This window comes from Shewanella sp. MMG014 (assembly GCF_018100775.1).
GTDB lineage: Bacteria > Pseudomonadota > Gammaproteobacteria > Enterobacterales > Shewanellaceae > Shewanella > Shewanella japonica.
This window is the reverse complement of the sequence record NZ_JAGJDZ010000001.1, coordinates 461,372-692,057: the sequence shown is the minus strand read 5'-3', so window position 1 is coordinate 692,057 and position 230,686 is coordinate 461,372. Positions and strand designations below refer to the sequence as shown.

The window sequence follows — 230,686 nt, the reverse complement described above, 5'->3', positions numbered from 1 at the left end:
AGTCATACTTTTTATGCTTAAAGGCTTAGTTGGTAAAGCTTTAACAGCTGTTTTATCTGCGTTTAAGTTCATTGAATTATATAAATGTTCTAAATTTGTAAACGCTGGAGGCCCTTGTAAGTGTGACTTGGCGCACGCTTTAAAACCAATAATATCTTTTAATAAAATCAATTGTCAACCAATTTGTTTTACTTGTTATTACCAATTAATTGTTGTGGTGAATATTGACAGATTACGGGTTGATAGTTCGTTGAGTTTCGCGGCCATTTGAGGGAGAGTCATCATTGGTTTGTGCTACTACTGGTTGTTTATGGCTGGTTATGATGTGATCTAGCGAGGGCGTTAATAGTTATACCACTAGATTTTATGTCAGCATGAATAAGACAAGCTTTAGCAGTTAGTCTATTTCGGCATGTTTACTCTTCACTAATTCGTAGCGAGAAAACTGACATCTCGCTGCGAGAATATCCCATTACCAAATCCATTGGACCTTGTTTTGAATAACTCGAATGCCCATTAAACTTGCCAGTTAGTCTGTTAATCTTGGAAAAGTATCGTTGAAATAGCCATGTTGACGAAAATTAATCGATGAGATTAACTTTCGTCTATTTAGTAGCTTGTAAAATGACAAACTTGCCATTTGATGCAACGGTAGTGCAATTTTTAAAAATACGTTTTAGTTTAATGTGGTAGGACAAATGACGGTTGCCAACAACATGTAAAATACCGCCTGTCGCTAATCGTCTTTTGGCATCAAGAAACATTTGCCAAGCAATATGATCGGTAATGGCTTCTCCTTGGTGAAAAGGCGGATTACATAAGACTAAGTCGGCACTGACGTTTTCATCTAAGTGGGTTAAACAGTCATCCCAATGAAAATGTCCTTGATCATGATTGAGTCCGTTTGCTTGCCAGTTGTACTGACTTGATGCAATAGCCATTTCAGAATCATCGACAAAATGGATATGCGCTTGTGGGTACAGTTGTGCCGCACGTAAACCTAAAATGCCATTTCCACATCCTAAATCGATGATGGTTTTAAAGGCGCCTTCTGGCATATTATCTAGCATAATACGTGCGCCGATATCGAGTTTGTTGGCAGCAAATACATTACTGAAGTTATTGATGGTTAAATTAAACTCTTTAACTGGCCAAGAGACTTCTTTAAGTAATGATCGCTTTATCCCGTCAGCAGTACAGGTAATGATACGTGTTTTTTTCCACGTTAAACTTGCAGAAGCTGGGCCTAAATTTTGTTCAATGAGGCCAAGTAATGATTTATTAATATTCTTTGCTTTAGCACTAATTAGAATTTGAGTGCCCTTAGCTAATACTTGCGATAAACGTTGTAATTGCTGAGTAAAATAAGTCAGATTTTTAGGCAGTTTAACAATGACCAATTTAATGTCATTAGGCAGTTGCTCTCGGCTATTAAGGCGGGTGATGTTCGTTGGTGCCAACTCATTAGCGCTGAGGTTGTACTCTGCGCCAAGTAAACTGGTTTTAGCATCAGTTTCAATCCACAACGGCCAGGTGTTGTCTAAACGAGTGAGGCCGCATTGAAGTGCGCCGAAATTGTCATTCAAAATAGCTGTATTAGCTGGAATATGTGCGGTTTCAACAAGGTGTTTTATTAAGTGCTCATCTGCGGCATCCCAAGCTTGCAGATTTGACTCTTGCTGCTTAGGGTAGCGAAATAACGCTAATTCAATACCTGCACAAGAAAACTCACTAACCGTCATTATTTTTTACCTAAAGCAACCATCATGAAATAGCCGGCAATTATCGCAGATAAGCTGTCAATGTGCGAGGGTAGAGTGTGAGGCAAGCCTGCAAAGGATGCTGTTGCACTAAATATTGAATGTATTGAAAAATGCGCCATCGATTACAGATGAAACAATATTGCTATTGTAGATCGCTGACAGTAACATCGAACACAAGATTACGTTTTTCTACAAAGGAGTTGTATGAACGGTGCAGGTGGTACATCAGGTGGAATTGGTTCGTTTTTTATCGGCTTAATCATGATGTGTGGCGGCTTTTACATGTTGCTAAAAGCAATAAAAGTTACCAGTTCTTTTGGTTTTAGTCATAGCTTATACAGTGTTGGTGGCATGAATCTAACGAGTGGGATGATTATGATCCCCTTCATGTTTGGTATTGGGCTAATGTTTTATAATGCGAAGAATATATTGGGTTGGATCTTAACCTTTGGTTCATTAGTCGGTTTAATATTTGGTGTGATAAGTTCTATTAACTTCCGCTTTAGCCATATGAGTGCATTCGATTTAATTGTGATTCTGGTATTAAGTGTGGGTGGTTTAGGGATCTTTTTGCGCTCACTAAAGTCAATTGATACCAATATAAAAGAGTAAGTTGGCGCTCAACTCATTCTTTGTTCAATGTGGTTACTCGTATCACTGTAACCACTTTTTTGACCATACAGCCAAACTGACTTCATGCATTAACTTGTTATTGTTATTGTTATTGTTATTCCTTCATTTTATTCGTTGTTTGTTGATACTATTGATGCCCTTATGTGTTTATGGGTATTTATTTTGAACTCTACCTCAACAAGTGATATCACCAACATCAAACCTGAACCCGCCACTCAATATGCCGTTTTTCCTTGGATTATGGGATTTTTAAAGCCCCATAAACTAAAAGTGGTTGCCGCTATTACTTTTCTTTTTATTGGCTCTTTTGCTTGGTTGTCTCTTGGCCAAGGGGTCAAAATGATGGTCGATGAAGGCTTTGTTGCAGATAATGCTGAACGACTCAACGAGATTGTTTTGTTTATTTTGGGCATCACAGCTATCAGCGGCACAGCGGTATTTTGTCGTTTTTATTTGATGACTTGGCTCGGCGAGCGTGTGATTGCGGATATTCGTCTCAAGGTCTATAACCATTTACTTAATTTATCCCCTGCTTTTTTTGCGGAGCAAAGAACGGGTGAAGTGATCTCTCGTTTTACCGCTGACAGTACCTTATTGCAAAGCGTGGTTGGTAGTAGTTTATCGATGGCATTTCGCTCATCAGTTACGGTTACTGGTGCCTTAGTGATGATGGCAATTACCAGCTTAAAGCTGACTGGCCTTGTACTGCTTGCTGTGCCTTTAGTGTTTGTACCTGTGATATTACTGGGTAAAAAAGTGCGTGAGTACTCGCGTAAGAGCCAAGATAAAGTTGGCGATTTAGGCGCTAATATTGATGAGACCTTGCATGAGATACACACAGTGCAAGCTTATGGTCACGAGCAACAAGACCGCAATGTATTTAATCAACAGGTTGAAGCGGTGATGTCTGTTGCTCAAACTCGTATTTTATATCGTTCGATATTAATTTCGTCGGTGATGTTTTTAAGTATTGCTGCAATTGCTGTCGTGCTTTGGGTGGGCGCTCAAGATGTCATGTTGCAAAATATTACCGCTGGAGAACTATCTGCATTTATGTTTTACGCTGTTATGGCGGCGGGCTCTGTGGCCACAATTAGTGAAGTTTTTAGTGAAATACAACGAGCTTCAGGTGCAGCTGAACGACTAATTGAGCTGGTCAATACCCCTATTGATATCCCTGAGGTTAAAGCGCCTAAGTCTTTGCCTGCTGCAATCAATGGCAGTTTGTCACTTGAGTCGTTAAGGTTTGCTTACCCAAGTAGTAATGAAGATGTGATTAAGGGAATTAATCTTGAGATCAAAGCGGGTGAAAGAGTGGCATTAGTTGGTGAGAGTGGCGCAGGTAAAAGCACCTTATTTGAACTATTACTGCGATTTTATCAACCTAAATCAGGCAAAGTGCTTTTAGACGGAGTGGATGTGGCTGAAGTCACTTTGCAGCAGCTAAGGGAGCAATATGCCTTAGTGCCGCAAGAGTCAGTTATTTTTGCCACTAATGTCTTTGAAAATGTCCGCTACGGGCGAGCTGATGCAACAAAAGAAGAGGTGATAAACGCCTGTGTAACAGCAAAAGCCCATGAGTTCATTAAAGAGTTGTCGGATGGCTATGATACGTATTTAGGGGAACGTGGGGTTAAGTTGTCTGGCGGACAAAAGCAGCGTATTGCCATTGCTAGAGCTATTCTTGCTGACAGACCAATCCTATTACTTGATGAAGCCACGAGTGCGCTTGATGCTGTTAGCGAAGTAAAAGTTAAGCAAGGCTTAGATAATTTGATGCAAGGTAGAACGACGTTAATTATTGCCCATCGATTAGCGACAGTGATCAATGCTGATAGGATTATTGTGTTAGAAAAGGGTCAAGTGGTGGCGATTGGTTCACATCAAGAGCTTATGCAATCGAGTGAGACCTATAAAGAGTTTGCTAGTTTGCAGTTACTGACTGACACATCAATATAAGGATTTGGTGAAAGCGCTAGGTTTAAAGAGCGAGATATGAGTGACCAGCTATTTCAAACCATGTTTTGAATATTTGTAGGCTAATTACTTAAACCTTGAGTGCTTAAACCTTGGGTATGCATGCCTTGAGTGTTGATGATCTAACGAACAGATAAGCAGCCCACTTTACTCATTGTCGTGGGCTGTTTATCAATAAGTGTTATTTTCTGAGTTCTCGTCTAAGAATTTTACCAACGGTACTTTTAGGTAGTTGCTCGGTAAATTCAATTAACCTTGGAATTTTATAGGCGGTTAATTGGCTGCGACAATAGTCTGAAATGAGCTGTTTTGTGGCTGCATCATCAGATGTTGGCTCTTTTAAAACGATTACCGCTTTAACTGCCTCACCAGATTTATCATCACTGACCCCAACGACAGCACATTCAAGGATTAATTCGTGCTGCGATAATGCATCCTCAACTTCGTTAGGATAAACATTAAATCCTGACACAATGATCATATCTTTTTTGCGATCGACAATTTTATGAAAACCATCAGGCGTTGCAACTGCAATGTCACCGGTTTTGAAATATCCATCTTCGGTCATGACATTGGCCGTTTCTTGCGGTTTATTCCAGTAGCCTTGCATGACTTGCGGGCCTTTTACTGCAAGCTCTCCTGCTTCACCTAGCGGGACTTCATTATCATTGATATCGAGAATTTTTACCTGCGTTTCGAGAACGGGTTTACCAATCGTGCCTAATTGTTGATAACCAGGAGCATTTAAACTCACGACAGGTGAAGTCTCTGATAAACCATAACCTTCTGAAATCATACAACCTGTGGTTTTTTGCCATATGTTTGCTGCAGCACTTGTGAGCGCCGTTCCGCCAGAGATAGTAATGGTGAGTCGGCTAAAGTCTAGTGCTTGAAAATCTGGTTGGTGGCATAAACCAACAAATAACGTGTTAAGTCCTGCAAAGCCAGTGAAAGGGTAGCTACTCATGGTCTTAATTAACCCTGGGATATCTCTTGGATTTGGGATTAAAACTGAGCAACTTCCTGATTCGAAATAGAGTACTAGATTCACCATAAAGGCATAGATGTGATATATCGGTAATGGCGCAACGAAAACGTCTTTACCCGGTGTCATCGTGCTGGCAATTCTAGATTTTACTTGAGCCGAGTTAGCTAGCATATTGCGATGACTTAACATGGCTCCTTTTGATAAGCCAGTGGTGCCACCTGTGTATTGCAGTGCGGCTAGATCTGTTTGTTTTGGGTAAACTGCAGTGAAAGTGGATTGCTCACCTTCAAGTAGCATTTGATTAAATTCAATTTTATTGAATGGGGTATCTATTTGCGGTTGAGGCGAAATTAAATCCAAGGCGTGGGTACTAATGACTAATGAAATACCTGTATTTGAGACGACATTATTGAGCGTGGGTAGCAAATCAGAAAGCACAACCAAGGCTTTAGCGCCTGAATCATTAAATTGGTGGATCAATTCACGCTCTGTATAAAGTGGGTTTGTATTGACGATAACCAACCCTGCTCGCATGGCTCCGTATGCGGCAATGACAAACTGGGTAATATTGGGCAATTGAATAGCAATGCTGTCCCCAGCAGTTAAATCAGTGTGATTTTGTAGATACGCAGCAAAATGTCGTGAGGCGGACTCGATTTCTTTAAATGTGGTGTTCTTTCCTAAACACGCATAAGCAATGTTATTTCCGTACTGCTGACAGGTCTTTTCGATTAAATCGACTAGAGAGTGGTATTGATCTAAGTTGAGCTGTGATTCTGCGTCATACGCCATGAGACTGTCCCTTTTATTCATGATTTATTGTTATTCGAGAAAATCAAACACTTGTTTAGATTGGTTGAATTACATTAAAAGGTCTACTGAAAATAGTCAATCTTCATCTATCTTATTAATTAATCTAGAGTTTGTACTCTATTAACTTGTTGGTTGATCGAGCTTTTAAATTTGCGAGTTGTTGGTTTTTTAAACTAACTGCAACAGTAATATTAGTGGATTCTTTTTTAGCAAAAGCTTAATTGTGGTTAATGTAACTAAAATTGTAGGTTATTTTCATGAGGTTAAGTTATTTATCCTGATTTAGCCTGCTTATGGCGATTATTATTTTGAGTGGGAGTAGAAATAGTTAGCAATTACGTTTTATTTGTTATAGAAATGTAAATGAAAGTGAAATAATTTCATTTTGGGAGAGACGATTATTTAATTGTAAACACCTGATTAAATTACCCGTCACAAGCATAAATATAATAATTTGAGACAAAAAATGATGACTAATCTAAAGAAAAGGAAGTTTGGCTTAAATTCGTTAAGTCTTGCTGTAACGGTAGCTTTAGCAGGCTCAGCTATGTCTACAGCAGCAATGGCTGAGGATGAAGAAGTCGCCGAAAATGTTGAAAAAATTGCCGTAGTAGGTAGCCGAGCGGCGCCTCGCTCTGTTGGTGAATCACCCGTGCCAGTAGATATTATCAGTAGTGATGACCTGAGAAAAAATGGCTCAACTGATATGATTGATATGCTGGTGACATCAGTGCCTTCTTTTAACTCGCGTGCCCAACCTATTAGTGATGCCGCCACACTTGTTCGCCCAGTCAATTTACGTGGTCTTCCTTCTGACAGTACCCTGATCCTTGTTAATGGTAAGCGTCGTCACCGTGCTTCTGTTATTGCTTTCCAAGGTGGTGGTATTAACGATGGTGCTCAAGGACCGGATATTTCTGTCATCCCAAGTATTGCGCTTAAGCAAGTTGAAGTATTACGTGATGGTGCTGCGGCACAATACGGTTCTGACGCTATTGCTGGTGTGATGAATTTCCAACTAAAAGATAGTGCTGAAGGCGGTTCAATCAGTATCAGTCAAGGCGAGTACTATGAAGGTGATGGCGCGACAACGACTATCGATGGCAACATTGGGTTACCTTTGACCGATGCTGGCTTTGTTAATATTAGTGCGCAGTATAAAACCGCAGATGCCACCAGTCGCAGTGTGCAGCGTCCTGATGCTGGTAATTTAATCGCACAAGGCAATACTTACGTTAATGATCCTGCTCAAGTTTGGGGTAACCCAGAAATTAATGATGATTACACCGTTTTTGTTAATGCGGGTTTTGACTTAAATGATAACCATCGTATTTATGCATTTGGTAATGTGTCTTCTCGTGAAGCAATTGGTGGATTTTATTATCGTAACCCACATAACCGTGGCAACGTTTACTCAGTTGATGGCGGTGAAAACTTATTAGTGGGGGCTGTTAACGGCGACCAATCAACCTGTGCTCCAGTGCCAATCCCGAAAAATGCTGATGGTTCAGATGGCAACGTTTTAGACACTGCGGCATATCAAGCAATGGTTGCTGATGCTAATTGTTTCTCTATGAACCAAGTGCGTCCAGGGGGTTATACTCCGCAATTTGCCGGAACCATTGAAGACATGTCTTTCTTTGCTGGTATTGAAGGGGAATTTGGCGAGTGGATGTATGACGCCAGTGCTGGCACAGGTTCGAATAAATCTAGTTTTAGCTTGTACAACTCTTTAAACCCTTCACTTGGTTTAGCTGCGAATCCTGAAGATACACAAACTGACTTTGATACAGGTGCTTACGAACAAGTTGAAACAACGGTAAATCTCGATTTTTCACGTTACTTTACCATAGGTTCAATTGAAGATATTAGTTTTGCAACGGGTTTTGAGTGGCGAGAAGAGTCTTTTGAAATTACTCAAGGCGAAGAAGCATCTTGGATAGCTGGTCCTTATGCTGATCAAGGCTTCAATATTGGTTCTCATGGCTTTAAAGGGTTTGGACCAGAAGCTGCAGGTAAAAATGACCGTAGTAATATTGGTATTTACGCTGATGTTGAAGCGTATTTAACTGATGACTGGTTGTTAGGGGTTGCACTTCGTTACGAAGATTTCTCAACCTTTGGCGATACACTAAACTATAAAATTTCGACCCAGTACTCTTTCACAGATTACTGGTCTATGCGTGCATCGCACAGCACAGGCTTTAGAGCACCAACTGTTGGTCAAGAAAATGTCGTGAATACTCAGACATCGATTGTTAACGGTGATTTAATTCAAACCTTTATCGCGCCTCCAACCGATCCGTTAGCAGCATTTTATGGTGGTGAAGTATTAGAGCCTGAAGAGTCAATTAACTATGCCATTGGTACTGTATTTGAGTATGACGACTTCTTCTTAACTGTTGATTACTACAATATTGAGGTGACAGGCCGTATTGCTCAGTCAAGTCAAATTGCAGTAGAACCAGAAGATTATGATGATTTAAGAGATGCAGGTGTTGAGTTCCCTGAGCTCATCTCTGCGGTGACTTATTATACCAATGACTTTGATACCACGACGCAAGGTATCGATATTGTCGGCTCTTACGAAACTGAGTTAATGTCGGGTGATACGATGTTCAGCTTAGCGTATGGCTGGACTGACACGAGTGTTGATAAATTCGATCCTGAGACGACTGATGAAGGTAAAGTTCGCCGCTTAGAAGATGGCATTCCGGCTCACCGTGCAACATTGACTTGGGGGCAAACCTGGGATGATATCAGTGTGTCATTGCGTGGTAATTACTTTGGTGAATACTATGCAACCCATGCGGATGATACCTCAGATTGGGGCTCTGAAACGGCAGACTCGGCTGTTACTGTTGACTTAGAAGTCAGTTACACCATGTTTGATCAATTAACGCTTTCTGTTGGAGCCAACAACTTGTTTGACCAAGAAGCGCAAGAGTTAAAAGATGGTACTCAAGGCGTGCTAGGTGCAGTGTATTATGAAAGTGGCCCATTTGATTACAATGGTGGCTATTACTACGGTAAGTTAAGCTATATTTTCTAAATCACGTTAACGTCGTACATAAAAGACTGCCTAGGCAGTCTTTTTTTTGCGTGGAGATTATTTAGCTGCTTCTAACGCCTGAAACACGGCGTTTATGGTTAACTCTACAGGTAATAAGATACCTTGAGGGTGTGATGGTCCATAGACTTTGTTAAAAGGCGTTCCTATTCCACCTTCTTTACCAACGTAATCCTCAATCATTTTATTAGGTTGACTCCAGTTACCTTTCATCAAAATAAGGTTATCTGCCTCTAGTGCGTTTACCACGATTTCACGATGGGTCACATTGGCTTTATTGGTGCGGCAAGGAAGACACCAGTCAGCATCCACATCGACAAATACGGTGTAGCCTTGCTCAACCAATGGCATAATTTGAGCGGGGTTAAGGGGTTGCCACTGCAATCGCTTATAGGCATTGTAGTCTTCGGTTTTTTCCAAAAAAGCATAAACCCCAGTAAAACAGATTGTCATAAAGCCCAATATTACGATTACGATACCAGGAATGTTTTTTCCTTTAATTTTAAAAAATATGAGTAGAGCAATTCCGGCAAGTAATAATCCAAGTAAAATTGGTAGCATTAATGACATTGTGGTTTCTCGAGTAAAAAGCATGTTAATACAGTGTACTATATCAAGGTTTGCTTAAATTGAGGTTAAATGAATGTTGTAAAGGCTCATTCATGATAACGTACGTTTTTTTTGCGGCATGATTTCAGTATTTTTATCTATTCTGCACGGAAATATAACGCTGAACTCATTAATAGGGCCTCAGAAATGCTCAAGCATAGTGAGCATGAATAATCACGGTAGAATGAAGGATTTATAAGTAATGGCATTAAGTACATGGCTTGGATTACTCGCCATCTGTTGTTTAGGAGCGATGTCTCCCGGTCCGAGTTTAGCTATGGTGCTAAGACATACGTTATCAGGAGGGAGATTACACGGCGTTGTGTGTGCTTGGGCTCACTCAATTGGCATTGGTGTGTACGCATTAGTAACGCTATTGGGCTTGGCCGTTGTGCTTGAAAAATCACCTTTAGTGTTTAATGGTATTGCTCTTATTGGAGCGTGCTATTTAGCGTGGATGGGATTTCAAGCCTTGCAATCTAAAGGGGGGATGGAGCAGAAATTACAGTCAGGTGAGTCAACTTCATTACTTCAAGCAGCTCGCGATGGTTTAGCTATTTCGTTATTTAACCCTAAAATTTTGTTGTTCTTTTTAGCGCTGTTTAGTCAGTTTGTATTGGCAGCTGAATCGCTAACGGGACAAACATTAATTGTATTAACCCCACTGGTTGTAGATGGACTCTGGTATACCATCATTGCTGTCGTATTATCTCATGGGCCGATATTGTCTCGCTTACGTGACAAGGCTGCGCTTATCGATAAGCTGTCAGGCGTGGTGCTTATTCTACTGGCCTTAAGGGTCATTATAGATATTATTTAGTGAAAAATTCTCCAACAAAAAAGCCATCGTAATGATGGCTTTTTTACATGCTTAATATCGGCATGCTTAATTTTTGAAGACCTGCACAGAATCGTCAGCTTTTTCTTCTTTGGCTTCTTGTTGACCACCCGGTGGGTTTTTAATGTGGTCATTTAAGTTTTCGTTCAACATGCCTTTGTATTCTTCAGTGAACCAGCTCAATGCATTTTCTTTTTCTGCTTCTAGATTGGCTGATTTAATCGCAGCTTCAAACGCATTGTAGCGCGCTGCAGCAAAACGCAAAGCAGTACCGACTTTACCGATATCATTTTCTGTTTGACCTAGTTGATTGGCTAGCGCAATAAATTGATCAGCTAGTTGGTACATGGTTGTTTCAGTTTTTTGTTCTGACATGAGTTCTACTCGTAATAGTGACTTAATTTAGCAATGAGTGTACCGATTTTATTGACAGAATAAAGTCTCAATTCGCTATCAGGGGCGGAATCTGTGATCACCTGTCCATTACGTGGATCATAATATATTGATAATGGCGTGAGAGGGTTGTAGAGGTAGAGGCATTGAACAGGGTTATTGTTAGTTACTAGATATAACGAATCGTTGCGATGCTTCAAAAGGAGCCCAGTTTTGTGCAGGGTAACCCCATTGATTGATATTGAGCTGGTCATCGGTACTTGGATTAGTGAAAATATGAACGTTATCAGCGGGGCCTGAATCACTTCACTCGGTTATTTTACTCGAGCATTTTACTCAAACACTTCATATTAGCTAAAGCGACGGCGGCTAATAGGCCGAGTATAATGATAACCATCACTAATGGATAAGTTTGAAACTTGGATGTTGATAGGTGTTCAGTGATTCATAGTATGCTTGAGCATCTTCTTAATTATTTGCTTCGACTCAACCTTTGTCTTAGTAAGTGTAATTGAAAGGCTGTATTTCGCGAATTAACACCATAATGAGATTGACTCTTTTACAAGGTAGCCCCCTAGATGAACGATTGGCAAACATTGATTAAAACGCAGCAAGCGGAGCCGTATTTTTGTGAATTAAATGAGTTTGTTGCTCATCAAAGACAGCTAGGAAAAACGGTTTACCCTGCCGATGAAGATGTATACCGCGCATTTGAATTGACTCCTTTGAGTGATGTGAAAGTGGTGATTTTAGGGCAAGACCCTTATCACGGTGCAGACCAAGCTCATGGCTTATGTTTTTCGGTTCAAAGAGGCATTAAAACACCGCCATCATTAGTGAATATTTATAAAGAACTCCAACAAGACATTAATGGCTTTGTCACCCCAGACCATGGCGATTTGTCTGAGTGGGCAAAACAAGGGGTGTTAATGCTCAATACCGTATTAACAGTAGAAGAGGGAAAAGCGCATTCTCACTCAAAAGCCGGCTGGGAGACTTTTACAGATAAAGTGATGCAAACCCTTAACGATAAAGGTGAGCCTATTGTATTCATTTTGTGGGGCGCTCATGCCATTAAAAAGGGAAAGCTTATTACAGCAAAGCAGCATCACGTATTAACAGGGCCGCATCCTTCTCCACTGTCTGCTTATCGAGGCTTTTTTGGTAGTGGTCACTTTTCTAAAACAAATCAACTGTTAACAGAGTTAGGGCAAACACCTATAGATTGGCAAGTTTAACGATTTAAATTGTATTGATAGCAATAAAAATGCCCACTACTGAGTTGTAGAGGGCATTTTATGATGGTTGGCTTAATTATGCTCAGATACCAGAGCGTAGATATTTAACCCAATATAGATTAGTTATTTCGTTGAACTGAAATTTTCGCTAACGAGATTAATGCTGTCTTATATTCACTATCGGCAATTGGGGCCAGTGCAGCAATCGCTTTGTCAGCTTCTTGGTTCGCTTTTTGTTTAGTGTATTCAAGGGCGCCTGAATCATTTAAGGCTGCAACAATTTCATCAATTGCTTTTGTGCCATCGCCTTTTTCAATCGCTTCTTTAATCAATGCTTTTGCTGTATCGCTACCGTGAGCCATAGCATAAATTAATGGCAGTGTAGGCTTACCTTCGGCCAAGTCATCACCAATGTTTTTGCCAAGTTCATCAGCATCGGCCGTGTAATCAAGTAAATCGTCGGTTAATTGGAAAGCGGTGCCTAAAAATTTACCGTATTCACCAAGGGCATGTTGTTGCTCTTCGCTTACGTCAGCAATAACACCTGTGAGCAAGGTTGCAGCTTCGAATAATTTTGCTGTTTTACAGTAAATTACCCGCATATAATTCTCTTCGGTGGTTTCTGGATCATTACAATTCATTAATTGTAAGACTTCACCTTCAGCAAGAATATTAGTGGTGTCGGCAAGGACTCTTAACACTTTCATGCTATCGAGTTCGGTCATCATTTGAAATGAGCGGGTATATAAAAAATCACCGACTAAAACACTTGCGCTGTTTCCAAATAAAGCATTGGCTGTTTTACGACCACGACGTAATGTTGATTCATCGACAACGTCATCGTGTAATAAAGAAGCAGTATGAATAAATTCAATAATGGCTGCTAATTTAAGATGCTCTTCACCTTTATAGTCGATAGCGCGAGCAGAAAGTACCGAAAGTAATGGGCGTAATCTTTTACCACCACCATTGATAATGTAAAAACCGAGTTGGTTAATTAGTGCAACATCAGACTCAAGTTGTTTGTAAATTAACTGATTTACGGCTTGCATGTCGTTATCAGCTAGTTGACGAATGGCGTTTAAATCCATAATGGTCTCTAGTTATTAGGCTATCAGGCAAATTATATTGCCCACTATATAAGGTTCAAATTGTATATTAACAAATTTTATCTAAAATTCATGCCTTAGACAGCTTTTGTTCTTAGATTGTGGGAGTTAAACCGAGCTTTTTTTATTGATTCACATTTAACACTTGCCAGATGGTAAATCTTAGCGTAGACTCCGCGCCCATTGTCATTAAAAGTTTTTAGCACCCGGTATCTACATATAATGAACCGGAGTGTTAGTCCATTTGGAGTGAAATAGCTATGTACGCTGTTTTTCAAAGTGGCGGAAAGCAACACCGTGTTGCTGAAGGTCATACAGTTCGTTTAGAAAAAATTGAAGTTGCTACTGGTGAAACTATTGAGTTTGACCAAGTATTATTGGTTGCTGACGGTGAAAATGTTCACGTTGGTGCTCCATTAGTCGCTGGTGGTAAAGTTGTTGCTGAAGTGGTTAGCCACGGTCGCGGTGAGAAAGTAACTATTCAAAAGTTCAATCGTCGTAAGCATCACGAAAAGAAAATGGGCCATCGTCAATGGTTCACTGAAGTTAAAATCACTGCGATTAGCGCATAATATTAGGAGTCTAACTCATGGCACATAAAAAAGCTGGCGGTTCTACTCGTAACGGCCGCGATTCAGAAAGTAAACGTCTTGGTGTTAAGCGTTTTGGTGGTGAATCAGTTGTTGCTGGTAACATCATCGTTCGTCAACGTGGTACTAAATTCCACGCTGGTGTAAACGTAGGTATTGGTCGTGACCATACTTTGTTTGCATTAACAGACGGTAAAGTTAAGTTTCAAGTAAAAGGTCCTAATAACCGTAAGTTTATTAGCATCGAAGCTTAATTCTAGACTTTAATCAGTCTTTGAAAGCCCCGCCTTCTGGCGGGGCTTTTGTGTTTTTTACTTCATTGTTGGAGTTAGTTAACTAAACTTCATTGAAGTATTTTCGGTGTGTTACACCGATGGTTATTTATTTTGCAGTAAGCGATTTATGGTGATTGAATCTTCTACGCTTCCCTGCACATCTCAGTCTTTTGAGGTTATAATTGGCACATTAAGTGGTGTCAGGAGTATGTATGAAGTTTATTGATGAGGCTAAAATCAGAGTTGAAGCGGGTGACGGTGGCAGTGGCTGCGTTAGCTTCAGACGTGAGAAATATGTGCCAGATGGCGGTCCTGATGGTGGTGACGGCGGTGATGGCGGTAGCGTATTTTTAGTCGCAGACGAAAACATGAACACGCTTATTGATTTTCGATTTGTACGTTCTTACATCGCTGAGCGCGGTAAGAATGGTCGTGGTCGTGATTGTACAGGTCATGGCGGCGAAGATATGTTATTAAAAGTACCTGTGGGTACTCGCGCTGTTGATTTTGAAACAGAAGAGTTACTAGGTGACTTAACCACTCATGGTCAAAAACTGTTAGTGGCTAAAGGTGGTTTCCACGGTTTAGGTAACACTCGTTTTAAAAGTAGTACCAACCGAGCGCCTAGACAAAAGACATTAGGTACACCAGGCGAAGTACGCATGCTGAAGCTGGAACTATTGTTACTAGCCGATGTTGGCTTGTTAGGTTTACCGAATGCGGGTAAGTCAACTTTTATTCGTTCAGTTTCTCGTGCTACACCAAAAGTCGCCGATTACCCATTTACCACTTTGGTGCCTAATTTAGGTGTTGTCAGCCCTCGTCCTGGTCAGAGTTTTGTTATTGCTGATATTCCTGGCTTGATCGAAGGCGCGTCAGATGGCGCGGGTTTAGGCATTCGTTTCTTAAAGCATTTAGAGCGTTGTCGTGTGTTATTACACATTATTGATATCGACCCTATTGATGGTAGCGATCCGGTTGAGTCTGCGCGTTCAATTGTGGCTGAACTTGAGAAATATTCTCCTAAATTGGCTGCTAAGCCGCGTTGGTTAGTATTTAACAAGATTGATTTACTACAAGAAGATGAGCTTGCTGAGAAAATGGAGCACATCGTTAAGGAAATCGATTGGAAAGGTGACATATACACTATGTCAGCATTTAATCGCACCAATACTGAAGAGTTAAGTTTAAAACTTCTCGACTTTATTTCTGCATTGCCTGACGAAGATGAATCAATCAGCCCTGACGATGAAGTCGAGTTTAAGTGGGATAATTACCATCAAGCTAATGTTGAATCTGTTAACGAAGACTACGATGATGACTTCGATGACGATTTCGACGATGATGACTATGATGTGGAAATTATCTACCAACGTTAAATTGAGTTAAATAAGAGAAAAATTGTGTACGCCGACACTCAAAATGATATCACTCGTCTTGTAGTACGAAGTGCACAACTTCTCTTAGCTTATGGCGCTGAATCTGATCTTGTTGAAGAGATTAGCCAGCGCCTAGGCAAAGCCCTTGGCCTAGCCAGTGTCGAACTGTCGATTTCTTCAAATTCCCTCGTATTGACCAGCCTTGTCCATGGCCGTTGTATTACCACGACGCGCCGTTTACGCGAGCACGGCATTAACATGATGATTGTATGTGAAGTGCAACGCATCTGTATCTTGGCCGAAAAAGGCATTTACAACGACAAGCAAGTTAAACGCCGTCTAGAAAAAATCGAACCCAAAACGTATCCAGCCAAATATGTCATCGCGATGATTGGCTTGTCTTGTGCGAGTTTCTGTCATTTATTCGGTGGTGATTTAGCGGCATGCTTTATTACGTTTATCGCTTCAGCTGTCGGCATGTCGGTTCGTTTATCCTTAGTGAAAAAACATTTTAATCTGTTGATAATTTTTGCTATCACCGCCTTTATTACCACCTTGGTGGCGCAACTTGGTCACCTTTTGGAATTGACCTCAACACCGAAAATTCCAATGGCTGCAAGTGTGTTAATGCTTGTGCCGGGTTTCCCACTGATAAATGCTATTTCTGATATGGTCAAAGGCCATATGAATGTCGGTATATCTCGCTGGGGACATGCCACTTTACTCACATTGGCAACGGTTATCGGTATTACGCTAGCGATGGCATTTGGAGGGACGTTGAACACATGAATCTTGTGCTGACTTTACTTAATGATGCATTCTTTTCTGCAATCCCAGCAATGGGGTTTGCGATGGTATTTAATGTCCCAAGACGGTTTTTACCTTATTGCGCTCTTGCTGGTGCAATCGGTCATAGTTTTAGAACCTTGTTATTGCACCTAGATATGCCAATTGAATGGGCCACATTTGCTGCTGCCGCGCTCGTTGGAGTGATAACCATCCGTTTTGCTAAAAGGCATCTTGCCCCACCGCTGATGTATGCTGTGGCAGCAATCATTCCCATGGTACCAGGGACTTATGCGTATAATACGTTAATTGCAATTGTTCAGCTAAGTGTGCAAGAGCAGGTGAGTTCTGATCTCACCACTATGGTTATTCAAAATGGGTTAAAAACAGTTTTCATTCTGGGGGCGCTGTCTGTAGGCCTGGCTATGCCGGCTTTGGTTTACTATCGCACTCGACCAATTATTTAATTTCTCCAGCATCAAATAAGGATTTTACATGCGCATCGCTATGATCGCCGCTATGGCCAATAATCGTGTAATCGGTAAAGACAACAAAATGCCATGGCACCTGCCTGAAGATTTAAAACATTTTAAAGCTATGACACTCGGCAAGCCTGTAGTGATGGGGCGTAAAACCTTCGAATCAATTGGTAGACCATTACCGGGTCGCCACAATATCGTCATTACCCGTCAAAGCGACTATCAACCAGAAGGCGTTTCTTGCGTTAATTCTTTTGAGGCTGCAAAAGCCCTTGTGACAGGTTGTGAAGAATTAGTTGTTATTGGTGGCGGACAACTCTATAAAGAAATTTTACCTTTGGCCGATACCTTATATCTAACCTTTATCGATTTAACGGTTGATGGTGATACTTTTTTCCCTGAATGGGATGACGGTAGCTGGACGTTAAAAGATAAGGTAGTTGAGATAAATGAATCACAATTGCAATATAGCTTTAACACTTTGGTGAAATAATGTTAAATTGTGGCCTGTGTTACCCTGAATAGATACTTGCCCTTGATGGCAGGTACAAAAATAAAAATACCTAAAAAGGAGTGTCAGATGCGTTTAATGCCTGTGGCCTTAGCAGCCCTAATCGCAGCATCTTTTGTGTCAACCCCTGCCGAAGCGAATACTGATCAACTTGTCGCGAACATTTGTGATTATGTAAAATCTAATGACAAAAACCGTTTACGTAAAAAGTTGAAGGAAAGCCGCGTAAAATTACGCAATATTTACACTGGTGTTTCTTGCGACGGTAATAGCTTATTAAGAACTGCATACAACTCTAACGCCTTAGAAGTGGGTGAGTACATTGCAAAACGTCTTCCTGCTGGAGATTTAAATACTCCTGAAGCAGATGGACAAAGCATTCTTGATTGGGCAAATGCAAATGGTCATAGCGGTAGTGCAATCACTGCTGCAGTACAACAACGAATCAGTAATGGCGAATAAGCCATCTCGTTGGAATGACTTGCTTTAGCATTATGAAACTGTTGTGAGTGTTTGTATTCATAACGTGTAAAGCAGACTCAGATACATCTGATTAAAAACCGCCTTTGGGCGGTTTTTTTATGGCTTAGCTTTTTCGTCTCGCTCATTTTACTAGCAAGAGTTCGCAAGAGCAGCACAGAAACCAGAATTTAAATAAAAGGAACATATAAAAAGGCTTGAATATAAACCGATAACAGTGAGCTATCATAAACAGTTATCACAGGCTGCTATCCAAGACTGTCACCCTAGATAGTTAATATAAATAGTCACCCTAGATACTTGTTACTGACACTGTTAAAACTTTATCGAAATCTAACTTAATGAGTGAGATGGATTATTGGGGAAGCGTGGTTGAGTGAAATAATAACCGAGCTGATACGGTTCGGCATATTGGGTAATATGATTTTTATTCTGACAAGTTGAGTAAACTATATAAACTCAGGTAGAACTGAGTTTATATTATTAAGTTTAAGCCACTAAAAAAGGCTCCTGAGAGCCTTTTTAGTAAAAGATGAGCGTCTATAACAGTTAGACCTTAAATTCACCTACAGAGCCTTGTAGCTCTTCAGATAACATTGCAACTTGATGGCTTGATTGTGCTGTTTGATCAGCACCCGTTGCCGTTTCCTCTGATATTGCTGCAATATGTTCTAGCATCTCAGAAACCTGTTGGCTCACTAAGTTTTGCTCTTGAGCAGCTTGAGCAATGTGATTACCTGAATCATAAGCTTTGTGCACTGACTGGCTAATCGTTTCTAGTGCTAAATTCGCTTGCTCTGTCTTATCAACACAACTTGTAGCTTGGCTGCGTCCTAGCTCCATCACTGATACCGCTTGTTGCGCGCCTTGTTGCAGCATTTCAATCATTTGCTGAATTTCGCTGGTTGATTCTTGTGTTCTAGAAGCAAGGCTTCGAACTTCATCAGCAACAACAGCAAAGCCACGACCTTGCTCACCTGCACGTGCAGCTTCAATTGCCGCATTAAGTGCAAGTAGGTTGGTTTGTTCTGCAATTCCTCTAATAACATCCAAAATAGAACCAATTGATGCGCTGTCAGAATGAACCTTGTTAATCACTTGTCCTGCTTTGGCGACTTCATCTGCAAGTGCGAGAATGGTGACTTTGTTTTCTTCTGCAAGTTTACGCATGTGCTGAGTTTCTTCGTCAGCTTGCTTAATTTGCTCTAAGGCTTGGTCAGCACTCATTGAAACCTGCTGAGCACTTGAACTTAATTCAGTTGTTGCTGTTGCCACTTGGTCGACTTGGCTCTTCTGTTCTTGAATGCCACTGGTCGTTTGCGTGGTAATTGCTGATGTTTCTTCAGCTGCTGCTGCAAGTTGGTTAGAGCGATCTAAGATACCTACAATCAGGTTTCGTAAGCTATCAACTAAGCTATTACAGTTCTTCGCTAACTCGGCAAACTCATCGTGACCTGAGTCGTCGAGTTTATGGGTCAAGTCACCTGAAGCAAGAATGTTAAGTGCTTGATTAACTTTGGCAAGTGAGCGAGTCAGTGGTTTTACTACTGCAATACTGACGATAATAGAAACCAAAATCGCTAAGATAACAACAAACATAGTTTTGAGGCTGGCTGAATCAATATTTTCAATAGCACTATTACCAATGTGACTAGTGAAGCTTTCGATATTATCGGCGAGACTAAACATTTTAGCGTTGACTTCTAAACGATCTTTGTCTGTTGCAGCTAATAGGTTGGCAGCTTGTTTATTGTGTTTAAGTTGTTGTCCTTTTAGGGCAACGATTGAGTTATTACCATTAATCAAAGCGAATACTGCGTTACTTTCAGTATTTAAATCGTCTAATGTACCGTCGCTGATAATGCCACGACCTTGAAGATTAATATGTTCAATCTTTCTTCTCGTGTCACTCACCATGTACTCAAGCTCTTTAACGATAACATTGTATTTACTGTCATCAGTAGCAGCAACTAAGTCATAAATGGTGGTGATAATATTAATAAAAGTACTGTCAACAACCCCTGCCGTTGCTGCAATGCTTTGTTCGGTCGTATCGTCACTCATTTCTAAATCGATCAGATCAAGTAAGATAGACGAGGCTTCGTCAGCACTGTCTTCAAGATCATCACGTAAAGATAATAATTGTTCATTCTTAATTAATGCATTTTCATGCTCTTTAAGCATTAATTTACCGTTCTTTTCAAAACCAGCGTAGCTAGATTTTAATTGCGATAAATTACTTGAGAATTCTTGTCTATCTGAAATCAGTGCAGTCAATCTGTTAAGCGTTTTATGAAATTCACTCGACTCTATTTGGATTTTTTTCTCAACAGCGGGGATTTTATTTGATTCATTAGTGTAATAACCAAATAGAATTTGGATTTGCTGGGCACTTAAATTTTTTGTTAATTCACCTGTTGCAGTCAGCGCGGGTAAGCTAACTTCTTGCAAAGTTGTTGTACTATCTTTAATGGTATTATTGGTCAGTAAAGATACGCCACCTAATACAATTAAAAGCAGTGTCACAACAGTAAAACCGCCAATAACTCTGGTGGCAACATTAATTTTCATAGCATACTCCGGCTGTTATTATTTTATCCCGAATTTGTCTCAAGATCGCTCAGGGTTATGTGATCATATGAGATCTAATAGCTTTATCGGCTAAGTTTATTATTAGTTTAACAATTTATTAATTATTTTAGTTTTGCTTGAGTGAGTTGTTCATTCGTTTCAGCATGCCAAAGTGTCATATATTCACCCCAGCAGCATCCAGTATCTAGTGCCTTTACATTTTCTTGGTGAGTGATTCCCATTAACGCAGCCCAATGGCCAAATACGAGTGTATGGCTAGATTTAAGGACTGAGTCGAATTCAAACCAAGGAGTTAATTCAGAAGGTTTATCACTGATTGGCGTTTTGCAGGCAAAATCCAAGCTGCCATCAGGAAATAAATAGCGCATGCGTGTGAGTGCGTTGATGCAATATCTCAATCTGGGTAAACCTTTTGCCTTACTATCCCATAAATCAGGCGCTTCAGTGTACATTTTCGAGATAAGTGTTTTTAAATAATCATCTCGTTTTAGCGCGTCGCTGACTGCTTTTGCTTCAGCTAACAAGGTCGTTAAATCCCATTGAGGCGGCACGCCTGCGTGAGTCATGATGATGTTGTGAGAAGGCAAGGTGTGAACTAAAGGTTGTTCACGCAGCCAATCAATTAACTGGCTTAAATCATCGGCATTTAGGAGTTCAGTGAGATTATCTTTGGGGTTTGCTCTTTTGATTTTACCGTGTAGTGCCAGTAAGTGAAGATCGTGATTGCCTAAGGTGATTTTAGCGCTATTATCTAATGACTTTAAATACCTGAGCGTTGCAAGCGAGTCAGGTCCTCGAGCAACGAGATCCCCAACAGCCCAGATTTCGTCTTTTGACGGGTTAAAATCCACCGCAGCAAGTAAGCGTTGAAGTTCTTTAAAGCAGCCCTGAATATCACCAACAAAATAATGTGCCATAGGCTTACTGAAATATCCCTGGGACAGCGAGTCTGAATGTTGGGATCTGCGCACTAAAGCTTTCGCCTTGGTCTGTCACCATGCCATAGCTTCCTTCCATAAAACCGACAGGCGTTTCCATTACTGTACCGCTTGAATATTGATAAGCAGTATCAGGGTCTATGGTTGGGGTTTCACCTACCACGCCAGGTCCTTTCACTTCGCTTGTCTCACCGTTGGCATTAGTAATGATCCAGTGGCGATCTTTTAGTGTAACGGCAATTTCACTGAGGTTGATAATAGTGATGGTATAGCTGAATAAGTACTTTTCATCTTCTGCTGAAGATTGATCTTCGAGGTATTTTGTTTCAACTTTAATTTTGACGTTTGAGGCTACAGAGGTCATTCAACATCCTAAAAAGCAGAAGGGCATTTAACGATATAAATGCCCTTGAGGTGACTAACTTTTATCGCAAACTAAATTAGCGAGCGCAACGTATTGCTCGACGCTGATTTGTTCTGGTCGTAACGACGAGTCTATATTGAGTTGTGTAAACTCTTCGTCAGTGACCATTTGCTTTAAGTTGTTTCTTAATGTTTTACGGCGCATGTTAAACGCTGTGGTACAAACATGTCTTAATACATCAACATCTTTGCATGGGAATGGTTTTTCATCAAAAGGCAATAAACGTACTACCGCAGAATCTACTTTTGGAGCGGGTTTAAAGCTTTCAGGTGGTACTTCTAATACTGGAACGACTTTACAGAAGTACTGAGCCATAACAGTTAATCGTCCATAGGCTTTGGTGCCAGGACTGGCTGATAAACGAAGTACAACTTCTTTTTGCAACATAAAGTGCATTGTTTCGATAATTTCAGCGAATTCGAAAAGATGAAACATCAGTGGCGTTGATATGTTGTATGGCAAGTTACCAAACACCTTGAGCTTTTTATCACCTTGCTGCAGTTGGCTAAAGTCAAAATTAAGCGCATCACCTTGATTGATGGTTAACTTATCTTTTAATACAGGGTGGTTTTCTAAACGCTCAACGAGGTCTTTATCTAACTCAACCACGGTTAAGTTTTCAACGGCTTCAGCCACAGGCTCAGTTAATGCACCTAGACCAGGGCCAATTTCGACCATGACATGATCATTATCCGGAGAAATTGCGCCCACAATTCTACTGATGACGCTTTCATCAGTTAAGAAGTTCTGTCCGAAACGTTTTCTGGCCGTGTGGCCTAAATGTACTTTATTGCTCATTGGAAAATTATTTACTTACTTTTGAGGCCAATTCAATGGCTTTATTTAATGCGCAGGTAAAACTACCGCAATCTGCTTCACCTGTACCTGCAAGTTCTAATGCAGTGCCATGATCGACAGAGGTTCTGATATACGGAAGACCTAAGGTAATGTTAACCGATTTTCCAAAACCTAATGATTTAAGTACTGGAAGTCCTTGGTCGTGATACATAGCAAGAACCACATCTGCTTCTTGTAAGTATTTAGGTTGGAATAAGGTATCCGCTGGTAACGGTCCTACAATATCAATATTTTGCTCTCTCAGCTCATCTAAAGCCGGGATCATTATATCAATTTCTTCTCTACCTAAGTGTCCATCTTCACCTGCATGTGGATTTAGTCCACAAACATATATTTTAGGTGAAGCAATACCAAATTTCTGCACTAATTCTCGGTGCAAAATTTGAATAATATGATGTAAACGATCGCGCGTAATCGCTTTAGCAACGTAAGCTAAAGGAATATGCGTAGTCATCAATGCCACTTGTAAGCCTGGTGCTGCAAGCATCATGACCACATCTTGGCAATTTGCTTGTAATGCAAAGAACTCTGTGTGACCACTAAACGGAATACCCGCTTGGTTAATAATGCCTTTATGTACTGGGCCTGTTACAACAGCGGCAAACTCATTACTCATGTTTTTTTCACCAGCGTAACGCAAGGTGTCAACGACATAAGCACTATTTGCTTCGTCCAACTGACCACATTTAACCTCAGTAGCCAGTGTGAAAGGTGCAATGGTTAATGTGCCCGCTTCTTGAGGTTTTGGCTCAAGCGTTGGCTGATAAGGACGAAGGTTAAGCGGCAAGCCTAACATTTTAGCTCGGCTGATTAATAAATCAGGATCTGCACAAACAACTAACTCAGCAGGCCAAGCCTGCTGAGCAAGTTTTATAACGAGATCGGGGCCGATACTTGCCGGTTCACCCGGTGTTATCGCAATTCGTTGTGTCATTAAGTTAGCTTAACCTCGAATAATCTCTGGTTCAAAAACTTCAATGTAAGCTTCAGAACGCATTTCGTCTAACCAGTTCTGCAGTTCTTCGTTGAACTTACGACGATAAATTAATTGGTGAGCACGATTACTATTAAACTGATCCGTTGCATCCGTTGTACGTTTTTCTTCTAACTGAGCAATGTGCCAGCCATGAGTTGTACGGAATGGTTCACTAATTTCGTTAATTTCTAAGCTATTTAATGTCTGTGCAAACTCAGGTACGTAGACAGTTGGTTCAGCCCAACCTAATTCGCCGCCTTTTGCTCCTGAACCCGGATCTTCAGAGTATTGACGAGCAAGGTCAGCAAAGTCTGCTTCACCAGAACGAATTTGAGTTAGGAAGTTTTCTAACATCGCCTTAGCACGTTCTTCTGACAAAATTGGCGAAGGCTTTAGTAGGATATGGCGAGAGCGAACTTCATTAATTTCTTGAGTTTGTAAGCCTCGAGCATCCATGATTTTAATAATATGAAAGCCTGATGCACTTTTGATTGGCCCAATAACATCACCGGTTTTTGCATCAGTGACGACTTCTGCAAATAATGTCGGCATTTCATTAATGCTCATGTAGTCCCAGATACCGCCTTCAAGTGCTTTAGGACCAGACGATGATGCGATTGCAGTGCGGCGGAAGTCTTCACCATCATTTAGACGTTTTAACACGATGTTGGCACGTTTACTTGAGGCTTCAAGTTGCTCACTTGTTGGATTGCTTGGTACTTCAATAAGAATATGACCCATTTGGAACTCAACGTCTTTAAGACCTTGCTCTTGGATCATTTTTACGAGGTTATTGATTTCTTGCGGTGATACTTGAATACGACGTTGAACCTGAATACGTTGAATTTCACCTAGGGTGATTTCTTCACGTAGTTGCTCGCGGTATTGAGCAAAACTCATACCTTCGCTTTCAATCTGTTGTTTCATTTGGCTAACAGATAAACCTTGTTCTTTTGCGATGTTTTCAATGGTTTGGTCTAACTGTAAATCACCAATAGATAGACCGATTCGCTCAGCCATTTGTAGCTGTAAATGCGTTAGAATAAGTCGCTCGATAACCTGTGTACGCAGTGCGTTGTCAGAAGGAAGACCTTGACCGGCTTTTTGCGCATTGGCTTTAACCGAGGTAACCATGTGACTGATTTCGCTTTCGAGTATAATGCCTTCATTAATCTGCACAGCAACTCTGTCCAACTGAACAGGCGCCGCAACTGATACTTGGCTAACCGCCAGAGTAAATAAAGCAAAAATCATTTTCTTACAGTGTTTCATCCACAGAATCCTTGGCACTTAAATTTCTAATTATTGTTGGCGTTTCGCCAAAATAGTGTTGTTAACTTTTATTAGGACTATTTGTTTTCCACTAGGTTCAGCAATCTATCACAATTGATGGATAAATGATGGCTAATTCCTTAAGTAAAGCGGTTTACGGTAGTTAAATAACCCTTCGTTAAGCATATCTTCAACCCCTAATGGACCTGAACCGCCTAAGCCTTTAATAATAAAGTTTAGATAAACACCACTTTCAAATTCTTCACGAGCATCAACACTCGGGTTTAAATCATCATCGTAGTTGGTTTTAATACGGTAATGATAACTTAGGCGCATTGCCCAGCAACAAGATTCGTATTGCACCCCAGTATAAGTTTCAATACTACGAGATTCGTTCAAGTCGTAGTAAAAATTACCAACAAAGTAAAAGTCATCATTGATAGGCCAGGTGGTACGCATACCAAGCTGAGAAATATTCACTCTATCGTTGGTATTGGTATTTAATAAATCTGGCACGTAACGATAACTGAACTGAAGTAATTTATCATTACTTGGGCGAAAATCGAGTGTCATTTCGCTCTTCTTGGTATCACCGTTTTCAGTATCAAATTGAACTGCGCCACTAATAAACCAATCGTTATAAAGGTTGGCATCAAGCTCGGCTGCTAATACTGAGGTTGAAGGCGCTGCCTCAATATTTTCATCGGTGTAATTAATCTTACTGTCTTGGAAGAAGATAATTTGGCCTAGGCTAAACTTTAACTTCTCGATGTTAGCGTCATCAAATAGGCGTGTTGTTAATCCTAAAGTCATTTGGTTAGCATCAGCAATTCTATCTAACCCTGAATAACGTCTATCACGGAATAATCCGAAGTAATCTTCCTGGAGTTGTGCAGAATCATAGATACCAATGCCATCTTGGTTTTCATATCCTACATATAAGTATTGGAACTGAGGTTCCAGTGTTTGTTTATAATCCATTTCAAACATTTGAGTTTGACGCTCAAAGTTAACTTGGCCATGTACCCGGACTTGAGGAATAGTACGGCTAACGGAGTCATCTAGGTCACTATCATCGGCAATATCTTGCCAATATTGTGTCTGCATTAGTTTAACTTCACTGGTTAAAGAGCCTGCTGGTCCTTGAATAGGTAAGCTAATGCTTGGCTCCATATGGAAGCGGGTTGCAGTTGAATATTCGTTTTCTTTGTGCTGGAAATTCGTCAATTCTGAATTAAATTTAAAGTCCAAACTGTTCCAAAAGTCATTGGTTTGGTAATTAAAATTAAGTTGTGGCATGACTTGATAAGGCACTTCATCTTCGCCCAAAACTTTAATGTCTTGCACTTTCATGCCGAAATCCCAATCTCGCTCAAAATAGCTTATTTCACCCACTCGAGATAATTGGTTGTCAGTTGAGCGGTTGACGTCAGAATTCAAATCATTGAAATAGTTGTTATCTGATACATCAGTGAAGTTAGCTTGAACACGCCAGTTGTCATTGATGGCACCTTGATGGCGCCAATGGTAAAGGTAACGGTCTGGGCTGTTATCTAATTTATCGTCGTTAGCTAAGTATTCGAAGTTTAATTGACCATCTTGATTCTCACCCGCTAAATAACGGAACTCGGTTTTTGAATAAAAGCCGCGAGCTGACATATAGGTTGGGGTGAAAGTGAGGTCAAACTCCGGTGAGATATTCCAGTAATAAGGGGTACTGACTTCAACACCGTTAGTTGTACTGGTACTAAAATCTGGAAATAAAAAACCAGATTTACGCTTGTCAGAAACGGGAACGGTCATGTAAGGAATATACATCACAGGCACACCGCCAATACGCATTTTAGCTTCCCAAATTTCTCCCCACTCTTCAGTGCTATCAATGCGAATTTCTTTGGCTTCTAATAGCCAAGATTCATCGCCAACAGGGCAGGTAGTGAAATTGGTATTGGTTAACTCTAAGTTATTTTGCTCGGTAATGTTGAGTTGCTCTGCATCACCGTGAATTTGTTGGCCGTGCAACCAATATTTAGCGCCTTTCAAGGTTGCGCTATTGGTAACCATTTGGGCATTTAATGAATCAGCGGTAACGGTAAATAGTTCGTCCGAAAAAATGAGATTGCCGTTGGCATCTAATTTTTCGTTTCGTTGATCAAGAATTGCTTCGTCTGCACTGATGTGTCTTGAACCTTGACTAAAACTCACATTACCGGAGAAGTGGGCTTTGTCACCCATAGCAGCTTCAGAGCGATCAGAAATGATGACAATATCTTCAGGAGATAAATTAGTCAGTTGTTGACGGTCATCAACAGAACTAGAAACAGGCGGTTGAATCACACATTGAAGTTGAACCGTTTCTGTTTCAGAAGGTTCTTGCGCCGAGACTAGGTTTGGTAACAGGCTTAGTGCCAGAAAATAGCGGATCTGCATTTTAATTAATGATTATGAATTCTTAGTCTAGACAAAATGAATCGAAAAAAAGCCGCAGCTAAACAAGTTATCTTTAGCTGTTTCCAAGTGTTATGTTGGCTATAATAAAGCAATTTTCCCATAAGAGCCATTGAGATGACTTTATCTGATACAAGATTTATTTTACTTAGGAAGTGGTTAAGTCAATATTTTAAGACAGAAGTCGAGATAGAGCTAATCTGTGGAGACGCAAGTTTTCGCCGTTATTTTAGAGTTAAACATTTAGCAAAGTCTTATATAGTCTCAGATTCACCGATCGAGCTTGTGCCAATACAACCTTTTATTGATATGGCAATTTCGTATCAAAATGTCGGATTAGTTGTACCTGAAATTATTGCTCAAGATAATGTGTCAGGATTTGTTTTGCAGTCTGATTTAGGTGATGAGCAGCTAATTAATCTGTTAAATCTGCAAACAGTTAAGCCGCTTTATACTCAAGCGCTCGAATTACTACCTAAAATTGCGCAAGTCAAAGCCACCGCCTCTGGTGAGCTGCCTTTATATGATCGTCAATTTGTTGAGCGTGAATTAGCGATTTTTAGTGAATGGCTGTTAGGAACACATCTGAAATTAACTTTATCAGACCATGATAAGCAAATTATCTCACACGCATTTAGTGTGCTAATAGAAAATGCTATCGCTCAGCCACATGTCGGCATGCATCGAGATTATCATAGCCGCAATATTTTAGTGGTGGATAAGCAACTCGGTGTGATTGACTTTCAAGATGCAGTGATAGGCCCTGTGACTTATGATGCCGTATCTCTTTTACGGGATTGCTATATCAAATGGCCAAAAGACATCGTTGATGAGTTAAAGCAATCTCATTTTCGTCTTTGTCAGCAGCATCAGTTCATTGATGAGTCTGTGTCATTTGAGCAGTATGAGTCTTGGTTTGATTTAATGGGATTACAACGCCATATCAAAGCCGCAGGTATTTTTGCAAGGTTACATCACCGAGATGCAAAACCAGGTTATTTAAAAGATATTCCGTTAACACTGACTTATATCGTCGAGGTCTCGGCGCTTTATCCTCAGCTAGAAGAGTTTGGCTTATGGGTTAAAGAGCGAGTGATCCCTCTGATATCAAAGTAAAGAAATCAGTAGCGAATTAATACGTTATCTATTTTGTTGGAGATAGAATGAAAGCAATGATTTTAGCTGCTGGCCGTGGTGAGAGATTACGACCTTTAACTGACACATTACCTAAACCAATGGTAAAGGCGGCTGGAAAAGCATTAATTGAGTACCATTTAGACAAATTAGCTCAAGCAGGATTTCAAGACGTTATTATTAATCATGCTTGGCTTGGGCATAAGCTTGTCGACAGTTTAGGCGACGGAAGTCGATGGGGCATAACGATTAAATACAGTGCCGAGCAAACAGCTCTGGAAACGGCAGGTGGTATTAAGCAGGCATTGCCTCTTATCGGTCATGAGCCGTTTTTTGTTATTAATGGTGATATTTATATCGATAAGTTACCTGATATAACGCAGGCAATAGATGTGATGGCGTCAAATTCAGCATTAGATGCTTTTTTGTGGTTAGTGGATAATCCTACGCATAATCCTAGCGGGGATTTTGCTATAATAGACAATATGCTAGCTGAAAGTGAACAGGACAAATTAACCTATTCAGGTATGGGAATTTATCACCCTAAGATGTTCACAGAACTAACAGCGGGTAAAAGTGGTTTAGGACCATTGTTAAGGCAAAAACTAGCGAGTGAAACATTGGCGGCGAGCCACTTTCAATCCTATTGGTGTGATGTCGGTACAATCGAGCGATTAACACAGTTAACACATTATATTGAGAATCAATAAATTCATTACATGGTGAGCTCATGTTTACCATGATTAATTAGCAGGAAATTCAATGCGCATTTGGGGTAAGTTTTTTGGGTTTGTCATTGGATTTATGGCGGGCAAATTTTTTGGCGCTTTAATCGGTTTATGGCTGGGGCATGCTTTTGATAAACGGGCAGGGTTGGCCGATTTAGTGCGCAAAGGACATGAGAGGCAAGCTCAATTTTTTAACACTACATTTATGGTGATGGGTCATGTTGCTAAAGCATCTGGACACGTAACCGATGTGGATATTCGTATTGCTACTATGCTGATGGACCAAATGAAACTCACCGGTGATGCGAGGCGTGATGCACAAGCGGCCTTCAGAGCTGGTCGAGATGCACAATTTGATTTGGTTAAAACCTTGCAAGAATTTCGAGCTATGGCGCAAGGCCGTCGTGAAATTCTACAAATGTTTTTAGAAATACAAATTCAAACAGCGCTTTCAGATGGTGAATTACACAGTAAAGAAAAACAAATTTTATCTACAGTTGCCAAAGAGTTAGGTTTGGGGCAAGCTCACTTAGACGCACTACTTAGTCGTTGGCAAGCTGAGTTTCATCATCACCAATCAGGCAAAGGCAACAATATGCAGTTGGATGATGCGTATTCTTTACTGGGTAAGCAGGAGTCCTCCAGTGACCAAGAGATTAAGCGTGCTTATCGTAAATTAATGAATGAACATCACCCTGATAAGTTACTTGCAAAAGGCTTACCTGAAGAAATGATGGAGCTTGCTAAATCTAAAGCCCAAGATATTCAATCTGCGTATGAAACGGTTAAAGCGTCAAGAGGGATGCGTTAGTATTCGATTAATGCGGTATTTACCGTGTTTTGCTTATGACATTGGTTGTTGTACATGGAGTTACACATGAAATTACGTTCTTTTATTTGCGCGCTATCTTTATCCGCTGCGGCTTTGCCTGCAAGTGCCGAGATATATGTATCACCTTTTGGCGGCTACAGTTTTGGTACATCTGAATTTGATATTTCAGAAGTGAGTACCGATGAAACTGGCAAACTGAAAATATCAGAATCAGAGCACTATGGTGTCATGATAGGTACAACCACAAAAGATCCTGGCAATATCTACTTCCTTTATAGTACACAAGCGACAGATGTTAGAAGTGGCGCATTTAGTGATGAAATTTTTAATGAACTGGATGTCGATTATTTCCATTTAGGTGGCAGTCTATATTTCCCTAATGGCAAATTTAAACCTTATGTCACTGCCACTGTCGGTGCAACTCATCTTAGACCAAGCGGTAACTACTCATCTGAAACGCGATTTTCAATGGGATTTGGTGGCGGTGCAGCATTTGAAATAACTCCACAAGTTGCTTTATTTGCTGATGTGAGAGGTTATGCCACCTTTATAAATTCCGATAACACTTTCCTTTGTGGTCCTAATGAATGTCTTTGGCATATTTCGGGAGATGTTATGTGGCAAGGGCAAGCGAATGTGGGTTTAGAGGTTAGATTCTAAAAACGCTTTTTAGCACGGTCAAATTCAAGCACTGTAAAATTATAGGTAGGTGAGCGAGTATGAAAATTGTAGTGCTTGATGGCTATACGCTTAACCCAGGCGACCTAAGTTGGGATGCGCTTTCACAGTTCGGGGATATAGAGGTGTTTGAGCACACTGAGCATGATCAAATCATTTCTCGAAGTCGTGATGCCGATATAATACTAACCAATAAAGCCGTTATAACGAATAAGGTTATTGAGCATTGCCCAAAGCTTAAATATATCGGTGTGACGGCAACAGGAACCAATGTCGTTGATATGACTGCGGCCAGTTCCCGTAATATCGTTGTGACGAATGTGCCAGCATACGGTCCTGATGCAGTTGCGCAAATGGTGTTTGCTCTTATTTTGCAGCATAGCCAGCAAGTGTCTTTGCATGATGAGGCGGTTAAGCAAGGTCAATGGTCGAATGCGAGAGATTTTTGTTTTACCTTATCACCATTAATGTCACTAAAAGGCAAAACCATTGGCATTGTGGGTTATGGGGATATTGGTCAACAGGTTGCTACATTGGCCTTAGCATTCAATATGAACGTCATTATTACTAGTGGCTCAAAGAAAACCAATTTACCTCTTAATGTAAGTTGGCAGCCCTTAGCGTTATTACTGACTCAAGCTGATATTGTTTCATTGCATTGCCCGCTAAATGAGACGACAGATAAACTCATTAATAGTCAGAGTTTAGGTTTGTTAAAACCTGGTGCGCTATTAGTCAATACAGCTAGAGGCGGATTGATTGATGAGGATGCACTGGCATTAGCGCTAAATCAGCGTAAGTTATTTGCCGCTGTGGATGTGCTTTCGACTGAACCCCCAGCAAAAGATAACCCCTTGTTATCAGCTAACAATATTGTCATTACTCCGCATATTGCTTGGGCGACGATAGAAGCAAGACAAAACCTGTTAACAATAGCGGTTAATAACATAGAGCAATTTTTACAGGGTAAGCCTTGTCATCAAGTTAACTAGACTTTGCTGGATAAATTAGCACGGTCTGCAAGATGCAGTGATAACCAACAATCATAAAAAAGCCTAACAACAGATGTTAGGCTTTTTTAATTTTAAAGCTAACGTCACTTAGTTAATGTCACTTAGCTAACGTCACTTAGTTAATGCCAGTAAGCTCAATGTCGGCAAGAGAGAGGCCATAAGTCGCCAAGCCCTAGGCAATCACTTTTACTTTTGCAGCTGCTCGTTTCGCTTTAGCTATTGCTAAATCAATATCGGTATCTCTAGCTAATGCAACGCCTAATCTTCTGCGGCCGTCGATATCTGGCTTACCAAATAACTTAACTTGAGTATCAGGCTCAACTAATGCGCTGGCAACGCCTTGGTAGCGAATATTATCTGAGCTACCTTCAGCTAAAATGACTGCAGAAGCACTCGAACCATGTTGCTTAATTTGCGTAATAGGTAAGCCCAAAATCGCACGTACATGTAGCGCAAATTCTGATTCATCTTGGCTAATTAACGTCACCAGCCCGGTATCGTGTGGACGAGGAGATACTTCTGAAAAATACACATCATCGCCTTTAATGAATAATTCAACGCCAAATAAGCCGAAGCCGCCTAATGCCTTGACTACCGCTTGGCCGATTTCTTGCGATTTTGCTAATGCAATGGCTGACATGGCTTGCGGTTGCCATGATTCACGGTAATCGCCGTCTTCTTGTCGATGACCAATTGGGGCGCAATAATGAATTCCGTTAACTGCACTGATGGTGAGTAAGGTAATTTCATAGTCAAAATCCACAAAGCCTTCGACTATGACGCGCCCACCGCCTGCGCGGCCGCCTTCTTGAGCATATTGCCAAGCTTGTTCAATTTGCTGTGCTGATTTGATCACACTTTGGCCTTTGCCTGATGAACTCATGACGGGTTTTACCACGCAAGGCAAGCCAATATCTTCAATTGCTGTAGTAAATTCAGCTAAGGTGTCGCAAAAATAATAAGGTGAAGTCGGGATACCTAACGTTTCAGCAGCTAAACGTCTGATCCCTTCTCGATCCATCGTCAGCTGCGTTGCTTTGGCTGTAGGGATGATATTAATACCAGTGGCTTCAAGTTCCACTAAAGCTTGAGTAGCAATAGCTTCAATTTCTGGAATGACTAGATGAGGCTTTTCTAGTTCAATGACAGCTTTTAACGCCGCTTCATCCAACATATTTACCACATGACTTCGGTGTGCCACTTGCATGGCTGGTGCGTTAGGGTAACGGTCTACACCAATCACTTCTATTCCGTATCGTTGTAGCTCAATTGCTACCTCTTTGCCTAGTTCACCACATCCTAGCAGCATAGCTTTAATCGCACCTTCAGTACCGGCAGTACCAAAATCTAATGGGGTCTTCGCGTTCATTGTTTTACCTTCTAGGAAACCTGTAGGGAGTTTGCTGCAGAATGTTAACTTGTATTCAAACTTGATTGATTAGCAAAGCCTATAAATGTGTAAAAGATCACGTGAAAAGAGTTATTTTTTTAACGAATAAACAGTGTTTTATGGTTATTTTATTGATATTCATGTGTTATCTTGAGGTTGTGTTTGTGTTGCGCTAATTGGTTGCGAATTGGTGAGGTTAACTTAAAACAATACTGGTTGGTTTTCTGGCTATGAGTCGATAGGAGAGTCATATGTTTTTGGATTATTTTGCATTAGGGCTGCTGTTTTTTGTAGCGCTAGTGATTTTTTACGGTGTGATTGCAATTCATGATATTCCCTATGAAATTGCCAAGAAACGTAATCACCCTCAGCAGGATGCATTGCATATAGCGGGTTGGGTGAGTCTTTTTACCATGCATGCTATTTGGCCATTTTTATGGATTTGGGCAACCTTGTATCGTGAAGATAGAGGGTGGGGGTTTAGTAATGGTAAAAAGCGAGAGTTAATTCTTGAAGGTGAGGTACGCGAATTAATGGAAAAGGTTGAAGATTTAAATCAGCGCTTAGCCTCTATTGAGACGCCAAAAACTGACAAGGTTTCAGAACACACGCCAGAACAACAACCTAAGCAAGAGGTGTAATCATGGATCTACTACTGATTTTAACTTACACCGCGTTTTGTGTAGCAATATTCAAGATATTTAAGATCCCATTAACCAAATGGACAGTACCGACAGCAGTATTAGGCGGTATTGTGTTAATTGGTACACTGCTAATTTTAATGAACTACAACCACCCTTATACTCGTTTTGCTCGTGAGTACTTTGTATCTATTCCAATCAACCCTGCTGTGCGTGGATTAGTGGTTGAAGTGAATGTGAAGCCTAATATTCCAGTGAAGAAAGGCGATGTTTTATTTAAAATAGACCCGACACCATTTATTGCTGCGGTTAAACAAAAGCAAGCTGCACTAGAAGATGCTAAGCAAGCAGTACCGCAATTAAAAGCATCTTGGGATAGTGCTATTGCTCGTGTAACTCAAGCAGAAGCTAATCGCGATAGAGCGAAATCAGCTTTTGAACGTTATGATGAAGGTAAGCGAAAAGGTGGTAAAAACTCGCCATTCTCAGAAATTGAACTCGATAACAAACGTCAGTCATATTTATCTGCTGAAGCACAGTTTAAAGCCGCTGAAGCAGAAGAAATTCGCTATCGATTGGCTTATCAATCCAATATTGATGGGGTGAATACCGATGTTGCGGTTATTCAAGCGCAACTAGAAGAGGCGCAATTTAATTTAGACAGTACAGAGGTACGTGCACCCGTTGACGGTGTTGTTACGCAAATGGCTCTTCGTCCTGGTGTAATGGCAGTGCCTATTCCCCTTAGACCTGCGATGACGTTTATACCTGATGAAGATAGATACTTTGCTGGTGCGTTTTGGCAAAACTCATTATTACGTCTTAAAGAAGGTGATGAAGCTGAAATTATTTTAGATGCAATGCCAGGGGTTGTTCATAAAGGTCGAGTAGCTAAAGTGTTACCAGCCATGGCTGAAGGTGAGTTACAGTTTGGTGGGGCACTTAGGTCTTCTAATCAATTGTTCCAGCGTGGTCGTGCTCTGGTATTGATTGAGCTTGACGATGAAAATGAATTGCTTAGAACATTACCTGCGGGTGTCGCTGGGCAATCGGCCATTTATACAGAGCATTTCACTCATGTATCGATTATTCGTAAAGTATTACTGCGTATGCAAGGTTGGTTGAACTACTTGTTTGCTAAAGGTCATTAACCGCTATTTTTCTGATACTGACGATAGTATTAGTCAATCATGGCAATAGTAAATAGTGACGATAATGAAACTAGCGCCATAATGAATAAGCACAATAATGGATAGTCACGAGCTAACCTTATAGCAGTAAAATAAAAGTCCGCACTATGCGGACTTTTTTGTTTTTGATTAAGTACCTTGAGGTTGTTTTAACACTTTGGCTGCTTAGTTAACCTTTGGGCTAGGGGGGAATAAGGCCAGTATATTGGTGATGGTTTTACTGGTTTCTACGACTTTCTCGTCGCCGCCAGATTCAAAATCAAACTCATCTGTTCCACGCCAGATAAGGCGGTTCTCTTTTGCATCGATGATGTCTACTTGAATAACTTGGATTTTCGCACTATCACTACCGATTGGGATCCCCATACTGGTGCCCACACCGACACCACCGTGGCTCCCACTGGTGCCAGTACCTAAACCAATCGATAACCCAGAGCTTTTAGGTTTATCTTTGGTTAAAAAGCCATAACTAACAGTAAAATCGCTGTTTTCTTGTTGTTCAACAAACCCCTTAGCTGTGAGAGTAGAAAGAATATTTGCCCGAATGCGTTCAGCGCTTAGTGGATCGCCTTGATCTGGCGTATCAATGAAATGGAACGTTTTTAGATCAGAGAAATCATACTTGGTATCATAATCAGACTGAACATTAGTGCTTTGGCAAGCCCCAAGACACAGTAGCATGGTAAATAACATCATATATCGATAAAACATAAACTCTCCACTAATTCGAACGTTTCAGACTGCAACTCATGCTTTAATGAAATGTTTTAAGCACAATGTAGTTATTAATTTAACGGCAGTTTGTTCATAAACTTACTGTTAGCTTAATGCAAATTCAGTGCTTTAACCAATGTTAGCGATGGCATGCTACTGATTAATTGATGAATAATTGTTTAGTTATATGGCAATCTGCTTATTTAATGCTAAGTTAGAATGATTATTGTGCAATACGAAAGAGGTTATGGAGCAACTCAGTTTTCTGTCGGTACCCAGTCCGTGTATAGGTGTGTGTCAAACAGATGCGCGCGGATATTGTGTGGGCTGCTTAAGAAACCGAGATGAGCGTTTTAACTGGCTTCATTTTAGTGATGCGCAAAAGCACAATATTATTCGCTTATGTATACAGCGTAAACGTCGTAGGCAATATGCAAAATATAAAGCCCATCAAATAGCGGTAAAACAGCAGCAAGCCGAAGTTAACCCTCAATTTGATTTTGATGAAAAGCCAGATGATGACCTTGATTTTGGGGATTTTTCGTTAGATTAAACTCGTTGAGGTGTTTGATTTACCTTGGCCATATTAACGTAAAAGTCGTGGCCTTGTGGTCACTTTCTAACTTCACTTGTCCTTTATGGCGCTGCATTATTCGTTTAATAATCGCTAAGCCTAATCCGTGTCCTTTATTGCCTTTATGTTGAGATTTACTGCGATAAAATGGCTCAAACAGTTTAGGCTGATCTTCTTCTGGGATAGCTTCACCATCATTGACTACCGCTAAATAGACTTGCCTTTCATCATAACTTAGATAGATATGAATATCGGTGTTGGCGTATCGTTGTGCGTTTGTCACTAGGTTCTGAATGGCTCGCTCGACAAGCGATGTTTCCGCCATAATACCCATGTTATTCATCGAGTGATGAAAGTGAATAGGTTTCTCATTCAATGGCTGTAGGCGGCTGACGAGATCCTCTGTAATACTCACTAGCTCGCATTTTTCTAATGTCGGCTCTAGTTGAACCTCAAGGCTTGCATAGGTTAATAGCTCTTGCAGTAAGGTTTCCATTTCTTTTATGTCTAACTGCATTTCATCTAGAAAAGCTTGTCTGCGCTCTGCATCACTTTTAGGAAGGCAGTATTGAGGTAGAAGGGCTAAAGCAAACTTTAATCTCGCTAAAGGGGTTCTTATCTCGTGTGATACTGCATTGGATAGGTGTTTCTGGTTCTCAATTAAGTCGCTGATATGTTTTGCCATATCATTGAATGTATTGGCCAGTGGTGCAACCTGTGAACCTGCATTAAGTTCGATGCGAGTGTTCCACTTGGCCTCACCAAAGTTTTGGGTCGCTTTTTTTAATGTTTTAAGGTCTTTTGATAAAGGCCAAACCCAAATTAGCGCAACAAATGCGAGTAATAAATAAAAGAAAATGGTGAACAAGTTTCTAAGCTGCCCCCTAGGGTCAACATCTACAGGGCCAGCCATCAGGACTTGATCGCCTACAGCAATGAATTGCAGTTCATGATCTTTATCTGCTGTGGTGGTAATGATTTGATTGTCAGAGAACACCACTTCAGCACTGAGTGCTATTTCATGTTTTTCAAATAGCTGTAAGGGGTATGGGTATTTTTCGATGATCGCTTCTAGCTGCTGTTGTCGATCAGCTTTAGGTTGTTGCGCCAATAGAAGGGCAAAAGCGATTAAAGGCGAGTCTATGTTGTCGTGTTCGTCGACTTGTTGTTGCCAGAGGCTATCTAAAGTCCAGCCTATACCTAAAAAGCTTAAGCTTAATAATAGGTATAGGCTGATGAAGAGTCTTTTCAAAGTCTTCTATAACTCGATTAGTTATTCCACGCTTCCGGCGCGAATAAATAACCTTGTCCCCAAACAGTTTTAATTCTGAATGGTGTCTCAATACTGTCGCCTAGCTTTTTACGCAAACGCGAAATACGGACATCGATTTTTCTATCTTTACCATCAAAGTCAATATTAAGCAGGTATTGGTAAATATATTGACGACTCAACACTTGGCCCGCTTGTGAGGCTAATAACCATAATAACTCAAACTCATGGCTAGTTAGATCTACTTCCGTATTCCCCAAGCGAATAGCTTGAGTATGAGGATCAATACTTAATTTACCAAAACTTAAACAGTGTGACTCAGGTTTTGAAGGCTGTGCCTGACGGCGAAGTAAGTTATTGATTCTAGCTACTAATAAACTAGGGTCAACAGGCTTAACTACGTAGTCGTCAGCACCCAATTCTAATCCTTTGATTTGATCTTCAGGTGAGCCTAATGCGCTCATTAATAAAATTGGACCTGCAAAATAGTCAGGTAATTTTTCACAAAGGCTTAATCCATCAAGTCCAGGTAGCATGATATCCAGTAAAATAATATCAGGCTTGTAACTAATTAATCGTGTTAGAACGGTATCGCCACGTCGCTCAACTTCAACGTGCATATCGTGTGACTTTAAATAGTCCACAATCAAATTGGCAAGACGAATATCATCTTCAACCAATAAAACTCTATGAGTTGATGGGGGGGTTGCCATTAAAATAAACTCCAAGGGTTTCGGTAACGTCGTCGAATTTTGGGCTCAGACGTTTTTGTGACTTTTAGGATTACTTCCGCCAGTTCATTATTATTGTTTTTATTTATTAAGATAAAATGAATATCTTCATTTGTACTTACTGATATTTGCAACGAGTGTTCATCAGTTGAATCACTACACCAGCGAGCAATAGGTTGGTAATTTGACTGGATACAAACCAATTGTTCGTTTTCGACCTGCCAATTTAGCTCAATGTCAATTTCACAAATACTATCATTTGCATCAATAAGACATAAACGAGGCGTAGCCGAAAGCTGTGCTTGCCCGATAAGCGTATCAGCTTTGGCAAAGAAAGCACTAAAAATCAGTATTAATATACCGAAAAGGTGATAGACCTTATGTTCTTTGAGGAACAAGGTTAGAACCTATATGCAGCTCCTGCAAAATAGGAGTTGGAGTAATCTTCATTTATTATTGGGCTGTCTATAATTTCATCTGCAAGTAGAGCATGGCGCAAAGCTAATAATAAGTCCCAACGCTCTGATATACGGTATCGCGTTGTTAATTCTATTGCTTTATTCCAGCCTGAACTTGGTTGGTATTGTTCACTCCAGTATGCATTTTCACTGGGGCGAATACCATAGTAATAATCAATGACTTCAGCGCTTTTCCATTCCGTTTCTAGAGTGAGATCAAAACGCCAATCACTCACAGCTAAAGAATAGTTCCAGCTAATATTTACTTCTTGCCCGTTATGGACATTCAGTAAGTCATGAGCGGCTGCGATTTTTAGCACGCCAAACTGGCCATACCAAAATAATTCAGCACCACCATATACGGTGAAGTTTCGACTTTCAAGTTCATTTAAAACAACGGGTTGCTCAACACTCTGTACTCCAAACCCTCCAATATTAGGTAGAGAAGAAACTGGGTCAGTATTAGCAGATTGAGGAAGAAAGATATTAGAAGGATCCCAGCGATAAAAAAAAGCGCGTTCATCGCTATAGCTTGTTGCTAAGTTGATGGTAAAGGTTTCTTGTTCTGTTAGGGTATAGCCAAAATTAAAGTTGTCAAAAAACCAGCTTTCACCATAGTAAGCTATTGATGGTATTGCATATAATGGAATGTCGTCGTAATTGGCAATAGGATTAGTTTTATTGCCATAGCCAACTGCAACACTAATATCCCATTCACCTACAACAACGCAATCACCGTCAAGTTGACAAGGTTCATCCGCAATGGCAGGAAAAAGAATAAATTGTGATACAAATAAGGCAAAAAATAATCGATACATCAAAAACAAACAACCTATATTTATCAATTAAACCGATGAATAGGTGCCACTTTAACACCTATTTAATCAATGAAAAATTTGTTTAATTGATTTGATACAAACTGATACTTATGTTTGCTTGGTGTTGTTTAGGTTGTGTGTTGGTTTGTTTTTGGCTATGCCAATGTTTTTACAGGTTAAATATTTTCTTTTGTCTCATCTGTTTTTGCTAGCTGACGTTGGCGTTGATAGCCCATTTCAATCAGTTGAGCATTGATGCAATCAGATACAAACTGTTGCCTTTCGTTTTTATCCACTTGTTCTTCGGTTGCTGTTGTTTCACAGGCGACAGTAAGTGAATTAACAATATCAATTGGCGCTTGCGTATTATTGGCTAAACTGGCTGAACTCACTATGAGTGATAATGAAATGAATGTATAAAAAGCTGGCTTTTTCATGTGTTGTCCTTTGAGAACTTATTATTGGTTTAAGGCCACAGTGACATCTTTTTTCATTGTTAACTCATTAAAATGTGGACAAATAATGTGAAGTATTTATCCACTTAAATTTACTAATGACTTAACCTCGTTACGCTCATAGGTAGCCTTGTACGTTATTTAGTCAGCTTAAAATGGTTTTAGTTCAGTTTTAGATTAATAAACGCTATGGCAGCATTATTTAAGCAACGCTTAGAAATGTAATGCTTTAATGATTGAGTGGTTAATAAGAAGCCTTCACCGGTCTCTTTAGCACGACAGATATCTGTCCAAGGAAGAAGGTGATCAATATAGCTAGATTTAGAATGTATTCCCTGCTCATTAATCGTAATAGTAACGGGGTTGTTGGCCGACTTACTGATCATTTGTCTCATTAGCCACCATGCGCGATTAAAGCGAACCTGTAATGCTTCAACACCACCTAAACCAATAAAAAAGTAGGCAAGATAAGGTGTCACATCGGTGAATGTCATTAAAAATCCTGCAACAGTAAAAGCGATCGCTTTGAGGTACCGTTTGGGACTTAAATTAACTTCGACAGATTGGTCGTAGGTTTCTTCAAAATGAGATTTATCAAGGATATATTCTTTAATGTAACTGAAACCGACGGTATTGGTGTCATCGGTTTCAGCAACATGATTAATAGTACTGGCTTCAGTTTGATTATGACTTTCAGACATATAAGGCTCTAATACAACAAAGATAAGGCAATTATAATGTTGAAGTGATCGATTTGACTAATTTTTCCTGCAGTTCAGCTTGCTCCAATTCAGTTAACTGTGCGCCATGTTGATTAGATAATGCAAATACATTATCAGCACGTTCGCCCACAGTACTAATTGCTGCTGAATGAATGTTGAGATCGAGTGCTCTAAAGGCACTGGCAATTTGCCCCATAAATTCATGGGTTTCTAATGCCAGTACATGCACTAGTGTGCGGTCGGCCTTCTTAGAATGAATAAACTCAATCGTGGGTTTATTATCAAAGTTTTTGGTATGGCGAGAAGGTCGAGTTTTAGGCGGTGACATATTGTCATCGAGTACCTGACGTAATTTTTTAATGACTTGTTTACGGCGTTGGGCACTAAAAATAGGTTTGCCATCAAAATCGAGCACTTTAAATGCTTCAACAACATATCCGTCTTTGGTTTTAGATATTTGAGCTTGGTTAACGGAAATTTTTAGTGTCGACAGTGTGTTAAATAATGAAATAAATAATCCAGGTCTGTCTTTGGTGTAAACAAACACATCACTACAGCCTTTAACGCTACTGTCATCAAGTAAGATGAGTGAGTGATCATCAGGATGATTTTCTTGTTCGTGGCTTAGAATACCTAGGCTGTATTTAGCGATTTCACTTGGAATTGCATTACTAAAGAATGATAACGGTAACCGTTTCCACAAGGCATTTATTTCAGTAAGTTGAGCTTCACTAGGACTAATAATGCCTAAAGCATCTTGTTTGTGCTCTCTGACGAGGGTTCTTAATTGCAACACATTTTCTAAGCCATTTCTGAGCGCTTTTCGCGTTGCAAAATAGAGGTCGGTAAGTAAGCTTGCTTTCCAGTCATTCCATAAATCGTCATTGGTTGCTTGGATATCTGCAACTGTGAGGCAATATAGTGCATCAAGTTTTGTAATACTACCAACTGATTTTGCAAAGGTTTTAACCACTTCTGGGTCGTGTATATCCATTCGTTGAGACGTAATAGACATTAATAAATGTTGCTCAACTAACCAGCTGATTAATTGCTGTTGTGAGGTTTTTAACCCGTGAAACTTTGCGAATAGTTTGGCATCTACTGCGCCAAGCTCACTATGATCGCCGCCACGACCTTTTGCTAAGTCATGGAATAACGCTGCAAATAAAATGGATTCTTTTGCTTGAAAACGTTCAAAAATATCAGCAGCCAGTTTTTGATCTGCTGGCACTTCATCTTGAGTTAAGCCATATATTTTTTTCAGTAGCTTATGAGTATGCTCATCTACTGTATATGCATGAAATAAATCAAACTGCATTTGACCTACGACTTCACGCCATTGAGGTAAGTAGGAGGCTAAAATACCGTGCTGATGCATCAAGGTTATTGCCAGACCCATTCCATGAGGGTGTTTAAATAAGCTAACAAATAACTCTCGGCAAACCTGATAATCTTGCAAGTCACCCATTAATCTTCGTCGCACTTGGCGCAATAGTCGTAATGTTTCTGGGGTGATACCCGTTACTTGCTCATGATAAATGGCAATAAAGGTAAACATCGACATGATTTGGGTACGATCAATAAAAACGTCTTGGTTTTGAGCGTGAATTTGCCCATTATAAATTTGGAAGTTTTCATTTATCTCAATTATCACAGGTGTTTTTTGTGGCACAATTTCACGTTCGAAATAAGCCATTAACATTAGATTTAGCTCACGAATACGTTTCATGGCTCTAAATAATTGACGCATCATTTTTTCAATGGCGATATTACCGCTATCGCCAAAACCTTGCAGACGTGCAACTTCAGCTTGGTGCTGGAGTAATAATCGATTTTCAGAGCGGTTAGAGGCCTGATGCAAAGCAAAACGGACACGCCAGATGAAGTTTTGACACTCCATAAACTCAGCGTATTCATCGTCAGTTAAAAATTTAAGTCGGCGTAGATCTTTTAAACCATCAATAGAGAAATGCTTACGAGCAATCCAGGTAATGGTTTGAATATCCCTCATGCCACCGGGACTGTTTTTTAAATTGGGCTCAATATTAAATGCGGTGCCTTGCGCCTTATTGTGACGCACTTTTTGTTCATCATATTTAGCATCAAAAAATGCTTCACTTGACCAAATCGTTTCGCCATAAAGCTTACTCAGAACTTGGTGTTGGTGATTCTCGTGGCCACAGATATGTCTAATTTCTAGCAGTGTTGTCGCAATAGTGACATCTTCTGCGCAGGCTTTAAAAGTATCATCAAGTCGTCTTACTGCATGGCCCAAATCTAACCCTAAATCCCATAATTGAGTTAAAAAATGGCTTAAGGAGTTTGCGTCATGTGTTGATAAGTCACTGTCATGGATAATGCAAATATCAATATCAGAAAAAGGGTGAAGTGTTTTACGCCCATAACCACCCACTGCATTTAAGGAAATGGTGCTGGTTTCAAACGGGGTAGCTTGCCAAAGGTGGTTTAGTAAAATGTCGAAAAACTGCGCTCGATGCTGCAGTATTTCTGCGATAGAACAACTATTTATTTGTTGTTCTAACCAGGTATCAAACTCAGTAATGGATTGTTTTAGGTCTACAATGCTCATTTCTGGCTGTAAAATCGGATAAGCTGGTTGCAAAGACATGTTACTCCTTTATTGTTTTGCCTTTAAACAGGGTATTCGATTTGGTTTGTTAACTCAAACGAAGTAACTAAATGAATCGGAATAAGTTAATTCTTTTAATTAGTTAATTGAGAATAAATTATAAAATGCGAAGTAAGCGAAGTCGGTTAGATCAATTTTTTGCTCAAAAGCTGCAAATTTCTAAGAAAGCTGTCAGGCAGTTATTGCTTGATAATCGCATTGAAGTGGATGGTGAAATTTGTAAGTCAGTCGATTTACAAATTGATGAATTTACACATATACGCTTTGATGGTGAGTGGTTACAACATCATACTCGGCAATACTATATGTTAAATAAGCCTGATGGTGTAGTCAGCGCAACTAAAGACCGTATCCATCCCACAGCCTTGTCATTACTTGACAATATCGATCTGGATTTGATGCATATTGCAGGTCGCCTAGATTTACATTCAACTGGATTACTATTAATTACCAACGACAGCCGTTGGTCTGAAATGCTGATGGCACCTGATACTAAGGTTAATAAGCAATACTTGGTGACGTTAGCAAACCCACTCGATGAAAGTTATATTGCTGGTTTTTTACAGGGGATGCATTTTGGATATGAAGATATTGTCACCAAGCCAGCAAAATTAGAAATTCTATCGACTTTTCAAGCTAGGGTGACTTTACAAGAAGGTAAGTATCATCAAATAAAGCGTATGTTTGGGCGCTTTAGAAATCCTGTTTTGGCATTACATCGTGAGTCGATAGGTAGTATCAACTTAGATACTCAACTCGGATGTGGAAAATTTCGTCATTTAACTGAGGAAGAGATTTTAATGAAATAATTTAGATAGATATGAGCAGATTCAAGATTAATAAGTCTGCACTGGATCAATATACTTTGTAAATATTAGTGCTAATGTTTTGGCTGGATGAAATTTAAACAGGCAATAACATGGATATAAAAGCACTAAAAAAAATTAGCGAACTTGATGTATTCAGTTTATTGGTTTTCAAAATTATCTATGAAACGGGGTTTGCCAATCTTGCTGCAAAAGAGCTTGGCGTTTCAGCGCCTAAAATTAGTCGCTGCCTCACAGCACTTAGGTTGACCTTTGACGACGAGTTGTTTTATCGTCGCCAGCAAGGTTTAAAACCTACCGCCTTAGCTGAACACCTTTATCAACCCATCTGCGAATTTTGTGAATCTGCCTCAAATATAGAAAGAATTGTTTGTGCAGGGAATAAAACCAATTCTTCTAAAGTCCTCAATATTGCTGTCACTCCTATCATTATTAATTCGCTGGCTTTGTCTTTAGGCCGTGAAGAGGTGATGGATAAATTGGGTAAAGTGAGGCTTCATTTATGGAACGAATACTCAGAAGAGAAAATTCATCAAGGTGATATCGACCTCGGGATTAATTTTGGCGGGGCTTGTGTGACTGAATTAGAGTCTCAAGTTATTGGTACTTCTACTTCTACTTCTATTGCTGCTCGGCGAAATCACCCTATTTGGAACAGCGGTTATATTGATTTAGAAGAAATTAGCAACTATCCGTTTTTGATTCTTGAAGGAAAGGGGTTTAATGACAAATTAGATCCGTTTGAAATCTATTGTCGTCAATCGGGTATCGAACCACCAAGCATCAGTCGGGTGACTTCTGTTTCAGAGTGGTTTTGTCATCTATTGACGATGAGAAGCTTCAGTTTTATGTCGACTGCTGAATCCAAAGTGTTGGGTAGCTTAGACGATATACGTGTAGAAAAGCTCCCCGCTTTTGAAAGACAAAAATTGGTGGGTAAATGTTTATCCCCTGAGTACAACATTATTGAACGTTCATCGCCTTATAGACGTTACTGTGAAAATAGCAGAGAAATTATATTGGACTCAGTGAAGTATTTGATCAGTTTGTAACGCATAGTCTCTCGAAATAAACGCCTAAAATGAAGCCGAAAGGCTTCTTTTTTTAACTTCAAATTAAGTCTGGTTTTTGAGTTGGTTTACCGTGTTTAAATGAGTTTATTTCTACTCAGACGATAGTACCTATTATCCATCATTTTGTTACTTTGTTTTCCTCCCAGTTTTGCTGATTATAAAATTGTAAATATTATAAATTGAACTCAAACTATCAAATAAAAGCAATAAGTTATGTGAGTTTTATATAGCGAAATTGCTAAGCTCGATTTGTGCAATTTTTAGCTAAGAATCTTTAAATTTCAATCACAATTACCACACAAGTTTAATACATATTACAGGCTGTCTTTTATATTGGAATCACTGCCACGGCAGAATCAAATACCTAAAATAAAGGGATACGATAATGAGAACTTATAAGAGAACAATACTCGCAACAGCGTTGATGGCTGTTATTGGGTTAGTGGGATGCAGTGATGGTGAAGATGGCCAAGATGGGGCTCCGGGTGAGCCAGGGGCACCTGGTGAACCGGGTACACCTGCGGGTAATGTTGTTTCAACAGTAGAATCTGCAGCAGACTTTATATTAACGGTTGCACCAGAAGATATCGTTGTAGTGGGGAGCGAAGAATTTTCTGTTAAATTTACTGCCACAGGTAAAAATTCAGCAGGTGAATCTTTACCTTTTACTGGTTTAGAGCAAGTGGCTATTTATGTGGCTAACCAAACGGAAAATATGACTGATACCGGTGCACCTCTTGTTTGGGAAAGTAATGGTTTAGCAAATGATTTTAGCTACAGCATGTATTGTACGCCTACGGGCAAAGCAGATTCATGGGGAACAGAGGTAGATGCCTGTACTCTGGTTGAAGATGAAGCCAATCCTGGTACATATACCGGGACTTGGGAGCATGATGGTAATGCGCCTATTGTCTTAGAAAATGGGGATACTAATAGTCTTCATCGTGTCATGGTTCGAACTTATAATATTGTCGATAGTTCTGGCACATCGGTTTCAGATAAACTGCTTTCTACCCCAATTGACTTTATTCCTGCGACTAATGAAATCGCAATTTCAGAGAAAGACTCCGTTTCAAATGCGGCATGTATTAAATGTCACGGCCAGTTAGATGGTTATGAAGATACTGATTCACGTATCGCTGATCTTAGCGCGCACCATAATTATCAAAAAGTAGAAAACTGTGTGTCTTGTCATAACCCTTCTTATCCAGTGACGGATGAAGAAGCGGAAGCCTTAGGTTATAACCTTAACTTTAATGCCATGATCCACACCATTCACGCTGGTCATCATATTGATAATCTAGAAGGTGCAGCTAAAGAGATGTTCTCTGAAATTGCCTTCCCTGCAGAGTTGAATGAATGTACAACCTGTCACGACAACGGTACGCAGTGGAATGACAATGTTTATGCAGAAGCCTGTGTGTCTTGCCATACCAATGTCGATTTTGAAACTGGTGAAGGTCACTTAGGAATTGTGCCTGAAAGTGACGCTTCATGTTCAGGTTGTCATGGTGCGGGCAGTTTAAGCCCTATGCAAGCTCATGGTGTTGGCGGCAGAGATGAGTTAGCTGATAAGTTTATTATTGATATTCAATCAGTAGCAGTAGAAGCTTCAGCAACTGCTGGGATGTCTACGTTAGTCGTTACGTCAGAAGTGAGCATGAACGGTTCCTTACTTGATGCTGCAACCTATGCGTCAATCACAGATTATATGACTAATGCTGGCCGTGGTTTATTAATCGGCACGTTAGATGCAGATACAGGCGCTGTGTCACATGGCTACGGTGCCGATGGTGGATTTAAAATGGACTTCGTTGGTGGCGTGATGAGTTCTGATGGCGTAGTCGTTAACGAAGCTGAATTTGCGGCTGATTTATTAGTGGGTCCAATTTACGCAACAGCTGAAGTGCAATTATGCGGCTCAGGAAGTGAAATTGTCGAGTGTACCCAAGATGATGATGGCAATATTGTTGAAATGGGCGTGGCGAATCTGGCTGAAACTAAGTACTTTAACCTTACGCCTGATGCAGATATTGTTGAGATGCGTATCGCTGATGCAGATCGTACTTCAATTAGTGAAGCTAAGTGTAATGATTGTCATGGTAACTTAACGCATATAAAAAGCACTCACGGTGTCACTGAGTTCACACAATGTGCTTATTGTCATAGCGAAAACTTAGGTGGTTCTCCTACTTATCACCCTACAGCATCGTATAAAACTGACGAAGTAGATGCCGATGGCAATGCAATATGGGATGTCGTTGAAGGTTTATCTTTTGCTAACCGAGACCTCGTTACCGTTGCTCATAGATTCCATGCTGGCTACTGGGATGGCGAACCAGCTGTATACCGTGATGCTGAAGGCAATCTTAATGGGTACTCTGCAATGTTAAATAATTGTCAGGCTTGCCATAAAGAAGATAGCACCGTATTTGCTGCAGATGGTGGATTAACATCAGGTAAACGCTCTGTCGAAACTGATGCTGGTTTCATCTCGCCAATCTCTGAAGCTTGTCGTAGTTGTCACGTGAGTGCCTCTGCATTAGCTCACTTCAAGAGTAATGGCGCTTATGTACAGGATGAACCTGGTTCAGTGGTTGATTTACCGATTGAGTCTTGTTCAACGTGTCATGCCGAAGGTAAAACCTATGGTGTTGATGTGATGCATAGTGGAACAAGTCATTAATGACTTTTCGGTTTATTAGCATGCTAAAAAGGTTACGATAACTTTTTGTGATTAGCATAATGATTAAAGGAGCCTTAGGGCTCCTTTTTATGTTTTATTGCTTAGAAAAGGGTTAACAATGCAATCGCGAATTCAAATAGTTCAGAGTGAAGAGTTTAACGTGTAGTGTCATGATGTACGACCTTGAATTTTTACACTACTTTAATACTTGCCCAATAAAAAAGCTGACATCATAGTCAGCTTTTTACTATTTACATACTGAGTTTGGTATTAGCTTTGTTGTAATTTGTATAACCATTTACCGTAAAGGAAAATACCTACTGCTGAAATAGTGCCGATGGCAGCGATGATATACCACGCCATACCAATGTTATGGGTGTTATACAGCAAGGTTGTGAGTTCTTGAGCAGGTTCACCTGTGAAAGTCACTAATGTACTAAAGGCTTCACCTTGCGGAATAGCGCCAATTGTAGCAGCATCCATGCCTCGCTCAGCAAGGAGTTGTAGTGAGAATACTTCTTTTGATGCGTACATTTCATATAACTTAGGGCCAAAGTAGCCTTCAAGAGTCCAGCCAATCCCTTGCGGTAACATCACAAAACCTAAGTACATCGCTTTTTTGCCTTCAGGAGCAATATTACCCATGAACTCGTTTTTCTTCGGGCTAATCATCATTTCACCGAAAGAGAACATAGCAATGGCTAGTACAATCATCCATGCCGCATTAGTTGCACCTATAAATACAAATGCGAGGATACTCAGCAAACAACCACCTAGCATTGCTGTGGTAATACGGTATTTAGCAGTAAGCGCTGCCACCAAAAAACAACTGGTCATAATCATACCGGCATTGAGGTTAAGCATGCCTTCTGGCATGACCTTAGTGCCTGTGTTATCTAGGCCTAACCAGAATTGGAAAAAGCCATTAGATGTGCCATCGGGGCCAAATAGCGAGGTCACAATCACACTGGTATCGACCCATTCTGCAATATGAATAGGCAATACATCAAATAAGGCATTGAACAAGAACCAGAAACCAGCAAACACTAGCATGTAGTAAATCACCACTGGTTTTTTAAGCTCGTTTAAGGCATCACGCCATAGGGCTTCTTGTTTAATTTCGCCAGATTTAATTTTACGATTTCGCTCAAGACGTTCTTCTTTTCCTGGCTCTTTATAAGCTAATAGAAATAAAAAGTTTAACGAGATAATGGCAGCACAGGCATAAAACACATTATCCCAAGATAATTGGCGCATATGCACAGCAACTAGCGGACCTAAGAACCCACCAATATTAACGACCTGGTAGAATATACCCCAAGCCATTGAGGTGTTTTGTCTGCCAGTGGATAGCACTAAGGTACCTTGAATACCCGGTTTAAAAATACCTGTACCCGCCGCCAGCAAAATGGCACCAAAGAGGAAACCATAAAAGCTTGGGAAGAAAGCCATGACAAGATAGCCAGCGATTTTAATTATCGTAGAGGCAAAAATGGTTTCTTTGTAACCAACGCGATCTGATATGCCGCCCGTAAAGACAGGTATGAAGGTTTGCATGAAGGCCCAAATTGCGATGATCACACCATAATCGCTAAGGCTAATACCTAAGCCACCTTCAGAGGTGGGGGCTTTTGCATAAAGACCAGCACTGGCCTTTACACCGTAGTATGCGATACGTTCAACCAGCTCCATGCCGCCGACGATCCAAAAAATATAACTCAGGCTGGCAATCGATGCCCACATTCCAAGTTGTTTTACTTCACTGAGGTCGTTACCTGAGTGTGAATTTTCACTCATATCTCACCTTTTATTATGATTATTATTAACATTAAGCTGGCAGACACTTTACCTAATTTGAAACAAAATACAAAAGAACTGTGATAAAAATTGCGCTTTATATTTAATGTTAAATCTTTGAGGGGAAGATTGGCGTCATGCGAGGGTTACACAATTGAAATATGGACTGATTATTGCGCAGGTTGCTGCTTTTTTAATTATGGATAACCGTTCTTCAAATTATTTTTTAACCACTTAGGCATGATTTGTTATGAAGTAAAAAAGCGGTAACAGCCAATCCATGGCTAATGAAGCGGCAACTGGGGGTTAGAAATACCATCTAGTGGCTAATTGCCACTGCTGCTCTAGCATCTCTTTGGGTAAACCTTGTTCAACTTTGGCATCACGAGTCGCGTCTATACGGTTATATTCAGCTTGGATAAACCAGCTTTTTTGTAAACGATATTGATACGACAAGGTGAGGGCGTTGCCTTGTTCATTATTGTTATCGTCGAACGTGGCATCATTGTCTGATACCTCAAAATCTTCAGCTCGAATAGTCAGGCGATGTTTATCCCAACGTTTAGTTAATAAAACAAAGGCGGCTTGATAGTCATTATTAACCACATCTACCGCTTCTGGTGACTGCATTAACGTGCTGCCATACATGACTTGGCTGATGAGTTCGATTTGGTAGGGTAAACGCCATTTGACACCAGCATGAGTAAACTTTGTTAGCCAAGCATATTGGCCATTCTTAAAGACGAGAGTATTGGCATTGTTATCATAATAGCCTAATGACACTTCGCCATTTCCTTTAAACCGCCATTGACCATGTACGTGATAACCAAAACGATCATCTAGTTCGATAAAAGGATCTGATTCATCGGCCTGATCATCTAAACTGCCTCCTGCTAAGCTGGGCATATTACTTAATGGCAAGGATTCATGGAGTAAGGTTTGACGGGAGCTGAGTGTCCAACCATGCCAAGCGAGCATGGCGCCAGCGGTATCATTATATTGGAATAAAGCTGCAGATAAGGCTAAGTCATGTTTTGAGTTATGGAATTTTCCTAAGCGCTCAAGGGTGAGTTCTGCACCAAGATGGCGAAACTCCTCACCTAACCAGCTGTTTATCGCCGAATAGCTTAATGTATAAGGGGACGACCAAGCTGTGGCGATATTTTCCAGAGAAATATCAGGGAACATTAAGCCTAATCGACCTTTTAACCTAAGGCCATTTTGCCAGGGCAAACTGCGATAATTTAAAAATGCTTCGGTAATACCAATATCATTACGGGTATTATCAAGATAACCATTGGCTGTCACATGTGCTGAAAATGCGTTTTCCCAATCCACTTTATAGGTCAGGCCAACTTGGGAAAGTGATAATTGAGTGCCGTCATCAAAGCGAAATTTTCCTAAACCACCATCGACATAAGATTCAGTGCCATCTGTGTAACTGGCTCTTACATCAATCAGGCCTGAAAAGTGATGTTCTGCAGCAGTGGCTGAATGACAACCTAAACATAAAATACAAATCCATTTTCCTGTTCTTTTCCAATAATTCATCCGCGTACCTTATTGATTTATTTATAACGGATTAGTGACGTGTTAACGGTAATTTGATTGTGATAACCATTGGGTTAACTTTTCGGCATCAACGGGTTTTGACAAGTAAAAGCCTTGGCCCATTTCACAGCCTCGCTGGGTTAACCATTTGAGAGAACCTTCATCTTCAATGCCTTCAGCCACCACTTTTAAACCTAGGTTATGGGCAAGCTGCAAGGTTGAACTGACAATAATTTTATCGTCTTCGCTGCTCATCAAGTTTTGTACAAATGACTTGTCAATTTTTAGCTCATCCACGGGAAGTTGTTTTAACTGGGCTAAAGAGGAGTAGCCAGTACCGTAATCATCAATTGATAGCTTAAGCCCATGCTGTTTGAGCTCTGTAAGTTGCTTGATGGCATGTTCAGGGTCGGCAACAACGGCATCCTCGGTGATCTCCAGTGTTAATGCTTCGATAGGCACTTTCTTATCTTTAATCATTTGCAAAATATGCTGGCAAAATTGATCATCCTTTAAATTCTCAGCTGAAATATTGATTGCTATGGAGAGCTCAACTCCTTGTTGTTGCCATAGTAGGTATTGGTCTAGCGCTTGATTGATTACCCAGTTCGTTAGAGCATTCATTTGTCCCATTTTTTCAGCGATAGGAATAAAGCTATCTGGCGGGATCATGCCTCTTATCGGATGTTGCCAACGAACCAATGCCTCTACATGGGTCACTTTATTGAGCTTGAGGTTCAGCTTAGGTTGGTAAAATAACACTAGCTCATCTTGCTCAATTGCCGGTTTTAGGTCGTTGACTAATTGCAGTCTGTCTACGGTATTAACATCAATTTGCTGGTGGTAAATCTGTAAATGTTGATGATGTTTCTTCGCATACTGTAAGGCGGTGTCGGCTTGGCGTAATAGTGTTTCGAGATCACTTGGGTAATAAACAAAACTGATGCCGATTGTGGTTTGTAAATGCAACGAAATGTCTTGATAGCAGTAATTGGCTTCAACAGTTTGTTGGACATGATTAATTAATGCGGTAAGTGATTTTTGCTCTGTGTGCTCAATAGCAAGGACAAATTCATCGCCGTTAATACGGCAGACGAGATCTATTTCATCAAAGCTTGCTAATCGACGGCCAACTTCTGTGATCACCATATCGCCAACAACATGACCTAAGGTACCGTTGATTTCAGTCATACGACGAATATTAATCAGGCATATTGCTAATGGAGATTTGCTTTCGAACCAACTCGAGGTGATGCGGATTAACTCGTTTTTATTACCTAGATTGGTCAGTGGGTCATGGTAGGCTTGAAAGGCGATTTTGTTTTCACGGCTTAATATGGCTTGTTGCATGGCAGTGATTTCTTCAGCGAGTTCTTTCATCTCTGCACTGTTGCCAACTTCTACCTTTGAATTGTAATTACCTTTTGCAATAAATCGAGCTTGTTTTATCAATAATGTAAGTGGCTTAGTGACACCTCGAGCAATAATGTAGGCCACAAATAGTGACATCGGCAACATTAATAAAATCAATAATAATTGTTGAAACCAATGATCTTGTGCTGATTCAAGCGCAGCATTGCGACTCAAATACATAAAAGCATGTAGTTGAACATTGTCTTGGCTATCACGCTTAACCTCACCTAAATCTGATTGCCATAAAATGTATTCATCATTGGTTTGATCGTGTTCAATAAAGTCACTGATGACTTGATGGTCTTCGTGGGTGAATCTGGTATTGGAGAGGCTAATTAATTGGTTACTTTTTTCAGATGTGAGCAAAAATCCTGTGTTCAAGCCGGTTTGCTCCGATAACGAATGCGTTAACTCGTCGCCAATGATAAAGCCAAAGCCCACCCAGCCAATAATGTTTGCTGCGCCACTGGTTAATGGTGAAAACCTTAACTGATAAACATGCTCGCCAAGAGGGTATAAGGGGCTACTGGTTTCAAATTCTGTTGCGAGCGGGAATCTAAATGGCTGACCTTGCTCTGGTCCAACATTAACTTTGCCTTTGTTAGGTCCTTTTGCTGTCGTTAACAGTTCGCCAATCACATTCCCTTGATGATCAACTGCAATAGCTAAGTCTGCATTGATGCGTTTTCGATGATTATTTAATGCCACCAAAAAACTGCGGCTGTCGCCATCAATAAAAATATCTTTAAGGCCAAAGTCTTTTGCTGCCGTTTCGGCAAAAGCGGATAAATAGTAATTTCGGTTGTCATATTCTGACTTAAATACCAACTCAGCTACTGACAGTTGGTTTTCTAACTGCTGTTTTTCTAAACGTTTATTCGAATAGTAATTAATGGCAAAAGAAATAGCTTGAACAGCTATTAATAACACCATGAAAAAGGTGAATATTCGAGTTTGAATACTATTAAACGTATTTCGCATTAATATCCATCCAGAAAGTCAAAGTCATCCAAACTTTGTTGAGTTGGGATGTCGTCCATTGATGCAGTTATTTGTATGGTTAATGCCTCTGCTAAAGGCGTTGTTATTGTCTGGCTAAATTGATTGTTATCTGCCCGTAATTGCGGGTGCCAGACAACGAGTTGATATTCAGAATCAGGTAGCTCGTCGAATATGACGTTACCATTTGAATCAGTCACGCCGTAATAAGGAGTATCGACCACCAACACATGTCCGCTCATCCAGTCATGGATGTTACACCCCATTGAAATGTGGCCTGCTTGATCAAATAGCATATCTTGTTGAGTGCTATCTTTGCGTAGTTTAAACGAAAAGCGTTTGGGGCCTGATGCCGAATAAATGTGGTGAGTAATATCATCATCATTAACAAATTTGAGCTGGTAACCTTGTTGAATAACCGTGATATATGGGCTGAACTGTTTATTTTCTTGATGTATTTCAATTGGAGGCTGAGTTGATTCAGGGGTTATCTTTTTTGCTGAAGAGAGAGAGGTAGGAGTGAGATATACCACCATATTTGCCATAGGAGTATGGTTACTGTTAACGAGACTAAATTGTTGACTCATGACGGGCCAACTTAGGGTAGCGCAGCACAAGATGCCCGCCGTTATCAAGGACTTTACTGCTATGACTGTGTTCACTCTGACCTCTAGTATCACGTTGGTTGATTAATTAACCTGTTGATAAAAGTGTTGCCTTTTATTAAGCACACTAAGACTGAGTATAATAAGAACGAAGTTAAGCTTATAATATTTCACAAAATAAAGATATTTTCATAACAAAAAATGGAATCAAAAACATGTTTTGATTCCATTTTTATTGTTCAAGCTAAAGTGGTGCTTAGTGCGTCGCTTTAAGCTGTTCTAATGAATTACTTAATCCAAGACATGATTAACCACAGCACTTTTTGTATTTTTTACCACTGCCACAGCTGCAAGGAGCGTTGCGGTTAATTTTTGCTTCGGCTGTTACAGCGGTAGGCTTATTGATAATGCCCTCTAGCTCAATAATATTTTCAGGGTTATTTTCATCAACAGTCATGTTCGCAAACAGGTTTTTGTCATCTAGTATTTGCTGTACTTGCGCAGCCCTTTCTGCGGTTTGAACTGACAAGGTTAGTGGCTTAACTTTAGTACCAAGCTTAGCCTGACGTTTAGTATTGTAACCACTTTCGCCATAGGCAGGTTTAGGCGTTTGACGGCCTTTAAAGAAAAATTTGTCTGACATAATCGTACCTGCCCATCTTATAAATATGAAAAATTGAATCTTTATATTGATTGACTTTTATAACGTGCAAGCTTGTTGGCTTTGATGTTTGCAAACAAAGTGCTTGGTTAAGAAAGTTGAAAAATATTCTAGAGGCGATGCTTATACAGGAAATCAGAGCAATTGACTAGAAACACTTGCCAATATGCGAGTATTGTTTAGCACTTACAATAAAGACCTGTGAAAGAAAGCGCTATTGCGTTGTTTTGTCGGTTAGTGATAATTCACTTCAATGGTGTATGACAATTGCTGTTGCCCAACATCTTCAATGTTCAGCACATCCACTTTGCCACCGACATTGATAATTGTTGCTGTTTCAGATAATGCAAATGATTGCTGCTGATTGCCATTGGGCAGAATAGGGGTAAATAATACGTTGGACGTGGAAGTTGGGTAAACCCTCACGTTAATGGAAGACTCGCCATTACCTTGAATTTTAAATTGACCGAGTTGATTATCGGAAGTGAGGCAGCCGTTACCTTGACGGTTGAATTGATCTAACTGGCAATTAACGTTGGCTTGGTTGTATATCATTCCAAGATCCATTGGTCGAATTTGCTCAATAGACACAGGGGTCACTAAGTTAAAATGGGCTTGTGAAACGGCAACCACCAACATAAAGAGTGACATGCTTTACTTGTTTCCACATCAATAAATCCATAATTTATTCTAGTTGTTGCTGAATAAATGCGCACTTATTTATCTTGTTTTGGTTTAACGAGAAATGGTTTGTGTGGCGAGGGTCACATATTCACCTGGCTTCAGTTCGATTGGTGTGGCTTGGCGTTGTTTATTGATTTCAATTTGATAGCGACCGGGTACCAGTTGCTCAAAGATAAACACTCCATCGTACTCTACTCGGGCATGATATTGATTATCAGCGTCATCAATTAACGTCACCAGCACACCTTTTGCCGCAACCCCATCATCATAAAATATCTCGCCATCTAGCTCTGCAGTAAATAACACAGGAAATAGCACTTCGGCTACATTCCCTGGATGAGCGTTTACTAATAAAATGCTGTTTTGAGGCAGTAAAAATGGGTCAGGTAGTGATTGCTCATTTAGCACAAGACGATGTGGTCTTGAAGTTTGTATGTGGGTAATTAATAACTGGCCGCGCTCATCCGTTGCGCTATCAGCTTGACTGTGGCCTGAAAAACGTAGGCCACTGAGTGGTAATTCATCCTCATCAAATAGGCCGTTGTTGTTGTCATCTTGAAAAGCGATAATTTTTACACTTCCAGTATTTAAATGGCTCACTCTGTCGAGTAACCAAGTGTTATCGGGTGCAATTAATAGTGCTGAACTACTCCATTTAAATTGTGCAAACCAATCACCTTCAGAGTCATTTTCTAATGTCAGCCTTAAGGTACTGGTATCTAGAAAATAAGATAAAGAGTTTCTCACCGTGACTTCTGCTAATGCCGTTGGTTGGTAACGAACTTCAAACTGATAGTTACTTTGCTCGCTTAAAGACGTACTGGCATTAGACACTAACTGGGTGAGTTCTGTTGTGGGCAGCAGTGCAATATCAGCATAGCTACGTAAGTACCAGTCGGAGATTCGACCTGAAAGGGCTAATCGATTGGCCCAACGTTGTGTATCGGCGATGTTTTGCCAACTTAACTCGTTACTCAATGCTAGGTGCTGAAACTGGCCTGCTACAGTTGCTCCAAGGTAAATGCTGTCTGTACCAAAGTTTTGTTCTTGCCATGAGCCATTGAGTCCCCAGCTCATACTCGTGTGGTCTAGGTTGCCATTCACATTAATATTGGCCAGTTGTTTTACTTGGTTATTTGGATTCTCCCATGATTCAAAGTCTTGGTAGTGTGCCCATTCTGCTTGCCAGTCAATTAGGCTATTACTCCCTTGGGCAATAATGTTAGCTGCTGTTCCAGTTTCATTTCCTGTGAGATTAAGTTGCCAGACACTGTTGTCGGTTAACATACTGAAAGTCAAAGAAGGGTTAAACAGCCATTTGTTGTCACTAACCTGTTGCTCAATTAAGGCAATACCAGCCGAGAAGTTATCAGATATCGCCCAGTTTGCACTCGCATAAACTTGTTTTAAATCATCTTGCTCTCGTTGCATCACGCCAAAGTTCATTCCGAAGCTGTCGGCTTGCATTAAAGAAGGGTCGAGCAGTTTACTAAAGGACTCTGTTCGTGTTTCACCATTTGGCCCAAATAAACGTAATTGGTATTGGTTAGTTCCAATATAATAGGGGACTTGTTCAAAGCGATATTGTCCATTATCACCAACACGTTGGACACTGATTAAACCGCCATTTCGGTATAATTCAACATCCCACCCTGGCTCTAACTCACCTTCAACGACAATGTATCTAATGTCATCTGAAAATGCGTCACCAGCATTAAGAATGAGACCTTCACCAGAGCTGGCGCCTGAAACCAACGCCAAATTATGGGAGTCGATACTGCCAAGTCGATAGTATTTAACCCAAGTGTCGGCCATTGCTTTTTCTATATAGGCGTTAAATGTTTCGCCGTATTCCGACCAAGAGTAACCTGCATAGGCACTATGTCCGAGTAAATCAGTCCTCGCTTGGATAAACCCATCAACATTCGGTTGTTGGGTTTCTATTTGTTTACGTTGTGAGACGCCGACATCTGCATGTAACGCCAAATCGCCAATCGTGGCATACTCGCTAGTTACTTGACGCATTCTTTGTTGGCCATTGGCATTTTTTTGATGATTAAATTGCTGGTGGCGCTTTTGCCTCTCAAGCAGCTGACTTAGTGGAACTAAGGTATTTTCATTCACTGCTAGTAACTGACGAGCATGATCAAAGTGAATTTCTAATCCTAGTATTTGTTCTACCACCTCAATATCGACATAGATGTCCCAATCATCAAAATAGACGTCAGTTGGGTTTTGATTACAATTACTATTTTGCGCAGTAAATTGCATGAGGTGTTGGCTTATATCCACAGTGTTTTCCGTGGTCAAATACCAGCCGCTCACGCTTAATGGTTGCATGTTAACTTGTAACGGTAGCATCAAATTATCGGCTAAAAATTGTATTGGCAGATAAAGGGTTGCTTTATCTTGATAGATAAAAATCTCATCGCTTAGCTGCTCAGAACCATAATTAAACTGCCCGACAAGAAATTGCTCTTCATTTGCTGCAGAGCTTGTGTAACTTCGAGTCAGTCGTCGAGAACAATTCGCTAATGCTATTTCAGGGTTATTTGCTGTTGAGGCTACAGTCACTGGCGAAGTAGCCTGAATGAGCTTTGCCGCGTCAGATAGTGTCACTTGTTGGCTATTTTTTTGACTAGATTGTTGACTAAGTTCTTGATTAGGGCGCTGGTTGTTAAGGTCATTAATGGGGGCAGAGTCAATTGTTGGTGCTCTCTTGGAAGAGACAGTTTCAGGCTGAATGTTAACTTTTTTCTTGCTCTCAGAGTTCACTATGATGGGTTTGACTAACGCTGAAGTAGAAGCTGAAGTTAATACTGTTGATGTAAGTGCTATCGGCTTTGATGTGACAGTTAACTCAGGTTCTGGCGTAGTTGTTATTGATTCTGAGGCCATTGTCTTTGATTTGGTTTGACGTTGAAATGAAGTGCTTTGCTGTAATGATGAGGCCGTTTTCGTTAACGAGTCATTGACGGTAGCTTCTTTGTCAGGGATTTCTCTTTCTTTATGTTGGGATTGGTTGTTAGAGGCGGCGAGATTGAGATTGGCAATAAAATCAATTGAATCGGTTCTCCAGGGCGTTGATGATTCAAGCCCTGGATTGATTGTTTCTATGTATAGCAATAATAAACAAATACAAAAAGTATATTTTGCTATACGGTTGATATGCCGAAAAAGCATAATCTGCCGAGATAAAGTAGGTATTTTTCAGTCACACTGCCCTTATAATTTGATCACTGATTCGATTGTTTTAGCCTCGAATAAAGTGTCATTTTCAACATATCTAATCAGTAGATCCGTCCCAGGTTTTACTGCTTGGTTAAGTGTTATAGCAAATCGACGTTGATCGTTTTCTGTATAGATGGATGCATTTTTTAAACTGCCAACTAATTGATTAGATGCACTGTCATACACTTCAATATCACCGTAACTGCTACGTTGACCGCTGCGGGCGATATCAACAATTAGTTGTTGCTTATTATCTGGGCTTGCTAGCAATTCTCCGTTCACTGTTAATTCTGCGATTAAATCACCGACTCTCATGATCACCGGAATGGCAATACGTAAATAGGCTGTGACTGATAAGTTCATCGTGTCATTGGATTCAGTGGTGTCTGAAACTGTGGTCGGGGCTAAAGGGATTTGATGAAAAACGATGTAGCTTCGGTATTCACCAGCTTTGATGTCTTTTGGCGGACGCACAGCAAGCCTTACTCTTGCACCTTGCTCAGGGGATAAACTGACTCGTCGAGGAGAGTAACGGGTGAAACTGGTAAGTGAAGTTGGACTTGTTTTAGGTGCTAAAGTTAAAAATTCGTCATTGGAGAGTAACTGTTTGTCTTCAAGGTAAATTTCGTAGCGAGCGGTGTCGCTGCTTTTATTAACTAATGAAAAAACGGCGCTTTTGTTGCGCTGGTTGTCAAGTTCGACACGGGTTGGTGTCACGAGTAAGTTTGCACTCACACTAGGTATAAGACTTAACACCAAAGTGGTTATAAGTAGTAAATTTTTCATATTGTTGCCCAGCTAAATTTTGATGCATTAGATGCAAATTTATTAATTATTATTGTTAGCTTACTTCGAGCTTATTTTAATTTTGTTTGTTAGTGGGGTGAATATAATCCCGCAACCACGTTGCGGGATTCATCAATGTTACTGGTGATGTAAGCAATATAGGTTAGGGTAAATTGCTTACATCAGATAACACAGGTTTAGTAAACCACTGAAAGAGTGTACGACAGTGCGTGAGTCCCTTCAGTTGCTGAAGCTGCAACGATATCAAGTGTACCAGCAACATCAACGTCTAACGTATTACCAGAGACAGTACCCGTTGCACTAGCAAGAGTTGGGGTAAACGTAACGCCAGAAACAGACGTATCAGGACCAGATACTGAAAGGTTTACTGTTCCGTCAGCGGCAGCCACATTGAACACACCAGTACGTGCAGCATTACCACCAGCAACACATGCAGCTCCAGAAGTTGTATCTGAGTAATCAAGAGCACACTGGCCATCAGCAGCGATTGATACATCACCAAATTCCATTTGGGTCGTTTCAGATACAGTGATTGGGTAGATTAAGTTGAAGTTAGCAGTACCTGTTTCGTCTGCGGCACCCACTTGAGTAGAAAGAAATAGCGTAGAGGCGATAACAGATGATAATAGTATTTTTTTAGTCATTTTATTGTTCCCAGGTGTAATATTATAATTTTAATAGCCCATAATTTTTATGTGGATATTTGTCGCTTTTAAACAAGGACTTAATCAATGGGCAAAGTCAAAATAGCAGCATTGAAATAATTTGCAACACTTTGGTTACAATTGTGTGTTGCATTTCTTTATATAGCTAAGAGTTATAAGTTATTGCTAAAGTTTAATTTAAAATACTAGCTACAAAGTATTAGATTTCAAACTAGCGTTTAACTCTATGAAAATTAGAATAATATCGGCTATGAAAGATCTTACTTATTAGTTGAGTAGTTTGATTGGTTTTTTGATGTTGTTGATATAATGGTGTTTTTGTTTAATTTTTGGTCAGTTAACAAGTTTTCATCTAAACGTTCTTTTGATTTAAAAATGTACAAGGTTGATCTTAGGCTGGGAATTTTACAGAATTTAACGAAAAATTGAGTAGACTGAACTCATCAATATTGCCTGGCTTTCTTAAATGAGTTTGTTGATTTTTTGTAACATTACTGAGATGATGCGAGAAAATATTGATAAGGCTACTTGATACAAAATGTTTTTATAGACTTAATTTAGCTTTTATTTGCTTAAGGTTTATTAATTACATTTTTGTTTTTAAAATATTTTAAAATCAATGGCTAATAAAAATAATAATAATAAAATTGGGTGGTCACCGGTATGCCGACTTGTATTGACTCTTCCAGATATCTCAAGCTCATAAAGTTGACCTTGCTCGCTGCGTTAAGTGTGCTGTGTTGTTCTTCAGCCTTCGCACAAATTGTTATTACAGAAATTCAGCCTATTAAATTTCCTACGGTGTTACAAAATAGTGGAACAAGTTCTACTGTGGTAGTGAACTGGAAAGGCGGGATTGGTAATTCAACCAATGCGACGTTGCTTGATGATGATTATTATCAAGGGCGCTATTTTATTACTTCTGATACTAGCGATCCTATAACGATTAATTTTGTTAGTTTGAATAATGAGCCGCTAATCCAAATAAAAAACATTAAAATTCGCTATAAAAATACCACTTATAAAACGTTTCCAGCAATGGGGTTAGACAATCCTGGTGTCGATGGAGAGTACATCGAAATAGGCGCTAAGGTTGTGGCGAATAAAAAATCTAGCCAAGGGGCTAAATATCCGCAATATACCTTAAGCGTCAATGAGCAATAAGTTTCCTCATCTAGCATCTAGCACCTAAGATCGGCAGCAGTTCACAAATAGGGCTTTGACTGTGCAAGTCAATTTAGACATAGAAGAAATAAAAAAGGCCATCAACTTTTGTTGATGGCCTTTTTCGTATTACTGAGGTTAACTTTCTAGTTTAGCCAGTTCAGCTTTTTGTTCGGTTAACTTTTCAATATCGCGTTGGTATTCCGCTTGTTTAGCACGCTCTTTTTCGATCACGGCTGCAGGTGCTTTAGCGACAAACCCTTGATTCGATAACTTGCCTTCAATACGTTTGAACTCGCCGGCTGCTTTTTCAAGTAGCTTGTCGATACGAGCCACTTCTTTAGCAACATCAATTAATCCAGCCATTGGAATTAACAACTCCATATCGCCTACAAGCTGTGTTGTAGACATTGGCGCTGTTTCACCGTCGGCAAGAATAGTCATAGATTCAAGCTTAGCTAGGGTCTTGAAGAAGGTTTGGTTTGCTTCTAGACGTGCTTTGTCTTGTTCACTCACGCCGCGTAGTAGGGCGTTAAGTGGCTTAGAAGGAGCAATGTTAAGCTCTGCACGAATATTACGTACAGCCGTAATCACTTGCTTAACCCACTCAAGATCTTCCATCGCTTGAGAGTCTACTTTAGTGGCATCAAATTTAGGGAATTCAGCCAACATTAACGTCTCTCCCTCAACTCCTGCTAGCGGTTTAATGCGCTGCCAGATAGTTTCGGTGAGATAAGGCATCATTGGGTGCATTAAACGCTGCATTTGTTCTAGTACAGTGACTAGAGTATGACGTGTACCACGAAGCTGTGCTTCGCTGCCGCTTTGCATTACAGGCTTCGTTAGCTCTAAGTACCAGTCACAGAATTGATTCCAAGTGAACTCATAAATAGTGTTAGCGGCTAAGTCAAAGCGGTAGTTTGCCATATGCTCGTCATAAGCTTTTACCGTTTGATTGAACAAACCGATAATCCAGCGATCAGCAAGAGACAACTCCATCGTTCCAGGCTTGCCATCAACGAGCAGTTGACCGCAATCTAACGCTTCACCGATAGCATCATCATCAGCGCCTTCAGCTTGTACTTCGGTGTTCATTAGTACGTAGCGTGAAGCATTCCAGATTTTGTTACAGAAACTTCGGTAACCGTCTAGGCGTTTCATGTCCCAGTTGATGTCACGTCCTGTTGAAGCCATTGACGCTAAAGTGAAACGTAGCGCATCAGTACCATGTGCTTCGATACCGTCAGCAAACTCTTTACGCGTGCTTTTTTCAATTTTAGCTGCAAGTTTAGGCTGCATCATGTTGCCAGTACGCTTAGTCACAAGTGACTCAAGGTCAATACCGTCAATCATGTCTAATGGGTCAAGTACGTTACCTTTAGACTTCGACATTTTGTTACCCGCTTCATCACGGATAAGACCTGTCACATACACAGTCTTGAACGGGACTTGCGGTTTGCCATTTTCATCTTTAATGAAATGCATGGTCATCATGATCATACGGGCAACCCAGAAGAAAATAATATCAAAGCCTGTAACCAACACATCTGTTGGGTGGAAAGCTTTTAATTCTTCGGTGTTTTTTGGCCAACCTAATGTTGAGAATGTCCATAACGCAGAGCTAAACCATGTGTCTAATACATCGTTATCTTGGCGTAAGACAATAGACTCATCTAAGTTATGCTTTGCACGAACTTCAGCTTCGTCACGGCCCACATAGACTTTACCTGCTTCGTCGTACCAAGCTGGGATACGATGTCCCCACCAAAGTTGGCGAGAGATACACCAGTCTTGAATATCGCGCATCCAAGAGTTGTACATGTTCTCGTATTGTTGTGGTACGAATTTGATGTCGCCATTATCAACAGCTTCCATCGCAGTTTTAGCCATTGGCGCAACAGAGACATACCACTGATCTGTCAGTAAAGGTTCAATGACCACACCTGAGCGATCGCCATAAGGCACTTTCAATCCGTGAGGGTCGATTTTGCCAAGTAAACCTAATGTTTCGAACTCTTCAACAATGGCTTTACGGGCGGCAAAACGTTCAAGACCGGCATAGCGCTCAGGCAAGCTGTTATCAAGTTCATTATTTGCTGTACCATCTGTATTGACGACTTCTGCAGCACTGCGGATTTCTGCATTAATCGTTAAGATGTTGAACATAGGTAGGGCGTGACGCTTACCGACTTCATAATCGTTAAAGTCATGTGCAGGTGTGATTTTTACACAACCTGTACCAAATTCCATGTCGACATAATCGTCAGCTACGATAGGAATAAGACGGTTTACGATTGGCAATAAAATGAACTTACCAATCAGTGATTGATAACGTTCATCGTCAGGGTGAACAGCAACTGCACTATCACCTAACATGGTTTCAGGACGTGTCGTGGCGACTTCTAAATAGTCTTTACCATCAGCAGTTAATGCACCCTCAGCAAGCGGATAGCGGAAATGCCACATGCTGCCTTGCTTTTCTTTATTTTCAACTTCAAGATCAGAAATTGCAGTGTGCAGTTTTGGATCCCAGTTTACTAAGCGTTTACCACGGTAAATCAACTCATCATCGTATAGACGTACAAACACTTCTTGTACGGCTTCAGACATGCCTTCATCCATGGTAAAACGTTCACGGTCCCAATCAACTGATGCGCCTAAACGACGTAGCTGTTTAGTAATAGTACCGCCAGATTCATTTTTCCAATCCCAAATGCGTTCAATAAAGTTATCGCGGCCTAAGTCGTGGCGGCCTAATCCTTCTTCTGCAAAGACTTTACGTTCAACCAGCATTTGAGTTGCAATACCCGCATGGTCAGTACCCACTTGCCAAAGGGTATTTTTACCCTTCATGCGTTGGTAACGAGTCAAGGTATCCATGATGGTATCTTGGAATGCATGACCCATGTGCAAACTACCCGTCACATTCGGTGGCGGGATCATGATGCAATAGTTACCTTTTGACTCATCGCCATGTGGTTTGAAGTAGCCTTGCTCTTCCCAGTTTTGGTAAAGAGATTGCTCAATTGACTGCGGATTATATGTTTTTTCCATGGGATTTTTGTTTTCTCAATCTAAATTAATAGTTGGTATTGTTAACGAATCAACTGACTTAAACGCCAGTGAACTCAGTTGTTGTGAGTTCAATGCCTAATTGCTTATATTCGCGATAGCGAGCACGTGCAATTTGTTTTAGCGCATCATCATTAGCAACAAAATCGATAATATGCGGAAAGTTAACCGCAAATGATGGCACTTGATCTGCGAGATTAATGAGTAAATGGCGGCTTTTATTCGCGCCTAATTTATCAAAACCAATTTCCACAGGTGAACCGGTTACCGGTCCTTCCCCTTTTAAATTGTGGGGAACAAATGCCGTTGGCTCAAATTGCCAAAGTAATTCGTCAATGGCGTATGCCTGCTGCTTGTCTTGGCAATGAATATAAATTAATTGCTGCTGACGATAATGCTTTTCTGCTAATTGGCAGGCGCTTAAAAATACACTTTCGATTGCACTTGGCTGCGTATTGATGGCGGGCATTAAGTAAAACAGAGTCTTTGGCATGCTTTTACTGTATTTGACGAAGTAAAGACGGATTTTACACTAAAAGCAACTCATGGGGCTAGGGTGGACAGCGGTTAAATTAACATTTAGATGTGATTAGTTTTAAATCATTTATAAATAAAAAAGGTGAAGAATGATTTCTTCACCTTTTTTCATAAAACGCATTGTCTAACTTGGATAATAAGGCTTATTCGCCTTGATCAACACCAGCTCTGTTAATTAAGAACTGACTTAATAATGGCACAGGGCGACCTGTAGAACCTTTATTTGCGCCGCTGTTCCAAGCTGTACCAGCCACATCGATATGTGCCCAGTTATATTTCTTAGTGAAACGAGATAAGAAACATGCTGCAGTAATAGAACCTGCGGGACGACCGCCTAAGTTAGTCATGTCAGCAAATGGGCTCTCAAGCATTTCTTGATACTCATCCCAAATCGGCATACGCCATGCTCGGTCACCTGATTGCTCACCCGCATTTAATAGTTCGTGAGCTAACGGGTTATGTGAAGAGAATAAACCAGAGGCATGTTTACCTAAGGCAATCACACAAGCGCCAGTTAATGTTGCGGTATCGATAACCAATTCAGGATCGTAACGTTCAACATAAGTCAGTACATCACAAAGCACTAAGCGTCCTTCTGCATCAGTATTTAATACTTCGACAGTTTGGCCAGACATAGTAGTTAAAATGTCACCTGGACGGTAAGCATCACCTGATGGCATGTTTTCACAGCCAGCAAGAATACCAATAACGTTTATAGGTAAATTCATTTCACATAAGGCTTTCATTGCGCCAATAACACCTGCTGCGCCGCCCATGTCATACTTCATCTCATCCATGCCATCACCTGGTTTTAATGAGATGCCGCCTGAGTCAAACGTCAGGCCTTTACCAATGAGGACAATTGGCTTTTCTGTTTCATCAACAGCGCCTTTGTACTCCATGATTGTCATAATGGATTCATTGGCACTGGCACGGCCAACTGCTAGGTATGAGTTCATGCCTAGCTTAGCCATTTGCTCTTCACCGACAGTCGTTACTGTCAGGTTTTGGTGAACTTCACCAATCTGACGTGCTTGAGATGCAAGGTAAGCAGGATTACAGATATTAGGTGGCATATTGGCAACGTCACGACATAAATCCATACCTGATGCGACAGCCATTCCATGATCGATTGCACGTTCACCAATCGTTAGTTCACGACGTGTCGGTACATTAAACACCATTTTACGTAATGGACGACGAGTTTCGCCTTTACGTGTTTTTAAGGTGTCAAAACTGTATAAGCTGTTATAAGTCGTCTCAACGGCTTGGCGAACTTTCCAGTACGTATCGCGACCTTTAACGTGCAATTCAGTCAAGAAGCAAACCGCTTCCATCGAACCTGTTTCGTTTAAAGTATTGATGGTTTTGGTGATGATTTGTTTGTATTGGCGTTCATCAAGTTCACGCTCTTTACCACAACCAACCAATAAAACGCGCTCACTTAGCACATTCGGAACATGATGTAATAACAACATCTGTCCTGGCTTGCCTTCTAAATCACCGCGTCGAAGTAGGTTACTGATGTAACCTTCACTGATTTTATCCAATTGCTCCGCGATACCAGATAAACGACGTGGTTCGTATACACCGACAACGATACAAGCTGAACGTTGCTTCTCGGGGCTGCCGCTCTTTACGCTAAACTCCATGAGCACTCCTAGATTATTAAAGACAAATTTTTATATTTATTAGATAATGTTTTAATTAGGCCTGTTAGGCCATATTTACAACCCTTTAAGGAAATAAATCCTTGGTAATTTTCTGCTATAGCTGCTAAATGAATTACACTAAAGGAAGCTCACGAGCTGGTCAGAAAACTATCAATAACTGCTAAAAGCAGACATTTTATAGTGAACTTACTCTGATACCAGCAAAAAGACAAGTTTAGACAGTGGATCCTACCTGTGATTGTATTTAGATACTTGATCGTTGAAGTTTTAAAAGCGCAATTTGCGATACTTTTGGTGCTATTAACTATTTTTATTAGCCAGCAATTTGTGCGTGTATTAGGGGATGCCTCAAATGGCGAATTTCCCGCCACATTAGTATTGACCTTATTAGGTCTAAATTTACCGCAATTGACGGTATTGGTGCTGCCATTAAGTTTTTTCTTGGGCATTTTACTTGCTCACGGGCGAATGTATGCCGAAAACGAAATGGTGGTGCTCCATGGCGTTGGGATCAGTGAGTGGTATGTTACTCGCGTTACTTTACTGATTGCCGTGGCCAATTTAATATTCACAGGTATTTTATCTGTGTATGTTGGACCGTGGGCGGAAGAGAGGCAAAATCAAGTATTAGAGCAGGCCCAGTCAGAAGCAGGCCTTGCTGCGATTGTTCAAGGCCGTTTTCAGGCAAGTCCTAATGGTAGGGCGGTTCTTTTTGTAGAAAAAATATCTAAGTCCAATGAACTTGAAAAAGTATTTGTTGCGCAACTTCCCGATCCAGAAGACGAAGAAGGTCTAACTAATATTGTTGTTTCTGAGCAAGGTCGTGTCGTTGAAGACAGCTTTGGCAGTCAACAATTACAGTTAGATAATGGTATTCGTTATCAAGGTAGTGCTCAAAACCTCGACTATCAAATGATTGAGTTTGGTGGTTATCGGATGGAAATTAAAGAGCAAGAAGTGGATGAAAGGCGGCGTAAAATGTCTGCACTGCCAGTGGGTGAGCTACTTGATACACCTGGTCCAGAGGCCGTTGCAGAGTTCCAGTGGCGATTAGCGTTACCACTTGCTATTCCACTGATGACGTTAATTGCTGTGCCATTAGCTCGTGTCAATGTAAGGCAAGGTAAGTTTGCTAAAATGTTCCCTGCTATTTTGCTCTATTTAGGCTATTTCGGATTAATGGTTGCAGGTCGAAAAGCCTTGGAAGATGAAGTTATACCACTTGCTTTAGGCATGTGGTGGATCCATGGGTCTGCATTAGTGATAGGATTATTTTTGTTAGGTAAGGAACGTCCAAGTGGCGCCAAATTACTGCAAAGCTTTAAGCGCAAGCAGGTGGCATCATGAAAATATTAGACCTCTACATTGCTCGCGTTATTATTAGTACATCTGCCTTATGTCTACTTATCTTGACAGGTTTGTCAGGAATTATTAAATGGGTTGATCAACTGCGAGTTGTGGGGCGTGGTGCTTATACCATGTTAGATGCAGTGATTTATGTGCTGTATTTAATTCCACGTGACATTGAGTTGTTTTTCCCTATCGCGGTATTACTGGGTGCGTTAATTGGTATGGGGATGCTCGCCTCTAATTCAGAATTAGTCGTGATGCAGGCTTCAGGCATGTCTCGGTTACAAATCACTGTTTCTGCGATGAAAACAGCTATTCCCCTCATGATTATTGTTATGGCATTAGGCGAGTGGGGCGCTCCAGTTGCTGAACGAAGTGCTAAAGAGCTACAAGCAACTAAGGTATCTGGTGGTAGTTTGATTAAGTCTCATCGTGGTGTATGGGCGAGAGACGGTGATTTATTTGTCAATATTGGCGAGGTAGAGTCCATTAACACCCTCAACAATATCACTTTTTATGAATTTGATGATGACCTTAAATTAAAAACCATGACCCAAGCGATGCGAGCGAATTTCGCTAATGGTGTATGGCGATTAATGGATGTGAAAAATACGCACATCACAGAAGAAAAGATTACCCTAGAGTACCAAGAAGAAAGAGTGTGGAACTCAACACTCACCCCAGATAAGCTAAGTGTCGTATCGGTAAAACCTGAAGCCTTGAGTATTCAAGGACTCATTGGCTATTTGGACTACTTGAAAGTAAATCAACAAGATCCTAGTCGTTATGAATTAGCGCTTTGGCGTAAAATTATGCAACCAGTGACGGTCGCAGTGATGATTTTGGTTGCCTTATCTTTCGTATTTGGACCTTTACGAACGGTAACAATGGGCGCACGAGTGTTATTAGGCGTGGTGGCTGGGTTTAGTTTTTATATCTGTAGCGAAATCTTTGGACCATTGAGTATTGTTTATGGTCTGCCAGCATACATCAGTGCTGGGATGCCGCCGTTATTATTTAGTTTAGGTGCGCTTTACTATATTCGTAAGTAACTCAATCGCGCCAAATACAAGCGGCATCTTATTTAAAAAATAGTCCTAAAAGCCAGCCGTTGCTGGCTTTTTTATTCCTGGAATATCAACAAAGAACGTTAATGATGGGAAGAGAAATGTAAATGGCTAGGCTATTTTGTCCACTTTGGGATAGACACTATCACGTCCTTCTTCTTTAGCTTGATATAAATGTTCATCGGCTTGAGATATTGCCGAGTCAACAGAATGATGGATATCAGCTTTACCTATACCGATGCTGACCGTTATCTCAATCGTTTTATCATCGAATGTTATAGGATTTTGTTGGATAGTTTTCCTGATTTTTTCTGCCACTTCAAATGCGTCATTAAACCCCGTGTGAGGCAATAAAATCAGAAATTCTTCACCACCCCAACGTGAAATCATATCTTGCTTACGTAAAGTGGCAGTAAAGGATTTTGCCAACTTAATAAGCACTTCATCACCACATTGATGACCGTATTTGTCGTTAATCTTTTTGAAAAAATCCACATCAATAAGCAGTATGCTCATATCATAATTATTTCTAACGACTCTGGCATACTCGTAATTAAGTTGCTCCATCATGGCGCGTCGATTAGGAATATCGGTTAAGTGATCCCGTAAAGCTTGTTGTTCAAATTTGGCGCTCAATTGCTTTACATGCTGAAATGATTGATGGCGAGAGTATTCGTAATAACCAGATAAGAAAGTCAGTGTAATTAATGAGTACAGCACACGGGTTTTAAACTCGTGTGTGTAACTCGCTTCAAGTAATTGATTGTCTGGGTAAAACATGATGATGCAGTAACACGTGATAAACACACTAGTATTGCGTAAACCACCTTTAAGCCCGCCAAAGAACATCATGACAGGAGGGACTAAAAAAACCCATAATGGCCCAGTGTTATTGGCCCCACCGCTATAAACTAAATACAGCATTAAGGCGAGCAAACTAAGCTGGATGAGTGTGGCGGAGGTTTCAAACCGATACTGTTTTAAAAACTTCCAGTGATTCAATAAAGATAAGAAAAAAAGAACGCAAGATAGCAGCAGAACAATGGCAAGTCGGTCGTTATTTTGAAAGTAAGCGTTGATACCTAAAATAAATGTAATCGAAAAGCCAACCATCCCGAACCAATTGATAATGAGTATTCTATGACGCTTTTCTGGGTCGTCATAAAGCTCAGTACCTCGGTTAAGATAATTGACAAGCAATGTTTTAATCGCTGTTAAAAATTTCAACTGTTAATCAGCTTCCTTTTGAGAACTTAATATTCCTTTATTAAGATGTCACTTCACAGAGTCTCTTAGATTACTCAACACCTTGTCCCCTAAGATAGCGTAGTATTTAACCAACGCCAAGTTAGATTGAACTTGCTGTGCAGGAATTGTTGGAGTAAATAGAGTATTTTCGACTTCTTTTGAGAGGACAACACCTGTTACAAAGGCTTTTTTATCGGATAAAGCAGTAATTCCATTAAAAAAGCCAACTGAAAATTCAGTTGGCTTATGAAGATTAAGCAGGTTTTCTCGTTAGCTAATATTGCGGTTAAGCACCATGCCAGTTACGCATTTGATTAGCCTCAACCGATAGCACTACAACTTCGGAGCGTGTCATTTTATCTTGTAGGGCAAGCTTGTCTGGATTAATTAAAATAAACAGGTTACTAACCCCTGCAAATGACCATACAACCCGAGCTACGGCTGTGATGAAACTTAAATTTTGTCCGTTTGGGTGCTGAACTTTCAAGCGCCACGCTCGCATGCCGAGAGTTTGGCCACCACGACTCCAAAATAACGCATAAAAAGCCACAACACACATCACCAACCAAAGCTGGTAAATTCCTTGATAAAGCGGTGTTTGATTTAGTAGATCTGATACATGCTCGTGACCATTCATGCCGATAACACCTGTGCTGGTTAGGCCTAAAAATAAACCAAAGCCGACAGCCCCTGCCACCATATAAACGGCAACGGCTAATAGGCCGTCATAAATCATTGCACCGCAACGTCTCGTGAAGCTGGCTCGAGGAAAGTTTGCGTGTTCTGTGTTGATCATGTGATTTCCTATCGATTAGCTATTTGATGTTTCTTCGTCGTCTTCGCGCACAAACTTAATGCTTGAAAAGCCAAAGCGAGCAAACTCAGTTTTACGGAAATCCTTTTCGGCGCGAGCCCCTTTTTTAGAAGTGAGCGCTATTTGCTGTTCCATCGCTAAAAAGCGGCTTAAGTCGATACCTTCAGCTTCTGCAGCAGCTTCGTAAAGATCATGATGTTTGTCGTAACTGAATGCGATAGTTTTGGTTTGACCTTTAAAGGTATAAATGACTTGGCGAGCCATGGGAACTCCTGAAACAAATGCTGTAGGTATAAGGTTTATGGCTTATACAAAAATAGTGTATGACAAAGTAAGTTCACAATAACTACTGTCAACAGGCGCCATTATAACCAAACTGATCTGTGCAAGATAGTTTTGTTATTGCTCAGCTATACGCATACGCTTGGCAAATACCGACAGCTTATCTATTGCTTGTTAAATCAACATTAACTGATTAGAGTTTGAAAGGTTTATTACGCATCTTCATAAATCGTATTATCACAAGGAAGCAGATTAAATGGTTAACTATTATCAGCAGGTTTTCAATGTCAGCACAGTGCTATTTATTGGAGCGCTTATGCTGATGTCACCGTCAGCCATTGCAGGCAAAGAGGCTTTTAAATCCGGCGCGACCATAAAAGAATACGGTAAGATTGCGCCAGTGACGTCGAGCTTAGTGATCCCAAAAGGTATGGTATTTAAAGTGGCATTTGATATGAGCAAAGCGGCTAAGCCCGGCGAAGTTAATCGTAGCCTAAATACCTTAGCACGGTTTATTAATATGCATGTTGAGGCAGACGTTAAGCCACAAGATATTCAATTAGCTATGGTCGTTCATGGATCGTCGATAACTGATTTGGCTAATGATGTTTTTTACCAACAGGTTCATGGCAAAGATGTTAGTGAGGGAAATCCTAATAAAGAGTTAGTGCAGCAGCTGATAAATCATGGCGTTAAAATTTATATTTGCGGCCAAAGCGCTGCTTATTATGGTTTAGAACACACGGCATTATTACCAGGTGTCGATATGGCTTTGTCGGCAATGACAGCTCATGCCGTATTAGCCCAAGAAGGTTATACTCTTAACCCATTTTAGCCAAGATGTCTGGCTACCTTAATTTAGAACATAAATAGTAAAGCCCTCGAAAGGGCTTTATTTTTATCCAAATACCGTTGATTTAACGACAAGGACGTCAATGTGATCACTATTTATTGACTGGTGATATTACTAATCTCGAACTTGACCATCACCTGAAACTAAAAATTTTTCAGCCGTTAACGATTCCAGTCCCATTGGACCATAGGCGTGTAATTTTGTCGTAGCAATACCGATTTCAGCGCCTAAGCCTAATTGGCTACCGTCAGAAAATCGCGATGAGGCATTCACCATCACGACTGAAGCATCAACACTGCGCTGAAATAACTCACCACGCTGTTTGTCTTCAGTGCAAATAACCTCGGTATGATTACTGCCAAACTGATGGATATGATCCAGTGCTCCATTCAAACTATCGACAGTTTTAACCGCTATTTCAAGGTCGAGATATTCTGTACCAAATTGGTCATCTTGCAATAATTGAGCTTGGTTAAAAAATGGGAGGCTGGTTTGGCAGGCGTTAATCAAGACATTTTGCTCTGCCATATGTTTAGCAACTAACGGCATAAAGTCATTTAAAATGGCTTTATGAACGATTAATCCTTCTAGCGCATTACACACACCTGTTCGTTGTGTCTTACCGTTTAACAGTAATTTAATGGCTTTTTCGAAGTCCGCATATTTGTCTATATACAAATGGCAGACTCCTTTAAAGTGCTGAATCACAGGCACTTTACTGTTATCTGTGACAAAGTTAATTAACCCTTCACCGCCTCGAGGAATAATGACATCAATGTATTCACGTTGTTGCATTAAATCCATTAATAAGGCTCTGTCAGCGTTGGGCACGACACTAATGAGTGCTTCAGGTAAATCAAATTTGACTAAGGTTTTTTGTAGTATTGAGGCAATGGCTTTGCTTGAATGCAATGCTTCTTTACCGCCACGCAAAATAATGGCATTGCCTGATTTAAAGCATAATGCGCCAGCATCAGCGGTGACATTGGGTCTTGCTTCATAGATCATGCAGACAACGCCAAGTGGGATGCGCATTTTACTGATCTTAATGCCATTAGGCTGCTCACCTAAGTCGCGGATTTTACCAACAGGATCGGGGAGTAGTGCTACCTCTTCTAGTCCTTTTGCCATTAGTTCAATTCGTTGTTCGTTTAATAGCAATCTGTCTTGCATGGCACTTGCTAAGTTATTTTGTTTTGCATTGTCCATATCCAGCTGATTCGCTTCGAGGATCGTGGTCACCGCATTTCGCAATTCTGCTGCCATAACGTTTAGAATATGGTTTTTAGTTTCGGTGTCTAAGTTAACTAAAGAGCGTGAGGCCTGAGAGGCCTGCTTTGCAATATCTGTAATTAAATTCATTCGTTCTCCAATACGGTTAAGTGCTCTTTCGAAATAATAGAATCGTTTTGCGCAAAATAGCTTTGGCTTGTATTCTCGTCATCCTGTTCTTGAGCGATATAATTAAGTAAACAGCTACTGTAATTGGTTTTAGCTTTAGCCACTTTGGTGCCATCATCGGTCGATACTAAGATGGTATCTCCTGCCGAAAACTGCCCCTTCACTTCAAGGATATTGCCACTTGTGAGCATATCTTCATCACTTGCAAAGTGGGTGGTTGTGGTGTCATTAATGATGACTTCACCACGCTCTTTGACAGTGTGCGTCATCCAATGAATCGCGGGTGAGAGTGGCTCGATATTGGCGAGGAAGTGGGTGCCAGGGTTTTTACCTGCTAGTAGTTGCTCAAAAGAGGCATTCTCAAATCCATTAATAATTAAGGTATCAATACCCTGTGCAGTGGCTTTTTCTGCCGCTTGGATTTTAGTTAGCATCCCTCCTGTGCCAGTTGCGCTTACCGCGCCTCCCGCCATTGCATATATCTTGGAGGTTATCTCATTCACTTGCTGAATAAGTTGGGCGTTATCGTATTGATGTGGGTTTTTATCATAAAGGCCGTTAACGTCTGTGCACATGATAAGGGTATCAGCATCAATTGCCGCCGCTGCCATCGCTGCTAGGTTGTCGTTATCACCCACTTTAAGTTCTTCAGACGTCATGGTGTCATTTTCATTAATTACAGGCAGTACATTGTGCTCTAGCAATGACTCAATGGTGTCTTTGATACTGACGTAGCGTTCTCTATTACATAAATCTGCATGAGTTAACAGGATTTGGGCTAATGGCATATCGAGTAACTTAGCCCATATTGCCATCATGTCATTTTGACCTGCCGCAGCCATGGCTTTCTTTAACGCTTTGGTTGGCGAATCAACATCAAACCATTGTCGCCCTGCAGCAACAGAGCCAGATGAAACAAGTATTACTTGTTGTCCTTGCTGGCGACAGTTTTGAATAAACTGAGCAATATTTTTAAGATATTTAGCGCTACAGCCATCGTTTCCTGGTGCAATAAGGGCACTGCCAACTTTGACTACGATGCGCGTGTTGTGACGTAAAGACATAGTTCCTCTTGTGATGTGCTTTTGACAAGCTTTCGATTAACTAATTTAAATTTAAGGGTTATTTGTTGAGGTAGTAGACGGCTCAAGAAGAAAGCGACTTTTGTGGCTAGTGCACTGTTGGTGGCTAGTGCGTTAATGCTTAATTTAAGTCGTAAAAGAATGGCAAGCCGAATAACTGAAAAACTACCTTGTAGCACTGTTATGCAGAACCAGTTAATCAATACACTGATACTGATAAATGTGTTTTTGAATGAAGTGGAATATGAATAATATCGTTGGGATAAATTGAAAGTAGTGCCTGAAAGCTCGGCAACGAAAGCTGTAAAAACTAAGCTAAAGTAAAATTGTGGCGTGAACTTGAAACCAAACACAGCAAAAGAGCTGATAAATAACCCAACAGCAGTATTGGTTTTCTTAAAGCTAAAAAAATACTCATACAGTCTGCTACACGCCTGTAAGCAAGAGTGTATAGGCCTTTGGGCACAGCAAAGGCGATTCAGCTTGTTGTGTTTACGCTGAATGAGGGATTTGCTTGTACTGGGATAATTGATCGTATTGCCAGTTAACATCAATATCAAAAAATAATTTAATGCAAATGTTAAATACGAATTTTTCATCACTTTATATTATTATCGTTTGAGTACGATTTATATATTGTATACAAAGGGCTGAATATATAACTTGCGAGGATTAACCAAAAACAAACGAATTCCAGTGAATTTCTTGCTATTAGTCTAGATTTTGAGATTGAAAACAGTGACGACTTTAAAACGCGTGGTTGCAACATGTGTTTACTACTAATAATTAGAATACAAACTATTATGATACGGAGTTGTTAAATAAGATCAACCTATGTTGCATGAAAAGTTTACAGGTTCGTGCTTTATTAAGACTAAAGGCGGTATTTAGGATTGATTACGCATTTGATAGAATTGAAATCATTAGTATTGAACTGAGTTTGTCTTATGAAAAAGTATGAAGAGTTACTCGTCTCTTTGCGGCAAGTGATTCGAGCCATTGATTTATATTCAAAAAAGCTGAGTAAAGAAACTGGATTGACTAGCCCACAATTATTAGTGCTCCAAGCAATTGCAGATCATGATAATGCGATGGTAAAAGAGGTCGCACTGACAATTAATCTCAGCTCTGCCACGATTACGAGTATTTTAGATAGATTAGAAAAACGTGAACTGGTGACGCGTACAAGGTCATTAACGGACAAGCGTAAAGTGGGGATTAGTTTAACGGAAAAAGGCAAAGACATCATAAAAGACTCGCCAACACCGCTACAAGAGCACTTTATTACCCGTTTTGAATCAATGGAAGAATGGGAACAGTCGCAAATGCTGGCCACTATGCAGCGTATTTCAAGTATGATGGATGCTGAAGATTTAGATGCATCACCTGTCTTAGAGGTGGGTCAGTTACATACCCACGAGCATCAATAAATCCAATCTCAATAGGGCGCTATAAGTTTGTCTAAAGCGCCCATATCTTCATGGCTATTTCGTTGTTACTCATTGCTTTGTTTAGCGTTAAGCCGTTATCTTATTGAGGTGACGACTAAATAGAGACAAGTAAGCAAAGCTCACCTAATTGATTGTTTGGTGCAATTAAATAAGTTTTATGGTGCTTAATCATACTGGTTTTTTTATTTCCAGGGCTGACTAATAAGCCTTTATCTAACGCCTTTTGTGCAAAATGCTTTTCGTCACCTCGAACATAAATTGGCAATGCTTTAGTGAGTTTATCACCTTCAAAGTGCTGCGCTAGTTGATCTTCACATACCACCAAACTTGATTGACCATTTCCTGCAAGCTTTAGTTTAGTTTTCGGCTCATTTGAAAAAGCGCTATCTGCGATAACAAACCAGTCGTCCGTTTCCAGTTCTGCAAGTAACTCCTGTACTGCTTGATGTTGGGATATGGCAGGTTTTTCGACTTGGCGGTATTGAGTCGCAATAGCATCAAACAGTTGTGGAAGCATGGCGCCGGCGCCTTTGCTACGAGCTAACGTAATCCAACCAGAAATATCATTGGCAACGATTTTAGGGAAACGTTTAACTTTATACATTTCCACTAACCAAGCACACAAGAAGTGGCTTTCTTGGGCGGATGTTCTTTTGGCTTTTTGTTTTGCTGCAGACTCTGCTAATGCGATTTGAGCGGCTTCTGCCACAGCTAAAATGGCTAGGTTATAGGTTTGGGTTTGCACTTTGTTTACACCGTTAGGTTGAATTGCCGTATCAGATAAATCGTTCAGTGATAGGGCGTTGTCATCAGACGAATAATATAAGATGTATTGTAGCAGAGGAGCTTGAATTGCTGCTACCAACTTGGCTTCAGCGATTAAATAATTGTTATGTCAAAGCCTTTTGATAAGGTGATAATGATTGTGTTTAAAAGAAAAGAAAACGGCTAAACCAGACTGATTAAAGAAGAGGGGAGTAGGCGACAACAATAAGTTATCGCCAAGGTTGACGCTAAGATTCAGGTTACTGATTTTGCAGTAATTCTGCAGCAGTCAAAATTAACTCTGGCGCCGGACGGACTTTGTAATTCGGATTAATATATTGAAAATGCACTAATCCACTTTTATCTGCAACATAAACCGCAGGAACAGGGAGAACTAGGCGTTTGTCACCTTCAGGTGTCGTCCATAAGGTATTGTCCACATTAAGTTTAGCTTGATACATGCTGGTGACTTTTTCGCTAGTATAGAATGCAATACCAAATGCTTGTGATGCTGCCATTTTTTCATCAGAAAGCAGCAAGTAATCTAATTCATTATCAGTCATTGATGCTTTTAATTTAGCGGGTGAGTCAGGTGAAATCCCTACCAATTGAAAGCCCATTTCAATTAGCTTCGGCTCAATCGCTTTTAGCTGACCCATTTGGATATTACAGAATGGACACCAGCCACCACGGTAGAAAAAGAAAATGGTTGGCTTTTGCGCTGTTAGCTCAGCTAAATCTACTTTGTTGCCTTTCACATCTTGTAAAACAACACTTGGGATCTGCTGACCATTCATTAATGGCATGACGTGGTATTCATCACTGGCTATTGGTTTAGCCAGCGAAGGCAAACTAAACAAGGTGATTGCTGCGGCTAACATAAGTTTTTTTAACATGCTGAAATCCATATTCAAATAAAAAGGGTTAGTCTTATTGAATGCCACACAAGGCATTACTTCATTGTTTTCTCAATTTAAAGTGTGCATAGCAGTGACTTTACATTCACAATCTACTAGACCCGAGCATAACAGTTTTTATTTCATGATATAGATTTAAAAGTGAATTTAAATTTACATCTTAGATGTGTAGCGATAAAAATGACAGCTATTGAACTTTGAGGGGCAATAAAAAAGGCGCTTGTAGCGCCTTAATTTAGATAAGCTTTGATATTAAGTTAATGAACTATTTTAGTTTTTTATACTTAACTGTGCTGGTTGATTTACCAACAGTGACACGGCGTCCTTGCATGTTTCGCTCTGCAACAACTTGTGCGCCCGCATTGTCAACTCGTTGCTGTTTTTTGGCAAAGCTACGACGTTTTTGAATTTGTTTTAGCAATAACTCTCTGCTGCCGACTTCGTAACCTGGCATAGTAATTCTGCGAATAGGCTGATCGATTAACTTTTCAATATCCGCAAGAGTTCGCTCTTCTTCACGGCTAACAAATGAAATTGCAGTGCCAGATTTACCCGCTCGACCTGTGCGACCAATACGGTGAACATAATCTTCAGCAAGGAAAGGTAAATCATAGTTAACAACATAACCTAGGTTTTGAATATCTAAACCACGGGCTGCCACTTCTGTTGCTACTAGCACACGAACTTTACCTTCAACAAATTCACGTAATGCACGGCGACGGCTGCCTTGGCCTTTTTCACCATGAACAACTGCAGATGGAATCCCATCTAAATTCAGTTCTTTAACCAATAGATCGGCGGCATCACGTGTTGCGGTAAACACTAATACTTGTTGCCAATTCTTGGTACCGATGAGCTCTGACAATAACTCACGCTTACGGCGCTGCTCTACGGGGTAAACTACTTGGCTTACTGTTGCTGCTGTGGTGTTTTGCTTATCAGCGGTAATCACTTTTGGCTTATTAAGCATTTCATTGGCTAACTTTTTCACTGATGTTGAAAAAGTCGCTGAGAATAGTAAGTTTTGACGTTGCTTATTAACGGCTTGCAGGATTTTTTGAATATCAGTGCTAAAGCCCATATCTAACATACGATCGGCTTCATCAAGTACTAAAAATTCCACGTTTGATAAACTTAAATTACAGGATAATAAGTGTTCTAAAAGGCGACCAGGTGTGGCAACAATAATATCTGCACCGCGCTTTAGTTTTTGCGCTTGGGTTGCCACTTTTACACCACCATAGATGGTCAGCACTTCAATGTTAATATTATTACTGTAATCAGTGATGTTTTCAGCAACTTGTGCAGCAAGCTCACGTGTCGGCGTTAAAATAAGCGCGCGGGTGTTTGAGTGTTGCACTTCACGTGGATTCTCAACCATTTTTTGTAGTAAAGGCAGTGCAAAAGCAGCTGTTTTACCTGTGCCCGTTTGCGCACTTGCAAGCACATCTTCACCGCGGCGGATAGCTGGAATAGCTTGTTGCTGAACGGGTGTCATAGTTTTATAACCGCAATCAGCGATCGCACTTAATATTTCAGGGGCGAAGCTAAAAGATTCAAATTTCATCGGTATATATTCCTATCATTATCACGTCGTTCAACGGGTTATTTACAAGCTCAGTATAACTGCTATAAGAAGCGGCGGCGGAGTATAACAAATATAATTGATTAATTCTTAACTTAATCTAATGACATTTTGAAGAAACAGGCAAAAACACAAAAAAATACCAAGTTTTTGTTCAAAACTTGGTATTCAGTGGTCGTTAGCGTTGACTTATGGCGCCGTTATAACTCACTCGTCACTTGAGTAAGCCAAGTTAAATCTTCGCCCTGCATGAGTGGCGATAACGTGCTAAATACTTTGGCATGGTATTGATTGAACCAATTGATTTCGGCTTTAGTTAACAGTGATTTATCAATTAGGCGTTTATCCATCGGAATTAAGGTGAGTGCATCAAATGCCATCATGTCACGTTCAGCATTAACCAGTGTCGGTGAAGGGATAACTGCCACCAAGTTTTCAATTCGAATACCAAATTCATCAGCACGGTAATAACCTGGCTCATTAGAAAGCACCATTCCTGGTAATAATGCTACGCCATTAACATTTTTACCTATGCGTTGTGGGCCTTCATGAACACTTAAAAAATGTCCCACGCCATGACCTGTGCCATGATCATAATCAAACCCATGTTGCCATAAATACTGGCGAGCAAATCCATCAAGTTGTTGGCCTGATGTGCCTTTCGGGAACTTAGCTTGATCAAGAGCAATATGGCCTTTAAGCACTAAGGTGAACATTTTTTGTTGTTCAGCAGTGACATGACCAATTGCGATGGTGCGAGTGACATCAGTCGTACCGTCAATGTATTGAGCGCCAGAGTCAACAAGGTAAATGCTGTTCATGGTCATTTTGCTTGGCGTGCCATCAAGGTGATTGTAATGGCACATTGCGCCATTACCACCCGTTGCAGAAATGGTGTCAAAGCTAGGCTCACGGTAAAGTGGATCCGTTAAACGAAATGATTCAAGCTTATCAGCGAGCTGTGCTTCATCGTGCATCACATTAGCGGCAACTTCACGGTCAAGCCATGCAAGGAAACGACTAACGGCTACGCCATCTCTGACATGGCTTGCGCGCATTCCGTTTAGTTCTGCTGCATTTTTTTGTGCTTTTGGTAAAGCGACAGGGTCGCTACCTGCAACTAATACGGCACCCGCTTGTTGGGCCGTGAGTTGGCTCCACGCATTGGCAGTATTTGGGTCAGCTAACAGTTTTACACCGTTAAGTTGCGATAAAGAATCAGCTAGAAGTGACTCATCTTTGAAATCAACACCAGCGCCAACATGTTCAATGAATCCAGCTGGCATTTTGGCAATATCGGCAAATAAGGTCATATCACCATTGGTTGATAATAATGCACAGCCCAATGTGACAGGTAGACGTGGAACGTCATTGCCACGGATGTTAAGTAGCCAGCAGAAAGAATCTAACGCAGCAATCAATGCCATATCTGCGCCTTCTTTAGCGACTAGTGCACCAATCTGTTGACGTTTTTCAAGGCTATTTCGCCCGGCGCCTTCATGGCTAAATAGGGTAATAGGTTCACTAGGTAATACTGGGCGGTCATGCCAATGAATATCAATTGGGTTTTCTGCAACACTGATTAGCTCAAGTCCCGCTTTGGTAAGTTTATGCTCAGCTTGTTGGTACCAAGCTAATGTATGCAGTCGAGTGTCGATTCCAACACGTTTACCTGAGGCTAATTGATCAATGAGCCATTCAACTTGCGGGGTATCGTATAAGCTTTCGTAACTAAATAGTTCGCCATTAACCTGTTGCTTAACTTGCACGGTATAGCGACCATCAACAAAAATTGCCGCAGAATCTTTTAAGACAATTGCCATCCCAGCAGATCCAGTAAATTCCGTTGCCCATAGTAGGCGCTCATTTCGCTCAGGGACATATTCTCCGAGGTATTCATCAGCTCTAGGAATAATAAACGCATCGAGATTATGTTTAGTTAGTTCTTCACGAATGGCCTGTAGGCGCTGATTAATAATGTCTGACATGATAACTCCGTTGGAGAGGGCTGATTGATTCAGTCTTATTGATGAAAGGCGATTATCGCAATTGCCTGAGGCGCTTTGCAAGTTAAAGACTATATTGGGCAAATGTTACATGGGCTATAAACCAGTAAATATTGATATGAATTTATATTGTATACATTTTCAAATTGCAGTTTACACTAAGACAGAAATCTCATCACCCTTAACTTTTTTTGGAGTCATTTATGACGATTGGAGTTGGTACTCAAACTCAAGAGCAAGCGCTGGCAAGTTTATCGGACATGACAGAGGATGTAGTTAGTATTGCACTTGTGGAATTTGAACAACGTATTGCTAAAGCGCAACAGTTAATGCAGCAGCAGGGCATCGAAGCCATTTATGTTAATGCTGGTACCAATTTATACTATTTTACTGGGACTAAATGGTACGCCAGTGAGCGCATGGTTGGAGCCATCATCCCAGCAACAGGTGACGTTGAATATATTGCACCTGCGTTTGAGCTAGATACTTTAGAAGGCTTCATGGCGATTAAAGGTAAGGTAAATACGTGGCATGAAGATGAAAGCCCTTACGCACTTTTTGCCAACACAGTCAGCCAGATGGGGATTTCCACCGGTAAAATAGGCATCGATGAGTCAACTGCATTTTTCATTTTTGATGGCATGCGATTAGCGAACTCTGAGCTTGAATATGTCAATGCTAAAAGTATTACTGCTGGCTGCCGGATGATTAAGTCAGCATCAGAACTCGCTTTATTACAACGTGCCAAAGACATGACTTTGGCTGTTCATATTGCAGCAGCTAGCATATTACGTGAAGGGATCACGACTGCTGAAGTGGAGCTATTCATTCATGAAGCGCATAAAAAGGTAGGCGCCCCTGCTGGTTCTTATTTCTGTATTGTGTTGTTTGGTGAAGATACTGCTTATCCTCACGGGGTTAAGTCGCCTAAATCTCTTGATGTAAATGATACGGTACTTATTGATACTGGCTGTCAGCTACAAGGCTACAATTCTGATATCACTCGTACTTATGTTTTTGGTGAGCCTAATGATCGCCAACGCGAACTATGGCAACTAGAGCAACAAGCTCAGTTAGCTGCTTTTGAGGCTGCTCAAATTGGTAAAACCTGTGCGAGTGTCGATAAAGCCGCGCGTGAGGTTATTGTAAATGCGGGGTTTGGCCCTGGTTACGATGTACCAGGTTTACCTCATAGAACCGGTCATGGTGTTGGACTAGACATCCATGAGTGGCCTTATTTGGTATTAAATGATCATACTGAACTGACTGCTGGAATGTGCTTTAGTAATGAACCTATGTTATGTGTGCCGGGAGAGTTTGGCGTGCGCCATGAGGACCATTTTTACATGACCGAAAAGGGAGCGGTTTGGTTCACTGAACCCGCTAAATCAATCGATGATCCTTTTGGCCTAGCGTAGATTTAGTTATCGTTTTGATTAAATAGACATCAGGCAGTACGTTGATATTTACCTAATGCTGAAAAACGCCCATTAGCAATGACTAATGGGCGTTTTGTTAAGTATTAGAGTGATAATTGAGTTAATACTTTGATTTAGTTGAACGCTTGATTTAGTTGATCGCGAGTAATTCAACTTCAAAAATTAACACTGAACCGCCTTCAATTTTACCTGCCGCGCGGTTACCGTAAGCCAAGGTGCTTGGCACAAAAAATTTAAATTTATCACCAACTGTCATTAGCTGAACACCTTCAGTCCAACCTGGAATTACACGATTAAGTGGGAAATCGATACTTTGACCACGCTCCACTGAGCTATCAAACACTGTGTCATCAATCAAAGTGCCATGATAATGCACAGTAACTGTGTCCGTTGCTTTAGGATGCTCAGTTCCTTCACCTTTATGCATGACTAAATATTGAAGCCCTGACAGTGTTGTTACAACCCCTTCTTTTTTCTGATTTTCTAGCAAGAACGCATCACCTTTAATAATGTTTTCTTGAGCTGCTTTTTTATTATTTGATTGAGTAAAAAAGTAAAAGATGAGTCCAGCGATGACGCAAATAGCCAATAAGACTTTCATAGTAAGTTCTCGTGTGTATTCTGGTGGATTGTCGTTTTACGCATGTTACTGATTGATAGTGCAGGGGTAAAGTCTCACGCTTGCTTAAGGTGACTTTGCGTTAATTTATGCCTGTGTGTCTTAACTGCAAGTAACACATGCTTATAACTAATAAAATATTTAAAACAATCATCACCCAATAAATCCACTTAAAGGGCGTTTTTTGCGTTTTATGGCGGAAATATTGCTGCGCAAGAACGCCCGCTGGCCAGGCGCCAATGAAGGCTAAAATATATAAGGTACGCTCTTTCACTCGCCATGTTTGCTTACTGGCAGCACGTTTATCATGCCAAGTCACAGCGGCACAAATCAGGTTTATGAACAGCACGTAATAACCTAAATAGCTAGATAGGCTAAAGCTTGCAATGATGAGTGCTAGGCAAGATATCAATCCAAATAGTTTCATTGGTGCTCGTTTGGTTAAATGTTCATGGCGATGTCAATAAGGGGTACTTTACATAAGGGATGCCATAAAAGGGTTATTTTAAACAAGAGCCGCTTTAAGCAAGAACTATTTTAAAAATTCAGCATAAATTTCTAAATCTATTTCATCACCGACAATCGGTATATAACTGCTCATGTTAAAGTCAGAACGCTTAATGCGGCCTATGGCACTAAACCCTACAGTGTACTTACCTGTCATCCAATTATCTGCGCCGCCATGAAAGGTTGCTTTGAATGTGACAGGTTGAGTGACCCCTTTAAGCGTTAAGTTGCCAGTAAAATTAAATTGGCTCTCAGATATAGGGGTGACTGTATGGCTTGCAAATACCGCTTGAGGAAAAGTTTCAGAATCAAACCAAGTGGATTCTTGTAGGGTCTCAGCTAAGTCTGGATTGTTGATATCAACAGATTGAATATCGACTACAGCGGTTAAGCTCGCTGCGGTCATATTGTCTGGGTCAAAAGTCAGTTCAGCATCAAACTGATTAAAACGCCCCACATAAGTCGATAAACCAAGGTGCTGAATTTTAAAGAGAAGTGCAGCATGATTCTTATCGAGTTGATATTCACCGCGCTGCAGTGCAACCAGTTCAGATTTAACATTAGGGGCCACCCAGCTGACGCAGCTTGATAACATCAATATTGCGCAGATTGAGCATATAAGCGACTTGTTAATAATCCATTTATTCATAAGGTAGCTCACTGTGAGGTCATCTTGTTTTGACTATGGCGAACTCGATTTCGCCATAATGCTTCTAATGGCCCTTGCTTGAAGAACCGCAAATACAATGGGGCAAACACTAGCTGTAATCCAATAATTATCCCAGCAATAAAGACGTAATCAATTCTATTCAGAATCAAATGTAATTCAGGTGCATAGTATTGAATAATATAGCGAAATAATATCACGCCAATAACGGATTGGATAATGTAACAACTCAAGGCTAGTTTACCGACATCTTGCAATCGACTTAATGCATGTGGACTGTTTTTGCACAGGTTAACGATCAAATGGATATAAATCATTGCCATCGGAATGGCACTTATTATTACTGTGGTTGCGGAGAGCTCTTTTAGCACCGGATTAGATGAAAAACCCAATAAAGTATCAATAACAGAAAATATAATGGTCCACGTAATGCATTTTAATAACGTGACTCTATCTAACCCGTGTTCAAATATTCCTTGCCTGTAAAGCGCCATTCCCCACATCATCAAGCCGCCAATAAACCAAATGAGTGTAAAGGGCGTTATGATAAGCATGAATCCCACTTGAATAAGCTGCAATATTACGGTGTTGAGATAGCCAGCTGACCATTCTTGTAATTGCTCAAGGTGCAGTTCGGAGCCCCGAAAGTACAGATCATCTTCAATTGTTAAACTAAACAAAGCGACTAAAATAAGTGAAAGAGCAACAAATTGAGTTGCACGCTTTTTGAGTATTTCGAGATCGCTATTGATATAATTAAGCGCTAAAAAAGCACTGATACCATAAGTTAATAATATATCGCCAGCCCAAATAAATACGCCGTGCATTAGCCCAATTAACATAAGCCATAAGAGGCGTTTTTTCATTAATGGGTAAGCAGGTAGACTTTGCGATTCATAGCGCTGAAATTGCACCAATAAACCTGCACCAAATAAGATGGAAAGAAGGCTTAAAAATCGGCCTTCCAGAAATACATTACTCACTACCTCTGTGAATATATCCATCTTTGGCTGTATTAAATGCGGGGCATAACCGTAAAAACTATCATTCATAAAAAATATATTCATGAATAAGATGCCAAGAATAGCTAATCCCCTTAAGGCGTCGATATTATGGTTACGGTTTCCATGGCTTTCGTTGATGGTATTGACTTGATTTGGGCCAGTATTGGTGACGCTGGTAGGCGTACTAATATGAGCTGCAGCATCCATTTCGCTATTCATATTGTTTTTGTGTGGTGATCGATGATTAAAAGCCTAACAGTCACTGAATCAAAAAGATAGCAACAGCTAGGCTGTAATAGAAAGGCTTATTTTTGTGGTTTTTCAGAGATCCACAATTTAATTGTGCCGCGAACAACCACATTACCATCGGTGTCATAGGCATTGACAGGAACCAGTAAGTCACCAACTTGCCATTGTTCGGGGGTGACTTCTGCAACACATAAGATATCACTGCCTGCCTTGGCGGTATAATCGACTGTCATTCCTTTTGGGATCCAGCGTAGGTGCTTAGGTATCGATGCTTCTGCCATCACACCCATTGCCATTTCTAAGCCATTACAAATAGCAATCACATGTACAGTTTTAATATGATTGTGCACCGCTTTGCGCTTTTTGATTAAACAAGCACAGCGATTGACTTTTAGTTCAGTAACGAGAGGCTTTACCGTGGCAAAATAGGGAGCCATACGTGACACCATAATCGAGAAAATTTTATTCCCGAATGGGTATTTGGTTACTTTGTTATATAAAGCTAATACATGGTTAGGCTTGTTGCTCATATCGATCCTTCTCTTATTAGAATTATTTTAACATCTGGTCTGATGAGTTGGTTTGGGTTAGTTTAACATCCTTGTAACGCCTTGCACATATGCCAATGAAATTGAAAAAAGATTAATGACAGAGATTAGAGAATATCGAGGTATAATTTATTTAAATTAATGATGAGGTTTGAGAACTTTACTCATAGGCCTAGGTCATAGGACGCATCAAGAACATCATACAAGGTACCACTGAGTCAAAGCGCATGTTTTGACAAGGTAATGCAATTTTAAATAATTAAATTCAGCGTTTTATTAAGGATTAGCTTTGCAGCAACTATTAAATTTTTTCAAAGGAATGGCGATGGGCGCCGCGGATGTTGTACCGGGCGTATCAGGCGGCACGATTGCGTTTATCACAGGGATTTTAGATCCACTTTTAGACGGTATTCGAAAGATCAACCCGTCTTTGTTTGGAGTGATAAAACAACATGGTATCAAAGCGGCTTTTTTACATATTAACGGTCCATTTCTAGTCGCTGTTTTTGGCGGTATTCTGACCAGTATTTTTACACTGGCTAAGCTCATCTCATGGTTACTGACAAATCACCCAATCCCTGTATGGTCATTCTTTTTTGGGCTTATTCTCTTTTCCGTTGTGCACATGCTCAAACAGGTGAACAGGATTAATTTGTTACGTTGTATTTTGTTTGTACTCGGTGTGGCGTTCGCTTGGTTTATCACCGTACTTAACCCTATTGAACTTGATGTCAGTTACCTTACCTTTTTCTTTGCAGGCTGCATTGCCATTTGCGCCATGATTTTACCAGGGATCTCAGGTAGTTTTATTTTATTACTTCTAGGACTTTATCCTGCGGTATTAGCGGCAGCTAAAAGCTTTGATGTGCTTATGCTTGCGTGTTTTGCATTAGGCTGCGTGGCAGGTTTATTGAGCTTTAGCCACGTATTGTCTGCCATGTTACGTAAGTTTCATGATGAGACATTGCTATTTTTAACTGGATTGATGCTGGGCACCTTAGGGAAAATCTGGCCATGGAAAGAAGTACTAACTTGGCGTGAAAATTCTAAAGGTGAGCAAGTCCCTCTAACTGAGCAAAATTTATCACCGATGCAGTTTGAGCAGTTAACTGGGGAGTCGTCACAACTGCTTGCCGCCATTGCCTGTTTATTGGTTGGTATTGGACTGGTGTGGGGCTTGGAAAAATTTGGTAAGCATTCTGCTAAGTAGGCAGACTAATATTGAGAATTAGCCCGTAATGGGCTAATTCTCGCTCATGTTACTTTGAGAATAAATTAATTTTACTTTTTATTATAATTTAATGAGTTAAAGACTAATATTTAAAGACACAAGTGATCTCAATAGCATGACATGACGTAATGCTCATTAAGCCACAAGGAGTTGTATCGTGAACAAAGAAATCTTTAACCCTGAAAAAATTCAAATTGGTATTAGCAGCTGTCTATTAGGTCAAAAAGTGCGTTTTGATGGCGGCCATAAAAATTCTAACTATTGTAATATCGACCTAGCACCATTTTTTGACTACATCAGTGTATGTCCTGAAATGGCAATTGGAATGGGGGCTCCACGAAAAAGTATACGTCAAGAGCGTGATGGCGATAAAATCTTTGTCAAAAGTGCAGACGGTTCAATTGATGTTACTGATAAATTAAACGAATACAGCGAAAAACGAGTTGGCGAGCTCGATTTTATTGGCGGATATATTCTCTGCGCTAAATCACCGACTTGCGGTATGGAACGTGTTATCGAATATAAATACGGCACCAATAACGGGACTAAAAGTGGCGTGGGTGTTTTTGCCAAAAAGCTGATGGACAAATATCCTCATCTTCCAGTCGAAGAAGAAGGGCGTTTACATGACCCTTTACTTAAAGAAAACTTCATTACTCGTGTTTATGCATATCATGAATGGCATTGTTTACAGGCTGAAGGTTGGACAAAGCACAAACTGATGCAGTTTCATGCTCGTTACAAGTATTTACTTATGGCGCATAGCCCGCAATGGTATCGAGATTTAGGTCCGATATTAGCCAACATAGAAGATCTAAATGAGTCAGCTCAAACTTATTTTGAAGGGTTTATGACGGCGCTGAAACTTATCGCGTCACGAAAAAATCACACCAGCACACTGCAACATATTCAAGGATACTTTAAAAAGCATCTGTCAAAAGAGCAAAAGCAAGAGTTGAGCGAATCAATTATGAAGTACCGTGAAGGTGTGTTGCCTTTGTTGGTACCAATAACCCTGATTAACCATTACTTACGTGAGTACCCAACGCCTTACATTGAAGGCCAGGTGTACCTAAATCCTCATCCTGAGGCATTACGACTACGTTACGCCTACTAAATTTATCTCACTGATAATATAAATAATTGTTCCTATTGAGATAGAGGCTTAATGATGAAAACACTCATTTGGTTTAGGCAAGACTTGCGTCTTGCTGACAACCTAGCGCTTTGTGAAGCATTTGCTTACGCGAAATCTGCGTTATCAAGTCCAATAAAAGCGAACAACGAACAAGTCGTAGCCTTGTACGTTGTCAACACAGAGCAGTGGCGCCGCCATGATGTTGCTCCCATTCAAATTGATTTTATTGAACGACATGTCAATATTTTAGCCAAAGGGTTAGCAACACTTGGGGTTAAACTTCACGTAGTGCACCTTCCTTTATTTGATGATGTTGTTGAGTGGATGCCATCGTTTTTGGCGCAACATCAAATAGAAAAAGTGTTTGCGACTCAAGAACCCGAAATTAATGAACGTCAACGTGATGAGAAGCTGCTTAAATTAGGACTTCCAATTGATTTTGTGGCTCAAGATTGCATTGTTAACGCTGGTTGCGTGAACAACCTATCAGGGCAAATGTATAAAGTTTTTACTCCCTTTTCTAAAAAGTGGCGTGAGATTACTGCAGGTATGGCTATAGCACCGCTTGCTGTTCCGAAACCAATTGCTGCGGCCTTACCCGAGCCAAGTGCAATTGTCTTTGATGCAGAAAAAAAGTCGAGTCATCTTTGGCGTGCTGGAGAAGGAGAGGCGAAACGCATTTTAGAGCAATTTTGCTCGCAGAGTATTCAAGATTACCAATTAGAGCGAGATTTCCCTGCTTTAGACAGTACCAGTAAATTATCCCCCTATTTAGCGATTGGAGTGATTAGTGCTAAGCAGTGTTTAGCCTCTGCCCTTAATCGATTTCCTGAAGCGCTGGTGGACGACACCAGTCCTGCGAAAACTTGGATTAATGAACTGGCATGGCGTGAGTTTTATCGTCATTTATTAGTGGCTTTTCCAAGGCTATCAAAAGAAAAAAGCTTTAATGAGAAAGGAGATTCCGTTCAATGGCGGAATAACATTGAAGAGTTTTCTGCTTGGTGTGAAGGACGAACAGGTTACCCGATTGTTGATGCTGCCATGAGGCAACTTAATCAAACTGGTTGGATGCATAATCGATTAAGAATGGTGGTGGCAAGTTTTTTAACCAAGCACTTACTTGTAGATTGGCGTTGGGGAGAGCGCTATTTTAGACAACAATTAATTGATGGTGATTTAGCCGCGAATAATGGTGGTTGGCAATGGTCGGCAGGAACAGGTTGCGATGCACAACCTTATTTTAGAGTGTTTAACCCGATGAATCAAAGCAGTAAGTTTGATCCCGATGCGAGTTTTATTAAACACTATGTACCTGAATTGAAAGATGCGCTGCTAAAAACAATTCACCAACCTACCTTTACTAAAGACACTCAAATGTTTGATGATTTGTTTAGTGATAAGCAAGCCAAGTCAGTGGACTATCCTTCGCCTATTGTTGAGCACAGCTTTGCACGCAAGCGAGCAATAGAAGTATTAAGTTCGCTAAAGCGTTAATGCCTTATCTAATTTTTATCAATACAAGCCACTTTTAAGTGGCTTTTTTGTTGTTAACACTGCCTTTTCAAATCTAACTTAAATCGAAGTCATCAAGATAGTTCATTGCCTTTATTTGCGAGAGATCACAGTTTCAACTAGGTTAGTAACACTGACCATTTTTAATGATTGCTGGAATGGAATTAACAACATACAATAAACATATATTTTAAATGCATCTTTAAAGTGATTCCTCACGTTAAGTTAAAAGGTTTGAATATCATGCTAAATATTGACGATCCGGCAGAAACTGAAAAAACCGCAGCAATATGGCGATTAGCATTTAGGCCTTTTTTCTTAGGCGGTGCAGCGTTAGCTATGCTTTATATCCCATTATGGTTAATGGGTTGGTATATTCCCGAATACAGTTTGTTTAATAGTCAATTTTGGTCAAATGTATTGCCTTTGTGGTGGCATCCACATGAACTGTTATTTGGCTTTGCAATGGCTATCGTGTGCGGTTTTTTACTGACGGCAGTACAAACTTGGACTAATCAACCTAGCTTGAAAGGGCCAATGTTGGCTTTAACATTTACCAGTTGGTTTTTAGCCAGACTATTGCTGTTATTGCCTTTTGATATTCCACTATTTTTACCTGCTTTTTTTGATAGCGTGTTTTTAGGCATTGCAGCTTTCACTATGTGGCGGAATGTTTATCGTGTGAAGCAATGGCAAAATATTGGTTTTTCTATCATGCTTACAGTGGCGCTTGTGGTTAATCTTGTGAGTTATTACGCATTACAAGAACGTAATTTCATTTTAGCTAATCAAATTTGGCAAGGAATGTTATTTTGGTTGGCTTTGTTGATTACGATAGTAGGTGGTCGAGTCATTCCTTTTTTCACGGCGATGAGAGTAAAGCTGCCAAAAGCCGAACCAATTTTTGCCATTGAGAAAAGCTTACTTGTGTTAATGATTGCGCTTGTTATACAAGCCATTTTTAAAATCTTTCCAATAGCGGTTGAGCAAGTGCTATTGCTAAGTGCTGGCGTATTGCACTTAGTCAGAATCAGCCGCTGGTTACCGCACAAAACAGTGAAAGAGCCAATGCTATGGTCGTTACATCTATCGTATCTGTCCTTGCCTATTTCATTGTTGGGTTTAGGTTGGTTTATCAATGATGAGTTTGCTTATCGGAGTTTATTGCACCTGTTTGCCATTGGCTGTTTAGCTTCATTGTGTTTATCAATGATTTCAAGGGTGTCACTTGGACATACCAGCAGAAACATTTATCAAGGTCCAAACATGGTATTAGCATTTGCGTGCCTACCTATTGCAGCTTTATTTCGAGCGGTGATGCCGCTACTTATGCCAGCTAATACACAGGTTTGGTTATGGATTGCGGGTGGCTTTTGGTTTACGGCCTTTGCGCTATTCGTTTGGCATTATAGTCCTATTTTATCTCGTCCAAGAATTGATGGACGACCTGGTTAATAGCCTGATGAGCTATGACATTTTATTACGTTGTAAGGAAAAACTGTGAATAAGCAATTAGCTTTGTTTAAACAAAATAACAGCAAGGTGTTGGGGATGACTAAAAAGTGTGTAGCGAGTTTTGTTGCTGTATTGGGCTTAGCTTCATGCTTCGCTGCAAGCGCCCAAACAGATATCAATCAAACTAAGTTTCCTGACCAATATAAAACTTGGGCCGAAACAGAAGAGCAAACAGAGCGAGAAGATATGTTAGCAAGTTACCCTGCTAACATTATCTTATGGGCAGGTTCTTCATTTGCCAAAGAGTATCACAGTCCCCGTGGGCACCAATTTGCGGTTGCAGATGTCACCCACACATTACGCACTGGCGTGCCACCTAAGGAAGGTGAAAAAGGCACGTCAGCAAGCTGTTGGACATGTAAAACACCTGATGCACCTCGTTTAATTAAAGAGATGGGGTTTGAAGGGTATTCAGCGTCTAACTTTACTGACTTAGGTACGGAGATTAATAGTGTTGTTTATTGTACTGATTGCCATGTAGATGGCAGTGCTGAACTCGCACTACCTCGTCCGCATGCTCAAAATGCAATGAGCAAAACAGGTATTCCGTTTGAAAAACAAGATGCATCAATGCAAGGGGCACAAGTATGTGGTCAATGTCATGTGACTTACTACTTCCAACCTGAAAAAAGTAACGTCGTTAACATGCCATGGATTTTTGGCAGTGATACTGACAATATTTTAAAATACTATGACACTCGCCGATTTTATGAGTGGATCCATCCTATTTCTAAAACGCCGATACTCAAGGCGCGTCACCCTGAGTTTGAACACTGGAGCCGCAGTAAACATGCAGAGGCGAATGTGACTTGTATTACTTGCCACATGCCAGTTGAAGAAAATGCAAAAGGTGAAGAGTTTACCAACCATAAAGTTGATAAAGCATTACCTCATTTTGATAAGACATGTATAGCGTGCCATGAAAGCAAAGAAGCGATCACAGCCCAGCTTGATGCTGATAAGCATGAAATTGAAGCTATGGCTCGTGAGGTTGAAGGCTTGTTAGTGAAAGCCCATTATGAAGCGAAAGCAGCTTGGGATGCTGGTGCTAATTGGGAGCAAATGAACAGTGCGATTATGTCTATTAGGCATGGTCAATGGCACTGGGACTTTGCGATGGCTTCACACGGTATATATGCCCATAACCCAGACGAAGGCCGTATGCTGCTGAGCCGAGCAACATCTCAAGCTAAAATGGCAAGAGCGGTACTTGCACAAGTATTAGCTGGTCTTAAAGTGGATAAGGTTGAGTATCCAGATATTAGCTCGAAAGAGTCAGCACATGCCGCTGTGGGAATTAATGAAGCTAAACTAAGTGAAGCTAAACAGATGTTTATTAAAGATGAAGTTGAAAAGCATTGGAACCCAATCGCGGTAAGAGGTTATCAATAAGCTGTTCAGTCAATTTTAGCAAGCTGGTGAATCAATACTAAGTTGATCATATAGCTGAATAGCATTAGTAAAAAGCACCTAGGGTAACCTAGGTGCTTTTTTTTGATCTTTAGAAGCTATTTCAACGTACTTAAGGGTATATAAAATATTTAGGTTTTGTTTGATTATTTTTAAGACAAATCCAGTAACTAAGCTTATTATCAATAGATAACTATTCGTTTTAATTGCTTTTTGTTTACTGTACTTCAGCTTTTAAAAATTAAACATGATGTTTAGTGAAATGGTTCAAGGAGAGTTAAATGCACAGTAGCACTAATACCGTTAGTGAGTTACCTGAGCCGATGAATTTCGATACGCCTGTTCAGGCGCAAATTGTTGATGACTTCATTAACATGTATCAACAGCTCAATAAGAATACTTTGCACCTTCTGAATCAGGTCTACAGTGAGAATATCGTGTTTCAAGATCCACTACATAAAGTAGAAGGATTAGCTGATCTGACCCAGTACTTTGCGAACATGTATGCCAATGTTGAGGCTATCAACTTTGATATACAGCAAGTAAGTGCCTCTGCAAGCCAAGCTTCAGTTTTTTGGGTCATGACTTACCAGCATTCTAAGCTGAATCATGGCCAGCCTATTAATGTTGAAGGCATGAGCCATCTGCAATTCACAGATAAAATCTACTCTCACCGTGATTACTTCGATCTTGGCCAGATGCTATATGAACCCATTCCACTATTGGGAAAATTGATTCGTATGGTTAAGTCTAGGGCATCGTCATGAAAACCAATACAGCTAAACAGGAAGCGATTTTAATCACAGGTGCAAGCTCTGGTATTGGGCTTGCGTTAGCACGTCATTATATTGAGCTGGGATACCATGTGTTTGCGTGTGGTAGAAATGAGCAAACGCTCAACACCATTGGCGGTGCATATCCGTTGATGTTTGATATCAATGATAAATATCAAATAGAACAAGCATCAATGCAACTTAACACTATGCTGAATAATAAAGGACTAACGCTAACAACCGTTGTTCTCAATGCGGGAAGTTGTGAGTATATCGATAATCCGCTTCAATTTGATGGCGCTTTATTTGAAAGAGTGATTAACACTAATCTGATTGCAATGGGGTATTGTTTACAGTTTTTTTTACCACTTATTGCTGCTCATGGCCGTATCGGTTTAATGAGCTCAAGTGCGACCTATTTACCTTTCCCTCGTGCGGAAGCTTACGGCGCGTCAAAAGCCGCTGTTAATTACCTTGCAAGTAGCTTGCGGTTAGATTTAACGCAACACGATATTGGCGTCAGTGTGATATGCCCAGGCTTTGTATCAACGCCACTAACAGATAAAAACGATTTTTCGATGCCGATGAAAATCTCTGCGCAACAAGCGGCTATTGATATTTTTAGTGGATTGAAAAAAGGTCGTGATGAGATTCATTTCCCTAAACGTTTTACCTATATATTGAAATGTTTAGCTTGTTTACCTTCGGGATTGATTAACAATTTACTTGCGCCTAAAGCGCAGAAGCACTCTTAAAATGGTTAAAACTGAGATTTTGGCCTCTAGAACAGTATAAATGGTCTAAAACAATAATAATCATAAAGGATTAATATGAAAAAAATTGCAGTGGTTGGATCAGGTATTTCAGGGTTAACATGTGCTCATTTACTCAGTCAATTACATGAAGTGACTGTATTTGAAGCGAATGACTATATCGGTGGGCACACGGCAACAATTGATGTCGAGGTGGGAGGGAAACCCTACGCTATTGATAGTGGTTTTATTGTATTTAATGATCGTACTTATCCAAGATTTCAGAAATTAATGGCACGATTAGATGTAAAGTCTTTGCCTACAGAAATGAGTTTCAGCGTTCAAAACACCCAAACAGGTTTAGAGTACAATGGCCACACGCTTTGGAGCATGTTTGCTCAGCGTCGTAACTTATTAAAACCTGATTTTTATCGATTTCTAGCTGAAATCGTTAAGTTTAATAATCAATGTAAAGCCATTTATGATGCAGAAGACTATCAAATTGACACGTTAGGCGAGTTTTTAGATAGCCAAGGTTTTTCTGATTTTTTCAGTGAACACTACATTTTACCTATGGGCGCCGCCATTTGGTCTGCCAGCATTAACGACATGCGTGCCTTTTCGTTACGATTTTTCATTCGATTCTTCCATCACCACGGATTGTTGAATATCAGCGACCGTCCGCAGTGGTATGTACTTGAAGGTGGCTCTCGTAGTTATATTCCTGCACTTATTGAACCATTCAAACAGCGCTTGTTTCTCAATTCTCCGGTAACGTCAATTGAGCGTAAGCATGATGGGGTCAATATAAAAATTAACGATGGAGAAGTGCAGTACTTCGATGAAGTCATATTGGCTTGTCACAGTGACCAAGCGCTAGCCATGCTAACAGACGCTTCTGAAGATGAGCATCAAGTTCTGGGGGCGATGGCTTATCAAGATAATGAAGTTGTATTACACACCGATGTGAACCTATTACCAAAGCGAAAAGCAGCATGGGCAAGCTGGAATTATCGTTTACAAGGGGTTGATGCGAGTGATATCGCGAATAAACCCGCCAGTGTGACCTACAATATGAATATATTGCAGCGTCTTCCTAAAGATGCACCCACCTTTTGTGTCACCTTAAATCAAACTCATTTGATTGATGAGAGTAAAATCCTTCGTAAATTTAACTATGCTCATCCGGTATTTAATGAAGCGAGTATGGCCGCTCAAAAAGAGCGAAGCCGAATTTGTGGCGTGCGTCATACTCATTTTGCTGGTGCATATTGGTATAACGGCTTTCACGAAGATGGTGTGCGCAGTGGCTTAGATGTATGTAATAACTTCGGTATTAGCCTATGACATCAGTGGTAGAGTCTGACAAATTCCAAAGTGGTATTTACCAAGGCGAGGTAAGCCACAGACGGTTTACGCCTAAATCTCATTCTTTTGAATATGAGATGGCTTTGATGGCGATAGATTTAGATGAGGTTAACCAACTAGAAAAAGTCAGTAAAATTTTTGGTTTGTCGAAATGGAGTTTGCTGAAGTTTAATCCAAGTGATTATTTAAACAATCTTACTAGCCAATTTTCTAATGAAGCAGTGATTGAATTAATGGCAGATTGTGATGTTATGTCTCCTGAGGCTGGTTTAAAGCATCGAGTGCTTTGGACCATTACACAGTTGGGGGCTAGCACTCAATGTGACTCGGTTATCTTTGCTGGGCAAATCAGGCATTTTGGCTTTTACTTCAGTCCTGTTAACTTTTACTTTTGCTATCAAGACGGCGAACCTATCTATATGCTCGCAGAGGTGAGTAATACACCATGGGATGAGCGACATTGTTATTTAGTGGATCTGCAGGATACTCAATACACTGATAAAGTGTTCCATGTTTCGCCTTTTCTTGACCTTGATATGCATTATCAATGGAAAATTACCCCACCCAGTAAGCGACTTAACGTCACGATTCAAAACCGAGATGACGCTAATAACAAACTATTTGATGCGAGTCTTTACTTAAAGCGTCGAACATTTACTGCCGCAAACATTCGCAAGATGTTGATAGGGTTTCCTATTATGACAGTGAAAATAATGTGGGGTATTTATTGGCAAGCTTTAAAACTGTTTGTAAAGCGGATCCCGTTTGTGGTTCACCCGCAAACTTAAATTAAACCAAATGACAACTTGTTACGTATATCAACATCATAATGATAAACAGATTAACGTAGGACGCGGAGAGTGATATGGAAAATACAGCAACAGGTGCCAACTTAGCTCAAGCAACTATTTCCGAAGGTTTTGCCAAGAAAATTTTATTAAGAGCATTAACGCATCTTTCTGATGGCTATTTAACGATTGTGAGCTCCGATGATCAAGCTAGCGCAGAACAAAGTGTCAGTTTTGGCAATTTTGATTCAGATTTACATGCCACTATCCAAGTCTCTCATCCTAGTTTTTACAAGCAAATTATTTGGGGTGGTTCAATTGGCGCTGGTGAAGCGTACATTCAAGGGCATTGGTCCAGTCCAGACTTGACTAAAGTGGTTCAATTGTTTGCTCGAAACCTTGCACTTTTAGACAATATTGAACGCTACTTTTCATGGTTTAGTGTTGGTGTTAATCGCATCAAACACGTATTCAACCGCAACTCTACATCAGGCTCTAAGCGTAATATTCTAGCGCATTATGATCTAGGTAATGCAATGTATGAGCAATTTCTGGATAAAGAAATGCTCTATTCAAGTGCGTTATATCCGCATAACAGCGCCAGCCTAGAAGAAGCACAACTACACAAATTGCACACCATTTGTGAGCGGTTGGATTTAAAACCTGGCCAAACATTGCTTGAAGTGGGAACGGGTTGGGGAGCGTTAGCGATTTACGCAGCGAAACACTTTGATGTCAATGTCACCACAACCACAATTTCAGACGCTCAGTATGAATACGCAGCTAACAGAGTCGAGCAAGAAGGCTTGAGTGATCGTATTACCTTACTTAAACAAGATTATCGATTATTGACTGGTGAATATGACCGGGTTGTATCGATAGAAATGATTGAAGCGGTGGGGCATGAGTATTTACCGAGCTTCTTTAAGAAGCTTGAAACCTTATTAAAGCCTGAAGGAAGACTGCTTATTCAGGCTATTACTATTGCCGATCAGCGCTATGACAGCTACCGAAAAGGTGTTGATTTTATTCAACGTTACATATTCCCTGGTGGCTGTTTACCATCAGTAAGTGAAATGAACAAACATGTTGCAAAACAAACCGATATGGTTGTTTGGTCAATTGATGATATGGGGAAAGATTACGCACAAACATTACTTCACTGGCATCAACGTTTTGATCACGCGCAGCAAAAAGTTAAACAGCTTGGGTACGGTGAAGACTTTATTCGTATGTGGAAGTTTTATCTAAGTTATTGCGAAGGTGGCTTTTTAGAGCGCACTACGAGTGCGGTGCATTTGGTGGCTGTTCGTCCCAAGTATCGTACTGCTTTAGCAAGCGGTGCTTAACAATGAATAGCCATACCAACATTATTAATGCTTGTGCATTTCAGGTTATTTGGTGGGCCGGTGTATTAGCCGGAAACCAATTAATTGTCATACCCGCATTGTTAATCGTATGGCATTTTGTGGTGAGTCAGCAAAAGAAGTGGGACCTTAAGGTTATGCTGGTAAGCGCCTTAGCGGGCTGTTTAGTCGACTTATTGCTGACGGTATTTGGAATATTTGAGTTCGCTTCATTCCCTATTTGGTTAGGGCTACTTTGGGCATATTTTGCTATCTCATTAAATTACAGTCTGGCACTGTTTAACCATTTGCCCGTTGCTATTCAAGCACTGCTAGGTGGCGTATTTGGCAGCTTAAGTTATATCGGTGGTGCTAACCTTGGGGCAGTGACCTTACCTCAAGGAACTGCTACAACGTCGATTGTATTGTTTGTAATTTGGTTTGTGTTGTTTCCATCTTTTTTGCATCTAGCAAAATCTATCGGTCTAAAGCAAGCCAAACACTATTCAAATAACGTCTTTAATCAACTGTCATAAAGGAGGAAGGAGCATGAAACTATCTAGTAGAACGGCAATGTTAACGTCATCAATAACGACAAAAAAACGTTGGTTAGCCAGTTTTAATATTAAACATGATACTAAGAATTCTTTGCGAACAATCGCTGCGACTTTATGCCTGACTCTGAGCCCATTTTCTTCAGCCGCAGTTACCGCTGACTTTGAAGCTGCAACGACAGCTATAACAGTTCAAGAATCAATGCCTGCGACTAAACAAGATACTAATGAATCAAGTGTGTTGAAAATGGTAGGGCAGGCAGATATGGACTTACTGTGGTTTTCTATTTATAGCGCAAAATTGATGTCTGTAGATGGGGAATACCAACAAGACCAATTTCCGCTAAAGCTTGAGATTGAATATCACCGCGATATTGATGCTGAAGATTTAATTGAAGCGACGGTCGACCAATGGCTGCACATAGGTATCGACAGTGAAGAAATTGTGCGATTGCAACAGCAGATCGAACAAGCATGGCCAGATGTTAAGGAAGGCGATAGATTAAGTTTTATGATGCACAGCCAAGATAAAGGGCAGTTTTACTTCAATGAGCAAGCATTACCCATTATTCAAGAACCGGGTTTTGCTGCCGCATTTTTGGATATTTGGCTTTCGGAGCAAACCAGTAGGCCAGAACTTAGACTGCAATTAATTGGAGCCAATAAATAATGACTCAACTAAATAGAATAAAGTCATTTTGCATAGCAACCTTGGCAGCTTTATCTTTAATGTCTTGCTCATCGGCTTCAATCGAGGATTACGATAAAACTACCCCTGTATTGGATTTGCAGCAGTTTTTTGCTGGTAAATTGACTGCAGCCGGCATTGTTCAGGATTTTTCAGGCACTGTGACTCGTAAATTTACAGTCTCGATGGATGCTAGCTGGCAAGATAATCAAGGTATTATTGATGAGCGATTTATTTATGATGATGGGGAAAAACAAACCCGAATTTGGCATATTACTGATTTAGGTAATGGCCAATATGAAGGAAAGGCTAACGATATTTTAGGTATTGCTACAGGCGAAGCTAAGGGCAGTGCGTTACGTTGGGCTTATGACATGAACTTGATTGTAGATGAGTCAGAATATGAAGTGCACTTTGATGACTGGATGTTCTTAGTGGATGAAAATACTATCATTAACAAAAGCGATATTATTAAGTTTGGGGTAACAGTTGCCCAAGTGACTTTGGTTATTCAAAAGCAACCATAGTTATTAAAAGAGTTATTTAAAAGAGTTATTAAAAGCTAGCTAACTGTCTAAAATATCTATAGCAGATTGAGCAAAACTAAGGTTATTAAGAAGACAATAACCTTAGCAGTATCGCAATTAGCCTTTTAATTTTGAATTATCAGGCTGTTTTTTATCGTAATATTCAAATGGAAACACATTTCTAATTCGTTGGGTTAACTTATCTGATACGTTGGCAGATACGTGTAATCTGACATCACCTTGCTTTTCAGCACGTACCGTACAAGTTAACTTTTCAGCTTTTGCTATGGCTTTACATTCTCTTGAGAAACGTTCAGGTATTTTGCCCGAATGTTTATTCAGTTTCCCTTCTTTGAAATGCATTTCAAATATTGTTAGTCCACGAGAACCTGAAAAAATAAGTTTGTAAGCAATGACAAAAAAAACGAATACAAAGAGGACTTTAAAACCCGTTTCAAGCATATATCGATCCTTTTAATTTCAATCCTTTAAAGACACACTATCAATAATAAAGATACTCCGCTGATATAAGATTGCAATCCATTTAGGGCATTAATACGTTGGATGACGGTTAGATCACATCGCTGAAGCACGACATTTGAAGCGTCATTGAATACACAATTGATCTTGGGTCGTTATGTCTATGAAACTTAGTTACTATTAACTTATTCGAGTAAGCCATCCCAATTATTGATGAGTCAGTTTTTGAGTGTTGGTTAGGTACTTATTTTCATTAAAAGGTCATGCTATGCACCGAGTTCAAGATGCCTCTCTTTTTCGTCAACAAGCTTACGTTAATGGTCAATGGATTGATGGGGATTCTGGTTTCACTCAAGATGTAATCAATCCCGCTACCAATGAGCTTGTTGCCTGTGTGCCACAACTTAGTGAATCACAAGTTCATTATGCGATTAGCGCAGCGCAGCAGGCATTAGTCCCTTGGCAAGCGTTAACGGCTAAAGCACGCCAACAAATACTGCTCAAGTGGTATCAGCTTATACTGCAGCATAGTGACGACCTTGCCAGGATTATGACGTTAGAGCAGGGAAAACCCCTCGCGGAAGCTCAAGCTGAAGTGAATTATGGCGCATCGTTTATTGAGTGGTTTGCTGAGGAAGCAAAGCGAGTCTATGGAGAGACAATTCCGGGGCATCAAGCAGATAAACGCATAACCGTCATAAAGCAAGCCATAGGTGTGACCGCGGCTATTACGCCATGGAACTTCCCCTTAGCAATGATTACTCGCAAAGCTGCACCTGCATTAGCCGCAGGCTGCAGCATGATTGTCAAACCTGCACCACAAACGCCATTAACTGCGCTTGCGCTAGCCGAGCTTGCTCATAGGGCTGGAATTCCTAACGGGGTGTTTAATGTGGTTATCGGAGAGGCAAAGAAAGTAGGTCAAATCTTGTGTGAAAGCCATCAGGTAAGAAAGTTATCTTTTACTGGCTCAACAGACGTGGGGGTTAAATTAATGCAACAATGTGCCCCCACAGTAAAAAAGTTATCACTAGAGCTTGGCGGCAATGCGCCTTTTATTGTGTTCAATGATGCAGATATTGAAGCTGCTGTAGCTGGGGCGATACAAGCTAAGTTTAGAAATGCTGGGCAAACATGCGTTTGTGCAAACCGTATCTATGTGCAATCAGGGATCATAGAACAGTTTACTGAGAAGTTCGTCAAAGCGGTTACAGCGCTTAATGTAGGAGATGGCTTTGATGTAGAGACTGATATTGGACCGCTGATAAACCAAGATGCCGTTGATAAAGCCAAATCGCACATTGCTAATGCCTTATCACTTAATGGCAAAGTATTAATTGGTGGTCAGCCACTTACAGATTCTGGTCACTTTTTTGCTCCCACAGTGATAAGCAATTGCCAGCAAAACATGTTAGTAGCAAAAGAAGAAACCTTTGGACCCATCGCCCCTATTTTTGAGTTTGATGATGAAGCACAAGTGATAGAAATGGCTAATGATACAGATTTTGGTTTAGCTGCATATTTTTATGCAAACGACATTAGTTTAGTTTATCGGGTTTCAGAGGCGTTAGAGTTTGGCATGGTTGGGGTTAATACAGGGCTGATTTCAACTGAAGTTGCTCCGTTTGGTGGGATTAAGTCTTCTGGTATTGGTCGAGAGGGATCCAGACACGGTTTGGATGAGTACCTTGAAATGAAGTATGTTTGCGTTTCAATATAATGCGTTTCTCTTTTTATCGAGCGTTTAGCGTTACATGCAGTAGCGTGTTTACAGCAAATAGATTGAATACGTAACACTAACCGCTCAATTAACCGAATAATGTTTTATTAATAAAGCGGTTTAAGCGTTAGAGAATGTGATGCATAATTAAACACATCACCAATAACCAATTGAGAGCGATGCTTTTTTCTTTATTCGATATTTTAGCGCTTGTCTGTTTCTTCCTTTGTTGGGTGGGATACACCATTTTTGCTCGAAAAAAAGCAAAAAATACTAACTGTATTGCTCGATGCTTACACCAACACCGAATCCATTGGATGGCAGAGGTTATGACCAAGGAGATCCGCGTAGGTGAAGCGTCTTTATTGGCCAATTTAGAACGAAACATCGCATTTTTTGCCTCGACAACCTTACTGGTCTTAGCAGGTGTGTTAACGCTGTTTGCGCAAGTAGAGCGACTTGAAGACGTCATTAGCTCGATACCATTTGCTGCAGAGCCCAATCATGCATTAGTGCAAGTTAAGCTCGCTTTGCTTGCGGGTATTTTTGTATTAGCTTTTTTTCAATTTACTTGGTCAATGCGTCAATATGGCTTTTTAAATGTGATGATAGGCGCAGCACCCATAGACCCAACAGGTCAAAATAAAAATTTAGCTGCCTATTCCCGACAAATGGCCACTGTAGGTGATCAGGCTGCTCATTCCTATAATTATGGTCTACGCTCTTATTATTTCTCAATGGCGGCGCTGTGTTGGTTCTGGAACCCTATGCTATTGATTGTGGCGAGCTTGCTGGTGGTATATACCCTTTATCAACGAGAGTTTAAGTCTAGAGCGGTCAGAGCGATTACGGCAGCTCAAACTCATTTAGAGATTGCCAAAGCAGTCAAAGACAAAGCTCATGAAAGGTCAACGTTATAAGCTGTGACTATTTGATTGGGAGTGTTGAATTCCATTTTGTTGAAAAATAGACATGAAAAAGCCGCTTAAATTTCTTTAAGCGGCTTATCAAAATTGGTGGCCCCTCCCAGACTCGAACTGGGGACCTGACGATTATGAGTCGTATGCTCTAACCAACTGAGCTAAGGGGCCGACTTAAGTTAGTCGTCACTACCAAAAGCGGAGGGAAGTATACGAAGTTTATTGTTACTTGTCACCACTGAATTTGCCAGAAATTGACTTCTGAGTATCGTTTGGTTATCTGTTAAGCAATATAGGAAGGCTATTGAATAGATATTGCTGATTTATAACAACAAAAAAGCCCGCTTTATGCGGGCTTTTTAATCTTTCGATTATCTTAGTTCTATTAAGACTTTTTCGTCTTTTTATAGACTTACTCGTTTTTTATAGACTTACTCGTCTAAGAACGACTTTAAGATTTCTGAACGAGAAGGGTGGCGTAGTTTACGCAATGCTTTCGCTTCAATCTGACGAATACGTTCACGTGTTACGTCAAACTGCTTACCGACTTCTTCAAGCGTATGGTCGGTGTTCATATCGATACCAAAACGCATACGTAATACTTTAGCTTCACGAGCTGTTAGACCAGCTAATACTTCGTGAGTCGCATTCTTTAAACTTTCGCTTGTCGCTGAGTCTAAAGGAAGCTCTAAGGTATTATCCTCAATAAAGTCACCTAAGTGCGAATCTTCATCGTCACCAATTGGTGTTTCCATTGAAATCGGTTCTTTAGCGATTTTTAACACTTTAAGAATCTTATCTTCAGGCATGAGCATGCGCTCAGATAATTCTTCAGGTGTTGGCTCGCGACCCATTTCTTGTAACATTTGACGTGAAATACGATTTAATTTGTTAATCGTTTCAATCATATGTACTGGAATACGAATTGTACGCGCTTGGTCAGCAATAGAACGAGTAATTGCCTGACGGATCCACCATGTTGCATAAGTCGAGAACTTATAACCACGACGGTATTCAAACTTATCTACAGCTTTCATCAAACCAATGTTACCTTCCTGAATCAAATCCAAGAACTGTAAACCACGGTTGGTGTATTTTTTAGCGATAGAAATTACAAGACGTAAGTTTGCTTCAACCATTTCTTTCTTCGCACGACGAGCTCTAGCTTCACCGATTGACATGCGACGGTTGATGTCTTTAATAGCACGGATGATTAAGCCGGTTTCTTCTTCGATTGCTGCGAGTTTAGTGCTACAACGAACAACGTCTTCTTCAACCATTCTTAAGCCTTCAGCGTAAGGCTTATTACTGTCTTTTTCAGCGTGGAACCAAGCTAAATCAGTCTCATTGCCAGTGAAGAACTTAACAAAGTTTTTCTTTGGCATTTTAGCTTGTTCAACACAAAGCTTAAGGATTAAACGCTCTTGAACACGAACACGATCCATCATGGTGCGCATGCTTTTAACTAAGCGATCAAACTGTTTTGGGATTAAACGGAATTCTTTGAAAAGCTCGCCAATCACGAATAAAGCGCCAATGGCTTCAGGGTGATCACGACCTTTCTTTTCGATTACCAATAAGCCTTTTTCGTAAGCTTCACGTAATTGGGTGAATTTTTCTTTGGCTTCTTCAGGATCAGGACCTTTTGGACCTTCTTCTTCATCGTCCTCGTCATCACCGTCATCATCTTCGTCTTCTAGTTCTTCTTCTGATAACTCAGAGCCTACGTGTGTTGCTGTTGGCGCAACATCGTCATCATCTGGGTTAACAAAGCCTGAAATAATATCAGTTAGACGAAGTTCATCAGCTTCATACTTATCAAATTGCTCAAGAATCATCGCAATGGCTTGCGGGTATTCAGATACAGAGCTTTGAACCGTATTAATGCCTTCTTCAATACGTTTTGCGATGACAATTTCGCCTTCGCGGGTCAATAGCTCAACCGTGCCCATTTCACGCATGTACATACGGACTGGATCGGTTGTGCGACCTAATTCGCTCTCTACCGTTGCAAGTGCAGCTGCTGCTTCTTCTGCTGCATCTTCATCGGTGTTGTCCTCAGACATCATCATTTCATCGGCATCTGGCGCTTGTTCATAAACGCGGATACCCATGTCATTGATCATCTGGACAATATCTTCAATCTGATCTGAATCGACCATGTCAGCTGGCAAGTGGTCATTGACTTCAGCATAGGTTAAATAACCTTGCTCTTTACCTTTAGCAAGCAACAATTTAAGTTGCGACTGCGGAGTATGCTCCATAGATATCATCCAAGTTGGGTAACTGAAATAACGACTGGACACTAGCCGAAGCATAAGTGCCAAGCAAATCGTCAATTATAGCTGTATGAACTAAAGTACGCTAGTCCATGACATTGCTTTACTGAACATTTTTGAAATAAAAAATGTGCTTACGCAATGCCTTTCATGATAGAAATCAGCTTCGTTAGCTGAATTTTTTCAGCTTTTGTTAGAGTTTGTTTAAGACTCAGTTCTTGATAGTGCTGTTCAATATATTGATTGTTCAGCCAGATCAAGGTTTGCTTAAACTCCTGAACTAAGTTTTCATCCGCCACTTGGTGGTCCCATTGGGCCAATTTTATCAAGGCACTTTTTTGTTCGTGCTCTCGATACATCTCAAGTAGTTGTGCGCTGTTAAACTGTTGTTCACGAGTTAAGTTTAGCAAATCAATGAGCAATGCAATGCCAGGGATTTGCAAATGGGCTAATGCGGGTTGAGCAGCTAGGCCAAACCCTAATTCAGGACGTTGTACTAATAATGCAATTGCTAATCGCAATGGCGTACCACGACCTTGTAAGCCCTTTTTATTCATAGGCTGCTGTTGTTTAACAGCAAAACCCAATTTTTTCTTTAAATCATCTGCGCTATTCATACCAATTTTATGCGCAAGATTCTCCAAGAGTAAATTCTGTAGAACGGTATCTTGTACTCGTTCAATGAGTGTAATGGCTTGTTTGGCCAGTGCACTTTTATCTGTGCCATATTGGGCTGTTAATGTCTCAAATAAGAATGCGGGCAAGTCGAGCGCATCGAGCATTAATTTTTCAAAACCGTCTTTACCAACTTGACGAACCATCGTATCTGGATCTTCGCCTTGGGGTAAAAACATAAACCGAACCACATCACCTGGTTTTAATAAGGGCAGTGCAGTTTCAAGTGCACGCCAAGCAGCGGCTTTACCTGCTTTATCACCGTCGTAGCAACAAATGACTTCTTTAGCACTACGTACAAGTAACTGAAATTGTTCAGCGGTTGTCGCAGTACCTAATGAAGCAACAGCATAATCTACATCAAACTGGGCTAATGCAACAACGTCCATATATCCTTCAACAATCAACACTTGTTGTGGATCTCGATGACGCTGTTTTAACTCATAAAGGCCGTAAAGCTCGTTGCCCTTATGAAATATGGGCGTTTCTGGCGAATTCAAGTACTTTGGTGTTCCATCGCCTAAAACTCGACCACCAAAGCCAACTACACGACCTCTGCGGTCGCGAATTGGAAACATTAACCGATCTCTAAACCGGTCATAGCGTTTACCGTTATCGTTGGCGATTAGCATGCCAGCAGTAAGCAGTTTGTCTTGTGCAGCTTGGTTTTGACGGTATCTACCTAATAGACCATCCCAGCCATCTGGCGCAAAACCAATTCCAAATTGCTCTACTACTTTTGAAGACAGTCCGCGAAAATCTAAATAGTCGATGACTTTTTGTTTGTCTGAGTGCTGACGCAATTGACTTTGATAGTAAAGATTGGCTTCTTCCATCAATTGATATAAATCGCGACTCAAACCTTGATCTTTTTTGGGACCCGTACCTTGTTCTCTTGGTACATCTAATCCCAATTTACCAGCGAGTTCCTCAATGGCATCAACAAACTCCAATCGATCATATTCCATAATAAAATCGATGGCATTGCCATGGGCTCCACAGCCAAAACAGTGATAAAACTGCTTATCTTGACTCACGGTAAATGAAGGTGATTTTTCGCTATGAAAAGGGCAACATGCAGAGTGATTTTTCCCTGCTTTTTTCAAAGGAACACGATGATCAATCAGATCAACAATGTCTGTGCGAGCTATGAGCTCATTGATAAAGTCACGAGGTATCGCCATAAATGCTATAGGTCTCGCATTACCATGTAGATAAAACAAACAAGCCGCGCAATAATGCACGGCTTATTCAACATTAAAATTTAACTAGTTTAATTTAGCACGAATTTGGCTGCCAATGGCACCCATATCTGCACGGCCTTGAACTTTAGATTTTAATGCTCCCATTACTTTGCCCATATCCGCCATGGATGATGCACCTACCTGAGCGATAGCTTCATCAATAATTGCCGCAACTTCTTCTTCTGTTAAAGGAGAAGGCAAGAAAGTTTCAATAACTTGAATCTCTTCTGCTTCAGATGCTGCTAACTCCGGGCGACCTGCTGACTCATATTGAGCAATAGAATCGCGACGTTGTTTTACCATTTTGGTTAAAACGGCTATTGTTTGTTCGTCAGTCAGAGTTTCGCGGGTATCCACTTCAATCTGTTTAACGGCAGACAATGCCATACGAATAGTCCCCAAACGTGCCTTATCTTTGGCACGCATGGCTTCTTTCATTTGGTCTTTTAGCTGTTCAACTAGGCTCATAATGAGATTAGTATAAACGTACGCGACGTGCGTTTTCGCGAGAAAGCTTCTTAGCTAGACGCTTAACAGCGGCAGCTTTTGCGCGCTTACGTGCAGAAGTTGGCTTCTCGTAGAATTCACGAGCGCGAACATCAGCTAAGATACCTGCTTTTTCACAAGAGCGCTTGAAACGACGAAGAGCTACGTCGAATGGTTCGTTTTCACGTACTTTAATAATTGGCATACGCCATCACCCCTTAGGTGTAGTTAATTTGGCACTACCATCAAAGGTAGATTAACCAAGGCTATTTAAAATGGTGCGAAATTCTACACCGATAATGATGCTTTTGTAAACCCCCTTTATGGGCGACTTTGTGTAATTGGCTTGTCATATTTTGCAGTTAGTCCCTTGATGACTGGAATAACCTCTCATCAAGAGGTAGAATTGCCGCCCTTACATTTTTAGGAAGATGAGCTGCTATGCGGGTTTTAGGTATTGAAACATCTTGTGATGAAACAGGAATTGCTGTGTTTGATGACGAGCAAGGATTGTTATCACATGCTTTATATAGTCAAGTAAAGTTACATGCTGATTATGGCGGCGTTGTACCTGAGTTAGCCTCACGAGATCATGTTCGTAAAATTGTCCCATTAATTAAGCAAGCGTTAAAAGAGGCCAATTCAACGGTCGATGATATTGATGGTATTGCTTTTACCAAAGGCCCTGGCTTAATTGGTGCTTTATTAGTGGGGGCATGTGTAGGTCGCTCTTTAGCCTATTCATGGGATAAACCTGCGATTGGTGTACATCACATGGAAGGGCATTTACTTGCGCCGATGCTTGAAGATGATGCGCCAGAGTTTCCTTTTCTTGCTTTATTGGTATCTGGCGGACACTCGATGCTTGTTAAGGTCGATGGTATCGGCCAATACGAAGTGTTAGGCGAATCAGTGGATGATGCGGCAGGTGAAGCGTTCGATAAAACCGCTAAATTAATGGGGCTAGATTATCCTGGCGGACCTCGCTTAGCTAAGCTTGCATCAAAAGGTGTCGAAGCGGGTTACAAGTTCCCAAGACCAATGACAGACAAACCAGGCTTAAATTTCAGTTTTTCAGGTTTGAAAACATTTACTGCCAATACAATTGCTGCAGAGCCTGATGATGAACAAACACGTGCTAATATTGCGCGTGCGTTTGAAGAAGCGGTAGTGGATACGCTTGCGATAAAATGTCAACGAGCCCTTAAATTAACAGGTTATAACCGACTTGTCGTCGCAGGTGGAGTCAGCGCCAATACTCGTTTAAGAGAAAATCTCGCGACTATGATGGCAAAGCTCAATGGTGAGGTATTTTATCCGCGTGGTGAATTTTGTACCGATAATGGCGCTATGATTGCTTTCGCTGGTTTACAGCGCCTAAAAGCAGGACAAACCGAAGATTTAGAAGTGAAAGGTCAGCCTCGCTGGCCTTTAGATACGTTAGATGCCATTTAATATTTATAACGTGTAATAGGCTTGGTGCTTTAAATGTAAACGGCTAAAGTACCCGTAAAAAAACCTAAGCTACGGCTTAGGTTTTTTTATTTGAATTTTTATTTATCCAGTGTGAAGGGGATTAAATCAATTGTGTTCAGTTGATGCTTTCTTTTTTCTCGATAACTTACTTTCTTCACCAATACGTAAGCGCTTTATGTTGTCTTTATGCCTAATTACAATTAGCAGTGACAGCATAGCAACAGGAATGGTAAACCTGTCATCAAGCCACCAAGTATAAACGGGAGCGAGTATGGCGGTTAAGATAGCTGCAAGAGATGAATAACGAGTCAAAAAGACAAAGACTATCCATGTGGCAATTAAACATAATGCTAAATCCCCGCCAATCGGTGCCATAGCACCAAATGCTGTAGCAACGCCTTTACCGCCTTGGAAATTAAAAAATATCGGGTAGATATGGCCTAAACAGGCTGCAATAGCGATTAAGCCTAACGAAACGGCATCTTGTCCTAGCACATAGCTAAAATAACTTGGGGCTGCTCCTTTGAGCATGTCAAAAAATAACACTAATGCCGCTGAACTGGCACCACCAATCCTGAGCACATTTGTTGCGCCTGGATTCCCCGAGCCTTCCGTGCGGGGATCTGGCAAACCACGTAATTTACATACGAGAATTGCACTTGAGATAGAACCGGCTAAGTAGGCGGTTATAATCATCAAAATAGTGATTGTAACTGCGCTCAAATTGGTTTCCTTTCACTTCTTAGGGTATCATCGCCCATTAATTTATTTCACTTGAGACGTAACCTGATAATTGGGTTAATACGCTCTGTTACATCGTGACACGTTCAAAGATTACAGCCGTTATCCTACTGCGTAAATCGCTTAGGAAAAAGGCGAGATCTATAATAACTGCTATTTGAGTTAATTTTCAGCCTTTTCAGCTGAAATATTTATGAAAAGACGTGTAAACCTTGGAGTTCACATGGATAAAGTATTAATACGCGAACTAAAAGTTGAAACTGTTATCGGTATTTATGAGTGGGAAAAGAAAATACACCAAACATTACTGATAGATTTAGATATGGCTTGGGATAACAAACTGGCTGCCGCTTCAGACGATTATCAACATGCTCTGTGTTATGAAACTGTCTCTAATCGTTTAACTGCGCTAATTACTGAAAAGCCGATAGAGTTGATTGAAACCGTTGCTGAAATGGTCGCTAATTGTTTAATCAATGAATTTAATGTTTTGTGGGTAAAGGTCGCTGTTATGAAACCGGGTGCAGTACCAACGGCAAAATCAGTCGGCGTAGTCATTGAACGTGGTCATATATGATGTCCATCGTTAATGGACTTTATTTAAGTGGTAATCACATTTAATTGACAGTTAACATGTTTCAATTAATCAAATATTCATAATCGCTCTGTATAATTTCGGATGAGTTAATGGCACGTATTTATATCAGCTTGGGCACCAACATTGATCCTGTTGAGCACATGCAGTCGGGACTAATTGACCTACACGAACAATTTGGTCAATTAACCCTATCAAGAATGTTTGAAAGTGAAGCTGTGGGCTTTAATGGCACTAACTTTTTAAATATGGTTGCTGCAGCAGATACTGAAATGAGTATTGCGGATGTGGTTGCCACTTTTAAACGTATTGAAAAACAAAATGGACGTATTCGTGGCGAGAAAAAATTTAGTCCGCGAAGTTTAGATATCGATTTACTGCTTTATGACAACGAGGTTTGCCAATTTCCAATTGAGCTTCCCCGTGGTGAAATTCTTTATAATGCCTTTGTATTATGGCCGCTTGCAGAAGTTGCGCCGAGTTTACAGCATCCAAAAAACACTAAAACATACCAGTCATTGTGGGAAGAGTACGATAAAACGAGTCAGAACATCTGGCCTGTAGAATTTGACTTTCCAGCAATACTGACTCGTTAATTATATTTAAAGGAACAACATGGAAACGCTTCAGGTTATCTTTTTAGCGCTTATTCAAGGGCTAACAGAGTTCTTACCCATTTCAAGTTCAGCTCATCTTATTTTACCTTCGCAGATTTTAGGCTGGGAAGATCAAGGCTTAGCCTTTGATGTTGCAGTGCATATAGGTTCATTGTTGGCTGTTGTGATTTACTTTAGAACAGAGATTTGGGCCATGTTGAAAGCCTGGATTGCCAGTATAACGAAAGGTGTTCACACCGATGACAGTAAATTAGCTTGGTGGATTATTCTAGCGACGCTTCCAGCGGTATTTTTTGGCTTCATGGCAAAAGACTTAATTGAGACTTACTTACGTGGCCCTGGTGTGATTGCTATTACGACGGTTATTTTTGGTCTGCTTTTATGGGTAGGTGATAAAATGGCTCGTAATGAACTCACTGAATATCAAACGGGTTGGCGTAAAGCGTTATTAATCGGCTTCGCGCAAGCTATGGCAATTATTCCGGGTACTTCACGTTCTGGTATCACCATTACCGCAGCATTGATGCTAGGTCTTAATCGCGACGCAGCGGCTCGCTTTTCATTTTTAATGTCTATTCCTGTCATTTTAGGTGCGGCTATTTTAATGAGTAAAGACGTGATTTCTGGCGATCTCACCATGGATTACACTGAATTACTATTAGGCGTTGCCGTTTCTTTTGTTGCTGCATATACCTGTATTTTCTTCTTCCTAAAAATCATTAGTAAGATTGGTATGACACCATTTGTGTTGTATCGATTAATGCTAGGCGCCGTATTATGTGGCTTTATTTTCCTGTAAAATAAGCTATCTTGAAAAACGGGTGCTAGCACCCGTTTTTTGTTTCCTACACTTTTTCTTCGAAAAACTCATACCCAATACTGCCACTGTAAGGATGTTTTCTCGTTATGGATTCAATATTAGTTTGCCCGATTTGTGCTGAATCGCTGCAGTTACATGAGCAATCTCAAGGTTATTATTGCAATAACAAACATCACATTGATAAAAATGCTCAAGGCTATTGGTCGTTTGTCACATCGCCTAAATTTAAAGGCAGTTCCGAGAGTAGGCAGCAGCTTAGAGCAAAACGTTTTTTGAAGGCATCAGGTATTTTATCGCCGTTAGTTAAACAAGTATCGAGTGTATTTTCTGACGTAGCGGAAGGCAAAGACGAAGTTAATCATCTGAATTACCAGTGTAATGATGGTTTTTATATTCGAGCACTATCAACACTATCAACACTATCAGCACAAGCTGAAGATAATGTTACACATTGGGGCGTATCTGAGGCGGACAATGCCTTATTTGCAGCGAGTAAAGATAGCACTCCAGCAAATTTATTGTTAACACCGTTTAAAAAGCTTCCTTTTAAATCTGACGCAATAGATATTGTGACTGTTTTTGAGGCGCAGCTAAAAGGTAAAGAATGTTTACGAGTGTTAAAGGCAAATGGCGCTTTATTGTTACTTGTACCAGGCGCGAGACATTTATGGCAGCTGAAGCAAAAAATCTATCAAAATTTGCTTGAAAAACCGCAGCAACTCAATCTACCGAAAGATGTTGAAATAATTAATACAACCGAGATTAAGTTTAATGCAGATGTATCGGGTGAACAGGCAATTACTTTATTAGATATGAATAACCTTAGCTGGCGAGTAAACGACGAGTTGGCGCATCAAATTAAACAAACAAGCTTTGAACAACTAGAGTTTGATTATGTGTTACTGCACCTAAAGAAGCGCTGATAGGGTTATGTTGTTACTATTGAATTACTGCTAGTGAAGATGAATGAAATAGCATAAAAGATGTCGCACTAGAAACAATTAAGGCTTGAAATATTCAATGACGGTTATGTCAAATCAGTATTATCAAGCCTTAATAATCAACCTAAATAAATAAGCTAATTTTCATGTATTCTTACTTTTTGTAAGAAGAAGCCATGTTGTCGATACGGTCGTTAGCACGCTTAGCTTCTGCTTGTGCGTCCATTGATGCAGCTTTTGCATCTTTAACATCAGCAGCGATTTTGCTTTGATCAGATTTTAAAGAGCTAACTTCAGCAGATAGTTGATCTACTTTGTTACCTAGGTTAGCAACACTTTCTTCAAGAGCAGTAGTGTTAGCACAGCCACCTAAAAGAGCAGTCATAGCAACACCAGCAATCATTAATACTTTCTTGTTCATGGAAAATCCCTTCATTATAGGTTGTATAAATTGCTGAGGTACAATACCCAGCAGCCGTTTAATTATGTCACAGCTTTTAAATTTTGCTATACCAAATAACAATAAAAGTGACAAAAAACATCGTAAATCTAATGGATTGAAGCATATTTACTTATCATTTAGGCTAAAACTGCTTAAAACGGCACCAGATTCAGATTTTAATGGCTTCAACATTTAGCTGATTAGTTTAGGTATTGAATTCATTGAAAGAATACATCAAGGCGCCATAGGTACTAAGTTTGGGCTTGCAAAGTTTGCTTAAATTGCTTTATTGCCTCAATTCTTCGAACCGATAATTGCTGTTTGATCTCTTTACCTTGAAAGCCTGCTTTAATCACCTCTTGTACATTGACTTCTTGTGCAAGAATGAAACACTTTTTCAGGTAATCACGTTGAGGGTAATCAGCATTTTCAAACCCCGTTCTACCTTGAATATCCGCTTGGCAGCAAATTAATAAGTCATCTAAGCGATGTGGTTTACGCCAAAAATCTGCTTTATCAAAAATTTTGATAATGGTTTCAGGCCTCAGCTCATCAGCATTGTGTATATTTTGATGTTGGTCACTACACAATAGTGCAAGCTCTTTGAATTCATTGGGTGTTTTAAGGCGCTGACATAGCTTTTTGATAATAGGTAAGCCTTTTTGGCCATGACCATGATGCTTAGGCCACAACTCTTTTGGTGTGATGCCTTTACCTAAGTCATGAACCAAAGCTGCAAAACGTATTGCTTTATTAGTGCTCAGTTTCGTCGCTGCCTGTAATACCATCATAGTATGAATACCACTGTCGATTTCAGGGTGCCATTTTTCAGGTTGTGGAACGCCAAATAAGCAATCGATTTCCGGGAATAAAACCGCTAAAGCGCCACACTTTCTAAGTTGTTGGAAAAACACTTCAGGTCGTTCAGTTGATAACGCTTTATCTACCTCTTGCCATACTCTTTCAGGGGTGAGAAATTCAAGTTCGCCAGACTCGGTGATCTGAGTCATCAATGCCATTGTTTCACTCGCGATGTCAAAATCTAAATGAGCAAATCTAGCGGCAAATCGGGCAACCCTTAATACCCTTAACGGATCTTCAATAAATGCACTTGATACATGCCTAAGGACACGCGCTTCAATATCTTTTTGGCCACCATAAGGGTCGGTAATGTTACCTGACTCATCCTGAGCCATCGCATTAATCGTTAAATCTCGTCTGAGTAAGTCTTCTTCTAATGTCACGTTTTGGTTGGCATCACAACTAAAGCCTGCATAACCTTGTCCGTTTTTTCGCTCAGTTCGTGCTAACGCATATTCTTGTTGAGTCTTAGGATGTAAAAAAACAGGAAAGTCTTTGCCTACTTGGCTATAGCCTAAGTCAAACATTTGCTCTACGGTACTGCCTACAACGACAAAATCTTTATCTTTGATAGGAAGTGATAGAAGTGAGTCACGTACCGCGCCGCCCACAAGATAGGTTTTCATAAAGTGACATATCCAAAGTATGATAATGAAACAGATAAATAGAAGCAGGTTGTGTTACTGGCTTCGTCATTATAATTTTATACCTAAAGCTTATCACGAGTAACATTTCTACGGCTAAATTTTGACAAGTATCAGCGCAAGCTATAACGTGAGCCGTCAGTTTTAAATAAGGATTTTTGGCCAGATGTATAAAGCATTTTATGGATTAAATGATAATCCATTTTCAATCGCACCCAACCCGCATTATTTGTTTCTCAGTGATCGTCACAGAGAGGCCTTAGCGCACCTGACCTATGGACTAGGTGAGACGGGTGGCTTTGTATTATTAACGGGTGAGGTTGGAACAGGGAAAACGACAGTATCACGTTGTTTGCTGAAACAGCTTCCTGAAAATACCGATACAGCCTTTATTCTTAACCCATCGCTGACTGAACAAGAATTGTTGGCAACCTTATGTGATGAGCTAGCTATTAGCTATGGTGAGAACCCATCCATTAAGCAGTTAACAGATTTAATCAGTCAGTATTTGCTAAATAATCATCAAAATAATCGCAACACAGTGTTGATTATTGATGAAGCACAACATCTTCGTGCTGAGGTACTTGAGCAACTGCGCCTGTTAACAAATTTAGAAACGGACACCAAAAAACTATTGCAGGTCATATTAATTGGTCAGCCTGAGTTGCAGCAATTATTAAAACGACAAGAACTCCGTCAATTAGCACAGCGTATTACAGCGCGTTATCATTTATTACCCTTAACAGTTGAAGAAATTCAATTGTATGTTCAGCACCGATTACAAGTAGCGGGACGTTTTGAGCCGTTATTTACTAAAAAAGCGTGTAAAGCATTGCATAAATTCAGTGGCGGGATCCCTAGATTAACCAATCTGTTATGTGAAAGAGCTTTAATGGCGGGTTATGGCCAATCTAAAGTGCCGATTGATCACCATATGGTTAAGCTAGCAGCTGCCGAAGTTTTAGGTGATTTACCCACTGAAAGTTCAAATAAATGGCCGATGATTATTGCAGCTTCTTTAGTGTTAGCTTTTGGCTCATCTTTATACTTCTTTATTGGCAATTCATCAGATATGTCTTCGAGTGGTGAAAGGGCTAAACAGTCAATTCCTCAAACTCAATCAAGCGAGTCAGCTCGACAGCCAAGCGGTAATCAAACCATATTACGAGCAGCTATGTCTCAAAGCCGCAGTATTGATAATGCCTTCGCGGGTTTGTTTGCCTTGTGGGATAAACAACCCATTATCGGGCTAACCGCTTGTCAGGCTGCGCAGCAACAAGGCTTAATGTGTCATCAGCAGCAAGGCAATTGGAATAGTATTTCAAGGTTAAATTACCCAGCAGTTGTATATCTTCAAGATCAACAAGCACAGCCTTTTTACGGAGTTGTGGTTGCAAGAGAAGGTGAACAAATTTTACTGCAACTCAGTGAACAACAATTGTGGGTGAGTAAAGACTGGTTTAATCGATACTTCAGTGGCACCTTTGAACTGTTATGGCACTCAGACAGCACATTGCCTCGAGAAATTAGCCGCACATCGAGCTTGTCTCAAATACAATGGTTAGAGAACAGTTTGGCATTGATAGAGCATAGAACGGCAAGATTAGTGAATGATTTTGATTCTACTCTAGAGCAAGCCTTGATGGATTTTCAAAGATTGCATGGTCTAAAGGCTGATGGTATTGCAGGGAATCAAACATTAGTGCAACTTAACCTGTATCTGAGCCAGCAAGGGCCAAGGTTAACTCAAAGATCAGGACGTAGTTAATGTCTATTTTATTAGATGCTGTGACGAAAGAAAAACAGCAACAAATGGGTGAGCTTCCTGATGCAGTATTAACTCCAAGGGCAAATTACCAGCAAGTTGGCGCTGCTAAATCTTGGGTTAAATATTTACTATTAATTGCGGTCATTATAATAGGTATTTTGGCAGCGTGGGGACTGGCAAAGTTATTAAAGCCTGATGTGTCCGGCACGCCTCGTGTTACAAGCGCGCAAGTTAACGTTAATTCAGCTGAAGAAAAGCAAGCTGAAATTAGAATCGCTAATAAAGTGGCTTTACCAGTTGCAAAGCCGCTAAACCAACCTGAATATCGTTCAAGACAGGCGGTAAATCAGAAAGAAGAACAGTCTGTGACTGATGTGGTCTATGATTATCGGTTGAATGATAATCGAGGCGTTGTGACGGCGAGTCAAGCAGAGCCAAGTTTATCTGCACCAGCAAAATCTAGAGCTGTACCAAGAGAGACCACATCAAACTCATCAACAGAAACGCTTGCAGCATCGGTATCAAGAGCTGCTCAAGTGGAAACTCGTCTTAATGAATCACCTAGCGCTAATGCTGCCAACAATGACATTCCGTTAACGGCTGCTGAGCTGCAAGCACTGTATGGTGAAGATGCAATTATTCTTGGTGCAAACTCAAATTACAAAACCGCCTCAGATTTAGATGCTCTGAAATTAAAAGTGAGTGCTGCGGCAAGTGATGTTAACTTTGAGCAACAAGCTCAAGCGCCACAACAGGCGTCAATCACCCCAGATGAAAATGCCAATGTTGTAGATAATTCCAATAACTTAATGGCAGCGTTTGAAGCTGCTTTAAAAGAAGTTGAATATGAGCAATCAGCGAATGCACCTGTGACAGAACAAAAGCTTGACCCGATCCCAGAGCCGAAAAAAGATGAAATCCCTCGCTATGGTCAATTACCTGCCAGTGTGCAACTACAAGTGCCAGAGTTTTCTATTCAGGCCCATGTGTATTCTTCTGCAGCAGAAAATCGTTGGTTGAATGTTGACGGTAAAGAGCTTCAAGAAGGTGACAGTATTAAAGGCAAGTTAAAGGTCATCGAAATTAGACCAAGAGATGTTGTACTTGAGATTGATGGTGAGCAGTTCAAGGTGCCAGCGATATAATCATTTACCTGAATGACTTGTGAATCAGCAAGATTTAGCAAAATAAAAAAGGCGCATAATGCGCCTTTTTTCTATTTTAACTCATCGCTCAAGCAAAGGGTTATAACGCCTTTAATGCAGCAAATGCTTTATCTGCAGCAGCAAGTGTTAATTCAAGCTCTTCTTCACCGTGAGCCATAGATAAGAAGCCAGCTTCATAAGCACTTGGTGCTAAGTAAACGCCTTCATCAAGCATTAAGTGATAGAAATGACGGAAATGATCCATGTTACATTGAGTCACTTGGTCAAAGCTGGTGATTGGGTTTGTGTCTTCAGTAAAGAAGAAACCAAACATACCGCCCACTTGGTTAATGCTTAATGGAATACCATGCTTATCAGCAGCCGCTTTAAAGCCTTCAGCAATGCGCTTGGTCTTAGCGGTTAATTCTTCGTAAAGGCCAGGCTGACATAATGCGTCCATTTGCGCTAGACCCGCAGTCATGGCAATAGGGTTACCTGATAACGTACCAGCTTGATACACAGGGCCCGTAGGAGCAATGTACTGCATCACATCTTTACGGCCACCAAAAGCACCGACTGGCATGCCACCGCCAATCACTTTACCTAGCGTCGTAAGATCTGGCTTCACATTGTAGTGGCCTTGTGCACCGCTTTTAGATACGCGGAAACCCGTCATGACTTCGTCAATGATCATTAATGCACCGAACTCATCACAAATTGCACGTAAGCCTTCAAGGAAGCCCTCAACAGGAGGGATGCAGTTCATGTTGCCAGCAACAGGCTCAAGAATGATACAAGAGATAGCCTCAGGATGTTCATTGAAGATCGCTCTAACTGAGTCTAAGTCATTATAAACCGCGGTTAGTGTGTGCTTAGCAAAGTCTTCAGGAATACCAGGAGAGCTTGGTTGACCAAGGGTTAAAGCACCAGAGCCAGCTTTAACTAATAAGCAATCAGCATGACCATGGTAACAACCTTCAAACTTTAAGATTTTGTCACGGTTGGTGAAACCACGTGCTAAGCGAATCGCACTCATTGTGGCTTCAGTACCAGAACTGACCATACGAACTTGTTCGATTGATGGCACCATTTCAATAACTTTTTCAGCCATTTTAACTTCAAGTTCAGTTGGCGCACCAAATGACAAACCGTTCTCTACCGCTTCTAATACTGCTTGGCGGATTTGCGGGTTGTTGTGGCCTAAAATCATCGGGCCCCAAGAACCAACATAGTCGATATATTTTTTGCCATCAGCATCGTAAATATAAGCACCATCAGCTTTTTCGATGAAAAGTGGCGAGCCACCAACACCATTAAAGGCACGGACTGGTGAGTTTACGCCACCAGGGATGGTTTGTTTTGCTTGTTCAAAAAGCGCTTCTGAGCGGGTCATGTGAAATCCTTCTAATTTCTTCAGCTGACTATCTATCAGCTTTTCGTGAATACCAATTAACTGGGCACTCGTGTTGTTTTAACTCGTTTTCAACACCAAGTGTTAACGCAAAAAGTGCCATTCGAATAAGTAGCCCATTGTCCGCTTGTCTGAATATGGCCAGACTTGGGTGGCTATTTAAATCATTATCTAATTCATTTGCTGCCGCGCGTGAGTCACGAGGTAATGGATGCATAATCACAGTATTGGATTTACAGTGTTGCGTGTAAATACTGTGGTTTAATCTAAACTTACCGCGATATTTGTCCGCTTCATCTTGTGATGGGAAGCGTTCTTCCTGAATACGAGTCAGATAGAGTATATCAGCTTGATGTAAATTACCTTCTAACTGATCTGTTATTGTGATCTTATGACCAGCATTTTCAATGTCACTGATCACATAGTCAGGCATTGCTAGGTCAGTTGGGGAAATTAATGTGAATTGAATGTCTTTATACATGCAAAGTAACCGTGATAAAGAATGCACAGTTCGCCCATGTTTTAAGTCACCAACCATCGCGATATGCATTCCGCTGATATCTTGTCCATGATGGCTTAATTCTTTTTGGATGGTAAATAAATCCAGTAGTGCTTGAGTCGGATGCTCGTTTGAACCGTCACCACCATTAATGACCGGTACTCGACTGCCTTCGGCAAACTCTTTTACTGAAAAAGGTTCAGGGTGACGCATTGCAATCACATCGGAGTATGTCGATAACACTCTTGCGGTATCGTATAACGACTCACCTTTAGATAAAGATGATGAGCCCATCCCGACTGTTTCTCTAACATGACCGCCAAGTAAGTTAAATGCACAGCCAAAACTGACTCGGGTACGTGTGCTAGGTTCAAAAAACAAATTACCTAAAATTGCACCGTCTAACACCTTAGTGCGCTTTTCTCGTAAAGCGTAAGGCGTCATGTCTTCAGCGACATTAAAAATAGTATTGATTGCATCAAGATCCAGTTGATTAACTGAAAGAATGTGAGAACCGCTAAACTGTGTCATCAGCCTGATTTCCAATTATTAGGAGAATAAATAGGGCTATTTATTCTGTGGTTATGTAGGGTGGCTGAGGCGAGATTTTAACAGAGAGTGAATGAATATTAAATCTCGCTAATGATTATTTATCACTTTTTAGACATAACACAGATTAGCCATATGAGAACAATAGGCAATGACGATGAACTTAGAGTAACTCAGTGTTTTGATATACTGATTACACCTGACCTGAGCGGATTTCTTGCCAGAGGTTTGCCCAGCTAATAACCCCCACAATATGCTGATTATTGTCTCGGTAAATATACACTTCGCCACGACGCTTAATCGACAGCAACTCATATACTTCATTGAGAGTGGCAGTATCTGGAAATCCTTGCATAACATGGCGTGACAAGGTGGTTGAATCTTCAAAGGATTGCATTTCAAGGCTCAACATTTGAATTTGAGATTCTGCATTTCTGACTAATACCGGTCTGCCTTCTGCCCGTTTCATGACTTCTAGCAATAGATCGTCATTATCATTGACGATAACAAAACGTCTATCCATCAAAGCACGCACGCCTTTTTTCTGTAATCCTTGATTCACCGGTGGGACTTTATATCCAAGCCCCATAATATCCAGCTGTTTTAAAAAGACCGAGCTGGTATTAAAGCCCTGATAGGCAATCAAAAATGCAGGAATGGTCACAAACATTGCAGGAAGGATGATTGAGGCGTCGTTGGTCAATTCTAATAGTGCAACTAAAGCAGCTAAAGGTGCACTGAGACATACGCCCATCATGGCAGTCATGCCAATGACGGTATATAGCCCCACATATGGTGCAATAGATGGAAAAAATATCGCACTTACTAGTGCGAGTATTGCCCCAATAAGCGCGCCAATCCCGTAAAGTGGGCCGATTAAACCACCTGGAATACCAAAGCCTATTGCTGCAATAGTGGCAATAATTTTACCCACTAATAGTGCGAGTAAAAACAGTAAACTCGGGTTATCAATAATGGTTGCTTGAATCGCTAAATCACCAGAGCCGAGCGCTTGAGGCAAGAACAGTCCAATAAGCGTTGTGACACTTGCTGCTATCATTAAGCGATAAATAAGTGGCCAATGTTGGCCAATTGCCGTCATCTTTAATAATGAATGATTAAACCCTGCGGCTGCGCAGCCAAGTACGATGCCCCCTAACGCTAGGATGGGGTAATGATCAAGCGGGATACGAGTCACCGTAATGAGATCGTATTCGTGGATGTTACCAAACACCAGTTGGCTTGAAAGTGCTCCGCAAATTGCTGATAACATAATGGGGAAAAAATAATGGATTTTGTATTCACGGACGATGACTTCAAATACAAATAACACGGCAGCCAATGGAGCGTTAAAAATGGCGGCGATACCAGCAGCAATACCGCTAGCGCACATAATACGTACACTGTTATCAGGAAGCTTGAATTTTTCAGCAAGGTAACTCGCGCTGGTCGCTCCTAGGTGAATCGCTGGGCCTTCTTTACCCACTGAGAAGTTGGCGATTAAAGCAATGAGCGCTTGAAAAAACTGTCCAGGAGCCGATTGAAGCGGCACTTTGCCATAATGTAGCTTGAAACGATGCAGTACATAAGCAATGCCCATTCGGCGGTACCGCTTTGAACCAATGCCTGCCACAACCCATATGAGTAAGGCGCCAACAATAGGCAAATAAGTTCGCCAATCACTTACAGCGCTTGAAAAATCTGTTGCTTCTGGAATGGTGTGTTCTTGAGCCCAACCCAGCGCAAGCCGAAATAGGATTATGACCCCAGATGCAATAATGGCAAATAGCAGTGCTATGACGCAAAGTTGCGCACTAATCTTCGCTTGAGAAAGCTTATCTCTCAAATCATTACGAAGATATTTGCGTGTCGCAGCTTTGGCGTGAATAATAGCGGCTTTATTTATCTTAATTTGCACTGTATTGCCTAAGATCCATTTAAGGGCGAATTGTTGTCATTGTATTTTATTAAGGGCTTGTTACCTAATGCTAAATTATCATCGCTTGCTTGACCGCTTGCAAGTTCAAGAACGTAAATTTCGCTCGTCTGGCTTATATCTAACTGCACTCATTGCCGTGAGCTTTCTTATTGGAGTGTTAAGCCACACGGTGTTTATTGCTGAGGTGGTGGAACCAGAGCAAGCATCGGCAGAAATCACTAGCCTAAATACTGAACTTAAACGTCAATCCCATGTGGTTTCTCGCCTTGAAATGGCATTAGCGATTGAAAAAGAAGCCAATGCAAATATGAAGCAAATGTTCAGTAAACAAATTCAGAAACAGAAAAACCTAGAGCAAGAGTTGGCATTTTATCGCAGCTTGATGTCACCGGAGAAAGAAGTCGATGGCATTGCCATTCATGGTCTTGAACTTTCTAAAGGTTTATTGCCAAACCGTTATCAATTACGCTTGATTTTAACTCAGCTACAAAAACGTAAAAATAGCGTGAAGGGTGTGGCTGATGTGGTTCTTGTTGGCGTTCAAGATAATGAACAAATTGAAATTTCATTAAATGATCTCGACATTGAAAAGTTTAATTTTGGTTTTCGTTACTTCCAAATGTTTGATGCAGAGATTAGCTTACCTCAAGGGTTTGATTTACAGAGAATTAAAGCTGTCGTTCAAGTCAATGCAACCCGAGGAGTGAAAGGGGGACGTATTGAGCAAACGTTTGAGATCGCAGAGTTACTAGAAAGCTAAAAAAGAACTAAGAGTAATACTTGAACAAATTAGTCAGGTAATAGATAATTCCGACCTGAAACTGAAGTAAGAGGTAGTAATGACTGAACAAACAGATGCAGCAATGCCAATTCAATTTACTGACGCTGCGGCAACGAAAGTGAAGGGACTGTTAGAAGAAGAGCAGAACCCTGAATTAAAGCTTCGTGTATATGTAACAGGTGGCGGTTGTTCAGGTTTTCAATACGGTTTTACTTTCGATGAAAAAGTGAACGAAGGTGACTTCACGATTGAAAAGCAAGGAGTTCAACTGGTTGTCGATCCTATGAGTCTTCAATACTTAGTTGGGGGCGAAGTTGATTACACTTCTGGCCTTGAAGGTTCTCGCTTTTTCGTTAAAAATCCTAATGCAACAACCACCTGTGGTTGTGGAGCGAGCTTCTCGGTTTAAGCTTTTAACAGTTTACGAGTCATAAAAAAGCCGTCTAAAGACGGCTTTTTTCATATCTGAATGGCAGGGTTTAGCTGTTATTAGCTGATAATATTAAAGTTCATTCTAGGTTTGAACCACTTTAAAACTGCTTTATCAAAACTTATCCATACCTGTATTAATGCAAGTACGATTAAAACTGTAAAGATGACCCAGTCAGATAACACCATTTGCATAAATCCAAAATCAACAGTCGTGGGGCCTGCAACGATATTATCGGGATCATACATGATGGCTGGTAAAGCGCTGTATAACGCGAGTTGTAATATGGCATAGGCTCGCAGCATATAAAGTGCAGCTTTTTGTCTACCCGCAACACCTAGCACCATCATCAAGGTCAATATGCATAATAAAACCCCTTGTTGAGCCATCAAACCGCTGACAGAGGTAATAACATACACACACATTAACGCGATGAGTCGCTTAGGAAAGAGAGGTTTGTTTTGCTCTTGAGGTGCTGGTGCGCTGTCTGTCACTTCTGAAAGTTGATCAGACGTACGGTTGTCAGTGTTAAGTTCAGTTTCTTGTTGAGGGTTGTTTTTATTATCAGTCATAACGCCTTAACTTTATTGTTTATTATTCTTTTGTTTATTACTTCGACAGTTACGCCTTGTTTTACTTCATCATTTGCGCTGCAACGGCTGAGGGCATTAAAAACTAAGCTTATTAAGCACGCTTCATAAATCCTCATTATAAGTGCACTGATTGAGCATTTAGCCAGCTACAGCGTAAATGATAAAACTCGATTAGTGTTTAGCTTGTTTCTTTGGCGTTAAACGTTGGTCAAGTTCATAAGGTGGGATAACAACCCCCAGATCTTCTTGAACGGGGAAAACGGCAACAAATAGGTCATCTTCTTCCATACCAGACACCCAACGTTGTTGGAATTCACTTAATGGAATTGATAGTGGTTCACAATCTTTCCACTCTTCAACAGCCCAAAGTTTTGCCGCTTCTTCAGAAGGCCACATCGGGATACAATCTTCATCTTCTGTTGTTAGCATGACACAGCCATCTTGATCTTGCAGGCTCCAGATTTGTTGTTCTTGTTTAACTTGCTCAACTAAATAGTCATAGCGTGCTTCAGGGGTCATATTAAGTTGGTCGGCAATTGATTTCATTTTGCTGCTCATGGTTGGCTCTCATAACAAGGTGTCGCAAATGTGGCGTACAGTAACGCAATTGGGTCATGATAACATTGACTGCTAAATTGAAAAAGAAAAGAGCACACTCGGTGCTCTTTGATAGATATAGCCTCACTCAATATACTAATGCTCAGCGGGTTGCTCAAAAAAGCGGAAGATCATACCAGCGAGAATCGCCCCAGCGATTGGCGCAACCCAGAATAACCATAACTGCGACAATGCCCAGTCTCCAACAAAAAGCGCAGGACCAGTACTTCTAGCTGGATTTACAGATGTGTTAGAAACAGGAATACTGATTAAATGGATTAAAGTTAAGCCTAAACCTATGGCAATGGGAGCAAAGCCAGCTGGAGCACGTGCATCTGTCGCACCAAGTATGATTAATAAAAAGAATAAGGTCATGACCACTTCTGTGATCAGCACGGATGTCATGCTATAACCGCCTGGTGAATGTTCGCCAAATCCATTTGATGCAAACCCACCTGCAAGACTAAAACCATCTTGACCACTCGCGATTAAAAACAACACCCCTGCACCAGCAATCCCCCCCGCGACTTGGGCAAGGATATATGGTGCTAGTTCCGCAGTCGGGAAACGACCGCCTGCCCATAATCCAAAAGATACAGCTGGGTTTAAGTGGCACCCTGAAATATGACCAATTGCAAAGGCCATCGTAAGAACGGTTAACCCAAATGCTAAGGCAACACCTAATAACCCAATGCCGACATCCGGAAATGCCGCAGCGATAACGGCACTACCACAACCTCCTAATACGAGCCACAAAGTACCAATGAACTCTGCTAACATTTTTTGCTGAATACTCATTTAAATGTCCTTATAAAAATTGAATACTGCTGTTTAAAACACAATTAACGTCCACAAAGAGTTAAGCAGTAAACCTTTATAAATTCAATTGAACATCATTGATAAATTGATGGGAGCTTGAGTGATGAAAATGGGAAGGCTGAAGCGATGTATTTTCATTCGTCGCTGCATCATGTTATTGAATGAAGGTAATGGTTAATAAGCGCTGTAAAAATTACCTAAAATCGCAGCTCGTTTTGCTCCTGTCACTGCGGGTAAGTTCCCGGTTTTTCCTAATACATGGCGCATTGCGAGCCAAGCAAAAGCGATTCCTTCAACCCATTTAGGATCGATACCAATGTCGCTGGTGGTAGAAAGTGACAGTTGAGGCAGTAATTGCTTAAGTCGCTTCATTAACTCTGAATTTAAAGCGCCACCACCGCAGACAAACACTTCTCCATTTTTAGCAATGGCTTGAATGTCGTTAGCAATAGAGTGACAGGTTAAGTCAAGTAGCGTGGACTGAATATCAGCAGGTTGTAGATGAGAGAAGTTAGCCAATTGCTGTTCAAGCCATGCTTGGTTAAATAGCTCCCGGCCCGTACTTTTAGGGTAATCCAATGCGAAGTAGGGGTGAGATAAAAGTTGCTTTAGAAACGCTGGGTCGGTGTTACCAGAAGCTGCCCATTGTCCTGATTCATCAAAAGGGCGTTGTAACTCTTGATTAATATACGCATCCATCAAGGTATTACCTGGGCCTGTATCAAATCCAATGACTGCTTCACTGTCACCATTGAGGTAAGTAATGTTCGCTATGCCTCCAATATTGAGAATAAAGCGGTGACAATCTTTCTGAGCAAAGCTGGCATGATGAAATGCTGGAACAAGCGGTGCGCCTTGTCCACCTAAAGCAATATCTTTACGACGAAAATCGGCAATAACATTAATATCGGTTTCAACGGCGATGGTTTCAGGATCGCCAATTTGCAGCGTAAAGCCTTGCTCTAAATTAGGCATATGCCGAATTGTTTGCCCGTGACTGCCAATGGCAATAACCGCAGATTTATCAATTCCCGCACGGTCGACTAGCTCATTAACTGCTTGGGCAAATAACAACCCCATTGCGCGATCTGTTCTTCCCATAATATTAATTTCATCAGAATTTGGGGAACATAAACGATGTAGGTTATTTAATATATGAGCAGGAATTTCAAGGGTATGAGTTGCTATTAGTTCGATATGATTATTTGAGAAGTCAACCAATACAGCATCAATGCCATCCATGCTAGTGCCAGACATTAACCCTATGAAGTAACCTGGCGACTGCGTGTTGCTGCCGTCAGTTTGAGTTGTGTGAGTTTGTTTCTGAGATATAGCGTTCGTTGCATTCATGGTAATGCTCATTATCTGTGTAGTCATAAAAAAGGCAGCCAATACTCATGGTAAATACTCGCCGTAAATATTAACTTCTAGTATTACGATAAAAGGTGGATTCAAGGCTGCGCATTGAATGCTAGTTTGTCGAGTTACTGGCGTAATGCAATTGCTTGTTTTGCTCGATTTTAGCCATTAATTGCTTACTTAACGCATCAAACTGTGACTTCTCTTTTTTATCAATAGGCTGTGATTTTGGCAGCTTTATTGTGCGGGGATTACGGTGCACACCATTGACGATAAATTCATAATGCAAGTGTGCGCCAGTCACGCGGCCCGTTTTACCTAAGGTACCAATAATTTGACCTTGTTTTACGGTATCGCCACGTTTTACTTTTCTTTTGGTTAAGTGCAAATACTTGGTTGTGTAAGTATCGTTATGCTTAATGAAAACATAATTACCGTTGTACTTGTTGTAGCTAGCCTCAACCACTTTACCACGACCTGCAGCTTTAATTGGCGTACCAATAGCGGCAACATAGTCGACACCTCGGTGCGCTTTCACTTGCCCTGTCACAGGGTGTAGTCGGCGTGGGTTAAAGTTAGAGCTGACGTACTTAAAATCAACCGGAGAGCGTAAGAATGCTTTACGCATGCTATCACCTGATTCTGAATAATATTCTCCGTCAGTGTATCTAACTGCGGTATATCGTTCGCCTTGGTTGTAAAACTCAGCAGCAAGAATATTCCCTGTGCCGATAAATTGACCATCAACGTATTCTTCTTCGAACATCAGCGCAAAATGATCGTCCTTACGGATATCCAGTGCAAAATCGATATCCCAACCAAAAATGTTTGCCAGTTGCATAATGTGATTTGCTGATAACCCAGCAGTGGCGGCAGCATTCCAAAAGTTACTGCTTATATTGGCTGTGATAAATTTAGTTTCTAAGGTGATGGTTTTAACCGTTACCTTTTCTTCAAATTTATCTTGGTTCTTGGTTATCACCAGTGTGGAAATCTTATCCATCTGATAACTCAGCTCTGTCACTTCGCCCTGAGCATCCTTTGTCACAGTGAGCTCTTCACCGGGCATAATTTTTAATAAATTTTTCTTGGACTTTGGCAAGCGAGTGATTTGATAAACATCTCGCGGTGTTAATCCCGCTCGGTTTGCCAGTCCGCCAAAGGTATCTCCTTTGGCCACTTTATAGCTTTTATGGGACAGTAAGTCAGCTTCTCGATAAGGGACTGCGTTTTCTTGGTCTTTTGGGGTTGATAGTAGGGTATTATCCGAAACCGATAATGGGTCAAGGTTAGCAATAGGATTACTGTCTTTAGATGGCGTTAAGGTATCCGTATCTTGTCGTGTCATTTCAGACGTAGTGGATCGACGAGATTGGCCTGGCGGAGTGGGCGTTCTAAATGCAAGTGGCACAGAATATTCAGACTGTTTATTAGGTGATGATGACTGAGTATTATCTTGATTAGTGTGTTGTGCATTAATGCGAGCAGAGATATCAACACTACCAGAAGTGACTTGTTTTGACGCTTGGACATCATCAGAGGGGAATAGCACGATAATCATCGTGAAAATTACTAATAAACTGAGTGCAATTTGATGCGCTTTTGGCAGTAATTTGAATAAAGTGATTAACTTTGCCATTGACCTGAGTACCAATTTCTCTTTTTCGTTGTAATCCCCTTAGTGTACACACTTTCAATTAATGTGGCTAACAAGTAACATAGGCCTCTTATTTTTTTAAAGCTGCAGGAGTAGGTGCCGAAATGGCTGATTTAGACCAAGTGTTAGCAGAACTTAAACGTGGTACCGACGAAATATTAGTCGAGTCTGAGCTGCTAGAAAAACTTAAAGAAGGGCGTCCTTTAAGAATTAAGCTAGGTGCAGATCCTACCGCTCCAGATATTCACCTAGGCCACACTGTTATTTTGAATAAGTTACGTGCTTTTCAAGAGCTAGGTCATGAGGTTATTTTCTTGATTGGTGACTTCACCGGAATGGTAGGTGACCCAAGTGGTAAGAATAATACTCGTCCTCCGTTAACTCGTGAAGATGTACTTGCAAATGCTGAGACTTACAAAGAGCAAGTTTTCAAAATCCTTGACCCAGCCAAAACTCGCATTGAGTTTAACTCAAGTTGGTTAGAGCCATTAGGTGCTGCTGGTATGATCCGTCTAGGTTCTAAGCAAACTGTTGCACGTATGATGGAACGTGATGATTTTAAAAAGCGTTATGCAGCCGGCCAGTCAATTGCTATTCACGAGTTTATGTATCCTTTACTACAAGGTTACGACTCTGTCGCATTAAAGGCAGATGTAGAATTGGGTGGTACCGATCAAAAATTCAATTTATTAATGGGCCGTGAGCTACAAAAAGCGGAAGGGCAAAAGCCGCAATCAGTCATTATGATGCCGCTATTAGTTGGACTTGATGGCGTTAAGAAAATGTCTAAGTCTGCTCATAACTATATTGGTGTGAGTGAGCCTGCGAATGAAATGTTTGGCAAAATCATGTCTATTTCAGATGATTTAATGTGGAGCTATTTCGAGCTGCTTTCATTCCGTCCATTACAAGAAATTGCCCAGTTTAAAGAAGATGTTACTAATGGTCAGAACCCGCGTGATGTGAAGATTGCTTTAGCAAAAGAAATCATTGCAAGGTTCCATGACCAAGAACAAGCTGATGCAGCACATCAAGAGTTCATCAACCGCTTCCAAAAAGGTGCGATGCCAGAAGATATTGATGAGCTAGACCTTGAAGCTGGTGAAGGCCTAGCGATTGCTAACTTACTTAAAAATGCAGGTTTAGTAGGTTCTACGTCTGATGGCATGCGCATGGTTAAGCAAGGCGCTGTGAAAATGGATGGTGAAAAGCTGACTGATACTCGTCAAGTCTTTGAGGCGGGCGTGAGTGCTGTGTTCCAAGTCGGTAAGCGTAAATTTGCTAAAGTGACTCTGGTTTAATTTGAACTAAACGAGAAACGTTAAACTAAAAAACGACTCAAATGAGTCGTTTTTTTATGTCTTGCTGTCAATAAATCCTGTGGCTACTGTGATTGTAATTGATCAGACATCGTTTGGTAGTCCATTAAATCAACTTGTTCTGTCATTCTTTCAGTATTCAAATCAAATTTAAGCGTGGTAACTCCAGGCACTGCTATTTCAATTATTTTACCTGGTTTGCCAAATTGATCACCTGGACCACGTAAGTGATAATTACCAATTAGGACAACCAATGAGCCTGTATTGAACATATGCTCGATATTGAAACGATACTCTAATACACCTTCGTGAGCACGCTCTAAAAACTCAATGATATGTCGACCACCAGTGTAAGTGACGTTAGCCGTTTTATCGTAAAAAACACTATCACGATTATAAAAACGCCTTAACTGACGATAGTCATGATCGGTTAATGCTTGAATATATTGCACTGCTAATTGTTGTACTTTTGGCATCTCGCCGACAGCGGCTTGTGATGAAAAGCTCATCAAAAAAAGATACGCACTACATAGTAAACCAATTAATCGCACTCAGGGCCTCTTACTTTTTAAATCAAATGCAGGTAAAGACAAATGCCAGCGAATAGCACTTAGGCGAATAATTAAGGTGCTAAACATTGCAAAAAATAATGCGTCAATGCTATCCATTCCGACTTCAATACTCAAGGTATAACAAATCCCGCCTACAATTGATGCAGTCGCATAGATTTCAGTTCTTAAAACCATAGGGACTTGGCGACATAATAAATCACGAATTATACCGCCGCCAACGCCTGTAATTAATCCCATTATCACTGCAGACATACCGGATAATCCGAGCAATAAGGCTTTCTCTGCACCGATAACGGTAAACAGTGCTAATCCAAGTGCATCAGCGACAGGTAAAGTAAGAGTAGGGAGCTTATGAGGTTTTCTAACGAAAATAAAACATGCAAGTACTGTCGCAAGAATAACAATGATGTAATTAGAATCAGTAATCCAAAAAACCGGTGTTGAGCCAGTTATCGCATCTCGAATGCTACCTCCACCAACAGCGGTAACAGATGCGAGAACAATAACGCCAAAAGGATCCATACGGTGTTTACCCGCAGCAAGAGCACCAGACAGGGCGAAAACAGCAGTTCCACATAAGTCGAATAGGTATATCCACTCTATGTTAATCATGGTTTTGCTCTGAACTTGCACGTTGCTTTTGGCTAAATTCTTCAATATGGATATTCAATGCATCCACGGATATGCGGATTTCGATAACCGATAAGATTAAAGAATAAAGCAAAAACAATAAGCTAACGCCAAAAACAATAGAGCCTGTATGGAAGAAACCTAAATAAATGAAAATCATGCTGATCACACAGATAGCAAAACTTACAACACCCGCTTCTTGCATGCGTCTAATGATACTGATGCGTTGGCGTAAATTTTTAATTTGCTCGTTATCAACAGGCTTGCCTGAGGCACTCAGGCTGCGGATCAGTGCAGCAAGTGAAAAAAAACGGTTGGTATAGGCTAACAACAATAATGAAATTGCAGGAAATAATAAGCCGGGTGTTGTTAACGAAATTTGGATGTTATCTAACAAAAAGGTTTGCCTCTAAATAGTGCTACCGCACGTCTAAGTCCGATATGATAACGCTTTTTCGCTAAAAATTACATTGATTGAACCCACCTTAATGCGGTCCATAAAATAGGAATAGCGATGGTAAAAGATAACCAAAAAGTGACAGCCCAAGTCGTTAAGCTAATTGCATTACGGACATCTGCAATGGTAGGCACTCTTGATGGGTTAATCTTAGTAATACTGACACGATATTCAGCATTTTCTATCGTCATCTTCTGGGGGCCACCTAGTTCAATTTGCAAGATTTTTGCGCCAAGATACAAGCTAGAAGCGCCATACACACCTTGAATGTTCTTTGACTTTTTAAACATCGCGCCGAGATTACTAAGGCCGCCCTGAAGGACTAATGTTAGATTCCATAACCACTGAGGAACAGCAAATGCGATACGGTTAATCCAGTATACTGCTGCACCAAAGTAACGGTACTGCGGAACGTAATTAGGCCAACAGTGTTCAAGTTGTTTGAATAAATGCAGTAACAATACTAACGGAGTACCGCCTAACGCATAGAACAAAATTGTTGCGACAGTGCCGTAACTTGGGCTTATCAGCAACCGTTCTATTGTGGCTTTACATATCCCCATTTCAGATAAACTGGCTGTATTTTGCATTAACCAAGGGGAAAGGTAAGTTTTAGCTAAGCCTTTTTGTCCGTGCTCTAGAGCACTAATGACATCTTTTGCAACGGGTTTAAATCCAGCGTCACTGATACAGAAATACAGCACGAGAAAGTCAAAAAACCAAGGGTAAGCAGCTAAAGAAAGAATAAAGTAAATAATAAACCAAATCGGTATAACTAATAGCGTGGTAGCCATTATTCCAGCAATTAATTGCTGCTGAGCTGAACGCTGCGGATGGTTTACTTTTTTACTGAGTAGTAAAGCAAATTGATGAAACCACACAATAGGATGCAGGTGGCGAGATAAAGGCGCAACTCTTGAAATAAGCAGCGCCATAAAGAGCACCAAGCAGCTTTTTAGTAAGTTGCCATCTGAGCGAAGCAGTTGTTCATAAAACGTGTTATCAGTGATTATGCTATCAAACATTCATCTTCACCCAGGTATGCTAACAATGAATTGCTACAAGACAATTATAGTTGTTTTAATAATGCGATAACCATTAGCGCTGAGTAATGGCCTGCTTTAACAATATAAGAGTCAAAATCAACAGGTGAGTCATTATTTGCATTGTCTGATAATGAACGAATTACGACAAATGGTACGTTAAATTGATGACAAACCTGTGCAATCGCCGCCGCTTCCATTTCACATGCTGCCATTGTCGGGAAATTGTTTAACATGACTTTAGTGCGTTCAGGATCGCAAATAAAGCTGTCACCAGTCGCAATTAACCCTTCAATTACTTGTGCTTCACCTAGGGATGAAATTGCAGATTTAGCGGCATTAACTAACTTTTCATCAGGAATGAAAGCGGCTGGTTGAGAGGCCATTTGGCCAATTTCGTATCCAAATGCGGTAACGTCTACATCGTGATGACGTACTTCTGATGAAATGACAATATCGCCAATATTTAAGCTGTCGACAAAACCACCTGCTGAGCCTGTATTGATAACGGCATCAACCTTAAAGTTATTAATCACTAGTGTCGTAGCAATACTGGCTGCGACTTTACCGATACCTGAACGAGTAACGACGACGTTTTGTCCCGATAATTGACCTTCAACAAATTCGATTCCAGCAACAGTTGAGTGAACTGGATCTGTCATTGACTCAATTAAATGAGCAACTTCTGGTTCCATGGCGCCGATAATAGCGATTTTCATAATTAAACTCTCAGTATGTGTAATTAGGCCAATGTTAAATGAGAATTGGCAAAAGGATAAAAGGCTTAAATTTGCTAAGGAAGACCGTCAATGGTTCGAACAAGGTTAAGCGGAACTCAATGGCGGCTAATATAGCATAAATGAAATTTGCAGAAGTGATATAGGTAAATTATTTCTAATAAAAAAGCGCATTTTTCAATGCGCTTTTTAGTGTGTTTGAGGTGAATTAACACATTAAAACATGATGTGTTTTTGTTTAAGCATCTTCAAAAGCGTTAAGTATTCCTTGGGCTGCATCACGACCTTCAGCAATGGCTGTTACCACAAGATCTGAACCTCGAACCATATCACCACCGGCAAAGACTTTCGGGTTTGTGGTTTGGAACGGATTATCATCAAACTTACTCGCTTTCACTAATCCCCATTCATTGGTTTCAATACCGTAGTCTTTAAACCAAGGGGCAGGGCTTGCTTGGAAGCCAAACGCAATAATAATGGCATCAGCTTCCAGTACTTGTTCACTACCTGGAATGATTTCAGCTTTTTGACGTCCAGATTCATCTGCAGCGCCCATTTGGGTTTCGACACATTCAATTCCAGTTACAACACCATCTTGTTCTTTAATCGCGACAGGTTGGCGATTAAATAAGAAGTTGACCCCTTCTTCACGAGCATTTTGTACTTCACGGCGTGAACCTGGCATATTGGCTTCATCACGACGGTATGCACAAGTGACGTTTTTAGCGCCTTGGCGAACGGCTGTGCGGACACAATCCATGGCAGTGTCACCACCACCTAGTACAACTACATTCTTGCCTTCAAGGCTTTGATATGGATTTTCTGTGCATTGGGTTCCCATTAACTCATGGGTGTTGCCAATAAGATACGGTAAGGCTTGGATCACACCTTCACTGTCTTCTCCCGGAAGACGTGCTTTCATTGCCGTATATGTGCCCATACCTAAGAATACTGCATCGTATTCATCTAATAGGGTTTGGAATGGGATGTCTTTTCCTACAGTAACGCCCATCTTGAACTCGATTCCCATTCCTTCAAGAACACTTCGGCGAGTCTGCATGACATCTTTATCTAATTTAAAGGCTGGAATACCGTAGGTAAGCAAGCCACCAATTTGTGGATATTTATCGTATACAACAGCTTTAACACCATTTCGACTTAAAATATCTGCACAACCTAAACCAGCAGGACCAGCGCCAATGATTGCTACACGTTCTTTACGTGGAGTAACCTTGCTCATATCTGGTCGCCATCCTTGGCTAATTGCGGTATCAGTAATGTACTTTTCAACATTACCAATAGTGACAGCACCAAAGTCATCGTTAAGGGTACAAGCACCTTCACATAGGCGGTCTTGCGGACATACTCGACCACAAATTTCTGGTAGCGTATTGGTTTCGTGGACTAAGTCTGCCGCTTCAAGGATACGTCCTTGTTCAGCTAACTTAAGCCAATTAGGAATATAATTGTGAAGAGGACACTTCCATTCACAATATGGGTTACCACAATCTAAACAGCGATCAGCTTGCTCTGCCACTTGGGGCTGAGAAAAAGGCTGATAAATTTCGATAAACTGTGTCGAACGCTCTGCTGCAGAGTGTTTAGTGGGATCTTTGCGATCTACCTCAATAAATTGAAAATCATTACTCATCTAAATTACCCCGCCTTAACAGCTAGTTCCGGGCTCTTTTGCTCTATTTTCAGCAAGTCGGCAACGGCAATATTCTTAGGCTTAACTAAAACAAAACAGTCTAACCAGTTTTCGAAATCACTTAAGATCATCTTGGCATGCTCACTTCCTGTTGCTGCTACATGGGCTTCAATCAGTTCTTTTAAGTGTTGCTGCTGGATTGACGATTCTAATTTTTGAGTATCGACGAGTTCGTTATTAACGCGACGACTAAAGTGATTGAAACGGTCAAATATATAGGCAAAACCGCCAGTCATACCGGCACCAAAGTTAACCCCAGTTTGACCTAGTACCACTACAATACCGCCAGTCATGTATTCACAGCCGTTGTCACCCACGCCTTCAACCACCGCGATAGCGCCAGAGTTACGAACAGCGAAACGTTCACCTGCTTGACCAGCTGCATAAACACGCCCGCCTGTTGCACCATACAAACAGGTGTTACCCATAATGGCACTTTCTTCACTTTCAAATGGGCTACCCACTGGTGGATGAATAATAATTTCACCACCTGACATACCTTTACCAACATAGTCGTTGGCATCACCAATCAATGTGAGGTTCAGTCCTGGGCTATTCCATACGCCAAAACTCTGACCCGCACTACCGTTAAACTGCAGTGATAACGGAGCTTTAGCGCCCTTAAGGCCAATGTTCGTTGCAATAAAGCCTGATAATGAGGCGCCTACTGAACGATCGGTATTATTAATATTGTACTGTTTAGTGAAACTTGAGCCTTCAAGTACCGCTTGACTGCTATCGGCAACAATTTGTAGGTTTAAGTCACCTTTGTCATCCGGTGGATTAAGCTCTTTCCAAGTAATATCGGTGCCAGCTGGGACTTTAGGTTGATAAAGAATAGGGGCTAAATCTAATCCTAGTTGCTTGGCTGTTTGACCTTCAAGGGCATATAACCAGTCGGTTCGACCGACGAGATCTTCAAACTTGGCAACACCAAGTTTTGCCATCCATTCACGAACCTCTTCAGCAACAAACTCGAAATATGTCATTACTCGCTCAGGTAACCCGTGATAATGGTTGTCACGTAGGTTTTTATCCTGTGTTGCCACACCTGTTGCACAGTTATTTAAATGACAAATTCGTAAATACTTACACCCAAGCGCAATCATTGGCACAGTACCAAAACCAAAGCTTTCAGCACCTAATAACGCAGCCTTGATGATGTCCATACCTGTTTTTAAGCCGCCATCAACTTGTAGGCGGATCTTGTGACGTAATCCGTTTTCAACAAGTGCTTGATGTACTTCTGCTAAGCCTAATTCCCAAGGAGAACCTGCATACTTAACTGAGGTAATTGGACTAGCACCAGTACCACCGTCATAACCAGAGATGGTAATCATGTCTGCGTAAGCTTTAGCTACCCCCGTCGCAATTGTGCCGACACCCGGCTCTGAAACGAGCTTGACTGAAACTAATGCTCTTGGATTGATTTGCTTTAAATCGAAAATAAGCTGGGCTAAATCTTCAATAGAGTAAATATCATGGTGTGGAGGCGGTGAAATCAACGTAACCCCAGGTCTTGCATGGCGCAGACCAGCGATTTCTACACTGACTTTATGACCAGGAAGTTGTCCACCTTCACCTGGTTTAGCGCCTTGTGCCACTTTAATTTGCAATACATCAGCATTCACTAAGTAATGAGCTGTCACACCAAAACGACCGGATGCAATTTGTTTGATTGCTGAATTACGTTCGCTATTAAAACGACTAGGATCTTCTCCACCTTCACCAGAGTTAGAGCGTCCTCCTAGACGGTTCATAGCTACAGCTAGTGCTTCATGCGCTTCAGGACTTAATGCACCAATACTCATTGCAGCACTATCAAAGCGCGGGAATAAGTGCTCAGCACCTTCAACGCTTGCAGCATCGATTGCAGCTTTGTCACCTTTAACACCAATTAGATCTCTTAATGTCGCGATTGGTCGATCATCAACGAGCGCTGCAAACTTCTTATATTTTGGATAATCTTTATCTTTTAAGCTTTGTTGAAGTGTATTAACCACATCAGGGTTAAAGCTATGGTACTCACCGCCCTCAACATATTTCAGTAAGCCACCTTGTGGTAATGGCACATGGGCACGGTAGGCCGCTTTATGAAGTGCTTTTTGATCTGCAGCTAAATGCTCAAAGCTTGCCCCTTCGATACGGCTTATGACACCTTTGAAACATAATTCAATCACTTCAGATGACAAACCAATAGCTTCGAATTGTTGGCTGCAACGGTAAGAACCTACAGTACTGATGCCCATTTTGGACATAATCTTACGAAGACCTTTTTCGATGCCTTGACGGAAGTTCAGCATCAATAAACTATCATCTTCAACTTGGTTCTTTTTCGCCATCGCTGAAATAGATTCATATGCTAGATATGGGTAAATAGCGGTCGCACCAAAACCAAGTAACACAGCAAAATGATGTGGGTCACGAGCCGAAGCCGTTTCAACAATGATGTTAGTATCGCAGCGTAAGCTCTTATCAACTAAGCGTTGCTGCACTGCGCCAACAGCCATAGCTGCTGGAATGACTTGTACATTTTTAGCAGTGGCTCTGTCAGATAAAATAAGTAGCGTTGTTCCGCTTCTTGCCAAGCGCTCAGCATCATCTGTTACACGTTCAATGGCTTGCTGTAAGCTTTCGTGTGCATCGTAATTTAAATCAACGGTGTTTGCTCGGTAGTAAGAGCTATCTAAGCCTAATAATTGGTTGAAATCACTGAATAGCAGCACAGGTGAGTCAAACATCACTCGATAAGCAACACCTGTAGTCTCGCAAAATAGGTTTTGCTCACGCCCCACACAAGTGGTTAATGACATTACGTGTTTTTCACGTAGAGGATCGATTGGTGGGTTAGTTACCTGGGCAAACTTTTGACGGAAATAGTCATATAAAGAACGAGACTTCTTAGACAATACAGCCATTGGGGTATCGTCACCCATTGAACCGGTTGCTTCTTCGCCTTTTGATGCCAATATCCAAATGACTTGTTCGAGCTCTTCTCGGCTATATCCAAACTGCTTTTGATATTGAAGCAATACTTCAGGTGTAAACTGACTAGCACCTTGTTGAGCTGCTTCAATTTGATTTGCAGGGATAAGTGTTTGACTATTTTTAGCCATCCACTCTTTGTATGGATGGCGACGTTTTAAATCATTATCAATTTCAAATGATGAATATAAACGGCCGTTCATCGTATCTAGGACTAATAGTTCACCTGGACCAACACGACCTTTTTCTACAACCTCATCAGCTGAGTAATCCCAAATGCCGACTTCTGATGCCAAGGTTAGAATTCTGTCTTTAGTAATCACATAGCGAGATGGACGCAGACCATTACGATCGACGGCACAGGCAGCATGACGACCATTACTCATCACGATACCTGCAGGTCCGTCCCAAGGCTCCATATGCATTGAGTTGAAATCGTAAAATGCTTTTAACTCGTCATCCATTTCAGGATTACTTTGCCATGCAGGTGGAATCAATAAGCGCATCGCACGGTATAAATCCATGCCACCAGATAATAGCATTTCTAGCATGTTGTCTAATGAAGAGGAGTCAGAACCCGTTTCATTCACAAAAGGTGCGGCTTGTTGTAAGTCAGGTAATAGTGGCGAGTTAAACTTATAAGCACGCGCACGAGCCCATTGGCGGTTGCCAGTAATGGTATTGATTTCGCCATTATGAGCTAAGAATCTAAATGGTTGTGCAAGTGGCCATTTAGGTGATGTATTTGTTGAAAAGCGCTGGTGGAAAAGACAAATCGTACTTTTAAGACGAATATCAGCAAGATCGGTATAAAAAGACGGCAGATCTGCAGGCATCATTAAGCCTTTATAGACGATGACTTGTCCTGACAGACTCGCGACATAAAAATCCTTGTCATCGACAATTTGTTGCTCAAGTCGGCGTCTAGCCATATATAGACGACGTTCTAAGTCTTTTTCACGCCAGCCAACAGGGGCGTTAATTAATACTTGGTAGATCTCTGGTAAGCTCTTGCGACCAATTTCGCCGAGCACGTCAGGATTGACTGGTACCTTTCTCCAGCCTGCAACACTTAATGTTTCACGTTGTAGTTCTTTTTCTAATATAGCTTTAGACGCTTCAGCTTTAACTGGGTCTTGGCTAAGAAACAGCATACCAACAGCAAATTTACGACTTAGATGCCAATCATTTTCTGTTGCTACAGCAGCAAAAAAGTCTTTTGGCATCGACATTAGTAGTCCACAGCCATCACCTGTGCGACCATCCGATGCAATACCGCCACGGTGTTTCATTCTGTCTAAACCGTGAATAGCAGTACGGACAATACGATGGCTAGCATCGCCATCCATTTGGGCTATTAAGCCGAAACCACAATTGTCCCGCTCAAAGCTGGGATGATATAAGCTCATACAAAAACTCCCTAAACCTAACTTAATACGACTCGGATAATGCGGAGAAGTTCTCATAGATATGCACCCGAACCACTCAAATTAGCCCGATAATGAATAAAGGTCAAACTTAAATTACTCAACAAAATGAATTGTTATGTCTATTACAGATGTTAAAAAAAACCAGCCTTACGTTAACGTAAACTGTATTTTTGTTCGTATAACCTTATGAATAAAAAGAATTTTAAAAAAGTCGGCTTTTTAATTTTACTTTTTGTTAACACTTTAGTCTAATTGATTTAGTTTTATAAATAGTGAATTTATTTTCAAGCACAGTTGCAGTGAACTATTTATTTAATTTGCGTATTTATTCACTTTGATAGTTGGTTTTAAATTAATCAAATTAACCATTTGTGAAGTTGTACTGACATTGGTTGAAATATAATCGCATTAATTCATCATTTCTTGATATAGCACCAAGTATTTACTCTTTAAGCTGTATATCATCGGCCACTTTTTGAAAATTGAGGATTGGCAGTGGGTTTAGATGATTACGTGAATACATTTGGTGCTGTATGTAAACAGCAATACGGTGGACGGATCAGAAAGCTGACTATCGATGCTAAATTCACTTGCCCAAACAGAGATGGCACCCTTGGTAAAGGCGGCTGTACATTCTGTAATGTTTCTTCGTTTAGTTATGAGCAAGGGACTGAGGCCAGTATCTCAGAACAACTGAGCCAAGGTAAGCAACGTTCAGTATTAGCAAATGCACCCGCTTCTACCTCTAAATATATAGCATACTTCCAAGCTTATACTAGTACTTACGATGAGTATCAGGTGTTAAAGCAAAAGTATGACGAAGCGATAAAAGATGCCGACATTGTTGGATTACATATTGGTACCCGTCCAGACTGCGTACCGGATGATATATTGGACTTACTTGTCAGCTATCAAGATAAAGGAATTGAAGTCTGGTTGGAGCTTGGTTTACAAACGGCGAATAATGGAACTTTAAAAAAAATTAACCGCGGCCATGATTTTGATAGTTATAAAGACACTGTTATAAGAGCAAGAAAACGTGGGATTAAAGTCTGTGCTCATTTGATTCTTGGTTTACCTGACGAGACGTTTGAAGATTACCTTTCCAGTTTAACGCAAGTTATATCAACAGGTGTTGATGGTATAAAATTACATCCATTACATATTGTTGAAGGAAGTGTCATGGCTAAAGCTTGGCGACATAAAGGAATGCCTTTATTGAGTCTGGAAGATTATGCTCACTACGCGAGTGAGTTAATTAGACATACTCCAAAAGAGATAATTTTTCATAGAGTCACAGCATATGCTAAAAAACCGATGTTACTTGCTCCAGAGTGGTGTGCTTTTCGTTGGGATGGCTTAGTAGCAATTGTCAAAAACTTAGCCGAGAATGGCGGACAAGGGCATTATGTTACCGGCGGAACAGTGTAAAAAGTAACCAGTTTGCATGTTTTGCAGTGATTTATATGGGCGGATTTTAATTTTTTGTTAAAACCATGTAATTAGTTTACGAAAATTGGACTTGAAAAGCGCTGAGTTGTTGCATAGGCGATTATTGCGAGTATTATAAATTCCAATTTTACAGAAATAAATTAGAAAGAGGTGCCACAATGGCCACAGTCCAGCTAGAGTCTATTTTAGATCTCAATACTTTAGAGCAATATTGTAGTGCTATTGGTGCAGGTACTTTATTAAAAAGTGTCGTGTTATTTGAGCAATTAATGCCTGAGTATGTAGGTAGTTTAGTTAAAGCAAATGATGTGAATGATAAAGATACATTATGCGCAGAAGCTCATAAATTTAAAGGCGCTGCTGGTTCAGTTGGTTTGAAGCGCATTCAGCAGTTTGCACAAAAACTGCAGCATGGTGAAGAGTCATCATGGGAAGCTGAGCACAACGCTTGGTTAGCTGAAATTGTTGAGCATGCTGGTTCAGATTTACAGCAATTAAAAGCATTCCTAGAAGCCAAAGCATAATCACTGCTGGTTTATAGCGACATTAAAAGTCCCGCAAGGGGCTTTTTTTTTGGTCTTTTTTTTGAGAATAGTAAAATTGAGCTATGGATCGCGCAGCTGTGATTGTTATTTGTTGTGACTTAATTCATTATTTAAATGAAATCTTCTTAGGGTAATCGATTAAATGAAAAACCTACCGAGTTTAAAAAATCTATTCTATCTGGTTAACTTGCACCAAGAACAAAATTTTAACCGAGCTGCTAAGTCATGCTTTGTTAGTCAATCTACTCTATCGAGTGGCATTCAAAATCTTGAAGAACAACTGGGCTACCAATTAATCGAGCGAGATCATAAATCATTTATGTTCACAGCAATAGGTGAGGAAGTTGTTGAAAGAGCGAGAAAGCTGCTTACTGATGTTGATGACTTAGTTGAATTGGTTAAAAATCAGGGTGAGCCTATGACTGGAGAGATCCGCTTAGGTTGTATTCCAACTATTGCCCCTTTCTTATTAAGCCGTGTAGTAAAGCAATGTCAGCAAGATTATCCACAATTGAGTTTATTGCTAAAAGAAGACACTACCGACAGCTTATTAGACTCATTAGGAAAAGGTGAGCTGGATTTATTGATACTTGCATTACCAGTAGATACTACTGGATTTCACAGTATGAAAGTGGGTATTGATCCTTTTAAAATGGTCGTTCATGAAGAGTTATCGGGTGGGATAATAAACCCGATTGATTATCAAAAAATGCCAGATGAAAGTATTTTCTTACTGCAAAGTGAGCACTGTATTACTGGTCATGCTATTACTGCTTGTCAGTTAGGCAATAGTGCCAAAATTAACCCTTTTGCTGCGACCAGTCTACATACATTAGTTCAAATGGTTGATAGCAAATTAGGCACCACATTCTTACCGCAAATGGCAATTGATGCTGGGATCTTAAAAGATACTGAGTTGAATATAATGAACCCGCCAGGTGAAAGCCCTTATCGAGATATCGGCTTGGTGTGGCGTCAAACAACTAGCAGAATCGCCACATTCAGAACATTAGGCTTAATGCTAGAGAACTTACTCGCTAAACCTGAGTAGTCTGTTGTTGAAAGGGAGTTTATTAGCAAGTTCATCTAGATAAATACCTTGTTATCGGTAAGAAGCGGGTAGAGAGGTTACTTACTTCTTACAAACCTTGATTGTTCCGTTCGAACCCGTTTTTACATCGTAGCTAACGGGTTTACTTTTTATCTGGGAAAAACAACAGGAATAAGAAGTTTATAAGGCGCTTTGTACTTTTGAGTAAGCTAAGGTGAACTGGAGAGGAGCAAAGGCAAGGGGCGCTAACGAGGGATATTTAATTATATTCCTTAAGTTGCTTGTTTAGGGCTTTTTAGGGCTCACACCATACACTTCAATTTCATGCTTTTTGCCTTTGAGCTTCATAGCGCCTAAATCTGATAACTCAAATCGACTATCTTGTCTTTCTAGGCGGTGTGCCACCTCCCCAGAAATAAGCATTCTTTGACCTAGCGGGTTACATTGGTCTTGTAGTCTTGCCAAGGTATTTAACACATCACTGAAAAAGCTAATTTCTTGCTTTTGAACACCAACCACAGCAGCAACAACTTGGCCGCAATGAGCTGCCGCTTTAAATTTAGGCACAAAGCCATAGTGTTCTTCAAAGTAAGGTCGATGCCAGTTAAGTTGTTGGCTAAATTCGTAGTAAATATTCATACAGCGATCTTGCTTGATCCCATCTTCAAGAGGCCAATGAATCAAAACTGCATCACCCATATAGCGATAAATTTCAGCATCATTATCAGTTACTGTATCAGCCAGCATACTAAAACTATCTTGAATTAATCGGCTAAAGCGATAGTCGCCTAGGGTTTCAGCGTGCGCAGTTGAAGATACCATATCAACAAAGAGGAATAGTCGATGTTCATATCTTGGCTGATGGTACTTACCTAAGCCAATGTTCATCAATACTCGAGGGCCCACGAGTAGTGCCATTTGTTCGATAAAGGCAAGGCCTACACGTACAGCGACTAGATATATGATTAATGCTTGAAAAGAAGGACTATAAAGGATGTGCGCTGTGAGCATTTGTCTTAGCGTGACAAGATGATTTTCAATAGCCCACATATTGAGGAATTGGGTAACATAGGCAAGCGTCATTGCGCCTAGCAGTAGAAACAAGCCTTTAAAAATAACTGAGAAGATATAGGGTAAACGACTGATTGCACTAAAGTCAGCGATTAAATTCGACATCCAATGCAGACAACCAAACACAAAACCCATGAAGATGGCTAATGTGGCAAGGTCTGATTTTCCCATAGCCCATTGGGGGAGTTCAGGGGCTTGTGAATAACGAAAAAAGACAAATGCGCCCATGGCTAAACACCATGCTAATATCGCAAATAATAGCTTTCTCGTCTGTCGACGTGCTTTCACTGGTTTATATCTGATCCGTTGATATTTTGAGACAGGCTAGTTTATAGAAAATTACCCTACTTGTCATAGTGGTATTCTAATAACTTTCAAAATAGATTATGAATGTTGATTTATTGTAATGTTATCCAAACGCATTTGTTAGTATTTGGTGGGTGAAATTGATCTTTAAATAAAAACCTCTTGGATTAGATAGTTTAATTAAGCCATTTTCTGCAATTGATTCAGTTAATGAGTGACTATTTGCAGCCTTAGGTCTTAGTTGTAATACTTCTCCGTGTCGAGCTGTCACTTTTTCAACTTGCCCTAATGCGATCATCTCCATTATCTCTTCCCAGTCTTGTTGTAACGCGGTTAGCTGTTCAGGATTTGGGCTCCATAGTACAGGGGTGCCTATTTTTCTGTTTGCTACCGGAATACTTCGATCACCTTGTACTGGTATCCATAAGACTTGCTGTAGCTTATGAAATACGACACTGTTTTCCCATGTAAGGCCCTGGATATTTGTTAACGGTGCAACTGTGACATAAGTTGTTTCAATAGGGCGACCAGATTGGTCTATGGGAATGGTTTTAAGTTCGACCCCTAAGTGCAAAAAATCTTGTTGGGGTTTAGAACCTGCTGTTGCGCCGAGTTCCATCTCAATCAATTGACCAATCCAGCCTTTATCTCTCTTCAAATTATCAGGTACATTGAGTTGATGCTCATTTGCAATATCTCCTAATGAGACACCGGCCATATCATTGGCTCTTTGCATTAATTCTGCGATGGAATTTGGCTGGCTATTCATCATTATTGCTTACTTTCCCCTAAATAGGCTTGGTCATTATAAGTTTACTTGTTTGGCAGTATTTACGCATCTATTGTTACTGGTTATTAATTGTGCAGTGATTTTATTGAAAGTTATTCACTGAGTAAAATAATCCCAATGTACTGATTAATAAGTTTTTTTGTTTAAATTGGTCAATCTGTTTTACCAATTTATTAAGTTACTCTCCTTTTGCTCTACTATTTCACACATAGTTATCCACAGATTTGATGGATAACTTTAAAAAAGTATCGCTTAACGGATAATTTTTTGTTCGTCAATGCTTAAAAATAGCTTTATTTTAATATTAATGAAATAAAACTCTTGTTTTTTGTGTATAACTTAAAACCCATAAAATGAATTTATTAATAAGTAATTTACCTGGTTAAAAAGTGACCTTTGGTCATCTGGGATAACTGTAGCTAGTCTTGTGTTTTATTTATTTTGTTGAATTTTATGGTTTTATTGTGGTTGTTTGACTTTTTTATTATACGGTAGCTTATGTTCTTTAAAGCAGGTTTTACTGTTATTAGTGAGTTTCGAACAGAGATATCCACAGATTTTGTGGATAATGTGCATTAATATTTTTCCCTTCTGTTGATAAAAGTAATAATTCTTAAATTTTATCCCAAGTTATGCCGTTATTAGTTGATTGCCCGTAGCCGTGCTTTATGAAACAATCTAATCATTAATTTGTAGTGACATTGGAGTCCATGTGATTGATAGCGACGGCTTTCGCGCAAATGTGGGCATTATAATCTGTAACAAATTTGGTCAAGTTATGTGGGCCAGACGGTTTGGACAACATTCATGGCAGTTTCCACAAGGTGGCGTTGATGACGGAGAAAGTCCTGAACAAGCTATGTACCGTGAATTGTATGAAGAAGTTGGTTTAAAGCCGGAAAATGTACAAATTTTAACGTCAACACGCTCATGGTTAAGATACCGTTTACCAAAAAGATTGATTAGACAAGAAAGTAAACCTATTTGTATTGGTCAAAAACAAAAGTGGTACTTATTACAGCTTAAAGATAGCGATGACAGTATTAATTTGAACTCCTGTGGACACCCTGAGTTTGATGACTGGCGTTGGGTGAGTTATTGGTACCCAGTAAGGCAAGTTGTTTCTTTCAAACGAGATGTTTATCGTAAGGTTATGAAAGAGTTTGCATTCACCACTTTAGCGTTTCAAGGACGTGAGCCCAATCGCAAACGAGGGCGACACCGTAATTAATGTAAACTGATAGGGGATAAAATCGTGTTAAACACGCTCAGGGATATAACTCAAGCGGTTGCTGGAGCTAGCAGTCTTGAGTCTGCACTGACACAGTTGGTTTCGCAAACAAAGTTAGCGATGCAAACTCAGTGCTGTTCAGTATATATTCTTGAGCAACAACACCTTGTCTTATCGGCGACAGACGGCTTGGCTGTTGCCGCCATCAATTTTGTTAAAATGCCCCTTTCTGAAGGACTGGTGGGGTTAGCTGCTGAAAAAGAAGAAGCCGTTAACCTTGCCGACGCCAAAACACACCCACGCTTTAAGTTTTTTCCAGAAGTAGAAGAGGAAGAGTACCGAGCGTTTCTTGCTGTTCCTATTATTTTTCAAAAACAAGTGGTTGGAGTTATTGTGGTTCAGCAGCCACAGCCTCGACAGTTTAGTGAGAATGAAGAAGCCTTTTTAATGACGCTGGCAGCGCAGCTGGCGGTGGTCATTCGTAGTCTCAAGAACAAAGCGGCGATTAGCAATGTTCAGCAACAAGTCGTTTTCAAAGGGGTTAGCGCATCTAAAGGGATCGCCATTGCAGATGCATTTGTATTAGGCGGTGCGATATCTTTAGTGCAGCCAGATCAACAATGTAGCGATACCGAGCAAGAAACCCTTAGACTGAAAGCTGCAATGCAGCGTTGTAAAGATGCAATCAGTGCCTTGTCCCAGCGTTTTGACCGTGAAAACGTGGATGATATAGCATCTATATTTTCAGCGTTACAACTCTTGCTTAATGAGGCTAGTTTAGGTGGTGAATACATACGAGAGGTGAGTTTAGGCTGGCAAGCTGAATCAGCCGTTAGCCGCGTTTCAATTCGCTATATTGATCAGTTTATGGCAATGGAAGATCCTTACTTAAAAGAACGCGCTAGCGATATTCGCGAACTCGGACAAAAAGTATTACGCCAACTTATAGAGCCAGATAAGTTAGATTTAGCCCCTTCAAAACCTGTTATTTTAGTTGCTAAAGAAGTGGATGCGACACTACTCGCTGAATTCCCACGAGGGAAACTAGCAGGGATCGTCACCGAACTTGGGGGAGTTAACGCCCATGCCGCTATTTTAGCTCGAGCATTAGGTGTGCCAGCCATTGTCAGTGTTGATCAAGTCATTGCGGCCAATATTGACGATAAAAAACTCGTTCTTAATGCGACTAGCGGTCAGCTTCTTGTTTCTCCTTCAGAATCCGTGCTACGTGAATATTACACTTTAATTTCGGAAAATCAGGAACAGCAACGTCAATTCTCAGCTGAATTGTCATTACCTGCGCAGACAACGGACGGCCATCGTATTCAGTTATATCTGAATGCTGGTCTATTAAGTGGGTTAAGTACCGACATGGCCGAGGGTGCAGATGGGATTGGGTTATATCGTACGGAAATTCCATTCATGCTACATCAGCGATTTCCGAGTGAAATTGAGCAAGTTCATGTGTATAAACAAGTGTTATCTGCTGCTCGTGATAGACCTGTGGTTATGAGAACATTAGATGTGGGAGGAGATAAACCCTTACCTTATTTTCCTATCAATGAAGATAACCCCTTTCTTGGCTGGCGAGGTATTCGATTATCCCTTGACCATCCAGAGTTATTTTTGATGCAGCTACGGGCAATGTTAACGGCAAATGTAGACTCATCACAGCTACAAATTTTGCTACCTATGGTCAGTAACCTTGATGAAATTGATAGGACTTTATTATACCTAGAACAAGCTTATTCAGAATTAACTGACGAATTACAGCGTAGGATCCCTAAACCTAAAATTGGGGTTATGTTAGAAGTGCCTTCGTTACTCTTTCAGTTAGAAGATGTGGCTAAGAGAGTCGATTTTGTTTCAGTTGGCAGTAACGATTTAACTCAGTATTTACTTGCCGTTGATAGAAATAACCCCAGTGTTAGCTCACTTTTTGATAGCTTTCACCCTGGTGTGTTAAGAGCGTTAAAATGGACAATTACTGATTGTAAACGCTATAAATTGGATGCCAGTATCTGCGGAGAGCTAGCAGGTGAACCAATGGGGGCATTACTCCTTGTCGCTATGGGCTATGACAAATTGAGTATGAATCAAGGCAGTATTGCTCGAATTAATTATTTATTACGCCGGATTGATAAACAGTCATTAGAACAAATTTTGGATACCGCTCTGACACTCTCTAACGGGGAGCAAGTCAGGACATTACTCAATGACTTTTTAGCTGAAAACGGCTTATCTGCCATTTTGCATTAGCCGATTTAGCTATACACGGATAAGGTTTTACTGTGGACAATCTTTTACTGATTTTTTTAATCTGCTTGTTACTGGGCTCATTTGTCGGTTTCATGGCTGGCTTATTAGGTATCGGCGGAGGCTTAATCATTGTCCCAGCCCTTTTATATCTTCTCCCTTGGGTTGGTGTTGAGTCATCTCAGTTAACCCATGTTGCTATTGCAACCTCATTAGCCTCTATTATTTTAACTTCTTTTTCATCTGCGTTAGCTCATCACAAACGTGGAAATGTTCCATGGAATCTATTCAAACCCATGTTGCCGGGTATCATGTTAGGGGCACTAGCGTCTGGGTTTATTTCAGAAAAAATTCCATCTGCTGATTTACAAACCGCATTTTCGATATTTGTGATACTTATGGCCATACAAATGGCGTTCCCATTCAAGCCTAAAGCAAATGAGCAAATACCTGCATTTATCGTGTTATTTTTGGTTTCCTCGATTATTGCTATCGTTGCTGGATTAATGGGTATTGGTGGTGGGGTACTGTTTGTGCCATTTTTGAGCTATTGCGGCATTCAAATGCGCAGTGCTGTAGGGTTTTCTTCGGTAACGGGTTGTCTTATTGCACTAGCTGGTACCACTGGATACATCATTGCAGGCTTAAATGCACCTGATTTACCCCAAGGTACCATTGGCTTTATATACTTACCCGCTTTGTTTGGCATCATTATCAGCTCAATGTTAGTCGCACCATTAGGGGTAAAAATGGCAAGCGTATGGCCGACTGCTGTGCTTAAAAAGATATTTGCACTGTTATTAATGGTTATTGGATTAAAAATGGCGATAACCGCATAAAATTCTTGTTATCATCTACCCAATAATCGGAGACTGTCTCTTCAGGTAACCGAAACTTATCGAGCTTTTATATAGGAATGTACAATGCGTCAGTATTTAAATTTATGCCAAAACATCGTAGACAATGGTCATTGGATAGAGAATGAACGCACTGGAAAACGTTGTTTAACCATCATTAATGCTGATTTAGAGTACGATGTTAAAAATAACCAATTCCCAATTATTACTACTCGTAAAAGCTTTTATAAAGCTGCGATTGCTGAGCTTATTGGCTATATTCGAGGTTATGATAATGCTGCAGATTTTAGGGCTTTGGGCACTAAAACTTGGGATATGAACGCGAATGATAATGCTAGCTGGCTTGCTAATCCACATCGTAAAGGAGAAGACGATATGGGGCGGGTATATGGCGTTCAAGGTCGACGTTGGCAGAAAACCTCAGGTGGTACTGTCGATCAGTTAGCCAAGATTGTTGATAACCTGTCCAAAGGAGTTGATGACCGTGGTGAGATTATTACATTTTATAATCCAGGTGAGTTTGATGTGGGTTGTTTAAGACCATGTATGCATACACATACCTTCTCATTACTAGGTGATACTTTGCACCTAACGAGTTATCAACGTTCGTGTGATGTGCCATTAGGGCTTAACTTTAATCAGATTCAAGTGTTTACCTTTTTAGCATTAATGGCACAAATTACCGGTAATAAGGCGGGTACCGCATACCATAAAATCATTAATGCACATATTTACGAAGACCAATTAGATCTAATGAAGAATGAGCAGCTAACTCGCGAACCATTTCCTTCACCACAATTAAAAATTAACCCAGACATTAAGAGTCTTAAGGATTTAGAAACTTGGGTGACTATGGATGATTTTGAAGTTGTGGGTTATCAGCATCATGATGCGATTAAGTATCCATTTTCGGTCTAATGCTGATCAGATAAGCTAACTCATTGTATTAACGGTTTTTCACTTTTGATAAACCGTTAAAATCATTTGGTTATTGTAAATTACACTGTAATGACAGCTAAACTCTCTCAAATTCACTTCATAAACGACTACACTGATTCGTGTTAACTCACTTCATTTTTGTCTGAGATTGCACCTGGAAGCCTAAAAAACAAGCTAAACTAGTTGTATCCTACTTGGTTAGCATTTTTTGCGCTTTTGACACTGTATTTCACTTCTGTTTAAAACTCACAGTGAATTCCTATACTGATTTCATATTAATAGTTATTCAATGGGAAGTAGTCATATCAGCTTAAGTCTGTTTGGCTGATTATGTTAATAAATAGCCTTTTATTCTTGCTGGATTTTTTCGATAGTTTTTTATTAATAATTCATCAGCTAAAACAGTGTAATGTATGTTATTTCGTCAGTTGAGTAATTTATTGTGAATAAATAAATATGCGCCTAAACTTGAATAATGCGCATATTCCGAGTTAAACGTCGATCTGCTTCGCGTTTAGCGGGTGTTGTGTGATTAATCTCACTGCGTTTTGATACATACATCGGAAATACCGAGGTATTAATGCGAAACTAACGATTATGATTGTTTGAAAAATTCCGATAGACTCGAATTAATTGTTTTTTTTGGAGTGAATTATGGAACGTGCAATTAAGAATTTCTTAAGTCAAGAATCTGCAGGGGGTATCATTTTAATGATCTCTGTAGCACTGGCTATGTTAATGGCAAACTCGCCATTAGCTGGTTTATACAGTGGATTCCTTGATACAGAAGTCCAAGTGCGTATAGGTTCATTAGATATTGATAAGCCATTATTATTATGGATTAACGATGGTTTGATGGCACTTTTCTTCTTATTGATTGGTTTAGAAGTAAAGCGTGAATTATTAGAAGGCGCACTATCTAGTGTTGCTAAAGCTTCATTACCAACTTTTGCTGCTGTTGGTGGCATGGTATTTCCAGCTTTATTTTATCTAGCATTTAACTACTCAGATCCTGTTACTCAGGTTGGTTGGGCTATTCCAGCTGCAACAGATATCGCCTTTGCATTGGGTATTATGGCCTTACTTGGTAGCCGTGTGCCTGTTGCTCTTAAAGTCTTTTTATTAGCCCTAGCTATTATGGATGACTTAGGTGTTATTGTGATTATTGCATTGTTCTACAGTGCTGATTTATCAATGACAAGTTTAATTGTTGCTGCTATTTCTATCACATTAATGGTAGCGCTAAATCGTAAAGGTGTTAGCTCGTTAATCCCTTATGGTTTGTTAGGCGTTATCCTTTGGGTAGCTGTACTTAAGTCTGGTGTACACGCGACTTTGGCTGGTGTCATTATCGCATTCTGTATTCCGCTGCGAGCTAAAGATGGCTCATCTCCTTCAGAGCACTTAGAGCATAGTTTGCACCCATGGAGTACATTCTTTATTTTACCTGTGTTCGCGTTCGCTAATGCTGGTCTATCGCTATCGGGAATGAGCATCACTTCATTAGCAGAGCCTGTGACTATCGGTATTATTTTAGGTCTGCTACTTGGTAAGCCTGTAGGTGTATTACTGTTTAGCTTTGTTGCTGTAAAACTAAAATTAGCTGAGCTACCTCCTGGGATTAGCTGGAATCAAATTATCCCTGTTTCAATTATGTGTGGTATTGGTTTCACTATGTCAGTGTTTATTTCATCACTTGCATTCGAATCGGCCCCTGCACAATTAGGTGACTTTGCTCGCTTAGGTATTCTAATGGGATCTATGCTAGCTGCGGTTATCGGTTATGTATGGCTTGATAAAGTACTTCCTAAAGCTAAAGCTGAAGCAAAGTAGTATCGGAGCAAAAATGAAAACAAAACTGTTGATGTTAGCCTTAGCAATGGGTGTGATTGCCGCACCCGCTCAAGCAACCTCGTTTAATGTTTGCCAAGCAAACGTTGAGTCAAGCGAATGTAAAAGTTATTTAGACGGCGTTGTAGATGGTGCGTTGATGTATCACACTGATGCATCAAGTAGCCGTCTTGAAGCTGATAGTGGATATGAGTCTCGTGCACTTAAATATCGAGCTGGAAAACGTTATCAAGAGGCTAATCGCAGTTATTGTGCAGACAGAAAACCGCATAAAGATGAAATCGTTTTAGCTATTCAGGAACAAACCGCCGCTAAAAACGTTAACAACTTAAATGAGTTATCGATATTAATTGATAGCTTGTTGGACTGTCAGCGATTAAAATAAACCAACGCTCTTAGCTGGTTTATTTACATGCAACATTTAAATTATAACCATCTATATTATTTTTGGATGGTTAGAAAGAAAGGTTCGGTGGCTAAGGCCGCCGAAGCTTTATGTCTCGCACCTCAGACCATAACAGGTCAAATCCGCTCATTAGAAGATCGTCTTAACGGTAGTCTATTTAAACGAGTCGGCCGCTCGCTAGAACCCACTGAACTTGGTGAATTGGTATTTCGCTATGCAGACAAAATGTATAGCTTGAGTTATGAGATGCTGGATTTACTGGCTTACCAAAAAGACGAATCAATTCTATTTGAAGTTGGCTTTGCTGCTGCTCTATCAAAAGCGCTTGCGAGTCGGGTCTTACTGACTGTCATTCCAAATGATGGCTCAATGCACCTAAGTTGTTATGAATCGACCCATGAAAACCTCATTCAACGCTTACGAGAACACAAGTTGGATATGATTTTATCTGACTCGGCAGGTGAATCTTTAAAATATCCTGAGATTTTATCTAAGAAACTAGGGCAGTGCGGCATCAGCTTTTTTGCGGCATCTAAATCATCTTTAGACTTCCCTGCATGTTTAGAGCAAGAAAAGTTACTTATTCCAGGTAAAAGAACATCGCTAGGTCAGCAGTTACATCGATGGTTTGCTGAAAAAAACCTTGATGTCAGTATTCTTGGTGAATTCGATGATGCTGCGATGATGAAAGCATTTGGTTTATTCCAGCGAGGAATTTTTGTCGCTCCATCTATTTATCGACATGATATACTGTCCCAAGGCATGGTTTTGATTGGTGAAACTGAAGATATACATGAAGAATATCATGTGATGTTTGCTGAGCGAATGATTCAGCATCCGGCAGTTCAGCGTCTTTTAGACACTGACTTTACCGATTTATTTGCAGGTGTCGATCCCCAAATACAAGATGTTGAATACAGAAGTTCGCATCAAAGATAAAGTATCCGCAGAAGATGTTAGGAGAATAGCGTTGGAATTAATGAATATTGCTAGAGTTCGTTGGGCTTGTCGTCGTGGGATGTTAGAGTTAGATGTCTTGTTTCAACCTTTTGTTGATTCACAATATGAAACACTTTCCGATACCGATAAACAAACCTTCATAGACTTACTGGCATGTGAAGATCCGGAATTATTTGCATGGTTTATGGGCCACGAGGTTTGCCCCGACCCAGCGCTAAGAGAAATGGTCAATACTGTCCGTGGTCGTCCTCAACCTTAAACATTCTATCCATTTATTCGCCATGAGACTCCTAGATAGCCTGATTAATTTCGGGCTTAATTTCAGGATTATTTTATGCCGTTCACGTTAACAACCTCATTCAGCCAAGTGCTTTCTCACCTTGTGCTTATCGCTATTTGTTTGACGAGTTTTATACTTTGGCCGGATATCCATCATTGGGCTTATCAGCTTATATTTGCACTAACGCTGACAATAGCATTGATTTTTTTCATTCAGCATTTGTTTACGTTACGCCAATTTCACACTCAATTTGTGTTACTAGAACAAGGTGTGGGGAAGCTAAATCATCAATATGAATTTATTCAATGGCGAGCGCCAATTGTGACTGTTTTTGCATCCGTAATATTTATTGAGTTCGACATGACGGCGGCTAACAAGCTTAAAAAGACCAGGCAGTTAGTAATTGTTTGGTCAGATATGTTGAGTGATAAAGAGTACAGAAGTTTGTGTAGGGAGTTAGTAAAACTGCAGTCTACGCTTTGACATTAAATGGGCTAGTAGTTTGCGATAGCTGTTTACTATAGAACGCTGGCTTATTTTAACAGTGAAACAAGCCAGCATTACGAGCTTCGATTATCGCTCTGGTTGTAAAATTGTCGGCTGAGGATTATCTAATTGCTCTGGGTAATCAGCATTATAGTGCAGGCCGCGGCTTTCTTTTCGCTCCATGGCGCAGCGAATAATTAATTCAGCAACTTGAACTAAATTACGTAACTCTAGTAAGTTATTACTCACCCTAAAGTTACTGTAATACTCTTGAATTTCTTGTTGTAGCATGGCGCAACGTCGTAATGCTCGTTCTAGCCTTTTATCGGTACGAACAATACCGACGTAATCCCACATGAATAATCTTAACTCATGCCAGTTATGGGCGATAACCACTTCTTCATCTGAATTACTGACTTGGCTTTCATCCCAATGGGGTACGGGACCTGGGGCTGGAATTTTACTGAGTAAACTTTCAATATCTTGTGCAGCAGCACGGGCAAAAACTAAACATTCTAATAACGAATTACTCGCAAGGCGATTCGCGCCATGCAGTCCAGTGTAGGCCACTTCACCAATGGCATATAAACCATTGATGTCTGTCTGACCGTGTAAGTCAGTCATTACACCACCACAGGTATAATGCGCCGCTGGTACCACAGGAATAGGATCCTTTGTGATATCGATGCCAAACTCTAAACATCGTTTATGTATGGTAGGAAAATGCTTGATGACAAAGTCGGCAGGCTTATGGCTTATATCAAGGTACAAGCAATCGGCACCTAAACGCTTCATTTCATAATCTATGGCACGGGCAACAATATCGCGGGGGGCAAGTTCGGCGCGTTCGTCAAACTCAGGCATGAAGCGTGTGCCATCGGGACGTTTTAAGTAAGCACCTTCGCCACGTAAAGCTTCAGTAAGCAGATAGTTGCGAGCATCAGCATGATATAAGCAAGTTGGGTGGAATTGATTAAACTCCATATTCGCTACACGGCACCCAGCACGCCAAGCCATGGCAATACCATCACCACTGGCAATATCGGGATTTGAGGTATATTGATAAACTTTCGAGCTTCCACCTGTGGCAATCGCGACAAACTTGGCTGTGACAGTTTCAACGTGCTCAGCATCTCGATTCCATACATATGCGCCAACAACACGATTTCCAGGGCGATTAAGCTTTCTCGTCGTAATTAAATCAATGGCGTTATAACGCTCTAGTACCTTGATGTTCGGATGCGCTAATGCCTGATCTTGAAGTGTCGTTTGGACCGCTTTACCCGTTGCATCAGCAGAGTGAAGAATACGTCGATGACTATGACCACCTTCTCGAGTTAGATGATAAGGTGCTGAACTTTGGTCGCCGTCACTGGTTTCTTCTTTATCAAAAGCAACGCCGCATTGAATTAGCCATTTCATCGACTCTTTGGCATTCTCAGCGGTATAAGTCACCACATCTTTGTCACAAAGCCCTGCACCAGCGATAAGCGTGTCGCTCACATGTGACTCAATCGTATCTGATTCATCAAATACAGAGGCGATTCCGCCTTGTGCATAATAGGTTGAGCCTTCAGCTAAAGGTCCTTTCGAAAGGAGAATAACTTGTGACTTTTCAGCTAGATGGAGTGCAAGCGTGAGTCCTGCTGCACCACTACCTATAACCAAAATATCAGATTGGTGTTCAACTGCTTGTTTCATAAGGTATCATGGGTGACTTAATATGGTTCTATAATGGTAAATCAAAACCGCTTTATTGGGTACTGAGACATTACTATTAAGCGAGATTTAGCCATTTTTTATAAAAAATTAAATTTTTTTCATTCAATATCGAACTTTTTCAAAGCATGCGAGTCTACTTTAATGTGAATATGATTCGAGCGACTGAGAAATCAGTATTATAGATTTAGGAGTAGTCGGCTCGGATGAGTGGACAAATAAGTGATCAACAGTTAGTTGAGCGTGTACAACGTGGCGATAAAAACGCATTTAATCTGTTAGTACAGAAATACCAAAATAAAGTAATGAGCTTGATCTCACGCTATATCAGAAATCAAGCAGACATCAGTGATGTGGCACAAGAAGCCTTTATTAAAGCTTACCGTGCATTACCTAATTTTCGTGGTGAAAGTGCTTTTTACACATGGTTGTATCGCATTGCAGTAAACACTGCAAAAAACCATTTGGTTTCTCAAGGCAGAAAAACACCGGCTAACAGTGTTGATGCAGAAGAAGCTGAATACTATGAAGGCAGCGATGCATTAAAAGAATTTGCATCACCAGAACGTCTCGTTTTGTCTGATGAAATTAATAAGGTGATTTTTGAAACCTTAGAAACGTTGCCAGAAGAATTGAAGATAGCAATTTCTTTACGTGAACTTGATGGTATGAGTTACGAAGATATTGCCAACATCATGGATTGTCCTGTTGGTACAGTAAGATCACGTATCTTCCGTGCTAGGGAATCAATCGATAAGAAACTCCAGCCTTTGCTGGAACAGTAATAGTCTTTATTGACACAGGTGAAAAATGCTTAAATCAGGTCAAGAATGGGTTTCATCAGCAGTTGATGGCGAAGTTGATGCTAAAACATTAGCAGAGTTATCAGCAGACGAAAGCTCACATAAGCAATGGCAAAACTATCACATGATTGGTGATGCTATGCGCGGAGAGTTACCGCAGACAATTGATTTAGATCTAACAGCAAGCATTGCTGCTGCTATCGAACTCGAACCTGCGATAATTGCACCGCAAACTGATACCGTTTCTCAGCATGATGAAAAAGTCACAGAAGTAGAAACCAAGAAGGACAATGTTGTTCCTTTCTTCAAGCAATTTGGCCAGTATGCGATTGCGGCTACAGTTGCTATGGTTGCAATTGTTGGTGTACAAAATTACGGTCAAGATCAAAATGCTGATTCGCCGCTACCAGTACTGAATACTCGTCCATTGATTGGTACCGCTTCTCCAGTAAGCTTGCAAACAGGTGCAGTACAGAGTCAGTCGGCTGTAAACAATGATAATGTTGTAGAGCAACGTCGCAGAATAAATTCATATATTCAGGACCACATGCTACAACAAAGGTTGAATTCAGGTGTTGTTGTACAGCACAATAACGATACTGATAACAACATTAATAATTAATCTGGAGTTAGCTTGCGTCTAATCCTGTTAGTATTTGCTGCAATGGTATTCCCTGTTGCAGCAGAAGGTATCCCCGAAGAAGAAATGTCTGCGAAAGCTTGGCTTGAAAGTATGAGCCAAGCACTTCAAACCAAACAATACAAATCTTCCATTATCCAGTTACAAGCGGATCATATCCGTCCTCTCGTTTATCTACACGGAACGGTTAACGACAAAGAAGTCGCATTTTTAGAATATTTGAATGGTCCTCCTAAAAATGCTGTGCGAGTAGCTGATACCGTGACGTTTATCGAACATGATCAACCTGCATACAGTATCAATGCCCCCCGTATTCAAGGGATTTGGCCAACGATTTTTGCGACAGATGTAGCATCACTTGAGCGTGGCTACCAATTTGTGCTCGGAGGTCGCAGCCGCATTGCTGGGCGTCCAGGTCAAATGATTAGAATCATGCCTGTTGATGAGCATAGGTTCATGTCTCAGATTTGGATTGATATGGAAACCCGTCTGCCACTTCGTTATGACATGATCAATCAAGATAAACAATTGATTGAGCAAATGATGGTGATTGAACTATTAGAACTTAATGAACCTGCCAGTATTTTAATTGAAGCTGAACGTCAGGGCTTGCCGCCAGTGATGAATCCTGCTGAGCGTATTGCTGGCCAAAATTGGCAATTTAGCTGGTTGCCCGCAGGTTTCCATATGGTGGTTAAGGACCATCACCGCTTGTTAGGTAGCGACGAGTCGGTTGAATATATCGCATTGACAGACGGCTTAGTCAATATCTCTGTGTATGTTGCCAGAATGGGGGACAGCCCTATGCCTGATGAGTTGATTACACGTAATGGCTTAACCATGGTGGTTGAGCAAGTCGGTAATGTTGAAGTTGTTGCTGTCGGTAAAGTGCCTTCTGATACCTTAAACCGTATCGCTAAAAGTCTTATCTTAAAATAAGTAAGATTATGGCCAATCAATCTAAGCCACCAAAAACTACCCCAAATGACAATGCGTCAACGCAGCTTGAATCAAACGAGTTGCTTGATGCAAGTCGTTCTACATCACTATCACAATCTATGCTAGAAGAAGTGGCGACCGTTATTGCATATGATGAAACGGGGTGGGTAACGGTTGAAATTGAACTTAAAAGTGCCTGTAATCATTGTTCAAATAATGAAAATTGTGGCACTTCGACTGTGGCTAAAGCTTTTTCTATTAAGCGCCAACAGTTTTCCCTTAAGAGTGACAAAGCTTGTGAAGTAGGGGATTTACTCAAACTTGCGCTGCCAGAGAGCGTGATTCTTAAGGCCGCATTATTAGTTTATATTTTCCCTTTAATCGGATTGTTTATCGGTGCGTTAATAGGACTTTGGTTTAGCCATTTACTACTGATTAACCCTGACTACAGCTCGATAGTTATGGGAGCCTTAGGTGGAATAGGCGCGTGGCTTCTTGGTAAGCGACAAGCATCAAAGTTAGAAGCTGAATCCACCCCAGTTATTACTGCTTACTTGGGCCAAGGTGTGAGTTTGCAACGCGGTTAAATGCGCATTCTTATCCGTTATTAGGTGCTTTTTTATATTCATTTCTACAGTGTCATTTATTCTGATTGGTATTAACCCCTTATTCAGGTACAATTTGGCACCATTATTTCCATCATTTTAGTAGTAGTCATTTCAGCCAAATGAAACACATTAGAAACTTCTCAATTATTGCCCATATCGACCATGGCAAATCTACATTGTCTGATCGCCTTATCCAATTTTGTGGTGGTTTATCAGACCGTGAAATGGCCGCTCAGGTTCTCGATTCTATGGATATCGAACGTGAGCGTGGTATTACCATTAAAGCACAGAGTGTTACACTCGACTATAAAGCTGATGATGGCGAAACCTATCAACTGAACTTCATTGACACACCAGGTCACGTTGACTTCTCTTACGAAGTATCACGCTCACTTGCTGCATGTGAAGGTGCATTATTAGTTGTTGACGCTGGCCAAGGTGTCGAAGCCCAAACTCTTGCTAACTGTTATACCGCTTTAGAAATGGACTTAGACGTGGTGCCGATTTTAAATAAAATCGACCTACCTCAAGCTGATCCTGAGCGTGTAGCTGCAGAGATTGAAGACATTGTCGGCATCGACGCTATGGAAGCTGTTCGCTGTTCAGCGAAAACGGGTATTGGTATTAAGGATGTACTCGAAACAATCGTTTCAGACATTCCACCGCCTGAAGGTGACATTGATGCACCACTTCAAGCGCTTATTATTGACTCTTGGTTCGACAGCTACTTAGGCGTTGTCTCTTTAGTGCGTATTAAACATGGCGTATTGAAGAAAGGCGATAAGTTTAAAGTCATGTCAACCGGTCAGAACTACAATGCTGATCGCGTAGGTATTTTTACGCCAAAACAAACTGACACCCCAGAGCTTAAAGCGGGCGAAGTGGGTTTTGTCATCTCTGGTATTAAAGAGATTCACGGCGCTCCAGTCGGTGATACCTTGACCCATGCTAAGCACGGTGCAGAAGAGCCGCTTCCTGGTTTTAAAAAGGTTACGCCGCAGGTTTATGCTGGTGTATTCCCAATTTCTACCGATGAATACGAAAGTTTCCGTGAGGCATTGAATAAATTAAGCTTGAATGATGCGTCATTATTCTTCGAGCCAGAATCATCTTCAGCATTAGGCTTTGGTTTCCGTATTGGTTACCTTGGCTTATTGCACATGGAAATCATTCAAGAACGTCTAGAGCGTGAATACAATCTAGATTTAATCACCACAGCTCCAACAGTAGTTTATGAAGTTGAGATGACACGCGGTGAAATCTTGTATGTGGATAATCCATCAGATTTACCGCCGATCAATAACATTGCTGAAATCCGTGAACCTATCGTAGAAGCAAACATGCTTGTACCAAAAGAGTACTTAGGTAACGTCATCACCTTGTGTATTGAAAAGCGTGGTGTACAAACCAATATGGTTTATCACGGTAATCAAGTATCTGTGACTTATGAACTGCCAATGGCAGAAGTGGTTATGGACTTCTTCGATCGCCTTAAGTCTACCAGTCGTGGTTATGCATCGCTTGAGTATAACTTCATCCGCTTTGAGCCTGCTGACATGGTACGTTTAGATATCATGATTAATGGCGACCGCGTTGATGCGTTAGCTATGGTTATTCACCGTTCTAATATTCGCCATCGTGGTTTAGCGCTTGTGGATAAGATGAAAGAGCTTATTCCAAGACAAATGTTTGATATTGCGATTCAAGCCGCTGTTGGTAGCCAAATTATTGCCCGTTCTAACGTCAAAGCAATGCGTAAAGACGTAACGGCTAAGTGTTACGGCGGCGATGTTTCACGTAAGAAGAAACTCTTACAGAAACAAAAAGATGGTAAGAAACGTATGAAGCAAGTCGGTAACGTCGAAGTGCCTCAAGAAGCGTTCTTAGCCGTGTTAAAGTTGAATGACTAAGCTCTTAATTTGTCGGTGAAAACTGATTTAACATGAAGAGTGATAACAACGCCGCTGCTTGCGGCGTTGCTATTAAAAAATCATTAAAAACGTGAGTTAAAAAATGATTATTAACCGGCATTAATAATCGTTTTTATCGTTTGATGAGCAAAAGTTAATTTTCCATATGAAGTGATTTTATATACTTTGTAACATTACTCAGAGTGAACCTAACAGCACGACATAGGATAATCACTTTTTATTAGTGTCATACACTGAACTATATACAGTGTTAAGGCAGGAGCTTAAACCCTAATGGCAGCCCATTTTTCTCTTATATTAGTTATTGTAACCTTAGTCAGCGGCCTAATTTGGCTTGTTGACGTAATAGCCTTCGCCCCTAAACGACGTGAAAAGTTAGCACTGGCTGAAGCGCAAACGCCTGATTTATCAGACGAAGCAAAAGAAAATATCACACGTGAATCAGTGGTCGTTGAATTTGCACACTCTATCTTCCCTGTGATTGCCTTTGTATTGATCCTTCGCTCATTCATTTATGAACCGTTTCAAATTCCTTCAGGCTCTATGAAACCGACACTGCTTGTTGGTGATTTTATCTTGGTTGAAAAATTCAGTTATGGTTTGCGAGATCCTGTTTGGCGCAGCAAATTAGTTGAAACAGGCGAACCAGAACGCGGTGATGTGTTTGTATTCAAATACCCTAAACAACCAGAAATCGACTATATTAAAAGAGTTATCGGTTTACCGGGCGACAGAGTTGTTTACCAAAATAAACAGTTTCTGATTCAACCTAAATGTGAAGATAAGTCAGCGTGTCCTGGTGCTAAAGCGATTAAGTTAAGCAGTGTTAATCGTGGTGAGTTTACTCAAGAAGGCATTCCTTTATCTCGTTACACTGAGCAATTAGGCGACGTTGAACATGATATTTTAATTAATCCTTCGCGCCCTGACTTTAGTAATCACTTCTTTGAACAGCCTGGTACAGCAGTAGGCGAATTTATTGTCCCTGAAGGACAATATTTTGCCATTGGTGATAACCGTGACAACAGTACAGATAGCCGTTTTTGGGGCTTTGTTCCTGAAGCCAATTTAGTCGGTAAAGCGGTTGCGATTTGGATAAGCTTTGAGTTTGAACGTCCTGCTAGTAGTTGGTTACCAACTTGGGTGCCAACAGGTGTTCGTTTTGACAGAGTAGGTGCGATTAAGTAATGGAACCAATTAAAAATTTACCCCGTTTATGTCGCACATTAGGTTATGAGTTCAAGAATATAGATTTACTGACTCATGCTTTAACTCATCGTAGCGCATCATCAAAGCATAATGAGCGTTTGGAGTTCCTAGGTGATTCGATTTTATCTATTGTGATATCTGATGCTTTATATCACCAGTTTCCGAAAGTCACAGAAGGCGACTTAAGCCGTATGCGTTCAACCTTAGTGAAAGGTGAAACGTTAACCGTGATTGCAAAAGAGTTTAAATTAGGTGATTACCTTTATTTAGGGCCTGGTGAGTTAAAAAGCGGTGGTTTTAGACGGGAATCTATTTTAGCCGATGCTGTAGAAGCCATCATCGGTGCGATATACCTGGATGCCGATATCGAAACGTGTCGACGCTTACTACTGACATGGTATAAGCAACGATTAGCTGAGATTAAACCTGGTATAAATCAAAAAGATCCTAAAACCATTTTGCAAGAGTACTTGCAAGGCTATAAAAAGCCGTTGCCCGAATATAATGTGGTTGATGTAAAAGGTGATGCGCATAATCAGACGTTCACGGTCGAATGTCGTATTTCTGAATTAGATAAAGTAGTGACGGGTGTCAGTACTTCAAGAAGAAAAGCTGAGCAGCTTGCAGCCGCTCAGGTATTGGAGTTAATTAATAAATGACCAAAAAAACAGACTTGCCAGAAAGCTCGCCAGTAGAGCCAAGCTTAGATGAATTATTGGCAAGGATGAACGGTGCTGCACCAGCTGCAAAAGCCAAATATGAAGTGACTTTTTGTGGCATGGTTGCAATTGTCGGTCGACCAAATGTAGGTAAATCTACACTATTAAACAAGTTGCTTGGGCAGAAGGTCAGTATTACTTCTAAAAAGCCTCAGACAACTCGTCACCGTATTATGGGTATTCATACTGATGAAGAGAAACAAATCATCTTTATTGATACCCCAGGTCTTCATATTGATGAAAAACGCGCTATTAACCGTTTAATGAACCGTGCTGCTGCCAGTTCTCTTGCTGATGTGTCTATGGTTGTATTTGTTGTTGATGGTATGACTTGGACTGAAGATGACGAAATGGTGCTTAATAAGCTGCAGCAAGGTAGTGGTAAGCGTAAAACGGTTTTAGCCATTAACAAAGTCGATAATATTAAAGATAAAGAAGCATTATTTCCTTATCTAGCTGAGCTGTCTGAAAAGTTTACCTTTGATGAGATATTGCCAATATCTGCAACCAAAGGTACCAATGTGCAGCGCATTTTAGATTTAGCGCAAGCCTCGTTACCTGAGGGGCAGTTTTACTTCCCTGAAGACTATGTGACAGATCGCTCTCAGCGTTTTATGGCATCTGAAATTGTTCGTGAAAAACTCATGCGCTTTTTAGGTGACGAGTTACCTTACGATGCTACCGTTGAAATTGAACAATTTAAGATGATGGATAACGGTGTTTATCAAATCAATGCGCTAATCCTTGTGGAACGCACAGGCCAAAAACGCATGGTAATTGGTAATAAAGGTGAGCGTATTCGTACAATTGCCACCCAAGCTAGATTAGACATGGAAACCTTGTTTGATAATAAAGTCTTCCTCGAAATTTGGGTCAAAGTTAAATCGGGTTGGGCTGACGATGAGCGTGCACTTCGCAGTTTAGGCTATGGCGAAGACTAACCAAGTGTCAGTACCAGTTTTGTTTTACGCTGTTCATAACTAACATGTTACGCGGATATATACTTCATCATCGACCATACAGAGAATCCAGTGTGATTGTTAATCTGTTAGTCGATGGTGTTGGTCGCATAGATGCACTTGTTCGGGTGGGCAGCGGTAAAAAAAACCTTAAAAGTATCATTCAACCTTTTCAGCCACTGATATTTCAATTCAATTCAAAATCTGACACTTCAGATTCAAGCCTTAAATTTATAACCCAAATAGAGCCTGCTGCCCCTGCATTACCGTTAACTTCTACCAGCTTGTATTCCGCGATGTATCTTAATGAGTTGTTAGTAAGGGTGCTTGATTCAGGGCAACATGCAGAAGGTCTATTTATTCATTATCACCGTTGCATTATGTCGCTTGCGAGCGAATTTAGCTCCGAGCATCTGCGATATTTTGAAATGGAATTATTAGCCGAACTAGGGGCGTTACCTTCATTAGATTATGATACTCAAGGTGAAAAAATTGAACCGGTGATGAGTTACCGTATTATCGCTGATGAAGGTTTTTTACCTGTTGCTCAGCAAGCGAGCACGCATATTACCCACAGTAAGCAACTGTTATCAGGCGAAATGCTGATTAACCTTAAAGCTAAGACATTGACGCCTGAAAACTTGGTACAAGCAAAAGGGCTAATGAGATTACTTTTGTCACCGTTATTGGGGACAAAGCCATTACTAAGTAGAAAACTATTTATTAAAAAATAAGCTAAGTGAATTTATAGAAGTCATTTAAGCTAGGTGAATGAGGTTAATAACCCATTTACGCTAAATATTATTGTGATTAAGGAGCGCTACCGTGAGTGGAATTTTATTAGGAATTAACATCGACCATATTGCTACTCTACGACAAGCGCGTGGTACAGATTATCCTGATCCTGTACATGCAGCAGCAGTCGCAGAACATGCAGGTGCAGATGGTATTACTATTCACTTAAGAGAAGACCGTCGCCACATTGTTGACCGAGATGTATATCTTTTAGCAAAGACGCTAAAAACCAGAATGAATTTTGAATTTGCTGTGACTGAAGAAATGATTTCTATCGCCTGCGATGTTAAACCCGCTTATGCGTGTTTAGTTCCAGAAAAGCGTGAAGAGTTAACGACTGAAGGTGGTTTAGATGTTGCCGGTCAGATGGATAAAATCACTGATGCAGTGACGCGTTTAGCAGGCCATGGGATTAAGGTGTCTTTATTTATTGATGCTGATAAAGCGCAAATCGATGCAGCTGTGGCCTCTGGTGCTCCATATATTGAAATTCATACCGGTTGCTATGCTGATGCTAAAACTGATGAAGAACAAGCATTGGAGTTAGCTCGTATCACTGAAATGGCTAAGTATGCGCATAGCAAGGGCTTAGTTGTGAATGCGGGACACGGTTTGCATTATCACAATGTCAAAGCGATTGCTGCTATTCCTGAACTATATGAGCTTAATATTGGTCATGCAGTGATTGCTAGAGCTGCAATTGATGGTTTAGCTGTCGCAGTTAAAGATATGAAGAAACTGATGCTAGAAGGTCGCAGAGGCGAGTAATGGCAATCAAGGGACTTGGCACAGATATTGTTGAAATCAATCGCATTGAACAGCAGTATGCCCGTTTGGGAGATAAGCTGGCAAAGCGAGTACTCACACCGGTAGAGTTACAAGTGTATATAGCCTCAAGTGCGCCTCATCGCTTTCTTGCAAAGCGATTTGCTGCAAAAGAAGCGGCAGCAAAAGCATTAGGTACAGGTATTGGCCGAGGTGTATCGTTTCAGCATATTCACATCAGTAATAACGATAGTGGTGCACCGCAAGTGAGCTTTACTGACGGGGCGCTTGCACGAATGCATGAACTCGGCGCCACAAGCGGGCATCTGACAATTGCTGATGAGCAGCACTACGCAGTTGCTACCGTGGTTATTGAGTCCTAACGAGTTGTATCGTCAACAACTCATTTTAGTTTTTATAAAAGCGCTTCGGCGCTTTTTTTATTTGTGCTGAAAATTAAATAACTAGTCTAAATGTATTGATTGAAAAACCTAGAGCTTGAGCTCCACTGCTAACTTGAGGTAAGTTAACAAGGTGTTACATAATAATGATAATAAGGACTCAAGATGAAATCGGCCGTAGAACAGCTCGCAACCTATAAAAGTGTGCATTTAAACCCAAAAAACATTCGAACCCACTTCGTCGGTGTACCGTTAATTATTTGGTCAGTCTTTTTGTTGCTTAATCTTATTCCTGTTAATTTTGTCTTATTCGCTGAAGAGGGGATTAAGCTGAACGTAGCTACTCTATTCGCCATAGGCACTTTAGTTTACTACTTTATATTACACAGAGGGTTAGCCTTAGGTTTGACGATTTTTATTATTCCTGTGTTAATCACATCCTCATTAGTGTCACAAATTAATGGCGCATGGATGATTGGCGTTGGCGCATTTTTTATTGGTTGGGTAATTCAGTTTATTGGTCATAAATACGAAAAAGCAAAACCTGCTTTTATTGATGATTTGAATCAGTTATTAATAGGTCCGTTTTTTTTAATGGCTGAACTGTACTTTATGCTGGGTATGAATAAAGCACTAGAGCAAGAGATTACGCCGATTGCCCGAGATAAACGTCGCGCACTTGAGGCAAAAAGAAAACAAGCAGCGTAAACGCCGCCGTTCTCCCATAAATAAAGGCGCATTTTGCGCCTTTATTTATGGGATGAAGAAAGCGTTGGTGTTTTACTCTTCAGCTTCCTCATTGGTGGTTTCTTTCACTAATGGAATGACCTTAACCGTTTTTATCATATTATCTGAGACATCTATGACTTCGATATGGTAGCTATCAATCGTTAAACTGGTACCTGCATCAGGGATATCTTCAAGGTACTCAATAATGATTCCATTCAGCGTTTTTGGTCCCTCTGTCGAAAAGTCCCACTTCATTTCTTTATTTAAATCACGAATGTTGATTGTGGCATCAATAATGAAGCTACCATCTTGTTGAATATCAATGTCTTCGCTGGCAGTGGTAATCATCGAAGTGGTAAAGTCGCCGACAATTTCCTCTAAAATATCTTCAAGGGTGACTAAGCCTTGTATATCGCCATATTCATCAACAACTAATCCAAAACGCTCTTTGTTTTGCTGAAAATTCGATAGCTGAACAGTCAGAGGAGTGCCTTCAGGGATGAAGTATAACTCTTTAACGGCTCTTAATAGCGATGACTTGCTGAATTCTTCTTTTGATTGCAGGCGTAATGCATCACGTAAATGAATAAACCCGACAGCATCATCAATATTATCTCGATATACCAAAACCCTTGTGTGTGGGCTTTGGGTGACTTGTTTATTGATGGTTTTAAAATCATCATTGACATTGATTGCGTAAATATCTGAACGAGGGATCATAATGTCTTCTACCGTGACTTTTTCTAAGTCTAAAATCGATATCAGCATCTCTTGATGTCGTTGTGGAATAAGGGCGCCAGCTTCATGAACAACAGTTCTTAACTCTTCTTGGCTTAAGGCATCATTTACACTGATATTTTTAATGCCGAGTAAGCGAAGAAAACCAGAAGTGATTAAGTTAATCGCTTTAACAAATGGCCATAATACTGAGAGTAGGGCACGTAACAGCCAGCTTGATGGAAAAGCAATTTTTTCAGGGTGTAAGGCTGCAACGGTTTTTGGGGTTACTTCTGCAAAAATCAGTACCACTAATGTGAGAACACCTGTGGCAATGGCAACGCCCACATCACCAAACAAGCGTATTCCAATGATCGTAGCGATTGCTGAGGCAAGAATGTTAACGAGGTTATTACCGATAAGAATTAAACCAATAAGCCTGTCTGGTCGCTCCAACATTTTTAGGGCACGTTGTGCCCCTTTATGACCATTTGCGGCAAGATGGCGAAGTCGATAACGATTTAATGTCATCATCGCCGTCTCTGAGCCTGAAAAGTAAGCTGAGATTAGGATTAATACCAGAAGAGAAAGGAAGAGTGCGCTGGTAGAAATAGCGTCCAAAAATAGCTCCAGTTAATGTAGTAAAAAAAAGACGAATGATGAGTATCAATCATTCGTCATAAGTGTCAAGTTTGCTTGCGGCTAATTAAATAATTATCGGGTTATCGCAAAATGAGCTCGGTTACTATTCGTGCGCCAAAATAAGCAAGCGATAGTAGAGCAGCCCCTGAAAGCGTATAAATAACGGCAGTGCGAATACGACAACCGATAGTGTAATGCTGCCATAACATGATGCTGTACACGACCCAAGCGAGAATAGATAAAATCGCTTTATGGCCTTTGCCGTCTTCAAACATGTCTTCTAAAAAGATAAAGCCTGTTGCTAAAGATAAAGTAAGTAACATCACACCAATAGTAACCAAGTGATATAACTGCTTTTCAACCGTCATTAATGGCGGCATACCAGGGCTCATCATGGTCTTTTTGTTTTTTAATTTATTTTGAATTAGCCATAATTGAATCGCGTAAAGTGCGGCAATCATCAGGGCACTGTACGCCATTAATGATAAAACAATATGGGCGAGAATTTCTGGGTGGCCATCAAAATGAATAATGTACTGTGGTGGAATTAACCAAAGTACGGCAACTGATATTACCGAACAAGCATAAACCACAGGCACGACAACAATCACTTTTAAACGGTGCATTATGATGGTGAAGCTAAAGGCAATGATCCAATTAACTAACGAAATGACATTCGTTAAACTAAAGTTCTGCCCTTCAGCGGTATAAATGGTTTGTGATAGCGCTATGCCATGAAGCACAACTGCAATAGAAGCAAAGATTGCGACTAATTTACGGTTGGGTCCTTCTGCATGAAACAATCGACTTGTAACAAGTACAAGTGCGATGCAGTAAAACAACATAGCCGAAGCTGAAAAAATGACCATCTGGAATAAACCTATCAAGTTAGTAGTGCAGGTTGTTTTTAAAAATAAAATCAGCACAAAATTATTTATCTTAGATTAACATGAACCAAGGTCATTAGGGCAGTGACCTAAGACCCAAAATTTAACAGTTTCCTCCATTTAACGCCAAATAATTTACGAATAATGACCTACATCAATACTCTGTCTGAAGGCTAATCTCGCATCTTGAAGTAGTTTGGGTATAATAGGCGCCAATTATCGAATCGTTTTAAGGTAAACAGCAGAGCATGTTTGAGAATCTATCCGACAGACTGTCGCGCACCCTCAAGAATATTAGTGGTCGTGGTCGCTTAACCGAAGACAACATTAAAGAAACTTTGCGAGAAGTGCGTATGGCACTACTTGAGGCTGATGTTGCATTGCCCGTTGTACGCCAATTTGTTAATAGCGTAAAAGAGCGTGCTGTAGGTCAAGAAGTCTCTAAAAGTTTAAGTCCAGGACAAGCATTCATTAAAATTGTCCAAAATGAACTTGAAAAGGCAATGGGTGAGGCGAATGAAGCTTTAGATTTAGCCGCTCAACCTCCTGCAGTATTAATGATGGCCGGCTTACAAGGGGCGGGTAAAACGACCAGTGTCGCTAAATTAGCGAAATTTTTGCGTGAGCGTGAAAAGAAATCTGTACTGGTGGTCAGCGCTGACGTCTATCGTCCTGCAGCGATCAAACAGTTAGAAACACTAGCAACTGAAGTTGAAGTTGAATTTTTCCCATCAGATGTTAGCCAAAAGCCTGTTGATATCGCAAAGGCGGCTATTGCTCATGCGAAATTAAAGTTCATTGATGTGGTGATAGTCGATACTGCGGGTCGACTCCATGTTGATGAAGCTATGATGGATGAGATTAAAGATCTCCATGCCACGATTAACCCTGTTGAGACTTTATTTGTTGTTGATGCAATGACAGGTCAAGACGCAGCTAATACGGCAAAATCATTTAATGAAGCGCTACCGTTAACGGGTGTCATTCTGACAAAAGTTGATGGTGATGCTCGTGGTGGTGCCGCACTATCTATCAGAAACATTACCGGTAAACCAATTAAATTCTTAGGTGTTGGTGAAAAAACTGATGCACTAGAACCTTTTCATCCTGAACGTATAGCATCACGTATTCTTGGTATGGGCGATGTATTGTCGCTGATTGAAGAAGTTGAGCGTGGTGTTGATAAAGAAAAAGCGATGAAGCTGGCTTCGAAAGTGAAGTCTGGTGGTGGATTCGACCTTGAAGATTTTCGTGAACAACTGCAGCAAATGAAAAACATGGGCGGCATGATGGGCATGATTGAGAAACTGCCCGGTGTAGGCCAACTTCCACCAGAAGCATTAGCTCAAGTTCAAGATGGTAAAATGACCAATCAAATGGAAGCCATTATTAACTCTATGACGCCTGGCGAACGCCAACGTCCAGATATTATCAAAGGATCGCGTAAGCGCCGCATTGCATTAGGTTCAGGTACTCAAATTCAAGACGTTAACCGTCTATTGAAACAGTTTACCCAGATGCAAAAAATGATGAAAAAAATGTCTGGTAAAGGTGGCATGAAGAAAATGATGCGCAGCATGGGCGGAATGATGCCTCCTGGAATGAAGTTCCCAGGGCGTTGATTCGTAGCCTTATTCAACAAAGACTTTTCAATTTGTCCCGTAAAGATTGAATTTTCATTGATGCAACCTTAAATGTCTTGGTTTAAAAAACGACGGATTTGGTTGCATTAATTGTAAAATCAGGTAAAATCTTGCGGCTTTCTCTGGGGCCCTTCGCGAACACGGAGTCCCAGTTTTTATTTTGCTAACTAGCAAATCATTAGAGGAATTAAAACGCATGGTTACCATTCGTTTAGCTCGTGGCGGCGCAAAAAAGCGTCCATTTTACAATATCGTTGTTGCTGATAGCCGCAATGCTCGTGACGGTCGTTTCATCGAACGTGTTGGTTTTTTCAACCCTTTAGCTAAAGGCCAAGAAGAAACTTTACGTTTAGATCTAGACCGTGTAGATCACTGGGTTGCTACTGGTGCTGCAACTTCAGAACGCGTAGCAAAGTTGATCAAAGACGCTCGTAAAGCTGTTGCTTAATAGCGTTAAGGTATAAATAGATGAGTAGTAATCAACAACCCATCGTACTAGGCAAAATTGGTTCTAGTCATGGTATTAAAGGTTGGATGAAAATCACTTCTTATACCGATTCTGTTGAAGGTATTTTTGATTATTCGCCTTGGCTAATTAAAGAACAAGGTGAATGGCGTGAAGTTAAGGTCGCTCAGTGGCGTTATCAAGGTAAAGCAATTGTTGCTTGTCTTGAAGGCGTAAACAACCGAGAAGATGCGCAACTGCTTACTAACTGTGAGATTGCCATCCAGCATGACCAAATTAAAGACTTGTCAGAAGATGAATTCTACTGGCGTGACTTAATTGGTTGTACTGTGACAAACACTAAAGGCTATGACATGGGCAGTGTTGACCAGATCGTGGAAACAGGATCTAACGACGTGTTACTTGTTAAAGCTAACGTTAAAGATGCTTTTGGCAAAGCGGAACGCATGATTCCCTTTGTCCCTGAGCAGTTCATCCTTGAGGTGAATGTGCAAAGTAAACAGATATTAGTGGATTGGGATCCAGACTTTTAAGTCGAGGTACAACATATGTGGTTAGGGGTTGTAACCCTGTTTCCTGAGATGTTTCGTGCTGTTACAGACTTTGGAGTGACGGGTCGAGCCGTTAAAAACGGACTGTTAGAGTTGCAAACATGGAGTCCTCGTGATTTCACACATGATCGACATAATACTGTTGATGACCGCCCTTACGGTGGTGGTCCTGGTATGTTGATGATGGTGCAACCGTTACGCGATGCGATTCATGCTGCGAAAGCAGCTGCAGGTGACGGTGCGAAGGTGATTTACTTATCGCCTCAAGGACGCAAGCTGGATCAGCAAGGTGTCAGTGAGTTAAGTCAATCATCGAGTTTGGTACTGGTATGTGGTCGATACGAAGGTGTTGATGAACGTATCATCCAATCTGAAGTTGATGAAGAATGGTCAATTGGTGATTATGTGCTTTCGGGCGGAGAATTACCTGCGATGACTCTCATTGATTCAGTTGCAAGGCTAGTACCTGGTGTACTAGGTAAGCAAGCATCAGCAGAGCAAGATTCTTTCTCTGATGGTTTATTGGATTGTCCTCACTATACTCGCCCTGAAAACTTGGATGGTGTTGGTGTTCCGGCAGTGTTGTTAAGCGGTGACCACGAAAAAATTAGACTCTGGCGGTTGCAACAAAGTCTTGGTAGGACTTTTTTACGACGACCAGAATTATTTGAAAATCTAGCTCTGACTGGCGAACAAAAGACTCTTTTAGCAGAGTTTGTTAACAATTTAGACAAGCCTGTTTAGTCGAAGCTCAGTTAATCCTAGAACGGAGTAAGTTATGAACAATATCATTAAAATGCTCAACGATGAGCAAATGAAAACTGACGTACCTGAATTTGGTGCTGGTGATACAGTAGTCGTTCAAGTACGTGTTAAAGAAGGTGAAAAAGAGCGTCTACAGGCGTTCGAAGGTGTGGTAATCGCTAAGCGTAACCGTGGTCTTCACTCTGCATTCACTGTACGTAAAATCTCTAATGGCGAAGGTGTTGAGCGTGGTTTCCAAACTCACAGTCCACTAGTAGCTAGCATCGAAGTTAAGCGTCGCGGTCGTGTTCGTCGTGCTAAGCTTTACTACCTACGTGAGCGTTCAGGTAAATCTGCACGTATCCGTGAGAAGTTGGCAACTAAGTAATAGTTACCCGCTTGAAAAATTAGATGCAGTGTTCGCACAACAACCCGCCTATATGGCGGGTTTTTGTTTTATTAGTCAAAATTAAAAATTTTTAGGTTGCCAAGTGAACTTGAACAAGGCATAGTTAGCTTAATTTTGTAATGGTGTAGCGTTACAGTGATATTTTTAGATAGAGTTAACACGAACAGAAGTGAGTATAGAGCATGCAACAAGATACGATTAACAACGTCCACATTAGTTCTGAAAAGGTGTTGGTTACGCCAGCTGAGTTAAAAAATGAGTTACCGTTATCAGATCATGCTTATCAATATATTTTAGATGCTCGCCAAACGGTGGCGGATATTGTTCATAAGCGCGACAATCGTGTGCTAATCGTGACCGGTCCTTGCTCTATTCATGACATCGATGCAGCAAAAGAATATGCATTAAAGCTTAAAAAACTTCACGATGAGTTAAGTGGTGAATTTTACATCTTAATGCGAGTGTACTTCGAAAAACCACGCACCACAGTAGGCTGGAAAGGGCTTATTAATGATCCTGATATGAATGAATCATTTGATGTAGAGAAAGGCTTAAGAATGGCACGTGAGCTGATGATTTGGCTTGCAGAGCTTGAATTGCCTGTGGCAACAGAAGCACTTGATCCAATTAGTCCGCAATACATGTCAGAGTTAGTTACTTGGTCTGCTATTGGAGCAAGAACGACTGAGTCGCAAACCCACCGTGAAATGGCATCGGGCTTATCTATGCCGGTGGGATTCAAAAATGGTACTGATGGCAAACTAGATGTGGCTATTAACGCATTAAAGTCAGCTGCCAGTAGTCATCGCTTTATGGGGATTAACCAACAAGGGCAAGTATCATTATTGCAAACGGCAGGTAACCCAGATGGGCATGTTATCTTACGTGGTGGTAAAACCCCAAACTATGACGCAGAAAGTGTCGCCGTTTGTGAAGAGCAATTACATAAAGCCAAACTGAATGCGCGATTAATCATTGACTGTAGTCATGGTAATTCATCTAAAGATTACACAAGACAAACCTTAGTCTGCGAAGATGTGTTTCAGCAAATCGCCGACGGAAACCGCTCTGTAATTGGTGTGATGTTAGAAAGCCATTTAAATGAAGGAAATCAAGCTTGCGATAAACCATTACCCGAGCTTGCTTATGGCGTATCTGTCACAGATTCATGTATCAATTGGGCGACGACTGAGTCATTATTGCGTCGTAATGCTGAATCATTAAAAGCAATTTTACCTACTCGCTTTGCGGCTAAGTAGTTGACCAATACTGCAGAGATTGAACTACCATGAACGAAAAAACGACATTAGATTTAGAAAATTTACGAGAGTTAATAGATGGCGTAGATAAGCAGTTATTGAATTTGCTACGAAAGCGCTTAGATCTTGTTGCGCAAGTCGGCACGGTTAAGCATGCTGCAGGTGTCCCAATTTATGCTCCGCAACGTGAAGCTTCAATGCTGGCTAAACGCCGTAAAGAGGCGAGTGAGATGGATATTTCTCCTCAACTTATTGAAGATATTTTGCGTCGTTTAATGCGTGAGTCTTATTTAAATGAGAAGGATGTTGGTTTCAAGCAAGTTAAAACGGATCTTGGTCATATTGTTATTGTGGGTGGCGAAGGTCAATTAGGTGGACTTTTTAGTCAAATGCTGACCCTGTCTGGTTATCAAGTTAAAAGCTTAGATAAAGATGATTGGCATCGTGCTGATGAACTTTTTGATGGTGCTGGAATGGTGATTGTCACTGTGCCTATCAAGATTACATGCGAACTGATCAGAGACAAATTAAATAACTTACCTGAGCAGTGTATCTTAGCTGATTTAACATCTATTAAGTCTGAACCGTTAAATGCAATGTTAGCAGCCCATAAAGGTCCTGTAGTTGGCTTACATCCAATGTTTGGTCCTGATGTTGGCAGTTTAGCGAAACAAGTTGTGGTTGTCTGTGATGGGCGTGGAGCGGAGTCTTATCAATGGCTACTTGAGCAAATAACCATTTGGGGTGCTCGAATTGTCAATGAAAATGCCGAAAAGCATGATAAAGCCATGCAGTTAGTTCAAGCAATGCGCCATTTTTCCAGTTTTGTTTATGGGGTGAATTTGTGTAAAGAAGAGGCAGATATTGAGAGTTTATTGCAGTTTAGTTCTCCGATTTACCGTCTTGAGTTAGCGATGGTTGGTCGCTTGTTTGCTCAAGATCCTGAGTTGTATGCCGATATAATATTTGCACAAGAAGGCAGCCAAGTTGCGATTAGTGATTATCTTGATAATTATCGTGATGCGCTGACATTACTGCAAACTGGTAATCGTGAGGCTTTTGTTGCCCAGTTTAAAGATGTGGCTAAATGGTTCGGTGATTTTGCTCCACAATTTCAACATGAAAGCCGTGCAATGTTGCAGTCAGTTAATGATATGAAAACGAATTAGTTTCAATTCGGTTGTAAAAGTCAGCTAAATATTGCGAAATGACGAAACTAGGATTATGGTTATAAGGGAGTTACGCTGAGTAACTCCCTTAAATTTAACGTGAATAGGAGTGAAGTCTGATGACAGAGACTGAGGTTTATACCGCAGAAGATTTATCACTCGGCCACTTTTTATACGCGCTCATGAGCGCATTTCCATTGTTCTTTTTGCCTGTTTTCTTTAGTTTATTGATTAACCTGTCACAAACTAATATAGCGACACATTCATTGCTGTCATCGCATTTACGTTGGCAACGTAACAGTATTACAGGGTTAGTCACTTTATTGTTGATTGGTTACTTTATTCCTTTGCTCTGGCTCAGCATCCCGATTTTTTTGGCTGCTTTAACTTGGTTTAGCTACCGTATTTTTAAAGGTTGGTTAGGGCTAAATGACAGTGTGAATATGTACTAAACAACGGCTAAAGCCTTGCACCTAAAGTAAGGTCAAATACAGTAAGACTAAAAATAAAAAACCGAACTCTTTAGTTCGGTTTTTTGTTGCTTGTTAATTTAGCTAGCTAAAGCTAACAGAAGCTAGATTTTAATAACAAGTTTGCTATTGATGCAATTGATGTAAAAGTTCAGTTTGTTGTGCTGTGTCGGTTAGTTGCTTATTGCCTATAATCAGTCCGTTTGCATTTAGCTGTTTAATCGCTTTAGCTTGTTGACTGACGAGATTATCTTCAACTGCAAAACTAGTGTTCCCAAGTATTGGTAAGTGGCTTTGTGCGATAACTTCAATTAACCCTGCAAGGTCTAGAGATAATTGCTCTGGTGTTGTAAAGCTTCTTACACCAGCTTCAACGAGTATTAATTGCTGATTACCTTGCGTCAGAATTTTGTTTGCCGATGCAAGCCAGTCAGCGGTGCTCGCCATCGTATTTCGCTCTAACAATACTGGCGTTGTCACTGAGCCCGCGGAACATAACAATTCATCGTTATACATTTCTTTGCCTGAAATGTAGACCATATCAGCTACTTTCACCGTGTCATTAATCTCGTTGACTGAATTTACTTCCACGACGCTAGTTAAGCCTGCTTGGTCTAGTAAGTGACAGTATTGCTTTATCTCAGATAAGGAAACACTTTCTGTTGCAGTATTTAGCATTAACACTGCTTGATATCCTGTTTCTTTGATTTGTTTCACTTGTGCAGCAAAGGCATCATTCGCCATTGGAATATCAAGTTGTTTAATGGCCGCAAACTCGCCTTTGCCGACGTTGAATTGTTTAACCTCTATGACCGTTTTTTGCTGGCGATATAAAGTGGAATGTTTTGGGGCATCATCGAGAGTGTTGCTTTTTTCACTGGTTTCTTTTGAGCTGACGGGCTCGATAAGTAATTGACTATTATTTAATTGAGTCGGTTTTACCGTTTCGCATGGGTAACAACCTAGCACTTTAATAAAGCGTGTTAAGCGTTCTAATTCTTTAAGCGCTTGTTGAAGCTCTGCAGTCGCTAAGTTTGCATCAACATCTAAATAAAACATCTCTTCCCAAGGGGTTCCAGGAATAGGGCGAGACTCTAATTTACTCATATTGATATTATGAGCTTTGAGTACGAGTAGCGTTTCAACTAGCGCACCAGGTTTTTGGCCTGTAGCCATAATCAAGGTTGTTTTAGCGGGTAACTGAGAAGGTACATCGACCGCTTTTCTTGCCACAACAATAAAACGGCTTTGATTTATTTTTTGATTTGCTAAACCGTTTTCAGCCGCACTTAGCTGATAAAGCGCTCCGCCTTCTGCACTACCAATAGCAGCAACGCTATTATCGTCAGCATCAATGACATTTTGCATCGCTTCAGCACTACTTGAGCAATATGCCAAGGTTAATTTAGGGTGTTGTGATAGCCAGTGACTGCATTGGCTAATAGGTTGCGGGTGAGCAAATACTGTTTTGATATCTTCTAGGCTTGCTCCGTCTTTGGTCAATAAGCAATGACCCACTTCAATGGTCGTTTCACCGACAATAGAAAGAGAAGTGTGTTGTAAAACATCGTAAACTTCATTGATGGAGCCTGATGAAGTATTTTCTATAGGCAGAAAACCTAAGTCAGCATGACCAAGTTCTACGGATTTAACGATTTCATCAAAGCTCTGACAGCCTAAATCAATCATTTCCACTTGTCTGCGTTGGCAAAAACGGCTGGCAGCTAAATAAGAATAAGAACCGCGAGCGCCTAGATACGCAATAGTAGATTGGGGTTGTTGAATTTCAGGGTTAGCACGACCGTGAAGATATGCTTGCTGATTAAGTACAGAGTCTTCGATAATGCTTTGATATAAAGAGATAACAAAATGGGCGTCTAAACCGTGTTCTCGACCTTGTTGCACCAGTCTTGCAAGTAGTTCTTTTTCACGTTTGGTATCTCGGATAGGTCTGACATCGACTTCCTTACTACGTGCAACATCCAAGCTTAAACTTCTTCGCTTTGAGAGAAGTGATAGTAACTCTTTGTCTAGGGCAGTGATTTGCTCTCGGGTTTGATTTAATTCTGGCGTTTTTTTCATTATTGCCTCTATAAAGACTGCTTAGAGATACTTACTGCCGTATGCATCAGGAATAAATTAATAAAAAGCCCCCCAAGTGGGAGGCTTCTAATTTCATTTTCGTTTTTACACAAAAAATCCGCCTCAATGTGGGGGCTGAATAAAAAAGAAAATAAAATTGCTTGGAATGAATTTGTTCATGTCATTAAAACTAAAGTGCAGAGCAGGTTGTGTCAATTAAATTATGCTCAAGATTATCGATAAACTGAGGTTATTAATGCTAAAGGCATAAAAAAGCGCATCCGAGGATGCGCTCTTGGTTGTTATGTAAATTGATCGTCAAGCTGCTGTTTCCTCCTTGTAGTCATACTCAAAATCATTATCGGTTTCAGCCATTGGCGAAACGTGACGTTGAGCTTGTGGTTTGTGGGTCAGGCGATTTAGCTGTTTTTCCAGCTTTTTACCCATTGCAGTAATTGCTGCGTAAAGGTTCTCGTTTTTCGCCTGGGCAAATAATTCTCCACTTGGCAAGCCTACAGAAGACTCAATTTTAAAGATCTGCTTTTCCTGAGTGATGATAACGTGTGGGTTAATTAATTGAATATCGTGTCGTGTGAGTTTTTCAAACTGTCCTTCAATACGTTCAAGAATTGGTGCAGTGACTTCAAGTTGCTTGCTAGTGATTTTCAGCATATTTCGAACCTTCTGTTGTTTGCTTAAGTTCAGATTACCAAGCTTATAAACAAAAAGCGTGATCTAAATCACGTTTTTAATCCAATGATAGACTGTTTGATTCATATTTGATCGCTTAGACGTTTTTGGTAAAAAACTCAGTAAAATTGCTTGAATTCCTGTTTTAATCGGCTCATATTGGAATGGATAACATGACTTACGCCTCCAAGTGATGATTCATTTTTACCCCACTTTTTATAATAAAATGACCTCATAAATCCTCTCTTGCTCCATCACTTCTTTGTATTTGCTTATGAGTGTCACTCTTTTTGCTGATAATTAACCGATGTTACTGTAAAAATGAATGGGCAAGCATGGAACTCACCTAGTTTGTACAGCCTTGGCTAAATAAGTTGATAAGCGGTTAAATTGACATAAAAAATTACGCTTCTTTACGCAAGATCTCTATGAGAGCAGGTCTAGTGTCTTTATACTGCTAAACAATCTATGAACTTTGATGACTAATAATATGAGTATAGAACAAAAGAAAATTAAGGTATGGGACATACCAACTCGATTATTCCATTGGTTAACGGTTGGGTTATTATTTTCACTTTGGTGGACTGCCGATAGTGGAGAAATGGAGTGGCATCAAATATGTGCCTATAGCTTCATGGTTTTGATTATATTTAGGCTGTTATGGGGTGTTATAGGCAGTGAAACTTCCCGTTTTAGTGACTTTATTGCAGGCCCTAAAAAAGTCATGGCCTATGCTACTGGAAAAAAGACTTCACCAGTCGTTGGTCATAACCCATTAGGTGGTTACATGGTATTGTTTATGCTGGCCGTGTTAAGCCTTCAATTGGTCAGTGGTCTATTTTCTAGTGACGACATATTTACTGAAGGTCCCCTATATTCAATGGTTTCTTCAGATGTTAGTCGTTGGTTTACATGGTTGCATAAAGTCAATTTTAACGTCATTTTAGCTTGTATCATCCTCCATATTTCAGTCATATTGATTTATGCCATTAGAGGCAATAATTTAGTTTCTGCGATGATTTCTGGTAATAAAAAGCTGTCAGATGAAGAGTTAAGCATGTTACCAAATACGCCGAAAATGGCTTCATCTATCTTAGCGATGAGCTTAGTACTTATATTAAGTGCTGTAATTGGGTATTGGCTAATTGCACCTATTGTTGCTTTCTTATAAATCGATACTTAATTTTTCTGATATTGATTTGTTCAGATCAAAAAGCCCACTTTAGTAGTGGGCTTTTTATTTGTATTGATTAACTAAATTAATTAATCTTTTTTGTACATATCGTGACAACCTTTACAGCTCTTGCCGGTATTACCAAAAGCCTGCTTGATTTGTTTTTTATCGCCACTTTGAGCAGCAACTGATAACTTAGCGGCATTCTCTTGGAAAGTTGTCATTTTGCCATCAAAGTCAGCTTTGTTTGACCAGATTTTGGCTAGCGCTTCAGTATCGCCCTTGTCAGAGCCATCAATGAAGCCTTCATGTGGTATTTTGGCTAACGCTTCAAGGTTTGCTGCACGAGTTTGAAAAACATTAAGATCGAAATCTTTTTTACCTTTCAACATGGCACCCATGTCTGCAAATTGATAACGGATTAAGCTAAATCCTGATTTACGATAATCAATCGCGTCATCTGCATCTTCAAAGTTGTGCGCATTGACACTTGGTATAAGTAGTGCACTCACTGCTATTGCTAATATCTGGCTTTTCATAAGCTTTCTCTTATTTTCTAGTTATATGGTTAAGAAATGTCATCTAGGTTCATGTCACATTTTACACATAATTTTGAACTGAGTGCGAGTGTTGTTTGTGTCTATTTGTAAGTAAAAAAGTAAAATTTAGCAATAATAAAAAAGATTCAAAATTTTTTATTTCTATCGAGAAAAACTTGGTACACTTTGTACTGTTGAAGCATTACTAAAAGAGAGCAATATGCGCGCAAATTGGGAATCCGTGATTGAGAAGGTGTTGAGTTATCCTGACTCAGACGAGTTGAATGTGTTATTTCAATTGCTATTAACTGAAGAAGAACGCAGTGCCGTTGCAGGTCGTTTAAAAGTTTTCCAATTACTACTTCAAGGTGAACTCAGTCAGCGACAAATATCAGCAGATTATCAGGTCAGTATTGCTACAATTACACGATGTTCAAATTATCTAAAAAATATGAATAATGAACACCGTGAATTGATCCGTAATATGATTTTGTAAGGCTCGTTAATGATAAATGGGTCATTAAGGTCGGATGATTTTGATCTGATTTTGATTACCAACGCTGCATTTTAACGACAGGGACCTTATGGTGCCTGTAGCTAATTCGGCGCAGTAAAATGTATAAACCGTAGGTCAATAAACAGATAGAGATTACGACACCTGAATCTCGTGGTAGGAATCGAAATATAAGTCCCGCAGACATAATGTAAATGAAGGGTAAATAACCATAAATACTCTCAGGTAAAATCCCATCGATACGTTTTCGCTTCCTATCGGTTCGACGGTTACGCGAGCGTTGATTCCAAATGTGAGCGCCATAAAAATATACCAACAACGATGCTATGATGGCATAAGGTTCTTTTAATAGGGCAACACTTCCTGCCCCAATAACCAGATAAGTTAATGGTAGGATTTCATAGATTGGTTTAATTAACATAAGCACTCCGTCGCTTGTTATTAATCATCAGTTAGTATCAAAAATTAACGCTATAATCTTTGTCGATACTCACTGCTGTTTTTTTATACTCATTAAATAATAACTTAAAAAAAATACGTTACCCATGAAATTGGCTAACGTATCTTTGATTTCAAACTTTTGGCGTAGTGCTGAGAGCCTAAGTCATTGAATTAAGCATTAAGCACTTTACACCCGCTGTTGAGTTAGTGACAACCACAGCCACCATTGCCATCACAGCCAGGCTTTTCTGTATCACATTGCTCGTGTTCATGAGCATGATCATGGCCACAACCGCCTGCTGCATGAATATGTCCGTGAGCCACTTCTTCAGCTGTCGCTTCACGAACATCCATCACTTCGACACTGAAGTTTAGGGCTTGGCCTGCAAGAGGGTGGTTGCCGTCTACAACGACAACGGTATCTTTTACTTCTGTCACTTGAACAGGACGTTGACCCATTTCTGTTTCTGCAATGAAACGCATACCTGGAACGATATCTTCGATATCACCAAAAGCTTCTAAAGGCACTTCTTGTTTTAGGCCTTCGTGGTATTCCCCGTAAGCTTGTTCTGTTGGGATATTTGCATCGAATTTATCACCAGCAACTTTGCCTTCAAGTTCAACCTCAAGACCCGGAATTAATCCTTCTGTGCCATGAAGGTAAACCATTGGTTCTGCTTCAAATGAACTTTCAATCAGTTCGCCATTAGCGTCTGTTAAGCGGTAGTGAATAGTCACTGCTGAATGTTTTGTGATTTTCATATCGACTCCAATTCTTAATGTGGCGGCATGATAATACTTTTTAACTTTGTGTGCGATGATTTGTATCAGCTTTTGCTTATTCAATCACATGTTTCTGAATTTGTTTAAAATGAAACAATTTCAAGCAAGTTGATGATAGAGGAGATTAAAACATCTTATTTTGTTGAGTTGACGGATAATCAGTACTGGTAATCGTATTATTCATGCTTTTATCTTTACTTGCCCTTTTCTGTGCAGTTTAAGTAGCTGTTTTTTTTGGTTTTTTATGTTTGCGTACTCTGAGGGTTACGTTTACGTAAACAGGGGTTTTATGCGGAATTTTGTATGATTAGCGGATAAAAACTGTCATTAGCAGCTTATTTCTCAACGATATTAGAACAATCTGGAATAAGCGGTTAAAAATAAAGCTTTATTAGGGGTTGACAACAGAGGGCAAAAAAAGCAATTCTGTTATTAATTCAAAACAAGTACATATTTGCTCGTGTTAATTGCATTGTTTTTTTCAATTTAATAGCAAAAATAGTACAAAAGAAAACAAATTTTAAATAAGTAGAGTGTTCGAATGAATGTCCATCACTATGTTGTAGCTACCATTATTACTACAACCACCACAATTACTGTTGTGGGGGCGGGCTAAGTACACCCTAAAGATTTTATCGAAAGCCCGCTTCCCACAAAGAAGCGGGCTTTTTTGTTTCTATGCATAAATTATGAATAAATTTAGCTAAAGCTAACGAGTTAATGGAGTAATAAAATGAAAGTAATGAAGTTTGGCGGCACCTCGTTAGCCAATTGGCAACGTTTTCTCATGGCGGCAGATATTATTGAGCAGTCATCGGCTCAGGAGTCTGTTGCAACAGTCTTGTCTGCGCCTGCAACAGTGACTAATGGACTATTAGATTTAGTGGATTTAGCGCAGCAAGGTAAGGACTACAGCGCGACGTTAACTCAGATTGAGCAGGTGTTTATAGGGTTATTTTCCAGTGCCGCGCAGACGCTTATTTCTGCTGAGCAGAAACAAGTTTTAGATGAAAAGTTAGTAATGCAACTGGCGGATTGGAAGGATAAATTAACTGGAATCGCCTTGTTGAATGAATGTCCTGACCATGTAAGGGCGCAAGTTGTCGTATCGGGTGAGCGTCTTTCTGCTGCGTTAATGGAGCAGGTTATGAAGGCTAAATCGTTGACTGCTGCACAGTTTGATCCTAGGCAGCTTTTTTTAGCTCATGGTAAGCCTTTAGAGTCAGTTGTTGATATTAAAGCAAGTAAACAACGTTTTGCTGCATTAAATTTAGAAGAGGCAAGAGTTTGGATTATGCCTGGGTTTACTGCGGCAAATGAGTCAGGTAAAACGGTCACTTTAGGCCGAAATGGCTCAGACTATTCAGCTGCAGTTTTGGCTGCATGCATAGATGCATCAAGTTGTGAAATTTGGACTGATGTCGATGGTGTTTATAATACTGATCCGCGCGTTGTTGCCGATGCTAAGTTACTTGAACAGTTAAGTTATCAAGAAGCCATGGAGCTGTCGTACTTTGGTGCCAAAGTTTTGCACCCTAAAACCATTGCACCGATAGCTCAGTATCATATCCCTTGTTATATCAAAAATAGTTTTAATCCTTCTGCGCCTGGCACTTTAGTGTCGAACGAGGCTGACAAGACCGGATTGCAAGTTAAGGCTATTTCAAACCTTGATGATCAGACGATGTTTAATATCTCTGGCCCGGGAATGAAAGGCATGGTTGGTATGGCAAGTCGGACATTAGATGCCATCTCTCGCAGTGGTATTTCTGTCTCTTTGATCACGCAAAGCTCATCTGAATACAGCATTAGTTTTTGTGTTAATACAGATGAAGCTGAAAAGGCCAAACAAGCGCTTGAGCTTGAGTTTGAGTTAGAAATCCAGTCAGAGCTACTTGAACCAATCGAGCTTAGACAACATTTAGCGATTGTTTCATTAATTGGCGATGGCATGAAAACTCATAAAGGGGCGGCGGCGAAGTTCTTTAGTGCGTTAGCCAAAGCCAGTGTGAACATCGTAGCGATTGCACAAGGCTCATCTGAGCGTTCAATCTCGACTGTGATTGAACAACGTAAAACTAAGCATGCTATTGCAGCTTGTCATCAAGCTTTTTTTGATGTTCAACAATATCTAGATGTGTTTCTCGTCGGGGCGGGCAATGTGGGAGCGGGTTTATTAGCGCAAATTCACCAACAAGCTCAAATGCTAAAAGAGCAGCACATCACAATGCGAGTGTGTGGCATCGCTAATTCTCGTAAAATGTTGTTAAACAGTGACGGTGTTGATTTAACTCATTGGCAAACTTTACTCGCTGATTGTCAAACAAGTTATGATCTACCCGCTTTGTTTGCTTGGGGTAAAGAGCAGCAATTACTTAATCCTGTGTTAGTGGATTGTACTTCAAGTGAGTTGGTTTCTGACAGATACGTCGATGCAATGAACGCTGGTTTTCATGTTGTTACCCCAAATAAAAAAGCCAACACTCGTGATTATCAATATTATCAACAATTGCGAAGCACAGCGTTGTTGCAACGTCGTCAGTTTTTATATGAGACAACAGTCGGTGCAGGGCTTCCTGTTATTGATAACTTGAAAAAGCTGTTATTTGCAGGTGATAAATTGCAACGATTTAATGGCATATTATCTGGTTCATTATCTTATATCTTTGGCATGCTAGATGAAGGCATGAGTCTATCTGAAGCCACGTCGATTGCTCGTGAAAAGTGCTTTACTGAACCTGATCCTCGTGAAGATTTAAGTGGTATGGATGTCGCACGAAAAGTCTTAATTTTGGCGCGTGAAGTGGGCATGGAACTTGAGCTAGATGATGTCATCGTAGAGTCAGTATTACCTGCATCTTTCGATGCATCAGGGGATATCGACACCTTTATGGCAAACCTTCCTAAACTTGATGCTGAAGTGAGTGCGCGAGTTGAAACAGCAAAAGCTGCAGGTAAGTTACTGCGTTATGTTGGTCAAATTGAAGATGGAAAGTGCTATGTACGTATTGCTGAAGTGGATTCAAGTGATCCACTTTACAGTGTTAAAGGCGGCGAAAACGCCTTAGCATTTTACAGCCAATACTATCAGCCCATCCCATTTGTGCTAAGAGGCTATGGCGCTGGAACTGATGTAACAGCTGCAGGCGCATTTGCAGATGTATTAAGAACGCTTAATTGGACACGAGAGGTTGGGCTATGAGCATAACAGTTTATGCACCAGCATCTATGGGGAATGTCGGTGTCGGCTATGACTTACTTGGGGCAGCACTTGCTCCAATTGATGGAAGCTTACTTGGTGACCGGGTGATGATTGAGTCAGCTGAGTCTGGTGTACATTACTCTCAAACAGGGGCTTGGGCAGATAAGTTACCTGCAGATGGAAAAGACAATATAGTCTATCAGTGCGCTGAATTTTTTCTTGAAAAGCTAGCTATTCAACAAGGTGTTGCTATTAGGCTTGAAAAAAACTTACCAGTCGGCAGTGGATTAGGCTCGAGTGCCAGTTCAGTAGTTGCCGCTTTGTATGCGCTTAATGAACACTTTGAACAACCGTTTGACCAGCAAGCCTTGTTATTATTAATGGGTGAGTTTGAAGGTATGATTTCTGGCAGTGTTCACTTTGATAATGTGGCACCGTGTTATTTAGGTGGAATGCAGCTCATGTTGAATACCCCACAACAGGTCTGCGCAACGATCCCTGGCTTTAAACAATGGTATTGGGTTGTTGCTTATCCAGGGATTTCATTGTCGACGGCTAAAATGCGAGCGCTATTACCCGAGCAATATGACAAGTCCGTGGCGATTGACTTTGCAAGACACCTTAGTGTTTTTGTTCATGCAAGCTATCAGCAAGACGCCTCATTAGCCATCAGTGTGCTAAAAGATGTTATGGCTGAGCCGTATCGTGCCAGTGCTATTCCCGGCTATACAGCAGCAAGAGAGGCATTAGCTGAGCTGGGTATGCTAACAACAGGTATTTCAGGCAGTGGGCCGACTTTATTTTCTGTGACCGATAATTTAGCCGTTGCAGAGCAAGCTAAATCGTGGCTTGAGAAACATTATTTATCACAGGCTGGTGGTTTTGCCCATGTCTGCCAACTCGACGATGCTGGCACCCGTCGTGTGTAACTCAATTATTATTGTATAGGCGTACCAAAATGGAATTATATAATTTAAAACATCCTTCTCAAGTGGTCAGTTTCAGTGAAGCGGTGCAACTTGGACTTGGAAAGGATAGAGGGTTGTTTTTCCCTAAATCAATACCAACAATATCGAATATTGATGAGCTGCTACAGCTTCCTTTTGTTGAGCGAGGCAAGAAAGTGCTGGGCGCTTGGCTCGCTGATGAAATCGGTCAAGCAAGTGTTGATAAGTTAGTTGAGAATGCATTTACTTTTGAAGCGCCGTTAGTTGCTGCTGATGATAAACGCGCTTGTTTAGAATTGTTTCATGGACCAACCTTAGCATTTAAGGATTTTGGTGCACGCTTTATGGCCCAGTGCGTTAATTTACTTGCTGGTGATAAAAAGTTAACGATTTTAACGGCGACTTCTGGAGATACCGGCGCGGCAGTGGCAGATGCTTTTTATGGCTTAGATGCCGTACAAGTTGTGGTGATGTACCCAAAAGGCAAAATCAGTGAGCTACAAGAAAAAATGTTCACTACATTGGGGCGCAATATTCATACTGTTGCGGTAACTGCTGATTTTGATGCCTGTCAAACCTTGGTAAAACAAGCATTTGATGATAATGATGTTCGTGATGGGCTACATTTAAACTCCGCTAATTCAATTAACATCAGTCGTTTATTAGCACAGATTTGTTATTACTTTGAAGCGGTTGCACAAGCAAAGCAAAAAGGTAATGACGAGATTGTAGTATCAGTACCTAGTGGTAATTTTGGTAATTTAACTGCTGGATTATTTGCAAAAGCGATGGGCTTACCTATCAAGCGCTTTATCGCTGCAACCAATTCAAATGATACCGTTCCTCGTTATTTATCAGCTGGTGATTGGGCGCCAAATGCGACTGTTGCTACGATGTCTAATGCTATGGATGTATCTGAACCATCAAATTGGCCAAGAGTTGAAGCAATATGCGAAACAATGGGGTGGCCATTATCATCGATAACAGGCGTAGCGTTAACGGAATTGCAAACCACCAAAGCGTTAATTGACTTATACCAATTAGGCTACCAATCAGAGCCACACGCTGCGATTGCGGCTCAAGCTTTGACAGATGAGCTTGAGGCTAACGAAACAGGCATATTTTTAGGCACAGCTCACCCTGCTAAGTTTAAGGATGTTGTGGATGAGCAATTACATATTAACCTTCCTTTACCTGTAGAACTTGAGGCGGTGGTTAATAAACCTATATTGTCAGCGGAACTAGCGCCTGACTTTGAGCAATTAAAAGCACACTTATTTAAAACCTTAAATTAACGAGTAGGGCTTAAAGCTATAAAGCACCGTAAAGGTGCTTTTTTTATGGTAAAAATTGCTCAGGAATATGCTTTTTCATTGCTTTTAAAGGGGGTTATTACAATCATTTATTTTATGATCTTCGTCATAACAAGAATTCAACCACTAGTGTAGATTGTAAATACTCGAAGTGTGATTAATCTATATACATGAAGGAATTGTGGTTATGGATAAAATGATATTGAAAAGGCTAATGAATGATCATAAGCATATTGCAGTTTTACTTGATGTATTAGCTAAAAAAAATCACAAACTTTCCCAAGGTGAAGCGGTTAACTTTTCGTTGATTAGAGATGTTGTCGAATATATGCAAGTCTATGCTGAGCATAGTCATCACCCTTTAGAAGACATCACTTACAATTACTTTGTTAAACAATTTTCTAGCCCCTGTAATACTCAACTACACGAAGAACACACAAAGCTTGCTGAGTATTCGGGTGCATTAATGTATAGCTTGAATCTTATTCTATCTGATGTGGTTATTTCTCGTGAAAAGTTAGTGACAGATTTGCAAGCTTATGTCGATATTCAGCGTAGCCATATGCATTACGAAGAAAGTGAATTGTTTCCTTTATTTGCAAAACAACTCACCGCACAGGACTGGGATACGATTAAATCTCAATGTGAAAAGCAATTAGTGGATGATCCTTTATTTAGTGACAATGATGAAAGTATCTTTGAAGATTTAAAAGCGCACATAGGCTTAGCTTGAAATGTTAACTAAATGAAACAAAAAAAGAGCGCTATATGCGCTCTTTTTATTTTTTGATTTATGAATAACTATTCAATTAGTTTTAATGCTTATAATGGCATTGTTTCAAAATCAAAATCAAAACTTGTATCAATGTCTTGAAGTTCTTTGAGTAGACGCTGTTTGTCCTTTAACGCTTCTATCTCCCGCCATTTACGTTTTTTGTTTGAGCTTTTTGAGCGAGTTGGTCTTTCAACAACTTGGTCTAGCGCACCACCATAGTCTAAACGATCCATGGTAAACCTCCCTTGTTATTATGATGTCTCTATGCAAATAAGTATCATATTTCATCGCTATTGTGCAATAGCTTTGTTTCATTTTTGTTAATGCGGGCTGACAATTTAATGAAGCTTTACTGGCTAATTTAGTGACTTGTGCTATGTGAAGAAATAAGAGGGAATAAAAAAGCCAGCTTATGCTGGCTTTTTTAGGGTTTATATCTGACCTTGTCGATATAAATTAATTAATGCATTACTCGAACAATCTAGCTCTGAAGCGTCTTTTTCAGCTCCAATCCTATCAAGAACGTCATTTCCAAGTACCTTACCAAGTTCAACTCCCCATTGATCAAAAGAGTTAATTTGCCAAATAGCACCTTGAACAAAGGTTCTATGCTCATAAAGTGCGATTAAAGCACCTAAAGTGGTAGGGGTTAGCTTATCCATTAATAATGTGTTGCTAGGCTTATTGCCTGACATGACTTTGTGCTGTGAAATAAGGCTTTTTTCTGCTTCTGGCATATCTTTCTCTGCAAGTTCAGCGTATGCCTCATCATACGTGCGCCCTTGCATTAATGCTTGGGTTTGTCCAAAGCAGTTAGAAGCAAGTTGGTTATGATGTTCACCTAACGGATTATGGCTTTGAAGCGGCATAATAAAGTCAGCAGGAATGAGTGCAGTGCCTTGATGCAGTAATTGGTGATAAGCATGTTGACCATTGGTGCCTTCACCGCCCCAAATTACCGGACCAGTACTAAAGTCAACTTGAGTACCATCTAGCATGACTGATTTACCATTACTTTCCATATCAAGTTGCTGGAAGTAAGCCGGTAAACCACGCAGGTAATGGTCATAGGTTAATACCACATGAGATTGCGCATCATGGAAGTTGCCATATAACACTGATAGCATGCCCATAATGACAGGCATATTTTGCTCAAGTGGTGTATGAGCAAAATGTGTATCCATCTGATGAGCACCGTCTAGTAACTGTGTAAAGTTGTCGAAGCCGACTAGCAAGGCAATGGGTAAGCCAATTGCTGACCATAATGAATAACGACCGCCAACCCAGTCCCACATAGGGAAAATGTTTTCAGCGTCAATACCGAATTCTGTGGCTTTATCGACGTTTGAAGTCACTGCAACAAAGTGTTTTGCAACATCAGTCTGCGAGCCACCATTCGCCAAGAACCAATCTTTAGCGCTAAGCGTGTTGGTTAAGGTTTCTTGAGTGCCAAATGATTTAGATGACATAACAAACAGGGTTGTTTCTGCATCTAAACCTTTTAACTTTTCACAGATAGAGGTGGCATCAACATTGGCAACAAAATGACAATTAAGACCTTTAACCCAGTACGGGCGTAATGCTTGAGAGACAATTTTTGGACCTAAAAAGGAGCCGCCAATACCAATGCTGACAATATCAGTAATGGTTTTACCGGTATAACCCTTCCAGTGGCCATCTTGCACTGATTCAACAAACTGCTGCATTTTAGCCAGTGTCTGCTGTACTTCAGGTACGATATTCTTGCCTTCAGCCATTATTACCTGTTCAGGCTTACTGCGAAGTGCCGTATGAAGTACTGCACGGCCTTCTGTGTTATTAATAATGTCGCCATTAAACATGGCTGCAATCTTATCGCTTAGGTTAGCTTCTTTAGCTAATTTGAACAGCAAAGATAAGGTTTCATCATTAATGCGGTTTTTAGAATAATCTAGTAATAAACCACAGTCCTTAACACTGAGTTGCTCAAACCTTTGTGGGTTTTGAGCAAAAAGTTCGCGCATATGAGGCAATACAGATGCATTTTGAATTAACTGCTGCCAGGTATTACTCTGAGTTAAATGGGTCATGCAAATCACTCCATTGATTAATTAATTAGCCTAGCTTCTCGTTTAACATGACTTCAAGTTTCCCTTGGTCAATGGCAAAGTTACGAATGCCTTCTGCTAATTTATCTACAGCCATTGGATCTTGATTATATTCCCAGCGGAATTGTTCTTCAGTAAGTGGGGTTGGGGCTGCTTCAACTGACGTAGCTGGTGCTAACTTTTGTGTGATAGCTGCATCGCTATTAGCAAGCTCTTCAAGTAATGCAGGCCCAATGGTTAAGCGGTCACAACCAGCAAGTTCGATGATCTCGCCAATGTTACGGAAGCTTGCGCCCATAACAACGGTATTATACCCATGACGCTTGTAGTAATTGTAAATGTCGGTTACTGATACAACACCTGGATCGGTCTCAGCAGTGTAATCTTGACCTGTGTCTTTTTTATACCAATCTAAAATACGACCAACGAAAGGTGAGATTAAGTAAACACCGGCTTCAGCACATGCACGTGCTTGAGCGAAACTAAATAGTAAAGTTAAGTTACAGTTGATGCCTTCTTGTTCAAGTTGTTTTGCTGCGCAAATACCTTCCCACGTTGATGCAAGTTTAATAAGAATACGAGATTTATCGATACCAGCATCTTTATAAAGCTTGATTAACTTATGTGCTTTTTCAATTGAACCATTTTTATCAAATGAAAGGCGAGCATCAACTTCTGTCGAAATACGGCCTGGGACAATTTTAAGAATTTCAACGCCGATATTAACTGCTAATTTATCGCCTGCGTCTTCTACTTGTTGCGCTACATCATTTGACTGAGCTTTAGCCCAATTAATTGCATCATCAATTAGTGGTGCGTACTCAGGGATCTGAGCTGCTTTTAAGATCAGAGAAGGGTTTGTTGTCGCATCTTCAGGTTGGTAACGTTTGATTGCTTCGATGTCGCCAGTGTCTGCAACAATAGTTGTCAGTGCTTTAAGTTGAGCTAACGTGTTCGCCATGGAAATTTCCCTCTCAAGTAACAAAGTTGTTTTGTTGAATGCGGTTATTAGAAGCGATTTTACTGTATTTTCCAACTGTATTTGTAAAAAAATTACATAAAAAAGTAATTTTTGAGCAACTAGACATGAAATCTTGTTATTTAATACCTGATTTATTAGCCATTTAGATAAAAAATAATGATGAAAAATAATTGTTACCGATAACATCCCTTTGCTGCTGTGGTTTTTAAATATGTCACTTTTCTTTCAAAATTAAAAAGTCGCTGCAAGCAGCGACTTTTATTTGGGCTAATTAAGCTTTGGTACTTATTTTAGTACAGGGCGTTTCTCTGCACCACTTACTACAGCATCAATACGACGGTTTTGTTTGTTAGCTTCAGGTGATGTTCCTTCCATAATTGGATTGTCTTCACCAAAACCAACGGCTTTTAATCGACTTGCGTCAATGCCGTATTTTTCAACTAAAGCGTCAACAACAGCTTGTGCACGGCGCTCAGATAAATCCATATTATAATCAGCATTACCAACTAACGATGCATGACCTTCAATCACAGCAGTTGTGTGCGGATTATCTTTTAAGTATTTAGCGCCTTTTTCTAGACGAGTGTATGATTCAGGTTTTAATACTGCAGAATCATTATCAAAATAAACACCTTCCATACGAGATGAAATAGGTGCATCTTCATAAATAGTACAACCTTGGGCATCTACTTTGTGAGTCGATGGGGTGTCTGGACATTTATCCATATCGTCTGTCACGCCATCGTTATCAGAATCAATTGGTGCAGCAACAACCGGTGCAACGACTGGCGCTGGAGCGGGTTTATCAACACCGAAACGATAGCTTAATTCAAGACCCCAGTAATTACTTTCCATATCAAGGGTATTGTATTTATCGTCATCTAAGTTTTCGTAGCGGCGATATTTAGCTTGTAACTTTAAGTTCTCAGTAAAGTTATATCCAATACCTGCACCTATGTATGGTGCTATACCACTGTCACTATAATATTCAGTATTATAGTTTTTCTTGTTTGAGATAAGGTAATTCATCGCACCAGCTTCAGCCGATAAACTCCACTTATCAGCAAATGGATAAAAACCGACTAAGCCTAACGCCATGCCTCTAGCGCCAACATCATTACGTTTGTTGCTGTAGTCAGTCCATTCTGCGCGACCTAAATCACGGTAACCGAGTTCAACACCAAAGTAATCATTGAATAAGTAACCACCGAAAACATCCCATGCATAAGGGTCGTCTTCACCGCATACTTTCATTGTTTTTTGATCGCAGTTTGGTTCGTAATTATTAACACCAAGACCACCACCAACATACCACGGTGTTAACTCTTGCTCTGCTGAAGCAGCAAAAGGTAACAATGAGGTGAGTAATACTACTTTTAATGTGTTCTTCATCATGTATAAGTCCATTGTTATTTTACTCCACCAAAACACATGTAAATAATTTGTTTGATACAAGTGTCGCTGACGCTTATGTGGTGTTCCTATTATGTTTTTGTCAGCGTGCTAATTATCGTCGTAATTTCAATGGTTTTCCATAGTAATAAAGAACAATGTTGGTATTAATTTAACAATCTTTGCTTTTTTGGCTGTTTTAAGGGGAGGGAGGTCGTAAGAATGTTGCAAGTAAGGTGTGCTTTTTAACAATTGTGCAATTTGCTTGAAGTGACGCATTTGAGGTGAGGTAAATAAAGCTTGAGGATATAAAGCGCAAATGGCGCTTTATATCCTAGTCGAGATATCGTTATCTACTAACCGTTATCGAGTCCACACCCAATTTTCAATTTCTTGAGGGTCTACACCATTTGCTTTGATGTAATTACGGTGCTCAACTAAGCGTTGTAACATATCGGTTGTGATGGCGACATGCTGTGTTTCGTCAATAACACCTTGTTGGAATAGCTTGTAAGCCATATCTATCACTAAGTGATAACGTGAGGTGCCATTTCGGACACCCATGTCAAATGGTGTCGTAGTAGAACCTTCTTCTTCGTAACCTTTGATTCTAAAGCGGCGACTACCTTTATAGTCAAATACAAGTTTCTTGATGGTATTCGGGTAACCATGGTAGTTAAATACCACGCCTTTATCTTCTGTAAATATTTCATCCATCATCCAAGGTTTAGCTTGGAAGTCTCGACTACCTAAACCATTACTATTAAGTTCAGTTACACTGACAAAACGAATGCGAACTCGAGGTAATAGCTCACGGATAAGTACTAAAGATGCCATACATTCCTGGGTGACATAATCCCCGCAGCCAGCTAGAACCACATCTGGATTTTCATCCGATGCAAAATCCCAAACCATGACACCGTCTTGAGTTTGCTTACGCGCTTCATCTAACGATAGCCATTGTGGTAGTTCTTTTTTACCTGCAACTAAGATGTTTAACTTATCGCGATCTTCATAAGCGCGCTCGGTGTACGTCAGAGTCGAGTTACCATCTGCAGGTAAGTATGCTGAAATAATATCAGGGTGTTTCTCTAACATTGCCCCTAAGAAGGATGGGTTCTGATGAGAGTAGCCATTATGGTCTTGACGTTCTAATAAAGAAGACAACACAACGTTACAAGAAGGCACAGGTTTGCGGAAATGAACCCCTTGGCTTGCATATACATATTTACAGTATTGATCTGCCATTGAAGACACAACTTGTGAGAAGGCTTCATAGGTTGGGAACATTGCATGGCGACCTGTTACGGTATAACCGTGCATCATGCCGAATAACAAGTTTTCTGACAGTAATTCGATGACACGACCGTCTCTTGCCATATCTTGATCCCAGGTCTTAATTGGCCATTGCCAAGCACGGTCTGTTTCTTCAAATACAGCTTGAAGTTGGTTTGAGTAGGTTTCATCAGGGCTGAAGATACGTAAATTACGTTGATCACGGTTTAATTTGAACGCATCACGCATCCATTCACCCATTTTGTACATAGATACACCTCGAGTGCCTCGTGGTGTTTCTGGCCCATAGCTCAATTGTTTTAAGTCAGGTTGCGCTAGAGCACGTACAACTTCTCCGCCGTAACTTAGATGCTGTCTACCGCAACATAAGTGCTTAGGTGGTATAAGCGATTGAATATCTTTATCGAAGCTAATTTGTCCATCAGCATTGATGTCACATAACTCATCAAACTTATAACTCTCTAGCCAGTCATTCAATGCTTGAAGATGGCTTGGATCCGTTGCGCATTTATTAACGATGACTTGATGCGACTCACAGTTACCTTCAAGCTTTTTACCACCGTGTTCAGCAGTGCCAGTCCAGCCTTTAGCTGTTCGCATTAAAATAACAGGCCAACGTGGTTTGCAGACATCTTCGCCATTTCTTGCGCGAGTTTGAATGTCATTGATCATTTCATAAGACAGATCCATTGCATTTGCCATTTGCACAAAGACATCTTCTTCAAGCTCATCATCGACAATAATTGGGTGATAACCTAAGCCACGAAACTCAAGATCAAGTTCTTCGTGATCCATACGTCCCATGCGAGTAGGACCAGATATCTTGTAACCGTTGATATGAACAATAGGAAGTACTGCGCCATTGGTTGCAGGATCTACAAGTCGGTTAGCATACCAAGATGCAGCTAATGGACCTGTTTCTGACTCACCATCACCGACTAAGCATGCTGCGATAAGATTTGGATTATCAAGCACTGAGCCCCATGCGACAGAGAGCGAGTAACCTAACTCACCGCCTTCAAGGATTTGACCTGGTGCTTCAGGGTTAGCATGAGAAGGGTAGCCATAAGCTGCTGAGAATTTTTTACAGATATCTTCAATGCCAGATTCATTATAAGGAATGGTTTCTGGATAAAAGTGGCTTAATGAGCCTTCTACAAAAAGGTTAGCTTGTACAGCAGGGAAGCCATGACCTGGGCCAACCAAGTAGATGAAATCTCTTTGATGTTTAACAATGAGGCGATTGACGTTGGCGTATACGAAGTTAATACCTGGGCAAGTGCCCCAATGGCCGAGCAGTCTTGGCTTAATATCATCATGCTGTAATGCTCTTTTGAACAATACATTTTGTTTTAGGTAGATTTGAGATGTGGCAAGGAAGTTCGTTGCTCTAACAAATTTTTTCAGCGAAGTGATTTCATTTGCTTGTGTCATAGTGACCTCAGTATTTTGAAGATTTAAGTTGATTTAGTTCTTAATGAGAACACTGTATTCTTATTTTGGTTGCAATAATGTGGTCTTTGTCTAACTTTTTATTAAATATTTTTATAATTAAAATGGGTTAAAGTTGGTTTTGTGTTAAAGCTTATGGGTGTGAAGGGCGTAGGATTGTTATTTGAGATGCAGCTAAAGGCTGCTAATTAGATAAGTGTGATCTTGATCACCTGCTGGTTCAGATCTTCTATGCTAATTTTTTGCACCGAAAAATCAGCGATAAGAATTGAGAAAGTTTGCTAGGCATTCGTGCCTAAAAAAAGTAAAGTTAACTCGATCAAATCCTAAATAATAAATAACTAATATTTCGCTCACTGAAATTCAATGTGATAAGCAAATGAAATACCTACTGAATTGAACTTGAGTGCTCTTATTAAAATAATACGATAATTTTATTTTGTCCGAAGCGTTTGTTTTGATGCTTAATCACAAGCCAACTTTTTACAAAATAAAGTTATTCGAAGGAATAATTTAAGCAAATGGCAATGTTAGAAACGATTGTGAATTTCATGAACGATTTACTCTGGGGTAAATTGTTAGTTTATGGGCTAGTAGGCGCAGGTTTATTTTTTACTGTACGCTTAGGCTTCATCCAAATTACGCATTTTGCGCATGGTCTCAAAATTTTATCCATTAGCCGCCGTCCAGGTCGCAATGGTTTATCTTCTTTCCAAGTTTTCTGTACCAGTATGGCGGCCCGTGTCGGCGCCGGTAATATGGCAGGTGTTGCTGTTGCAATTGGTGCAGCTGGTCCCGGCGCAGTTTTCTGGATGTGGGCAATTGCGATGCTAGGTATGGCAACCGCAATGATTGAGTCAACGCTTGCGCAAGTTTATAAAGTAAAAGATGTCGACGGTCAGTACCGCGGTGGTCCTTCTTACTATATGGAGAAAGGACTTGGCCAACGTTGGATGGGAATTCTATTCTCAATCCTACTGATAATCTGTTTTGGTTTAGTGTTTAATGCAGTACAAGCTAATACAATTACTGGTGCAATGACTGCTGTATTTGATTTGAACCCGATTTATGTGGGTGTGGCAATTGCTGTATTAAGCGGTTTAGTGATTATGGGTGGCCTTAAAAAAGTCGCTAAAGTTTCTGAGATTGTTGTACCTGTTATGGCATTAGCTTACATCGCCATTGCTTTAGTGGTTGTATTGATGAATGTCGAACAACTACCTGCAGTATTTATGTTGGTGATTAACAGTGCGTTTGGTTGGCAAGAAGCCGCTGCTGGTGGTGTTGCTTATAGTGTTGCACAAGCTATGCAAGCAGGTATTGCGCGCGGATTATTCTCGAATGAAGCTGGTATGGGTAGTGCTGCAAATATTGCGGCAAGCGCATCGCCAAATCCTAACCATCCTGCATCGCAAGGCTTTGTGCAAATGATGGGTGTATTCGTTGATACTATCGTTATTTGTACTGCTACAGCGGCAATTATTTTATTGTCAGGTGATGCAGCTGGGAGTGGCGATGGTATTGCTAAAACCATTAACGCTCTGTCATCGCATGTTGGTGACTGGGGTGGAGCATTTATTGCTTTTGCTATTTTACTGTTTTGCTTTACATCAATTATCGCTAACTATTCTTACGCTGAAACTAACGTCATGTTCTTATCTGGCAATAAGAAAGGTGCATTACCAATCTTCAGATTAGTTGTGCTTGGCATGGTAATGTTTGGCGCCGTAGCAAAAATCAATATTGTTTGGAACTTAGCGGACGTGTCGATGGGCTTAATGGCATTGGTTAATATGATTGCACTGCTATTATTATCAGGTTTAGCTGTTCGTGTGATTAATGACTATCGTCAACAGATTAAAGCTGGTGAAGAGCCGATGTTTGATACTGATAAGTTCCCTGAGCTCGCAGAGCAGTTAGAAGACGGCATTTGGAAGAATAAGCCTGCTGAGTCATCAAAATAGGCATCTTTGTTATTGGCTACGGAGTTGACCCTCGCTAGGGATTTTTAAACTCTATTAGCGCAATCTAAAAAACCATGCATTTATTGCATGGTTTTTTTTATTTAGCCCAGTATCATAGAGACAGATTGAAAGAATGTACTTTACGGCTTAATAGGATAGTTAACGATGTTAGTATTAGTTTCTCCAGCAAAAACTCTCGACTTCGAAACCAAGGCTAACACAACGTCTTTTACACAACCGACGTTGTTAGATCATAGCCAACAATTAATTAATGTGTGTCGTGAGTTGACTCCTATAGATATTGCTTCGCTGATGAAAGTTAGCGATAAAATTGCAGGTTTAAACGCAGCTAGGTTCATCGAGTGGCAACCTAACTTCACCCTAGACAATGCCAAGCAAGCGATGTTTGCTTTTCGTGGCGACGTTTATACAGGGCTTGATGCTGACTCAATGTCTGAAAAAGAAGTGAGCAAAGCACAACAACATTTGCGGATTTTGTCAGGTTTGTATGGCTTACTTAAGCCACTTGATTTGATGCAAGCTTATCGCCTCGAAATGGGCACGAGTTTAGCTAACCCTAAAGGTAAAAACTTGTATGCTTTTTGGGGGGATGTGATCACCGATGAAATTAATCAGGCTGTTGCTGAGAAAGAAGACGATATCATTGTCAATTTGGCTTCGAACGAATACTTTAAAGCGGTAAAACCTAAAAAGCTGAATGCAACATTGATTACCCCAGCATTTAAAGACTGTAAAAATGGTCAATATAAAGTGATTAGTTTTTATGCCAAAAAAGCGCGCGGTTTGATGGCAAGGTATATTATTGAAAATGACATTAAATCGTTAGCAGGGTTACATCAATTTGATGTTGATGGTTATTATTACAGCGAAGAATTATCAACGCCTGCAGCGCCTGTATTCTTACGTGAAGAGCGTGTTTAGAGGTTTAGTATCAACCTTTTACTGTTGGATTAGCTAACCGTTTTTTTTAAAACGAACAGACAATAAAAAAGCAGCGATTTCGCTGCTTTTTTATTGCCTAACAGTTTTGCTAAAAGGCTATTTGGGTTCTTTTTTGGCTAAAGGGCGTAAATCAAGTTCCGATTGCGCCATGATATACGCAAATTGAGCATAAGCAGCGACATTTTGGGCAAGCGCTTTTGGATCGATTTTATCCAACGTGTCGTTAGGGGTGTGATGATAATCAAAGTAGTCAGTACCATCTTGCCTTAATGATGCAACTGGCACACCTAAACCTGGCATCATAGAGACATCCGGGCCGCCTGACGCTTTGTTATTACCAAGTTTTACACCATTGATAGTCATTGATTGATGTTCAAGTTGAACTTGCTCAAATACGTTTGGGTTAACGTTAAAATCGATTTGATAAATTCTACCTGCGCCAAAGTCTGACTCTGCTGCAATATAATGTTTTTCCAGCTCATCACTATGCTGTTTAACGTACGCTTTACCGCCGACAAGGCCAACTTCTTCAGCTGCATATAATACAACTCTTATCGTTCTTGCAGGTTTTTGTGGTAAATCCTGGATAAGTTTAGCTGCTGCAGTAACAATGGCGACACCAGCACCATCGTCAATGGCGCCAGTCCCCTCATCCCATGAGTCAAGATGTGCCCCGATTAATACAATTTCTTTTGGCTTACTGCTACCAGTGACTTCAGCAATGACATTGTAAGAGGTTGCTACACCCAAATTTTTCGACGTTAAGTTAAGTGAAAGGGTGATATTGTCATCACGCTTGAGCATTGAATTAATCATATCAGCATCTGGTGCTGACAACGCAGCGGCAGGAATTTTTTTCACCCCATCTTTATAACGCATCATACCTGTGTGCGCCATGCGGTCATGATCGGTACCAATTGAGCGAATAACGACAGCTACAGCGCCTTTTTCTGCTGCAGCAACAGCGCCTCTAGAACGACCTCCGACCGATTTCCCGTAGCCTTTACCGCTAATATGTCTCTCGGTTTTATGATCGATAAATGCAATTTTACCTTTGACTAATTCAGGATCTGCCGCTTGTAAATCGGCAAGTGTGTCAAAGCGTACAATATTTGCTTGTATGCCTTCTTCTGGCGTTGAAACACTGCCTCCTAGTGCAGTAATAACAAGTGGTTGTTCATAGGGAGCTGTGATTGAAGCTTTCGCACTGCCTCTATACCACGCAGGGACTTGAACTGATTCTTTATAAACTTTATCGAATCCTAAACTTTTCAGTTTATCCATCGCCCATTCAACGGCAATAATATCTTTTTCAGAACCAGCTAATCGAGGGCCCACTTCGACTGTTAGTGATTCAACGATTTCATAACCTAAAGATGAATCTAAAGCTTTTAGGACGAGTTGTTGACTAACCGCATTATCTTTAGTGTTCTCGATTTTAGTTACTTGGGTATCATTAGTTTGATTCTGACATCCTGACAACGCAGTAAAAACCATTCCTGCAAAGAGTGCCTTATTGTAGTTTTTCATGAGTTTCCTTCATTTTTATTAGCTAAGTCTCATTTTTAAAAACAATCTACCAAAAAGTGTGCTTCATGTCGCTGCCCTATTTGTTAGGGAAGGCTATATTAGCGAGGGAGATGATTGAGGAGAACCAAGCGCGTGATGAATATAGAATTAATGCAACAGCGTGCAGATCATGCTGTAGTAATGCTTAAAGCACTAGCAAATGAACGCCGATTGTTTATTTTATGTCATTTGCTTAATGAAGGTGAAATGTGCGTTGGTGAGATGAACAAAAAACTGGGCCTAAGCCAATCTGCATTATCGCAGCATTTAGCTTGGCTAAGAAAAGATAATCTCGTTTGTACACGTAAAGAAGCTCAAACTGTTTTCTATTCACTTAAAAGTGATGAAGTTCGTGAGCTGATTAAAGTACTGGATAACTTATACTGCCACTAATGGCTTAGTATCTGCTCAGTGCTAAAAGCGTCTTAGTCAGTTACTTACTTAGGTAAGTGCTGTTGAGGCGTTTTTTTTTGCTTTCAAGAAGGCTCATGAAAGCTTTTTGTTGCGGTAAATATTTTTGAAGGGAGTTTTAGCTGGATATCGTTAGCAGCCAATACGGGTTGCCATGACCTGAATGTTGTTTATTAGCTTGCAATAAGCCTAGTTGTATATGTTTACACTGAATGTAAGTATTAAAAATAGTGAAGGCTTGAGCTAAGAGTGATGTAATCGGGTGGGGATAGACTCAAATAGCGCCAAAGTTGAGTGAGTCATTTATTTTAGATATAAAAAAACCGACCTAAGTCGGTTTTTTAAAAACTAAATCACGAGATTAAGCAGCAAGTGCTTTGATTCTTGTGTTTAGACGTGCCTTTTGACGAGCGGCTTTATTCTTGTGAATAAGACCTTTAGTCGCCATACGGTCAACAATCGGTTGTGCTGCTGCGAATGCTTCTGTAGCCGCTTTGTGGTCACCGCTTTGGATAGCAGCGATAACTCTTTTAACGTATGTACGTAACATTGAACGACGACTAGCATTATGCTGACGACGTTTTTCAGATTGAAGCGCGCGCTTCTTTGCAGACTTGCTATTAGCCAAGGTGCAACTCCTAAAACTGGGATTAATACTTTGAGGGCGAGGAATATGCCTGCTTTTATTCATTTTGTCAATGAATATGGCAGAAATATCGTCAAATAAACAAATATAACTACCTTGCGCGGTGATCTTCAACCCAACTCGTGTAAGATGTGGCGCATTCTAACAGTTCTTCTACCGCATAGACAGTAGTAGAATGGAAAATTTGAGATATATCCACGTTTAAAATATCGATAGCAAGCTGCTTCGGAGGCTGTTTGAGTAAAAAGTTATTAAAATCGGGTGCAATAGTCAGTGTGATGACTTTGGTATCAAGAGTATTAGGCCTGATCCGTGATGTTGTTATTGCGAATTTAATGGGGGCAGGTAGTAGTGCAGATGTCTTTATTTTTGCTAATAAAATACCTAACTTTTTACGTAGACTGTTTGCTGAAGGTGCATTTGCTCAAGCTTTTGTTCCTGTATTAACTGAATACCAACAAAAAAATACACCCGAAGAGACTCGTGAGTTATTAGCTAAAGTTGCTGGTACCTTAGGTGGCATTGTCAGTATTGTGACTTTAATCGGTGTTATTGCTTCGCCTTTATTAGCTGCATTGTTTGCTGGTGGTTGGTTTTATGACTGGTTAAATGATGGACCTGATGCAGGCAAATTTGAACTCGCTTCATTAATGTTGAAAATTACCTTTCCTTATTTATGGTTTATTACGTTAACTGCTTTAGCGGGATCGATTTTAAATACCCGAGGCAAGTTTGCCGTTTCTGCTTTTACCCCAGTTTTTTTAAACATCACCATTATTGTTGCTGCATTATATTTTGCGCCAACAATGGAGCAACCTGAACTGGCTCTAGCATGGGGGGTATTTTTTGGTGGTTTAGTACAATTTTTGTTTCAGTTGCCATTTTTACTAAAAGAGAATGCTTTAGTAAAACCAAGTTGGGGTTGGCACCATCCTGGTGTTGTTAAAATTAGAACATTAATGATCCCTGCTTTGTTTGGGGTATCGGTGTCTCAAATCAATTTATTGTTTGATACCTTTATAGCGTCTTTTTTAATGACGGGTTCTATTAGTTGGCTTTATTACTCTGATAGGTTGTTGGAGTTTCCACTTGGTTTGTTTGGTATAGCCATTGCTACTGTGATTCTACCTGCGTTATCTAAAAAGCATGTTGATGATAAAGGCACTGGGTTTAGTGAGACCATGGATTGGGGCGTAAGAGCGATTTTGCTGTTGGGCGCACCCGCGATGCTTGGGCTTATCATATTGGCTCAGCCAATGTTAATGGTGCTATTTATGCGCGGCGCTTTTTCAGTCAGTGATGTTGAGATGGCCTCATATAGTTTAGTGGCCTATGGCTGTGGTTTATTAAGCTTTATGATGATTAAGGTATTAGCACCAGGTTATTACTCTCGTCAAGATACAAAAACGCCGGTTAAATTCGGCATTATTGCCATGGTAAGCAATATGGTTTTCAATATTATTTTTGCCATTCCATTTGGATATGTTGGGCTTGCAATTGCAACGTCATTATCAGCATTGTTAAATGCAGTATTGTTATACCGTGGGCTACACATTGCTGGTGTTTATAGAATAACGAAATCAACTGTCATATTTTTCATCAAAGTGATTATTGCGACAGGGCTTATGACAGTATTGTTGTTAAATACACTACCTGTTCAAAGTGAGTGGCTTGCAATGGACATGATGATGAAGATATTGACTCTTATAAAACTGATTGTTTCTGGCGCAGTTGTGTATTTATTGAGCCTAGTCATAATGGGGCTAAGACCTTGGAAGATGAAACGTCAATCATGAGTGCTGATAATCAAATCTATCTAGTATATAATCAGCCGATTTACAGTTGCAGTTAATTGGCGTAATGGAATTAATCCGCGGTATACACAATATTTTACCTTCGCATCATGGGTGCGTGCTCACTATTGGTAACTTTGATGGTGTGCATCGAGGCCACGCGCAAGTTCTTAATAACTTAGTTAATAAAGCTAAGCACTTTCAGTTGCCCGCAGTTGTTATGACGTTTGAGCCACAACCTCAAGAGTTATTTCGTCAGCAAGATGCTCCAGCAAGAATCAGTTTGCTTCGCGATAAGATTAGCCTGCTTGATGAATTAAGTATTGACCGTTTATTGTGCGTCAATTTTAATAGTCGTTTTGCTAATCAGCCAGCTGAGCAATTTATTGAAGATTTGCTAGTAAAAAAACTAGGGGTTAAATACCTTGTTGTCGGTGATGATTTTTGTTTTGGTAAGAATCGTGCTGGCACCTTTGATATGCTACTTGAAGCTGGCAAAAAGTTTGGATTCACTGTTGTGAGTACCCAAAGCTTCATTTTAGGTTCGATACGCGTGAGTTCGACAGCAGTTAGAGAACAACTTGCTCTAGGTAATTTAGAGCAAGCAAGAAGATTATTAGGTCATCCCTTTGTGCTAACGGGTAGAGTGGCACATGGGCAAAAGTTGGGTAGAACCATAGGTTTTCCAACTGCCAATATTGCATTAAAGAGAAAGGTGTCACCCGTAAGAGGGGTGTTTGCCGTAAAAATGTATTGGGATGATAGCGATATATATGAAGGCGTTGCCAATGTTGGTTTTAGACCGACGGTTGACGGCCAAATTTGCCAATTAGAAGTCCATTTATTTGACTTCGATGGTGATTTATACAGTAAAAGAGTAGAAGTTGAATTAGTTGCTAAAATCCGTGATGAACATCCGTTTGAGTCACTTGAGGCACTAAAGAAACAAATTTTGAATGATGCAAATGAAGCAAAAGCTTTGTTTGGCAATGATGCAGGTTGAAATAAATCAGCCCAATTAATGGTATAGGATCAATGACCGACTATAAATCTACGTTGAATTTGCCGGAAACAGATTTTCCGATGCGCGGTAACTTGGCTAATCGTGAGCCAGAAATGTTAAACCGTTGGACTCAAAACGAACTTTATCAAAAAATTCGTGACAGTCGAATTGGACGCAAACCATTTATTTTGCATGATGGCCCTCCATATGCGAATGGCAATATTCATATCGGTCACTCAGTCAATAAAATTTTAAAAGACATCATTATCAAGTCAAAAACAATGGCTGGTTTTGATGCGCCATACGTTCCTGGTTGGGATTGTCATGGTCTACCTATCGAACTTATGGTAGAGAAAAAGGTTGGTAAGCCTGGCCAAAAGATTTCTGCTGCTGAGTTTCGTGCAGAATGTCGTAAATATGCAGCTAAACAAGTAGATGGTCAGCGTGATGACTTTATTCGTTTAGGTGTTTTAGGTGATTGGCATAACCCATATCTAACAATGGATTACAGCACCGAGGCTAACATTGTACGCTCTTTGTCAAAAGTGATTGAAAGTGGCCATTTACATAAAGGTGTTAAACCTGTTCACTGGTGTACAGATTGTGGTTCTGCGTTAGCCGAAGCTGAAGTTGAATATGAAGACAAAACTTCACCGGCAATTGATGTTGCTTTCAATGCTGTTGATGCAGCAGCAGTAGCCGCTAAATTTGGCGTTGAAGGCTATAAGACTCCAGTTGCCGCAGTTATCTGGACAACAACACCTTGGACACTACCTGCAAACCGTGCATTATCATTAAGCCCTGATCTTGATTACAGCTTGGTTGAGTTTACTAAAAATGGCGCAACTAAAACTCTAATCTTGGCTGAAGTACTTGTTGAGTCTTGCTTAACGCGTTTCGAAGCTGAAAGCCATAAAGTTATTGGTACTGCAAAAGGTGCTGAGCTTGAGTTGATGCGTTTTCAGCATCCTTTTTCGTCTTTCGATGTGCCTGCTATTTTGGGCGATCATGTTACGACTGATGCTGGTACGGGTATTGTTCATACTGCACCTGGTCATGGTCAAGACGATTTCGTGGTTGGACAAAAATACGGTTTAGAAGTTGCAAATCCAGTTGGTGATAACGGGGTTTATAAAGCGGATACTGAGTTCTTTGCTGGCCAGCACGTGTTTAAAGCAAACAAAGGTGTGGTTGAATTACTGGAAGAGAAAGGCCAGTTATTATGCCATGTTGCTTACCGTCATAGTTACCCACATTGTTGGCGTCATAAAACACCTATTATTTTCCGCGCTACGCCACAGTGGTTTATTTCGATGGATAACCATGGCTTGCGTCCTCAGGCGTTAGCTGAAATTGAGAAAACACAATGGATCCCTGATTGGGGCCAAAGCCGTATCGAAAAAATGGTTGAAAACCGCCCTGACTGGTGTATCTCACGTCAACGTACTTGGGGTGTGCCAATCACTTTACTGGTTAACCGTGAAACTGAAGAGTTACACCCAGATAGTGTTTCTATCATGGAACGCGTTGCTCATCGTATCGAGCAAGAAGGTATTCAAGCATGGTGGGATCTTGAGCTAAGCGAATTAATCGGTGATGAGGCTGAACAATACCGTAAAGTGACTGATACTCTAGATGTTTGGTACGACTCTGGCTCAACATTCTCATCAGTGGTTGCATCTCGTCCAGAATTTAATGGTCACGAAATTGATTTATATCTAGAAGGCAGTGATCAACACCGTGGTTGGTTTATGTCTTCATTGATGATTTCAACTGCAATGAATGGCAAAGCGCCATATAAGCAAGTATTAACCCATGGCTTTACCGTTGATGGTAAAGGTCGCAAGATGTCAAAATCAGTGGGTAACGTGATTGCTCCTTTACAAGTTATCAATAAACTGGGTGCCGACATCCTTCGTTTATGGGTTGCTGCAACCGATTACAGTGGTGAAATGACGGTTTCTGATGAAATCTTAAATCGCAGTGCCGATTCATACCGTCGTATCCGTAATACTGCTCGCTTCTTGTTGGCTAACTTGAATGGTTTTAACCCTGAAACAGACATGATTGCTACAGAAGATATGGTGTCACTAGATCGTTGGGTTGTACGCCGCGCAGCTGCACTTCAAAATGAAATTATTGAAGCTTACGATCAATATAATTTCCACTCTGTTACACAAAAGCTAATGCAGTTCTGTTCTGTAGAGCTAGGAAGTTTTTATTTAGACATTATTAAAGATCGTCAATACACAGCTAAGCAAGATGGCCATGCTCGTCGTAGTTGTCAATCTGCGCTATACCATATTGCCGAAGCGATGGTACGCTGGATTGCGCCTGTACTAAGTTTCACTGCTGATGAAATTTGGAAATTATTACCAGGTGAGCGCACAGAATTTGTCTTTACTGAAGAATGGTACCAAGGGCTTGAGTCAGTGACTTTAGCTGATGACTTGAGTGATGAATACTGGCAGCAGTTACTGACTGTGCGTAATGAAGTTAATAAAGTATTAGAACAAGCTCGTCGTGATAAACGAATTGGTGGCTCTTTAGAAGCTGAAGTGACTCTGTTTGCTGATGCTGATTTAGCAGCTCAACTTGGTAAGTTATCAGACGAACTTCGCTTTGTTTTACTCACTTCAAAAGCGAAAGTTGAGTTATTAGACAATGCTTCTGCTGATGCAATCGAAACTGAACTTAGCTCGCTTAAATTAATGGTTTCAAAAAGTGAAGCTGAAAAGTGTGAACGTTGCTGGCATTACAGTGACGATGTTGGTTCTAACGAGTCACATTCAACACTATGTGGTCGTTGTGTTACTAACATCGAAGGCGATGGCGAACATCGTGATTTTGCTTAAGGGTTTATAATGCCATCGACTTGGAAAGAAAGTGGCATTCGTTGGTATTGGGTAGCTGTATTGGTTTTTTTTGCCGATCAGCTATCTAAGCAATGGGTGTTAGCGAATTTTGAGCTGCATGATTCAATACAGCTTTTACCTTTTTTTAATTTTACTTATGTGCGTAACTACGGAGCAGCATTTAGCTTTTTAAGTGAAGCAGGTGGTTGGCAACGTTGGTTATTTACCATTATTGCTGTTGGCTTTAGTGTGCTTCTAACTGTTTGGTTAAGAAGACAGTCTTCATCACTTTGGCGTTCAAATTTAGCTTATACGCTGATTATTGGTGGGGCGATAGGCAATTTAGTTGATCGTTTAATGCATGGCTATGTAGTAGATTTTATCGATTTCTACTGGAATACAAGTCATTACCCTGCATTTAACATTGCTGACGCTGGTATATTTATCGGTGCGGTATTGATCATTTGGGAATCATTTAAGCCTGAAGAACCACCGACAGGAAGTTAGGGAGAGCTACATTGTCTGAGCAACACACTTTAACCCGTTCTATTTTATGTCATATGAATATCCTTCTAGAGGATGGTTCTACAGCAGATAGTACAAAAGCGTCTGGTAAGCCTGCTCGTTTTAATACTGGTGATGGCAGTTTAAGCCCTGCATTTGAGGCGCAAATTAGCCAATTGCAGCAAGGTGATAATCACACTTTTACTTTAGAACCAGTTGATGCGTTTGGTGAAGCAAACCCTGATGCTATCCATCATATGGATAGAAGCCGCTTTCCAGCTGATATGGAATTAGAAGTGGGCGTGATAGTCAGTTTTGGTGGTCCTGGTGGTAGCGAAATACCAGGTATGGTGCGTGAAATCGCTGGTGACTCCATCACTGTTGATCTAAACCATCCTTTAGCGGGCCAAAAAGTCACTTTTGAACTTGAAGTTGTAGAGGTACTTTAACATGCTAAAAGTTGACCCAACTTCTCCTGAATTGAATATATTGTTAGCTAACCCACGTGGTTTTTGTGCTGGTGTAGATAGAGCGATTAGTATCGTTGAAAGAGCACTAGAGTTGTTTGAACCACCGATTTATGTCCGTCATGAAGTGGTACATAATCGATATGTGGTTCAAAACTTAAAAGACCGTGGCGCAATCTTTGTTGATGAATTAGATGAAGTACCTGACAATTGCATCGTGATCTTTAGTGCTCATGGTGTATCCCAAGCGGTAAGAAAAGAAGCTAAGCATAGAGGACTGAAAGTCTTCGATGCAACATGTCCACTTGTGACTAAAGTGCATCTTCAAGTCACCCGTGCTAGCCGTAAAGCAATAGAGTGTATTTTAATCGGCCATGAAGGACATCCTGAAGTTGAAGGTACTATGGGTCAGTATGATAATCCGCAAGGTGGCGTTTATCTTGTTGAGTCACCGGAAAGCGTAGCGGCATTAGAGGTTAAAGATCCTGACAACCTTTGCTTTGTCACTCAAACAACCTTATCAGTGGACGATACTTTAGACATTATTGAAGCGTTAAAACAGAAGTTTCCTTCTATTGAAGGGCCGCGAAAAGACGACATTTGTTATGCGACTCAAAATCGTCAAGATGCCGTTCGAAACATGTCTTCTGAAGCTGACTTGATGATTGTCGTCGGGTCTAAAAACAGCTCTAATTCCAATAGACTGCGTGAGCTTGCAGAAAAAACAGGCACTCAAGCCTATTTAGTTGATACCGCAGCCGATGTTGATCAAGCTTGGTTTGATGGTGTATCTAAAGTTGCGGTTACAGCTGGGGCTTCAGCGCCAGAAGTACTTGTTCAACAAGTGGTTGATGCTATAGCTAAATTTGAGCCTTCGGTCATCACCGAAGTGGAAGGGCGAAAAGAAGATACTGTTTTTGCCGTACCCGCCGAGCTTAGATAATAATGACAGCTTAAAGGCCTGATACGAAAACAAAATAAGCTATTTATAAAACCGTGAGCTATTCTGGCTTGCGGTTTTTTTGTGCCTGTAACTAAAGCATGAGTAATTAGTCTATACTCTATAGATCGTTAAATTTAATCTTTAGCTAATATTTGGTATACAATACTTGTTAGTTTTGGTTACATCTTGCTCGACTCTTATTTTACATTGTAGTATTTTGTATCTAAGTTTTAGATTTTAAACAAATAATTATAATCATTTTGTCAATATAGTGGCAGAAAATGGAGGTTTGACACTCATGTCAGCGAAAAGGAATGGATTTTCCTTAATTGAAGTTTTAGTTTCCTTGGTTATTTTGACCGTAGGCTTAATTGGAATTTTTAATCTGCATATCGTCTCAAAACGCGGTAGCTTCGAATCATTTCAGCAAACTCAAGCTTCTTACTATGCCAACGACATTATCAATCGAATGCGTTTGAACCCGTCGGTTTTAGATTCTTATGGTTCTGCAACGGGCACGACATATACAGGTGCTTCTTTAACCGCTCCTTCGAAGGCATGCTCAGGTGCCGCAATTTGTACTCCTGCCGAATTACAGCTTTGGGATGTATATGAGTGGCAATCAGCATTTATTGGCGAGGCTGAAAAAGATGGCGCTAATAATGTTGGTGGATTGCCGTCTCCAAATGGCTGTATCTATGTTGAGCCCAATAAAGTTGTGGTTGTGATGAGTTGGACAGGTATCAGAAAGTCACACGGCACAGAGACTGGTTACTCGGATTACGTCAAAAATTGCGGTGCTAAAAACAACAAAAAACGAATTTTCGAAATTGAGACAGCAATCTTTTAGGTTATTAGAATGATTACTAAACAAAAATTACAAATAGGAATGTCGCTTGTTGAGCTAATGATTGCAATGCTCATTAGTTTGTTTATTTCAGCTGGTTTATTTTCGATGTTCAATATGTCTTCAAGCAATGTGACTACCACAAGCCAGTTTACTCAGTTGCAAGAGAATGGTCGGATAGCTTTAGCTATTATGGAGCGCGATATTAGTCAATTAGGTTTTTTTGGTGACATTACTGGAACCGATTTACTACTGGGTACCAACACCTCAGTTTCAGCTACTGCAGTGCCTAGTGATTGTGTAGGTGATGGCTTCAATAATGCAACGTTTCCTCTAAACGTCCCTGCACACTTCAGAAGGTTATGGGGTTATGAGCAAGGAAATAGCGTTAACACGTTAAACTGTGGTGCTGCAATTTCTCCGATCAGTGGTACCGATGTGATTCAAATCAAACGCTTAGTGGGTCCAGAAACCGCAGTTCAAGATACTAATCGATACTATGCTTCAGTGACCTCAAATGAAATTGAATTTTTTAATGGGAGCAGTGTTGCTCCGAATAAGTTAAATAGTAGAGTTTGGGAGTATCAGCATCATATTTATTTTATTAAAAATGATAGCGGGATACCTATTCTTAGTCGTAAAACCTTGAATATTTCTAAAGGCATGAACAATGAAGATCAGTTAGTAGAAGGTATTGAGAACATAAGGTTTTTGTATGGTTTTGATGATGATGGTGATTCAACTCCCGATTCATTTATGCCAGCTAATGAAGTGTCAACCATGATGTGGGATAACCAAGGGTTTCAGAGATTAGTTGCGATTAAAATCTATGTATTAGTTCGATCTATTCAAGAAGATGATAGTTATGAGAACGAAATAGTCTATCAGTTAGGTGATAAATCAATTCCAGCAACGAATGATAAATATCGAAGAAAAGTGATGTCGACCACTGTCGTGTTAGATAACCCTGTTTTAATTAGAAATTAATATTTAGGTTACTTCAATGATTAAACCATTAAAAAACCAGCAAGGAATGGTGTTATTTTTTTCCTTAGTGGTACTGATTGTTATGACTATTATCGGAGTCGCATTAGCGGTGAACTCTAGTCAATCCTTAAGAATGGCGGGTGCTGGCGGTGACCGAGTTTCTGCATTAGCTCAGGCACAAGGAGGGCTAAACATCGTGATTAATGACAATGTCACGCATAACTTCAGCACGAGAACTGCCGATGGTGTCGTAACTGAAATGGATGGAACACAAAATATTAAGTTAATGCCTGAAGATAATCCAGGTATCGACGTAAACTGCCAGCGTACTGAAAAAGCAAGCGCGGCTAATTTAATCAGCTGCAGACGCCTAGAAGTTTCGAGTTCTGCTACTTTTGGAAGAGGCGGTGTAGGACAACTTACCGTTACAACGGGCATTGAGCAAGAAGTGCTCACCGGGAGTTAAACATGTTTAAGAAGATATCCACTTTTACTTTAAGTTTTATGACTATTGCTCTAGCTGCGACAAGTATCGCTGATGATACTGAACTATATGTAGCAGAGTCTTCAGCAAGAAGTAACGATAATCCGCAAGTATTACTTATATTAGATACATCCGGCTCAATGGGTGATAATTCTTTTACTGCTCCTAGATTTCATGATCAAGGGAGTATTGGAGGCAGTACTAAGTTATATTTTTCGAATGATGGTGCCGTTGTTCCAGAACTAAGTAGTAATCAATACATCTTAAACTCAATCAATGGCTGTGCGAGTTCTAAAACGTTCCTTGAAGAATATGGAATATATACGGGTTATTTTCGTCAGTATGAAGGCAGTGTTTGGAGTAAATTTCCATTAACAGATGGTAGTGCTGTATCGACCGTAGATTGTTATGAAGATATATATGAGCAAAATACAACCAACGCTAGTGGTGTTTCTGCCGGGTATCCCGTCGACGCGCTTGCCTCTCCTTATGATTCAGATATTGAAAAAGCTAAACTGACCGATTTTGGCTTAGGTGATCCAATACATTTTTATACTCAAGAATACGTAACTTGGTACCATAATGATAGCAAGCCAAATGGCAAGGCAAATGGCAGCTCATATACACGTATGGATGTGGCAAAACGAATCTTAGAAGAGCTTATAGTCAGTACTCCAGGTATAGACTTTGGTTTATTAATATTTAACAAAAACGACAGTACTTCTAAAGATGGCGGTCGTATTATTTCTGGTATTAAAGAGGCATCGGTTGCAAACAAAAATAGCGTAATTACGTCTATTCAAGATTCTGATTCTATTCACGGCAACTATACGCCTTTATGTGAAACCTTATTTGAAGCTTATAGTTACTTATATGGTAAACCAGTCAAATTTGGCCATAAAACATCAGGCTCTACCTCTAATCCTTCCTATGATACAGCTATCGAGTCTAACGGGAATTATATTTCGCCATTCGTGAATAAAGATTGCCAGTCTAATGCATCAATTATTTATGTTACCGACGGAATTCCAAATTTAGATGTTAGTGCCGATTCTGCAATCGCGTTATTACCTGGTGTAGACTTGACATTAGGTGAAGAAATTAACGAGTGGGGTACTATGAAAACCAATTATTTAGCTTCACTATCTAATTGGATGTACAACAACGATGTCAACCCAAATGCACCGTCTGATCAAGTTGTATCGACTTACACGATTGGCTTTAGTTCTGGTGCTGATGCCGCTGAAGCTTTATTAGAAAAAACGGCCGAAAAAGCTGGTGGTGAATATTATAAAGCAAACTCTGCTGAAGCATTGAAAGCTTCGCTTTTACAAGCTGTAACAGCAATTCAAGGAACGGATTCTAGTTTTACTTCTCCTTCAGTAGTGCTTGATAAAACCCAAACTGGCGATGACGCATATTTTGCAATGTTTTTGCCTGATAAAGGACCTCGTTGGTCAGGTAATTTAAAGAAGTTTAAAGTGACTGCTGATGGGACTGTAGTTGATAAAAATGGCAATGATGCATTCGATAGTTCAGGTACTATCGCTGCAGAAGCTTGTCCGTATTGGACAACTGATTGTACTGGCGATTCATACCGTGGCTATCATGTTTCTGATGGCGGTGTTGCAGGGGTCATGAAGTCAACTTATAGCTCGTCTGTTAGCTCAAGAAAGGTATTGATTAACGCAGGTAGCAGCGGTGACTTAGTTGCCTTCACGCCGGCAAATGCCAAATTAAATAGCTATTTATCTACAGATGCTGATTTAGCTGATTACATGGGAGTCGACATTAGCGGAATCGATGACAATTTTGATTGGGCGAAAGGCGTCAATGTTGATGATGAAGATCATGATGATAAAGCTGACACTGCGCCTCTCTATTTACGTCAAGATATCATCGGCGACCCGCTGCACTCAAGGCCGCTTGTTATTAACTATGGCAACTCTTCAGAGCCGGATAACCGTATTTTAATGGGAACAAACCATGGGTTCCTTCATATGTTCAAGGATGATGAAACTGCTGATGTACCCGTTTCTGAATCTTGGGCATTTATGCCAGCCGAATTGCTTAAAAATATAAAAGGTTTACGTGATAACCCTCAGACAGGTGTTCACTCTATATACGGCATGGATAGTTCGCCAGTTGCTTATATTGAGAGGGATTCAAGTGATAAAGTCTCAAAAGCATGGTTATTTATTGGTATGAGACGAGGTGGAACTTCATATTATGCTTTGGATATTACAAATCCAGATTCACCTTCATTGAAGTGGATTTCTCAAGTTAGTGACTTTACTTTACAAGGTGAATCGTGGTCAGAACCTGTAATCACTAAGGTTCCTGGTTGGCCTTCTGGAGCAACAACTGCAGCTGATGCTGATCCTGTATTGATTATCGGCGCAGGTTATAACCCTACGACAAAAGATGGCTCAAATGTTGGAAGTTCAGATAGTATTGGCACTGGGGTCTATATTATCGATGCCGATAATGGAACAAAAGTATATACTTTCGGACTAACAGGCAGTGATACGGTAATGCCAGGGCTTTCGGATAGTATTCCAAATAAGGTCGCAATTCTTGATAGTAATAATGATCAGTTAACCGATAGAGTTTATGCGACAGATACTGGTGCCAATGTATGGCGTCTAGATATGCCAGGTTTGCCAAATGATACCTCAAACCCTTGGAGTGCTTTCAAATTTGCAACTCTCGGTGGTGGGACAACAACAACTGATATTCGTTTCTACTCAGAGCCTGTTGTGGCACAAACTACTTTCAGTAACATTGCAGAACATACGCATACGGATGGTAGTGGAACCTCAACAACTACAATGACTTATCAAAGTATTCCTTATGATGCTGTTGTAATAGGAAGCGGACATAGACCCCACCCTCTTGATAAGGCAAGAGCTGATAAATTCTTTACATTGCAAGATAGAAATATTGTCACTAAATCTTATAGCTCTGCAGCCAGTAATACAGCACCTGACCCCCTTGAACTAACAGATCTCTATAATGTGACAACTGAATCACCTTCTTCAGATTCTGAGCTTGTAACATTTGGTGCCAAGAGAGGCTGGTATTATAACTTTAGTGATGCAGGTGAGAAATCATTATCAGCGGCAACAATTGTTTCAGGAAGAGTCTTTTTTACTTCATATGTGCCTGAAACTGGAGCCAGCGAAACCGCATGTTTAGTCCCTGGTCAAGGGCGCTTATATGGGTTCGATTTACATAAAGGTGCGAGGACGTATAGCCATAGTGAAGACTATTTTGTAATGGGTGAACAAGTACCTGATACGCCAACATTAGTAGTACCAAAAAATGGCGATTCAGACAGCTATATGTATTTGATAGGTATTGGTGATGCTGCTAATGATATGATTAAAAACGATGTTTTAGGCGACGATGGTTGTCCTGAAGGCGATGATAAATGTATCGGTGGTGGCTTAGGTGTCAATCGAATTTACTACCATCAGAACGAGAATTAAAAATGGTGCAATATAATAGAAAAATCTCAGGTTTTACGTTAATTGAAGCCATGATTACACTTGTGGTGATTGGTATTTTGGCTTCGATTGCCTACCCTAGTTATACTAGCTTCGCTGCTAGAGGGGCCCGTGCAGATGCTCTCTCAGGGCTTATGAATATGGCTAATAGGCAAGAACAGTTTTATTTGGATCATAAGAAATTTACCAAGAATATGAAACAGTTGGGAATGGATACCGATCCTTATATTGTAGATAACGGCTTTTATGAGATAGATGCTTCTGTCGGCTCTGCGACTAAATATACCTTGCAAGCAACAGCGATTGGAACGCAAGCGACTAGAGATACAGATTGTGCAGTTATTCAAATCACTTCTGATGGTGTTAAAACGCCGGCTGAATGTTGGAGTAATTAACTTTTGCTCTAGGTTAAAAAAGAGTTTATGGATTAGATAACCATAAACTCTTTTTTGTAGAAGATATTAAAAATGACCTTGGATTAAATGTACTAGATCATATCAAGATTATGTGCAATTCACATTTTCTGTAATGACTTGCACTCTGCCTGATGCACTTAATGACACTTGTTTTGAGTATGCGCTGTCTGTGGAACCTGGGCAGTAAGTTATAGTTTGAGCCGTTGAGCCACTAACAAGACCATCTGTATTAAAGGTGATTAGGGACGAAGAAGAGGTTTTTATAAAATCATCATCATTGAAAGCATCAATAAAACGAAGTACATCCGTATTATTGTCCTTTATGCCGTTTTGATCATCATCTATAAAAATTGCAACTCCGTCTATCCAATTACTCGTGCAGCCTGAACCGTCTCCAGGGCATACCGAGACTCTTCTGCCAAAACTTACAGCTTGGTTACGAGCAAAAACCAATGCTGACTCAAGTGAATTGGTAGCAGCCCGACTTCGACTAGATTCATATAGGTAAGTTAACGAAGGAACCGCTACAGCGATTAAAACTCCTGCAACTACAAGTGTGATCAATAGTTCAACCAGAGTAAAACCGTTAGTTAATCCTTTCTTTATTTTTATCATCCATATTTCCTCAGTAATACTTAAGTCAGTATAAGGTAATATGAGTGCGAAATCAGCGTTTTTGTCAATCTAAAGTTGGCCATCATTAATCGCGAAATTCAGTCTTGTTGGCATTCAATATTCTTTTTGCGAGAGAACCTTATTCTGCCAGACTGATTAATAATGACCGCTTTTGAATATGGGCTATTATAAGTATTAGGGCAGTATCTAAAGGTCCCATTGGTGCCAGATGCTAAACCATCAGGCTGGAATCTAATAGCGTTTCGATTGTAATAAACAATATCATTAGAATCGAATGGTCCCATAACATATAGAAGTTCATCTTCACTGCCAAGTTCATTGCGTTTGCCCCCATCAGTAAAAACGCTAAAGCCGCTTTGCCAATCCCAATTACATTGCGAATTGACTAAAGGGCATACTGTGACTCTTGTGCCGAAAGTAATAGCATGATTTCTGGCGAGTTGGATTAACTGCTGGATAGATCTAATTGAACTTTCGCTTCGAGATTGTTCAATAATGACTTCAAAGTAGGGTAAAGAAAAGGTAGTTAAGATCGCTGAGATAGATAACGTGACAATCAGCTCTACTAGGCTAAAGCCCATGAATTGGTATTTCATAAAATCATCCTTGATTTATTTTGCTAAGCAATCCCGCGAAGCAATAAGGCTAAGTATAGATTCCTTTTGGTATTAAGCGAATTTTAGTTTTTTAAAAATACTCCATTAAATTTAAAGCAAAAAAAGTGATGTTAAAGTAAGATAGAAAGCGATTTTAGATTATTAATGCATATATACTTCAAGTATATAAAGACTTCCCAAGTGCACAGGAGTGATTGATGAAAAAAGTAGAAGCCATTATTAAACCGTTTAAACTTGATGATGTGCGAGAGTCACTTGCGGAAATAGGTATTACTGGGATGACAGTTCTAGAGGTTAAGGGCTTTGGTCGTCAAAAAGGCCACACAGAGCTTTATCGTGGTGCTGAATACATGGTGGACTTTTTACCTAAAGTTAAAATCGAATTGGTCATCCAAGATGAGCAGTTAGATCAAGCAATTGAAGTGATTGTTGATACGGCAAGAACTGGTAAAATTGGTGACGGTAAGATTTTTGTTACTGATATTGAACGTGTTATTCGTATAAGAACGGGCGAAGAAAACGAAGAAGCTGTTTAATCTTTGACATTTTGAATAACAAAAAAGCCTCTAAATTTTAGAGGCTTTTTTGTCACTAACAACTATGATTAGCGAGTCGATGAAGAGTCTCTAATGACGGGCTCTGGAGTAAATACCATTGAGCGTTTTTCTACGGCCTCTTTACTGTTAGCAATTAGTAATTCAGTTGCGACTTTTGCAATTTTGACGTTAGGTTGATGCACCGTCGTCAGCTTAGGCCAAGTTTGGCGTGAGAATGGACTATCCTCAAAGCCTACGATGGAAAGATCTTTTGGGATATCTAATCCAGCTAATCTTGCGGCAAATAAAGCACCTGCGGCTATTTCATCGTTACATGCGACAATTGCAGTTGGACGCTGAGATAAATTTATTAACTTATTGGCATTTTCAACACCGGATTCAAAAGAGTACTGACCATCTAGTACCCAGTCAGTGTTTACGCTTAGTTGGTTTTGTTTTAGTGCGCTTTTAAAACCACTTAATCGTTCTTTGGTTGATTCATGGTGCTGATCACCACTTAAAAATCCAATCTCTGTATGTCCGATATCAATAAGGTGCTGTGTTATTTCTAAAGCGCCGTGCTTATCGTTTACTAGAACAGCTAATCCATTGTCTGCACAGGCTTTTTCTCCTGCAATAATGCGGACGTAGTTGGCATCTATTTCATCAAGGGCTGCTAAAATAGTAGGGTCCTCAGACATCGGAGGCGTTAATACTAGACCAGATAAACGTGAATGCTTAACCATCTTAGTTAGTTCATCACAAATATCCGCTGATTTTGCATCACACGGGTGAATAAGTAATTCGTAACCTTTGTCTTGGCAAGCAGACAAAATACCATTTTGCATATCAATAATGTAATAAGCGTTGGGATTATCGTAGATAAAGCCGATGACGTAAGATTTAGTACTGGCAAGATTACGGGCAGCTAAATTGGGTTGGTAATTTAACTCATTGATTGCGGCATTGACTTTATCAATGGTGGCTTGTCTTACAGAGCTTTCTTTATTGGTGACTCTTGATACTGTTTTGATTGATACGCCAGCATGTTTGGCAACATCATTGATGGTTACTTTCATTTGTTTATAGCTCTTTTATCCAGGCGAGTAGCTTAACAGTTATTTATCTCAATTTGATGACATTTATCCCCTAATAACGTGTCTTCAAACCGTGTACTTGACGAAATAACGGTAGCTCATATAACTCTAATAGTGCTTATTTTTACTTAATTAGGCAATCTCCAATTATCTATCTGGTTTGAACAGTGGCTTTTATAAAGAGCTTGTATCAAAAATGCTACAAATTATTATTTTTCTCAAGGCTCTGTTTTTTATAGATTTAAATGGATATTCTTATCTTTCTTTGATTGTTTTTATAACAAAAAATGCTCAGTAAAGTTATTTTGTTGTGGCAAGACTGTTAATAATTGTGTAATGTTTGCTCTAGACATGACAGCGTTGTCATTCCGGTTGGAATGGTTATGTATCCAAAAACGATAATAAAGTTATGGAAGGGAAATGAAGATGCGACCTATTAATTTTAAGAAAAATGTTTTAGCAACTAACATTGCTATTTTGATTGGCAGTATGGTTTCAGTAGGAGCAGTAGCTGCTGATGCTGAGACTGCTGAAGAAAACATTGAAAAAATCGAAGTAAAAGGCATGCGTGCCTCGATGAAGGCTTCGGTTAATGAAAAACGTTTTTCAAACTCAGTTGTTGATGCGGTAACCGCAGAAGATATTGGTAAATTTCCTGATGGTGACGTGGGTGAGTCATTAGGCCGTATACCAGGTGTTGCTGTAAACCGTCAGTTTGGCCAAGGCCAGCAAGTGTCAATTCGTGGTGCTTCAAGCAGCTTAACACGTACACTACTTAACGGACATTCAGTAGCTTCTACTGGTTGGTATGATCAACAGTCTATTGACCGTAGCTTTAACTACAGCTTACTACCGCCTGAAATGGTCGGTGGGATTGAAGTGTATAAGTCATCTCAGGCTGATTTACCTGAAGGTGGCGTGGGCGGTACGGTAATTGTTAAAACACGTAAGCCATTAGATTTAGATGCCAACACTGTATTCCTAAGTGCTAAAGGTGATTACGGTACAATCTCTGAAGAAACTGATCCTGAATTATCTGGCTTATACAGCTGGAAAAATGAAAACGAAAACTTTGGTTTCTTAATTTCTGCTGCGGGTTCTGAAACAACTTACCAACGTAATGGTATTGAATCATTGCTAGGTTGGGGTGATATCGTCCCTACGACATTCCAACAAGATCGTGAACGTACAGCGATTAATGGTGTATTCCAATATAACCCAACTGATAATTTAGAGTTTGGTTTGAACTTAATGAGCTTAGACATGAAAGCAAACAATGCTAACACGTCTTTATTCGTAATGTTCCCAGATGATAAAGATGCTGCTTGTGAGCAAAAAAATAGCAACGGTACTTGTACCTTCTATCGCCGTGGTGCAGATGATGCAAACCCAGGTTGGGCACAAACTTGGGCTCGCCAAGCAAGCATGGATTCAAATACCGTAGATTTCGATTTCAAATATGAAGCCGATAGTTTCACTATGGAAGGCCGTGTTGGTAATACTAAATCTGAAGGTGGTACCGATTTAACTGCTAACTATGGTTTTTGGTTAGGTACACCAGCTGATTACGCTGGTACTTATGATGCGACTGGTGAAGTCATTAAAATTGATGTAGCAAATAAATCATTTGGTGCAGAAGATTTTGGTGGTCAGTTAGCGCCAGCGGGTTGGTCTTTAAAGAAACAACCTAACTCTGATGAAGAAACTTACGCACAATTTGATTTCACGATTCCTGTTGATTTAGGTGCAATTACCTCATTTAAAACTGGTGTGCGCTGGGCTGATCATGATGTTAAGCAAGAGACTTATCCTGCAATAGTTAATGCTGATGTCACTTCAAAAGATGCAACAGCTTACTATGGCGGCTCAATGTCTTCAGGTGCAGGTTACACGTTACCTGAGCCGAACCTTGACGCAATGCTAAAAGATGCAAAAGCGGCAATCAGTGGTTTCAGTAAAGACGGAACCGTTTATAAGTCAGGTTACGGTACAATTAACGAAGAGAACTTAGCATTATACTTAATGGCTGATTTTGAAGCCGACGGTATCCGCGGTAACTTTGGCCTACGTTATATTTCTACCGATGCGTCATCAGATTATTATGCACTCCAAGCTGACGGTTCTTATGCAGATAACTTAAGCACACTTGATGCAAGTTACAGTGATGTTTTACCTAGTATGAACATTGCTTTTGATGTTGCTAGTGATGTGATAATTCGTGCCTCTGCAGGACAAGTTATCTCACGTCCTAATTACGGTGACATGTTTGCATCTTCTGCGTTAGCGGGTTATGCAGACGGAACAGCGGGTAACGAAGTCGTCAACACAGGTAACATTGCCCTTGAACCATTTAAAGCGACTCAAGCTGACTTAGGCGTTGAATGGTACTTCAGCCCTGATGGATTAATGAGTGCGGCATACTTTATTAAGGATATCAGTTCGTTTGTTACTTCTGATCAAATTCTTGACCAAAGTATCGGTATTATTGACCCTGATTCAGGTGAAGATAATTGGACTAAGTCAACCAAGAAAAACGGTACTGGCGGTCAAATTCAAGGTGTCGAACTACAAATCCAAGATGGTTTCGATAACGGATTTGGTTACTCTGCAAACTATACTTTTGCTGATTCAGACGCATCACCTGAAAATTACCCAGACGAAGTTAGCGTGTTCTCTGATTCTTCTAAGCACACAGTTAACTTAGTGGGTTATTACGAGATGGAAGACTTCTCGGCTCGTGTTGCTTATAACTGGCGTAGTGAATACATGATCCGCGAATTACCAGGTTTCTATGGTAACCGTGAGCACCAAGACTATGGCACATTGGATTTAAGTGCTAACTACAACATTACTGAATATTTAGGTGTTTCATTTGAAGTAGTTAACTTACTTGAAGAGGACAGTGTTCAGTTAGGTGTTGCACCAGATGGTGCGGATGTGAAACCAGAGCTAAAAGGTGGTTACCCAGCTTGGAGTTTTGAAGGTGAAGCACGTTATAAAGTGGGCTTAAACCTACGCTTCTAATTGGCTAATTTGTTTATAGCCGAGTCAAAAAAGCCTAGCAAATTGCTAGGCTTTTTTATTAAATTAAGTCATTAACTGCAAAGCTGGTGGTTTGAATGAAAGTACAAAGAATAGTGATTGTAGGTGGTGGAACTGCAGGATGGTTAGCAGCAAACCATATTGGAAAAGCTGCGCAGCATTTAGCTGATGTTTCTATCACGCTGATTGAATCACCAGATATCCCGACAATTGGTGTTGGTGAAGGAACGGTACCAGCGATTAAACAATCGTTACAAAGCTTCGGTATCAGTGAAACCGAGTTTATTCGTGAATGTGATGTAAGCTTTAAGCAATCAATTAAGTTTTGCAATTGGCTTGATAAAGATATTCATGGTGCCAATAACAGTTACCATCACTTGTTTGACGTACCAAGCCCGCTAGGGGAGAACCTTACCGATTTTTGGTTACAGCAAGCCAAGCAGCAGGCAACTAATCAGCAGAGTTTCTCTGCTACCGTTTCTCCTCAGCATTTTATTTGTGATGCCTTCAAAGCTCCCAAACTGATTACAACACCAGAATATGGCGGCAAGGTTAGTTATGCTTACCACTTAAATGCAGCAAAATTTGCACAATTGTTAGCTAAAAATGCGACAACAAAATTTAATGTCACTCACCTAAAAGCCAATGTGCTTGATGCCAATATCGATGAGCAGGGCAATTTAACTTGCTTGAAAACGGATTCATTAGGCGAGTTAGCTTTTGATTTTTATGTCGATGCAAGTGGCTTTGAGTCGATATTGCTTGCTAAAAAGCTCAAGGTTGGCTTTATTGATAAATCTAAGCAATTATTTGTGAATAAAGCAATCGTTGCGCAAGTCCCTACCACTGAAGAACAAGTTATCCCGCCCTATACGATTGCTACTGCCCACCAAGCTGGTTGGGTTTGGGATATCGCCCTGCCGCAAAGGCGAGGCACAGGTTTTGTTTACTCAGATAATCATATGACATCTGCACAAGCTGAAGAAACGTTTGATCGATATTTAGGGGGTAAGCTAGCTTCACTTATTTCAAGAGAAATTCCGATGAAAGTTGGCTATAGAGAAAAGTTCTGGGCTAAAAACTGCGTGTCATTGGGGCTTTCGCAAGGTTTTTTAGAGCCTATTGAGGCTACCTCTATATTGTTAACCGACTTTGCCGCTGCCTATCTCTCAAAACGATTACCACAAGCATTATCGCAAATGCCTGCACTTGCCGAGCGATTTAATCACACAATGGGCTACGCTTGGGAGCGAGTGGTTGAATTTGCTAAATTGCATTACTGTATTTCAGACAGACAAGACAGTGACTTCTGGCGAGATAACCGTTGCCCTGATTCAATCCCTAATCCTTTAAAGCAAAAGATGGCGTTATGGCAAAACTTTAGCCCGCTGACTGACGACTTGTTTTCTCGTTATGAAGTGTTCAACGTGGATAACTATTTATATGTGTTATACGGAATGAAATACGCTACACAAGTAAATCAATGTGATAAACAGTATTTGTTAGCAGCGCAGCAGCAAACAGAACAGATCCGACGGATTGGTCAAGGGTTAGCCGCAGAATTACCTGAGCATCGTGTTTTATTAGATAAAATAAAGCAATATGGCTTGAAAACCATCTAAAAGCCCCCAAATAAATAACATAGCCAGTGGTACTTTATTTCTTGATACGGTAACGTTAGCTGCAGATTAAATGATAATGGGCTTTTTGAGTCACTCTAAGTTGTAATATCAAGCGAGATAGTGAGTCATTTAAACAAAGCATCATTTAAAAATTTTGGGATTTGAATTTAATCTTCAAAAGAAATTTTTATTAAAAGGGACTTGAATCCCGAATTTTTATGTAAATCATTATTGATTAGAAGCGCCTGAAGGAGCCAAGATGTCTAACCAAATTACGTTACTTGAACATGCAAAACACGGTGATTTAAAAATCACTCCATCGAGCTTTAACCATGTAGCTGACCAGCACATTGTTCCAGTAACTTTGCACGAAATTGGTCGTGCAGCAACTGAATACCCAATTGTATTTGTTAAAAACAGTGATAGTGGTGAGTTCCAAGCCGTTGCGATGCTGGGCTTAAAGCCAGGCCAAAATTTAAGTATTAAAGATGGCAAATGGCAAGGTTTGTATATCCCTGCTGTTGTACGTGATTACCCACTCGGACTAGTATTAAACCCAGACGTTAAAGATAAAGTTTGGATTGGTATTCGTGAAGGTGCTGCTGAAGTTAGTAAAACAGAAGGCCAAGCATTATTCGAAGGCGAAAAAGAAACTGAATACCTAGAAAACCGTAAAAAAGCGCTTATTGCTCACTTTGAACAAGATCAAGCAAGCCGTAACATTCTAGGTTTCCTTGCAGAAAAAGAGTTACTCACTACGCAAACGCTAACGGTAGATGTTGCTGGTGAAAAACGCAATATCAATGGTCTATACTTAATTGATGAAGCAAAACTTAATGAGCTTTCAGATGAAGATTATTTAGAACTTAGAAAACGTGGTCTTCTAGGTCCTATCTACGGTCATCTTGCATCACTAAATCAAGTGAACCGTTTAGCACGCACTGAGATTATGTCTAAAGCATAATTTATAATGACGTAATTGTTGTCATTTACTCTAGTGAGTTTTGTAAAGTAAGTACGGCTTACCTTGCGGCAACAGACCTCATACAGGGCAAACATCTAGGCATTGTGAGTCAATTACGATTCACAGTGCCTTTTTTATGTTTGGTATATCAATGAAAACACTAAGTTGACTCATGAGTTTACTGTTTAATTCCACTTTATTAATCCCAATTAAGCTTTTTTTAAGGTAGTGGTATTAAGTAAGTGACTGTTTTAAAGTACTAAAATTCAACAATGTTAATTAACTGTGTAATTTGGTCAAATAAATGTAGAAATTTGATGGCTAATTCTGTAGATTAGCAATGACAGCGTTGTCATTGCTTGTTTGATTCGTTGTTTTAAGGTCCACATGAGTAAGGTAGAGGTCTTCTACTCATGTTTTGATTGTATTCCGGTCGGGCGGAATACAATTAATTTTTATACTTTTAGTCTCTCCCCAGAAACGAGTATAAGCTGGGTAACATATTTTGTTCCCAGCTATTTTTTTGCCTTTTTTATGATACATAGTCATTAGTTAGTTCGGTTTCAGTCGTTGAGACACACTATACAAATCTGGGAAGGAATAAGATAAGTTGACCTATAAGACTTGACTAAACAACATAAAACTTTCTTGCTGTTGTTTGGCAAGTTTATGACAAATAAAGGCTGTTAAAGATTAAGAAATAGCGTAAACCATATTGCGTTACATCATTAGCTTAGGGATAAACTGAGGAAACTATGAAAAAGACCATCATCGCAACGGCTTTATTATTGTCACTTGGGGTAGTAGGTTGTCAGGGCGGGTCATCTGAGCGTCAAACCAACATTGAACAATCCTCTTGGACACAAGCCTCACTCAATCAATTCGCTAATGAACTAAAAGTCACTTATCGAGTGGTCACCAATATCCCTGAGCAAGCATGTTCAACGGATCAAAAAGACCAACGTTGCTTTATCGCTGAAATCGATTTTTCAACTCCTGCTAATTATCCTAATGGCAACTGGTCAATTTTTTATAGTCAAATGAGACCCGTTCAAGCTGTGTTAAATCCTGAATTTGACATTAGTCGTGTTCAAGGCGATTTACATCAAATTACACCCACAAAAGCGTTTACTGGATTTAAAGCTGGCGAAATAAAGACTCTAGGGTTTCGTGGCGAGTTATGGCAGTTGTCTGAAACTGATCCAATGCCAAACTACTATATTACCGTCGACGGGTTAACGCCTGTTGTGATCAGCAGTACAAAGCTCACAATTGACCCTGAAACAGGCATGGAGCAACGTCCTTATGTGGAATCGTTTACCGATGCTGATAAGCAATATCGCCGCACAGAAAAAGATGCACTCGTTTGGGCGAAAGCAGATGTACTTTATCAAACCAATGAAAATGTAATCCTTGACAGCAGTTATGTCACTGACCGTATCATTCCGACCCCAGCTGACATTGTTGTTACCTCCACCAATAAGCCTGTGGATTTATCTTTGGGGATTAATGTTATTTACAATGAAGTAAACCCAAAGGCTGTAAAAGCATCACTTGCGCGCCTATCAAGGCTTGGTGTGAATGAGCTTGCTGGTGGAATCCCGCTTAAGTTGGAGACATCTTCAACAATAGGGCAAGAAGGCTACAAGCTTGAAATTACAGAATCTGAATTGACGATTCAAGCGGCTGATGAAGCTGGTTTTTCATATGGTATTGCATCAATTACCGGATTATTATCTGCCGATGACTTATCTATAAATACCTTAACGGTAACTGATGCGCCACGTTATCAATTTCGAGGTATGCATGTTGATGTCGCAAGAAACTTTCATAGTAAGCAAATGATTTTAGACCTGATTGATCAAATGGCGGCTTATAAGTTAAATAAGCTTCATTTGCATATGGCTGACGATGAAGGTTGGCGTTTAGAAATCGATGGTTTACCTGAGTTAACCAATGTGGGTAGCAAGCGTTGCCATGATTTAACGGAAACACAATGTCTTATACCTCAATTAGGCAGTGGCCCATTTGCGGATAGCGATGTAAATGGTTTCTACAGTAAAGCCGATTATATCGAGATATTGAATTATGCCACCGCTCGTCAAGTGGAAGTTATTCCATCAATGGATATGCCTGGTCACTCAAGAGCTGCAATCAAATCAATGGATGCACGCTATCGTCATTATATGGAAGCTGGGAATAGCGAAGCCGCTAAAGAGTATTTATTGTCAGATTCTGCAGATAAGACAGTGTACTCGTCAGTGCAATATTATAATGACAATACCTTAAATGTTTGTATGGAATCGACGTTTCATTTTGTTGATAAAGTCATCAGCGAAATAGCCAAGCTTCACCAAGCTGCGGATCACCCGTTAAATCGATACCATATTGGCGCTGATGAAACTGCAGGTGCGTGGAAGCAATCTCCTCAGTGTCTTGATTTTGTTGCTAATAACGATAAAGGCGTGACATCAGTTGATGATTTAGGAGCCTACTTTATTGAACGCTTATCAAATTCGTTAGCTGACAAAGGTATTCAACCTGCAGGTTGGAGTGATGGTATGAGCCACACTAACCCCACAAATATGCCTCAAAATGCACAGTCTAATATTTGGGATGTCATATCACATCAAGGTTATAAACGAGCTCATAAACAAGCAAATCTAGGTTGGGATACCGTATTGTCAAATCCTGAGGTGCTGTATTTCGACTTCCCCTATGAAGCAGATCCTAAGGAGCACGGGTATTACTGGGCTGGACGTGCGCAAAATAGTCAAAAAATATTTTCATTTATGCCAGATAACCTTCCTGCCAATGCTGAACAATGGACTGACATCGAAGGCCAAGCCTTTACCGCTGATGATACCGTTCAACAAGATGAGCAGGGGAATGACATATCAGGCCCGTTACAACAAGGAAAAGGCTTTACTGGTATTCAAGGGCAACTGTGGAGCGAAACAGTGCGCAGTGATGATGTCGCTGAATACATGATTTATCCACGATTATTAATGTTGGCAGAAAAAGCATGGCATAAAGGAAGCTGGGAAGTGCCATATCGATATGAAGGCGCTATTTATAGTCAAGATTCTGGTTACTTCACTGCGGAAATGCGACTCAAACAACAGCAGCAATGGAATGAACTTGCTAATACACTTGGACAAAAAGAGCTTCACAAGCTTGATTTAGCAAACATTGCTTATCGATTACCAACGGTTGGGGCTAAAGTTATTAATGGTAAATTACATGCCAATATCGCTTTTCCAGGACTGAGAATTGAGTATCGTGTCAATAATAAACAGTGGCTTCCTTATACCGAGCCCGTTATTGTGAATGGCAAAGTTGAAGTGAGAAGTATCTCTCCTGATGGTAAACGAAAAGGCAGAAGTTTATTGCTGTAAATAGTTAATATTGCACTTCACTAAAAGGCGTTAAACACTTTGTTAACGCCTTTTTGCTTTGTTTTATACCATCAAGTCTGATTCCCTTTATTTAATCACTAAACGATTACTATTTTATTTTCTTTATAAACAGAGTGTTAGGCTTATTGTTTGATGCTTATTTATCTTAGTTCTAAAAAATAAATGACAACGCTGTCATTTGTGGTGTAACATAAAGTTAACTTATTCAAAGGGCCACCTATAACGTTAGTTTGTGCATCTTTATAACGTTGTTTTTTAGTCATCATCTTGGGCTCAAGTAGAAGAGATAAGAGGGATATCATGGGCGTTAACCTGCAAAATGAATCACAGCTTTTTATTGGTATTGATGGCGGAGGCAGTAAATGTCGCGCCACGATTTATTCTCCTAAGATGGGTGTGATTGGAACTGGTGTTGCTGGGCGTGCTAACCCCCTTCACGGCTTAGAACAAACTTTCGAATCAATCCGCCAATCAACCGACTTAGCGATAGCAGACGCAAACCTAACTCAAGCTGATATCAAGACGTTAGTCGCAGGCCTTGGCCTTGCAGGCGTCAATGTGCCTCGCCTATATCAATTGATAAATGAATGGCAGCATCCATTTGCTCATATGTATCTCACTACCGATTTACATACTGCCTGTATTGGTGCGCACAACGGTGAGGATGGCGCGGTCATTATTACTGGCACAGGGTCTTGCGGTTATGCACATGTCGGAGAGCAAAGCTTACTGGTTGGTGGGCATGGGTTTGCTTTAGGCGATAAAGGTAGCGGTGCATGGCTAGGTCAACAAGCCGCAGAACATGCTTTATTAAACCTTGATGGGTTTGCGCAAGACAGCCAGTTAACGCAATTAATCTTAGCGCATTTTAACGTCTCAGACGCTATCGGAATTGTTGAAAACCTAGCAGGTCAATCATCGAGTACGTATGCCAAATTAGCTAGGCTGGTAATTCAAAGTGCCGAACAAGGTGATGTTGTTGCGATAGAGATTGTTAAACAGGGTGCAAAATATATTAGTGATATGGCACGTAAGCTTTTTACACTCGAACCGCGTCGTTTTTCAATGATAGGCGGCTTAGCTGAGCCCTTACAAAAATGGCTTGATAGTGATGTCGGGCAGCAGGTTCAGCCAGCGCTCGCTCAACCTGAAATCGGCGCCATCTTATTTGCTCAACAGCAATACAGCAAACATCAAGGCTAATAGGTTAACAATTCAACCAGCTAGTCATTTTCCAATTTATTCGACAATATTGAAAAAGGTTATACCGATGACAAATACCATTATGGAGCTAGAAGCTCGCTCTGCACCGCAAAAAATTGCTGAACAATTAGCTGCTAATGCGGGGCTAACTAATGAACTTGGTGAGAAGCTGCGTAATTTTAAACCTAAGTTTGTAATGATTGTTGGCCGAGGCTCTTCAGATCATGCGGGTGTGTTTGCAAAATATTTATTTGAAATTGAAGTAGGTATTCCAACATTTGCTGCTGCACCATCGGTAGCCAGCGTATACGGTAAAAGCTTGCAACTTGAAGGCGGGTTAGTCATCGTTATTTCACAATCAGGTCGAAGCCCTGATATTTTAGCGCAAGCAAGAATGGCAAAAAACGCCGGCGCTTTTTGTGTGGCATTAGTGAATGATGAAACCGCGCCGATAAAAGATATCGTTGATGTTGTTTTACCTCTAAGAGCGGGTGAAGAAAAAGCAGTAGCAGCCACTAAAAGCTATCTAGCGACACTTTCAGCTATTGTTCAATTAACTGCAGAGTGGACTCAAAGTGAATCATTGGCAGCGGCTGTAGATTCAATGCCTAAAGCACTTCAAACAGCAGTAGATGCAGAACCTCAATTGACTGCAGAGTCTTTAGAGGGAGTTAAGAATCTTGTCGTTTTAGGCCGCGGTCTTGGATATGCCGTTACGAAAGAGCTAGCGCTTAAAATGAAAGAAGTGTGTTCTATTCATGCCGAATCCTTTAGTAGTGCAGAGTTTTTACATGGTCCGGTGACATTAGTTGAGAAAAAGCTGACCATTGTTGACGCTTGTATCAATGATGAGTCTTTAGAAAGCCATGTTGAGCAAGTAAATAACGTCACTGAGCGTGGTGCTGATGTGGTTCATTTGAATCAAACTTCAAATGATATTCACCCGCGTATTGCGCCACTGGCGCTGTTGCAGCGTTTTTATATTGATGTCGCCGCCGTAGCGGTTGCGCGTGGCATTGATCCAGATCAGCCAGAAGGCCTCAAGAAAGTAACACAAACCTTGTAATGTAAGTTGATGATATTTACTCACCTTATTGGTGTTAATTAAGCCTAGATGTAAAGAGACTCAAGATGAAACAAACCCTAATTGTAGATAAGTATTTTGATGGCGAGCAATTTCAGCCGCGAGCTGCGATTACCATAGATAATGGGATGATCACTGCTATCAACGCTATAGCTGACAAAGGACTGGATCTGCAATTGGTGAATGAAGATGCATTAGAAAATGTGATTCATTTACAAGGAACGTTAGTTCCTGGGTTTGTTGATGTTCAGGTTAATGGTGGCGGTGGGGCGTTATTTAATGCTGAACCTACACCTGAGTGTATCAGCATCATAGGCAATGCTCATGCGAAGTTTGGAACGACTGGCTTTTTACCAACCTTAATCACTGATCAAGTTGAGGTAATGGAAAAAGCGGCCGATGCCGTTGCAGAAGCCATTAAGCTTAAAACACCAGGGGTATTGGGTATTCATTTTGAAGGGCCGCATTTGAGTGTCCCTAAAAAAGGGGTACATCCTCAATCCTTTATTCGTGAAATTTCTGCGGCTGAGATGGCTATTTTTGCTCGCCAAGATTTAGGTATCAAACTTGTCACCTTAGCACCTGAAAACGTTTCAGTTGAGGTGATAAAAACATTAGTCGAACATGATGTAAAAGTCTGCCTAGGGCATTCAAATGCTGATTACGAGACAGTTAATGCAGCGTTGGATGCAGGCGCAGATGGATTCACACACTTATTCAATGCAATGTCAGGTTTTGGTTCCCGTGAACCTGGCATGGTAGGTGCTGCGCTAGAAAGCGAAAAGGCTTGGTGCGGATTAATTGTTGATGGACACCATGTGCATAGTGCAACAGCGAAAGTGGCTATTAAGGCTAAACCGCAAGGTAAAGTGATGTTGGTGACTGATGCGATGCCGCCAGTGGGTATGGGTGATAATGCTAGCTTTGAATTATTTGGCACTAAAGTGATAAGGCAAGGCGACAGACTTAATGCAACAACAGGTGAACTAGCAGGTTGTGTATTAGATATGGTTGGTGCAGTGAATAACACTGTGCGCATGCTAGGTTTACGCCATGAAGAAGCATTAAGAATGGCATCACTTTATCCGTCTCAATATTTACAGAAACCTCAGCTAGGCCGAATTGCAGTCGGTCAGCAAGCTGACTTAGTGTTATTGAATACGCAAAATAATGTCAGTGCAACTTATATAGCTGGTGAGTTAGTGTATTCTTCTGACCGCCCACAGCGAGCTAGGTAGTCGCCAATGAATGCTCCAGTTAGTCAGTCGACTGTAAGTGACACGTCAAGAAGTGATGTTCAACATTCTGAAACTAGAATAAATAGTGATAAACCTAAAACGAAAACACGTTTAATGTCTCTTGATGCATTGCGTGGTTTTGACATGTTTTGGATTTTGGGGGGAGAAGGGCTATTTGCAGGATTATTGCTATTAACTGGCTGGTCAGGTTGGCAATGGTTTGATGGCCAAATGCATCACAGTCAATGGCATGGCTTTACTTTTTATGATGTGATTTTCCCGCTGTTTATATTCTTATCCGGTGTAGCGCTAGGCTTGTCTCCAAAAAGGTTGGATAAACTGCCAATGAGCGAACGCCTACCTTTTTATCGTCATGCTATAAAGCGACTTGGATTACTCATCCTACTAGGTGTGCTTTATAACCATGGTTGGGGTACTGGTGTCCCTGCGGATCCTGAACAAATTAGATATGCCAGTGTATTGGCCCGAATCGGTTTTGCTTGGTTTATTGGGGCAATGCTGGTTTGGCATACAAGCCTGCGGATACAGGCTGTGATAGCGGTTATCATTTTATTGGCTTATGGCTTATTGCAATTATATGTCCCGTTTCCTAATGGGCTACCAGGACAATTCACTCAAGATAATTCGATTAACGCCTATGTGGACAGTTTATTATTGCCAGGTATTTCTTATCAAACCCGTCCGTTAGATCCTGAAGGGGTGCTGTCAACGCTTCCTGCGGTTGTAAATGGCTTAGTCGGTGTATTTGTCGGTCAGCTGTTGGTTAATACCAAGATATCTGCGTGTAAGCTCTCTTCTGACTGGTTAAA

Annotated in this window: 205 protein-coding genes, 1 tRNA gene and 1 other annotated feature (1 of these 207 only partly in view); of the genes, 115 read left to right on the top strand and 91 right to left on the bottom strand. The window is 40.4% G+C overall.

Annotation, left to right across the window (positions count from 1 at the left end; all coding sequences use genetic code 11):
* Positions 1 to 605 precede the first annotated feature (605 nt).
* Positions 606 to 1,742 carry a methyltransferase gene (locus J8L86_RS02940; protein ID WP_065108963.1) on the bottom strand — a complete coding sequence of 379 codons (1,137 nt, stop codon included), beginning with the start codon at positions 1,740 to 1,742 and terminating at the stop codon, positions 606 to 608.
* 225 nt (positions 1,743 to 1,967) lie between these two features.
* Between J8L86_RS02940 and J8L86_RS02935 the strand changes: the two genes are divergently transcribed.
* Complete coding sequence (locus J8L86_RS02935) at positions 1,968 to 2,375, top strand: hypothetical protein (protein WP_055024338.1); 408 nt, start codon at positions 1,968 to 1,970, stop codon at positions 2,373 to 2,375.
* Between the two features lie 162 nt (positions 2,376 to 2,537).
* Positions 2,538 to 4,355 (top strand): ABC transporter transmembrane domain-containing protein, encoded by a 1,818-nt coding sequence (locus J8L86_RS02930; protein ID WP_082972319.1) that lies wholly within the window; start codon positions 2,538 to 2,540, stop codon positions 4,353 to 4,355.
* A gap of 199 nt (positions 4,356 to 4,554) precedes the next feature.
* Here the strand turns inward: J8L86_RS02930 and J8L86_RS02925 are convergent, their stop codons facing one another.
* Positions 4,555 to 6,153 carry an AMP-binding protein gene (locus J8L86_RS02925; protein ID WP_211028601.1) on the bottom strand — a complete coding sequence of 533 codons (1,599 nt, stop codon included), beginning with the start codon at positions 6,151 to 6,153 and terminating at the stop codon, positions 4,555 to 4,557.
* Between the two features lie 487 nt (positions 6,154 to 6,640).
* On the opposite strand from J8L86_RS02925, the gene J8L86_RS02920 reads away from it, so the two are divergent.
* Positions 6,641 to 9,226 (top strand): TonB-dependent receptor, encoded by a 2,586-nt coding sequence (locus J8L86_RS02920; protein WP_211028599.1) that lies wholly within the window; start codon positions 6,641 to 6,643, stop codon positions 9,224 to 9,226.
* Between the two features lie 57 nt (positions 9,227 to 9,283).
* On the opposite strand, the gene J8L86_RS02915 is transcribed toward J8L86_RS02920, so the two are convergent.
* Entirely contained in the window at positions 9,284 to 9,814 is a 531-nt protein-coding gene (locus J8L86_RS02915; protein ID WP_080915139.1) for a thioredoxin family protein, read from the bottom strand.
* Between the two features lie 241 nt (positions 9,815 to 10,055).
* On the opposite strand from J8L86_RS02915, the gene J8L86_RS02910 reads away from it, so the two are divergent.
* Positions 10,056 to 10,673 (top strand): LysE family translocator, encoded by a 618-nt coding sequence (locus J8L86_RS02910; RefSeq protein ID WP_055024333.1) that lies wholly within the window; start codon positions 10,056 to 10,058, stop codon positions 10,671 to 10,673.
* A gap of 66 nt (positions 10,674 to 10,739) precedes the next feature.
* Here J8L86_RS02910 and J8L86_RS02905 read toward each other — a convergent pair whose 3' ends face one another.
* Entirely contained in the window at positions 10,740 to 11,066 is a 327-nt protein-coding gene (locus J8L86_RS02905) for a DUF3144 domain-containing protein (RefSeq protein WP_055024332.1), read from the bottom strand.
* Between the two features lie 596 nt (positions 11,067 to 11,662).
* On the opposite strand from J8L86_RS02905, the gene ung reads away from it, so the two are divergent.
* A complete protein-coding gene (ung, locus tag J8L86_RS02900; RefSeq protein WP_211028597.1) occupies positions 11,663 to 12,322 on the top strand; it encodes a uracil-DNA glycosylase in 660 nt (219 codons plus the stop codon).
* A 119-nt stretch (positions 12,323 to 12,441) separates the two neighbouring features.
* On the opposite strand, the gene ispB is transcribed toward ung, so the two are convergent.
* Positions 12,442 to 13,413 (bottom strand): octaprenyl diphosphate synthase, encoded by a 972-nt coding sequence (ispB, locus tag J8L86_RS02895; protein WP_055024330.1) that lies wholly within the window; start codon positions 13,411 to 13,413, stop codon positions 12,442 to 12,444.
* 278 nt (positions 13,414 to 13,691) lie between these two features.
* On the opposite strand from ispB, the gene rplU reads away from it, so the two are divergent.
* From rplU to J8L86_RS02860, 7 genes are all read left to right on the top strand, one after another.
* The gene (rplU, locus tag J8L86_RS02890) at positions 13,692 to 14,003 is read left to right on the top strand and encodes a 50S ribosomal protein L21 (protein ID WP_055024329.1); all 312 of its coding nucleotides are present in this window, start codon (positions 13,692 to 13,694) and stop codon (positions 14,001 to 14,003) included.
* A gap of 17 nt (positions 14,004 to 14,020) precedes the next feature.
* Complete coding sequence (gene rpmA, locus J8L86_RS02885; RefSeq protein ID WP_055024328.1) at positions 14,021 to 14,275, top strand: 50S ribosomal protein L27; 255 nt, start codon at positions 14,021 to 14,023, stop codon at positions 14,273 to 14,275.
* A gap of 233 nt (positions 14,276 to 14,508) precedes the next feature.
* Positions 14,509 to 15,675, top strand: a complete 1,167-nt coding sequence (gene cgtA / locus J8L86_RS02880) for an Obg family GTPase CgtA (RefSeq protein WP_055024327.1) — start codon at positions 14,509 to 14,511, stop codon at positions 15,673 to 15,675.
* A gap of 24 nt (positions 15,676 to 15,699) precedes the next feature.
* Positions 15,700 to 16,464, top strand: coding sequence for a threonine/serine exporter family protein (locus J8L86_RS02875; protein ID WP_211028595.1), 765 nt, complete (start codon positions 15,700 to 15,702; stop codon positions 16,462 to 16,464).
* Positions 16,461 to 16,928, top strand: coding sequence for a threonine/serine exporter family protein (locus J8L86_RS02870; protein ID WP_055024325.1), 468 nt, complete (start codon positions 16,461 to 16,463; stop codon positions 16,926 to 16,928). The genes J8L86_RS02875 and J8L86_RS02870 overlap by 4 nt, the downstream gene beginning before the upstream one ends.
* A gap of 28 nt (positions 16,929 to 16,956) precedes the next feature.
* Positions 16,957 to 17,433 carry a dihydrofolate reductase gene (locus J8L86_RS02865; RefSeq protein WP_055024324.1) on the top strand — a complete coding sequence of 159 codons (477 nt, stop codon included), beginning with the start codon at positions 16,957 to 16,959 and terminating at the stop codon, positions 17,431 to 17,433.
* 87 nt (positions 17,434 to 17,520) lie between these two features.
* Complete coding sequence (locus tag J8L86_RS02860) at positions 17,521 to 17,913, top strand: DUF3718 domain-containing protein (RefSeq protein WP_065108969.1); 393 nt, start codon at positions 17,521 to 17,523, stop codon at positions 17,911 to 17,913.
* A gap of 567 nt (positions 17,914 to 18,480) precedes the next feature.
* Here J8L86_RS02860 and J8L86_RS02855 read toward each other — a convergent pair.
* From J8L86_RS02855 to lptD, 7 genes are all read right to left on the bottom strand, one after another.
* Positions 18,481 to 20,502 (bottom strand): methyl-accepting chemotaxis protein, encoded by a 2,022-nt coding sequence (locus tag J8L86_RS02855; RefSeq protein ID WP_065108970.1) that lies wholly within the window; start codon positions 20,500 to 20,502, stop codon positions 18,481 to 18,483.
* A gap of 122 nt (positions 20,503 to 20,624) precedes the next feature.
* Positions 20,625 to 21,440, bottom strand: coding sequence for a symmetrical bis(5'-nucleosyl)-tetraphosphatase (locus J8L86_RS02850; RefSeq protein ID WP_080915144.1), 816 nt, complete (start codon positions 21,438 to 21,440; stop codon positions 20,625 to 20,627).
* Between the two features lie 4 nt (positions 21,441 to 21,444).
* Entirely contained in the window at positions 21,445 to 21,825 is a 381-nt protein-coding gene (apaG, locus tag J8L86_RS02845; RefSeq protein WP_065108972.1) for a Co2+/Mg2+ efflux protein ApaG, read from the bottom strand.
* A gap of 54 nt (positions 21,826 to 21,879) precedes the next feature.
* The gene (rsmA, locus tag J8L86_RS02840; protein ID WP_211028593.1) at positions 21,880 to 22,683 is read right to left on the bottom strand and encodes a 16S rRNA (adenine(1518)-N(6)/adenine(1519)-N(6))-dimethyltransferase RsmA; all 804 of its coding nucleotides are present in this window, start codon (positions 22,681 to 22,683) and stop codon (positions 21,880 to 21,882) included.
* Between the two features lie 7 nt (positions 22,684 to 22,690).
* A complete protein-coding gene (gene pdxA, locus J8L86_RS02835; protein WP_211028591.1) occupies positions 22,691 to 23,677 on the bottom strand; it encodes a 4-hydroxythreonine-4-phosphate dehydrogenase PdxA in 987 nt (328 codons plus the stop codon).
* A 9-nt stretch (positions 23,678 to 23,686) separates the two neighbouring features.
* Positions 23,687 to 24,991 carry a peptidylprolyl isomerase SurA gene (surA, locus tag J8L86_RS02830; RefSeq protein ID WP_055024317.1) on the bottom strand — a complete coding sequence of 435 codons (1,305 nt, stop codon included), beginning with the start codon at positions 24,989 to 24,991 and terminating at the stop codon, positions 23,687 to 23,689.
* Between the two features lie 132 nt (positions 24,992 to 25,123).
* Entirely contained in the window at positions 25,124 to 27,421 is a 2,298-nt protein-coding gene (gene lptD, locus J8L86_RS02825) for an LPS assembly protein LptD (RefSeq protein ID WP_055024316.1), read from the bottom strand.
* A 135-nt stretch (positions 27,422 to 27,556) separates the two neighbouring features.
* Here lptD and J8L86_RS02820 point away from each other — a divergent pair, with 135 nt between their 5' ends.
* The 5 genes from J8L86_RS02820 (at position 27,557) to J8L86_RS02800 (ending at position 31,803) form a co-directional block, all read left to right on the top strand.
* Positions 27,557 to 28,555, top strand: coding sequence for a phosphotransferase (locus tag J8L86_RS02820; RefSeq protein ID WP_211028589.1), 999 nt, complete (start codon positions 27,557 to 27,559; stop codon positions 28,553 to 28,555).
* A 47-nt stretch (positions 28,556 to 28,602) separates the two neighbouring features.
* Positions 28,603 to 29,283, top strand: a complete 681-nt coding sequence (gene murU, locus J8L86_RS02815) for an N-acetylmuramate alpha-1-phosphate uridylyltransferase MurU (protein ID WP_055024314.1) — start codon at positions 28,603 to 28,605, stop codon at positions 29,281 to 29,283.
* A gap of 52 nt (positions 29,284 to 29,335) precedes the next feature.
* Positions 29,336 to 30,112 carry a co-chaperone DjlA gene (gene djlA, locus J8L86_RS02810; protein ID WP_055024313.1) on the top strand — a complete coding sequence of 259 codons (777 nt, stop codon included), beginning with the start codon at positions 29,336 to 29,338 and terminating at the stop codon, positions 30,110 to 30,112.
* Positions 30,113 to 30,178: 66 nt separating this feature from the next.
* A complete protein-coding gene (locus J8L86_RS02805) occupies positions 30,179 to 30,793 on the top strand; it encodes an outer membrane beta-barrel protein (protein WP_055024312.1) in 615 nt (204 codons plus the stop codon).
* Between the two features lie 59 nt (positions 30,794 to 30,852).
* Positions 30,853 to 31,803 (top strand): D-2-hydroxyacid dehydrogenase, encoded by a 951-nt coding sequence (locus J8L86_RS02800; RefSeq protein WP_065108976.1) that lies wholly within the window; start codon positions 30,853 to 30,855, stop codon positions 31,801 to 31,803.
* Positions 31,804 to 31,996: 193 nt separating this feature from the next.
* Here J8L86_RS02800 and purT read toward each other — a convergent pair whose 3' ends face one another.
* Positions 31,997 to 33,193 carry a formate-dependent phosphoribosylglycinamide formyltransferase gene (purT, locus tag J8L86_RS02795; RefSeq protein ID WP_065108977.1) on the bottom strand — a complete coding sequence of 399 codons (1,197 nt, stop codon included), beginning with the start codon at positions 33,191 to 33,193 and terminating at the stop codon, positions 31,997 to 31,999.
* 272 nt (positions 33,194 to 33,465) lie between these two features.
* On the opposite strand from purT, the gene J8L86_RS02790 reads away from it, so the two are divergent.
* Together J8L86_RS02790 and J8L86_RS02785 are read left to right on the top strand one after the other, a co-directional pair.
* A complete protein-coding gene (locus J8L86_RS02790; RefSeq protein WP_211028588.1) occupies positions 33,466 to 33,855 on the top strand; it encodes a DUF3302 domain-containing protein in 390 nt (129 codons plus the stop codon).
* Positions 33,856 to 33,857: 2 nt separating this feature from the next.
* Positions 33,858 to 35,006, top strand: a complete 1,149-nt coding sequence (locus J8L86_RS02785; protein ID WP_211028587.1) for an HlyD family secretion protein — start codon at positions 33,858 to 33,860, stop codon at positions 35,004 to 35,006.
* Between the two features lie 204 nt (positions 35,007 to 35,210).
* On the opposite strand, the gene J8L86_RS02780 is transcribed toward J8L86_RS02785, so the two are convergent.
* Positions 35,211 to 35,756 (bottom strand): DUF4136 domain-containing protein, encoded by a 546-nt coding sequence (locus J8L86_RS02780; protein WP_065108979.1) that lies wholly within the window; start codon positions 35,754 to 35,756, stop codon positions 35,211 to 35,213.
* 250 nt (positions 35,757 to 36,006) lie between these two features.
* Here J8L86_RS02780 and J8L86_RS02775 point away from each other — a divergent pair, with 250 nt between their 5' ends.
* The gene (locus tag J8L86_RS02775; protein WP_065108980.1) at positions 36,007 to 36,312 is read left to right on the top strand and encodes a DUF1289 domain-containing protein; all 306 of its coding nucleotides are present in this window, start codon (positions 36,007 to 36,009) and stop codon (positions 36,310 to 36,312) included.
* 19 nt (positions 36,313 to 36,331) lie between these two features.
* Here J8L86_RS02775 and J8L86_RS02770 read toward each other — a convergent pair whose 3' ends face one another.
* From J8L86_RS02770 to glnD, 7 genes are all read right to left on the bottom strand, one after another.
* The gene (locus tag J8L86_RS02770) at positions 36,332 to 37,585 is read right to left on the bottom strand and encodes an ATP-binding protein (protein ID WP_211028586.1); all 1,254 of its coding nucleotides are present in this window, start codon (positions 37,583 to 37,585) and stop codon (positions 36,332 to 36,334) included.
* Positions 37,586 to 37,602: 17 nt separating this feature from the next.
* Positions 37,603 to 38,316: a winged helix-turn-helix domain-containing protein gene (locus tag J8L86_RS02765; protein ID WP_055024304.1), complete on the bottom strand. Its 714-nt coding sequence runs from the start codon at positions 38,314 to 38,316 to the stop codon at positions 37,603 to 37,605.
* On the bottom strand, positions 38,316 to 38,732 hold the full coding sequence (locus J8L86_RS02760; RefSeq protein WP_065108982.1) for a DUF3019 domain-containing protein: 417 nt from the start codon (positions 38,730 to 38,732) through the stop codon (positions 38,316 to 38,318). The genes J8L86_RS02765 and J8L86_RS02760 overlap by 1 nt, the downstream gene beginning before the upstream one ends.
* A gap of 2 nt (positions 38,733 to 38,734) precedes the next feature.
* Entirely contained in the window at positions 38,735 to 39,610 is an 876-nt protein-coding gene (locus J8L86_RS02755; protein ID WP_211028585.1) for a MipA/OmpV family protein, read from the bottom strand.
* Between the two features lie 176 nt (positions 39,611 to 39,786).
* Positions 39,787 to 40,047, bottom strand: coding sequence for a hypothetical protein (locus tag J8L86_RS02750; RefSeq protein WP_065108984.1), 261 nt, complete (start codon positions 40,045 to 40,047; stop codon positions 39,787 to 39,789).
* Between the two features lie 179 nt (positions 40,048 to 40,226).
* Entirely contained in the window at positions 40,227 to 40,766 is a 540-nt protein-coding gene (locus J8L86_RS02745) for a YcxB family protein (RefSeq protein ID WP_211028584.1), read from the bottom strand.
* Between the two features lie 31 nt (positions 40,767 to 40,797).
* The gene (glnD, locus tag J8L86_RS02740; protein WP_065108985.1) at positions 40,798 to 43,416 is read right to left on the bottom strand and encodes a [protein-PII] uridylyltransferase; all 2,619 of its coding nucleotides are present in this window, start codon (positions 43,414 to 43,416) and stop codon (positions 40,798 to 40,800) included.
* Between the two features lie 125 nt (positions 43,417 to 43,541).
* Here glnD and J8L86_RS02735 point away from each other — a divergent pair, with 125 nt between their 5' ends.
* The 3 genes from J8L86_RS02735 to J8L86_RS02725 all read left to right on the top strand — a co-directional run bounded on the left by J8L86_RS02735 (position 43,542) and on the right by J8L86_RS02725 (position 48,023).
* Entirely contained in the window at positions 43,542 to 44,246 is a 705-nt protein-coding gene (locus J8L86_RS02735) for a 16S rRNA pseudouridine(516) synthase (protein ID WP_211028583.1), read from the top strand.
* Positions 44,247 to 44,356: 110 nt separating this feature from the next.
* Positions 44,357 to 45,316: a LysR family transcriptional regulator gene (locus J8L86_RS02730; protein ID WP_065108987.1), complete on the top strand. Its 960-nt coding sequence runs from the start codon at positions 44,357 to 44,359 to the stop codon at positions 45,314 to 45,316.
* Positions 45,317 to 45,722: 406 nt separating this feature from the next.
* A complete protein-coding gene (locus J8L86_RS02725) occupies positions 45,723 to 48,023 on the top strand; it encodes an OmcA/MtrC family decaheme c-type cytochrome (protein WP_211028582.1) in 2,301 nt (766 codons plus the stop codon).
* Between the two features lie 270 nt (positions 48,024 to 48,293).
* Here the strand turns inward: J8L86_RS02725 and J8L86_RS02720 are convergent, their stop codons facing one another.
* The 9 genes from J8L86_RS02720 to J8L86_RS02680 form a co-directional block, all read right to left on the bottom strand.
* Complete coding sequence (locus tag J8L86_RS02720; RefSeq protein WP_055024296.1) at positions 48,294 to 49,820, bottom strand: MFS transporter; 1,527 nt, start codon at positions 49,818 to 49,820, stop codon at positions 48,294 to 48,296.
* A 306-nt stretch (positions 49,821 to 50,126) separates the two neighbouring features.
* Positions 50,127 to 51,371 (bottom strand): hypothetical protein, encoded by a 1,245-nt coding sequence (locus tag J8L86_RS02715; RefSeq protein WP_247663143.1) that lies wholly within the window; start codon positions 51,369 to 51,371, stop codon positions 50,127 to 50,129.
* Between the two features lie 42 nt (positions 51,372 to 51,413).
* Positions 51,414 to 53,765, bottom strand: a complete 2,352-nt coding sequence (locus J8L86_RS02710) for an EAL domain-containing protein (protein WP_211028580.1) — start codon at positions 53,763 to 53,765, stop codon at positions 51,414 to 51,416.
* Positions 53,765 to 54,370 carry a hypothetical protein gene (locus J8L86_RS02705; protein ID WP_211028571.1) on the bottom strand — a complete coding sequence of 202 codons (606 nt, stop codon included), beginning with the start codon at positions 54,368 to 54,370 and terminating at the stop codon, positions 53,765 to 53,767. Before J8L86_RS02705 ends, J8L86_RS02710 begins: the two co-directional genes overlap by 1 nt.
* A 325-nt stretch (positions 54,371 to 54,695) precedes the next feature.
* The gene (locus tag J8L86_RS02700) at positions 54,696 to 55,031 is read right to left on the bottom strand and encodes a PBPRA1643 family SWIM/SEC-C metal-binding motif protein (protein ID WP_065108991.1); all 336 of its coding nucleotides are present in this window, start codon (positions 55,029 to 55,031) and stop codon (positions 54,696 to 54,698) included.
* Positions 55,032 to 55,283: 252 nt separating this feature from the next.
* Positions 55,284 to 55,700 carry a hypothetical protein gene (locus J8L86_RS02695; protein ID WP_211028569.1) on the bottom strand — a complete coding sequence of 139 codons (417 nt, stop codon included), beginning with the start codon at positions 55,698 to 55,700 and terminating at the stop codon, positions 55,284 to 55,286.
* 84 nt (positions 55,701 to 55,784) lie between these two features.
* Entirely contained in the window at positions 55,785 to 58,916 is a 3,132-nt protein-coding gene (locus tag J8L86_RS02690) for a carboxypeptidase-like regulatory domain-containing protein (RefSeq protein ID WP_211028567.1), read from the bottom strand.
* A 42-nt stretch (positions 58,917 to 58,958) separates the two neighbouring features.
* Positions 58,959 to 59,750, bottom strand: coding sequence for a hypothetical protein (locus J8L86_RS02685; protein ID WP_211028566.1), 792 nt, complete (start codon positions 59,748 to 59,750; stop codon positions 58,959 to 58,961).
* Positions 59,751 to 59,947: 197 nt separating this feature from the next.
* Positions 59,948 to 60,415, bottom strand: a complete 468-nt coding sequence (locus J8L86_RS02680) for a hypothetical protein (protein ID WP_055024289.1) — start codon at positions 60,413 to 60,415, stop codon at positions 59,948 to 59,950.
* A 684-nt stretch (positions 60,416 to 61,099) separates the two neighbouring features.
* On the opposite strand from J8L86_RS02680, the gene J8L86_RS02675 reads away from it, so the two are divergent.
* Positions 61,100 to 61,600 (top strand): hypothetical protein, encoded by a 501-nt coding sequence (locus tag J8L86_RS02675; RefSeq protein WP_211028563.1) that lies wholly within the window; start codon positions 61,100 to 61,102, stop codon positions 61,598 to 61,600.
* A gap of 138 nt (positions 61,601 to 61,738) precedes the next feature.
* On the opposite strand, the gene J8L86_RS02670 is transcribed toward J8L86_RS02675, so the two are convergent.
* The 3 genes from J8L86_RS02670 to pepA form a co-directional block, all read right to left on the bottom strand.
* Entirely contained in the window at positions 61,739 to 64,654 is a 2,916-nt protein-coding gene (locus tag J8L86_RS02670; RefSeq protein WP_211028561.1) for a valine--tRNA ligase, read from the bottom strand.
* A 58-nt stretch (positions 64,655 to 64,712) separates the two neighbouring features.
* A complete protein-coding gene (locus J8L86_RS02665) occupies positions 64,713 to 65,165 on the bottom strand; it encodes a DNA polymerase III subunit chi (protein WP_055024286.1) in 453 nt (150 codons plus the stop codon).
* A 187-nt stretch (positions 65,166 to 65,352) separates the two neighbouring features.
* Positions 65,353 to 66,861: a leucyl aminopeptidase gene (pepA, locus tag J8L86_RS02660; RefSeq protein ID WP_055024285.1), complete on the bottom strand. Its 1,509-nt coding sequence runs from the start codon at positions 66,859 to 66,861 to the stop codon at positions 65,353 to 65,355.
* A 255-nt stretch (positions 66,862 to 67,116) separates the two neighbouring features.
* Here pepA and lptF point away from each other — a divergent pair, with 255 nt between their 5' ends.
* Entirely contained in the window at positions 67,117 to 68,229 is a 1,113-nt protein-coding gene (lptF, locus tag J8L86_RS02655; RefSeq protein ID WP_055024284.1) for an LPS export ABC transporter permease LptF, read from the top strand.
* Positions 68,226 to 69,284: an LPS export ABC transporter permease LptG gene (lptG, locus tag J8L86_RS02650; protein WP_055024283.1), complete on the top strand. Its 1,059-nt coding sequence runs from the start codon at positions 68,226 to 68,228 to the stop codon at positions 69,282 to 69,284. Before lptF ends, lptG begins: the two co-directional genes overlap by 4 nt.
* A 126-nt stretch (positions 69,285 to 69,410) precedes the next feature.
* Here the strand turns inward: lptG and J8L86_RS02645 are convergent, their stop codons facing one another.
* The 3 genes from J8L86_RS02645 to J8L86_RS02635 all read right to left on the bottom strand — a co-directional run bounded on the left by J8L86_RS02645 (position 69,411) and on the right by J8L86_RS02635 (position 71,625).
* A complete protein-coding gene (locus J8L86_RS02645; RefSeq protein WP_082972322.1) occupies positions 69,411 to 70,526 on the bottom strand; it encodes a GGDEF domain-containing protein in 1,116 nt (371 codons plus the stop codon).
* A gap of 307 nt (positions 70,527 to 70,833) precedes the next feature.
* Positions 70,834 to 71,343 (bottom strand): RDD family protein, encoded by a 510-nt coding sequence (locus J8L86_RS02640; RefSeq protein ID WP_055024281.1) that lies wholly within the window; start codon positions 71,341 to 71,343, stop codon positions 70,834 to 70,836.
* 15 nt (positions 71,344 to 71,358) lie between these two features.
* Complete coding sequence (locus tag J8L86_RS02635; protein ID WP_055024280.1) at positions 71,359 to 71,625, bottom strand: DUF2960 domain-containing protein; 267 nt, start codon at positions 71,623 to 71,625, stop codon at positions 71,359 to 71,361.
* Between the two features lie 274 nt (positions 71,626 to 71,899).
* Here J8L86_RS02635 and J8L86_RS02630 point away from each other — a divergent pair, with 274 nt between their 5' ends.
* Complete coding sequence (locus tag J8L86_RS02630; RefSeq protein ID WP_211028552.1) at positions 71,900 to 72,478, top strand: DsrE family protein; 579 nt, start codon at positions 71,900 to 71,902, stop codon at positions 72,476 to 72,478.
* A 132-nt stretch (positions 72,479 to 72,610) separates the two neighbouring features.
* Here J8L86_RS02630 and J8L86_RS02625 read toward each other — a convergent pair whose 3' ends face one another.
* Entirely contained in the window at positions 72,611 to 73,858 is a 1,248-nt protein-coding gene (locus J8L86_RS02625) for a glutamate-5-semialdehyde dehydrogenase (RefSeq protein WP_211028550.1), read from the bottom strand.
* Positions 73,855 to 74,961 (bottom strand): glutamate 5-kinase, encoded by a 1,107-nt coding sequence (proB, locus tag J8L86_RS02620; RefSeq protein WP_065109001.1) that lies wholly within the window; start codon positions 74,959 to 74,961, stop codon positions 73,855 to 73,857. Before proB ends, J8L86_RS02625 begins: the two co-directional genes overlap by 4 nt.
* A 102-nt stretch (positions 74,962 to 75,063) precedes the next feature.
* Here proB and J8L86_RS02615 point away from each other — a divergent pair, with 102 nt between their 5' ends.
* Positions 75,064 to 75,231 (top strand): hypothetical protein, encoded by a 168-nt coding sequence (locus J8L86_RS02615; RefSeq protein WP_211028548.1) that lies wholly within the window; start codon positions 75,064 to 75,066, stop codon positions 75,229 to 75,231.
* A gap of 695 nt (positions 75,232 to 75,926) precedes the next feature.
* Positions 75,927 to 76,409 carry a MarR family transcriptional regulator gene (locus J8L86_RS02610; RefSeq protein ID WP_055024276.1) on the top strand — a complete coding sequence of 161 codons (483 nt, stop codon included), beginning with the start codon at positions 75,927 to 75,929 and terminating at the stop codon, positions 76,407 to 76,409.
* 115 nt (positions 76,410 to 76,524) lie between these two features.
* On the opposite strand, the gene J8L86_RS02605 is transcribed toward J8L86_RS02610, so the two are convergent.
* The 4 genes from J8L86_RS02605 to J8L86_RS02590 all read right to left on the bottom strand — a co-directional run bounded on the left by J8L86_RS02605 (position 76,525) and on the right by J8L86_RS02590 (position 81,685).
* Positions 76,525 to 77,295 carry a DUF2913 family protein gene (locus tag J8L86_RS02605; protein WP_247663142.1) on the bottom strand — a complete coding sequence of 257 codons (771 nt, stop codon included), beginning with the start codon at positions 77,293 to 77,295 and terminating at the stop codon, positions 76,525 to 76,527.
* Between the two features lie 160 nt (positions 77,296 to 77,455).
* Positions 77,456 to 78,091, bottom strand: coding sequence for a peroxiredoxin-like family protein (locus J8L86_RS02600; protein WP_080915173.1), 636 nt, complete (start codon positions 78,089 to 78,091; stop codon positions 77,456 to 77,458).
* 286 nt (positions 78,092 to 78,377) lie between these two features.
* Positions 78,378 to 79,679, bottom strand: coding sequence for a DEAD/DEAH box helicase (locus J8L86_RS02595; RefSeq protein WP_211028546.1), 1,302 nt, complete (start codon positions 79,677 to 79,679; stop codon positions 78,378 to 78,380).
* 218 nt (positions 79,680 to 79,897) lie between these two features.
* Entirely contained in the window at positions 79,898 to 81,685 is a 1,788-nt protein-coding gene (locus J8L86_RS02590; protein ID WP_211028544.1) for an aminopeptidase P family protein, read from the bottom strand.
* Positions 81,686 to 81,906: 221 nt separating this feature from the next.
* Between J8L86_RS02590 and J8L86_RS02585 the strand changes: the two genes are divergently transcribed.
* Entirely contained in the window at positions 81,907 to 83,121 is a 1,215-nt protein-coding gene (locus J8L86_RS02585; protein ID WP_065109004.1) for a Xaa-Pro peptidase family protein, read from the top strand.
* 151 nt (positions 83,122 to 83,272) lie between these two features.
* On the opposite strand, the gene J8L86_RS02580 is transcribed toward J8L86_RS02585, so the two are convergent.
* From J8L86_RS02580 to J8L86_RS02560, 5 genes are all read right to left on the bottom strand, one after another.
* Positions 83,273 to 83,743, bottom strand: coding sequence for an FKBP-type peptidyl-prolyl cis-trans isomerase (locus J8L86_RS02580; RefSeq protein WP_055024272.1), 471 nt, complete (start codon positions 83,741 to 83,743; stop codon positions 83,273 to 83,275).
* A 100-nt stretch (positions 83,744 to 83,843) separates the two neighbouring features.
* Positions 83,844 to 84,188 carry a DUF1294 domain-containing protein gene (locus tag J8L86_RS02575; protein WP_211028542.1) on the bottom strand — a complete coding sequence of 115 codons (345 nt, stop codon included), beginning with the start codon at positions 84,186 to 84,188 and terminating at the stop codon, positions 83,844 to 83,846.
* 105 nt (positions 84,189 to 84,293) lie between these two features.
* Positions 84,294 to 84,917, bottom strand: coding sequence for a YceI family protein (locus tag J8L86_RS02570; RefSeq protein ID WP_211028541.1), 624 nt, complete (start codon positions 84,915 to 84,917; stop codon positions 84,294 to 84,296).
* Positions 84,918 to 84,925: 8 nt separating this feature from the next.
* Complete coding sequence (locus J8L86_RS02565) at positions 84,926 to 86,158, bottom strand: DUF418 domain-containing protein (protein WP_247663141.1); 1,233 nt, start codon at positions 86,156 to 86,158, stop codon at positions 84,926 to 84,928.
* An 86-nt stretch (positions 86,159 to 86,244) separates the two neighbouring features.
* Positions 86,245 to 86,718 carry a hotdog fold domain-containing protein gene (locus J8L86_RS02560; protein ID WP_055024269.1) on the bottom strand — a complete coding sequence of 158 codons (474 nt, stop codon included), beginning with the start codon at positions 86,716 to 86,718 and terminating at the stop codon, positions 86,245 to 86,247.
* 307 nt (positions 86,719 to 87,025) lie between these two features.
* Between J8L86_RS02560 and J8L86_RS02555 the strand changes: the two genes are divergently transcribed.
* From J8L86_RS02555 to J8L86_RS02495, 13 genes are all read left to right on the top strand, one after another.
* Entirely contained in the window at positions 87,026 to 87,946 is a 921-nt protein-coding gene (locus J8L86_RS02555; protein ID WP_211028539.1) for a DUF368 domain-containing protein, read from the top strand.
* 175 nt (positions 87,947 to 88,121) lie between these two features.
* Positions 88,122 to 89,084, top strand: a complete 963-nt coding sequence (locus J8L86_RS02550) for a DUF523 and DUF1722 domain-containing protein (protein ID WP_080915183.1) — start codon at positions 88,122 to 88,124, stop codon at positions 89,082 to 89,084.
* Positions 89,085 to 89,135: 51 nt separating this feature from the next.
* Entirely contained in the window at positions 89,136 to 90,602 is a 1,467-nt protein-coding gene (phrB, locus tag J8L86_RS02545) for a deoxyribodipyrimidine photo-lyase (protein WP_211028537.1), read from the top strand.
* A gap of 261 nt (positions 90,603 to 90,863) precedes the next feature.
* On the top strand, positions 90,864 to 92,075 hold the full coding sequence (locus tag J8L86_RS02540; RefSeq protein ID WP_065109009.1) for an NnrS family protein: 1,212 nt from the start codon (positions 90,864 to 90,866) through the stop codon (positions 92,073 to 92,075).
* Positions 92,076 to 92,171: 96 nt separating this feature from the next.
* Positions 92,172 to 93,527: an ammonia-forming cytochrome c nitrite reductase subunit c552 gene (locus J8L86_RS02535; protein WP_211028635.1), complete on the top strand. Its 1,356-nt coding sequence runs from the start codon at positions 92,172 to 92,174 to the stop codon at positions 93,525 to 93,527.
* Between the two features lie 341 nt (positions 93,528 to 93,868).
* Positions 93,869 to 94,312: a nuclear transport factor 2 family protein gene (locus tag J8L86_RS02530; RefSeq protein WP_211028634.1), complete on the top strand. Its 444-nt coding sequence runs from the start codon at positions 93,869 to 93,871 to the stop codon at positions 94,310 to 94,312.
* Positions 94,309 to 95,073, top strand: a complete 765-nt coding sequence (locus J8L86_RS02525; protein WP_065109010.1) for an SDR family NAD(P)-dependent oxidoreductase — start codon at positions 94,309 to 94,311, stop codon at positions 95,071 to 95,073. Before J8L86_RS02530 ends, J8L86_RS02525 begins: the two co-directional genes overlap by 4 nt.
* Before the next feature lie 75 nt (positions 95,074 to 95,148).
* A complete protein-coding gene (locus J8L86_RS02520) occupies positions 95,149 to 96,417 on the top strand; it encodes an FAD-dependent oxidoreductase (protein WP_211028535.1) in 1,269 nt (422 codons plus the stop codon).
* Positions 96,414 to 97,226, top strand: coding sequence for a DUF1365 domain-containing protein (locus J8L86_RS02515; protein WP_211028534.1), 813 nt, complete (start codon positions 96,414 to 96,416; stop codon positions 97,224 to 97,226). The genes J8L86_RS02520 and J8L86_RS02515 overlap by 4 nt, the downstream gene beginning before the upstream one ends.
* Before the next feature lie 77 nt (positions 97,227 to 97,303).
* Positions 97,304 to 98,575, top strand: a complete 1,272-nt coding sequence (locus J8L86_RS02510; RefSeq protein WP_211028532.1) for a cyclopropane-fatty-acyl-phospholipid synthase family protein — start codon at positions 97,304 to 97,306, stop codon at positions 98,573 to 98,575.
* Positions 98,576 to 98,577: 2 nt separating this feature from the next.
* Positions 98,578 to 99,108, top strand: coding sequence for a DUF2878 domain-containing protein (locus tag J8L86_RS02505; protein ID WP_211028530.1), 531 nt, complete (start codon positions 98,578 to 98,580; stop codon positions 99,106 to 99,108).
* Between the two features lie 13 nt (positions 99,109 to 99,121).
* Entirely contained in the window at positions 99,122 to 99,796 is a 675-nt protein-coding gene (locus tag J8L86_RS02500; protein WP_211028528.1) for a chalcone isomerase family protein, read from the top strand.
* A gap of 59 nt (positions 99,797 to 99,855) precedes the next feature.
* On the top strand, positions 99,856 to 100,341 hold the full coding sequence (locus J8L86_RS02495) for a DUF3833 domain-containing protein (protein WP_231919088.1): 486 nt from the start codon (positions 99,856 to 99,858) through the stop codon (positions 100,339 to 100,341).
* A 117-nt stretch (positions 100,342 to 100,458) separates the two neighbouring features.
* On the opposite strand, the gene J8L86_RS02490 is transcribed toward J8L86_RS02495, so the two are convergent.
* On the bottom strand, positions 100,459 to 100,803 hold the full coding sequence (locus tag J8L86_RS02490; protein WP_211028526.1) for a DUF3634 family protein: 345 nt from the start codon (positions 100,801 to 100,803) through the stop codon (positions 100,459 to 100,461).
* Positions 100,804 to 101,089: 286 nt separating this feature from the next.
* On the opposite strand from J8L86_RS02490, the gene J8L86_RS02485 reads away from it, so the two are divergent.
* Both J8L86_RS02485 and J8L86_RS02480 read left to right on the top strand, forming a co-directional pair.
* A complete protein-coding gene (locus J8L86_RS02485; RefSeq protein WP_211028525.1) occupies positions 101,090 to 102,541 on the top strand; it encodes an NAD-dependent succinate-semialdehyde dehydrogenase in 1,452 nt (483 codons plus the stop codon).
* A 179-nt stretch (positions 102,542 to 102,720) separates the two neighbouring features.
* Positions 102,721 to 103,461, top strand: coding sequence for a DUF599 domain-containing protein (locus J8L86_RS02480; RefSeq protein ID WP_055024256.1), 741 nt, complete (start codon positions 102,721 to 102,723; stop codon positions 103,459 to 103,461).
* A 94-nt stretch (positions 103,462 to 103,555) separates the two neighbouring features.
* Here J8L86_RS02480 and J8L86_RS02475 read toward each other — a convergent pair.
* The 5 genes from J8L86_RS02475 to rpsU form a co-directional block, all read right to left on the bottom strand.
* Positions 103,556 to 103,632, bottom strand: a tRNA-Ile gene (locus J8L86_RS02475).
* A gap of 260 nt (positions 103,633 to 103,892) precedes the next feature.
* Positions 103,893 to 105,725, bottom strand: a complete 1,833-nt coding sequence (gene rpoD, locus J8L86_RS02470) for an RNA polymerase sigma factor RpoD (protein WP_055024255.1) — start codon at positions 105,723 to 105,725, stop codon at positions 103,893 to 103,895.
* Positions 105,726 to 105,874: 149 nt separating this feature from the next.
* On the bottom strand, positions 105,875 to 107,599 hold the full coding sequence (gene dnaG / locus J8L86_RS02465) for a DNA primase (RefSeq protein WP_211028523.1): 1,725 nt from the start codon (positions 107,597 to 107,599) through the stop codon (positions 105,875 to 105,877).
* 84 nt (positions 107,600 to 107,683) lie between these two features.
* Entirely contained in the window at positions 107,684 to 108,127 is a 444-nt protein-coding gene (locus J8L86_RS02460; RefSeq protein WP_055024253.1) for a GatB/YqeY domain-containing protein, read from the bottom strand.
* Positions 108,128 to 108,134: 7 nt separating this feature from the next.
* Positions 108,135 to 108,350: a 30S ribosomal protein S21 gene (rpsU, locus tag J8L86_RS02455; RefSeq protein ID WP_055024252.1), complete on the bottom strand. Its 216-nt coding sequence runs from the start codon at positions 108,348 to 108,350 to the stop codon at positions 108,135 to 108,137.
* Between the two features lie 236 nt (positions 108,351 to 108,586).
* Between rpsU and tsaD the strand changes: the two genes are divergently transcribed.
* A complete protein-coding gene (gene tsaD, locus J8L86_RS02450) occupies positions 108,587 to 109,600 on the top strand; it encodes a tRNA (adenosine(37)-N6)-threonylcarbamoyltransferase complex transferase subunit TsaD (RefSeq protein WP_055024251.1) in 1,014 nt (337 codons plus the stop codon).
* Positions 109,601 to 109,726: 126 nt separating this feature from the next.
* Here the strand turns inward: tsaD and plsY are convergent, their stop codons facing one another.
* Positions 109,727 to 110,344, bottom strand: coding sequence for a glycerol-3-phosphate 1-O-acyltransferase PlsY (gene plsY, locus J8L86_RS02445; protein ID WP_055024250.1), 618 nt, complete (start codon positions 110,342 to 110,344; stop codon positions 109,727 to 109,729).
* A 241-nt stretch (positions 110,345 to 110,585) separates the two neighbouring features.
* Here plsY and folB point away from each other — a divergent pair, with 241 nt between their 5' ends.
* The 4 genes from folB (at position 110,586) to J8L86_RS02425 (ending at position 113,317) form a co-directional block, all read left to right on the top strand.
* Entirely contained in the window at positions 110,586 to 110,939 is a 354-nt protein-coding gene (gene folB, locus J8L86_RS02440; protein WP_055024249.1) for a dihydroneopterin aldolase, read from the top strand.
* A gap of 110 nt (positions 110,940 to 111,049) precedes the next feature.
* Positions 111,050 to 111,553, top strand: a complete 504-nt coding sequence (gene folK / locus J8L86_RS02435; RefSeq protein ID WP_055024248.1) for a 2-amino-4-hydroxy-6-hydroxymethyldihydropteridine diphosphokinase — start codon at positions 111,050 to 111,052, stop codon at positions 111,551 to 111,553.
* A gap of 19 nt (positions 111,554 to 111,572) precedes the next feature.
* The gene (locus tag J8L86_RS02430; protein WP_055024247.1) at positions 111,573 to 112,373 is read left to right on the top strand and encodes an undecaprenyl-diphosphate phosphatase; all 801 of its coding nucleotides are present in this window, start codon (positions 111,573 to 111,575) and stop codon (positions 112,371 to 112,373) included.
* A 107-nt stretch (positions 112,374 to 112,480) separates the two neighbouring features.
* Positions 112,481 to 113,317: an SAM-dependent methyltransferase gene (locus J8L86_RS02425; protein WP_211028521.1), complete on the top strand. Its 837-nt coding sequence runs from the start codon at positions 112,481 to 112,483 to the stop codon at positions 113,315 to 113,317.
* 172 nt (positions 113,318 to 113,489) lie between these two features.
* On the opposite strand, the gene J8L86_RS02420 is transcribed toward J8L86_RS02425, so the two are convergent.
* Positions 113,490 to 113,756, bottom strand: coding sequence for an Lpp/OprI family alanine-zipper lipoprotein (locus J8L86_RS02420; protein WP_055024245.1), 267 nt, complete (start codon positions 113,754 to 113,756; stop codon positions 113,490 to 113,492).
* A 272-nt stretch (positions 113,757 to 114,028) separates the two neighbouring features.
* A complete protein-coding gene (locus J8L86_RS02415; RefSeq protein WP_211028519.1) occupies positions 114,029 to 115,264 on the bottom strand; it encodes a multifunctional CCA addition/repair protein in 1,236 nt (411 codons plus the stop codon).
* Between the two features lie 184 nt (positions 115,265 to 115,448).
* On the opposite strand from J8L86_RS02415, the gene J8L86_RS02410 reads away from it, so the two are divergent.
* Both J8L86_RS02410 and J8L86_RS02405 read left to right on the top strand, forming a co-directional pair.
* On the top strand, positions 115,449 to 117,050 hold the full coding sequence (locus J8L86_RS02410) for an ExeA family protein (RefSeq protein ID WP_211028517.1): 1,602 nt from the start codon (positions 115,449 to 115,451) through the stop codon (positions 117,048 to 117,050).
* Complete coding sequence (locus tag J8L86_RS02405; RefSeq protein ID WP_211028509.1) at positions 117,050 to 118,195, top strand: general secretion pathway protein GspB; 1,146 nt, start codon at positions 117,050 to 117,052, stop codon at positions 118,193 to 118,195. The genes J8L86_RS02410 and J8L86_RS02405 overlap by 1 nt, the downstream gene beginning before the upstream one ends.
* A 100-nt stretch (positions 118,196 to 118,295) precedes the next feature.
* Here J8L86_RS02405 and hemL read toward each other — a convergent pair whose 3' ends face one another.
* The 3 genes from hemL to J8L86_RS02390 form a co-directional block, all read right to left on the bottom strand.
* The gene (hemL, locus tag J8L86_RS02400) at positions 118,296 to 119,588 is read right to left on the bottom strand and encodes a glutamate-1-semialdehyde 2,1-aminomutase (RefSeq protein ID WP_055024241.1); all 1,293 of its coding nucleotides are present in this window, start codon (positions 119,586 to 119,588) and stop codon (positions 118,296 to 118,298) included.
* Between the two features lie 28 nt (positions 119,589 to 119,616).
* Positions 119,617 to 120,636, bottom strand: coding sequence for an aspartate carbamoyltransferase (locus J8L86_RS02395; RefSeq protein ID WP_055024240.1), 1,020 nt, complete (start codon positions 120,634 to 120,636; stop codon positions 119,617 to 119,619).
* Between the two features lie 211 nt (positions 120,637 to 120,847).
* Positions 120,848 to 122,572: a chloride channel protein gene (locus J8L86_RS02390; protein ID WP_065109023.1), complete on the bottom strand. Its 1,725-nt coding sequence runs from the start codon at positions 122,570 to 122,572 to the stop codon at positions 120,848 to 120,850.
* A gap of 67 nt (positions 122,573 to 122,639) precedes the next feature.
* On the opposite strand from J8L86_RS02390, the gene J8L86_RS02385 reads away from it, so the two are divergent.
* Both J8L86_RS02385 and erpA read left to right on the top strand, forming a co-directional pair.
* Positions 122,640 to 123,353: a DUF6776 family protein gene (locus J8L86_RS02385; protein ID WP_231919069.1), complete on the top strand. Its 714-nt coding sequence runs from the start codon at positions 122,640 to 122,642 to the stop codon at positions 123,351 to 123,353.
* A gap of 79 nt (positions 123,354 to 123,432) precedes the next feature.
* Positions 123,433 to 123,783, top strand: coding sequence for an iron-sulfur cluster insertion protein ErpA (gene erpA, locus J8L86_RS02380; protein ID WP_055024237.1), 351 nt, complete (start codon positions 123,433 to 123,435; stop codon positions 123,781 to 123,783).
* Between the two features lie 80 nt (positions 123,784 to 123,863).
* Here the strand turns inward: erpA and J8L86_RS02375 are convergent, their stop codons facing one another.
* The 5 genes from J8L86_RS02375 to J8L86_RS02355 all read right to left on the bottom strand — a co-directional run bounded on the left by J8L86_RS02375 (position 123,864) and on the right by J8L86_RS02355 (position 128,811).
* Entirely contained in the window at positions 123,864 to 124,376 is a 513-nt protein-coding gene (locus tag J8L86_RS02375; protein WP_231919070.1) for a hypothetical protein, read from the bottom strand.
* A gap of 192 nt (positions 124,377 to 124,568) precedes the next feature.
* Complete coding sequence (locus J8L86_RS02370; protein ID WP_055024236.1) at positions 124,569 to 124,955, bottom strand: DUF2750 domain-containing protein; 387 nt, start codon at positions 124,953 to 124,955, stop codon at positions 124,569 to 124,571.
* 135 nt (positions 124,956 to 125,090) lie between these two features.
* Positions 125,091 to 125,792 carry an aquaporin Z gene (gene aqpZ / locus J8L86_RS02365; RefSeq protein WP_055024235.1) on the bottom strand — a complete coding sequence of 234 codons (702 nt, stop codon included), beginning with the start codon at positions 125,790 to 125,792 and terminating at the stop codon, positions 125,091 to 125,093.
* 195 nt (positions 125,793 to 125,987) lie between these two features.
* On the bottom strand, positions 125,988 to 127,163 hold the full coding sequence (locus J8L86_RS02360; RefSeq protein WP_211028507.1) for an anhydro-N-acetylmuramic acid kinase: 1,176 nt from the start codon (positions 127,161 to 127,163) through the stop codon (positions 125,988 to 125,990).
* A gap of 121 nt (positions 127,164 to 127,284) precedes the next feature.
* Entirely contained in the window at positions 127,285 to 128,811 is a 1,527-nt protein-coding gene (locus tag J8L86_RS02355; RefSeq protein WP_065109024.1) for a peptidoglycan DD-metalloendopeptidase family protein, read from the bottom strand.
* Between the two features lie 122 nt (positions 128,812 to 128,933).
* Here J8L86_RS02355 and tyrS point away from each other — a divergent pair, with 122 nt between their 5' ends.
* On the top strand, positions 128,934 to 130,130 hold the full coding sequence (gene tyrS / locus J8L86_RS02350; protein ID WP_192022322.1) for a tyrosine--tRNA ligase: 1,197 nt from the start codon (positions 128,934 to 128,936) through the stop codon (positions 130,128 to 130,130).
* 83 nt (positions 130,131 to 130,213) lie between these two features.
* Here tyrS and J8L86_RS02345 read toward each other — a convergent pair whose 3' ends face one another.
* The 7 genes from J8L86_RS02345 to gltB form a co-directional block, all read right to left on the bottom strand.
* On the bottom strand, positions 130,214 to 130,699 hold the full coding sequence (locus J8L86_RS02345) for a nuclear transport factor 2 family protein (RefSeq protein ID WP_174567606.1): 486 nt from the start codon (positions 130,697 to 130,699) through the stop codon (positions 130,214 to 130,216).
* Entirely contained in the window at positions 130,700 to 131,332 is a 633-nt protein-coding gene (locus tag J8L86_RS02340; protein ID WP_065109025.1) for a trimeric intracellular cation channel family protein, read from the bottom strand.
* Positions 131,325 to 131,747 (bottom strand): DUF2721 domain-containing protein, encoded by a 423-nt coding sequence (locus tag J8L86_RS02335; RefSeq protein WP_055024231.1) that lies wholly within the window; start codon positions 131,745 to 131,747, stop codon positions 131,325 to 131,327. Before J8L86_RS02335 ends, J8L86_RS02340 begins: the two co-directional genes overlap by 8 nt.
* A 68-nt stretch (positions 131,748 to 131,815) precedes the next feature.
* Positions 131,816 to 132,832 carry a cobalamin biosynthesis protein gene (locus tag J8L86_RS02330; protein WP_211028505.1) on the bottom strand — a complete coding sequence of 339 codons (1,017 nt, stop codon included), beginning with the start codon at positions 132,830 to 132,832 and terminating at the stop codon, positions 131,816 to 131,818.
* 44 nt (positions 132,833 to 132,876) lie between these two features.
* Positions 132,877 to 133,569 (bottom strand): 5'-methylthioadenosine/adenosylhomocysteine nucleosidase, encoded by a 693-nt coding sequence (locus J8L86_RS02325; RefSeq protein WP_065109027.1) that lies wholly within the window; start codon positions 133,567 to 133,569, stop codon positions 132,877 to 132,879.
* Between the two features lie 256 nt (positions 133,570 to 133,825).
* Positions 133,826 to 135,238, bottom strand: a complete 1,413-nt coding sequence (locus tag J8L86_RS02320; protein ID WP_119968894.1) for an FAD-dependent oxidoreductase — start codon at positions 135,236 to 135,238, stop codon at positions 133,826 to 133,828.
* A gap of 5 nt (positions 135,239 to 135,243) precedes the next feature.
* Positions 135,244 to 139,692: a glutamate synthase large subunit gene (gene gltB / locus J8L86_RS02315; protein ID WP_192022325.1), complete on the bottom strand. Its 4,449-nt coding sequence runs from the start codon at positions 139,690 to 139,692 to the stop codon at positions 135,244 to 135,246.
* Between the two features lie 516 nt (positions 139,693 to 140,208).
* Here gltB and J8L86_RS02310 point away from each other — a divergent pair.
* The 3 genes from J8L86_RS02310 to oxyR all read left to right on the top strand — a co-directional run bounded on the left by J8L86_RS02310 (position 140,209) and on the right by oxyR (position 142,761).
* The gene (locus J8L86_RS02310) at positions 140,209 to 141,144 is read left to right on the top strand and encodes a TIGR01212 family radical SAM protein (protein WP_065109030.1); all 936 of its coding nucleotides are present in this window, start codon (positions 140,209 to 140,211) and stop codon (positions 141,142 to 141,144) included.
* Between the two features lie 179 nt (positions 141,145 to 141,323).
* Entirely contained in the window at positions 141,324 to 141,689 is a 366-nt protein-coding gene (locus tag J8L86_RS02305; RefSeq protein WP_055025581.1) for an Hpt domain-containing protein, read from the top strand.
* 163 nt (positions 141,690 to 141,852) lie between these two features.
* Positions 141,853 to 142,761: a hydrogen peroxide-inducible genes transcriptional activator OxyR gene (gene oxyR / locus J8L86_RS02300; protein ID WP_055025582.1), complete on the top strand. Its 909-nt coding sequence runs from the start codon at positions 141,853 to 141,855 to the stop codon at positions 142,759 to 142,761.
* Positions 142,762 to 143,046: 285 nt separating this feature from the next.
* Here oxyR and J8L86_RS02295 read toward each other — a convergent pair whose 3' ends face one another.
* Both J8L86_RS02295 and mutH read right to left on the bottom strand, forming a co-directional pair.
* On the bottom strand, positions 143,047 to 144,120 hold the full coding sequence (locus tag J8L86_RS02295) for an adenylate/guanylate cyclase domain-containing protein (protein ID WP_055025583.1): 1,074 nt from the start codon (positions 144,118 to 144,120) through the stop codon (positions 143,047 to 143,049).
* A gap of 121 nt (positions 144,121 to 144,241) precedes the next feature.
* Positions 144,242 to 144,910 (bottom strand): DNA mismatch repair endonuclease MutH, encoded by a 669-nt coding sequence (gene mutH, locus J8L86_RS02290; RefSeq protein WP_119968896.1) that lies wholly within the window; start codon positions 144,908 to 144,910, stop codon positions 144,242 to 144,244.
* Positions 144,911 to 145,640: 730 nt separating this feature from the next.
* On the opposite strand from mutH, the gene rppH reads away from it, so the two are divergent.
* The 8 genes from rppH to J8L86_RS02250 all read left to right on the top strand — a co-directional run bounded on the left by rppH (position 145,641) and on the right by J8L86_RS02250 (position 153,687).
* Positions 145,641 to 146,159 carry an RNA pyrophosphohydrolase gene (gene rppH / locus J8L86_RS02285; protein ID WP_055025584.1) on the top strand — a complete coding sequence of 173 codons (519 nt, stop codon included), beginning with the start codon at positions 145,641 to 145,643 and terminating at the stop codon, positions 146,157 to 146,159.
* 24 nt (positions 146,160 to 146,183) lie between these two features.
* Entirely contained in the window at positions 146,184 to 148,418 is a 2,235-nt protein-coding gene (ptsP, locus tag J8L86_RS02280) for a phosphoenolpyruvate--protein phosphotransferase (RefSeq protein WP_055025585.1), read from the top strand.
* A 32-nt stretch (positions 148,419 to 148,450) separates the two neighbouring features.
* Complete coding sequence (locus J8L86_RS02275) at positions 148,451 to 149,254, top strand: sulfite exporter TauE/SafE family protein (protein ID WP_065109031.1); 804 nt, start codon at positions 148,451 to 148,453, stop codon at positions 149,252 to 149,254.
* 84 nt (positions 149,255 to 149,338) lie between these two features.
* Positions 149,339 to 150,190 carry a thymidylate synthase gene (locus tag J8L86_RS02270; protein WP_065109032.1) on the top strand — a complete coding sequence of 284 codons (852 nt, stop codon included), beginning with the start codon at positions 149,339 to 149,341 and terminating at the stop codon, positions 150,188 to 150,190.
* A 675-nt stretch (positions 150,191 to 150,865) separates the two neighbouring features.
* The gene (gene nhaA / locus J8L86_RS02265) at positions 150,866 to 152,044 is read left to right on the top strand and encodes a Na+/H+ antiporter NhaA (RefSeq protein WP_055025588.1); all 1,179 of its coding nucleotides are present in this window, start codon (positions 150,866 to 150,868) and stop codon (positions 152,042 to 152,044) included.
* A 13-nt stretch (positions 152,045 to 152,057) separates the two neighbouring features.
* Positions 152,058 to 152,447 carry a hypothetical protein gene (locus tag J8L86_RS02260; protein ID WP_065109033.1) on the top strand — a complete coding sequence of 130 codons (390 nt, stop codon included), beginning with the start codon at positions 152,058 to 152,060 and terminating at the stop codon, positions 152,445 to 152,447.
* A gap of 27 nt (positions 152,448 to 152,474) precedes the next feature.
* On the top strand, positions 152,475 to 153,407 hold the full coding sequence (gene nhaR, locus J8L86_RS02255; protein WP_211028503.1) for a transcriptional activator NhaR: 933 nt from the start codon (positions 152,475 to 152,477) through the stop codon (positions 153,405 to 153,407).
* Between the two features lie 31 nt (positions 153,408 to 153,438).
* Entirely contained in the window at positions 153,439 to 153,687 is a 249-nt protein-coding gene (locus J8L86_RS02250; protein WP_119968899.1) for a succinate dehydrogenase assembly factor 2, read from the top strand.
* A gap of 594 nt (positions 153,688 to 154,281) precedes the next feature.
* Here J8L86_RS02250 and nadB read toward each other — a convergent pair.
* Positions 154,282 to 155,895, bottom strand: a complete 1,614-nt coding sequence (gene nadB, locus J8L86_RS02245) for an L-aspartate oxidase (RefSeq protein WP_055025592.1) — start codon at positions 155,893 to 155,895, stop codon at positions 154,282 to 154,284.
* Positions 155,896 to 156,119: 224 nt separating this feature from the next.
* Here nadB and rpoE point away from each other — a divergent pair, with 224 nt between their 5' ends.
* From rpoE to J8L86_RS02185, 12 genes are all read left to right on the top strand, one after another.
* Positions 156,120 to 156,698: an RNA polymerase sigma factor RpoE gene (gene rpoE / locus J8L86_RS02240; RefSeq protein ID WP_055025593.1), complete on the top strand. Its 579-nt coding sequence runs from the start codon at positions 156,120 to 156,122 to the stop codon at positions 156,696 to 156,698.
* A 25-nt stretch (positions 156,699 to 156,723) separates the two neighbouring features.
* Positions 156,724 to 157,338, top strand: coding sequence for an anti sigma-E factor RseA C-terminal domain-containing protein (locus tag J8L86_RS02235; RefSeq protein ID WP_055025594.1), 615 nt, complete (start codon positions 156,724 to 156,726; stop codon positions 157,336 to 157,338).
* 12 nt (positions 157,339 to 157,350) lie between these two features.
* Positions 157,351 to 158,295 carry a MucB/RseB C-terminal domain-containing protein gene (locus tag J8L86_RS02230; RefSeq protein WP_211028502.1) on the top strand — a complete coding sequence of 315 codons (945 nt, stop codon included), beginning with the start codon at positions 157,351 to 157,353 and terminating at the stop codon, positions 158,293 to 158,295.
* Between the two features lie 119 nt (positions 158,296 to 158,414).
* Positions 158,415 to 158,882, top strand: a complete 468-nt coding sequence (locus tag J8L86_RS02225) for a SoxR reducing system RseC family protein (protein WP_055025656.1) — start codon at positions 158,415 to 158,417, stop codon at positions 158,880 to 158,882.
* 140 nt (positions 158,883 to 159,022) lie between these two features.
* Positions 159,023 to 160,813, top strand: a complete 1,791-nt coding sequence (gene lepA / locus J8L86_RS02220) for a translation elongation factor 4 (protein ID WP_055025596.1) — start codon at positions 159,023 to 159,025, stop codon at positions 160,811 to 160,813.
* A 294-nt stretch (positions 160,814 to 161,107) separates the two neighbouring features.
* A complete protein-coding gene (gene lepB / locus J8L86_RS02215) occupies positions 161,108 to 162,022 on the top strand; it encodes a signal peptidase I (protein WP_065109037.1) in 915 nt (304 codons plus the stop codon).
* Positions 162,022 to 162,702 carry a ribonuclease III gene (rnc, locus tag J8L86_RS02210; protein ID WP_055025598.1) on the top strand — a complete coding sequence of 227 codons (681 nt, stop codon included), beginning with the start codon at positions 162,022 to 162,024 and terminating at the stop codon, positions 162,700 to 162,702. The genes lepB and rnc overlap by 1 nt, the downstream gene beginning before the upstream one ends.
* Positions 162,699 to 163,703, top strand: coding sequence for a GTPase Era (era, locus tag J8L86_RS02205; RefSeq protein WP_055025599.1), 1,005 nt, complete (start codon positions 162,699 to 162,701; stop codon positions 163,701 to 163,703). Before rnc ends, era begins: the two co-directional genes overlap by 4 nt.
* A 44-nt stretch (positions 163,704 to 163,747) precedes the next feature.
* Entirely contained in the window at positions 163,748 to 164,455 is a 708-nt protein-coding gene (recO, locus tag J8L86_RS02200) for a DNA repair protein RecO (RefSeq protein ID WP_055025600.1), read from the top strand.
* 91 nt (positions 164,456 to 164,546) lie between these two features.
* Entirely contained in the window at positions 164,547 to 165,284 is a 738-nt protein-coding gene (pdxJ, locus tag J8L86_RS02195; RefSeq protein ID WP_055025601.1) for a pyridoxine 5'-phosphate synthase, read from the top strand.
* The gene (gene acpS, locus J8L86_RS02190; RefSeq protein ID WP_055025602.1) at positions 165,284 to 165,664 is read left to right on the top strand and encodes a holo-ACP synthase; all 381 of its coding nucleotides are present in this window, start codon (positions 165,284 to 165,286) and stop codon (positions 165,662 to 165,664) included. The genes pdxJ and acpS overlap by 1 nt, the downstream gene beginning before the upstream one ends.
* A gap of 183 nt (positions 165,665 to 165,847) precedes the next feature.
* Positions 165,848 to 166,390, top strand: a complete 543-nt coding sequence (locus J8L86_RS02185) for an Mpo1-like protein (protein ID WP_211028499.1) — start codon at positions 165,848 to 165,850, stop codon at positions 166,388 to 166,390.
* A 72-nt stretch (positions 166,391 to 166,462) separates the two neighbouring features.
* On the opposite strand, the gene J8L86_RS02180 is transcribed toward J8L86_RS02185, so the two are convergent.
* Both J8L86_RS02180 and ccsA read right to left on the bottom strand, forming a co-directional pair.
* Positions 166,463 to 167,749, bottom strand: coding sequence for a CNNM domain-containing protein (locus tag J8L86_RS02180; RefSeq protein ID WP_211028498.1), 1,287 nt, complete (start codon positions 167,747 to 167,749; stop codon positions 166,463 to 166,465).
* Between the two features lie 101 nt (positions 167,750 to 167,850).
* Positions 167,851 to 168,639: a cytochrome c biogenesis protein CcsA gene (gene ccsA, locus J8L86_RS02175; RefSeq protein ID WP_055025605.1), complete on the bottom strand. Its 789-nt coding sequence runs from the start codon at positions 168,637 to 168,639 to the stop codon at positions 167,851 to 167,853.
* A 266-nt stretch (positions 168,640 to 168,905) separates the two neighbouring features.
* Between ccsA and ffh the strand changes: the two genes are divergently transcribed.
* The 8 genes from ffh (at position 168,906) to J8L86_RS02135 (ending at position 175,350) form a co-directional block, all read left to right on the top strand.
* On the top strand, positions 168,906 to 170,279 hold the full coding sequence (gene ffh, locus J8L86_RS02170; RefSeq protein WP_055025606.1) for a signal recognition particle protein: 1,374 nt from the start codon (positions 168,906 to 168,908) through the stop codon (positions 170,277 to 170,279).
* Positions 170,280 to 170,496: 217 nt separating this feature from the next.
* On the top strand, positions 170,497 to 170,748 hold the full coding sequence (gene rpsP, locus J8L86_RS02165) for a 30S ribosomal protein S16 (RefSeq protein ID WP_055025607.1): 252 nt from the start codon (positions 170,497 to 170,499) through the stop codon (positions 170,746 to 170,748).
* Between the two features lie 20 nt (positions 170,749 to 170,768).
* Positions 170,769 to 171,299 (top strand): ribosome maturation factor RimM, encoded by a 531-nt coding sequence (gene rimM, locus J8L86_RS02160; RefSeq protein WP_055025608.1) that lies wholly within the window; start codon positions 170,769 to 170,771, stop codon positions 171,297 to 171,299.
* Between the two features lie 15 nt (positions 171,300 to 171,314).
* On the top strand, positions 171,315 to 172,061 hold the full coding sequence (gene trmD / locus J8L86_RS02155; RefSeq protein WP_211028497.1) for a tRNA (guanosine(37)-N1)-methyltransferase TrmD: 747 nt from the start codon (positions 171,315 to 171,317) through the stop codon (positions 172,059 to 172,061).
* Between the two features lie 34 nt (positions 172,062 to 172,095).
* Positions 172,096 to 172,449 carry a 50S ribosomal protein L19 gene (gene rplS / locus J8L86_RS02150; RefSeq protein WP_055025610.1) on the top strand — a complete coding sequence of 118 codons (354 nt, stop codon included), beginning with the start codon at positions 172,096 to 172,098 and terminating at the stop codon, positions 172,447 to 172,449.
* 203 nt (positions 172,450 to 172,652) lie between these two features.
* Entirely contained in the window at positions 172,653 to 173,729 is a 1,077-nt protein-coding gene (locus tag J8L86_RS02145) for a 3-deoxy-7-phosphoheptulonate synthase (protein ID WP_065109041.1), read from the top strand.
* A gap of 29 nt (positions 173,730 to 173,758) precedes the next feature.
* On the top strand, positions 173,759 to 174,898 hold the full coding sequence (gene tyrA / locus J8L86_RS02140; protein WP_211028496.1) for a bifunctional chorismate mutase/prephenate dehydrogenase: 1,140 nt from the start codon (positions 173,759 to 173,761) through the stop codon (positions 174,896 to 174,898).
* 119 nt (positions 174,899 to 175,017) lie between these two features.
* Positions 175,018 to 175,350, top strand: coding sequence for a hypothetical protein (locus J8L86_RS02135; protein WP_055025613.1), 333 nt, complete (start codon positions 175,018 to 175,020; stop codon positions 175,348 to 175,350).
* A gap of 144 nt (positions 175,351 to 175,494) precedes the next feature.
* Here J8L86_RS02135 and J8L86_RS02130 read toward each other — a convergent pair whose 3' ends face one another.
* Together J8L86_RS02130 and raiA are read right to left on the bottom strand one after the other, a co-directional pair.
* Positions 175,495 to 177,450 carry a chorismate mutase gene (locus J8L86_RS02130; RefSeq protein ID WP_211028495.1) on the bottom strand — a complete coding sequence of 652 codons (1,956 nt, stop codon included), beginning with the start codon at positions 177,448 to 177,450 and terminating at the stop codon, positions 175,495 to 175,497.
* A gap of 59 nt (positions 177,451 to 177,509) precedes the next feature.
* Positions 177,510 to 177,623: a sequence feature (Phe leader region), on the bottom strand.
* 145 nt (positions 177,624 to 177,768) lie between these two features.
* The gene (gene raiA, locus J8L86_RS02125) at positions 177,769 to 178,122 is read right to left on the bottom strand and encodes a ribosome-associated translation inhibitor RaiA (RefSeq protein WP_055025657.1); all 354 of its coding nucleotides are present in this window, start codon (positions 178,120 to 178,122) and stop codon (positions 177,769 to 177,771) included.
* 508 nt (positions 178,123 to 178,630) lie between these two features.
* Here raiA and J8L86_RS02120 point away from each other — a divergent pair.
* Positions 178,631 to 179,311 (top strand): cytochrome b/b6 domain-containing protein, encoded by a 681-nt coding sequence (locus J8L86_RS02120; RefSeq protein ID WP_065109238.1) that lies wholly within the window; start codon positions 178,631 to 178,633, stop codon positions 179,309 to 179,311.
* A gap of 92 nt (positions 179,312 to 179,403) precedes the next feature.
* On the opposite strand, the gene J8L86_RS02115 is transcribed toward J8L86_RS02120, so the two are convergent.
* Complete coding sequence (locus tag J8L86_RS02115) at positions 179,404 to 179,853, bottom strand: cytochrome c (RefSeq protein WP_211028493.1); 450 nt, start codon at positions 179,851 to 179,853, stop codon at positions 179,404 to 179,406.
* 220 nt (positions 179,854 to 180,073) lie between these two features.
* Here J8L86_RS02115 and trpR point away from each other — a divergent pair, with 220 nt between their 5' ends.
* The gene (trpR, locus tag J8L86_RS02110; protein WP_055025616.1) at positions 180,074 to 180,349 is read left to right on the top strand and encodes a trp operon repressor; all 276 of its coding nucleotides are present in this window, start codon (positions 180,074 to 180,076) and stop codon (positions 180,347 to 180,349) included.
* Positions 180,350 to 180,404: 55 nt separating this feature from the next.
* Here trpR and J8L86_RS02105 read toward each other — a convergent pair whose 3' ends face one another.
* Together J8L86_RS02105 and J8L86_RS02100 are read right to left on the bottom strand one after the other, a co-directional pair.
* Positions 180,405 to 180,788: a hypothetical protein gene (locus tag J8L86_RS02105; protein WP_055025617.1), complete on the bottom strand. Its 384-nt coding sequence runs from the start codon at positions 180,786 to 180,788 to the stop codon at positions 180,405 to 180,407.
* 224 nt (positions 180,789 to 181,012) lie between these two features.
* Positions 181,013 to 181,570, bottom strand: a complete 558-nt coding sequence (locus J8L86_RS02100; protein ID WP_055025618.1) for a peptidylprolyl isomerase — start codon at positions 181,568 to 181,570, stop codon at positions 181,013 to 181,015.
* 754 nt (positions 181,571 to 182,324) lie between these two features.
* Here J8L86_RS02100 and thrA point away from each other — a divergent pair.
* The 4 genes from thrA to J8L86_RS02080 all read left to right on the top strand — a co-directional run bounded on the left by thrA (position 182,325) and on the right by J8L86_RS02080 (position 187,786).
* A complete protein-coding gene (gene thrA / locus J8L86_RS02095; protein WP_211028491.1) occupies positions 182,325 to 184,793 on the top strand; it encodes a bifunctional aspartate kinase/homoserine dehydrogenase I in 2,469 nt (822 codons plus the stop codon).
* Complete coding sequence (gene thrB, locus J8L86_RS02090; protein ID WP_211028489.1) at positions 184,790 to 185,722, top strand: homoserine kinase; 933 nt, start codon at positions 184,790 to 184,792, stop codon at positions 185,720 to 185,722. Before thrA ends, thrB begins: the two co-directional genes overlap by 4 nt.
* Before the next feature lie 29 nt (positions 185,723 to 185,751).
* Complete coding sequence (thrC, locus tag J8L86_RS02085) at positions 185,752 to 187,035, top strand: threonine synthase (RefSeq protein ID WP_211028486.1); 1,284 nt, start codon at positions 185,752 to 185,754, stop codon at positions 187,033 to 187,035.
* A gap of 217 nt (positions 187,036 to 187,252) precedes the next feature.
* On the top strand, positions 187,253 to 187,786 hold the full coding sequence (locus tag J8L86_RS02080) for a hemerythrin domain-containing protein (protein ID WP_065109239.1): 534 nt from the start codon (positions 187,253 to 187,255) through the stop codon (positions 187,784 to 187,786).
* 89 nt (positions 187,787 to 187,875) lie between these two features.
* On the opposite strand, the gene J8L86_RS02075 is transcribed toward J8L86_RS02080, so the two are convergent.
* The 5 genes from J8L86_RS02075 to J8L86_RS02055 all read right to left on the bottom strand — a co-directional run bounded on the left by J8L86_RS02075 (position 187,876) and on the right by J8L86_RS02055 (position 195,019).
* Positions 187,876 to 188,061 (bottom strand): DUF3545 family protein, encoded by a 186-nt coding sequence (locus tag J8L86_RS02075; RefSeq protein ID WP_055025622.1) that lies wholly within the window; start codon positions 188,059 to 188,061, stop codon positions 187,876 to 187,878.
* A 198-nt stretch (positions 188,062 to 188,259) separates the two neighbouring features.
* Positions 188,260 to 189,897 (bottom strand): glucose-6-phosphate isomerase, encoded by a 1,638-nt coding sequence (gene pgi, locus J8L86_RS02070; protein ID WP_211028484.1) that lies wholly within the window; start codon positions 189,895 to 189,897, stop codon positions 188,260 to 188,262.
* 25 nt (positions 189,898 to 189,922) lie between these two features.
* A complete protein-coding gene (gene tal, locus J8L86_RS02065; protein WP_211028481.1) occupies positions 189,923 to 190,876 on the bottom strand; it encodes a transaldolase in 954 nt (317 codons plus the stop codon).
* Between the two features lie 306 nt (positions 190,877 to 191,182).
* A complete protein-coding gene (locus J8L86_RS02060) occupies positions 191,183 to 192,292 on the bottom strand; it encodes an OmpA family protein (RefSeq protein ID WP_055025625.1) in 1,110 nt (369 codons plus the stop codon).
* Between the two features lie 360 nt (positions 192,293 to 192,652).
* A complete protein-coding gene (locus J8L86_RS02055) occupies positions 192,653 to 195,019 on the bottom strand; it encodes a phosphoketolase family protein (protein WP_211028479.1) in 2,367 nt (788 codons plus the stop codon).
* Between the two features lie 545 nt (positions 195,020 to 195,564).
* Between J8L86_RS02055 and J8L86_RS02050 the strand changes: the two genes are divergently transcribed.
* Together J8L86_RS02050 and yaaA are read left to right on the top strand one after the other, a co-directional pair.
* Positions 195,565 to 197,001 carry a sodium:alanine symporter family protein gene (locus J8L86_RS02050; RefSeq protein ID WP_055025660.1) on the top strand — a complete coding sequence of 479 codons (1,437 nt, stop codon included), beginning with the start codon at positions 195,565 to 195,567 and terminating at the stop codon, positions 196,999 to 197,001.
* 165 nt (positions 197,002 to 197,166) lie between these two features.
* Positions 197,167 to 197,943, top strand: a complete 777-nt coding sequence (yaaA, locus tag J8L86_RS02045) for a peroxide stress protein YaaA (protein ID WP_211028477.1) — start codon at positions 197,167 to 197,169, stop codon at positions 197,941 to 197,943.
* Between the two features lie 117 nt (positions 197,944 to 198,060).
* Here yaaA and J8L86_RS02040 read toward each other — a convergent pair whose 3' ends face one another.
* Positions 198,061 to 199,494, bottom strand: a complete 1,434-nt coding sequence (locus tag J8L86_RS02040; RefSeq protein WP_211028475.1) for a M28 family metallopeptidase — start codon at positions 199,492 to 199,494, stop codon at positions 198,061 to 198,063.
* A gap of 135 nt (positions 199,495 to 199,629) precedes the next feature.
* Between J8L86_RS02040 and J8L86_RS02035 the strand changes: the two genes are divergently transcribed.
* The gene (locus J8L86_RS02035) at positions 199,630 to 199,926 is read left to right on the top strand and encodes a metalloregulator ArsR/SmtB family transcription factor (protein ID WP_055025629.1); all 297 of its coding nucleotides are present in this window, start codon (positions 199,630 to 199,632) and stop codon (positions 199,924 to 199,926) included.
* A 379-nt stretch (positions 199,927 to 200,305) separates the two neighbouring features.
* Here the strand turns inward: J8L86_RS02035 and rpsT are convergent, their stop codons facing one another.
* Positions 200,306 to 200,572 (bottom strand): 30S ribosomal protein S20, encoded by a 267-nt coding sequence (gene rpsT, locus J8L86_RS02030; protein ID WP_055025630.1) that lies wholly within the window; start codon positions 200,570 to 200,572, stop codon positions 200,306 to 200,308.
* 254 nt (positions 200,573 to 200,826) lie between these two features.
* On the opposite strand from rpsT, the gene murJ reads away from it, so the two are divergent.
* The 11 genes from murJ to J8L86_RS01975 all read left to right on the top strand — a co-directional run bounded on the left by murJ (position 200,827) and on the right by J8L86_RS01975 (position 214,377).
* Entirely contained in the window at positions 200,827 to 202,386 is a 1,560-nt protein-coding gene (gene murJ / locus J8L86_RS02025) for a murein biosynthesis integral membrane protein MurJ (RefSeq protein ID WP_065109054.1), read from the top strand.
* Positions 202,387 to 202,450: 64 nt separating this feature from the next.
* Positions 202,451 to 203,386 (top strand): bifunctional riboflavin kinase/FAD synthetase, encoded by a 936-nt coding sequence (ribF, locus tag J8L86_RS02020; protein ID WP_065109055.1) that lies wholly within the window; start codon positions 202,451 to 202,453, stop codon positions 203,384 to 203,386.
* Positions 203,387 to 203,418: 32 nt separating this feature from the next.
* Positions 203,419 to 206,241 carry an isoleucine--tRNA ligase gene (ileS, locus tag J8L86_RS02015; protein WP_065109056.1) on the top strand — a complete coding sequence of 941 codons (2,823 nt, stop codon included), beginning with the start codon at positions 203,419 to 203,421 and terminating at the stop codon, positions 206,239 to 206,241.
* Between the two features lie 9 nt (positions 206,242 to 206,250).
* Positions 206,251 to 206,748 (top strand): signal peptidase II, encoded by a 498-nt coding sequence (gene lspA / locus J8L86_RS02010; protein ID WP_211028474.1) that lies wholly within the window; start codon positions 206,251 to 206,253, stop codon positions 206,746 to 206,748.
* Positions 206,749 to 206,759: 11 nt separating this feature from the next.
* On the top strand, positions 206,760 to 207,194 hold the full coding sequence (gene fkpB / locus J8L86_RS02005; protein WP_082972330.1) for an FKBP-type peptidyl-prolyl cis-trans isomerase: 435 nt from the start codon (positions 206,760 to 206,762) through the stop codon (positions 207,192 to 207,194).
* 31 nt (positions 207,195 to 207,225) lie between these two features.
* On the top strand, positions 207,226 to 208,155 hold the full coding sequence (ispH, locus tag J8L86_RS02000; protein ID WP_211028633.1) for a 4-hydroxy-3-methylbut-2-enyl diphosphate reductase: 930 nt from the start codon (positions 207,226 to 207,228) through the stop codon (positions 208,153 to 208,155).
* Positions 208,156 to 208,453: 298 nt separating this feature from the next.
* Complete coding sequence (gene pilV, locus J8L86_RS01995) at positions 208,454 to 209,005, top strand: type IV pilus modification protein PilV (RefSeq protein ID WP_065109058.1); 552 nt, start codon at positions 208,454 to 208,456, stop codon at positions 209,003 to 209,005.
* Positions 209,006 to 209,014: 9 nt separating this feature from the next.
* Positions 209,015 to 209,989 (top strand): PilW family protein, encoded by a 975-nt coding sequence (locus J8L86_RS01990; RefSeq protein WP_065109059.1) that lies wholly within the window; start codon positions 209,015 to 209,017, stop codon positions 209,987 to 209,989.
* A gap of 16 nt (positions 209,990 to 210,005) precedes the next feature.
* Positions 210,006 to 210,455 carry a pilus assembly PilX N-terminal domain-containing protein gene (locus J8L86_RS01985; RefSeq protein ID WP_055025638.1) on the top strand — a complete coding sequence of 150 codons (450 nt, stop codon included), beginning with the start codon at positions 210,006 to 210,008 and terminating at the stop codon, positions 210,453 to 210,455.
* A gap of 2 nt (positions 210,456 to 210,457) precedes the next feature.
* Positions 210,458 to 213,964 carry a PilC/PilY family type IV pilus protein gene (locus J8L86_RS01980; RefSeq protein ID WP_211028471.1) on the top strand — a complete coding sequence of 1,169 codons (3,507 nt, stop codon included), beginning with the start codon at positions 210,458 to 210,460 and terminating at the stop codon, positions 213,962 to 213,964.
* A 2-nt stretch (positions 213,965 to 213,966) separates the two neighbouring features.
* Positions 213,967 to 214,377 carry a type IV pilin protein gene (locus J8L86_RS01975; protein WP_055025640.1) on the top strand — a complete coding sequence of 137 codons (411 nt, stop codon included), beginning with the start codon at positions 213,967 to 213,969 and terminating at the stop codon, positions 214,375 to 214,377.
* A gap of 108 nt (positions 214,378 to 214,485) precedes the next feature.
* Here the strand turns inward: J8L86_RS01975 and J8L86_RS01970 are convergent, their stop codons facing one another.
* The gene (locus J8L86_RS01970) at positions 214,486 to 215,013 is read right to left on the bottom strand and encodes a GspH/FimT family pseudopilin (protein WP_055025641.1); all 528 of its coding nucleotides are present in this window, start codon (positions 215,011 to 215,013) and stop codon (positions 214,486 to 214,488) included.
* A 98-nt stretch (positions 215,014 to 215,111) separates the two neighbouring features.
* Entirely contained in the window at positions 215,112 to 215,630 is a 519-nt protein-coding gene (locus J8L86_RS01965; RefSeq protein WP_065109061.1) for a GspH/FimT family pseudopilin, read from the bottom strand.
* A 218-nt stretch (positions 215,631 to 215,848) separates the two neighbouring features.
* Here J8L86_RS01965 and J8L86_RS01960 point away from each other — a divergent pair, with 218 nt between their 5' ends.
* The gene (locus J8L86_RS01960) at positions 215,849 to 216,187 is read left to right on the top strand and encodes a P-II family nitrogen regulator (protein ID WP_055025643.1); all 339 of its coding nucleotides are present in this window, start codon (positions 215,849 to 215,851) and stop codon (positions 216,185 to 216,187) included.
* A gap of 68 nt (positions 216,188 to 216,255) precedes the next feature.
* On the opposite strand, the gene J8L86_RS01955 is transcribed toward J8L86_RS01960, so the two are convergent.
* Entirely contained in the window at positions 216,256 to 217,266 is a 1,011-nt protein-coding gene (locus J8L86_RS01955; RefSeq protein ID WP_065109062.1) for a LacI family DNA-binding transcriptional regulator, read from the bottom strand.
* Positions 217,267 to 217,710: 444 nt separating this feature from the next.
* Between J8L86_RS01955 and J8L86_RS01950 the strand changes: the two genes are divergently transcribed.
* The 8 genes from J8L86_RS01950 to J8L86_RS01915 all read left to right on the top strand — a co-directional run.
* Positions 217,711 to 220,308, top strand: a complete 2,598-nt coding sequence (locus J8L86_RS01950; RefSeq protein WP_065109063.1) for a TonB-dependent receptor — start codon at positions 217,711 to 217,713, stop codon at positions 220,306 to 220,308.
* Positions 220,309 to 220,403: 95 nt separating this feature from the next.
* Positions 220,404 to 221,948 carry a tryptophan halogenase family protein gene (locus tag J8L86_RS01945; RefSeq protein WP_211028470.1) on the top strand — a complete coding sequence of 515 codons (1,545 nt, stop codon included), beginning with the start codon at positions 220,404 to 220,406 and terminating at the stop codon, positions 221,946 to 221,948.
* A 259-nt stretch (positions 221,949 to 222,207) separates the two neighbouring features.
* Positions 222,208 to 222,912 carry a SapC family protein gene (locus J8L86_RS01940; RefSeq protein ID WP_055025647.1) on the top strand — a complete coding sequence of 235 codons (705 nt, stop codon included), beginning with the start codon at positions 222,208 to 222,210 and terminating at the stop codon, positions 222,910 to 222,912.
* A 755-nt stretch (positions 222,913 to 223,667) separates the two neighbouring features.
* Positions 223,668 to 226,310 carry a family 20 glycosylhydrolase gene (locus J8L86_RS01935; RefSeq protein ID WP_211028468.1) on the top strand — a complete coding sequence of 881 codons (2,643 nt, stop codon included), beginning with the start codon at positions 223,668 to 223,670 and terminating at the stop codon, positions 226,308 to 226,310.
* Between the two features lie 321 nt (positions 226,311 to 226,631).
* Positions 226,632 to 227,534: a BadF/BadG/BcrA/BcrD ATPase family protein gene (locus J8L86_RS01930; RefSeq protein ID WP_065109066.1), complete on the top strand. Its 903-nt coding sequence runs from the start codon at positions 226,632 to 226,634 to the stop codon at positions 227,532 to 227,534.
* Between the two features lie 67 nt (positions 227,535 to 227,601).
* Positions 227,602 to 228,600, top strand: coding sequence for an SIS domain-containing protein (locus tag J8L86_RS01925; protein ID WP_211028467.1), 999 nt, complete (start codon positions 227,602 to 227,604; stop codon positions 228,598 to 228,600).
* A 65-nt stretch (positions 228,601 to 228,665) separates the two neighbouring features.
* Complete coding sequence (nagA, locus tag J8L86_RS01920) at positions 228,666 to 229,856, top strand: N-acetylglucosamine-6-phosphate deacetylase (protein WP_211028466.1); 1,191 nt, start codon at positions 228,666 to 228,668, stop codon at positions 229,854 to 229,856.
* A 114-nt stretch (positions 229,857 to 229,970) separates the two neighbouring features.
* Positions 229,971 to 230,686, top strand: the 5' portion of a protein-coding gene (locus J8L86_RS01915) for a DUF5009 domain-containing protein (protein WP_247663162.1). Its footprint extends 397 nt past the window's final position; the window shows 716 of its 1,113 coding nt (coding positions 1-716); it begins with the start codon at positions 229,971 to 229,973; its stop codon lies off the right edge, out of view.

What these genes read in the sequence shown, in the direction of transcription:
- J8L86_RS02940 (WP_065108963.1), bottom strand. Translation starts at nt 1,742, where the DNA reads ATGACGGTTAGTGAGTTTTCTTGTGCAGGTATTGAATTAGCGTTATTT.
- J8L86_RS02935 (WP_055024338.1), top strand. Translation starts at nt 1,968, where the DNA reads ATGAACGGTGCAGGTGGTACATCAGGTGGAATTGGTTCGTTTTTTATC.
- J8L86_RS02930 (WP_082972319.1), top strand. Translation starts at nt 2,538, where the DNA reads ATGTGTTTATGGGTATTTATTTTGAACTCTACCTCAACAAGTGATATC.
- J8L86_RS02925 (WP_211028601.1), bottom strand. Translation starts at nt 6,153, where the DNA reads ATGGCGTATGACGCAGAATCACAGCTCAACTTAGATCAATACCACTCT.
- J8L86_RS02920 (WP_211028599.1), top strand. Translation starts at nt 6,641, where the DNA reads ATGATGACTAATCTAAAGAAAAGGAAGTTTGGCTTAAATTCGTTAAGT.
- J8L86_RS02915 (WP_080915139.1), bottom strand. Translation starts at nt 9,814, where the DNA reads ATGTCATTAATGCTACCAATTTTACTTGGATTATTACTTGCCGGAATT.
- J8L86_RS02910 (WP_055024333.1), top strand. Translation starts at nt 10,056, where the DNA reads ATGGCATTAAGTACATGGCTTGGATTACTCGCCATCTGTTGTTTAGGA.
- J8L86_RS02905 (WP_055024332.1), bottom strand. Translation starts at nt 11,066, where the DNA reads ATGTCAGAACAAAAAACTGAAACAACCATGTACCAACTAGCTGATCAA.
- ung (WP_211028597.1), top strand. Translation starts at nt 11,663, where the DNA reads ATGAACGATTGGCAAACATTGATTAAAACGCAGCAAGCGGAGCCGTAT.
- ispB (WP_055024330.1), bottom strand. Translation starts at nt 13,413, where the DNA reads ATGGATTTAAACGCCATTCGTCAACTAGCTGATAACGACATGCAAGCC.
- rplU (WP_055024329.1), top strand. Translation starts at nt 13,692, where the DNA reads ATGTACGCTGTTTTTCAAAGTGGCGGAAAGCAACACCGTGTTGCTGAA.
- rpmA (WP_055024328.1), top strand. Translation starts at nt 14,021, where the DNA reads ATGGCACATAAAAAAGCTGGCGGTTCTACTCGTAACGGCCGCGATTCA.
- cgtA (WP_055024327.1), top strand. Translation starts at nt 14,509, where the DNA reads ATGAAGTTTATTGATGAGGCTAAAATCAGAGTTGAAGCGGGTGACGGT.
- J8L86_RS02870 (WP_055024325.1), top strand. Translation starts at nt 16,461, where the DNA reads ATGAATCTTGTGCTGACTTTACTTAATGATGCATTCTTTTCTGCAATC.
- J8L86_RS02865 (WP_055024324.1), top strand. Translation starts at nt 16,957, where the DNA reads ATGCGCATCGCTATGATCGCCGCTATGGCCAATAATCGTGTAATCGGT.
- J8L86_RS02860 (WP_065108969.1), top strand. Translation starts at nt 17,521, where the DNA reads ATGCGTTTAATGCCTGTGGCCTTAGCAGCCCTAATCGCAGCATCTTTT.
- J8L86_RS02855 (WP_065108970.1), bottom strand. Translation starts at nt 20,502, where the DNA reads ATGAAAATTAATGTTGCCACCAGAGTTATTGGCGGTTTTACTGTTGTG.
- J8L86_RS02850 (WP_080915144.1), bottom strand. Translation starts at nt 21,440, where the DNA reads ATGGCACATTATTTTGTTGGTGATATTCAGGGCTGCTTTAAAGAACTT.
- apaG (WP_065108972.1), bottom strand. Translation starts at nt 21,825, where the DNA reads ATGACCTCTGTAGCCTCAAACGTCAAAATTAAAGTTGAAACAAAATAC.
- rsmA (WP_211028593.1), bottom strand. Translation starts at nt 22,683, where the DNA reads ATGAGCAATAAAGTACATTTAGGCCACACGGCCAGAAAACGTTTCGGA.
- pdxA (WP_211028591.1), bottom strand. Translation starts at nt 23,677, where the DNA reads ATGACACAACGAATTGCGATAACACCGGGTGAACCGGCAAGTATCGGC.
- surA (WP_055024317.1), bottom strand. Translation starts at nt 24,991, where the DNA reads ATGAAACACTGTAAGAAAATGATTTTTGCTTTATTTACTCTGGCGGTT.
- lptD (WP_055024316.1), bottom strand. Translation starts at nt 27,421, where the DNA reads ATGCAGATCCGCTATTTTCTGGCACTAAGCCTGTTACCAAACCTAGTC.
- J8L86_RS02820 (WP_211028589.1), top strand. Translation starts at nt 27,557, where the DNA reads ATGACTTTATCTGATACAAGATTTATTTTACTTAGGAAGTGGTTAAGT.
- murU (WP_055024314.1), top strand. Translation starts at nt 28,603, where the DNA reads ATGAAAGCAATGATTTTAGCTGCTGGCCGTGGTGAGAGATTACGACCT.
- djlA (WP_055024313.1), top strand. Translation starts at nt 29,336, where the DNA reads ATGCGCATTTGGGGTAAGTTTTTTGGGTTTGTCATTGGATTTATGGCG.
- J8L86_RS02805 (WP_055024312.1), top strand. Translation starts at nt 30,179, where the DNA reads ATGAAATTACGTTCTTTTATTTGCGCGCTATCTTTATCCGCTGCGGCT.
- J8L86_RS02800 (WP_065108976.1), top strand. Translation starts at nt 30,853, where the DNA reads ATGAAAATTGTAGTGCTTGATGGCTATACGCTTAACCCAGGCGACCTA.
- purT (WP_065108977.1), bottom strand. Translation starts at nt 33,193, where the DNA reads ATGAACGCGAAGACCCCATTAGATTTTGGTACTGCCGGTACTGAAGGT.
- J8L86_RS02790 (WP_211028588.1), top strand. Translation starts at nt 33,466, where the DNA reads ATGTTTTTGGATTATTTTGCATTAGGGCTGCTGTTTTTTGTAGCGCTA.
- J8L86_RS02785 (WP_211028587.1), top strand. Translation starts at nt 33,858, where the DNA reads ATGGATCTACTACTGATTTTAACTTACACCGCGTTTTGTGTAGCAATA.
- J8L86_RS02780 (WP_065108979.1), bottom strand. Translation starts at nt 35,756, where the DNA reads ATGTTTTATCGATATATGATGTTATTTACCATGCTACTGTGTCTTGGG.
- J8L86_RS02775 (WP_065108980.1), top strand. Translation starts at nt 36,007, where the DNA reads ATGGAGCAACTCAGTTTTCTGTCGGTACCCAGTCCGTGTATAGGTGTG.
- J8L86_RS02765 (WP_055024304.1), bottom strand. Translation starts at nt 38,316, where the DNA reads ATGGCAACCCCCCCATCAACTCATAGAGTTTTATTGGTTGAAGATGAT.
- J8L86_RS02755 (WP_211028585.1), bottom strand. Translation starts at nt 39,610, where the DNA reads ATGTATCGATTATTTTTTGCCTTATTTGTATCACAATTTATTCTTTTT.
- J8L86_RS02750 (WP_065108984.1), bottom strand. Translation starts at nt 40,047, where the DNA reads ATGAAAAAGCCAGCTTTTTATACATTCATTTCATTATCACTCATAGTG.
- J8L86_RS02745 (WP_211028584.1), bottom strand. Translation starts at nt 40,766, where the DNA reads ATGTCTGAAAGTCATAATCAAACTGAAGCCAGTACTATTAATCATGTT.
- glnD (WP_065108985.1), bottom strand. Translation starts at nt 43,416, where the DNA reads ATGTCTTTGCAACCAGCTTATCCGATTTTACAGCCAGAAATGAGCATT.
- J8L86_RS02735 (WP_211028583.1), top strand. Translation starts at nt 43,542, where the DNA reads ATGCGAAGTAAGCGAAGTCGGTTAGATCAATTTTTTGCTCAAAAGCTG.
- J8L86_RS02730 (WP_065108987.1), top strand. Translation starts at nt 44,357, where the DNA reads ATGGATATAAAAGCACTAAAAAAAATTAGCGAACTTGATGTATTCAGT.
- J8L86_RS02725 (WP_211028582.1), top strand. Translation starts at nt 45,723, where the DNA reads ATGAGAACTTATAAGAGAACAATACTCGCAACAGCGTTGATGGCTGTT.
- J8L86_RS02720 (WP_055024296.1), bottom strand. Translation starts at nt 49,820, where the DNA reads ATGAGTGAAAATTCACACTCAGGTAACGACCTCAGTGAAGTAAAACAA.
- J8L86_RS02715 (WP_247663143.1), bottom strand. Translation starts at nt 51,371, where the DNA reads ATGAATTATTGGAAAAGAACAGGAAAATGGATTTGTATTTTATGTTTA.
- J8L86_RS02710 (WP_211028580.1), bottom strand. Translation starts at nt 53,765, where the DNA reads ATGCGAAATACGTTTAATAGTATTCAAACTCGAATATTCACCTTTTTC.
- J8L86_RS02705 (WP_211028571.1), bottom strand. Translation starts at nt 54,370, where the DNA reads ATGAGTCAACAATTTAGTCTCGTTAACAGTAACCATACTCCTATGGCA.
- J8L86_RS02700 (WP_065108991.1), bottom strand. Translation starts at nt 55,031, where the DNA reads ATGTCAGACAAATTTTTCTTTAAAGGCCGTCAAACGCCTAAACCTGCC.
- J8L86_RS02695 (WP_211028569.1), bottom strand. Translation starts at nt 55,700, where the DNA reads ATGTCACTCTTTATGTTGGTGGTTGCCGTTTCACAAGCCCATTTTAAC.
- J8L86_RS02690 (WP_211028567.1), bottom strand. Translation starts at nt 58,916, where the DNA reads ATGCTTTTTCGGCATATCAACCGTATAGCAAAATATACTTTTTGTATT.
- J8L86_RS02685 (WP_211028566.1), bottom strand. Translation starts at nt 59,750, where the DNA reads ATGAAAAATTTACTACTTATAACCACTTTGGTGTTAAGTCTTATACCT.
- J8L86_RS02680 (WP_055024289.1), bottom strand. Translation starts at nt 60,415, where the DNA reads ATGACTAAAAAAATACTATTATCATCTGTTATCGCCTCTACGCTATTT.
- J8L86_RS02675 (WP_211028563.1), top strand. Translation starts at nt 61,100, where the DNA reads ATGCCGACTTGTATTGACTCTTCCAGATATCTCAAGCTCATAAAGTTG.
- J8L86_RS02670 (WP_211028561.1), bottom strand. Translation starts at nt 64,654, where the DNA reads ATGGAAAAAACATATAATCCGCAGTCAATTGAGCAATCTCTTTACCAA.
- J8L86_RS02665 (WP_055024286.1), bottom strand. Translation starts at nt 65,165, where the DNA reads ATGCCAAAGACTCTGTTTTACTTAATGCCCGCCATCAATACGCAGCCA.
- pepA (WP_055024285.1), bottom strand. Translation starts at nt 66,861, where the DNA reads ATGGAGTTTAGCGTAAAGAGCGGCAGCCCCGAGAAGCAACGTTCAGCT.
- lptG (WP_055024283.1), top strand. Translation starts at nt 68,226, where the DNA reads ATGAAAATATTAGACCTCTACATTGCTCGCGTTATTATTAGTACATCT.
- J8L86_RS02640 (WP_055024281.1), bottom strand. Translation starts at nt 71,343, where the DNA reads ATGATCAACACAGAACACGCAAACTTTCCTCGAGCCAGCTTCACGAGA.
- J8L86_RS02635 (WP_055024280.1), bottom strand. Translation starts at nt 71,625, where the DNA reads ATGGCTCGCCAAGTCATTTATACCTTTAAAGGTCAAACCAAAACTATC.
- J8L86_RS02630 (WP_211028552.1), top strand. Translation starts at nt 71,900, where the DNA reads ATGGTTAACTATTATCAGCAGGTTTTCAATGTCAGCACAGTGCTATTT.
- J8L86_RS02625 (WP_211028550.1), bottom strand. Translation starts at nt 73,858, where the DNA reads ATGAATTTAATTACAGATATTGCAAAGCAGGCCTCTCAGGCCTCACGC.
- proB (WP_065109001.1), bottom strand. Translation starts at nt 74,961, where the DNA reads ATGTCTTTACGTCACAACACGCGCATCGTAGTCAAAGTTGGCAGTGCC.
- J8L86_RS02610 (WP_055024276.1), top strand. Translation starts at nt 75,927, where the DNA reads ATGAAAAAGTATGAAGAGTTACTCGTCTCTTTGCGGCAAGTGATTCGA.
- J8L86_RS02600 (WP_080915173.1), bottom strand. Translation starts at nt 78,091, where the DNA reads ATGTTAAAAAAACTTATGTTAGCCGCAGCAATCACCTTGTTTAGTTTG.
- J8L86_RS02595 (WP_211028546.1), bottom strand. Translation starts at nt 79,679, where the DNA reads ATGAAATTTGAATCTTTTAGCTTCGCCCCTGAAATATTAAGTGCGATC.
- J8L86_RS02590 (WP_211028544.1), bottom strand. Translation starts at nt 81,685, where the DNA reads ATGTCAGACATTATTAATCAGCGCCTACAGGCCATTCGTGAAGAACTA.
- J8L86_RS02585 (WP_065109004.1), top strand. Translation starts at nt 81,907, where the DNA reads ATGACGATTGGAGTTGGTACTCAAACTCAAGAGCAAGCGCTGGCAAGT.
- J8L86_RS02580 (WP_055024272.1), bottom strand. Translation starts at nt 83,743, where the DNA reads ATGAAAGTCTTATTGGCTATTTGCGTCATCGCTGGACTCATCTTTTAC.
- J8L86_RS02575 (WP_211028542.1), bottom strand. Translation starts at nt 84,188, where the DNA reads ATGAAACTATTTGGATTGATATCTTGCCTAGCACTCATCATTGCAAGC.
- J8L86_RS02570 (WP_211028541.1), bottom strand. Translation starts at nt 84,917, where the DNA reads ATGAATAAATGGATTATTAACAAGTCGCTTATATGCTCAATCTGCGCA.
- J8L86_RS02565 (WP_247663141.1), bottom strand. Translation starts at nt 86,158, where the DNA reads ATGAATAGCGAAATGGATGCTGCAGCTCATATTAGTACGCCTACCAGC.
- J8L86_RS02560 (WP_055024269.1), bottom strand. Translation starts at nt 86,718, where the DNA reads ATGAGCAACAAGCCTAACCATGTATTAGCTTTATATAACAAAGTAACC.
- phrB (WP_211028537.1), top strand. Translation starts at nt 89,136, where the DNA reads ATGATGAAAACACTCATTTGGTTTAGGCAAGACTTGCGTCTTGCTGAC.
- J8L86_RS02540 (WP_065109009.1), top strand. Translation starts at nt 90,864, where the DNA reads ATGCTAAATATTGACGATCCGGCAGAAACTGAAAAAACCGCAGCAATA.
- J8L86_RS02535 (WP_211028635.1), top strand. Translation starts at nt 92,172, where the DNA reads ATGACTAAAAAGTGTGTAGCGAGTTTTGTTGCTGTATTGGGCTTAGCT.
- J8L86_RS02530 (WP_211028634.1), top strand. Translation starts at nt 93,869, where the DNA reads ATGAATTTCGATACGCCTGTTCAGGCGCAAATTGTTGATGACTTCATT.
- J8L86_RS02525 (WP_065109010.1), top strand. Translation starts at nt 94,309, where the DNA reads ATGAAAACCAATACAGCTAAACAGGAAGCGATTTTAATCACAGGTGCA.
- J8L86_RS02520 (WP_211028535.1), top strand. Translation starts at nt 95,149, where the DNA reads ATGAAAAAAATTGCAGTGGTTGGATCAGGTATTTCAGGGTTAACATGT.
- J8L86_RS02515 (WP_211028534.1), top strand. Translation starts at nt 96,414, where the DNA reads ATGACATCAGTGGTAGAGTCTGACAAATTCCAAAGTGGTATTTACCAA.
- J8L86_RS02510 (WP_211028532.1), top strand. Translation starts at nt 97,304, where the DNA reads ATGGAAAATACAGCAACAGGTGCCAACTTAGCTCAAGCAACTATTTCC.
- J8L86_RS02505 (WP_211028530.1), top strand. Translation starts at nt 98,578, where the DNA reads ATGAATAGCCATACCAACATTATTAATGCTTGTGCATTTCAGGTTATT.
- J8L86_RS02500 (WP_211028528.1), top strand. Translation starts at nt 99,122, where the DNA reads ATGAAACTATCTAGTAGAACGGCAATGTTAACGTCATCAATAACGACA.
- J8L86_RS02495 (WP_231919088.1), top strand. Translation starts at nt 99,856, where the DNA reads ATGTCTTGCTCATCGGCTTCAATCGAGGATTACGATAAAACTACCCCT.
- J8L86_RS02490 (WP_211028526.1), bottom strand. Translation starts at nt 100,803, where the DNA reads ATGCTTGAAACGGGTTTTAAAGTCCTCTTTGTATTCGTTTTTTTTGTC.
- J8L86_RS02485 (WP_211028525.1), top strand. Translation starts at nt 101,090, where the DNA reads ATGCACCGAGTTCAAGATGCCTCTCTTTTTCGTCAACAAGCTTACGTT.
- J8L86_RS02480 (WP_055024256.1), top strand. Translation starts at nt 102,721, where the DNA reads ATGCTTTTTTCTTTATTCGATATTTTAGCGCTTGTCTGTTTCTTCCTT.
- rpoD (WP_055024255.1), bottom strand. Translation starts at nt 105,725, where the DNA reads ATGGAGCATACTCCGCAGTCGCAACTTAAATTGTTGCTTGCTAAAGGT.
- dnaG (WP_211028523.1), bottom strand. Translation starts at nt 107,599, where the DNA reads ATGGCGATACCTCGTGACTTTATCAATGAGCTCATAGCTCGCACAGAC.
- J8L86_RS02460 (WP_055024253.1), bottom strand. Translation starts at nt 108,127, where the DNA reads ATGAGCCTAGTTGAACAGCTAAAAGACCAAATGAAAGAAGCCATGCGT.
- rpsU (WP_055024252.1), bottom strand. Translation starts at nt 108,350, where the DNA reads ATGCCAATTATTAAAGTACGTGAAAACGAACCATTCGACGTAGCTCTT.
- tsaD (WP_055024251.1), top strand. Translation starts at nt 108,587, where the DNA reads ATGCGGGTTTTAGGTATTGAAACATCTTGTGATGAAACAGGAATTGCT.
- folB (WP_055024249.1), top strand. Translation starts at nt 110,586, where the DNA reads ATGGATAAAGTATTAATACGCGAACTAAAAGTTGAAACTGTTATCGGT.
- folK (WP_055024248.1), top strand. Translation starts at nt 111,050, where the DNA reads ATGGCACGTATTTATATCAGCTTGGGCACCAACATTGATCCTGTTGAG.
- J8L86_RS02430 (WP_055024247.1), top strand. Translation starts at nt 111,573, where the DNA reads ATGGAAACGCTTCAGGTTATCTTTTTAGCGCTTATTCAAGGGCTAACA.
- J8L86_RS02425 (WP_211028521.1), top strand. Translation starts at nt 112,481, where the DNA reads ATGGATTCAATATTAGTTTGCCCGATTTGTGCTGAATCGCTGCAGTTA.
- J8L86_RS02420 (WP_055024245.1), bottom strand. Translation starts at nt 113,756, where the DNA reads ATGAACAAGAAAGTATTAATGATTGCTGGTGTTGCTATGACTGCTCTT.
- J8L86_RS02415 (WP_211028519.1), bottom strand. Translation starts at nt 115,264, where the DNA reads ATGAAAACCTATCTTGTGGGCGGCGCGGTACGTGACTCACTTCTATCA.
- J8L86_RS02410 (WP_211028517.1), top strand. Translation starts at nt 115,449, where the DNA reads ATGTATAAAGCATTTTATGGATTAAATGATAATCCATTTTCAATCGCA.
- J8L86_RS02405 (WP_211028509.1), top strand. Translation starts at nt 117,050, where the DNA reads ATGTCTATTTTATTAGATGCTGTGACGAAAGAAAAACAGCAACAAATG.
- hemL (WP_055024241.1), bottom strand. Translation starts at nt 119,588, where the DNA reads ATGACCCGCTCAGAAGCGCTTTTTGAACAAGCAAAACAAACCATCCCT.
- J8L86_RS02395 (WP_055024240.1), bottom strand. Translation starts at nt 120,636, where the DNA reads ATGACACAGTTTAGCGGTTCTCACATTCTTTCAGTTAATCAACTGGAT.
- J8L86_RS02385 (WP_231919069.1), top strand. Translation starts at nt 122,640, where the DNA reads ATGCTAAATTATCATCGCTTGCTTGACCGCTTGCAAGTTCAAGAACGT.
- erpA (WP_055024237.1), top strand. Translation starts at nt 123,433, where the DNA reads ATGACTGAACAAACAGATGCAGCAATGCCAATTCAATTTACTGACGCT.
- J8L86_RS02375 (WP_231919070.1), bottom strand. Translation starts at nt 124,376, where the DNA reads ATGACTGATAATAAAAACAACCCTCAACAAGAAACTGAACTTAACACT.
- J8L86_RS02370 (WP_055024236.1), bottom strand. Translation starts at nt 124,955, where the DNA reads ATGAGCAGCAAAATGAAATCAATTGCCGACCAACTTAATATGACCCCT.
- aqpZ (WP_055024235.1), bottom strand. Translation starts at nt 125,792, where the DNA reads ATGAGTATTCAGCAAAAAATGTTAGCAGAGTTCATTGGTACTTTGTGG.
- J8L86_RS02360 (WP_211028507.1), bottom strand. Translation starts at nt 127,163, where the DNA reads ATGAATGCAACGAACGCTATATCTCAGAAACAAACTCACACAACTCAA.
- J8L86_RS02355 (WP_065109024.1), bottom strand. Translation starts at nt 128,811, where the DNA reads ATGGCAAAGTTAATCACTTTATTCAAATTACTGCCAAAAGCGCATCAA.
- tyrS (WP_192022322.1), top strand. Translation starts at nt 128,934, where the DNA reads ATGGCTGATTTAGACCAAGTGTTAGCAGAACTTAAACGTGGTACCGAC.
- J8L86_RS02340 (WP_065109025.1), bottom strand. Translation starts at nt 131,332, where the DNA reads ATGATTAACATAGAGTGGATATACCTATTCGACTTATGTGGAACTGCT.
- J8L86_RS02330 (WP_211028505.1), bottom strand. Translation starts at nt 132,832, where the DNA reads ATGTTTGATAGCATAATCACTGATAACACGTTTTATGAACAACTGCTT.
- J8L86_RS02325 (WP_065109027.1), bottom strand. Translation starts at nt 133,569, where the DNA reads ATGAAAATCGCTATTATCGGCGCCATGGAACCAGAAGTTGCTCATTTA.
- J8L86_RS02320 (WP_119968894.1), bottom strand. Translation starts at nt 135,238, where the DNA reads ATGAGTAATGATTTTCAATTTATTGAGGTAGATCGCAAAGATCCCACT.
- gltB (WP_192022325.1), bottom strand. Translation starts at nt 139,692, where the DNA reads ATGAGCTTATATCATCCCAGCTTTGAGCGGGACAATTGTGGTTTCGGC.
- J8L86_RS02305 (WP_055025581.1), top strand. Translation starts at nt 141,324, where the DNA reads ATGGCCACAGTCCAGCTAGAGTCTATTTTAGATCTCAATACTTTAGAG.
- oxyR (WP_055025582.1), top strand. Translation starts at nt 141,853, where the DNA reads ATGAAAAACCTACCGAGTTTAAAAAATCTATTCTATCTGGTTAACTTG.
- mutH (WP_119968896.1), bottom strand. Translation starts at nt 144,910, where the DNA reads ATGATGAATAGCCAGCCAAATTCCATCGCAGAATTAATGCAAAGAGCC.
- J8L86_RS02270 (WP_065109032.1), top strand. Translation starts at nt 149,339, where the DNA reads ATGCGTCAGTATTTAAATTTATGCCAAAACATCGTAGACAATGGTCAT.
- nhaA (WP_055025588.1), top strand. Translation starts at nt 150,866, where the DNA reads ATGGAACGTGCAATTAAGAATTTCTTAAGTCAAGAATCTGCAGGGGGT.
- J8L86_RS02260 (WP_065109033.1), top strand. Translation starts at nt 152,058, where the DNA reads ATGAAAACAAAACTGTTGATGTTAGCCTTAGCAATGGGTGTGATTGCC.
- nhaR (WP_211028503.1), top strand. Translation starts at nt 152,475, where the DNA reads ATGCAACATTTAAATTATAACCATCTATATTATTTTTGGATGGTTAGA.
- nadB (WP_055025592.1), bottom strand. Translation starts at nt 155,895, where the DNA reads ATGAAACAAGCAGTTGAACACCAATCTGATATTTTGGTTATAGGTAGT.
- rpoE (WP_055025593.1), top strand. Translation starts at nt 156,120, where the DNA reads ATGAGTGGACAAATAAGTGATCAACAGTTAGTTGAGCGTGTACAACGT.
- J8L86_RS02235 (WP_055025594.1), top strand. Translation starts at nt 156,724, where the DNA reads ATGCTTAAATCAGGTCAAGAATGGGTTTCATCAGCAGTTGATGGCGAA.
- J8L86_RS02225 (WP_055025656.1), top strand. Translation starts at nt 158,415, where the DNA reads ATGCTAGAAGAAGTGGCGACCGTTATTGCATATGATGAAACGGGGTGG.
- lepA (WP_055025596.1), top strand. Translation starts at nt 159,023, where the DNA reads ATGAAACACATTAGAAACTTCTCAATTATTGCCCATATCGACCATGGC.
- lepB (WP_065109037.1), top strand. Translation starts at nt 161,108, where the DNA reads ATGGCAGCCCATTTTTCTCTTATATTAGTTATTGTAACCTTAGTCAGC.
- rnc (WP_055025598.1), top strand. Translation starts at nt 162,022, where the DNA reads ATGGAACCAATTAAAAATTTACCCCGTTTATGTCGCACATTAGGTTAT.
- era (WP_055025599.1), top strand. Translation starts at nt 162,699, where the DNA reads ATGACCAAAAAAACAGACTTGCCAGAAAGCTCGCCAGTAGAGCCAAGC.
- recO (WP_055025600.1), top strand. Translation starts at nt 163,748, where the DNA reads ATGTTACGCGGATATATACTTCATCATCGACCATACAGAGAATCCAGT.
- acpS (WP_055025602.1), top strand. Translation starts at nt 165,284, where the DNA reads ATGGCAATCAAGGGACTTGGCACAGATATTGTTGAAATCAATCGCATT.
- J8L86_RS02185 (WP_211028499.1), top strand. Translation starts at nt 165,848, where the DNA reads ATGAAATCGGCCGTAGAACAGCTCGCAACCTATAAAAGTGTGCATTTA.
- ccsA (WP_055025605.1), bottom strand. Translation starts at nt 168,639, where the DNA reads ATGGTCATTTTTTCAGCTTCGGCTATGTTGTTTTACTGCATCGCACTT.
- ffh (WP_055025606.1), top strand. Translation starts at nt 168,906, where the DNA reads ATGTTTGAGAATCTATCCGACAGACTGTCGCGCACCCTCAAGAATATT.
- rpsP (WP_055025607.1), top strand. Translation starts at nt 170,497, where the DNA reads ATGGTTACCATTCGTTTAGCTCGTGGCGGCGCAAAAAAGCGTCCATTT.
- rimM (WP_055025608.1), top strand. Translation starts at nt 170,769, where the DNA reads ATGAGTAGTAATCAACAACCCATCGTACTAGGCAAAATTGGTTCTAGT.
- trmD (WP_211028497.1), top strand. Translation starts at nt 171,315, where the DNA reads ATGTGGTTAGGGGTTGTAACCCTGTTTCCTGAGATGTTTCGTGCTGTT.
- rplS (WP_055025610.1), top strand. Translation starts at nt 172,096, where the DNA reads ATGAACAATATCATTAAAATGCTCAACGATGAGCAAATGAAAACTGAC.
- J8L86_RS02145 (WP_065109041.1), top strand. Translation starts at nt 172,653, where the DNA reads ATGCAACAAGATACGATTAACAACGTCCACATTAGTTCTGAAAAGGTG.
- tyrA (WP_211028496.1), top strand. Translation starts at nt 173,759, where the DNA reads ATGAACGAAAAAACGACATTAGATTTAGAAAATTTACGAGAGTTAATA.
- J8L86_RS02135 (WP_055025613.1), top strand. Translation starts at nt 175,018, where the DNA reads ATGACAGAGACTGAGGTTTATACCGCAGAAGATTTATCACTCGGCCAC.
- J8L86_RS02130 (WP_211028495.1), bottom strand. Translation starts at nt 177,450, where the DNA reads ATGAAAAAAACGCCAGAATTAAATCAAACCCGAGAGCAAATCACTGCC.
- raiA (WP_055025657.1), bottom strand. Translation starts at nt 178,122, where the DNA reads ATGCTGAAAATCACTAGCAAGCAACTTGAAGTCACTGCACCAATTCTT.
- J8L86_RS02120 (WP_065109238.1), top strand. Translation starts at nt 178,631, where the DNA reads ATGAGTATAGAACAAAAGAAAATTAAGGTATGGGACATACCAACTCGA.
- J8L86_RS02115 (WP_211028493.1), bottom strand. Translation starts at nt 179,853, where the DNA reads ATGAAAAGCCAGATATTAGCAATAGCAGTGAGTGCACTACTTATACCA.
- trpR (WP_055025616.1), top strand. Translation starts at nt 180,074, where the DNA reads ATGCGCGCAAATTGGGAATCCGTGATTGAGAAGGTGTTGAGTTATCCT.
- J8L86_RS02105 (WP_055025617.1), bottom strand. Translation starts at nt 180,788, where the DNA reads ATGTTAATTAAACCAATCTATGAAATCCTACCATTAACTTATCTGGTT.
- J8L86_RS02100 (WP_055025618.1), bottom strand. Translation starts at nt 181,570, where the DNA reads ATGAAAATCACAAAACATTCAGCAGTGACTATTCACTACCGCTTAACA.
- thrA (WP_211028491.1), top strand. Translation starts at nt 182,325, where the DNA reads ATGAAAGTAATGAAGTTTGGCGGCACCTCGTTAGCCAATTGGCAACGT.
- thrB (WP_211028489.1), top strand. Translation starts at nt 184,790, where the DNA reads ATGAGCATAACAGTTTATGCACCAGCATCTATGGGGAATGTCGGTGTC.
- thrC (WP_211028486.1), top strand. Translation starts at nt 185,752, where the DNA reads ATGGAATTATATAATTTAAAACATCCTTCTCAAGTGGTCAGTTTCAGT.
- J8L86_RS02075 (WP_055025622.1), bottom strand. Translation starts at nt 188,061, where the DNA reads ATGGATCGTTTAGACTATGGTGGTGCGCTAGACCAAGTTGTTGAAAGA.
- pgi (WP_211028484.1), bottom strand. Translation starts at nt 189,897, where the DNA reads ATGACCCATTTAACTCAGAGTAATACCTGGCAGCAGTTAATTCAAAAT.
- tal (WP_211028481.1), bottom strand. Translation starts at nt 190,876, where the DNA reads ATGGCGAACACGTTAGCTCAACTTAAAGCACTGACAACTATTGTTGCA.
- J8L86_RS02060 (WP_055025625.1), bottom strand. Translation starts at nt 192,292, where the DNA reads ATGATGAAGAACACATTAAAAGTAGTATTACTCACCTCATTGTTACCT.
- J8L86_RS02055 (WP_211028479.1), bottom strand. Translation starts at nt 195,019, where the DNA reads ATGACACAAGCAAATGAAATCACTTCGCTGAAAAAATTTGTTAGAGCA.
- J8L86_RS02050 (WP_055025660.1), top strand. Translation starts at nt 195,565, where the DNA reads ATGTTAGAAACGATTGTGAATTTCATGAACGATTTACTCTGGGGTAAA.
- yaaA (WP_211028477.1), top strand. Translation starts at nt 197,167, where the DNA reads ATGTTAGTATTAGTTTCTCCAGCAAAAACTCTCGACTTCGAAACCAAG.
- J8L86_RS02040 (WP_211028475.1), bottom strand. Translation starts at nt 199,494, where the DNA reads ATGAAAAACTACAATAAGGCACTCTTTGCAGGAATGGTTTTTACTGCG.
- J8L86_RS02035 (WP_055025629.1), top strand. Translation starts at nt 199,630, where the DNA reads ATGAATATAGAATTAATGCAACAGCGTGCAGATCATGCTGTAGTAATG.
- ribF (WP_065109055.1), top strand. Translation starts at nt 202,451, where the DNA reads ATGGAATTAATCCGCGGTATACACAATATTTTACCTTCGCATCATGGG.
- ileS (WP_065109056.1), top strand. Translation starts at nt 203,419, where the DNA reads ATGACCGACTATAAATCTACGTTGAATTTGCCGGAAACAGATTTTCCG.
- lspA (WP_211028474.1), top strand. Translation starts at nt 206,251, where the DNA reads ATGCCATCGACTTGGAAAGAAAGTGGCATTCGTTGGTATTGGGTAGCT.
- pilV (WP_065109058.1), top strand. Translation starts at nt 208,454, where the DNA reads ATGTCAGCGAAAAGGAATGGATTTTCCTTAATTGAAGTTTTAGTTTCC.
- J8L86_RS01990 (WP_065109059.1), top strand. Translation starts at nt 209,015, where the DNA reads ATGATTACTAAACAAAAATTACAAATAGGAATGTCGCTTGTTGAGCTA.
- J8L86_RS01985 (WP_055025638.1), top strand. Translation starts at nt 210,006, where the DNA reads ATGATTAAACCATTAAAAAACCAGCAAGGAATGGTGTTATTTTTTTCC.
- J8L86_RS01980 (WP_211028471.1), top strand. Translation starts at nt 210,458, where the DNA reads ATGTTTAAGAAGATATCCACTTTTACTTTAAGTTTTATGACTATTGCT.
- J8L86_RS01975 (WP_055025640.1), top strand. Translation starts at nt 213,967, where the DNA reads ATGGTGCAATATAATAGAAAAATCTCAGGTTTTACGTTAATTGAAGCC.
- J8L86_RS01970 (WP_055025641.1), bottom strand. Translation starts at nt 215,013, where the DNA reads ATGATAAAAATAAAGAAAGGATTAACTAACGGTTTTACTCTGGTTGAA.
- J8L86_RS01965 (WP_065109061.1), bottom strand. Translation starts at nt 215,630, where the DNA reads ATGAAATACCAATTCATGGGCTTTAGCCTAGTAGAGCTGATTGTCACG.
- J8L86_RS01960 (WP_055025643.1), top strand. Translation starts at nt 215,849, where the DNA reads ATGAAAAAAGTAGAAGCCATTATTAAACCGTTTAAACTTGATGATGTG.
- J8L86_RS01955 (WP_065109062.1), bottom strand. Translation starts at nt 217,266, where the DNA reads ATGAAAGTAACCATCAATGATGTTGCCAAACATGCTGGCGTATCAATC.
- J8L86_RS01950 (WP_065109063.1), top strand. Translation starts at nt 217,711, where the DNA reads ATGCGACCTATTAATTTTAAGAAAAATGTTTTAGCAACTAACATTGCT.
- J8L86_RS01945 (WP_211028470.1), top strand. Translation starts at nt 220,404, where the DNA reads ATGAAAGTACAAAGAATAGTGATTGTAGGTGGTGGAACTGCAGGATGG.
- J8L86_RS01940 (WP_055025647.1), top strand. Translation starts at nt 222,208, where the DNA reads ATGTCTAACCAAATTACGTTACTTGAACATGCAAAACACGGTGATTTA.
- J8L86_RS01935 (WP_211028468.1), top strand. Translation starts at nt 223,668, where the DNA reads ATGAAAAAGACCATCATCGCAACGGCTTTATTATTGTCACTTGGGGTA.
- J8L86_RS01930 (WP_065109066.1), top strand. Translation starts at nt 226,632, where the DNA reads ATGGGCGTTAACCTGCAAAATGAATCACAGCTTTTTATTGGTATTGAT.
- J8L86_RS01925 (WP_211028467.1), top strand. Translation starts at nt 227,602, where the DNA reads ATGACAAATACCATTATGGAGCTAGAAGCTCGCTCTGCACCGCAAAAA.
- nagA (WP_211028466.1), top strand. Translation starts at nt 228,666, where the DNA reads ATGAAACAAACCCTAATTGTAGATAAGTATTTTGATGGCGAGCAATTT.